The sequence below is a fragment of the Streptomyces sp. NBC_00376 genome (assembly GCF_036077095.1).
Taxonomy (GTDB): Bacteria; Actinomycetota; Actinomycetes; order Streptomycetales; family Streptomycetaceae; genus Streptomyces.
In genome coordinates this window covers 2,471,978-2,702,663 of sequence record NZ_CP107960.1, presented here as the reverse complement: position 1 = coordinate 2,702,663, position 230,686 = coordinate 2,471,978, and the positions used below count along the sequence as shown (strand labels likewise).

Sequence of the window (230,686 nt, the reverse complement as noted above, 5' to 3'; positions counted from 1 at the left end):
CCCCGCGAACACCTTCCCGAGCCGCTCGTCCGCGGTACGCCGCGCCCGCTGCGCGCCGAACAGCAGCGCGTCACGCATCCTGCGCCGGCGTACCGCCACCGACTCCAGAAGCTGGCTGTCGTAATCCCGTGCCATTCGTCTTGTCGTCCGTTGCCTCAGTCGTACGTTGCGTAGATCATGGTCGCCGCGTCATCGCCCGCCATGGCGCGCACGGGAATTCCCTAATTCACCCGTGCAACATAGGGCATGGGCGAGCGGGCAGTACAGCACAGGCCGCACCAGGTGCGGGCACGGGCGAACCGGTATTCCGCAGACCGGTCGGTCCTATTCGTCAGGGAACGCCGTGCGGGCCGCCGACTTCGGTCTCGTACCAGACACACAACGACCGGGCCACGGCGTCGAGAAGCCCGTTCCGCGCCGCCTCGGCGATCGTCCCGTCGCAGAACCGTTCGCCGCGCACCACGGCCGTGGCCGCGCGCACCGCGTCGGCCGGGGCCATCCGTCCGTCGGCGGGCACGGCCGGCGGCGGGTTGTCCCGCCACAGGTACGCGGGCGTCACCGCGCCGACGGCGGGCAGCGCGCGCACCAGGCGGTCGAGCCGCTCGCCGTGGATCGGATAGCTCATCCGCCAGGTGCCGTCGGGCTGCCGTCCGCCCTCGGTCCACCGCACATCGCGGTCCTCGTCCGTGAGCGCGGCGAGCGCCTGGCTCAACTCACGCCACGCGTCGGTGTTCCCGCGGTCGAGCTGGGCCAGCAGCCGCCGGTCGTCGGCCTCGGTGACGGCCTGGGCCAGCTCCTTCAGGGCGTCCAGGGACGGGGCCGTGGCCAGGGAGCCCGGCACGACATGGCTGACGCACCTGGGGTCCGAACCGCGGGCCAGCTCGGCGAGCGCCGCCGTGGGCGCGAGCCCGCGCGCCTTGGCGGCGCCGAGCTTCGCGGACCAATCGAGCCCTTCGCTGAACCCGTGCCGGTCGCCGGCGGGCCGCAGGCACCATCCGGCCGAGTCGTCCTCGTCGTCGGCCCACAGGTAGCCCATCGCCTCGCCGCGGGAGTTGGCGACGGTGAGGTGGTGGACCGGCCTGTCGGTCGTGTCGCGGTAACGCGGTGCGTCAACCCGGTTCACCATCACTCATTCCTGCCCAGGACCGCCCGGCCGTCGGCTCATCGGGAACCGGTGAGCTTCTTCGTCGTCGATTCGATGAAAGCGGCGGCTTCCCGCTCGGAGATCTGCACGTGGTCGATGTCGTTGTGCCCGAGTTCGTAGAGCCTGAGGTACTCCGTCGGCTCCCAGCGAAGATTACGGGTGAAGGCCTCGTCGTGCGTCTGTGCCTCCCGGCCGACGAGACGCCGCCGCAGGATGCCACGTGGGCTGCTGCGCGGATATCCCTCACTGATCTTCGCGAAGTACGAGATCCTGCCGGCCGCTCCGGCATCGAGGGTGTCGAGGGTGCTCGGGGCCAGCGCGAGGAACGGCTCGGCGTTGAGATTGGAGTCGAAGTTCCCGTACGGGATCATCACTCCGTACAGGTCGATGAACTCCTCGATCGAGTAGCCGCCGCCTCGCCCGTACATGAGCAGCAACGGCTCGTACGGGTCCGGGAGGTCCGGAAGATCGATCCCGCCCCGCTCCCGCAGCGCGGCCCAGCGCACGGCACCTCGGCACGTCCTTGCCGTGGACGGCGTGCCGACGTTGTGCGCCACGTAGTCCTCCAGCTCGGACTCGATCTCCGGGTCCAGCCGGAACGCCGGGTCGACGAACTCGGTGACGTCGAAGAAGGGCCACTGTTCCTCGGCGCCGTACGCCTGAGCCCACAGCGCCGCGCGACGCATGTACTCCCGCATCAACAGGGCGCGGGAACGCGAGTGACTGCTGGCCATGTCCCAGTCGCCGTACCAGTCGACTGCGCGCAACCGCTCCAGGACCGCGCGTGGCAGCTCAGTACTCACTTCAGATCAAATCCCTTCAGGTGCAGCTCCTGATGAATAGCCTTCACCACGTCGTCGACATTGGACAAATCATCGGCGAGCTGGACCTTCGGCGGTTCCATCCCCAGGGACCGCCAGTGCCGGAACCCGCCGATCTTGTCGTTCGGCGCGAGGTCATGGGCGCCCGCGTCCGCGATGTCCTGGGGGAATTTCGGGCGGTAGTACTTCCCGTCGGAGGGATCGAGCTCCCACAGGTGGTCGTATTCGCGGATGTAGGGCAGGCCGGACTTCATGAGACGGCTCTCGACGTACTCGTGGGCCATGAGGTGCTTGAACTGCTGCACGCCCTCTTCGCCGAGCTTCCCCTCACGCGCGGCGAACCACATCTCGCCGATGTCGATGCGCGGGGTGAAGAGGCCCTTCTTGAACGTGTCGGGAGCGATGGCCACTTCGTGCTGCGACCGGAAGAGATGGCTCTTGACCTGGCGGAGCACGGACTCGTCCACACCGGTGTGCCGGGAGATCGCCGGAAGCTCGACCTTGTTGTCCGTCGCCCTGATGTTCTCGTACATCTCCGCCGCGACCACGGAGTCCGGGTCGTGGATCGGATCGGGCTTCTCGACCCAGCCGGCGCCGCTCCAGCCGCCGCGCGGGCCGTCGGTGTACGGGCCGCCGTCACCTTCGTCGGCCCGCGTGCCGTCCGAGGCGTCGTCGGCGCCGTCGGCCGCGTCGTCCCCGAGGTGCGTGGCGTCGTCGCCGAGGTGTGCCGCGTCGTCCCCGAGGTGCGTGGCGTCGTCGCCCAGGCGTCCGACATCGTCCGCCGCCGATCCGGCACCGTGGACGGCCGAGTCCATGTCCTTGCCGGCGGTGGACACGACGTCGTCCACGCCGCGCCCGCCGATGGTGATGTCACCCGCCCCGTGCGGCACCGGCACCTTGCCGAAGAGCTCCGCCTGCTCGGCCTTGATCGCGGCCAGTTCGTCCGGGGAGACGCCGGGCAGGCGCTCCTTCTCGTACAGGACGTGGCCGTCCATCTTGGCCGTGAAGCTGTCCGCGGTGTGGAACTGCAGCTCGAAGGTCTGACCGCTGAGCGGATCGCGCCAGGTCGAGTTGATGCCCTTGTAGCCGGCGGAGTCCCAGGTGTTCTTGAACGTGACGTTCTCGAAGCCCTTGGCCTGGAGGTCGTCGATCGCCTGCTGCACACCGTGGGTGTAGCCGTTGCTGGGGACCTCCATCGTGTAGCGGATGGAGTCCTTGATGTCGCCGAGGGCCCGCGCGGGGTCCACACCGACGTCTTCGAGCATGTCCGTGGCGAGCTTGCGCTTGAGGGAGTCCTCGCCCTTGAGGCGGTACTCCAGGCCGATCAGCTTGCCGTTGTCGACCTTGCCCGCGATGCCCTGCATCGACTCGGTGATGCGCGGCTCCGCCTCGGTGGACCTGCGCATGAAGTCGTCGGCCGCCGCGTTCGCCTCCCGGTCCAGGCGCAGGCCGTTCTCGCCCGCCCAGGAACCGTCGGGCAGGTTGCCGCGGGGACCGTCGGGGGCGATCCCGCCGGGCACTCCGCCGTCGCCGCCATGAGGGGGACCCGGAACATCCGGTCCCGAACCGTCCGGCACGTGGTCGCCACCGGTGGACGGCCCGTCGTGGCCAGGGCCTCCGGAACCGTCGTGCCCGCCGCCGACCGGGTCCTCGTGCCCGCCGCCGTGACCGTCGTTGCCGTGACCGTCGCCGTGGTGTCCGCCCGTGGGCGGTTCGTGGCCGGCGGAAGGGCCGTGGCCGAGGTCGTTCGCGTGACCGCCGGGCAGGTGGTCGCCCGCGTGGCCGCCGGGGAGACTGCCGCCGGTGTGGGTGGCGGGAAGGTCGTCGGCGAGGCGGCCGGTGTCCCCGAGGTCGCTGCCGAGGTGGATGGCGTTGTCGCCGACATGGGCCGAGACATCGGCGGTGTGGGCGCCCACACCGGCCAGGACCGGTTCCCTGACCGGGGTGTCGGCGTGCGGGGCGCCGGTGTCGGTGTGGGGAGTGGTGGGGGAGCCCTCCTTGGGGGCGTCGTCGGCGTGCTGGACGATGCCGCCGTTCTCGTCGAGGAGGTTCCCGTCGTGGTCGAAGTACTGGACGGGTACGTCGGTGTGGGTGGGGAGCTTGGTGGCGTTCTCGGGCAGGAGGGGGACGTCGTCGGGGAACTTGACGTTGCCGTCCGGCAGTTTGACGCCGCCCTCGGGGATCGCCGCCCCCTCGGGGAGGTGGAAGGTGCCGTCGGGGAGTTTGAGGGAGCCCTCGGGCAGGGTGATCGCGCCGTCGGGCAACTTGGGGATCTCGATGTTGCCGATGCCCTTGAGGCCCTTGGTGATGTCGCCGATCTTGGAGAGGCCCGCACCGGCGCCCTTGGCGATGTAGGTCATCGGGTCGATGACCTTGCCGGCCTTGCCCGCGACGGACAGCACCTTCGCGACGGCCCCGGCCTTGCCCGCTCCCGCGGCGGCGCCGCCGGCGCCTCCGGTGAACACGGTCGTCAGGACGTTGAACGTGACCGCGCCGGCCGCCCGGCCCGGGTTCTTGCCCCACTCGTCCCACGCCACGAGGGCCTTGCCGGTCTCCTTCATCGCGGTCCGCGAGTCACGCAGCCAGGAGGGGAGCTTGTCGTCGGGCAGGGTCCAGAACAGCGCTCCGGCGCCGGGGACGGCGCTGATGACGAGACCGGTCGCGAGCTGGGCCAGGCCCTTCCAGGCCTGCCCCATCGCGTCCCAGCCACCGAACCCGACGAGGGTGCCAAGGCCCTTGATGGTGCCCCAGATCCCGTCGACGATCAGCCCGTCCCACACGAACGACTTGACCCAGTGGCCGACCTCGTACCAGTGGTGCTTCTCCTCGACCGGGTCGCCCCAGGGAAGCTTCGCGTTCTTCAGGTCGTCCGCGTTGAACCCGTACTGGTCCTTGCGCTCGGACCCGTCCCCCGCGACCATCTGCGTCCCGCCGAACAGGGCGGTGATCTTGTTGTGGCAGGTCCGCTCGGCGGCCCAGAACGCGGCGACCGTCGCGGTGATGTCATCGCGGAGCTTGTTGTGCTCCTCGACCTTGTCCCCGTCGTACTCCCACTCGTCGTCGTCCTTGTTCTCGTTCACGAACGTCGTCGCGTCCGTCTTGAGCTGCGCGAGCTTCGTGACCAGCGGACGGATCTCCGTCGCATAGTCCGACAACGACGAAGCGACCTTCTCCAGATCGTCCGCGAAACCGTCCGCCCGGTCCTGCACCGGCTTCGTCGACGCGAACAGCTGCTCCGCCTCGGGCGCCTTGTAATAGGCGGACAGCGCCTGGAAATGGGTGTGGACGGAGGAACCCGTGTCCCGGATATGACCCGCGTCCTTCGTCAGACTCGCGTGGTCCTTCTCCAGCTGACCCAGATCACCTGTGTACTGCGGAATGGCCTCGGGCTCGATCACCGCGACTGCACCCCCGGCTTCTTCGGATCCAGGTCCACCGCACCGAGCGCCTTGCGCTGCGCCTCGGCGGCCATGTCCAGGTCACCGTTCAGATACGCGGTCGTGGCATCCACCGCACCGGTCAGGGACTTTCCAGCCCGCGCCGCGATGAACTTCAGATCAGGGGTGGTGTGCTCGGCGAACTGCGACAACGCCAGCGCGACCAGACCGCCTACGGCCTGCTCCCCGTCCTTGCCGCCACCGCCACCGTCACCGCCTCCCTCGGCGGTGATCGTCCCCGCACTCGACGCCGCCGACGACAGGTGATCCCCGTACGACGTCGCGTGCGTCTGGATCTTCGACGCGACCTCGCCCGTCGTCTTCAGCACACCCTGAATGCCCTGCGGCTTCAGATCCCAGCCGGTCATGCCCTACCTCATGCTCCCCGTTACCGAACCGACCCGAACCCGCCCCCAGGCAGGCATTCGGCCGAGTCAGCCGATGTTGTCGACCGCTGCCTTCGCGCGCGTGATCGTGTGCTGCGCGGTGCCGTCGTTCTGCTCCAGCGTCGTCTTCAGCAGCTGGATGATGTTCTTGACCTCCTGCGAAGAACGGTTCCACCGCAGTTCCTTGCCGTGGTACTCGTCCGCCACACCGTCGGCCGCGAAGTCCGCCATCGCCGCCTTGACCTGGCCGTCCCGCGCCGCGATCACTTCCTCCAGCCGCGCGATCACCACCTGGATGTTGCCCTGCGCGTCCGAGGACGCACCCGTGTCGTATGCACGACGGTCACTGTCACCAGCCATCAGAAACCCAACCCCCGTATGTCACCGGCCGCCGAAGCGCGCCGCATCGAAATTCGCCGCGGACATCTGCTGCCGCGCGTTGTCACCCTGCTCCTGGTCACCCGAACCGAACGCCTGCTCCATCCCCGACTGACCGCCGAGGAGAGCCGAAAGCGAACCGTTCAGCGCCGCCGTGATCTCGTCCGAACGATTCTTGAACGAATCGAACGCCACACGCCCCGCACCGTGGAACTTCCCCTCCAACGGTGCCGCCGCCTGAACCAGCTGGCGAATCAGCGTGCCCAGATCATCACTCGACCCACGCGACTTCGACGACAGGTTCGTCAGAACCTGCGCCCCCATGTCGAACTTCATTGAGTACCCCTGTCGAGCCTGAGCAAACAAATGTGCTGAACATCCCTATCAACTCAGGGAAGCTGAAGCAATCGAGGGCCTCGGTCCTGTGGACAAGCTGTGACATGGCCATCGAATAACCGGCACAGGCAATGAGGTGCGGGAAAGGAGCACTTGACCGGAGCGCGGACGGCGGGAACCCTCCCGGTGCGACGGGACTCCCGAGGATCTCCGGCCGATCTTCACTCCGCGCGCACGACTTCGGGTGGCGGCCTCGATCCCGGCGTTTCAGTCCTCCTGGTCCTCGGCGTCCAGGGCGTCCAGAATCGCGGGGGCGAGCGTGCGGAAGGGGCGGGCGGAGAGGTTGCTCTCCACCGTTCCGAGCCGCAGCATCGCGCCGTTGAGGTCGAGGAACTCCTCGACGAAGTAACCCCCGGCCGCGCTCGTACATGAGCAGGAGCGGCTCGTAGGGATCATCCGGAAGGCCTTGGGGCGACCGGTCCCCGGCGCTCCCCAGCACGGCCCACCGGACGGCGCCCCGGCACGTCTTCCTGAGCGAGGCCGGAGCCAGGCCGGTGAGCACCTCCTCCAGTTCGGCGGCGACATCGGGCGGCGTCCGGACCTCGGGTGCGACATGTTCCGCGATGTCGAAGAAGGGCCACAACTCCTCGGCGCCGTACGCCCGAGCCCACCGAGCCGCGCGGTGCAGGTATTCACGCATCAGCAGAGCACGCGAATTCGCGTGCTCGTACGCCGCGGAGTCGTCGCTCCAGTCGACGGCACGCAGCCGCTCGATCACCGCACGGGCACGGTCGTCGGTCACTTCAGGTCCAGTCCTTTCGCTGCGTGCGCACGATCACAGTCGCCGCTCCTCGGGCCCCGCAGGGCGGATCCGATGCCGTGGGGGCGCCGCTTGCTCACGCTCTGAGACAGAATGCCGTTTGGCACAAGCCGTGTCGCCGCCGGCCACGATCCACATCCGCGCCTGCTGCACAGCTGTTTCACGTCCGCACCGTGTGTGTGCGGACCGCGCGACGACTCATGGAGTGCAGATTGACTACGACGTTCCGCTCTCGTATCACCGCCCGGATCGGGCGCAGTTACCTGTCCAGGATCCAGAAGTACGGGATCGGGTCATCCACGGTCCGGCTGCTGCCCGACGACCTGCTGATGATGCTGCGCAGGGACGGCCTCGACCCGGTGGACAAGCTGGCCAGGACCCGGGCGAAGCGGCCGGTGCACAAGGTCTCGTTGCCGTTCGGCATGGACGCCTGGGTGGTCAGCGGTTACGAGGAGTCGAAGGCCGTCCTCGGCTCGGCCGACGGATTCAGCACCGACTTCGCCCACCTCGCGACGAACGCCGGAGTGGCCGCCGAACAGAGCCCCGGCGGGCTCGGTTTCAACGATCCGCCGGTCCACACCCGCCTGCGCCGCATCCTGACCCCGGAGTTCACGATGCGCCGGCTGCGGCGGCTGGGTCCCAGGATCGACGCCATCGTCGAGGAGCGCCTCGACGCGATGGAGGCCGCCACGGGCCCGGTCGACATGGTGCAGGAGTTCGCGCTGCCGATCCCCTCCCTCACCATCTGCGAACTGCTCGGCGTGCCGTACGAGGACCGCGACGACTTCCAGCAGCTCGCCATGGACCGCTTCGACCTCTTCGCCGGAACGACCGCGCCCTTCGGTGCGATGTCGGAGTCGCTGGCGTACTTCAGGGACGTCGTCAAGGCACAGCGCGAGAAGCCGGGCGACGGCCTGCTCGGCATGATCGTGCGGGAGCACGGCGACAACGTCGACGACGAGGAACTCGCGGGTCTGGCCGACGGCGTGCTCACCGGCGGGTTCGAGACGACCGCCAGCACCATCGCCCTGGGCTCCCTGGTGCTGCTGCAGAACCCGGACGTCCTGGAACGAATACGTCATGACGACGCCATGACCGCCCCCTTCGTCGAGGAAGTGCTGCGTTATCTCTCGGCGGTGCAGATCGCCTTTCCCCGGTTCGCCCGCCGGGACATAGAGATAGGCGGAGTGGTCATTCCGCAGGGCGACATGGTGCTCTGCTCGCTCAGTGCCGCCAACCGCGACGCCGGGTACGTCAGCGACGACGGGCGCTTCGACCCGCACCGTACTCCCGCGGGCGGCGGTCACCTCGCCTTCGGCCACGGCATCCACCGCTGCATCGGCGCCGAACTGGCCCGCATGGAACTGCGCACGGCCTACCCGGCCCTGGCCCGGCGGTTTCCCCGGATGCGGCTCGCCGTCCCGCCCCAGGACCTCGCCTTCCGCAAGCTCTCCATCGTGTACGGCATCGAATCGCTGCCGGTGCACCTGCGCTGAGGCGCTCGTACGGGGTTGTGCCGCGGGGCCGGTCCGGCGCCGTGGCACCCGGGGTCAGTGGCTGCCGGTGAGTTCGCCGCTGAGGGCCCTGTGCATCTCGGCACTCGGCTCGTTCAGGCCGATGATCTCGACGGTCTTGCCGCGCTGCTCGTACTTCGCTGTGATGGCGTCCAGAGCGGCGACCGAGGAGGCGTCCCAGATGTGGGCGGCGGACAGGTCGATGACGACCCGGCCGGGGTCGGCGACGTAATCGAACCGGGTGACCAGGTCGTTGGCGGAGGCGAAGAAGAGTTCGCCGGTCACGGAGTAGACGATCCGGTCGCCCCCGGGGTCGACGGCCGTCGTGACGTCGGCCAGGCGGGCGACCCGCCTGGCGAAGATCACCATGGCGACGACCGTGCCGGCCACGACGCCGACGGCCAGGTTGTGGGTGACGACCACGCAGGCCACGGTCACGACCATGACGAGCGTCTCCCCGGCCGGCATCCGCCTCAGCGTCTTCGGCGCGACGGAGTGCCAGTCGAAGGCCGCCACGGACACCATCACCATGACGGCGACGAGCGCGGCCATGGGAATGCGGGAGACAACGGGCCCGAGGGCGATGCACAGGACCATCAGGAAGGTGCCCGCGAGGAAGGTCGACAGCCGGGTGCGGGCGCCGGACACCTTCACGTTGATCATCGTCTGGCCGATCACGGCGCAGCCGCCCATGCCGCCGAAGAAGCCGGTGACGATGTTGGCGATGCCCTGGCCGATGGACTCGCGGGTCTTGCTGGAGCGGGTGTCGGTGATGTCGTCGACCAGCTTGGCGGTCATCAGGGACTCCATCAGCCCCACCAGCGCCATGGCGAGCGCGTAGGGCGCCACGGTCGTCAGCGTGTCCACCGTGAACGGCACATCGGGCAGGCCGGGCACCGGCAGCGCGGAGGGCAACTCACCCCGGTCGCCCACGGTCGGGACGGCGATCCCGGCGGCGACCGTGATGACCGTGAGGACGACGACGGTGACCAGCGGTGCCGGGACCGCCCTGGTCACCCTGGGGAAGAACACCAGCAGCAGGAGGCCGCCGGCGATCAGCGGGTAGACCGCCCGGGGCACGTCGTGCAGCTCGGGGATCTGGGCCATGAAGACCAGGATGGCGAGGGAGTTGACGAAGCCGACCATCACACTGCGCGGAACGAACCGCAGCAGCTTCGCGACGCCCAGCGCACCCAGGGCCGTCTGGAAGACACCACCCAGGATGACCGCGGCGACCAGGTAACCGAACCCGTGCTGACGGTTGAGGGGCGCGAGCACCAGGGCGACCGCGCCGGTGGCGGCGGAGATCATCGCGGGGCGTCCGCCGACGACGGAGATGACCACCGCCATGGTGAACGAGGTGAACAGCCCGATCGCCGGATCCACCCCGACGATCACCGAGAAGGAGATCGCCTCGGGGATCAGCGCCAGCCCGACCACGAGGCCGGCCAGCAGCTCGGTGCGGAACACCTTCGGGGACAGCCAGGAAGGGCGGAAGCCACGCAGCCGCGCGGCCGGGGACGGTACGGAGGAGGACAAGAGCGGGAAACCTGTCGTGCGGGGCGTGCGACGAGGCACAGGAGGCCGGGGCGTCACCTGCGACGCCCGCGAGCGAGCAGCGGGCCACTCTACCCGCACGCCCGAAGCCGTCCGCGGGGTGAAGCCGCCCGGCTCCACCCCGGACGGCTCAGGTCCACTCCGGACGGCCCGGCTCCACGTCGGACCGCTCGGCTCCGCCCCGGACGAGCAGGGGGCGTCCGCTCAGCACTCGATGATGTTCACCGCGAGCCCGCCCCGCGCCGTCTCCTTGTACTTCACGCTCATGTCCGCGCCCGTCTCCTTCATGGTCTTGATGACCTTGTCGAGGGAGACCTTGTGGCTGCCGTCGCCGCGCAGCGCCATCTTCGCCGCCGTGACCGCCTTGACCGCCGCCATGCCGTTGCGCTCGATGCACGGGATCTGGACGAGACCGCCGACCGGGTCGCAGGTCAGGCCCAGGTTGTGTTCCATGCCGATCTCGGCTGCGTTCTCGACCTGTTCGGGGGTGCCGCCCAGGACCTCGGCGAGGGCGCCCGCGGCCATGGAGCAGGCGGAGCCGACCTCGCCCTGGCAGCCGACCTCGGCGCCGGAGATGGAGGCGTTCTCCTTGAAGAGCATGCCGATGGCACCGGCCGCGAGGAGGAAGCGGACGACGCTGTCCTCCTTCTCGGCCTCGGTGGCGCCGCCGGCCGCGAAGTTCATGTAGTAGTGCAGGACGGCCGGGATGATGCCCGCGGCGCCGTTGGTGGGAGCGGTGACGACCCGGCCGCCCGCCGCGTTCTCCTCGTTGACCGCCATCGCGTAGAGGGTGATCCACTCCATCGCGTGGGCCTGCGGGTCGCCCTCGGCCCGCAACTGGCGGGCGGTGTTCGCGGCGCGGCGGCGGACCTTGAGGCCGCCGGGCAGGATGCCCTCGCGGGACATGCCGCGCGAGACACAGGCCTGCATGACGCGCCAGATGTCCAGCAGGCCCGAGCGGATCTCGTCCTCGGTGCGCCAGGCCCGCTCGTTCTCCAGCATCAGCGAGGAGATGGACAGCCCGGTGTCGTGGGCGAGGCGCAGCAGCTCGTCGCCGGTGCGGAAGGGGTGCTTGAGGACGGTGTCGTCGAGCACGATCCGGTCCTCGCCGACCGCGTCCTCGTCCACGACGAAGCCGCCGCCGACCGAGTAGTACGTCTTCTCCAGCAGCAGCTCGCCCTCGCGGTCGAAGGCGAAGACCGTCATGCCGTTCGCGTGGTACGGGAGGGCCTTGCGGCGGTGCAGGATCAGCTGCTCGTCGAAGTCGAAGTCGATCTCGTGCATGCCGAGGAGGTTGATCCGGCCGGTGGCACGGATCTGCTCGACCCGGTCGTCGGCGGACTCCACGTCGACGGTGCGCGGCGACTCGCCCTCCAGGCCGAGCAGGACGGCCTTGGGAGTGCCGTGGCCGTGACCCGTCGCGCCGAGCGATCCGTACAGCTCGGCGCGTATCGAGGCGGTGTGGGCGATCAGGCCCTCGTTCTTCAGCCGGCGCGCGAACATCCGGGCGGCGCGCATCGGGCCGACCGTATGGGAGCTGGACGGGCCGATGCCGATCGAGAACAGGTCGAAGACCGAGATGGCCACGGTGACTCCTCAGGGGTTGGTAGACATCGTCGTCTGCCGGGTGGTGCGGTGCGGGCCGGGCGGCCCAGGGGGCGGGGCATGGGACGGGGCACCGCGCTCACAGTTCAGTGTGCGCGGTGCCCCGCCCCAACGTGTTACGAGAACCTGTCCGGACTACTTCAGGCCGGGGTACAGCGGGAACTTCTCGGCCAGCGCGATGACGCGGGCCTTCAGGGCGTCCGCGTCGTAGGACGGCTTGAGGGCGGCGGCGATGATCTCCGCGACCTCGGTGAAGTCCTCGGCCTGGAAGCCACGGGTCGCCAGGGCCGGCGTACCGATCCGCAGACCCGAGGTGACCATCGGCGGCCGCGGGTCGTTCGGGATGGCGTTCCGGTTGACCGTGATGCCCAGCTCGTGGAGCCGGTCCTCGGCCTGCTGACCGTCCAGCTCGGAGTTGCGCAGGTCGACGAGGACCAGGTGGACGTCCGTACCGCCGGACAGCACGGAGACACCCACCTCGGTGACGTCCGGCTGGACCAGGCGCTCGGCGAGGATGCGGGCGCCGTCCAGGGTGCGCTGCTGGCGCTCCTTGAACTCCTCGGTCGCCGCGACCTTGAACGAGACCGCCTTGGCAGCGATCACGTGCTCGAGCGGGCCGCCCTGCTGGCCGGGGAAGACCGCGGAGTTGATCTTCTTGGCGAGCTCCTGCGTCGACAGGATGACGCCACCGCGCGGACCGCCGAGGGTCTTGTGCGTGGTGGTCGTGACGACGTGGGCGTGCGGCACCGGGTTGGGGTGCAGCCCCGCGGCCACCAGGCCGGCGAAGTGCGCCATGTCGACCATCAGGTACGCGCCGACCTCGTCCGCGATGCGGCGGAAGGCGGCGAAGTCCAGCTGGCGCGGGTACGCGGACCAGCCGGCGACGATCAGCTTCGGCTTGGACTCCTTGGCCAGGCGCTCGACCTCGGCCATGTCCACGACGCCGGTCTCGTCGACGTGGTACGGGACCACGTTGTAGAGCTTGCCGGAGAAGTTGATCTTCATGCCGTGGGTCAGGTGACCGCCGTGGGCCAGGCTCAGGCCCATGATCGTGTCGCCCGGCTTGAGCAGCGCGAACATCGCGGCGGCGTTGGCCTGCGCACCGGAGTGTGGCTGGACGTTCGCGGCCTCGGCGCCGAACAGCGCCTTGATGCGGTCGATGGCGATCTGCTCGACGACGTCGACGTGCTCGCAGCCGCCGTAGTAGCGGCGGCCGGGGTAGCCCTCGGCGTACTTGTTGGTGAGGACGGAGCCCTGGGCCTCCATGACCGCGACCGGAGCAAAGTTCTCCGAGGCGATCATTTCGAGGGTGGACTGCTGACGGTGGAGCTCGGCGTCGACAGCGGCGGCGACGTCCGGGTCCAGCTCGTGGAGGGAGGAGTTGAGAAGCGACATCAGGTGGTCCCTTTGGGTCTTTAGTTGCCGGAGAACTCGGTGTACTCGTCGGCGGAGAGCAGGTCCTCCGGCTCCTCCGCGACGCGCACCTTGAACAGCCAGCCGCCTTCGAAGGGAGCGGAATTCACCAGCGACGGGTCGTCCACGACGTCCTGGTTCGCCTCGGTGACCTCGCCGGTCACCGGGGAGTACAGATCGCTGACCGACTTGGTCGACTCCAGCTCACCGCAGGTCTCGCCCGCGGTCACCGTGTCACCGACCGCGGGGAGCTGGGCGTAGACGACATCGCCGAGCGCGTTGGCCGCGTACTCGGTGATACCGATCGTGGCCACACCGTCCTCGACGGCCGACAGCCACTCGTGCTCCTTGCTGTAACGCAGCTGCTGGGGGTTGCTCATGACCTGAATTCTCCTGTACGCGGGGGAGTGCTGATGAACGGTGGTCTTACGGTGTGAGACGCGACTGCGTCACTTCTGCGGGAGCGACGACGTCACTTCTGGCGCTTGTAGAACGGCAGCGCCACGACCTCGTACGGCTCGTGGCTGCCCCGGATGTCCACTGCGACGCCCTCGGCGCCGGGCGTGGCGTGCGCGGCGTCGACGTACGCCATGGCGATCGGCCTGCCCAGGGTGGGCGAGGGGGCGCCCGAGGTGACCTCGCCGATGACCTGGCCGCCGGCGACCACGGAAAAACCGGCGCGCGGCACCCGGCGGCCCTCGGCGACGAGCCCGACGAGCTTGCGCGGCGGGGCGGTCTCGGCGCGCTCGGCGGCGGCTTCGAGGGCCTTGCGGCCGACGAAGTCGCCCTCCTTCTCGAACTTCACGACCCGGCCGAGACCGGCGTCGAACGGGGTGAGCTCCGTGGTCAGCTCGTGCCCGTACAGCGGCATGCCCGCCTCCAGGCGCAGCGTGTCGCGGCAGGAGAGCCCGCACGGGATCAGGCCGCGGGAGGCGCCCGCCTCGGTCAGCGCCTTCCACAGCTGCTCGGCGTGGGCGGGGGCGACGAACAGCTCGAAGCCGTCCTCGCCGGTGTAGCCGGTGCGGGCGATCAGCGCGGGGACACCGGCGACCGTGCCGGGCAGACCGGCGTAGTACTTCAGGCCGTCCAGGTCGGCGTCGGTGACGGAGGCCAGGATGGCGGGGGACTCCGGGCCCTGGACGGCGAGCAGCGCGTACGCGTCGCGGTCGTCGCGCACCTCGGCGTCGAAGCCCTCGGCGCGGGCCGTCAGCGCGTCCAGCACGATCTGGGCGTTGCCCGCGTTGGCGACGACCATGTACTCGGTCTCGCCCAGCCGGTAGACGATCAGGTCGTCCAGGATGCCGCCGTCCTCGGCGCAGATCATCGTGTAGCGGGCCCGGCCCACGGCGACGGTGCCGATGTTGCCGACCAGCGCGAAGTTCAGGAAGGCCGCGGCCTCGGGGCCGGTGACGGTGATCTCACCCATGTGCGACAGGTCGAAGAGACCGGCCTTCGTACGCACCGCGTTGTGCTCGTCGCGCTCGCTGGCGTACCGCAGCGGCATGTCCCAGCCCGCGAAGTCGGTCATGGTCGCGCCCAGCGAACGGTGCAGGGCATCGAGGGCGGTGAGGCGGGGGGCGGTGCTCATGGATATGACTCCCAGGGCATGACGACGAGGACGATCCCTCCCCATCTGTCATCGGAACCTGAGAGGTTCGCCGAGAGCCCCTGGAGGGGTTCGGCTTGCACCTTGGGTGGAGCCGCGAAGCGGCCCGCTTTTCAGATCTGCCTCATCCACGCGGTACGGGGCCTGAGAGATTCAAGGGAGGAACTTGCTCCTTCGGCGCCCGGCACGGGAAGTGACCGGAGCTCTCCCGCGCGGATTCAAGCGGCCTTTATGCAGTTGGCCGGGTCATCATCGCACGCATCGGGCCGGAGTGGGGCCCCGGTCCCCTGTGGGAAATCAGCGGCGTGGGCGGTTGTGTCGCATTACCTTTTCTTTACACTTCAGGGGCATACGTGGGGTGAGCCGACAGGGGGAGCGCGATGACGTTGCAGCGGTACGCGACGACCGCGGGGGTCGCGCACGGCGCGATGCCCGCACAGGCGGGGGCCCCGGCGAGGGCCGCGTCGGGCGCGCACGCGCCCGTGGTGCGGGATCTGCGGGAGCGGTCCGGGCGCAGTCCGCGCGGCCTGCGTTTCGCGGCGGGTGACGTGGTGGTGGTCTCCGGGCTGCCCGGCAGCGGCAAGTCGACGCTCATCCGGCGGGCGGTGACATCGGCGCACGCCATCGACTCCCAGGACACCCGTGACCGCTGGGCCCGGGTCATGCCGCGCTTACTCCCCTACGCCCTCTACCGTCCGCTCGTCCGCGCCGCCCACTACTGGGGGCTGTGGCGGGTGCTGCGTTCCGGGGAGTCCGCCGTCGTCCACGACTGCGGGACCCAGTCGTGGGTGCGCGGCTGGCTGGCCCGTGACGCCCGGCGCCGGGGCCGGGGCCTGCACCTCGTCCTGCTCGACGTGACGCCGCAGACCGCCAGGGAGGGCCAGCGCGAGCGCGGACGCGGCGTATCGGGATACGCCTTCGCCCGGCACCGCAGGGCGGTGGCCAGGCTGCTGCGGGCGACCGAGGCGGGCCTGCTGCCGCCCGGGTGCGCCTCGGCGGTGCTGCTGGACCGGGAGGCGGCGGGAAGGCTCGGCCGGATCGCGTTCGCGGACGGGCGGCCCGACAGCCTCTGAGGCCGGTGGCCGGTGGCCGGCGCCTCGGGGCCGGGGCGGCGACGGGGCCGGGCGTTAACCTTCTGCCGGAAAGCTTGGGCGAGAAGGGGAAGCAGTGGACGTTCCGGCACAGGTCCAGTCCCATCCGCAGGGCGGATGGCCGGCCAATGAGCTCGAAGAAGTGCTGATGGCCTCGGTGGGCAGCCCGGAGGCGGGCGGGCGGCTCGTCGAGGTGCTCGGCCGCAGCCAGGTCTGGGTGCCGCTGCCCAACGGCGGGGGACCCGACTCGGCGGCCCTGGACCTGCCGACGGTGGAGATCGAGGGCGCCGCGTACGTCCCCGTCTTCAGCTCCGAGCAGCAGTTCCTCGCCTGCGTCGGTACCCACATGTCCTTCACCGTCGCGCCCGCCCGCGACTTCGCCCGCGGACTGCCGCCGCAGCTCGGCATAGCCGTGAACCCGGGCGGCGCGGTCGGGATGCCGCTGCCGCCGCCCGCGGTGGCCGAGCTCTGCCGGGCCGGGCGCACCCCGCTGGACGGTCCGGCCAGCGGCGGCCGGGTCCGGCTGTACGAGCCGGACTGGAAGGAGGAGCCGGTCGACTTCCTCGCCGCGGCGGCCGGTGAGTTCGAGGAGAGCGGCGTCGTGCTCTCCGCCCGCCGGGCGCTGGCCAGCATCGAGGGCGGCGACCCGGTCCTCTTCATCGGCGTCGAGTTCTCCACCTGGGAGGGCGCCGGGCGCAATGCCCCGATGGACGCCCTCGGCCGCGCTCTGGGCCGGGTCGAGGTTCCCTGGCCGGTCAATCTCGTACTGCTCGATGTGGCACAGGACCCGGTCGGCGACTGGATGCGGGAGCGGATCCGCCCGTTCTATCAGCGAGCGGCCGTATAGGAGCGTCCCGGACAAGAGCGTCCCGGGCCGGTCCGGGGAACACCGTTTCGACCCATGACGTCAAGTCGGTGTCAGGACCGGCGCATAAGCTGGTTTCATGGCTGGTGTCTCGGCATCATGCCGCACCCGTGTGCCCGGGGCGGCGGGCCGACACAGTGGATCGAAGAGGGGCGGGACCAGGTGAGTGCGTCAGGCACCGCGGCGGCCGGGCAGGTCGAGCACATGCTGCGCCAAGTGACGCCCGGGCGCTACGACGCGTACGAGGCGCTGCTGCAGGCCCTCGCGAACGGCCGGATCTGGATGCTCCTCTGGCAGGGCCAGGCGGGTTCGCCCGACGCCCAGTACGGAAACATGGAGGTCGACGGCCTCGGCTACGCCCCCTGTGTGACCTCCGCCCAGGAGCTCTCGGTGAGCGGCTGGAACCGCGCCCACGAGCTGGTCGGCGGCCGGGACATCGCCCGCACACTCTTCCCCGACCGCTGGGGCATCTGGCTCAACCCGCACGCCCCGGGCGGCGGCGTGGGCATCCCCTGGCTGGACCTGCGCCGGATCGCCACCGGCCTCGACCGGATGCCCGCGGGCCCGCTCCGGCTCACCGAGCCGGCCATCGAGATCCCGCAGTTCTACGCCCTGCTCACGCAGAACGCCCACCACACCCCGGCGATCCGTTCGCTGCGCCGTGCCTGGGTGCAGCCCGCGCTCGGCGTCCCGTACCTCACCATCGGCCTCGATCTCTACGACACGAGCCCGCCCTCGGTGGACGCGGCGCGCGCGATGATGCAGCAGTCGGTCTCCGCCGTCCCGGAGGGGCTGCCCGTCTCCACCGTCGCGATGTCCGACGAGTACGACCCGGTGGCGATGTGGCTGCGCGCCAACGCCCGCCCGTTCTACGACCGTGAGGCGCACGCCCCGGCGGCCCCCGTCGCGGGCTACGGCTACCCGCCGCAGGGCGCGTACTGACCCGTCCGGGGCCACTCTGTCCCCGTCGTCCGGAATGCCCGCGTACGGTCCGGATTTCCGTAACGCGAAGGTAAGGCGCCAACTCCCCGAATGTGCACGTGCGTTCACCCGCCCGATGCCTCATCCGGCCGCCCATGTCCGAGATTTCCGTGCTCGGCATGTCTGGTGGTGAATGCGACGCTAATCCGCTCGCATGCCCTCTTCCTTATCAACTGACCTGTGTTCGGCGGGCGTTCACATCCGTCCGGATAACGGAACACCCCAGAGCGCATCACGGTTAGGCATCCATTCGTCTGTCGGTATGGCTACCAGTCGTAACGGCAATGAAGACTCCCGCAGCAAGGGCGTCTTGCCGCCTCTGCGTACGACTGACTGATCGCGCCGCCACAGCGGCCAGTTCGGCCCGGCCACCGCCGGTTGAGAGGGGTCCTTGCCACGATGACGGCACCACTGCACGAGCCGACCACGGAAGCGGATCCGGTCGCGACCGGCGGTCCCGCAGTCGACTCCGGGGTGAAGAAGGTCGAGGGACGGTCTCTCAAGCAGATCGCCTGGAACCGCCTGAAGCAGGACAAGGTCGCTCTGACGGGTGGCATCGTTGTCCTCGTCCTGGTCGTGGTGGCGGTCTTCGCGCCGCTGATCGTGAGCCTGCTCGGGCACCCGCCGAACGAGTTCCACCAGGACAAGCTCGACCCGCTGACCAATCTCCCCACGGGCAGCCTCGGCGGCATGAGTGGCGACTACCTGTTCGGCGTCGAGCCGAACAAGGGACGCGACGTCTTCAGCCGGATCGTCTACGGCGCCCGGATCTCGCTGCTCGTGGCCTTCCTGGCGGCCCTGGTCGCCGTCGCCCTCGGCACCCTCTTCGGGATCATCGCCGGATACTTCGGCGGCTGGGTGGACGCGGTGATCAGCCGCGTCATGGACGTGCTGCTCTCCTTCCCGCAGCTCCTCTTCATCATCTCCCTGGTCTCGGTCCTCCCCGACGATCTTCTCGGCCTCACCGGCAGCGGCGTCCGCATCGCCGTACTGGTCGCCGTCATCGGCTTCTTCGGCTGGCCGTACGTCGGACGCATCGTCCGCGGGCAGACTCTCTCGCTGCGCGAGCGCGAGTACGTGGAGGCGGCGCGCAGCCTCGGCGGCGGGCGGACACACATCCTCTTCCGCGAGCTGCTGCCCAACCTGGTGGCGCCGATCACCGTCTACGCGACGCTGATGATCCCCACCAACATCCTCACCGAGGCGGCCCTCAGCTTCCTCGGCGCCGGTGTCCGGCCGCCGACGGCCTCCTGGGGCGGAATGCTGCGGGACGCCCTGGAGACGTACGAGCACGACCCGATGTTCATGGTCTTCCCCGGCGTGACGATCTTCATCACCGTGCTGGCCTTCAACCTCTTCGGGGACGGGCTGCGCGACGCCCTGGACCCCAAGGGGACCCGATAGCCCACGACTTGCCCCTGCCGCATCGTCAGGTGGCTCTTCCCATGGTTCTCCGGCAAGCAACGGCCTGGGACCGCGATCTCGGAGGTTACGAGAAAATGTCCACAGTTACCTCGAAACGACGGCTCACCGCTGGTGCGGCCCTCGTGGTCGCGGCGCTGATGACCACCACGGCGTGCGGCGGCGGCGACAGCGACAGCGAAGGCGGCGGCAGCTCGAAGGGCGCCGGCTTCAACGCGGCGTTCAACAAGGTCGCCAACCCGTCCACCAAAAAGGGTGGAACGCTGAAGATGGTCGGCAAGCAGGACCTCGACTCCGCCGACCCCCAGCGTGCCTACTACGGCATGGCCTGGGACTTCATGCGCTTCTACACCCGCCAGCTGGTCTCGTACGACACCAAGCCGGGCGCGGCCTCCACCAAGCTGGTCGGCGACCTGGCCACCGGCCCCGGTGAGATCACCGACGGCGGCAAGACCTACACGTACAAGCTGCGTTCCGGCCTGACCTGGGAGGACGGCTCCAAGCTGACCTCCAAGGACGTCAAGTACGGCATCGAGCGCATCTGGGCGACGGACACCATCACCGGTGGCCCGCAGTACCTGATGCAGACGCTGGACCCCAAGGGCGAGTACAAGGGCCCCTACAAGGACAAGTCCGCGGACAAGCTCGGCCTCAAGTCGATCGAGACGCCCGACGACAACACCATCATCTTCAAGCTGCCCAAGCCCAACGGTGACTTCGAGCAGTTCCTCGCCATGCCGTCCGGCTCGCCCGTGAAGGCGGACAAGGACACCGGCGCGAAGTACACCCAGCGCCCGTTCTCCTCCGGCCCGTACAAGTTCGAGGAGTACAAGCCGGGCAAGAGCATCGTGCTCGTCCGCAACGACAAGTGGCAGAAGGCGTCCGACCCGCTGCGCGCCGCGCTCCCGGACAAGGTCACCGTGACGATCTCCGCCAACCTGGAGGAGAACGACAAGAAGCTGATGGAGGGCGACTACGACGTCGACCTCAACGGCACCGGCATGACCCAGTCCGGCCGCGTCACCGCCGTCCAGAAGCACAAGGACAGCGTCGACAACATGCAGACGTCCTTCGTCCGCTACGTCGCGCTCGTCCACACCGCGAAGCCGCTGGACGACGTCCACTGCCGCAAGGCCGTCTTCTACGCCACCGACTTCGCCGGTCTCCAGCAGACCCGCGGTGGCGAGATCGCCGGTGGTGCGATCGCCAACAGCACCCTGCCGGTCTCCATCAAGGGCCACAGCGACTACGACCCGTACGGCGTCCTCGCCCGCAAGGGCAAGCCGGACCTCGCCAAGGCCAAGGACGAGCTGAAGCAGTGCGGTCACCCGACCGGCTTCGCCACCAAGCTCACCGCCCGCAACAACAACCCGGGCGAGGTCGACGCCGCCGAGGCGCTCCAGGAGCAGCTCGGCAAGGTCGGCATCAAGATCGAGGTCGACCCGCTCGACGGCGCCGAGGCGTCCAGCATCACCGGCTCGCCGTCCGTCGTGAAGAAGCGCGGCTACGGCATGACGATGAGCGGCTGGGGCCCGGACTTCCCGTCCGGCCAGGGCTTCGGCCAGCCGCTGTGGGACAGCCGGTTCCTCGCGGACACCGGTAACTACAACGAGTCGCAGCTGAAGGACCCGGAGATCGACAAGATCTTCGACCGGGCGATCGCGGAGACCGACCCGGTCAAGGCCGGCGAGATCTACAAGGAGCTCGACAAGCGGATCCTCGACCAGGCCGACTGGATGCCCTTCATCTACGAGAAGAACATCACCTGGCGCGGCAATCGTCTGACGAACGCCTACATGTCCGACGCCTACAACGGCCGTTACGACTACGTCTCGCTCGGCGTCGTCAAGTAGTCGCTGTAGTCAACAGCATTCACAGTCAACCCTGTTGACTGTTCCACCGCCGCCGAAACCCGCCAGTCCGAAGGGCAGGTGAGGGCCGGGGCGGTGGCCGGGAGCCCCCACAAGGGGTTCCCGGCCACCGCCGGGCCGCACACAGTGCTTGCTTATCTCATCCGGCGCCTGTTCGCCGTAGTCATCATGGTGCTCGTCGTACTGCTCGCGACGTTCACCATCTTCTTCATGCTGCCCAAGTGGGCGGGTCAGGACGTCGCAGTCCTCTTCGCCGGCAAGGCAACGGGTGTCGAGCAGCTCCAGGGCATCCGGATCAAACTGGGTCTCGACGACCCCCTTCTCGTCCAGTTCTGGGACTTCGTCAAGGGCATCCCGATGGGGCGCGACTACGCGAACGGTGCCGATGTCACCCACTGCGCGGCGCCCTGCTTCGGCTACTCCTTCCGCACGGAGGTCCCCGTCTGGACCACCCTCAAGGACGCGCTGCCCGTGACCGGCGCGCTCGCCGCCGGTGCCTGCGTGCTGTGGCTCCTCGGCGGTGTCGCCACCGGTGTGGTGTCCGCGCTCCGGCGCGGCAGCATCTGGGACCGCGCCGCGATGACCACCGCGCTCGCCGGTGTCTCGCTGCCGATCTTCTTCACCGGCATGGTCGCCATGGGCCTGTTCGTGCACAACTTCGGCTGGGTGAAGATCGCCGACAACCTCTCCACGGACGACGGCATCGGCACCTGGTTCCAGACGCTGATCCTGCCGTGGATCGTGCTCGCCTTCCTGAACGCCGCGATGTACGCCCGCCTCACCAGAGCCACCATGCTCGAAGTGCTCGGCGAGGACTACATCCGCACCGCCCGCGCCAAGGGCCTGGGCGAGGGCACCGTCATCACCCGGCACGCCCTGCGGTCCGCGATGACGCCGATCCTCACCGTCTTCGGCCTCGACATCGGCGTGCTCCTCGGTGGCGCCGTCCTCACCGAGTCCACGTTCAACCTGCCCGGTCTCGGGCTCGCGGCGGTCCAGGCGATCAGCAACAAGGACCTGCCGGTGATTCTCGGCGTCACCCTGTTCGCGGCTCTCGCGATCGCCGTCGCCAACCTCGTCGTCGACATCATGTACGCCGTCATCGACCCGCGAGTGAGGCTGGGATGACCGAACTGCACAAGAGCGGTGCCGCGCTGGGCGAACCTTCCCCGGCCGGCTCGCCCGCTCCCACCGCCTTCCTCGAAGTGCGCGACCTCAAGGTGCACTTCCCGACCGACGACGGCCTGGTCAAGTCCGTCGACGGGCTCAACTTCCAGCTGGAGAAGGGCAAGACCCTCGGCATCGTCGGCGAGTCCGGCTCCGGCAAGTCGGTCACCTCGCTCGGCATCATGGGCCTGCACACCACCGGTCAGTACGGCAAACGCAAGGCCCAGGTCTCCGGCGAGATCTGGCTGGACGGCAAGGAACTGCTGTCCGCCGACCCCGTCGAGGTCCGCAAGCTGCGCGGCCGCGACATGGCCATGATCTTCCAGGACCCGCTGTCCGCGCTGCACCCGTACTACACGATCGGCAAGCAGATCGTGGAGGCCTACCGGGTCCACCACAGCGTCGACAAGAAGACCGCGCGCAAGCGGGCCGTCGAGATGCTCGACCGGGTCGGCATCCCGCAGCCCGACAAGCGCGTCGACAGCTACCCGCACGAGTTCTCCGGCGGCATGCGCCAGCGCGCGATGATCGCCATGTCGCTGGTCAACAACCCCGAGCTGCTGATCGCCGACGAGCCGACGACCGCGCTGGACGTCACCGTCCAGGCGCAGATCCTCGACCTGATCCGGGACCTGCAGAAGGAGTTCGGCTCCGCGGTCATCATCATCACCCACGACCTGGGCGTGGTGGCCGAGCTCGCCGACGACATCCTCGTGATGTACGGCGGGCGCTGCGTGGAGCGCGGACCGGCCGAGAAGGTGTTCTACGAGCCCCGGCACCCCTACACCTGGGGCCTGCTGGGTTCGATGCCGCGCCTCGACCGTGACCAGACGGACCGGCTCATCCCGGTCAAGGGTTCCCCGCCCTCGCTCATCAACATCCCGTCGGGCTGTGCCTTCAACCCGCGCTGCCCGTACGCGGACGTGCCGAAGGACGACGTCACCCGTACCGTACGGCCCGAGCTCCAGGAGGTCGGCAGCCGGCACTGGGCGGCCTGCCACATGTCGCCGGAGCAGCGGGAGCGTATCTGGACCGAAGAGATTGCGCCCAAGCTGTGAGCGAGGACAAGGCCGTGACGAGCGAGGACAAGGGCGTGGACGTTCCGGCGCAGAGGTCGGCCGGGAGCGGCGCGGCGGCCGGTGACACGGCCTCCCGCGAGGTGCTGCTCAAGGTGACCGGGCTGCAGAAGCACTTCCCCATCAAGAAGGGGCTGCTGCAGCGCAACGCCGGAGCCGTGAAGGCCGTCGACGGGATCGACTTCGAGGTGCGCTCGGGCGAGACCCTGGGCGTCGTCGGCGAGTCCGGCTGCGGCAAGTCGACGATGGGCCGGCTGATCACCCGGCTGCTCGAACCCACCGCGGGGAAGATCGAGTTCGAGGGGAGGGACATCACGCACCTCGGCGTGGGCGGCATGCGCCCGATGCGCCGGGACATGCAGATGATCTTCCAGGACCCGTACTCCTCGCTGAACCCGCGGCACACGATCGGCACGATCGTGGGCGCCCCCTTCAAGCTGCAGGGCGTCACGCCCGACGGCGGCGTCAAGAAGGAGGTGCAGCGGCTGCTGGAGGTCGTGGGCCTGAACCCCGAGCACTACAACCGCTATCCGCACGAGTTCTCCGGCGGCCAGCGCCAGCGCATCGGGATCGCCCGCGCCCTGGCGCTCAACCCCAAGCTGGTCGTGGCGGACGAGCCGGTGTCGGCGCTGGACGTGTCGATCCAGGCGCAGGTGGTGAACCTGCTCGACGACCTCCAGAGCGAGCTGGGCCTCACGTACGTGATCATCGCCCATGACCTCTCGGTGGTCCGGCACGTCTCGGACCGGATCGCGGTGATGTACCTCGGCAAGATCGTGGAGCTGGCCGACCGCGAGTCGCTCTACAAGGCGCCGATGCACCCGTACACCAAGGCGCTGCTCTCGGCGGTCCCGATCCCGGACCCGAAGCGCCGTTCGGTCAAGAGCGAGCGGATCCTGCTCAAGGGCGACGTGCCCTCGCCGATCTCACCGCCCAGCGGCTGCCGCTTCCACACCCGGTGCTGGAAGGCGACGGAGGTCTGCAAGACGCAGGAACCGCCGCTGGCCGCGCTGAAGACCGGGCACCAGGTGGCCTGCCACCACCCGGAGAACGCGCCCGACCAGGTGCCCGGCGAGACGGTGACGGCGGCGGCGCGCGAGGCGATCGAGATCGTCGACGTGAGCAAGCCGGCGACGGACGAGCCCGAGGGGGACGGCGACGCCGCCTCGCCCGATACGCCGGAGGACAGCACGAAGGAGTAGTACCGGGAGCAGTACCGGCACAATTGCCCGGTGCTCAACGAACTGTTCACGCCCTCCGTCCAGCATGCGCTAGACATCGTCGGAATCTTCGTCTTCGCGATCTCCGGCGCTCTGCTCGCCGTACGCAAGAACTTCGATGTCTTCGGCATCGCGGTGCTCGCCGAGGTGACCGCGCTGGGCGGAGGGCTGTTCCGTGACATCGTCATCGGGGCGGTCCCGCCCGCGGCGTTCACGGATCTCGGCTACTTCACCACCCCGCTCCTCGCCGCCGTGCTGGTGTTCTTCCTGCACCCGCACGTCGAGCGGATCCAGGTGGGCGTCAATGTCTTCGACGCGGCGGGGCTCGGGCTGTTCTGCGTCACGGGCACGGTCAAGGCGTACGACTACGGCCTCGGCCTCACCGCGTCGGCGGCCCTGGGGCTGGCCACCGCGGTCGGCGGCGGTGTGCTGCGTGACGTACTGGCCAACGAGGTGCCCTCGCTGCTGCGCTGGGACCGAGACCTGTACGCGGTGCCCGCCATCGTCGGCGCCGCGATGACCGTCCTGTGCATCCGCTTCGGGGCGCTCGACGCGTTCACCAGCGGCACCGCCGTGATCGTCGCCTTCGTGCTGCGGCTGCTGTCGATGCGCTACCACTGGCGGGCCCCGCGCGCCTACAACCGGAAGTCCGCGACGGCCGAGGAGAGCTGAGCGACCACCCGGGGCGGCGCTGCGGGCCAGCAAAAAAAGCTACCGCTCAGTAATACAATCGGTGTACGGTGCATCGCATGGCACAGGCAGCAGAGCAGTCGGCGGCGCAGTCGGCACAGACCGGACCGGCGACCATCGGGAACAGCGAGTTCGACCGTGACACCGCCGTCACCCTTCGCGAAGAGGGCGTCTACGACGCCGAACTCTCAGCCGGATGGACGATCATCCATGCCGTCAACGGCGGATACCTGCTGGCCATGCTGGGCCGCGCGCTAGGCCAGGCCCTGCCGCACCCGGACCCCTTCTCCGTCTCGGCGCACTACCTCACCGCGTCCGTGCCCGGCCCGGCGGTGATCCGTACCCAGACCGTCCGCACCGGCCGCACCCTCTCCACCGGCCAGGCATCCCTCTTCCAGTTCGCGGAGGACGGCACCGAGGTCGAGCGCATCCGGGTCATCGCCACCTACGGCGACCTGGACGGCCTGTCCGACGAGGTCCGTACGTCGGCGAAGCCGCCGGCCATCCCGCCGATGGAGCACTGCTTCGGCCCGAGCGACGGCCCGGCCCCGATCCCCGGCAGCTCCGCCATCACCGAGCGGCTCGACATCAAGCTCGACCCGGCGACGGTCGGCTGGGCCGTCGGCGCACCCTCCGGCAAGGGCGAGATGCGCGGCTGGTTCGGCCTCGCGGACGGCCGCGACGCCGACCCGCTCTCGCTGCTGCTCACCGTCGACGCGCTGCCGCCCACCTCGTTCGAGCTGGGCCTCAAGGGCTGGACGCCGACCATCGAGCTCACCACCCACATCCGCTGCCGCCCCGCCCCCGGCCCGCTGCGCGTCTCCATCACCACCCGCAACCTCGCGGGCGGCTTCCTGGAGGAGGACGCGGACGTCTGGGACAGCGAGGACCGCCTGGTGGCCCAGTCCCGCCAGCTGGCACGCGCACCGCGCTCCTGACGGCCGGCGGCGGGGAAGGGGCAGTGGCCGGGAGAAGCTGGTGAGGTGAAATCCGACCGGCTGCTCTCGATCCTCCTGCTGCTCCAGACCCGCGGCCTGGTGCCCGCCACCGAGCTCGCCGAGCGCCTCGAAGTCTCCGTACGCACCATCTACCGGGACATCGAGGCGCTCTCCGCCTCCGGCGTCCCGGTCTACGCCGAACGCGGGCGGCACGGCGGCATCGCGCTGCTGCCCGGGTTCCGTACCGATGTCACCGGGCTCACCGCCGACGAGGCACGCGCCCTCTTCGTCCTCGCCGCCGAGGGTGCCCATGCCGCGCTCGGCCTCGACGAGGCGCTCGGCTCCGCGCTGCGCAAGGTGATGGCCGCCCTGCCCGCACCGCACCGGCCCGCTGCCGAACTGACCAGCAGGCGGATCCTGGTCGACCCGGTGCGCTGGATGAGCGGCCCGCAGCCGGCCGTCGACGTGGCCGAACTGCACGAGGCCGTCTTCACCGACCGGCGGCTGCGGCTGGACTACCGCCACAGCGGTACGAGCACCCCGCGCACCTACACCGTCGATCCGTACGGCCTCGTCGTGAAGGCGGGCGTCTGGTACCTGGTGGCGGACCGGGACGGGGTGCCCCGGCTCTTCCGGGCCGACCGGGTGCGGCGGGCCGACCTCGCGGACGAACCGGTCGTGCGCCGGCCCGGGGTGGAGCTGGCGGACCTGTGGGACGAGCTGCGCAGGCAGGTCGAGGAGCGACCGGGGCGGGTACGGCTGCGGGTGCGCGTGCACCGCTCCCGGCTCGACCTGTTCGTACGCCTGCACGCCGGGGCGCTGACGGGGGAGCCGCGCCCGGAGGAGAGCGGGGAGTGGCTGCGGGCCGGGCTGGCCGTCGACTCGGTCGAGTGGGCCCGCTCCCTGCTCTCCTTCGGCCCGAACGTGGAAGTGCTCTCGCCGCCCGAGGCGCGGGACGTCCTCGCCCGCCACGCGGCGGCGGTCGTGGCGCTGTACGGACAGGCGGGCACGCCCTGACCCGTACGAGGGGCCCTAAGGGGTATCGGCTCCGCCCGAGTCGTCCAGCCAGTGCCGCCTGCCGAGGGTGACCAGTCTCAGCCGGCGGCGGGCCACCCCGGCCACCTCCCGCTCGCCCTCCGGCCCCGCGTCCAGCAGCGCCGAGGCGGTGATCACCATGTGGTCGACGTAGAGGCCGCCGAGCATCAACAGGTCCTTCTCGCTCCAGCCCCGGGACTCCGGCTCCTCGGCGAGCGCCGCCGCCACCTCCTCGGCGAACCGCCGCAGTTGGGCCGCTATGGCCTCGCGGACCGGGCCGACGCCGCCATGCTGTTCACGGGCGATGAAACGGAAGTGGGCGGGCTGTTCGCCGACATGGCGCATGATCAGCTCGATGCTGCGGTCCAGGCGCTCCTCGCTGTCACCGGTCTCGGCGAGCGTCGCCCCGATCATCCCGTGCAGGCTGCCCAGCGCCTCCTCGACGAGCGCCACACCGAGCGCCGCGGTGTCGTCGAAGTGCCGGTAGAAGGCGGTGGGCGTGACGCCCGCGGCCCGCGTCACCTCGCGCAGCCCGAGGCTGCTGAGGCTCTGGTGCTCCAGGAGTCCGAGTGCGGCATCCAGCAGTGCCTGACGGGTTCTCAGCTTCTGGGTCTGGCGGACGCCGGCGGTGTGACTCATGCCATTCAGTAAACAACTGTTCTCCGGGGCGGGGAAGTGGCGAACGGGTCTAGACTGACAAGTCAGTGAACAGTCGTACTCTCAAATGCTCGTGGAGAGCCTGCGGAAAGGCTGAACATGATCGTCCTCGTCGTCGCCCTGCTCCTGCTCGGGGTCGTGCTGGGCGCGGTGGCCCAGATCCCGCCCGCGCTCTCCCTCGTGCTCGGTGCCCTGATCGGCTGCTGGCTGCTGGTCTTCGCCGTACGCGAGCGGGCGGGCGCGCGTCGCCGCTCCTCGTGACCGGCCGCACCGCCGCCGCGGCGCCCTCCGCACCGCACCCCGACCCGAAGGAGCCCGCCCCCATGACCCTCACCGCGATCGCCCGCCGCTCCGAAACCGCCGCACGCCCCCTCGCCTCCTGCGACCCGGCCGGCACCCCCGGCCCGGCCGCCCCCGCCCGGCGCCCCACCCGGGACGCCGACGGGCTGGCCGTCGCCTCGTTCGTGCTCGGGCTCGTCGGTCTGCTGGTGATGAACATCCTGCTCGGCCCGGCCGCGATCGTCATGGCGGTCATCGCCCTCGTCCGCTCCACTTCCCGCCGCGGCCGCGCCCTGCTCGGGCTCGCGCTCGGCGTCGCCGACCTCGTGGTCCTCGCCTTCCTCGTCACCGGAAGCGGCGTCGTCGCCTGGAACTTCGGCGGCTGAACCGGGCGGAGCGGACCCCGCCGCCGCGCCGCGGGCCCCGGGACACCACGCGCCCGCCGTACGCCCCGCCCCGGGCTCGCGGAAACCGTGTTGCCATCCGATCGCCCGGCAGGGCCGCCCGCATCCTGTTCGATTTTGATCATGGATGGCACAGTGGGCGTCCGTTCGGGGTGGGCTGCGGGGAGGGAGAGGGCGCGTGCTGGAGATAGCAGGGATCGGGGCGGCGGAGGAGCGGGTCTACCGCCACCTGGTGGAGGTACGAGGTGCGGGCGCGGACGAGATCGTCCAACGGCTCCACATCCGGGAACGCGAGGCGGCGTCGCTTCTGTCCTCCCTGCATGACAAAGGCCTGGTCGGGCGGCTGCCGGGCGACGGCGGCATGCGGTACGTACCCATCCCGCCGGACGTGGCGCTGCAGCCCCTGCTGGCGCGCGGCCAAGAGGCGCTGGAGTGGGCACGGCGTGGAGTGGAACAGCTGGCCGAGGAGTACCGGGCGGGCGCCCGGCGCCATGACGCCGGGCAACTGGTCGAGGTGATCAGCGGGGCCGGCGCCATCCGTCAGCAGCTGCGCCAACTCGCCTACGGGGCCCGCAGCGACCTGCGGTGGTTCTGCAAGGCCGATCCCGTGGCGCTGCGCGCCCAGGACAACGACGAGGAGTTCGAACTGCTCGCCCAGGGCATCCGCTACGAGGCGATCTACGAACGGGCCTGCCTGGAACAGCCCGGCATGGTCGACAACGTCGCCCAGGGCATCCGCGCCGGTGAAACGGCCCGCGCCACCAGCACACTCCCCGTGCGCATGGTCATCGTCGACAGCTCTGTCGCCGTCTGCCCCCTGATGTCGAGCAGCACGACCGGCGCCCGCGGCGAGCCGACCGCCGCGATCATCCGCAGCAGCACTCTCCTGGACGCCCTCGTCGCCCTGTTCGACATCCAGTGGGCTGCGGGGACCCCGCTGCACGTCACGGAGGCGGGCGAGCTGGCCGACTTCGCCGGCGGCATGGGATCGGGCGGCAGTCTCGCCGGTGACGAGCGCTACCTGCTCTCCCTGGTCGTCGCGGGCGTGGCGGACAAGGCGATCGCCACCCAACTGCGTGTCAGCCACCGCACGGTGCAGCGCCGGATCACCGCGCTGATGCAGCGGGCGGGCGCGAAGACGCGCACGCAGCTGGTGTGGCAGGCGGCGCGGCGCGACTGGCTGTCGTAGGACGCACGGAAGCCGCGACCGGGGCCGGTCGCGGCTTCCGGATCCCGCGTACTACCTCAGCGCGTACGCCCGCTCGATCTCCTGCGTCACCGCGTTGCCCGCGTCGTCCCAGGCGCGGACCCGCAGTGTGACGTACCCGCTGGTGCGGGCAGCCGAGGGGTGGGTGACCCGGACACGGTAGGCGCCGTCGCCCCGGGCGGAAGTCGTCGCCGCCCGCCAGTGCCCGCCGTCGTCGTACGAGACGGACACCTCCATGCCCTTCACGGAACGGCCTGTCAGACCGTCCTGGTGGCGGGCGCTCACTCCGAAGGCGAAGGACCCGGAGTCAGGGGCGGAGCCCCGGAGGTCGGTGGCTACGTCGTAGTCGAGCTGGAGGAGGGGAATCAGGGACTCCTTGCCCTCGGCCGGGCGAGGGGCCGTGAACGACCAGCGGGTGCTGGTGGCCCGCGAGAGGGTGCCCTCGGGGCTGGTGCGCTTCACGTCCAGGTCCAACTGGTAACGGCCGTCGTCCCCGCCCGCGGGGAAGGCGCCCCACGCCCGGGGGCCTTCGGCGAGGATCTCGCCGTCGCGACGCAGTACGGCGCGGGTCTCGTCGGGGTAGGGGGTGTCGGCGCCCTTGCGGGGCAGGGCGTAGCCGTAGTGGCCGGAGTCGGTGTCGGTGAACTCGGGGATCCCTATGGTCAGCTGGTCGCCCTTGCGGTGGGCGAGCCCTTCGACACCTCGGGGGATCGCCGGGCGCACCACGGGGGCGTACCAGCTCTCCGTGGCGTGCTCACCGGGCCGGTAGGTGCGCAGGGGGCCGAACATGCCGGTCCCTACCGCGTGGATCGCCCAGGTGTTGCGGGGGTTGACCCAGTGCAGCCACCGGGTGTCGGCGGGACCGCTCAGGTACTCCGTCCGCGCCTGCCCGGTGCGGACGTACCGGGATCGCAGGGAGAGGGCCGCTTCCTCCCACGGACGCCAGGACTCGCGGTTCTCCGTGACGTAGCGTGCCCCGCCCGTGTCCGGGTAGCGCGAGACCACGGTGGCCGTGTTCCCCGGCCCGACCTTGTGGACCACGTGCTCGGGAACGCGCTTTTCGGAGAGCTGTACGACCTCGTAGAGGTAGGGGCTTTCCGGGGTCCCCTTCAACTCCAGCGTGGTGCGCGGCGCGCGCAGCCGCTGCGCGGTGGCGTGGGAGGCGTACAGCCCGATCGCCGGAAGCCGCTCGCTCACCGGCTGCCAGGGCGTGGCCGCGTACCTGTTGCCGCCGGCGGTGGTGACGGCGGCCGCGGCTCCGGCGCGGGCGGCCGAGGTCACCGCCTCGTCGTACTCCACCCCCTCCAGTTCCACGAGCACCGCCGCTCCTCGGACGTCCACGCCCCGTGCGCGCAGCGCCTCGTAGTCCTCGGGGCGTCCGTGACCGGCGTCCACCACCCGCAGGCGTCGCACGCCTTCCACGGCGGGAGAGTTGTGGAGCAGGCGGACGGGGACACCGGTCGCGGCGGCAGCGGAGAGGGCACGTGCACCGAGCATCGGTGCGGCCAGCTGCCAGCGGGAGGAGAACTCGAAGGTTCCCTCGGTGAACTCCTTGGTGGGCGTGACGTAGAGGAGCTGTCCGCCGCTGTGCGCGCTCGTGAAGTAGCTGACGAACTCCCGGTCGCCCTTCGTCCAGCGGGTGGAAAAGACCAGCGGACCCCGCTGCTCGGCCCGCTGGGGGGTCCGGATCTCCACGGGGACCGCCTTGCGTGCGTCGAGCACCAGGTCCGTGGCGCCGCCCACCCGCAGGTGGGGGTCGACCACCAGGCTGTTGGTGACGTTGTCCTCCGAGTGCTGCGTGATGACGCCGTGCAGGTAGTACATGCCCTCGGGCAGGTTCAGTGTCAGGCTCTGCCCCGCCGGTACCTCCTGAATGACGTCGAAGCGGCCTGTGGGACCCAGCATGATCAGCGGGGAGACAGTCGCAGGCTGCCCGGCGCGGTCGATGCCGCGCACGGTGACCTTGTGTGTGACCGGGTCCTTCGTCGCGGAGAGAACGGTGTGCGCGATGGCCTGCCCGTCGGCCGAGGTCGCGGTGAGGCGTCCGCCGAAGACGCCCTCCGGCAGCGCGGGCGTGTCGAGGGTCACGGCCACGTCGGCAGTGTCGTGGGCGGGCACGGTGACCTGCTGGGGGGCGCCTATGGCGTCTGCCGGGGCCGGGGATCCGTAGAGCTTGTCGAAGGTGGTGTCCAGGGTGAGCGTTACGGGCGCGTCGCCGTCGTTGGTGTAGGTGACGCTCACCTTCTGCGGGCCCGCGTCCGGTCCCAGGATGCCGAAGGTGGTGGTGCCGGTGGCGCGTACCTGCTGGCGCACCGAGCGGGCCACGTCCACCCGGCCGGTGCCCTGCTCGTAGGCGGTCTGGTCGGGGGCGGTACGCGTCGTGCTCATCAACGCGTCCTTGAGCTGCTGGGCGCTCCAGTCGGGGTGGCGCCCGGCCAGGATCGCCGCCGCGCCCGCCACGTGCGGCGTCGCCATGGACGTACCCGAAGCGGCGGTGTAGGCCGCGTCCACCGGGCTGCCCATGGACGTACCGGCGGCGCGGGCGGCGGCGATGCCGACGCCGGGGGCGGTGAGGTCGGGCTTGGCGCCGTTGTCGCCGACGCGCGGGCCTCGGCTGGAGAAGGGGGCCAGCTTGTCGTTGCGGTCGACGGCGCCCACGGTCAGTGCCTTCTCCGCGGCGCCCGGGGAGCCCACTGTGTAGTCGGCGCCCGTGTTGCCCGCCGCGACGACGAAGAGCGTGCCGGTCTCCTCGCTGAGGCCGTTGAGGACCTGGCTGAGTACGTCCGTGCCGTCGGTGGGACTGCCGCCCAGGCTCATGTTGACGATGTCGGCGCCCGAGCGGGCTGCCCAGTCCATGCCGCCGATCATGGCGGAGTACGAGCCGGTGCCCTTGTCGTCGAGCACCTTGCCGATCAGCAGCTTCGCCCCCGGTGCCACGCCCTTGCGCGAGCCGCCCGAGGCGGCGCCGCTGCCGGCGATGGTGGAGGCGACGTGGGTGCCGTGGCCGTGGCCGTCGTTCGCGGTGGGCTCGTCGGTGAAGTTGCGTACTTCGCCGAGCTTCCCGGCCAGGTCGGGGTGGGTGGCGTCGACGCCGGTGTCCAGGACGGCGACGGTCGCGCCCTTGCCGTCGTAGCCGGCCTGCCACGCCTCGGGCGCACCGATCTGAGCGGTGCTGCGATCGAGGGACGCCTGGACCTTCCCGTCCAGCCACAGCTTCTCGACGCCGCCCTCGAAGGCCGCGTTCTTGGAAGCGGAGTTCTTGGAAGCGTTCTTCGTGTCGCCCTCGGCGCCGCTCCTGGCGAGTGAGTCGTCGTCGATGGCCTTCCAGAAGCGCCCTGCCTGCTTCTTGTCCGCCTTCAGTGCCGCGCCGCGCAGGCTCTTGATGACCAGACCCTTGCGTGAACCGGTGGGCGCTGGCTTGGACTTGGGGTCCGTACCGCCGGTGTAGCGGGCGATCAGCGGGATGGCGGAGGTGTGGGCGTCGTCGTACCCCTGCTTGACCAGCGCGGTGATGTTGAACAGTTGCCGGTCCAGTTTGCCGGAGGCGATGTACGGGAGCGCGGCGCGGGGCAGCACGTACAGCTGCTTGTCGATCTCCAGCTGGCTGAAGTCGGCCTGCGAAGCGCCCGGGGCCGGCTCGACGGAGATGGCCTTCCGGCCGCCGGGGAAGGTCTCCAGCCGCACCCGGTCACCGGTCACGAGCGTGACGGAGCTGACCTGGGGGCGGCCGGCGGAGTTCGCGCCGACGGAGGCGGGCGCCGGGGCGGCGCTCGCGCCGGAGGAGGTGGAAGACAGGGTGGCGATGAGGACGCCTGCTGCCAGAACGGCGGCAGAGCGATGCCGTATGTGCATCGGAACCTTTCCAGGAGGCAAGGAAACGGACACGCGGTGCGGCTCAAGACTGGGGCCCCCATTGATCGCCGCACCAGACCTTTCCGGTGCCGTGCTTGCGACATGTCGCCAAAACGACACGGTGCGCTCCACCGCGCGTACCGGCGGAATCACCGGGGCCGAGCGGCCCCTCCTCGTCACGGGCAACGGCCTCGTCGCCCGGAACTTCGCCGGCTGAACCGGGCGCGGAGCCCGACGCCCTCCCCGCCCGGACGGGCCCGGGAACGGGCCGAGGAAGACCGCACCCGGCCGTGCGCGGGTGCCGGGGCACCATGCGCCCGCCGTACGCCCCGCCCCGGGCTCGTAGAATCGAGCCCACCATGGCTTACCTCGACCACGCCGCGACCACGCCGATGCTTCCGGAAGCGATCGAGGCGATGACCGCCCAGCTCGCCGTCACCGGCAACGCGTCCTCACTGCACGCCGCCGGGCGCCGGGCCCGCCGTACCGTCGAGGAGTCGAGAGAGACCCTCGCCGATGCCCTCGGCGCACGCCCCAGCGAGGTGGTCTTCACCTCCGGCGGCACCGAGGCCGACAACCTCGCCGTGAAGGGCCTGTACTGGGCCCGCCGCGACGCCGACCCCCGCCGCATCCGGGTGCTGGCCAGCCCCGTCGAGCACCACGCGGTGCTGGACGCCGTCGACTGGCTCGCCGAACACGAGGGCGCGAACGTCGAATACCTCCCCGTCGACCGGCACGGACGCGTCCACCCGGACGCGCTGCGCGAGGCGATCCTCCGCGATCCCGACGATGTCGCGCTGGTCACCGTGATGTGGGCCAACAACGAGATCGGCACCATCATGCCGGTACGTGAACTGTCCGCCGTGGCACGTGAGTTCGACGTGCCGATGCACGCGGACGCGGTGCAGGCGTTCGGGCAGCTGGAAGTCGACTTCGCCCGGTCCGGGCTGGCCGCGATGACGGTGAGCGGGCACAAGATCGGCGGCCCGTTCGGCATCGGCGCGCTGCTGCTCGGCCGCGAATACACCCCCGTACCCGTGCTCCACGGCGGCGGTCAGGAGCGGCACGTCCGCTCGGGCACCCTCGATGTGCCGGCCATCGCCTCCTTCGCCCTCGCGGGGCGGCTGGCCGCCGACGGGCGGGAGGAGTTCGCCCGCGAGATCGGCGGGCTCCGCGACGAACTGGTCGCGGCCGTGCTGGCGGCCGTGCCCGACGCCGTCCTCGGCGGCGACCCGGCCCCGGGCGGCCGGCTCCCCGCCAACGCCCACTTCACCTTCCCCGGCTGCGAGGGCGACTCCCTGCTCCTGCTGCTGGACGCCCAGGGCATCGAATGCTCCACCGGCTCCGCGTGCACCGCCGGGATCGCGCAGCCCAGCCACGTACTGCTGGCCACCGGCACCGATCCGGACCTGGCCCGCGGCACCCTGCGCTTCTCGCTCGGCCACACGTCCACCAAGCAGGACATCGACGAGGTGGCCCGCGCGATCGGCCCGGCGGTGGAGCGGGCACGCACCGCGGGCCTCAGCTGAGCCCTGCGGGATCTGGCTCGCCGAGCCCTGCGGGACCCGGCGTGTCCGGCGGCGACCGGACGGGCCCCGCGGTCACTTCTTGCCCGCCGCCCGGACCAGCTTCAGATACCGGTCCCAGTCCCAGTGCTTGCCCGGATCGGTGTGGTCCGTGCCCGGCACCTCCACGTGCCCGATGATGTGCTCCCGGTCCACCGGTATCCCGTACCGCCCGCAGATCACCGCCGTGAGCCGCGCCGAGGCCCCGTACATCGCCGCCGTGAAGTCCTGCGGCCGCTCCACGAAGCCCTCGTGCTCTATGCCGACGCTGCGCTCGTTGTACGACCTGTTCCCCGCGTGGAACGCCACATCCAGCTCACGGATCATCTGCGTCACATGGCCGTCCTTGCGCACCACGTAGTGCGCCGCCGCTCCGTGTCCAGGGTCCTGGAAGACCTTCACCGCGCTCTGGTAGCTGCCCTGGGTGACATGGATGACGACCCGGTCGATCGTGTAGTCGTCGGGGCGGTCGGCCCGCCGCCAGTTCGCCGAGGAGGCCGCTATCCACTGGGCCCGCGCGAAATCCACCTCGCCGGGCTTCCTGGGCTTCTCCACGCCCGGCAGCCGCCACCAGGCGTGCTGCAACTGCTCCCGCGCCAGCGCGGCGGTGCCCACGGCCGTGACCGCGGCGCCGATCAGCAGCCCGCGCCGGCTGATGCCGCGCCCGGACTTGGCGCCCCCGGAGCTCTCGCCGCCCGCCGTCCCACTGGTTCCCATGTGATCCACAACGCTTATCCGCGAGCGTTCGGTTCCCGGAGCCCCGTACCCTGGTGGAGCTATGACTGAGACTTCCCAGCGCCCCCTCCGAGTCCTCGCCGCCATGTCCGGCGGTGTCGACTCCGCCGTCGCCGCGGCCCGCGCCGCCGAGGCGGGCCACGACGTGACCGGTGTGCACCTCGCCCTCTCCGCGAACCCGCAGTCCTTCCGTACCGGGGCGCGCGGCTGTTGCACGATCGAGGACTCCCGCGACGCCCGCCGGGCGGCGGACGTGATCGGCATCCCGTTCTACGTCTGGGACCTGGCGGAACGGTTCCGCGAGGACGTCGTGGACGACTTCGTCGCCGAGTACGAGGCGGGGCGCACGCCCAACCCCTGCCTGCGCTGCAACGAGAAGATCAAGTTCGCCGCGCTCCTCGACAAGGCCCTCGCGCTCGGCTTCGACGCGGTCTGCACGGGCCACTACGCCACCGTCGTCCTCAACGAGGACGGCAGCCGGGAGCTGCACCGCGCCTCCGACATGGCCAAGGACCAGTCGTACGTCCTCGGCGTCCTGGACGAGAAGCAGCTCGCCCACGCGATGTTCCCGCTCGGCGACACCCTCACCACCAAGGACGAGATCCGCGCCGAGGCCGAGCGCCGGGGCCTGGCCGTCGCCAAGAAGCCCGACAGCCACGACATCTGCTTCATCGCCGACGGCGACACCCAGGGCTTCCTGGCGAGCCGGCTCGGCGGCAAGGCGGAGGGCGACATCCTCGACGAGTCGGGCACGAAGGTCGGCACCCACGAGGGCGCCTTCGGCTTCACCATCGGCCAGCGCAAGGGCCTGCGCATCGGCCACCCCGCCCCCGACGGCAAGCCGCGCTACGTCCTGGACATCTCCCCGGTCGACAACACGGTGACGGTCGGCCCGGCGGAGTCCCTCGACGTCACCGCCCTCACCGCCATCAAGCCCCGCTGGTGCGGCACCGCCCCGTCCGCCCCCGGCACCTACACCGCCCAGCTCCGCGCCCACGGCGGCGAGACAGAGGTCACCGCCGAACTCGTCGACGGCACCCTGAACGTCACCTTCACCGAGCCGGTACGCGGCGTGGCCCCCGGCCAGGCGGTCGTCCTCTACGACGGCGCCCGCGTCGTCGGCTCGGCGACTATCGCTACTACGGTGCGGCGGGAGACGGCGACGACGTCCGGCTGACGGACCGAGGCGCGATCAGCCAGGGCGTCGTCGCGGGCCGAGGGACGGGGCCGGCAAGCCAGGGAGCGGCGTCATAGGCCGCACCTGCGGATCGTCCGCAGGTGAGACCAGCCTCTGCGCGGTGGACCTCACTCTCGGCAGCAGCCGGACCCGGTTCACGAACGGGTTCGAGCTTTCGGACGAGCGCGTCGAGGCGGAATGGTGCTCGACAAGGGCGCCGTACTCCTCGTGGACGAACTGGACTCCAGCCTGCACCCGACCCTGGCGGCGGAGGTCGTACGGATCTTCCGGGGAGCGAAGGCCAACCCGCGCAACGCACAGCTGATCTTCGCGACGCACGATGCGACCCTGCTGGGCAGCGAGGTGCTGGACCGACCGCTCGGCCGTGACCAGGTGTGGATCACGATCAAGAGCAGGTCGGGCGCGACCGAGCTCTACCCCGTGACCGCCACCCATCCGAAGGACGGCGAGAACCTGGAGCGTGGCTATCTGCATAACCGTTACGGCGGAGTGCCCCGAGTCAGCGCGGGAGAGATTGCCCGCGAACTGTCCTGGCAGGAGGAGAAGGCAACAGCGCCAGATCATCGAGGCGTGCCAAGCTGTCAGCCGCTCAGCCGCGAGTGCGCAGCGGCAAATCAGCAAGATCCGGGTGCCGCAGGCCGCTGCGGTCGAGGACCTGCTGGCCGGGTGACAGTCATGTGGTGACGCGTCGGGTGTCTCGGTGTTTAATTCCGAGCACCAGAGCGCGCAGCGCAGACTGGCTTGTTATCAGGACGACGCCAGGGCTGTCGCTCTCGCGAATTGCAACGCTAGTGCCTTCCACTGCGGCAACCTCGACACAGGCGTTGCCTGAAGCCTCCGAGAACGAGGACTTGCTCCAGTTCAACTCGGGTGAATCGGGCAAGTGGAACTCCTCCTACAGTTCGCCAGCGATCTCCAGGATGAGATCCCTCGACTCGCTCGGATTCAACGCCACCTGTTCGACCAAGTCCAGCCGACGGCGGAAGTTGGCCAGCTGCGTTGGTGAGTCTATGAAGACGGCGCCGATGGGAGAGTCAACCTCCACGGTGTCCAAGTAGTGGCTGGTAGCGGACACGTACATCAGAGTATCCCCGGCCATGGGGAAGCCTTCGGCGGTGAAGGGGATCACCAGCAGGCTGACGTTCGAGCGCTCGCTCTCCTCCATGAGATGCGCCAACTGGGCCGTGGCTACTCGGCGGCCCCCGATCCGGAGCCGCAGAGCCGCTTCGTGCACCAGGCCCACGTAGGGAACTCCGTGCTCCTTCGTGATCACGTCGTGTCGCGCCAGCCGATGGGCCACCCGCAGCTCGATCTCAAGACGGGGCAGTGGTGGCACGAAGAGATCGAAGAGGGCGCGCGCGTGCTCCTCCGTCTGGAACAGTCCTGGGATATGGGCTGTCTGCAGGGTCCGCAGACCTGTGGCGTGATGTTCGAGTTCAGCCACGTCTAGAAAGTCCGGCGGAATTTTGCCTCGGTATTCGTCCCACCAGCCCCGTGGCCTTCCTCCGGTCATGGCCGCGAGGGCATCGATGAGCTCAAGGTCGTCACACTCGTAGATGCTGGCCAGGCGACGCAGGCGTTCGTCGCTGATACCGAATCGTCCTGACTCGATGTTGGAAATCATCGTTCGGTCCGCGCCGAGCCGCTCGGCTGCGGCAGGTGCCGACATGCCGACTGCATCGCGCAGTCGGCGCAGCTCGGCCCCGAAACGACGCTGGCGAATGGTGGGGGACTGGCGTGGTGCCATGGATCAACTCCTTGCTCGCGCCCACATCTTGCCGATCTCGGAGGGGGAGGGGCCAGCGGAATCTTAGTTGTTACCCGTTTTGGTGAATCTGGTAGCACGGGTAGTACTCGTGGCTTTAGGTTGTGACCTGTGCCACTCGGGTGGTGTCGTCGTCGACGGAAGCGCACCGATCCACCCTGCCCACCCGGGAGGCAGGCCCCGGACCGGCATTGCCACCGTCGCTCGCGGCACAACAGCCACAACCACCCATGGCGCAAGCCCACTTCCACCTGCTCGCACGCACCCCAGGAGGTGCCCGTGAGGACCGACCATCCCATCCCGCACGTTCCCGACAGCTCGCACGACCTCCATCCCGCCCCCATTCCGTTCGCCGACCCCTGGAGTTACGAACTCGTCTTTCCCCGCGACCCGCGCGGTCCCCGTATCGCCCGAACCACCCTCCGGGTCATCCTCGGTGCGCACGAGCTGGACGAACTCGCTTATCGGGCCGAGTTGTTGACGTCCGAGCTGACCACCAACTCCGTCCGGTACGCCCTGGGGCCGGCCGGGGTGCGACTCCAGTGGCGGCACCCCGTGCTCAGGGTGAGCGTCTGGGATCTCAGTCCGGATCTGCCCAAGCCGTACACGTCGGCCGTCGGGCCGAACGCCGAGGCCGGGCGGGGGATGGCCATTCTCGAACTCGTCGCCGACCGGTGGGGCGGGTGCGCCATAGGGGAAGGTGAGCTGGGTACGGGCGGCAAGACCGTCTGGTTCGAGCTGGCGCTCGCCACCTGACCGCTACCCCGTTCTGCCCCAGGCCCTGGCTCGTTCCCGCACTGGTCGGCTCCACGCTCGCCGGTAGAGTTCCGCCTACACCCACACGGGCGCGGGTGGGGCGTACGGGGCCTGGCCGTCGCCAAGAAGCCCGACAGCCACGACATCTGCTTCATCGCGGACGGCGACACCCAGGGCTTCCTGGCGAGCCGGCTCGGCACTGCCGAGGGCGACATCGTCGACGAGTCGGGCACGAAGGGCGGCACCCACGAGGGCGCCTTCGGCTCCCCACCAGGAGGCGGGCTTTCGGTCTACCAGGGGTGATTGCGAGGCTTGCGCAGCCAGAATCCATGCGGCTCTTCGCCCGAGGACGGCTTCAGCCACGGGCGGAGCTCCCCCCACCTCGTCCGGCACCGGCTCGTGCACGAAGCGCGCATCCAATGCTGCCAGCAGAGTGGACAGCTCCGCTTGGGCCTCGTCGGTCAATGTGCCCATGGCAATCTGCAACTGATCACGCGCATCCAGATCATTGATGTAAGCGCTGATCGGGTACTGCCCCGGTAGTGGCCGGGGTGGTCCAGCGGACAGGTTGCCTGGGTTTGGTTGTTCGCCTCGTCGTGGGCGTAGGTCTCGGTCCAGTTGGCCGCGTGGACCGCCGTCACCCGGCCGACCAGGTCGAGGTCGAAGCGGCGGGAACCGGAGAGGTGGTCGAGGATGCTGAGGCGGTGACCATCGGCGTGGTAGGTGTACGCGCGCTGCTGGACCAGACCGCCGCCCACCACCGCCACCGCCTGGGTGGTAAGGCGGCCCAGGGCGTCGAAGGTGTGCTCCAGAGTCAGCGTCTCACCGATACGGCGGGTCAGTTCGCGGCCGGCTTCGTCTTAGGTGAAGTCGATGGCCCGGCCGGAGGCCAACATGCCGGTGCGGCGTCCGGCTGCGTCGTACGACCAGCTCGTCGCTGCGCCGGACGGTGTCCTGCGGCCCGTGCGACGCCCCAACTCGTCGTAGCCGCAGGTCATCAGGCGGCCGTCGACCGTCTCCTCGCGCACCCGGCCGAATCGGTCTCGTAGTACCGTCAGCGTGCTACCGCTCGGTCCGGTGGCCTGTGCCACTTGGTCGGTCAGGTCGTAGGCATAGGTGGTGACTTCACCAGCCGCGTCCTTGCGGACCAGCTGTCCCAGTTCGTTGCATTCGAGTCGCACAGTCTGGCCCAGGGCGTTGGTACGGGAGACCAGTCTGCCCGTGGCATCACGGGTGTAGGTCAGAGTGCGGCCGTCGAAGTCGGTCTCGGAGGCCAGGCGTCCGGACGCGTCGCACTTGCAACTCCACGTCAAACCTCGAGTGTTGACAGCCTTTGTCCGCCGCAGCTCGGTGTCGTGCTCGAACTCGTGGCGCACCCCGTCCGCGCCGGTGCGGGCGGCGAGCAGATCGAAGTGGGTGTACTCGAACCGGAAGACGTCACCCATGGGATCGGTGTGGCTGGTGCAGTTGCCCTCGCCGTCCGGGGCTGTACGGCGGGACAGCCGGCCTTCCACCGTCCATTCAGCTCACTCCGGGCAGAGCAGAACACAGGCGGGTGGGCCGACCACGCTCGACAGGTGCCGGCGGCCCGCACACTGCTGGGGACACAAGCGGTAGACGGGCGGAAGCACTGGTCGGCGGTCGCCTCCGAGCGGCAACCGCCGTCGAAGCGTGCCGCACTGCGAGGCCGACCGCGGGGCCGTCGACCAGTCTGCGCGGGTAGCAGGGGCCGATGTGTACAGGCGTGTCCTTGTTGCGCAGCAGCTCGCGGGAGGTACGAGCCTGGGGTTGTCAGAATCACGAGCTACCTCTACCAGGTGGCGAATGGACTCCGCGTCACCAGATCAGGGAGAGTCTTCTGCACAGCGATTTTGAAGTCTCGCGCCAATCCCGTAAGGAGTTCCATAATTTCACTGCGGGACGCAATCTCCATTTCTGGATCCGGGCTCCATTTGGTGCCTGATGCGCATCGAATCTCTACCAGGTCACCGGATGGGATGAAGCTCAGTCGACGCTCAACCCCCTGTCCGTAAAGATCGATTTCAGCCTGGAATCCTCGCTGTAGATTCGCAATTGCTGCTGGCAACTGTTCGATCACAGAAGAAAGATCATAGGAGATATCTACCGGCCAATCATCCTGCCCGAATCCGCTCATCGAGAAATGACAGTTGGTCTCGGACAAGATTTTGCAAACATCCATGACCAAGGATTCATAGTCGTCTGCAATTTCGAGATCGTGAGTGGGGTGCAATCTCCCTGTAGGGGCAGTGACAGACATGCGAAGCTTCACTTATCCTTCTTTCACGATGGGGAATGCTGACCTATATGATCCATCGGGCATTGGAACCAAGCGGACGTGAGTTGGCTCCACGATCTTTCCGTCTGGCTTGATAACTTGCCCCAAGCCCTTGGGTATGGGGACCTCCCGGACACCCCCGTTAGGGTCATGGTGGGCTTTCAGGAACTCTACAACATCGGGGTTATCCAACCACTGCCCCTGCTCGTTGCCAGTGCTGCGAGCACGGTCGATCAGGCTCTGAGTGTTCTTGGTACCCGCTCCGTGTTCACTGAAAGTGTGACCAAATGTCGGACGACTCTTCTCGTTCCAATTGAGATCCTCGGTTGCCTTCTTCTTCTTGCAGCGCTTGAGCCCGAGCGGGTCCGTCCAGGCGTGAGGGTTGGATACGTATGATTGGGGGGTGGGGGCGGGCGCAAGCCCCAACGGGTCCGGCGTCAAATACCGGGCAATCTCGGGATCATAATAGCGAAAATAGTTGTAGTTAAGGGCGGTTTCGGGGTCGAAATATTGGCCGGGGAAACGAAGCGGCGTGTATGCACTACTTGCGGTCGCCCAGCTAGTCGTGCCCCATAGAGTGGCCCTCGTTCTCCAAGCAACGTTGCCCGACTCGTCGATGAGCTCGCTTGGAGTTCCGACCAGGTCGGTGACTATGGAAAAGAATCGTTCCTTGATTTCTTCTTGCGACGTCTCAGCTACGTGAATTCGTTCCGTCTGCGAGATCGGATGCAGGCCATCGTGATCCCAAGTGATCGTGACAGGAAAAGGCAAGTTCCCGCCACTGGTCGTCTGTTCGCAGAGAGTGGTGTCGTCCCAGGAAAAATCGACCCGTTCCAGGACGGTTTGACCGTCGGGAGCCAAACGTTTTTTCGCTATCCGGCGACCCAGCGCGTCATATTGGTAACGCCATATCGCACCGTTCGGCGTGATGACGGAGGCGAGCCGGTCCTCAGCATCCCACTCGTACCGCCAAGTATCCGGCCTGCGGGACAAGTACGTCTTCTGGCGGAACACCACCCGTCCTTGCCCGTCATGCCGGTATCGCACGTTGCCGGCCCTGGTGATGTGTGTACCGGAATAGGTACGCGCGCCTGTTGCTTCCTGCCAAGGGTGCGCAGCAGACCATGACGCCGAGGTCTGGTTGCCCGCCGCATCGTACGTGTACCGCTCGGCCCAGTTCACGGCATTAACGGCCGTGACTCGGCCCAGCGGGTCAAGCTCAAAGTTTCTACTGCCAGCGAGTTGGTCGTCGATTTTTACCACGTTGCCGTCGGGCCGGTACGTGAAAGCGCGGTGCTGAAGAGCGCGCCCCTGCCCCGTGACCCGCTGATCGGTCATCCTCCCCATCACGTCGAATGCGTGCCTGAGCGTGACCGTCCCACCGATGTGCCGCGCCGTTTCTTGCCCAGCAATGTCGCGTTCGAACGTAAGCGATCGACCGGAGGTCGTGAGCTCGCTGCGACGACCTGCCGCGTCATAGGCCCATGAACTAATGGCCCCGCTTGGCGTTCGTCTCCCGACCTGGCGACCAAGGGCGTCATGCTCGAAGGAAAGGGTGCCCTCGTTCACAGTCTCAGACCTGAGGTGACCGAACCGGTCACGGAGGCGAGTCAAGACCGCCCCGGGACCAGATGCGATGGCCAGCTCGTCGAAGATGTCGTACTCGTACGTGGAGCCGACGCCATCCACATCCTTGTGAATCAGCTGCCCCAGGGCATTGTAGTTGAATCGGATCATCTGCCCGATGCCATTCGCTCGAGAAGAGAGGCGACCGGCCAGGTCATAGGTGTACCTGATTACTCGATTATCGAAATCTCTCTCCGCGACCACCCGCCCTGCCGGGTCATACTCGTAGTTCCAGGTCAAGCCTTGAGGGTTGGTGACCTGAGTGAGCTCGAGGTTGGTGTTGTGGCTGAACTCGTAGCGCACACCGTCCGGACCGGTGCGCGCCACCAACAGATCGAAATCCGAGTACTCGAATGTGGAGACACCACCCATGGCATCGGTATGGGCAAGACAATTGCCCTCCCCGTCGTAGACCCAGGATCGCTCACTTCCGTCCGGTTCGACACGACGGGCAATTTTACCCTCGACAGTCCATTCGGAACGGGTGACTGTTCCGAATGGACTGATGACCGACACGAGGCGGCCGAACATATCTCGCTCGCACCGCATGGTCGCCCCAAGAGGATCAGTGATCTCGGCAGTGAGCCCTGCCCGGTCAGACCTCACGACGGAGATGTACCCAAGGGCGTCCGTCGTGGAGCAGAGGTTCCCTGCCTGATCGTAGGAGAACGTCGTCTTTGCACCCGCCTCGTCAACGACGGATGTGCGGTTGCCTCGCTCGTCGAAGGTCTGGCGGATGACGGTTCCATCAGTGCCAGTGATCCGCACCGGCAGCCCGAGCTCGTTGTACTCCGCTCTCGACTGGCGTCCGTCCGGTCGCTCCACCACGGTCGGCTGACCGCTCCCGTCATACGTCAAGCGGCTGATGCGACCGAGCGGATCTGTGTGGGACAACAGGCGAGCATAAGGGTCGTATTCGAAATGGGTCGCTGCGCCCAACGCGTCGATCTCGGCAACGACTTGGGAGCGGTCGTTGATCACGTATCGCTTGGTGTGGCCGAGGCCGTCGGTCATGGACGTCATGCGCAGACCGGTGTCGGGGTCGGTGTCGTCCCAGGTGAAGTGGGCTTCGAGGTGTCCGTTGGTGCCGGTCTGGTACACGCAGCGGTCGTGCTCGTCGTAGACGTACACGTAGCGGCTGCCGTTGGTGTCCGTCCATGAGGTGATACGGCCCTGCTCGTCACAGCCGAAGCGCAGGGGCTTGCCTGATGAGTTGGTGACTTCGGTGAGGTGGCCGTCGGTGTAGCCGTAGCGGAGGATCTCCTGGTCGGTGCCGTCCGGTGCGGCGCCCGCCAGGTGCAGGGCGGTGATCCTGCCGTCGTTGGTGGTGAGTTTCAGGTGGTAGCCGCCGTGGTGCACGATCGACGTCGGGGCGCCTGTCTCGTCGTACTCGAAGGTGATCCAGCGGTTGTTGCGGTCGTCGATCTGGACCAGGAGTGCCAGCTCACCGTTGGGCTGGTCGACGAAGTGCCGGACGTGGCCGGTTTCCGGGTCGGTGATGGTGTAGCCGTCGTCCACCCGGTCCAAGGGCCAGCGTCGACCGTGCGTGGGCATGACGGGAACGCCGGGCGCTGGATGTGGGTAGGCAAGCAGGCTGCCCTCGTTGCAGCTGAACACCACGCCTTCCGCGTCGATCTCCAGGCGCTGATCGACTGTGCTCGACCAGCCGGATCCGAACCAGCGGCCGGCCCGGTACGAGGAGTCGAAGACGCGCTCGAAGACCAGGGGCAGAGATCCCGGGAGCACGATGTCCGTCTGCGGGAGCAGCATGCGTCCGGTTGCGACGTCGATGGGGTCTCCGGCGCATTTGACCTTGCTGCACTGGTTGGAGTTGGAGTCGGGGTTCTGTTCGTGTCCGTGCCGGTTCCTGCCCTTCCGGCGTTCGAGGAGGTCCTTCATCCCGGCGCGCAGGCCGCCCTTGGTCAGGCCGCCGCCCTTGGTGCCGATCATTTCGGGTACGAGGCGGCCGATGAATTCAGAGGGGTCGCCCTTGGCGGATTCCCAGGCGCTCTTGAGGGCCCGGTCGGGGTTGGCTCCGGTGGAGACGAGGCCGGCGAGCGTCATGTTGACGCCCTTGTAGTAGTCGGCCGGGTGGGTCAGGTTGTAAGGGTCCGTCGGGCTGACCGAGCGGACGAAGTTGACCAGCCCCGCGCCGCCCTTGATGATCCCGCCGCTGAAGTGGGCGAGCTCGATGCCCCCTCCCAGGGCGCGGTCGTAGACCTCCCCTTTGAGCCGGTCCAGGCCGGTGGGTTCCTTCGGCGCGTGCGCCATCGCAGCGGTGACCGCGCCCTTGGCCGTCTCGGCCGCCTCGTCACGTGTCTGCCGCGCAAGTTGCAGCACCTCCTGCGCAAGCTGCCGCTTGGCCAGCCCCGGATCGGAGAACTTCCCCGGATGCGGCAGCGGATGCTCGGTGTCGCGGACAGCGTTGTACGCCACCGCCTTCTCCCGGAACTCAGCAGCAGCCCTCTCGTAGTCCTGCTTGCCCTCCTTGTACAGGGCGATGGCCTCCCGGGCCTTGCCCTGAGCACCGGTCACCGTCCGCGCATACGTCTCCAGCGCCCTGGCCGCGTCCTCGAACGCGTCCGCCGCACGCAGCCAGTCCGTCGGCAGGGTCTCGAACGCCCGCCGGAACGCGTCGGCGGCCTCCCCCTTCCAGTGGCCGGAGTCGAGCTTCTTCATCCCGCCGCCGACGAGATCGAAAGCCCGCTGGAAGTCACGGAGGTTCTTCACCGTGGCAGCGATCTTCTCCGGCCTGCCATGGATCAGCTCGTCCGCTTCCTCACTCTGCCCGAGCTGCTTCTCACCGACCTCCGCCCCCAGCGAGGACGCGGTCTCATCCCCCCAGTCCTCGACCCCGTCGGCCCAGCCGTGCGCCCCGACCTTGTCCAGGCCCGCACCCAGCATGTCGGTACCGGTGTCAATGGCCTCGCCGGCCACCTCCTTGCCCTTGTCGAGCAGATGACCGGCCCCGTCGACCAGCCCGTCCCCGAGCCTCCCCCAGTCCACCATCAGTCCCCCTGCCCCCGCTCCGACCGCTCGGCCTCAGCAACCGCCTCACGCAACGCCGGATCAACCGTCCAGGCATTCCCCGTGGGATCCGGCCCCCCGATCCCCACCTCGGCACCGGTCTCCCGCCACAGCTGATCCACCTCCTCCTTCGCCCTCAGCGCCGACCCCACACTGAAGTCCGGGTTGTCGTACATCGACTGGCTCCGGACCGTGTCCCAGCTCATCTCCTTGACCTCGTCCTCGGACAAGTGCGGATTACCGTTCAGCGAATTCACACCGATCTTGAACGAATCCTTGACGTACTGCTCATGCTCCGCGAACGAACCCGCCGACAACCCGACCCCCACAGCGAAGTTGTTGCCCCTTTGCGTCAGAGCCCGCACACCCCACTCCCAACGCCCACAGAACGTCTCGAACTCCGCCGCCAGCCCGCCATGCCCCAACTCCAGCCCCGACAAGCCAAGATCCGAGAAACCACGGCCCGCCGAAGCCTCACCGACCATCCCGAGATCCTTCAGCTCGGCATGCGCCAGATCGATCCCCTTCGCAATCGCGGCCAACGCCTCAGGCGGCACACGAAGATCAGACCCGTCCCCGCTCACCCCACACCCCCGAGATCCACCGCCACCGAATCCGGAACGATCCCCACCATCGGCGGGAACAACACCCCGTCCTCACCGCCCGCATCCAGCGCCACCCCCGCAGGCCCCGGCAACAACGGCACCATCACATCCAGCAACCGCGCACCCAACACCGTCCGATACACCCACTCCCGCGTCGCATCCCCCCGAGCCCGCGCAAACCGGGCCAACGCCTCCTCGTCCGAGAACGCACAGATCCAGCGGACCCCGCCCTGTTCCGCCGACCACAGATCCCCCGCCTCATCCAGCGGCACCAGCACCGCCGTGCGACGGAACTCGCCGAGCAGTACCGCGAACTCCCGGCGAGCAGCAGCCAGCTGATCGCTTACGGCGCCAGGCAGCAATGCGGAAGGCTCTGACGCTTCCGGTGTCAGTGGTGTCCCGGGGCCGGTCAAGTCGGCCAGTCGTGAGGGTCGCTGTTGGTTCGACGTCTTGTCCCCACCCGTGGTCATAGGTGAGATCATCACACGCTCGAATTTTCGATTGCAACGTTGCACTGTTCATTGACCGAAAAGCGACGGATACGGTCGAGCAGCAGATGTGGCCGTCTCTCGTTCAGCTGAGGCCGGCGTTGTCGGCCTTCACTGCCAGCACAAGCGCATGGAGTGCGGCTGGGTTCGTTATGACGATGTGCTCCTGGCTTTCGCTCTCGCGGGTCGCGATGCCTGTGCCCTCTGCTGCGGCGACCTCGACACAGTTGTTGCCTCCTGCATCGGAGAACGATGACTTCAACTAGTGCAGGCCGGACACGTGAGACACCTCTACAGCTCTCTGACGACTGAGCGGATGAATACCTGGACTTGACGAGAGGCAACGCCACCTTCTCGATCATGTCCAGCCTGGTACGAAAGTTCGCCAACTGCGTGGGGGAGTCGAGGGGCCGGCTGCCGCGCGGCTCCAGTGGCGGCACCCGGTGCTCCGGGTCAGTGTCTGGGACATGAGCCCGGACCCGCCCAGGCCGTACGCGCCGCCCGTCGCCCCCACGCCCAAGCCGGGCGGGGCGTGGTCATCCTCGAACTCGTCGCGGACCGATGGGGCGGGTGCGCCATGGGGGAAGGGGTGCTCGTGCCGGGCGGCAAGAGCGTCCGGTTCGAGCTCGCGCTCGGCGCCCGAGCCGCGGATGCCGTGGGACGCCCCGCGCGGTCGCGTCCGACCCCCGTACGGGCGGGACCGCGCGGAGCGGGTCGTGGGCTCAGGACGCCTGGCGCAGGAGGGCGTTCCTGGCGAAGTACTCCGCCAGCACCGGGGCCACCGCCTGAGGTGCCAGGTCGCGGGTCTGGCCCGTCAAGGTGCGGTGGCGGGCGCGGGGGAGCGCGTCCGCCAGGGCGCGGGTCGACAGACGTGCGCCGGTGGGGCTGGAGCCGCCGCAGATCACCAGGGTGCGGGCCGTGACGGAGGCGAAACGGGCGGCCGGGATCGCGCCGGTGCCGAGGATCGCGTCGTCGTACGCGAGGGTGTGGGCCATCGCCAGCAGGTCGCTCCACAGCGGGGCGCGGCGCATGCGGGCGATCATGTCGGCCGGTACGCCCGTCACGGACAGGAACAGCTCGACCGCTCCCGCGCGGTCCCCGGTGGACAGCAGCCGGTGCAGGCGCGAGGTGCAGCACGCCTTGTACTGGAGGCCCGCGGCGCCCGGCGTGTAGGGCGGTTCGTACACCGCCAGCAGGTCGACGGGGAGGCCGGCGGCCTGTGCCTCCAGGGCCAGGGCCCCGCCGGCGCCCATGCCGAAGACGGAGGCCCGGCCGCCCGTCGCGGAGACGAGCGCGGCCAGGTCCTCGATCTCGCGCTCCACCGCGTACGGGCCGCTGTCGCCGCTGGAGCCGCGGCCGCGCCTGTCGTACGTGACGACATGAAAGTGCGGCGCGAGCAGCCGCGCCAGCGGCGCCTCGGTCGCCGCCGTGCCCAGCGAGCCGCCCACCAGGATCACCGGCGGCCCTTCACCCCGGTGCCGGTACGCGATCATGGTGCCGTCGCGGGAGAGAATCTTGTCCATGCGAGGGTGGACCGCCGGGCCCGGAGAAACTCATCGCTCTGGCCGAAGTTTTTTTGAAGCTCTTCGAAGCCCCAGGTCAGGGGCGTAATTGACGATCAGTCGGTGACTGTCTCTGCTTCGTAGAAGCAGAAGTGGTCCTTGATCGCGGCGACTTCGGGCTTCGGGTCCGGGTAGGCCCAGACGAGGTCCGCGACGTCCGGCAGCGACCAGTAGGAGGCATCTCCCTTGAACGGGCAGTGGGTTCGGGTGTCCGAGGGCGTCAGGAGGTCCGTACGGACGTCCTCGGGAGGCAGGTAGTAGCGGACCGGGCAGCCGGTCTCGCGCAGGACGATCGGGCGGCGGCTCTCGGCCAGCACCTGTCCGTCGCGGACCACACGTACGTGCTCGGTGCCGGGCTCGACCGTGATGCGGTGTCCTGGTGACGTAGTCATACATAGGTCAGCTGTTTCGTGGGCGGGATTCTTCCCCCGGCTGGATTTTCGGCCGGGTGCCGGGGTCTGTCGGTGGGGGCCTTTACGGTTGGTCCATGAAGATCTGCGTATTCCTCTCCGCCGCCGACCTCGACGAGCGCTACACCCGGCCCGCCCGCGACTTCGCCGAGCTGCTCGGCAAGGGCGGACACACCCTGGTCTGGGGAGGCTCGGAGAGCGGGCTGATGAAGGTCGTCGCCGACGGGGTCCAGGAGTCGGGCGGGCGGCTGGTGGGGGTGTCGGTGGACTTCCTGGCGGCCAAGGCGCGGGCCAATGCGGACGAGATGGTGATCGCGCGCGATCTCGCCGAGCGCAAGGCGCTGCTCCTGGAGAAGGCCGACGCGGTCGTGATCATGGTGGGCGGGACCGGGACGCTCGACGAGGCGACCGAGATCCTGGAGCTGAAGAAGCACGGCAAGCACGACAAGCCGGTCGTCCTGCTCAACACGGCGGGCTTCTACGACGGGCTGCGCCAGCAGTTCCAGCGCATGGAGGACGAGGGCTTCCTGCCCCTCCCGCTGGCCGACCTGGTGTTCTTCGCCAAGGACGGCGTGGGCGCGCTGGCCTACCTGGAGGAGTGGTCCGGCCTGCAGTGACGGGGCGGCGGGGTGCGATCATGGGGCGCATGCCCACTCATGTCATCACCGGTGCCGGCTCCGGCATCGGAGCCGCCGTCACCCGCCGTCTGCTGGAGCGCGGTGACGAGGCCGTTTTGCTGGCCCGCGACGCGGGCCGTGCCAAGGAGCTGGCCGGGATGCATCCCGGCGCCCGTACGCTCGTCGGCGATCTCTCCAATCCGGACCGGCTCTCCTGGGCGCTCGCCCAGCAGTCGATGCCGGAGCGGGTCGACTCGCTGCTGCACATCGCGGGCGTGGTCGAGCTCGGCAGCGTCGGGGACCTCACGCCCAAGGCGTGGCACTTCCAGCTCAACGCCAATCTGGTCGCGCCCGCCGAGCTGACCCGGCTCTTCCTGCCGCTGCTGCGCGTCGTCCAGGGTCACGTCCTCTTCGTGAACTCGGGCGCCGGCCTCGCCGCGCACGCCGAGTGGAGCGCGTACGCCGCGAGCAAGCACGGCCTGAAGGCCCTCGCCGACTCGCTGCGCCACGAGGAGCACGCCAACGGCGTCAGGGTCACCTCCGTCTACCCGGGGCGCACCGCCAGCCCCATGCAGGCCAAGGTCCACCAGCAGGAGGGCAAGGAGTACGACCCCTCCCGGTGGATCGACCCGGAGTCGGTGGCCACCACGATCCTGATGGCCATCGACCTGCCGCGCGACGCCGAGGTCAATGACCTCACGGTGCGCCCCGGACGCTGACCCCGCAGGCCGGGCGGCGTCGCTCCCGCAGCAACGCCCTAGGCTTCCCGTGTGAGCGAGAAGAGCGAGTTCAGGGGTTGCCCGGCCACCGGGATCGGGTCCATGCCCGGGGGAGACGCACGGGAGGCGGCGAAGACCGTCACCGGTTCCTTCGCGGGCGGCGAGGGCCTGCCGTATCTGGCGGAACTGCCCGCCCGCGGGCCCGGCGCGGACATGATCGGGCGGACCATCGGCCTGCTCGTCGACCTGTACGGGCACGTCGAGCCCAGCGGCTGGCGGATCAGCGACCGGCCCGGACGGGACACCCGCCGGGCCAGGTCCTGGCTCGGTGAGGACCTGGACGCCCTGGAGGAGTTCACCCAGGGGTACGAGGGGCCGCTCAAGGTCCAGGCCGTCGGGCCCTGGACGCTGGCCGCCGCGCTGGAACGCCGGGGCGGCGAGGCCGCGCTCGGCGACCCGGGGGCCTGCCGCGACCTGGCGGGCTCACTGGCGGAGGGGCTGCGCGCCCACCTCGCCGAGGTGCGGCGCAGGGTGCCCGGCGCCGAAGTGATCCTCCAGCTCGACGAGCCGTCGCTGACCGCCGTGCTGCGCGGGCGGGTCCGGACGGCCAGCGGCTACCGCACCTACCGGGCCGTGGACCGCCAGGTCGTCGAGGGCACCCTGCGCGATGTCCTGGCGACGGCCGGGGAATCGGCGACGGTCGTGCACACCTGCGCGCCCGAGGTGCCGTTCGCGCTGCTGCGCCGGGCCGGGGCCGACGCCATCTCGTTCGATTTCTCACTGCTCACCGAGCGTGAGGAGGAGGCGATCGGGGAAGCCGTGGAGGGCGGTACCCGGCTCTTCCTCGGAGTGGTGCCGGGCACCGACCCGGCCTCGGGCGGATTGTCGGACCCGGGCGGTAGCGTCATGGGTGTCAGGACGTTGTGGCGCAGGCTGGGGCTGAATCCGGGGACTCTGGCGGAGTCCGTGGTGGTCACCCCGTCGTGCGGGCTCGCGGGTGCCTCGCCCGCGTACGCGCGCGCCGCGCTCGCCCACTGCGTCCGGGCCGCGAGATCGCTCGCAGACAACCCTGAGTAACGGGGCAACGGGTAACGGGAGGACGAGACGATGGCCGGCGAACAGCAGACGACGGTGCCCGCACAGGCGCAGGAGCAGCACATGCTCCTCGCCGAGCAGGTCGAGGAGCATCGCTTCCGGTACTACGTGAGCGACCAGCCGGTCGTCAGCGACGCCGAGTTCGACCGGCTGATGCGCGAGCTGGAGGCGCTGGAGGAGACGTACCCCCAGCTGCGTACGCCGGATTCGCCGACGCAGAAGGTCGCAGGCCCGTACCGGACGGAATTCACCTCGGTCGAGCACCGCGAGCGGATGCTCTCGCTGGACAACGCCTTCGACGACCTGGAGCTGGCCGCCTGGGGCGAGCGGATCGCCAAGGAGGTCGGCACCACCGACTATCACTTCCTGTGCGAGCCGAAGGTCGACGGCCTGGCGGTCAACCTCACCTACGAGCACGGGCGGCTGACCCGGGCCGCCACCCGCGGCGACGGCCGCACCGGCGAGGACATCACCCCCAATGTCCGTACGATCGCCGAGATCCCGCACCGGCTGAAGGGCGACCGCATCCCGGCGCTGGTCGAGATCCGCGGTGAGGTCTTCTTCCCGATGGAGGCCTTCGAGGAGCTCAACGCCCGGCTCGTCGAGGCGGAGGACAAGCCGTTCGCCAATCCGCGCAACGCGGCGGCGGGTTCGCTGCGCCAGAAGGACCCGAAGGTCACCGCCACCCGCCCGCTGCACATGGTGGTGCACGGCATCGGCGCCCGCGAGGGCTTCGACATCGACTGCCTCTCGCACGCCTACGAGCTGCTGCGCGAATGGGGCCTGCCCACCGCCAAGTACAACAAGGTGGTGGATTCCCTCGACGGGGTAAGGGAGTTCATCAGGTACTTCGGTGAGAACCGGCACTCCGTGGAGCACGAGATCGACGGGGTCGTCGTCAAGCTCGACGAGATCCCGCTCCAGGGCCGGCTCGGCTCCACCTCGCGCGCCCCGCGCTGGGCGATCGCCTGGAAGTACGCCCCGGAGGAGGTCAACACCAAGCTGGTCAACATCCGGGTCGGCGTCGGCCGGACCGGCCGGGTCACGCCGTACGCGCAGGTCGAGCCGGTGGAAGTGGCGGGCTCCGAGGTCGAGTTCGCCACTCTGCACAACCAGAACGTGGTGAAGGCGAAGGGCGTCCTCATCGGGGACACGGTGGTGCTCCGCAAGGCGGGTGACGTGATCCCGGAGATCCTCGGCCCGGTCGTCGACCTCCGTGACGGCACCGAGCAGGCGTTCGTCATGCCCACCGAGTGCCCGGAGTGCGGTACGGAGCTGCGGCCCATGAAGGAGGCCGACATCGACGTCCGCTGTCCCAACGCCCTTTCCTGCCCCGCTCAGTTGCGGGAGCGGCTCGCCTATCTCGCGGGCCGCAAGTGCCTGGACATCGACCACTTCGGCTATGTCGCCGCCGCGGCCCTGACCAATCCGCTGGAGCCCGCCGAGCCGCCGCTGCGCGACGAGGGCGATCTCTTCGGGCTGACCGTCGAGCAGCTGCTGCCGATCCGGGCCTATGTCCGGGACCAGGACAGCGGGCTGCCCAAGCGCGACCCGAAGACCGGCGAGGAGAAGACTGCCTGGGTCTTCGCCAACCAGCAGGGCGAGCCGAAGAAGAACGCCCTCGCCATGCTCGACGCCATCGCCGCGGCCAAGGAAGCGCCGCTGGCCCGGATCCTCACCGGGCTCTCCATCCGGCATGTGGGACCGGTCGCCGCCGCGGAGCTGGCCCGTCAGTTCCGTTCCATCGACCGGATCGACGAGGCCACCGAGAAGGAGCTGTCCGACGCCGACGGGGTCGGGGCCATCATCGCCGCATCGGTGAAGCAGTGGTTCGCCGAGGACTGGCACCGGGAGATCCTGCGCAAGTGGCGGGAGGCCGGGGTCCGGATGGCCGACGAGGAAGCGGGGGAGGACACGGGGCCGCGTCCGCTCGAAGGGCTCACCGTCGTCGTCACCGGCACGCTGGCCGGGCACACCAGGGATGGCGCGAAAGAGGCGCTCCAGAGCCGCGGGGCGAAGGTGACGGGTTCCGTTTCGAAGAAGACCTCCTTCGTGGTCGTCGGTGACAACCCCGGTTCGAAGTACGAAAAGGCCATGCAGCTGAAGGTGCCGGTGCTGGACGAGGACGGCTTCGCCGTGCTCCTCGAACAGGGTCCGGATGCGGCGCGCGAGGCGGCGGTGCCGGCCGAGGTACCGGCGGAGTAGGGGGATTCCTGCCTGGTTCCCTGCCCGGATCCCTGTCCGGGCAGGGATCGGGCGAGGACCGGGCGGGGCCGGGCGCGGGCCGGGGTGGGCATCGGGGCGGAGCGACGGGAGTACGAAAAAGGGGGCGGGCGAACGGTGAGCAAGAGGGTGATAAAGGGTGTAGCGGGGCAGGTCGGGGCAAGGGTTTCGTCGCGTCGGCCGGTTCACCCGATCGGCGCATAGCAGATGCTGACGGACGGTCGGTTCGCATTCGGGCAAGAGCGTCAGAGCGCTGCCCGTAGAAGCCTTCCGCGGCCTACTGTTGAGACGTGCACCTGCCGTGTCCGGCCGCGGGGTGGGAAACGGGTCGTGGCGGCGTGGAGCGGAACCATCAGGTGACATCGGCACCGCCGGCTGTGAGAGGGACGGAATGAAACCGACCGAGAGCGCCGCACCGGTGTCGCGGCTGCAAGGTTTCGTCGGCCTCACGCCAAAAGTGGGTGCCGTTGCCATCGTGATCGCCGTTGTTCAGATCGCGACCGGTTTCTACCGGACCGTGAGCGAAGGACACGCGCTCTTCCCCGACGGCGAGGCCGGCTGGTCCCTCGCCGTCCTGACCGGAGTCATCGTCGGCCATCTCGTCGCGCTCGGCCGCGACCGCTGGTGGGGAGGGACCGGTTCCGGAGCCTCCCTCACCCTGGCCGTGCTGCTGCTCTACGGCTGGGTGCCCGCCGGGCTGGTCTCCCTGGTCGTCGTCGTCCTCGTCGGCGTCGCCCGCCGGCACCGCTGGTGGCAGGGGCTGCTGCACGGTGCGGTGGACATCCTGGGGATCGGCGCGGCCGCCCTGGTGCTCGCCGCCTTCGGCAACGTGCAGACCGTCGAATCCCCCTGGCAGCCACTCGACTGGGGCATCGACGCCGTCCCGGAGGTCCTCCTCGCCGCCTCCACCTACCTTCTGGTCACCCGGGTCCTGCTGTGGTACGCCCGGACACCCCAGGGCGGCGGGCTGCCGACCATCGCCCGCACCGCCCTGCTGCGCCAGGGCCTCGTCGCCCTCGCCCTGCTCGCCATCGCGCCGCTGATCTGCGTCGTCGCGATGGTCACCCCCCTGCTCCTGCCGCTCTTCGCCGTCCCGCTGATCGCCCTCGACTCCGCCCTCTGGATCGCCCGCGCGCGGGCCGAGGAGCAGCTGCGCGACCCGCTGACCGGACTGCCCAACCGGCAGTGGCTGCTGGAGCGCACCTGGACGGCCCTGGAGGACGCCGAATCCGTCGGCGCGAGATCGGCTCTGGTCCTGATAGACCTCGACCGCTTCCGCGCGGTCAACGACACGCTCGGTCATCTGGCGGGGGACCGGCTGCTGTTGCAGATAGCGGAACGTCTCAGGCTCGCGCTGCCCCGGGGTGCGGAGGCCGCGCGGCTGGGCGGTGACGAGTTCGCGGTGCTCCTGCCGACCGCCGACTCCACCACCAGTGCCCAGCGGGTCGCCCGTCACCTGGTCGCCGAGCTGTCCTCCCCGCTGGATCTCGACGGGCTGACCCTGGTGCTGGAGGCCAGCGCCGGAGTCGCCGTCTACCCGGACCACGCGCTGGACGCCGAAGGGCTGCTCAGGCGCGCGGACGTGGCGATGTACCAGGCCAAGCGGGACCGTACGGGCGTCGAGGTCTACGAGTCGAAGCGGGACAGCAACACCCCGGACCGGCTCGGACTCCTGGGCGATCTGCGCCGCGCACTGGACGCGGGCGAGGTCGAGCTCCACTACCAGCCGAAGGTCCGTTTCGACGGCCAGGTGGCCGGCCTCGAAGCCCTGGTGCGCTGGGTGCACCCGGAACGGGGCAGGGTCCCCCCGGACGAGTTCATCGCCATCGCCGAGTCGTCCGGCCTCATGCCGCACCTCACGGAGTACGTACTGGAGACGGCGCTGGCCCAGGTCGCCCGGTGGCGGGCGCAGGGCCTGTTCGTCCCCGTCGCGGTCAACGTCTCCCCGCGCGACGTCCACACCCCCGGGTTCGCGGGCGGCGTCGCGGCCCGGCTCGCCCGGCACGGCGTCCCGGCCGGGGCGCTGCAGCTGGAGATAACGGAACACGTGCTGCTGGAGGACCCGCAGCGCGCCGCCGACACGCTCGCCGGGCTGACCGGGCACGGCGTGAAGATGTCCCTCGACGACTTCGGTACGGGGTACTCCTCGCTCGTCCATCTGCGCCGGCTGCCGGTCAGCGAGCTGAAGATCGACCGCTCGTTCGTCGCCCGGCTGGCCGTGGACAACGAGGACGCGGAGATCGTCCGCTGCACGATCGACCTGGCCCACTCGCTGGGCCTGCTGGTCGTCGCGGAAGGGGTCGAGGACGACGAGACCTGGGAGCGGCTGCGGGATCTGCGCTGCGACGCGGTGCAGGGCTGGCTGGTCGCCGCGGCGATGCCGCCGCAGGAGACCACGGCCTGGCTGCGGGCGCGCGGCGAGCACGGCTGGCGGCGGCCCGCCGAGCTGGCGGCAGCGGCGGCCGCGGCCGCAGCCGCCGCCGGTGCACCCCCGGAGCTGGAGCAGCGGCCGCCGGGCCGGGCGGTCAATTCCCGGCCCGCGACGACCTGAGCCCGGGGTGGCCCGAGCCCTCGACGGTCTGGGCTCGCGATGGCCGAGCCAACGGCGACCTGAGCCCGCCCCGGCCACCGGCGGCGCGGTCGGCGGCCCCTCCGTCCTCGGGCACCAAGCAGGGCCGGAGGCGGTGCGCGGGCCGGAAATCCTCGTCCGACCAAGATGTTCGCCCGGGTGGCGGCAGTGGTGGCGGGCGACCCCATAGGATTGGGGGTCGGCGGCACATTTCCACCTGCCGCGCGACGCCTGGCACGCACGCTCGCCGCGTTGCCGAATCGCCCACGTGGCTCCGCCACGAGGGCGCTCCGGCGCCTTGCGATCGCACGCACCAGACGCCGCGCGGCCCGTCCTCCGGACGGACGATGGAAATGTGCCGCCGGCCCCCGGCCAAAACCACACACCAACCCCTGAGGATCGCTGCATGCCTGGCATCACGCGCGAGGAGGTCGCCCACCTCGCCCGGCTGGCGCGTCTGGAGCTGAAGGGCGAAGAGCTCGATCACTTCGCCGGTCAGCTCGACGACATCATCGGCGCGGTCGCCCGCGTCTCCGAGGTCGCCGACCAAGACGTACCGCCGACCTCCCACCCGCTGCCGCTGACCAACGTCATGCGCGCGGACGAGGTCCGTCCGTCGCTCACCCCCGAGCAGGCGCTCTCCGGCGCCCCGGCCCAGGAGCAGCAGCGTTTCAAGGTGCCGCAGATCCTGGGGGAGGACTAACAGCCATGACGGACCACAGCACCATCATCAAGCTCACCGCCGCCGAGATCGCCGCGAAGATCGCCTCCGGCGAGCTCACGGCCGTCGAGGTCACCGAGGCCCACCTGGCCCGGATCGACGCGGTCGACGAGAAGGTCCACGCCTTCCTGCACATCGACCGCGAGGGCGCGCTCGCACAGGCCCGCGCCGTCGACGCCAAGAAGGCGGCCGGCGAGAAGCTCGGCCCGCTGGCCGGTGTCCCGCTCGCGCTGAAGGACATCTTCACCACGCAGGACATGCCGACCACCGTCGGCTCCAAGATCCTCGAAGGCTGGATCCCGCCGTACGACGCGACCCTCACGCGGAAGCTGAAGGCCGCCGACGTCGTCATCCTCGGCAAGACCAACATGGACGAGTTCGCCATGGGGTCCTCCACCGAGAACAGCGCCTACGGCCCGACCGGCAACCCGTGGGACCTCACCCGCATCCCGGGCGGCTCCGGCGGCGGCTCGTCCGCCGCGCTCGCCTCGTACGAGGCCCCGCTCGCCATCGGCACGGACACCGGCGGCTCCATCCGCCAGCCCGCCGCCGTCACCGGCACCGTCGGCGTCAAGCCCACCTACGGCGGCGTCTCCCGCTACGGCATGGTGGCCTTCTCCAGCTCCCTGGACCAGGGCGGGCCCTGCGCCCGTACCGTCCTGGACGCGGCCCTGCTGCACGAGGTCATCGGCGGGCACGACCCGATGGACTCCACGTCCATCGACGCCCCGGTCCCGCCGGTCGTCGAGGCCGCGCGCAACGGCTCCGTGCAGGGCATGCGCGTCGGTGTCGTGAAGCAGTTCGCCGGTGAGGGCTACCAGACCGGTGTCGTCCAGCGCTTCAACGAGTCCGTCGAGCTGCTCAAGTCGCTCGGCGCCACGATCGTCGAGCTGGACTGCCCGTCCTTCGACCTGGCCCTGTCGGCGTACTACCTGATCGCGCCGTCCGAGTGCTCCTCCAACCTGGCCCGCTTCGACGCCATGCGCTACGGGCTGCGCGTCGGCGACGACGGCACGAGGTCCGCCGAGGACGTCACCGCGCTGACCCGCGAGGCCGGCTTCGGCGACGAGGTCAAGCGCCGCGTCATCCTCGGCACGTACGCACTCAGCTCCGGCTACTACGACGCGTACTACGGCTCGGCGCAGAAGGTCCGCACCCTCATCACGCAGGACTTCGAGAAGGCCTTCGAGCAGGTCGACGTCATCGTCTCCCCGACGACGCCCACCACCGCCTTCCCGATCGGCGAGCGCGCCGACGACCCGATGGCGATGTACCTCGCGGACCTGTGCACCATCCCGACCAACCTCGCGGGCAACTCCGCCATGTCGCTGCCCTGCGGCCTGGCGCCCGAGGACGGCCTGCCGGTCGGGCTGCAGATCATCGCCCCCGCCATGAAGGACGACCGGCTCTACAAGGTCGGCGCCGCCGTCGAGGCCGCCTTCGTGGAAAAGTGGGGACACCCGCTGCTGGAGGAGGCTCCGTCGTTGTGAGCGCACTGACCAAGGCCAAGGGCTTCAAGAAGTCCAAGACCGGCACGTACCTGTCCATCGGCACCACCGCCTTCGGGGCCGTCAGCGTGTTCAAGCAGGCCAAGAAGGCACGCCACGAGCACGACACGCTCCGACTGATCGACGCCGTAGTCTCCGCCGCCGCCATCGCCACGGGTGTCGCCCTGCTGCTGCGCGAGCTCAAGCGCCTCGGCGATGACGACGTACTGCTGGGCTGAGAGGGAAGTTTCACCGTGACTGTCACCGACCTGGTGTCGTACGAGGACGCGCTCGCGTCCTACGACCCCGTCATGGGCCTGGAGGTCCATGTCGAGCTCGGCACCAAGACCAAGATGTTCTGCGGCTGCTCCACCGAGCTCAAGCAGGACGCCAACTCCCAGACCTGCCCGGTCTGCCTCGGCCTGCCCGGCGCCCTGCCGGTCGTCAACGAGATCGGCGTCGAGTCCGCCATCAAGATCGGCCTCGCGCTGAACTGCGAGATCGCCGAGTGGTGCCGCTTCGCCCGGAAGAACTACTTCTATCCGGACATGCCGAAGAACTTCCAGACCTCCCAGTACGACGAGCCGATCGCCTACAACGGCTATCTGGACGTCCAGCTGGAGGACGGGGAGATCTTCCGGGTGCAGATCGAGCGCGCCCACATGGAGGAGGACACCGGCAAGTCGACCCACGTCGGCGGTGCCACCGGCCGTATCCACGGCGCGTCCCACTCCCTGCTCGACTACAACCGGGCCGGCATCCCGCTCATCGAGATCGTCACCAAGCCGATCGAGGGCGCGGGCGCCCGCGCCCCCGAGGTCGCCAAGGCGTACGTCGCCGAGCTCCGCGAGCTCATCAAGGCGCTCGGCGTCTCCGAGGCCCGCATGGAGATGGGCCAGATGCGCTGCGACGTCAACCTGTCGCTGCGTCCCAACGGCACCGAGACCTTCGGCACGCGCTCCGAGACGAAGAACGTGAACTCGCTGCGTTCCGTCGAGCGTGCCGCCCGTTTCGAGATCCAGCGCCACGCGGCCGTGCTGTCCTCCGGCGGCACGATCGTGCAGGAGACCCGGCACTTCCACGAGGAGGACGGCTCCACCACGGCCGGCCGCATCAAGGACAACGCCGAGGACTACCGCTACTTCCCCGAGCCGGACCTGGTGCCGGTCGCCCCGGCCCGCGAGTGGGTCGAGGAGCTGCGCAAGGGCCTCCCCGAGCTGCCCCGGCTGCGCCGGGCGCGGCTCAAGGAGGAGTGGGGTGCCTCCGAGCACGACATGCAGTCCATCCTCAACGCGGGCGCGGTCGACCTGATCGTCGCCACGACCGACGCGGGCGCCCCCTCGGACCAGGCCCGCAAGTGGTGGATGGGCGAGCTGGCCCGTAACGCCAACGAGACCGGCCGCGGCCTCGACGAGCTGCCGATCACCCCGGCGCAGGTCGCCAGGGTGGCCGAGCTCGTCACCTCGGGCGACCTCAACGACAAGCTGGCCCGCCAGGCCATCGAGGGCGTCCTCGCGGGCGAGGGCGACCCGGACGCCGTCGTCGAGAAGCGCGGCCTGAAGGTCGTCTCCGACGAGGGCGCGCTGTCCACGGCCGTCGACGAGGCCATCGCGGCCAACGCGGCGATCGCGGACAAGATCCGCGGCGGCAAGGTCGCGGCGGCGGGCGCGCTCGTCGGCGCGGTCATGAAGGCCACCCGTGGCCAGGCGGACGCCGCCCGGGTCCGCGAGCTGATCCTGGAGAAGCTCGGCGTCGAGGGCTGAGCCCTCTCCGCAGGCTCGTCCCCGAAGGGGCGGCGCATCCGCGACCACGGGTGCGCCGCCCCTTGGACTTTCCGGCAGGACCTGTTGGACGTTCACCATGGAGCCGTACGAAATCCTTCCGCAGGTCACCCGGCTTGATTAGCTTCCCGGCTGTACGACCTGACTCGGGAGGCTCAACTTGACCACGGACATTTCACGGCGACGGCTCTTCGCGCTGGGCGGCGGCGCGCTCGGCGCCGCGGCGGCGGGGTCGCTGCTGCCGCCTTCGCTGCAGGCCGCGATCGCCGCGCAGCCGGCACACTCGGCGGGGTCCGGTGGCCGGGACGGGCTCGGAGCCATCAAGCACGTGGTGATCCTGATGCAGGAGAACCGTTCCTTCGACCACTACTTCGGGACGCTCCGGGGCGTACGCGGCTTCGGTGACCGCAACGCCGTCGAGCTCCCCTCGGGCAAGCCGGTCTTCGAGCAGCCCGCGGCGCTCGGCACCTCCGTGCTGCCGTTCCCGGTGCGCGACGCCGCCGAGACGCAGAAGAAGGACCTCCAGTACATCGGCGCGCTCGACCACTCCTGGAGCGGTGGCGGCAAGGCATGGGCCGGCGGCTGGATGAACGGCTGGGTGAGCGCGAAGACGGCCGCCACCATGGCGTACTACGACCGCCGCGACATCCCGCTGCACTACGAACTGGCCGACACCTTCACGGTCTGCGACGCCTACCACTCCTCCATCCACACCTCGACCAGCCCCAACCGCAACCACCTGTGGAGCGGGAAGACGGGCAACGAGCCGAACGGCAAGCGGGCCGTCGGCAACGACGCGTACAACGAGGGCACCCACCCCGGCTACGACTGGGGCACGTACGCGGAGCGGCTGGAGAAGGCCGGGCGCAGCTGGCGCACGTACACCGAGTGGGAGAACTTCACCGACAACCAGATCGAGTTCTTCGCCACCTTCAAGGCGGTGGCCCGCAAGGCGCTGGCGAAGACCGGCGGACACACCTTCATGGAGTCGTTCTACGCCGCGGTGCGGGACGCCGACGCCACGGAGCGCGAGCGGCTGTTCGGCCTGCTGGAGGAGGGCGTCGCCACCCTCGACAAGACCGAACGCAGCCTCTTCGAGCGGGCGCTGCGCCGGGTGGAGACCGGAACGCTGGCCGACGAGTTCGCCAAGGACGTGGCGGCGGGCACCCTGCCCGAGGTCTCCTACCTGGTGCCCTCGGCCGTCGACTCCGAGCACCCGAGCGTCTCCTCGCCGGTCCACAGCGCGACGATCGTCTACAAGGTCCTGGACGCGCTGGGCAAGCACCCCGACGTGTGGCGGCACACCGCGGTCTTCATCAACTACGACGAGAACGACGGCTTCTTCGACCACGTGCCGCCGCCGGTCGCCCCGCCTGAGGTGACCGAGGAGCAGTGGGAGGGCAAGCCCACCGGTCTCGGCGTGCGCGTGCCGATGCTCGTCGTCTCGCCGTGGACCATCGGCGGCTACGTCTGCTCCGAGGTCTTCGACCACACCTCCGTGGTCCGCTTCCTGGAGCGCTGGACCGGGGTGGCGGAGCCGAACATCAGCGACTGGCGACGCACCGTCACCGGTGACCTGACCTCGGCCTTCGACTTCTCCCACGCCCGCCGCCGGCCCGAGGTGGAGCAGCCGGGCGCCATCCCGCCGTTCAGCGGCCGCTGGTCGCCGAAGCCGCCGGCCGTGCAGCACATGCCCGTGCAGGAGCCCGGCGCCCGCCCGGCCCGCGCGCTGCCGTACCAGCCGGACGCGCAGGCGACGGTGGTGGACGGCGCGGTGCGGGTGGCCCTCAGCAATACGGGGCGCTCCTCGGCGCACTTCGCGCTGTATCCGTACGCCGGTGAGTTCCCCGTGCCGCAGCACCGGGACGTGAAGGGCACGGCGCAGTGGACGGTGCCGGTCACCGGTGCGGCCTACCGGTTCACGGTGACGGGGCCGAACGGCTTCCGCCGGGAGTTCGCCGGGCCGGCGAAGGACGGTGCCGCGGCCGGGGCCGAGGTGGCGTCGCGGGTCGACGCCCATGAGCGCGACCTGCATCTCACCCTGCGCAACACGGGCCGGACGACGCTCACCTTCACGGTGCGGCCGCTGGGCTATGTCGACGAGGCGGACCTGCGGGACTGGACCCGGACCGTCAAGGTCAAGCCGGGACGCAGCCGTACGGTGGTGCACTCGGCGGCCGACGCGCACGGCTGGTACGACCTGGACGTCACCGTGGACGGGGACGACGCGTTCCGGCGCCGGCTGATGGGGCACATCGAGAACGGCCGGGCGAGCGTCTCGGGCTGACGGGCCGCCCGGCAGGCTCTTCGCACGGGAGTTCGGCGCCCACCGGAACCACCGCGGCGCGGCCCGCGTGTCCTTGATCATGACCGAACTGATCGAGAAATGGGCCGGAGTCACGGCGGGCGCCGCCCCGGAGGAGGCGGACCCCGTCGTCCTGGAGTGCGCCCGCCTGCTCGCCGCCGAACCGGACGGCGAGCAGGCGGTCCTGCTGACCTTCGGGCTGGTGAACATGGCGCCGTACGTCCTCGGGCGACGCGGCGCCGACGTCGAGCGGGCCGTGGTGGACGCGCTCGGCGCCGCCGCCGAGGCCATGGAAGAGCAGTGTCTTCAGGCCGGCGGGTGCGGGCACGCGGCCCATCCGTACACCGACAGCCTGGAGGAGTGGGACACGGACGCGGACGGGCTGCTCGACGCACCGGACGTCGAGATTCCGCTCGAAGACTGGGACGGCGCCGAGGCCTGCCCCCGCAACGCCGCCGGGTGGGCGCGGACGGCCGCCGATGTGATCCTGCCGGGCAGCACGGACGGCATCCCCGAGATCGTCCCCGAAGGCCACCAGAGATACATCCGCAGCCTGGGCAGTGTGCTCAACGACTATCCGAACGGTGATCCGTTCTGGGACCTGGACATCCACGCCGGACCGCCCAGCGACCTCTCCCGGGCCGCTCTCGCCGGCTATGTCGTCGTCGCCCACGCGAACTGCTGGTACGCGGGCTCGGGCCGGATCAGACAGCGGTCGCTGCTCGACGACATGATCGAGGGCCTGGAGTCCGTACTGCCGCTGCTGCCGGACGAGGCCTGCGCGCACGAGGACGGCGAGCACCCGGCACTGCGCTCCGGCAGCGAGGAGCAGGCCTCCGAGGGCATCCACCTGCAGAGCCCCGGCGGCCGGACCGTCCTGCGCGAGGAACACGAGGACGGATACGGGGCCTCGCTGGAGGCATGGACGTGCACCACCTTCCTGCGCGCCCTCGCCGTGGAGGCCCGCGACCATCTGCGTGAAGCGGTCGACAGACTCTTCGGCACCCGGGAGACAGCACATCTGGACCAGGTGTATCTGCGCCCGGACGGCCGGCTCGACATCACCCCGCTGAGCGAGCGGCATGTCCCGTTCAAGGACGAGACGGCCTCCGAGGAGGCGGCGCTCTGGGCGGCCCGGCGGTACGAGCAGCTCGGCCCGGAAGGACCCGCGCTCGACCGGACCGTCCTGCTGCTCCTGATGGGCACGGCGGCCGATTCCCTGGAGCTGTCGTACGGAATCGCCCGCGAGATCCTCGGCATCCTCCGTACCGCTGCCGCCACCCTGCCCGGCGGCGCATGCGACCACGCGGACGGTCATGAGCCCGGCCATGAGCGCACGTCCGACCTCCGCCTGGCACGCATCGCGCACCTCTACGCCTCTGACGCAGGCCCGGACTCCGGCCAGGGCTTCAGGAGCGAGGTGCTGACCTGCCCCGTCCATCTGGCGGAGGTCGTGACCAGGGGCATCGCTGAGATCGAGGAGCAGTTCGAGGAAGAACTGGAGGCGGAGGAGGAACGACTGGCCGAGTGAGGTGGCCGGAGGCCGTCGCGACTCGGGGATACGGCAACCTCTGCGGCCATTGTGAGTAAGGCCACGAAAGGGACAAAGGATCACTTTCGGCTGCCAGAGTGACGGTTCTCAGGTCATGCGTTCTTTGCGGCTGATCCATGTTTTGTGCTGCCGAAGAACCACGAACCAGCAGGGAGCACGTCCGTTGGCTGCCATCGCCCGCTGGTGCATCAGGCACCGTCTCGTCGCCGTCCTCATCTGGCTGCTCGCCCTCGGCGGCGCCGCCACCGCGGCGGGCTTCGCGGGCTCCGCGTACTCCAACGACTACGAGGTGCCCGGCACGGAGTCCGGCCGGGCCACCGAGCTCCTCAGGAGCGGCTTCACGGACCTCGGCGGTGACACCGACACCATCGTCTGGCACACCTCCGACTCCACCGTGCGGGCCGACGACGTCCGGCAGACGATGACCCGGACCCTGCACGCGGTCGAGGAACTGCCCGGGGTCGGCGCGGTCACCGGCCCGTACGGAGCCTCCGACACCGCGCAGATCAGCGCCGACGGACACACCGCCTACGCCACGATCACCTTCGACCAGCAGGTCGAGGACATCCCGGTGCAGCAGGCCAGGGCCGTCGTCGACACCGCGAAGGCGGCCGCCACCGCCCACCTCCAGGTGGAGCTGGGCGGCCCCGCCGTCGCCCTCACCGAAGCGCCCTCCGTCCACCTCAGCGAGGCCATCGGGGTCGTCGTCGCGGCGGTCGTCCTCTTCCTCGCCTTCGGCTCGCTCGCCGCCAGCATGCTGCCCATCGCCACCGCACTGGTCTCCGTCGGCACCGCCTACGCGGGCACCGTACTGCTGGGCCATCTGATGACCGTCGCCGACTTCGCGCCCATGCTGGGCATGCTGATCGGCCTCGGCGTGGGCATCGACTACGCGCTGTTCATCGTCACCAGACACCGCAGAGGACTGCGCAGGGGCCTGTCGGTCACCGAGGCCGCGCAGACCGCCGTCGCGACGACCGGCCGCGCCGTCGTCTTCGCCGGGGCGACCGTCTGCATCGCACTGCTCGGCATGCTGATCCTGCGGCTCGGCTTCCTCAACGGTGTGGCGATCGCCGCCTCGCTCACCGTCGTGCTGACGGTGGCCGCCTCCGTCACCCTGCTCCCCGCCCTGCTGTCCTTCATCGGGATGCGGGCCCTGAGCCGGCGCGAGCGCGGACGGCTCGCCGAGCACGGCCCGCAACCCGAACTGCCCACGGGTTTCGCCGCCCGCTGGTCCGCCTTCGTCGAACGCCACCCCAAGCTGCTCGGGGCGTGCGCCGCCGTGGTGATGCTGGTCCTCGCGCTGCCCACCTTCTCCCTGCATCTGGGCACCTCCGACCAGGGCAACAACCCCGCCTCGTCGACCACCCGTCAGGCATACGACCTGCTGGCCGACGGATTCGGCCCCGGCGTCAACGGGCCGCTGACCATCGCCGCGCAGCTGGACGGCGCGGACGACCGGCTCGCGATGGACGGGCTGCCCGCCACGCTGCGGTCCACCGAGGGCGTGGCCTCGGTCGGCCCGGTCACGTACAACAACAGCGGCGACACGGCCTTCGTCACCGTCGTACCGAAGTCGTCGCCGCAGTCCGAGGAGACCAGCGCGCTCGTCGACCGGCTGCGTACGGACGTCCTGCCGAAGGCCGAGTCGAACACCTCGCTCCAGGCCCATGTCGGGGGAGTGACCGCCAGCTACGACGACTTCGCCCGGATCATCATCGGCAAACTCCCGCTCTTCGTCGGCGTGGTCATCGGGTTCGGCTGCCTGCTCCTGCTGCTGGCCTTCCGGTCGATCGGCATTCCGCTGAAGGCCGCCGTGATGAACGTGGCCGCCGTCGCCTCCTCGTTCGGGGTCGTCGTCGCGATCTTCCAGTGGGGCTGGGGGAGCGAGCTGCTGGGGCTCGGCAGCTCGGGGCCCATCGAACCGTTCCTGCCGGTGATCATGGTGTCCGTGCTCTTCGGGCTGTCCATGGACTACCAGGTGTTCCTGGTGGGGCGGATGTACGAGGAGTGGCTGGAGACGCGAGACAACCGGCGGGCCGTCCGGGTGGGCCTCGCCGAGACCGGCCGGGTGATCAACTCCGCGGCCGTGATCATGATTTCGGTCTTCCTGGCGTTCGTCCTCAGCGGGGACCGGGTCATCGCCATGTTCGGCATCGCGCTCGCCGCCGCCGTCCTGCTGGACGCCTTCGTCCTGCGCACGCTGCTGGTCCCCGCGCTGATGCACATGCTGGGCGGGGCGAACTGGTGGCTGCCGCGCCGGCTGGACCGGCTGCTGCCCCGGATCAGCATCGAGCCTCCCGAGCACGGCCTCCCGCATGCGAAGATCCCGCAGGCGGCGCAACTGTCCGAGGTGGCGCAGCCCGCGCAAGCGGTGGAAGCGGTTCGAGAAGGAGCATGATGTTCGCGATATCCCTGGGTGACGACGGAGCGGAACTGCGTCCGCTGGAGATCTGGCAGGCCCAGGAATTCCTGGACCACATGGACCGGGCCCGCGAGCTCATCGATCCGTGGATCCCCTTCGCCTCCTTCGCCACCGACCTGGACTCGGCGCGGGAGCTGCTGCGGCGGTACGCGGAGAAGTTGGCGGCGGACACGGGGCGGATCTACGGCATCTGGCTGGAGGGCACGCTCGTCGGCGGCGTCCTGTTCCGGATCTTCGACGCGGAGTCGGGGAACTGCGAGATCGGCTGCTGGCTGGAGCCGGCGGGCCAGGGGCGCGGCCTGATCACCCGGGCGTGCCGGAAACTGATCGACTGGGCGGTGTACGAGCGCGGCATGCACCGCGTGGAGTGGGACGCCTCCGCCGCGAACACCGCCAGCATCGCCGTGGCGAAGCGGCTCGGCATGACGCGCGACGGGGTGCTGCGCGAGAACTACCTGTACCGCGGGGTGCGGCACGACTCGGAGGTCTGGTCGGTACTGGCAGCGGAGTGGCGGGCGCGGAAGGACTGAGCGCCGGCCGTGCCGGCACTCATGACCCGGGACCGAACCGGGCCGGTGCGTACTTGCTCTGGTGCTCGCGGTACGAGCGGGCGAGGTGGTGCTGGAGCCGGATGTGGCGGAACTGGTACACCGCGCCGGTCTGGCGCAGGACGCCCCGGCGGTAGGCGTCGTCCAGGAAGGCCACCGTGTCCCAGGGCAGCTTGCCGGTCAGGGGCAGCCAGACCCGCGACAGGACCAGCCACCGTCCCCAGGCGGTGAACGAGAGCGCGTACGAGCACGTGCCGCCGATCCCGCCGATGGCACCGATGACGAGCCCGTCCGCCACGTTCCAGAGCAGCGGTCCGAGGATTCCGTCGAGCAGGCCGGTGATCAGGTGCCCGCCGACCGCGATGGCCAGGGTGAGCATCGGTACCAGTACGAGAACCTGCCGGAGCACCGTCGCACGGTTCGAGGCCAGCAGGCCGGCCGGGGTGGCCGCGGAGGCGACGTCCAGCGGCGCTTCGAGCATGGCCACGATCCCGAAGACGAGCCCGGCGCCCGCGCCGAAGATCAGGCCGAGGACCAGCATGTTGATGAGGGTGCCCTTGATCACCAGCTCGTTCGCGAGCGGGATCCCGTAGTACAGCCAGCGCTGGAGGGCGAGGGCGGAGGCGCATCCGACGCCCATCACGAATCCGCCCGGCAGCACGGCGCCGAACCGGGCGACGAACGTGCGCACCGGTCTGCGGCCGACGCCGGTGCCCCCGCCGGGCAGCCGCAGCCGCACATGGGCGGGTTCGAAGGCAGTGGTGCCGAACCGGACCAGGATCGCGTGGACACACCCGTAGGCGAGACCGGCGGCCGCCCCCATCGAACAGCTCGACATGAGGGCCTCGCCGACCGGGAACGGCACGTTGATCAGGTTGACGAACCACACGGCGAGCGTGACGCAGAGCGCCGAGGACACCACCACCGACAGCAGTCGCGTGGACAGCCGCACCGAATCACCGATCCGCCACCACGCGAGGTCCTGCTGGTCGCCGTCGAGCCGGGCCAGATGGTGGGCGAGAAAGCCGAGCCAGCGTTCGGCGCGCTTTGGATCGCGGTGCCGCTCCCGGTGGCGGGTGGCGCTGCGCTCGACGACGCGGCGCTCGACGACGCGGCGCCGGTAGACCGTCGGCACGAAGCCCGCCAGCAGATGTTCTTCGAGGGAGTTCTCGTCGGGGAAACGCCCGTCGTCCAGCAGCTCCGCCGGATTCCTGTCGGGCGCCTCGCTGTACATCGTCCGCGCCAGGATGATCATGAGCGGGGTGCTCAGGACCCTGGCCAGGGGGCTGGTCGCCCCGCTCTCCCGGGCGCGCAGCCGGTCCAGTACGGGGGTCCAGACCGGCGTGGTCCCGCCGTCGTCGCGGGGGACCGGCCGGGCCGTCCGGGGCAGGTAGTCGGAGAGGTCTTCGAGGGTGAGATCGGTCAGTTCGAGACCGGCGGCCCAGACCAGCGGGGCACCGGCCTCCTGGACCGCCTCGGCGAACTCGCCGCGCCGACTGGTCAGGACGAGCGGGAGCGAGGTGGCGTTGAGCACCTCCAGGGCCGTGCTCCGCAGACCCTCCGCGATCTCGTCGAACCCGTCCAGGACCGGCAGTACGAGATCCGCGTCGACCAGGGCGGCCGCCAGCGTCGACCCGTCGGGGGCCCGGCGGGTGAGATGCGGGTGGTCGCGCACCAGCCGGTCGATCAGCCAGTCCCGCAGCGCGACGGCCGTGGGGTCCCAGGAGCCGATGCTGAAGACCACCGGCACCCGGTCGTGCGGCTCCCGGGCCTCCAGCTGGTCCAGGACGAACCTGATCGTCAGGACCGACTTGCCGGATCCGGCCCGGCCGAGGACCACGAGCCGCCCGGAACCGATCCGCCGGTAGACCTCGGCCACGCTGCCCAGATCGCCGCTCAGGTCCATTCGGTCCGGCGTCGCTCCCGGCGGCAGACGCTGGACGTTCTCCGAATGGTCGGTCAGCGATTCGGGGGCGTCCTGCCAGCGCACCGGTAGCGGAAAGGGGTCGTGCACCCGGCGGTGTTCCTCCTCGCGCTGCCAGCGGCGCCGGATTTCCCGGGCCAATTCGGCGGCGGCGGTGACGAGTTTGCTGTGAACGAGTGAAGTGGTGGGGGTGGGGCGGACTTCTGGCCCGGAGTTGTGTCCGGGATTCTGCCCGGGAATCTGTACGGAATTCTGCGCAGGCAGGGGCACGGGTGCGGAATCCGGTGCGGGTGCGGGCGAGGGTTCGCCGGCCGGTCCGGCCTTCGATTTCGCGAGCGTGGCGGCGAGCTGCTGACGGTCCTCGGGCCCGGCCTCCAGCGCGTCCGCGAGCAGGTTCACCGTACCCAGCCGGTGATCGCTGGATCTGCCGTTCTCCAGTCTGCGGATCGTGCGCACGCTCACTCCGGACCGTGCCTCCAGCTGCTCCTGCGTCAGCCCCGACCGGTTGCGCAGCCGACGCAGCAAAGTGCCGAGCTGATCCGCCACTTCGACATCCCTCCACCACCGGGCGCGGTCGCGACGACCCTACCGGTGACGACCGGTCATATATGGCCGGTCGCCTGTCCTGTTCGCGGAATGGCGTGAACAGCACGATCAGTGGTGTCCGGCCGGTGCGCCGACACGGGGCGGCGCACCCCGCCGGGCATCCGGGAAGCAGATGGCGTCGATGGGGCCGGACCGGCACCGGCATCGGACCTGATCGCCTCTCATGACTTTCTCCTGCCACGAATCATGAGGAGTTGACATGGTGTACCGATTCTGGTGCGGCGAATGCGGATTCAAGACGCCGTGGCTCGCCGAGTCCGAGGGCGCACAACGCCAACTGGAGCACTACACCAAGCAGCACCCGGGAATTCTCGCCGGTGGCCATGTGGAGACCAATCGGAGAAATCCGCAGGGCAACCGCCTCGGCGCCCTCGCCTGCCTTCAAGTGGCGGGAATTCTCGTCCTTCTGCTGATCATCGCGGCCGCGTGCCGGCGCTGAGGCGCGGCCGAAATCCACCAGACAGCCGGAATGACCGACCGACCGAAAGGGACAGGAAAGAAAATGAGCATGCGCGACGATTCCGGAGCAGGCATCGAGACCGGCCCGGCGAACCGGTCCACCGACGGCGGGGCCCGACGCTCCTCGCGGGTGCGCGGGCACCGGCGCTGGCTGCTGCCGGTGGCCACCGCGGCCTGCCTGCTGATGACCGGTGCCGGCACGGCGACCGCCGCCGCCCCGGCCACCGGCTCATCGGCTGCCGAGTCCTCGACCGCCGCCCAGACCCCGGCCGACATCCTGCAGGCCGGTGCCCAGCAGGGGATCGCCGACGGATACCCGGGCGTGATCGGCATGGTGCGGAAGGGCGACACCACCCAGTACGTGCACGCGGGTGTCGGTGACCGCGCGACCAAGGTGCCCGCCGACCCGAAGGCGAAGTTCCGGATCGGCAGCAACACCAAGGCGTTCACCTCCACCGTGCTGCTCCAGCTGGAGGGCGAGAAGAAGCTCTCGCTGGACGACACCGTCGCCAAGTGGCTGCCGGGGGCGGTCGCCGCCAACGGCTACGACGGCTCGAAGATCACGATCCGTCAGCTGCTCAACCACACCTCGGGCCTGCCCGACTACTTCAAAACCATACAGATCAACGGGCCGTACTTCCTCAATACCAACCCGAGGGAGGTCTTCCCGCCGCAGAACCTGGTCGACGTCGCCCTCTCCATGCGCGCGCCGACGACCGAGCCGGGCGAGAAGTTCGACTACTCCAACACCAACTACGTGCTCGCGGGCATGGTGATCAAGGCCGTCACCGGTGAGGACGCGGCCACGCAGATCCAGCGGCGCATCATCGAACCGCTCGGCCTGCGCGACACCAGCTTCCCCACATCCGACCCCGCGCTCTACGGCAACCACCTCCACGGCTACGCGATCCGGACGATCTTCATCAACGACGCGACGGCCTCCAACGTGCAGGTCTTCGGGAGCGCCGGGGCCATGGTGTCGACCATGGACGACCTGGCCACGTTCTCCCGGGCGCTGATGACCGGAAAGCTCCTTGAGCCCGCGCAGATGGCCGAGCTCAAGACCACCGTTCCCGTGACCGCCGACGTCGGCTACGGGCTGGGCATCGAGCGCATACAGCTGTCCTGCGGGAAGTCGGCCTGGGGACACAACGGCGCGGTGCTCGGCTACTTCAGCGAGTGGCTGAGCAGCGAGGACGGCACCGAGCAGGTGGCGCACGCGAACAACGAGTTCCATCTTCTCGGCGGTACGCCGGGACAGGCCCATACGGGCAAGGCCATGACCGACGCGTTCTGCGCGCTCTGAGAACCGCGACCGGAAGGCTTCTCCCGGCCGCCGGGCCGGGACCTTCCCCCACGGCGAGAGCCGCGCGCTCTCGGAGAGGACACCCGATGAGAACACCACGGACCACCTGGCGGACCCGGGCGCGAACGGCCGTGGCCGCCGCCGCGCTGACCATGACCGCGACCCTCACCGCCCCGCTCGCCCACGCCGACGGCGCCGCCCCGCCGGTGCTGACCGACGGATTCGGCCTGACCCAGGTCGCCGGGGGCACCGAGGTGCACTCGGCCACCGACTTCACCATCACCGTGACCACCCCGCAGGTGGCCGGGAAGCACAAGATCCGCATCTTCCTGCCCAGCGGCTATCAGGCCGCCCCGGACAAGCGGTGGCCGGTGGCGTACTTCCTGCACGGTGGGCCCGGAAGCCCGGACGACGCCGCGGCCGTCCCGGCGCTGCGCTCGGACTCGATGATCACCGTCGTGCCGGACGGCGGCCGCAAGGGCTGGTACGCCGACTGGCTCATGCAGAACACCGCCGAGGGCGCGGCGAACTGGGAGACCTTCCACCTGAAGCAGGTCGTCCCCTTCATCGACGCCAACCTGCGCACCATCGCCGACAGGGGACATCGGGCCGTCGTCGGCCTCTCGATGGGCGGGTTCGGCGCCATGCACTACGGCGAGGCCCGGCCCGACCTCTTCGGTCATGTCGCCTCCCTGTCCGGCGGCATCGACTTCGGCCTGCCGGCGGTCCGCGCGGCGGTCCTGGCAACCGAACTCAACCTGACCGGCGCCTGGTGCGCGGTGAGCACCTCCACCCCGTCCGGGACCGGCCAGTGCACCGGCTACGGGCCCATGGTCGACAGCGACGCCATCTTCGGCTCCCCGTACCCGGTCCTGAACGCGGACCGGATCTGGAAGGCGGTCGACCCCGCCGCCCCGGTCAACCTGGCCAGGCTCGCGGACACCGACGTCACGCTCTACACCGGTGACAACGACGTGATCGACCACTTCACCGCGATCGCCGCCAGGAACGTCAAGTCCCGCATGGACATGCTCGGTCTGACCAGCCGCCTGGTCGACTACGGCAACGGGTCGGCGCTCGCTCCCACCTGCGACGGCGGCCACAACTACGGCTGCTGGGCGGCCGCGTTCGCCGACTACGTACCCCGCCTCCAGGACTCCTTCGACGCGGCGGGCTGACCCGGACGGCCGCGGCCCGGCAACGGCCCCGGCGGGCGGACGCCCGCCGGGGTCCTCCCGTGGCGGCGGCGCTTCGGGCGGACGTTAAGGGGGTTCTCATACGGGCGGCCTAGCGTGCGCAACATGAACCCCAGGACCACCACGAGCCCCACCGTTCCCGCCGATCCTGAAGCAACCGCAGCAGCAGAAGCATCCGACGCCGAGGAGATCCCGACCGAGAAGGTCGCAGCCGAGGACACCTCGGACGACCTGGACCCGGACGACCTGGATCTCGACGACCTCGACGACGACTCCGGCAAGGAGCCCTCCGGCCTCGGCGCGGCCGCCGCCTCCGTGGTCGCGGCCGGTCTCGGTGTCGTCGCGCTCACCGGGTCCTGGACCGGCAAGGTCGCCGCCGAGCGCGAGACCCTGATCGGCCAGATCAAGACCTCCAACGGTGGCACCGCCGCCCAGCAGATCTCCGAGATCTACGGCGACGCCTGGCACTCCACCGCCCTGGTCAACGGGCTCTTCGCCCTGCTCGCCCTGCTGGTCGGAGTCTTCGCCCTGGTCCGCCCGGCCTTCGGCGCACCCTCCGCGCACCCGCAGCCCGGCTGGGTCCGCGCCGTGGCGACCGCCGGCATCGTGCTCGGTGCCCTGGGCCTGCTGCTCTCCGCCGCCATGTACTTCGACCTCATCGTCGCGTTGCCGACCGCGACCGCCGCCCAGTGACCACGACGGCCGGTGGACACGGGCGCGTACGGAGCGGGTGAGCTCCACGGACCCGGCCCGACGGCCACCTCGTAGGGCATCCGCCCGAGGGACCCCGGCCCGTATACGGCGGCGCCCGCACCCCGATAGGGCACCGCGCCCCGCGAAGATGCGGATCCTGCCCGATGCGGCGACACCCCCTGGGAGACGACAGTCGGGGGACGGCAGAGAACCACTGCCGCCCCCGGCCCCGACGGGCCGTCGTTCTCAGGGAGAAGCACATGGAAACGTACCGGCTCCACGAGCTGCGCGCCGCCGAACTGCGCCACCGGGCCGAGCAGGACGGGCTCGTCCGGGAGGCCGTTCGCGCCCGCCGGGACGCCCGCAGGGCCGCCCGGCACTCCGGGCGCGGGGAGGCCGGGAGGCCGGTGAGTACGGACCGGAAACGATTCGTCCACGCCACGTGAGGCCGGACCCGTGTGCGATGCTCGGCGGCGTGGAGAACAGGTCCGTCAGTCCCGTGTTCGTCGGCCGTGAGGGCGAGTTCGCCTCACTCGTCGACGCGCTCGCCCGCGCCCGCGCCCGCGCGCAGGGTGCCGGGGGCCCGGACGGGGCCGACGGTCCGGGCGGACCGCAGGCGCTGCTCATCGGCGGCGAGGCGGGGGTCGGCAAGACCCGGCTGGTCGAGGAGTTCCTCGCGGCGGCGGTGCGCCGCGACGCGGTCGTCGCCGTCGGCGGCTGCGTCGAGATCGGTGCCGACGGCCTGCCCTACGCCCCGTTCTCCACCGCGCTGAGGGCCCTGCGCCGCACCCTGCCCGCCGAGGTCGCCGCCGCCTGCGCCGGGCAGGAGGGCGAACTGGCCCGGCTGCTGCCCGAACTCGGCGAGGCCGACCGGGACGCCACCGACGAACACAGCACCGCCCGCCTCTTCGAGCTCACCGCCGGACTCCTGGAACGCATCTCCGCCGAACGCGCCGTCGTCCTCGTACTCGAAGACCTGCACTGGGCCGACGCCTCCACCCGCCACCTCCTCGCCTACCTCTTCCGCACCGTGCGCAACGGCCGCCTCGTCGTGATCGGCACCTACCGCTCCGACGACATCCACCGGCGCCACCCGCTGCGCCCCCTCCTCGCCGAACTGGACCGGCTGCGCACCGTCCGCCGGATCGAACTCGCCCGCTTCAACCGCGCCGAGGTCCGCCGCCAGCTCACCGGCATCCTCGCCGCCACCCCCGAGGACGCCCTCGTCGACGAGATCTTCGAGCGCTCCGACGGCAATGCCTTCTTCGTCGAGGAACTCGCCCGCAGCCTGGATAGCGGTGACCACTCCCGGCTCTCCGACTCACTGCGCGACCTCCTGCTCGTACGCGTCGAAGCGCTCCCGGAGAACGCCCAGAACATCGCCCGGATCGTCGCCGAGGGCGGCTCCGCCGTCGAGTACGAGCTGCTGGCCGCGGTCGCCCGGCTCACCGAGGACGACCTCATCGAGGCACTGCGGGCGGCCGTCGGCGCCAACCTGCTGCTCACCACCCCGGAGGGCAACGGCTACCGCTTCCGGCACTCCCTGGTCCGCGAGGCGGTCAGCGACGACCTGCTCCCCGGCGAGCGCTCCCGGTTCAACCGGCGCTACGCCGAGGCCCTGGAGGCCGACCCGGCCCTCGTCCGCGCCGGGGAGCGCGCCACCCGGCTCGCCAGCTACTGGTACGGCGCACACGAAACCGCCAAGGCCCTGCCCGCCGTGCTGAAGGCCTCGGTCGAAGCCCGACGCCGCTACGCGTTCGCCGAACAACTCCGGCTGCTGGAAAGGGCGATGGAGCTGTGGGACGACGCCCCCGAAGAGGTACGCGACACCCTGCGCCCCATCGACTACGCCGAGAGCTACCCCATCTGCAGTTGCGACCCCGACGCCACCCCGCTGTGCTATCTCGACCTCATGGCCGAGGCCACCGTCGCCGCCCGGTTCGGCGGGGAGCGCGAACGGGCCCTGGCCATCGCCAAGAAGGCCATGCGCGTCCTGGAGGGCGAGCACGACCCGCTGCGCGCCGCCTGGTTCTGGGTCCAGCGCTCCCGGCTCATGCAGGACCTCACCCGGGGCGACGGATGGCAGGAACTGGCCAACGCCCAGGAACTCGTCCGCGGACTGCCCCCGTCCGTCGTCCACGCCGACGTCCTGACGAGCGTGGCGGGATGGGGAGCCCTGCACCGCCCCGGCGCCGAGACACTGCTCGCCGTCGACCGGGCCGTGGAGTACGCCCGGCTCGTCGACGACGAGTACACCGAACTGCACGCCCGGCTCACCCGCGGCGGGCTGACCGCCGAGGCGGGCGGCGTCGACGAGGGCATCGCAGAGATGTACGCCGTCCGCGACCGCGCCGACGAACTCCACCTGGTCGGCATCATGAGCCGGGCCGGCATCAACCTCCCCTCCACCCTCGAATCCATGGGCCGCTCCCTGGAGGCCGTGACCGCCGCGGACCACGGCATCGCGATCAGCCGCAGCCACGGCATCGCCGACATGGAGGCGTGGGTCCGCTGCAACCGGGCGGCCTCGCTGTTCTCCCTGGGGCACTGGGACGAGAGCCGGACCACCACCGACGCCGCGGCCCGCGCCGCCCGGTCCAGCAAGGCGCAGGGGCTGGTGGCCTCGTGCCGCACCGAACTCGCCCTGGCCCGGGGCGACCTGGCCGAGGCCGAGGCGCAACTCACCCTGACGCGGCGCTGTTTCGGCTCCCGCGACCCGCAGCCGCAGCACCTCATCAACCCGGCGCGCCACGCCATGGCCCTCGCCGCGCAACAGGGCCGACTGGCCGACGCGCGGGCCGAGTTCGAGGCCCGGTCGGAGCAGGGATTCCCGCCCGGCACCCAGCGGTACGCCCTGCCACTGCTCCACGTCGCCGCCGCGGCCGAGGCCGACGCCAGGGGCCTGCCCGCCGCCGACGCCGGCCGGCCGGCGATCCTGGCCGCCATCCGCACCCACCTGAAGCAGCTGCCGATGCTCGTCCCCGTCTGGGCCGCCCACGGCCTCCTCGTCGACGCCGAGCTGGCCAGGGCCGAGGGGACCGACACCCCCGGCCACTGGTCCCGTGCGGCCGCCGCCTTCGCGCCGCTGCACCGCCCGTACGAGCTGGCCCGGATCCAGCACCACTGGGCCGAGGCCCTCCTCATCGCGGCCGGCGACCGGTCCACCGTCACCGCCCTGCTGCGCGAGGCCCACCGCACCGCCGTACGGCTCGGCGCCCGCCCGCTCACCGCGACCATCGAGCTGCTGGCCGGCCGCGCCCGCATCGCCCTCACCGCCCCGGACCACGGCACCGTTCCCGGGATCCCGGCCGCCGTCACCGTCCCGGACGGCACCGGCGACGACGCGGTGGATCCGGAGCGCGCCGAGGACCGCCTGCGCGAGGCGGCCGCCGCCGCGGTGGAGTCCTTCGGACTGACGAGACGCGAACAGGACGTGCACCGGCTGGTCGCCGAGGGCCACACCAACCGCAGGATCGCCGAGCAGCTCTACATATCGCCCAAGACCGCGAGCGTGCACGTCTCCAGCATTCTCGCCAAGCTCGGCGTCTCCAGCCGAGGCGAGGCGGCCGCCCTCGCCCACCGGCTCCGTCTGTACCCGGCCCGGAGCGACAGCTGACGGGGCCCGCTCAGGACTGCGCGCCCGAGCCGCCCGCGCCCGAGCCGCCCGCGTCCGGGCCGTCCGCGTCCGCTACCGCTTCCGTGCTCCGGCCGTGCTTTCGGCCCGCGTCCGCGCCTGCATCCGCTTCCGCTTCCGCGCCCGTACTCGTCCCCGTGCCTGAATCCGCACCGGGCGCCCTGACGACGACCTTCCCGGAGGCCAGGTCTATCGGACCGCGCCCCGGGTCGCCGACGCCGAGATCCACCCGGGTCAGCTCCAGCCGCTTCTGCTCGTCGGAGGTGTGCTTGCGGCCGGGCGCGAAAAGTTCCTCGAAGAAGTTGAACACCGGCCGCACGCCCTTTCACCTGCTGTAGCCGCTCACCGCACCGCCAGCACCAGGATCCTGTCGTCTCCCGGCTTCGGGGTGCCACGGGTGTCCGTATTGCTCGTGACGAGCCAGAGCTTGTCGCCGCCCGCGGCGAGCACGGTACGCAGACGGCCGTACTTACCCTCCAGGAACGACTGCGGGGCCGCCAGAGGTTCCTTCCCGCCGCTGCCGGACAGCGGGATCCGCCAGAGCCGTTTGCCGCGCAGGCCGGCCATCCAGATCGAACCCTTGACGAAGGCGATACCGCTCGGGGACGCCTGGGACGTCTTCCACTGTGCCACGGGATCGATGAAACCCCTCTTTCCCGCCTTGCCCTCGGCCTCCGGCCAGCCGTAGTTCCCGCCCGGCTCGATCCGGTTCAGCTCGTCCCAGGTGTCCTGGCCGAATTCGGAGGCCCACAGCTGTCCCTGCCCGTCCCAGGCCAGCCCCTGCACATTGCGGTGCCCGTACGAATACACCACGGAGTCGGCCTCCGGGTTGCCGTGCAGCGGCTGCCCGTCCGGGGTCATCCGCAGGATCTTGCCGGCCAGCGACTTCTTGTCCTGCGCGAGGCCGCCGTCGCCCGTCTCCCCGGTGCCCGCGTACAGCATGTGGTCCGGGCCGAAGGCGATCCGCCCGCCGTTGTGGATCGCCCCCTTGGGGATGCCGCGCAGGATCGTGTCCGGCGCACCCAGCAGCCGGCCGGGCGTCGTGCCCTTCTCGTCGTACTGCATGCGGGCGATGCGGTTGTCGGACTCGGTCGTGAAATACGCGTACACCATGTGGTCCGAGCCGTACGTGGGGGAGACCGCGATCCCCAGCAGCCCGCCCTCACCGCCGGGCGACACCCCGGGCACCTCGCCCAGCAGGGTCTTCTCGCCGGTCTTCGCGTCGATCCGGGTGATCGTGCCCTTGTCGCGGGAGGAGACCAGCAGATCGCCGCCGGGCAGCTCGGCCAGTCCCCAGGGCGAATCCAGGCCCCCGGTGAGCGTCGACACCACCTTCACCGAGCCCTTGACGGGCGGCAGGGACGGCGAGGCGGACGGCTTCGGGGCCGACGGCTTCGGGGCGGCGGAGGAGGAGCGGGCGACCGGTGGCGTCCCGTCGACGCCCGCCATGCTGCCGGAGCCGCCGCCCGAGGAGCACCCCGCGCTCAGCGCCAGCGAGCCGGCCGCCAGCACGGCCACCGTCCCGCGGCGCAGGCCCCGCCCCCGCGGCCCGGCGGGCCCTCGTACAGATCCGAACAGAACACCGCGCACAGCACCGATCCCTTCGACGGCCACCTGACTACAGTTCTTACACCGCGGCCCCGCCCCTGGGTCCCCGAAGCCCCCAAGTGCCGGTCGTTCTCAGTCCCACGACCCCTGAGCACCGGGCAGGGCGGCGATCTCCGCCAGGTCCCGCGCGGTCAGGGTCAGCCCGGCGGCCCCCGCGTTCTCCACCGCCCACCGCTCCCGCTTGGTCCCCGGCACCGGCACCACATGCGGCCCCTGCCGCAGCACCCAGGCCAGCGCCACCTGCGCGACACTCGCCCCGTGCCGCTCGGCGATCCGCCGCAGCCCGACGACCACCGGCTGGTTCGCCGCCATCATCTCCGCCGTGAACCGGGGATGCCGGGCGCGCAGATCGTCCGGCTCGAAACCCTGCCCGGGTGTCAGTGTGCCGGTCAGATAGCCGTTCCCCAGTGGCATCGCCGCCAGCAGCCCCACGCCCCGCGCCGAACACCACGGGAGCAGCGACTCCAGCGCCTGAGGCGACCAGACCGAGAGCTCCGCCTGCACCGCGCTCACCGGGAAGACCTGCTGCACCCGGTCCAGCTGACGGATCGTTTCGTCGTACATCCGCGACCCCGACCGGCGTGAGGCCCGGGCCCCGACCGCGCAGAGGCCGAGCGCCCGCACCTTCCCGGCGGTCACCAGCTCCGCCATCGCACCCCAGGTCTCCTCGACGGGCACCTCGGGGTCGGCCCGGTGCAGCTGGTACAGATCGATCACATCGGTCTGGAGCCGGCGCAGCGAGGCATCGCAGGCCCGCCGCACATAGCCGGGGCGGCCGTTGGCCACGATGTGCTGGTCGCCCACCAGCAGCCCGCACTTGGTGGAGACGAACGCGTCCGACCTGCGGCCCTTCAGCGCCCGCCCCACCAGCAGCTCATTGGTGAACGGGCCGTACATGTCGGCCGTGTCGAGCAGTTGAACACCCGCGTCGAGCGCGGCGTGCACCGTGCGCAACGCACGGTCACCGCGCTGCTGCGAGGCGCTGTACGCCCAGCTCATCGGCATGCAGCCGAGACCGACCGCCCCCACGGCGAGCGCCGCCGCACCGAGACTCCTGCGCTCCAACTCCCCGATCCTCCCCAGGCCCCGCCGTCGAACCGGGCCCACGCCCCGCCGTCCACGGGACTGCACCGCACCCCAAAGTAACCTCTGCCGCCCGCCGCCCCTCGCACGGCCTCCGCCAATTAGCCTCCTGACCATGACGAAGACTCCCGACGACGCGAAGACCCCCGTCGTGACGAAGACGCCCGACGTATGGATGCCGTTCCCGGCCGACGAGATCGAAGGCCTCCCCGAGGGGCTCAACTACCGGTTCTGGGACGGCGGACCGGACTACCCCGCCGACCCCGCCGACTGTGCCTTCTACGTGGTGCCGTACATGAAGGGCTCCGCGGTCGCGGTCCGGCCGCTCGGCGGCATGGCGGGCGTCCGGGTCGTGCAGACGCTCTCCGCGGGCATCGACCACGTCGAGCCGGGGCTCGGCCTGCTGCCGGCCGGGGTGCTGCTGTGCAACGCCAAGGGGGTCCACGAGGCGTCCACCGCGGAGCTCGCCCTCACCCTGATCCTCTCCTCGCTGCGCGGTGTTCCCGGATTCGTCCACGGGCAGGACAAGGAGGAGTGGCGGTCCGGCTTCTACCCCGCGCTCGCCGACAAGTCCGTGCTGATCGTGGGGTACGGATCGATCGGCGCCGCCATCGAGGACCGGCTCACACCCTTCGAGTGTGCGCGGGTGACGCGCGTCGCGCGCTCCGCGCGGACCACCGCACGCGGCCCCGTACACGCGCTCGACGACCTGCCAGCGCTGCTGCCCGAGGCCGATGTCGTCGTGCTGTCCACCCCGCTGAACCCTTCCACACAGGGGTTGGTCGGCGCGGAGTTCCTCGCCGCGATGCGGGACGGGGCGCTGCTCGTGAACGTCGCCCGGGGCGGCGTCGTCGACACCGATTCGCTGCTGCTCGAACTCCAGTCCGGCCGACTGCGTGCCGCCCTCGACGTGACCGACCCGGAACCGCTGCCCGTCGGCCATCCTCTCTGGCATGCTCCGAACGTTCTGATCACCCCTCACGTGGGCGGCAGCACATCGGCTTTCCTGCCGCGTGCCAAGCGCCTGCTGGCCGGGCAGCTGAATCGGTTCGCCGCGGGCGAGCCGGTGGAGAACGTGGTACGCACCATCGACTGACCACGCTGCGGAGGCTCTTCGTCGCACACCGTTCCGTACAACTCCTGGATCGTCACGGAGAGTAGATGGGCTATGTCCCTGCGTGACGAGTCTGGTGTATCGTCCCGAAAGGGGCGCTGCGCCGTGGAAGGGACGGCGCCGGGGAGGACGCGACACGCGAGGGGGCGACGGGCGATGTACGGCCGATGGGTGCACGATCCGACACCGCCGGGCAGCCGACGGGGACCGGCGGGACGCCGGGTGCGCGCGCACCCGACGACACCGGGGGCGCCCCGGTGAGCGCGCCGGCCGGCGCCCTCGGGGCGCTCCTGACCCGGAGGCCGGCCGTGGGCGGCGCCTCCGCGCTGCTCTGGCAGATCCTCCTCGGCGCCGTCTGGGCCGGATACACCGTGGGAGCGGCCCTCGGCTGGGGCTCGCGGCAACTGGCGCTCATCATGGGGGATTTCGGGCTCAGTGCGGCGGCGCTGATCGCCGCGGTCTCCTGCTTCCGCTACGCGCGGGCCGGTGCCAGCCGGTTCCGGCCCGCCTGGCTGCTGTTCGCGCTCTCCTCGTTCATGGCCTCCGCGGGCAACGCGGTCTGGGGCTGGTACGAGGTGGTGCTCGGGCTCCGGGTGCCCACGCCCTCCCTGGCCGACGTCTTCTTCCTCTGCTTCGCGCCGCCCGCCATCGTCGGGCTGCTGGTCCTCGCCAAGCGCCCCGTCACCAGGGCCGGCTGGGTCTGCCTCGCACTGGACTCCTGGCTGATCGGCGGATCGCTGCTCACGCTCTCCTGGAGCCTCGCCCTCGCCCACACCGCGCATCTGGTGGACGCCGAGGGCGCGAGCGTGGCACGGGCGGCGCTGGCGCTGGCCTATCCGCTGCTCGACATCGTGCTGGTCTCCATGGTGCTGGCGCTGCACTTCCGGCGCTCCAACGTCAACCGCTCCGCGGTGAACACCGCCGTCGCCGCACTCGCCCTGACGGTCCTGTCCGACGCCCTGTTCACCTCACCGCTGCTGCGCCAGACCTACCACTCCGGCCAGATGCTGGACGCGGGCTGGTTCGCCGGCTCCCTGCTCCTCGCGTACGCGCCCTGGGGCGCCGACAAGGCCGCGGACAACGCCCTCCCGCCCTGGAGCGCGCAGCCCACCAGCCGCCCCATCGCGGGGTCACTGGCCGCGCTGACGCCCTATCTCGCCGCCGCCGTCTGCACCCTCGGCATCCTGTACAGCGCCGTCGAGGGCCGCCGGGTGGACCGCGTGGTGATCCTCACCGGCTGCACGGTGGTCCTCGCCCTGGTCGTACGGCAGGGCATCATGCTCGTCGACAACATCGCCCTCACCCAGGAGCTGGCGCAGAAGGAGAACCACTTCCGCTCCCTGGTGCAGGGCTCCAGCGACGTCATCATGATCGTCGCGCCGAACGGAGTGCTGCGCTACGTCAGCCCCGCCGCCGCCGGGGTGTACGGGCGCGAGGCCGACGAGCTGGTCGGCGCCGAGCTGTCCTCGATCATCCACCCCGACGACCTGGGGCGGGTGGTCCACGAGGTGCGCCGGTTCCTCGCCGCCCCGCCGCCCGAGGAACCCACCACCCGGATCGAGTGCCGCTTCAGATCCGGCACGGGGGACTGGCTCAACGTCGAATCCACGGCCAACCGCCACCAGGGCGGGCTGATCCTCAACAGCCGCGACGTGACCGAACGGGTCCGGCTCCAGGCCCAGTTGCAGCACAACGCCGAGCACGACCCGCTCACCGACCTGCCCAACCGGGCCCTGTTCACCAAACGGGTCCGCCAGGCCCTCGGCGGCCGCCGCTCCGGCGACCCCGGCACCGCCGTACTCTTCATCGACCTCGACGGCTTCAAGGCGGTCAACGACCGCCTCGGCCACCAGGCGGGAGACGAGCTCCTCGTCCAGGCCGCCCGCCGCCTCCACGAGTCCGTCCGGGCCGGCGACACCGCCGCCCGCCTCGGCGGCGACGAATTCGCGACGATCATCCTCGGCGACGGCACCCGCGACCAGCCCGCCCGGGAGTGCCAGGTCCACGAGATCGCCGACCGGCTGCGCCTCACCCTTTCCCAGCCGTACCGGATCGGCGCCGGCGAGGTCCGGGTCGCCGCGTCCATCGGGGTCGCCTTCGCCGAGCCCGGCATCACCCCCAGCGACCTCATGCGCAACGCGGACCTCGCCATGTACCGCGCCAAGGCGGGCGGCAAGGACCGGGTCGAGCTGTACGCCCCGCAGATGCAGGCCGACGTGGTGCGCCGCTCCGAGCTGACGGCCCGGCTGCGCACCGCCCTGCGCGACGGCGAGTTCGCCCTGCTCCACCAGCCCGTCGTGCACCTCGCCACCGGCCGGGTCGCCGCCGTCGCCGCCCAGGCCCGCTGGCGCTCCGCCCAGGGCATCCTTTTCACCCCGGCCGAGTTCCTCCGCGTCACCGAGGACGGCGAGCGCACCGCCGAGCTCGGCCGCTGGCTCCTCGAAGAGGCCGTCGAGCAGGCCGCCGACCGGGCCAGGGCCGGACACCCGGTCTCCGTCGCCGTGCGGCTCTCCGCCCGACGCCTCCTCGACAAGGACACGCCGTTCGGCTCCGTCGAGGCGCTGCTGACCCGGCACGGCCTGCCCTCCGGCGCCCTGATGATCGAGGTCGCCGACAGCGACCCCCGGATCTCCTTCGACGACCTGGAGCAGCGTCTCGTGGCCCTGCGCCGCAGCGGTGTCCGCATCGCGCTCGACGGCTTCGGCAGCGGCTACGCCGCGATCAACGCCCTGCGCCGCCTCCCCGTCGACGTACTGAAACTGGACCGCGGCCTCGTCGAGGGAGTGGTGGAGTCCGCCCGGCTCCACAAGATCACCAGTGGCCTGCTGCGCATCGCCTGCGACCTCGGCGTGCAGTCCGTGGCCGACGGGGTCGACGTGCCGGAACAGGTCCTCGCGCTGCGCGCCATGGGCTGTACGCACGGCCAGGGAATGGCCTTCTCCGGGCCGCTCGACGAGTACCGGCTGCGCCGCGCCCTGGCCCGCGGCGAGTTCCCGGTGCCCGGCGGCACCATGGCCCAGCCGGTCCTGACCGGCGGCTCGATCCCGCTCCTCAGCGGCTCACATGCTGAGACGCCCGTCCCACCCACTTGACACGTCGAGTGCGTCGGAGAGAGGGTCATTGCCATGCGCACCCGAATTCTCGTACTTGGAAAGCGCGTCGGCTGAAGCAGAGCCCCTCATGGCACTCTGCAGACCGCACCGACGCGCTCCCCTCGCTTGCCTCACGGCACGAGGGGTTTTTTGTTGCACCGGCACCACGCAAACTGTTGCAAAACACCCGCAGAAACCCTCAGCTTCGAGAAGAGAATGCCGATGACCGAGCAGGCCACCGGGGCCCACCATCCCCAGCCGCGGGCCCGTAACGGCGGATCGTCCTCCGCCACCGTTGAGCACGTCACGGGCGCGCAGTCCCTCATCCGCTCCCTCGAGGAGGTGGGGGCCGACACGGTATTCGGCATTCCCGGCGGCGCCATCCTTCCGGCGTACGACCCGATGATGGACTCCACCCGGGTCCGTCACGTCCTGGTCCGCCACGAGCAGGGCGCCGGACACGCGGCCACCGGTTACGCGCAGGCCACCGGCAAGGTCGGCGTCTGCATGGCGACCTCGGGCCCCGGCGCCACCAACCTGGTCACCCCGATCGCCGATGCCCACATGGACTCCGTCCCGCTGGTCGCGATCACCGGCCAGGTGGCCTCCAAGGCGATCGGGACCGACGCCTTCCAGGAAGCCGACATCTGCGGCATCACCATGCCGGTCACCAAGCACAACTTCCTGGTCACCAGGGCCGAGGACATCCCGCACACGATCGCCGAGGCCTTCCACATCGCCTCCACCGGCCGTCCGGGCCCCGTCCTCGTCGACATCGCCAAGGACGCGCTGCAGGCGCAGACCACGTTCAGCTGGCCGCCGACCCAGGACCTGCCCGGCTACCGTCCGGTCACCAAGCCGCACGCCAAGCAGATCCGCGAAGCCGCCAAGCTGATCACCCAGGCCAGCCGGCCGGTGCTGTACGTCGGCGGCGGTGTCATCAAGGCGGGGGCCACCGCCGAACTGAAGGTCCTCGCAGAGCTCACCGGAGCGCCCGTCACCACCACACTGATGGCGCTCGGCGCATTCCCCGACAGCCACCCGCTGCACGTCGGAATGCCGGGCATGCACGGTGCGGTCACCGCCGTCACCGCGCTGCAGAAGGCCGACCTGATCGTCGCCCTCGGAGCCCGCTTCGACGACCGCGTCACCGGCAAGCTGGACAGCTTCGCCCCGTACGCCAAGATCGTCCACGCCGACATCGACCCCGCGGAGATCGGCAAGAACCGGGTCGCCGACGTGCCGATCGTCGGGGACGCCCGCGAGGTCCTGGCCGACCTGGTCCAGGCCGTCCAGGCCGAGCACACCGAGGGCCACGTGGGTGACTACGAGGCGTGGTGGAAGGACCTCAACCGCTGGCGCGACACCTACCCGCTCGGCTACGACCTGCCCGAGGACGGCAGCCTCTCGCCGCAGCAGGTCATCCAGCGCATCGGACAGCTCGCCCCCGAGGGCACGATCTTCGCGGCGGGCGTCGGCCAGCACCAGATGTGGGCCTCGCACTTCATCCAGTACGAGCAGCCCGCCACCTGGCTGAACTCCGGCGGCGCCGGAACGATGGGGTACGCGGTCCCGGCCGCGATGGGGGCCAAGGCCGGCATGCCCGACCGCACCGTCTGGGCGATCGACGGCGACGGCTGCTTCCAGATGACCAACCAGGAACTCACCACCTGCGCGCTCAACAACATCCCGATCAAGGTCGCGATCATCAACAACGGCGCGCTCGGGATGGTCCGCCAGTGGCAGACCCTGTTCTACAACCAGCGGTACTCCAACACCGTGCTGCACTCCGGCGCGGACACCGAGGGAGTCCCGGCGAAGGGCACCCGCGTCCCGGACTTCGTCAAGCTGTCCGAGGCCATGGGCTGCTACGCGATCCGCTGCGAGGACCCGGCCGACCTGGACAAGGTCATCGAAGAGGCCAACTCCATCAACGACCGCCCCGTCGTGATCGACTTCATCGTCCACGAGGACGCCATGGTGTGGCCGATGGTCGCCGCCGGCACCTCCAACGACGAGGTCATGGCCGCCCGCGGGGTCCGTCCCGACTTCGGCGACAACGAAGACGACTGAGAGACAGAGAGAGACCGACTCCATGTCCACCAAGCACACGCTCTCCGTCCTGGTCGAGAACAAGCCCGGTGTCCTCGCCCGGATCACCGCCCTGTTCTCCCGCCGCGGCTTCAACATCGACTCGCTCGCGGTCGGCACCACCGAACACCCCGACATCTCCCGCATCACCATCGTCGTGAGTGTCGAGGACCTGCCCCTGGAGCAGGTGACCAAGCAGCTCAACAAGCTGGTCAACGTCCTGAAGATCGTCGAACTCGAGCCGGCCGCTGCGATCCAGCGCGAGCTCGTCCTGGTGAAGGTCCGCGCCGACAACGAGACCCGCTCCCAGATCGTCGAGATCGTCAAGCTGTTCCGCGCCAAGACCGTTGACGTCTCCCCGGAGGCCGTCACGATCGAGGCGACCGGCGGCGCCGACAAGCTGGAGGCCATGCTCAAGATGCTGGAGCAGTACGGCATCAAGGAGCTGGTCCAGTCCGGCACCATCGCCATAGGGCGCGGCGCGCGCTCGATCACCGACCGTTCGCTGCGCGCCCTCGACCGTACGGCGTAGCGCCTGTCCGCCGGACAGGCCCTGAACCCGCCGCCTCGCCGCTCGTATGGCGAGACCCGAAAACGTATTAGACGCACCCCGCCGTACGGTGGGACGCAACACCTGCACACCAAGGAGAAACCCAGTGGCCGAGCTGTTCTACGACGACGATGCCGACCTGTCCATCATCCAGGGCCGTAAGGTCGCGGTCATCGGCTACGGCAGCCAGGGTCACGCCCACGCGCTGTCGCTGCGTGACTCGGGTGTCGACGTCCGGGTCGGTCTGCACGAGGGCTCGAAGTCCAGGGCGAAGGCCGAGGAGCAGGGCCTGCGCGTGGTGACGCCGTCCGAGGCCGCGGCCGAGGCCGACGTCATCATGATCCTGGTCCCGGACCCGATCCAGGCCCAGGTCTACGAGGAGTCCATCAAGGACAACCTCAAGGACGGCGACGCGCTGTTCTTCGGCCACGGTCTGAACATCCGTTTCGACTTCATCAAGCCGCCGGCCAACGTCGACGTCTGCATGGTCGCGCCGAAGGGCCCGGGTCACCTGGTCCGCCGTCAGTACGAGGAGGGCCGCGGCGTTCCGTGCATCGTGGCCGTCGAGCAGGACGCCTCGGGCAACGGCCTGGCGCTGGCCCTGTCGTACGCGAAGGGCATCGGCGGCACCCGTGCCGGCGTCATCAAGACGACGTTCACCGAGGAGACCGAGACCGACCTGTTCGGTGAGCAGGCCGTGCTCTGCGGTGGTACCGCGGCGCTGGTGAAGGCCGGTTTCGAGACGCTGACCGAGGCCGGTTACCAGCCGGAGATCGCGTACTTCGAGTGCCTGCACGAGCTGAAGCTCATCGTGGACCTGATGTACGAGGGCGGCCTGGAGAAGATGCGCTGGTCGATCTCGGAGACCGCCGAGTGGGGCGACTACGTCACCGGCCCGCGGATCATCACCGACGCCACCAAGGCCGAGATGAAGAAGGTCCTCGCGGAGATCCAGGACGGCACCTTCGCCAAGAACTGGATGGCCGAGTACCACGCCGGTCTGCCCAAGTACAACGAGTACAAGAAGGCCGACAGCGACCACCTCCTGGAGACCACCGGCCGCGAGCTGCGCAAGCTCATGAGCTGGGTCAACGACGAGGACGCGTAACACCGACGCCCCGGGGGCGGGTCCACGGACCCGCCCCCGGGGCGTTTCCTTATCACCGCCGGAAGAAGCGGCGTCGTACGTGTGTACAAGTCGTCCACCCCCGTGTGGGTGATCCTTCCAACCGGGCGCAGTATGCGTCCTGGCGCATGACTACACTTCTCCACACATACACGCGTCAGGCCCACAGTGTCGTGCGTCTTCCACGCGGCAAGCCCCTCCACCGCCTGCGGCCGTCGGGACGGCCGTCCGCACTGGACCTGTGAGGACTCACGTGAGCTCGAAACCTGTCGTACTCATCGCTGAAGAGCTGTCGCCCGCCACGGTGGACGCGCTGGGACCGGACTTCGACATCCGGCACTGCAACGGCGCGGACCGCGCCGAGCTCCTCCCCGCGATCGCCGATGTCGACGCCATCCTGGTGCGCTCCGCCACCAAGGTCGACGCCGAGGCCATCGCCGCCGCGAAGAAGCTGAAGGTCGTCGCCCGTGCCGGCGTCGGTCTGGACAACGTCGACGTCTCCGCCGCCACCAAGGCCGGCGTGATGGTCGTCAACGCGCCGACCTCCAACATCGTCACCGCCGCCGAGCTGGCCTGCGGTCTGCTGGTCGCCACCGCGCGCAACATCCCGCAGGCCAACACCGCCCTCAAGAACGGCGAGTGGAAGCGCTCCAAGTACACCGGTGTCGAGCTCAGCGAGAAGACCCTCGGCGTCGTCGGCCTCGGCCGCATCGGCGTCCTGGTCGCGCAGCGCATGTCGGCCTTCGGCATGAAGATCGTCGCGTACGACCCCTATGTGCAGCCGGCGCGCGCCGCGCAGATGGGCGTCAAGCTCCTCACGCTCGACGAGCTGCTCGAGGTCGCCGACTTCATCACGGTGCACCTGCCCAAGACCCCCGAGACGCTCGGCCTGATCGGCGACGAGGCGCTGCACAAGGTGAAGCCCTCGGTCCGCATCGTCAACGCCGCCCGCGGCGGCATCGTCGACGAGGTGGCGCTCGCCTCCGCCCTCAAGGAGGGCCGGGTCGCCGGCGCCGGCCTCGACGTGTACGCGAAGGAGCCCTGCACGGACTCCCCGCTGTTCGAGTTCGACCAGGTCGTCTGCACCCCGCACCTCGGCGCCTCCACCGACGAGGCCCAGGAGAAGGCGGGCATCGCGGTCGCCAAGTCCGTGCGCCTGGCCCTCGCCGGCGAGCTCGTGCCGGACGCGGTCAACGTCCAGGGCGGTGTGATCGCCGAGGACGTGCGCCCGGGTCTGCCGCTCGCCGAGAAGCTCGGCCGGATCTTCACCGCGCTCGCGGGCGAGGTCGCGGTCCGCCTCGATGTCGAGGTGTACGGCGAGATCACCCAGCACGACGTCAAGGTGCTCGAACTCTCCGCGCTCAAGGGCGTGTTCGAGGACGTCGTCGACGAGACCGTGTCGTACGTGAACGCCCCGCTCTTCGCGCAGGAGCGCGGTGTCGAGGTCCGCCTCACCACCAGCTCCGAGTCGCCCGACCACCGTAACGTGGTCACCGTCCGCGGCACGCTCTCGGGCGGCGAGGAGGTCTCGGTCTCCGGCACGCTGGCCGGACCCAAGCACCTCCAGAAGATCGTCGCCGTCGGCGAGTACGACGTGGACCTGGCGCTGGCCGACCACATGGTGGTGCTGCGTTACGAGGACCGTCCCGGTGTCGTCGGCACGGTCGGCCGGATCCTCGGCGAGGCCGGTCTGAACATCGCGGGCATGCAGGTCTCGCGGACGGGCGCGGGCGGCGAGGCGCTGGTCGTGCTCACCGTCGACGATGACGTCCCGGCGTCGGTGCTCGGTGAGATCTCCACCGAGATCGGTGCCAACTCGGCCCGTACGGTGAACCTGACCGACTGACGGTTCCGGAGCCTCCCCGCGTAACCTCCGCGTACCCGGCATCTAGACGTGCGTCTTACACAAACGTCTGCATGCCGGGTACGCTGCTGTTATGGGACATCGTGAGGATCTGCTCGAAGGCGCCAAGCGCTGCCTGCTGGAGAAGGGGTACGCCCGGACGACGGCGCGCGACATCGTGGCCGCCTCCGGCACGAACCTCGCCTCCATCGGCTACCACTACGGCTCCAAGGAGGCCCTGCTCAACCTCGCCTTCGTCAAGGTGACGGAGGAGTGGGGGGATCTGCTCACCGAGGACGGGGAGGAGCGCGCGGAGGGCGGCGAGGCGCCCGGGGCGCCGCTCGACCAGTTCCGCGACACCTGGGAGCGGGTGATCGACAGCTTCGAGGAGACCCGGTCCGTCTGGCAGCTCCAGATGGAGGTCGTCTCCCGGATCGACCAGGACCCGGAGTTGCGGAAGGCCCTGCTGGACCCGCAGCGCGAGGGGCGCGACGGGCTCGCCGAGGGCATGCTCGGCATCGACCCGGAGAAGGACCCGGAGAAGGCGCGGGTGGCCGGGCTGTTCTGCCAGGCGCTGCTCGCGGGCGTGATGGTGCAGTGGCTGATGGACAGTGAATCCGCCCCGTCCGCACAGGACTTGACGGACGGTCTGAAGGCCGTGCTGGAGGGCCGGGAAGGCTGTGACTCCTGAGCCGCTCTGACTCCTGAGCCGCTCTGACTCCTGAGCCGCGCTAACTCCTGAGCCGCGCGCCCTTGAGCGCCATGTGCAGCAACAGCCGGTCCTCGCCGTCGTTGAGATCGAGGCCGGTGAGCTGCTGGATCCGGGAGAGCCGGTAGTAGAGCGTCTGACGGTGGACGCCGAGAGCGGCGGCCGTCCGGGACGCCTGGCCCGCGCAGTCGAGGAACACCTCGGCGGTGCGGGCCAGATCCCTGTGCGGCGGCGTGAGCAGGGTGCGGACCGCCGGATCCGCGACGGCTTCCGGGGGGAGTGCGGTCAGCAGCCGGTATGGCCCGATCGCCGACCATCGCGCGACCGGGCCGAACCGGGACTCGGCCGTCGCCGCGCGGGCGGCGGCCACCGCCTCGTGCCAGGCCGCGGCCAGTTCCGTAAGGCCCCGGCGGGGCACGGCGACCCCGGCGGTGGCGTCCCGGCCCGCGGCGGAACGCAGCCGGTCGGCGGCGGTGAGCGCCGGGTCGAGGACATCGGTGGAACGCAGCCGGACCAGCGCGGCCAGCGAGGGGAACCCCCCGGCCCCGGGGATCGCGGACAGCGCCGCCGCCGACGGGACCGTACGGACCGACGGCGGATCGTCCGGCCACGGCGTCACGCACACCACCGTGTGCAGCCCCAGCGCGTCCGGCCCCAGCGCCTCGTGCAGCGCGGCCACCGCCATGTCGCGCTGCCAGCCCCGCCCGGCGGTCAGGACCGCGCCGAACTCCCGGGACGGATCGGTGCCCGCCCGCGCCTCCTCGGCGAGCAGCGCCCCGATACGGGCCGCCACCTCCATCGCCGCCCTCAGCTGTTCGTCGGTCGGTCCGGGGTCGGCGTCGAGCAGCCATACGTAACCGAGCACGGCACCCCGATGGCGTACCGGAAGACAGATCCGGTCCCGGAAGACCCCGGCCTCCGGGGCCGCCGGGATGCGGACCGGGCCGGTGGCGCGGGTGATGCCGAAGCCCTCGAACCAGGCGCGGACGGCGGGCGTGGAGCGGCGGGTCAGGATCGAGCGGGTGCGGACCGGGTCCATCGCGGTGTCGTCGTCGCTGTCGTGGGCGCCGAAGGCGACCAGGCCGAAGTCCCGGTTCTCCAGCGTCGCGGGGGCGCCGAGCAGCCCGGAGATCTCGTCGACCAGCTCCTGGTAATCGCCCTTCACCCGGCCATTCTCGCACCCCTTCAGACATATGTCTGAGAACCGGGGAACGGATGCGTGACAGCTGTCGATGGCACACGATCGGAGAGATCCTTAGATTTCACGGTGGTTCTCCGTGCTGTACCGGTCTGTTCCCGAACTTCCGGTATGGCCTTCGTTCGTACTTTCCGTGGAGGTGCCCCGTGCTGGGTCCCGTGATTCTCGCCGCGTCCCGCAGCGACAAGATGCGCCGTTTCGTCTCGGCCGCACCTGGCACCAAGCAGGTCGTCGACCGGTTCATCGCCGGTGAGACCGTCGACCAGGTCGTCCCGATCATCGAGGACGCGGCCGGCAAGGGGCTCGAAGTCACCCTCGACGTGGTGGGCGAGGACATCACCACCCCCGAGCAGGCCTCCGCCGCCCGCGACGCCTACCTCGAACTGATCGAGCGCCTCAAGGACCTGGGCCTGGGCACCAAGGCCGAGATGTCCGTCAAGCTCTCCATGTTCGGCCAAGCGCTGGACGGCGGCCACGAGCTGGCGCTCGCCAACGTCCGCCCGGTCGTCGAGGCCGCCGCCGCGATCGGCACCACGGTCACGCTGGACGCCGAGGACCACACCACCCTCGACTCGATGTTCGCCATCCACGAGGAGCTGCGGAAGGACTTCCCGCAGACCGGCTGTGTGATCCAGGCCTACCTGTTCCGCACCGAGGACGACGCCCGCCGCCTGGCCGCCGCCGGCAGCCGCGTCCGCATCGTGAAGGGCGCCTACAAGGAGCCCGCCTCCGTCGCGTACCAGGACAAGGCCGAGATCGACAAGGCGTACGTCCGCATCCTGCGGATCCTCATGGAGGGCGACGGCTACCCGATGATCGGGTCCCACGACCCGCGTCTGATCGCCATCGCCCAGGAGCTGGGCCGCAAGGCCGGGCGCAAGCTGGACGAGTACGAATTCCAGATGCTGTACGGCATCCGCAGCGAGGAGCACCTCCGGCTCGCGGCCGAGGGCCACCGGATGCGCGTCTACACGGCGTACGGCACCGACTGGTACGGCTACTTCATGCGCCGCCTCGCCGAGAAGCCGGCGAACCTGCTGTTCTTCGGCCGCTCGATCCTCACCAAGGGCTGAGCCCTCCTCCACCTCTCTACTCAAGGAGCAACGGAACTCATGGACGCTGTGACCCAGGTCCCCGCGCCGGTCAACGAGCCGGTCCACTCCTACGCCCCGGGCTCCCCGGAGCGCGCCCGCCTGGAGGTGAAGCTCAAGGAGCTCAGCCAGAACCCGATCGACCTTCCGATGACCATCGGTGGCGAGAAGCGGATGGGCGGCGGCGAGCGGTTCGACGTCGTGCAGCCGCACAACCACAAGGCCGTCATCGGCACGTTCGCGGCTGCCACGCAGCAGGACGCGCAGGACGCGATCGACGCCGCGCTCGCCGCCGCCCCGGCCTGGCGCGCGATGTCCTTCGACGACCGTGCCGCGATCATCCTGCGCGCCGCCGAGCTGCTGTCCGGCCCGTGGCGCGAGACGCTGGCCGCGTCCACGATGCTCGGCCAGTCGAAGACCGCCCAGCAGGCCGAGATCGACACCCCCTGCGAGCTCGTCGACTTCTGGCGCTTCAACGTGCACTACGCGCGCCAGATCCTCGCCGAGCAGCCCCCGGCCAACTCGCCGGGCGTGTGGAACCGCATGGACCACCGCCCGCTGGAGGGCTTCGTCTACGCGATCACGCCGTTCAACTTCACGGCCATCGCGGGCAATCTGCCCACCGCCCCCGCCCTCATGGGCAACGTCGTGGTGTGGAAGCCGTCCCCGACGCAGACCCACGCCGCCGTGCTGCTGATGCAGCTGCTGGAAGAGGCCGGTCTGCCCAAGGGCGTCATCAACCTGGTGACCGGTGACGGCATCGCCGTCTCCGAGGTGGCCCTGAACCACCGCGACCTGGCCGGTATCCACTTCACCGGTTCGACCCCCACCTTCCAGCACCTGTGGAAGACGGTCGGCACCAACATCGCCAACTACCGCACCTACCCGCGGCTCGTCGGCGAGACCGGTGGCAAGGACTTCGTGGTCGCCCACCCGTCGGCCGACCACGCCGTCCTGAAGACCGCACTGACCCGTGGCTCCTTCGAGTTCCAGGGCCAGAAGTGCTCGGCCTCCTCCCGGGCGTACGTCCCGGCCTCCATCTGGAACTCCGGTTTCAAGGAGGAGTTCGCCGCCGAGGTCGACTCCATCACCATGGGTGACGTCACCGACCTGTCGAACTTCATCGGCGCCGTCATCGACGACCGTTCGTTCGCCAAGAACAAGGCCGCGATCGACCGCGCGAAGGCCGACCCGTCCTGCACGATCATCGCGGGCGGCACGTACGACGACTCGGTGGGCTACTTCGTCCGCCCGACCGTCATCGAGTGCACCGACCCGGAGAACGAGGTCTTCACGACCGAGTACTTCGGCCCGATTCTCGCCGTGCACGTCTACGAGGACGACGCGTACGACGCGATGCTGGAGCAGATGGAGTCGGTCTCCGACTACGCGCTGACCGGTTCCGTCATCGCGAACGACCGCGCCGCGGCCGCGTACACGATGGAGAAGCTGCGGTACGCCGCGGGCAACTTCTACATCAACGACAAGTCGACCGGCGCCGTCGTCGGCCAGCAGCCCTTCGGTGGCGGCCGTGCCTCGGGTACGAACGACAAGGCGGGCGCCCCGCAGAACCTCCAGCGCTGGACCCTGACCCGGGCCATCAAGGAGACGCTGGTCCCGCCGACCGACTACACCTACCCCCACCAGGGCTGATCCCCTCGGGGCGCCCCATCCCCGGCGCCCCGCCATGAATTCCGCCTCCCGCCCGGTTCCCCTGCCGGCCGGGAGGCGGTTTCCATTCCGGGGCCGCTCCTCAGTACAGGAACCGCTTCACCACCGCGTCGCCCCCGCCCGCCGCGCGCTCGTAGAAGTCCGCCAATCGCCGGAAGTGGGCGGCGAACACGGCGCGGACCTCGGGCTCCTGCCACCCCCAGTGCGCGGCGACACCACCACCGGACGCGTCCCACAGTCCGTCGAACGGATGGGTGCGGAGGAACTCCACCGCCTCCCGCACCTGCGCCGCGGTCAGCGTGAGCGACGGCGCCTCGATGCCTGCCGGGTCCTCGTGGATGTCCCCGCCGAATACGGGAAGCTCCCCGCTGCCGTGGCCGGGCGGTGCGGTGAGACACAGCTCGTGCACGTCGGAGAAGTCCTTGGAGATGTGCAGATCCGTCTCCAGGCGGTCGAACTCGTCGTCCGTGTCGGCGAAGACCGCCGACACCCCCGCGAAGTCCTGCGGCAGCCGGGCGGCCGGAACGGCCCGTGCCTGCATGCTGAAGCTCATCGCTGTCCCCTCCCGCCGGGCCGCCGTCCGGCGCGCCCCCCTGCTTCCGAACAGTAGGGGCACCCACTGACAATCCCCGCCCCCGCGATGGCGCGGTCAGGCCCAGCCGTTCACGATCAGTGACAGCCCCGCCGCGAACCCGCCGCCCAGCAGGACCAGACAGCGGCCGTACTGGCGGCGGTGGCGGCGCATCAGCAGCCCGAAGGCGGCGAAGCCGAGCCCCACGGTGAGCGTCCGGGAACCCCGGGCCGTCGCCGAAGCGGTGAGCCAGTCGAGCGCGGGCACACCGGCGCGGCCCGCCTCGGCCCCGTACACCTTGAACGGAATGCCGTTCCACGGCTGGTGCCGCACCGCCGACGCCCCCTCCAGCGCGAGTTCGGCCCGGACGTGTGCCCGCATCCGGTCCGTGGTCAGCGGGGCGGGCAGGTGCACACCGGCCGAGGCCAGCTGAAGGGCGAGCAGGCCCCCGGCCAGGCTGCCGGCGAGCGCGCCCAGCGACATCCGCAGCGCCGCCCGCGGCACCGCCACACAGACCGCGCCCAGCAGCAGTTCCGGCATCAGCGGCCAGCTCAGCGCCTCCGCCAGCGCCCACCCGGACGCCAGCGGGATGCCCCAGCGCGAGGTCACGACCGACGCCACCCGGCGCCGCGTCGCGGAGTCCCGCAGCGGCTCGGCGACCGTACGCGCGTGCAGCGCCACCACCGCGTCGCGGGCCTCCCGAGGACCGGTCGTCGACGGCAGCGGGTCACCGATCGAGACCCGCACCAGCGCCGAGCGCAGTCGGCCGTGCTTGGGCAGCAGCCGGTCAGTGCCCGCGATCCCCACCGGCACCACCGGGACCCCGGCCCGCTCGGCCAGCACGAGCGCGCCGCGATGGAAGGAGCCCAGCTCACCGTCCTTGCCCCGGGTTCCCTCCGGGAACAGGACGACCGCCCGGCCGGAGCGCAGCTCGTCCGCCATGGACAGCAGGTCGTCCATGCCGCCGCCACTGCGCCGCACCGGGAACCCGGCCGCGAGCCGGCGGCAGATCCGGCGCCGCCACGGCGAGGCGAACCAGTAGTCGGCCGCCGCGCCGATCGCCGGGGTGTGCCGGGCGTCGAGCGCGGCGAGGAGCGCCGCCGTGTCCGCGTGCGAGGAGTGGTTGGCGACGACGACGCAGCCGCCGCGCGGCAGCCGGCCACGCCGCTCCACCCCGCCGGTGAGGCTGAGGACGCCCCACCACAGGCCGCGCCGGAGCGCGGCGGCGAACCGGGAGCGGGCGGGCAGCGCGACCCGTGCAGGTACGTGCGCAAGGGTGCGGGTCATGTCATCACCATCGCCAGGAGAAGGGCCACCAACAGGGAGTCGATCCGGTCGAGGAGGCCGCCGAAGCCGGGCAGCCAGCTGCCCGCGTCCTTCACCCCCGACTCGCGCTTGACCATCGATTCGAGCAGGTCACCGAGGACACAGCCGCCGATCACCGCGAACCACAGCGGGAAGGTGAACTCGCCGAGCACGAGCAGCAACAGGGCCGTCGCCACCCCAGCGCCGAGCACCCCCGCCCAGGTCTTGTTGGGGGAGAGCGGCGACAGCGGCCGGGCCGGCGGGCCCCGGCGGCCCAGCGCCGTACCGCCGCACCAGGCGCCGACATCGCCGAGCGCCACCGCGAGCCCCACCGCGACCGCCGTGTCCCCGAGCGTCACCAGACCGGTCAGCGCGACCGGGATCCACAGCAGCCCGAAGGCGGTGCGCGCGGTGCGGGTGAAGCCGGCCCGGTCGTCCCCGCCGAGTACCGACGGAAGCGCCGCCACGACCAGCAGCAGCGCCGCCGCCCGGACGTCGAGGAGCCGCGGCGCCAGCCAGGCCAGCGCGGGGAGCGCCACCGAGGCCGTCACGAGCACCGCGAGATCGCCCCGGCGCAGCGCCGCCATCCGCGCGAACTCGCCCGCCGCGACCACCCCGAGCCCGGCGGCCAGCGCGAACGTCCCGCCGCCGCCCAGGAAGTACGCCCCCAGGAAGACCGGCGCCACCAGAGCCCAGGTACGCCACCGCTTGCGCAGCTCGGCCCGCATCCGGACCTTCGACGGCAGCACGGCGACGGCGACACCGCCCGCCCCCAGCACCCCCGCGACCAGCGGTACGGCCCGCGCCGCGGCCTCCTCGGCGATCAGTACGGCGCTCATGCCAGCTCCCGCCACAGGCCCGCCAGCCGGAGCGCCGCGGTGAGCAGCGAACCGGCGGCGATCACGGCCAGGACGGGTACGGCCCACCCGCTCGCCGCCGCGACCACGACCAGCAGACAGCGCTCGGTCTTGCCGACCGGGCCGCCGTTGCGCCGGGGCGCGCCCGCCGCCGCCCCGGCCAGCGACACCCAGGACGGCAGGGTCGCCGCGAGCCCGGCCACCGCCACCAGCCACAGCGGGGCGAGCGCCAGGAAGCCGGCCAGCACGACCAGATCGGCCACCCGGTCACCGAGCTCGTTGAGCACCGAGCCGCGCCGGGTCGTCCGGCCCGTCTCGCGGGCCAGCGCGCCGTCCAGGTTGGCGAAGGCGAGCCGGGCCGCGAGCAGCAGGGCGACCGGCAGGGCGGCGAGCGGAGCGGGCAGCCAGGCCAGCGCGGCGGCGGCACCGGCCGCCGAGACCACACCGGCCGCGGTGAGGGTGTCGGGCGACACCTCACGGCGGACCAGCGAGACGCGAACGCCGGAGAGGCGGTCCGCGTACCAGGGCTTGAGAGCGTAGAGGCCGTTCATGTGCCCAACTGTCGTGCGACGCACGGTTCTTCGACACGTGGCAGGTACTCAAATGGAGACTGAGTACCTGGTGGACGGCCCGCGCGTGGCGGCCCCTACAGCGCGCCCGCGTCCCGTGCCGTCCACACCGACGGGTACAGCGGCCGGTGGCCCAGTTCGTCGCGGGCCCGCAGGTTCGACATCAGTCCGTACCAGGGGTCGGGGTCGACCCGGTCCGCCATCCCGGCCTGCACCGGCACCCCGTTGAGCCGGTGCAGGTCCACCGCCGTGACGGGGGCGTCGTCCGAGAAGTTGTAGCGGCGGCCCGCCGGGCCGGGAGCGAACAGCAGCCGCAACAGGCCCTGGGCGACGTCCGCGTGGTGCACCATCGCCAGACGCTGCGTCGCGGCCCATTCCCCCACCCACCGCATCACCTGCGTGAGGTGCGGGTCGCCCTCCCCGTACACGAAGGCCAGGGTGCCGATGCGGACGTCGAGCCCGTGCGTGCGGTGCAGGGCGAGGAGCCCCTCGTCGGCCGCCGCCTTGGACTGCGCGTACGCGCCCCACATGGGCCCGCCGGGCACTGTGACGTCGTCCTCCGTGAGCGGCCTGCCGCGCCCCGCGCCGTAGGCGAGGTTGGTGCCGACCTGGACGAACCTGCCGGTCCCCGAGTCCACCGCCGTCCGGCCGAGTAGCAGGGCGGCGTCGCGGTTGACCGCCCACATCTCGTCGTCGGGCACGCCGCGGAACGCCGCCGCGATGTTCACCACCGCGTCCGTCCCGGCCACCGCCTTCGTCACGTCGTCCGGCTCGCGCAGGTCACCCACGACGACCTCCGCCCCCAGCGCGGCGAACCGCTCACCGCGCTCCGCGTCGCGCACGATCACCCGGACCGTGTCACCGGGAGCGGTTCGTTGCAGCAGCCGGGGGACGAAGCGCCGTCCGACCTCACCCGTCGCACCTGTCACCAGAGTCAGCATCATCGATTCCTCACGTCCGCTCCGCCGCGTGCCGGCGGCTTTCCGGTACTCACTCTGCGGCGGGGTGGCGGGCGGCGGGAGAGACGTGGTCGTCCAGGGACCGGCGCTCCCTGGATACCCGGTCCGGGGCGAGGCGATGATGAGCGCGTGGACCTCGACAGAGCCGAACTGGCCGACTTCCTGCGCCGCTGCCGCGCCCGCCTCGAACCGGCCGATGTCGGTCTGACCGGTGGCTCCCGCAGACGTACCCCCGGACTGCGGCGGGAGGAGGTCGCCCAGCTCGCCGGTGCGTCCGTGGACCACTACACGCGCCTGGAGCAGAGCCGGGGCTCACGCCCCTCGCGTCAGATGCTGTCCGCGCTGGCCAGGGCGTTGCGGCTGAGCGGGGACGAGCGCGATCACCTGTTCCATCTGGCGGGGGAGGAACCGCCGCGCGACCGGCACGGCCCCACCCAGCATGTGCGCCCCGGGCTGCTGATGGTCCTCGACCGGCTGCACGACGCGCCCGCCCAGGTCTTCAGCGACCGGGGCGAAGTGCTGGCGCAGAACGCCATGGCCGTCGCGCTGACCGGTGAGGCGCGGCCGGGCCGGAACATCATCCGGGACTGGTTCACCGACCCGGCCGGGCGCGTGCTCTTCCCGCCCGAGGACCACGAGACGCACTCCCGCACGCATGTGGCCCAGCTCCGGGCGGTGCTCGCGGCACGTCCCGGGGACGTCCCGCTGGGTGCCCTGGTACGGGAGCTGCGCGAGGGGAGCGAGGAGTTCGAGACCCTGTGGACCGAGCACCGGGTTGCACTGCGCCGCGCCGAGCACAAGCGGTTCCTGCACCCGGTCGTCGGGCTGCTGGACCTGGAGTGCGAGGTACTGCTCAGCGCGGCCTGCGGGCAGAGTCTGGTCATCCATACGGCCCGGCCGGGCAGCGAGGCGTACGAACGGCTGCAACTGCTGCGGGTGGTGGGAGTGCAGGAGTTCGGGCAGCGCGCCTGATCGTCTCCCACTCGTTTCCCACGACCGGCGCACTTCGCCGACGGCAGCCGGGCCGATGCGTCCCGTCGCCGTGTCACCACCTCTGACCAGGCGTGATCGCCGGAAATCCGGGCCTTCGCCGGGGTGTCGCGGGAGGCCGGTCGTAAACCTCCGTCTCAGATAGTAGGAAGTCCGAGTAATTGTGGAGACAGACCGGCCGAGCTGCCCTAGCTTTGTAGGAGCCGAACGTCTCGCTAGATCCAGCGACTGGCGGTCGTGAGTGCGCGCCCTGTGCAGGCAACCCCTGCGGCGCCCGCTCCCCGCCCCTTCCGGCGCCTCGAAATCCCGATCTCGAAATCAGCTTCACGATTTTTCGATCTCGAAATCCTCGCGATCTCAAGGAGTCGATCCATCATGGTCCAGACGACTGCCCGCCGCGTCCGTCACACCCCCCGCCCGACCGAGTCGGAGCGCCGCAATGCCGCCGCCGCCCTCCAGCGCGCCCTCGACCGCAGGGACAACGGCGGCTCCACGGGCCACTGAGACCGGCTGAACGGGCCGGTCCCAGGACCGGCCCGACGGTCAGCCCCGGCCGATCTCGAAGTGGTCGATGCGCTCGCCCGACACGGCGAGTGCGGTGACCTTCATCCGGGCGTGCGGTCCGGGCTCCACCCCCACCGCCAGGAAAGAGAAGCCGGTGTACCGCACCCGGGACCACTCCACGGTCTCGGCCGCTCTCCCGCATGGAGCAGAACGTCCACCCATTGCCCGACGCCGTACCGCCGAGTAGGTGAGCGGTACACGTACAGCTCCCCGTGCGTCCGTATGGTGGACATGACGTGTCATGGGGTGGGACGCGCAGTAGGGTGCGGACATGTCTCGCAGCATCAATCTCGCAGTGATCCCCGGTGACGGTATCGGCCAGGAGGTCGTGGCCCAGGGCCTCAAGGTCCTCAACGCTGTTCTCCCGCAGGATGTGAAGCTGGAGACCAAGGAGTACGACCTTGGCGCCCAGCGGTGGCACCGCACCGGTGAAACCCTCCCGGACGCGGAGCTCGAAGCCCTCAAGGCCCACGACGCCATCCTGCTCGGCGCGATCGGAGACCCCTCCGTGCCGTCGGGCGTCCTGGAGCGCGGGCTCCTGCTGAAGCTGCGGTTCGCCTTCGACCACTTCATCAACCTGAGGCCGTCGAAGCTGTTCCCGAACACTGCGACCCCGCTGGCCGGCCGCCCCGACATCGACTTCGTCGTCGTCCGCGAGGGCACCGAGGGCCCGTACACCGGAAACGGCGGCTCGCTGCGCACCGGTACGCCGGCCGAGGTCGCCACCGAGGTCAGCGTCAACACCGCGTACGGCGTCGAGCGCGTCGTCCGGGACGCGTTCGAGCGGGCGAACGCCCGCCCGCGCAAGAAGCTGACGCTGGTGCACAAGAACAACGTCCTCGTGTACGCCGGCCACATGTGGAAGAACATCTTCGACAAGGTCGCGACCGAGTACCCCGAGGTCACCACCGACTACCTGCACGTCGACGCCGCGACGATCTTCTTCGTCACCCAGCCGGAGCGCTTCGACGTCATCGTCACCGACAACCTCTTCGGCGACATCCTCACCGACCTCGCCGCTGCCGTGACCGGCGGCATCGGCCTGGCCGCGTCCGGCAACATCAACCCGACGGGCACCTTCCCGTCGATGTTCGAGCCGGTCCACGGCTCCGCCCCCGACATCGCGGGCCAGGGCAAGGCCGACCCGACGGCCACGGTCCTCTCCGTCGCCCTCCTGCTGCGCCACCTCGGCTACGAGGCCGAGGCCGTGCGCATCGAGGACGCCGTCTCCGCCGACCTCGCGGAGCGCGACAGTTCGACGAGCCGTACGACCGACCAGATCGGCGACGCGCTCGCGGTACGCGTAGCGAACTGACCCGACGACTCCGTTTCGAAGCCGCCGGGCAACCACCGCACCCGGCGGCTTCACCTTGCGCGGCCCCGGGTGCCACCATCGACCACTGGACCGCGATCGCGTCGTTTCGTGCACGGCCACCCGGGAGCGATAATCGAACGGGGCCGTGGCTCGCAACAAAACTCGGACGTCCTAGCACCTGTCTGGCAGGAGCGGCGTGAGCGCGGTCCAACACACACAACGGTGAAGGACACGCACTCATGACGACGCCCACGATCGAGCTCAAGCCCTCCTCGAACCCACTGTCCGACGCGGAGCGCGAGGCGAGCATGGTCAATCCCGGATTCGGCCGCCGCTTCACCGATCACATGGTGACGATCAGGTGGACCGAGGGCCGCGGCTGGCACGACGCCCAGCTCGTGCCGTACGCGCCGCTGTCGATCGACCCCGCCAACATGACCCTGCACTACGGGCAGGAGATCTTCGAGGGCCTCAAGGCCTACCGCCAGCCCGACGGCTCGGTCGCCACCTTCCGTCCCGAGGCCAACGCCAAGCGCTTCCAGGCCTCCGCCCGCCGGCTGGCCATGCCCGAGCTGCCGGTCGAGACGTTCATCGCGGCCTGCGACGCGCTGGTCAAGCAGGACCAGGCCTGGGTTCCGGCGCACGGCGGCGAGGAGTCCCTCTACCTGCGCCCGTTCATGATCGCGACCGAGATCGGCCTCGGTGTGCGGCCCGCCAACGAGTACCTGTTCCTGGTGATCGCCTCGCCGGCCGGCGCGTACTTCCCCGGCGGTGTGAAGCCGGTCTCGATCTGGCTCTCCGAGAACCGGGTCCGCGCCGTCCCCGGCGGCATGGGCGACGCCAAGACCGGCGGCAACTACGCCGCGTCCCTCCTCGCCCAGGCCGAGGCCGCCGAGAAGGGCTGCGACCAGGTCGCCTACCTCGACGCGGTCGAGCACAAGTGGGTCGAGGAGCTCGGCGGCATGAACCTGTACTTCGTGTACGGGAACAAGATCGTCACCCCGGCCCTGACCGGCTCGCTGCTCGCCGGTGTCACCCGTGACTCGCTGCTCAAGGTCGCCCGCGACCTCGGCTACGAGTCGGAGGAGGGCCGCGTCTCCATCGACCAGTGGCGCGACGACACCGCCGACGGCACCCTCACCGAGGTCTTCGCCTGCGGCACCGCCGCCGTCATCACCCCCGTCGGCACAGTGAAGTCCGAGGGCGGCGAGTGGACCCAGAGCAACGGCACGCCCGGCGAGGTCACGATGAAGCTGCGCGAGCGCCTGCTCGACATCCAGCGCGGTGTCGCCGAGGACACCCACGGCTGGATGCACCCCCTCGGCTAGGGCCTCTCGTTCGGATCGGGCCCCGTAGTAACGAAAAGCCGCGCCCCGCTTACCGGCGGGCGCGGCTTTCGTCTGCCCGGACGCGTCCTCCCGCACCCCGGGGTGTGCCCTCTCACATATTAGAGCGCCACTCTAACCATGAGTTAGAGTGGCGCTCTAAACCGAGAGGTGTGGAGACGTGCGACTGACTCCGACGGAACGTGACCGGCTGCTGCTCTTCAGTGCGGCCGAACTGGCCCGTGCCCGCCGCGCCCGGGGCCTCAAGCTCAATGTGCCCGAGGCGACGGCGCTGATCGCGGACACGGTCTGCGAGGCCGCCCGGGACGGGCTCCGGCTGGCCGAGGCCATCGAGGCGGCGCGGTCCGTGCTGGGCCCCGACGACGTGCTGCCGGGCGTCGCCGACGTCGTCACCGAGGTCCATGTGGAGGCCGTCTTCGACGACGGTTCCCGGCTCGCCGTGATCTCCCGGCCGCTGGGCGAAGGGCTGGGCGACGAGGGTCCCGGGGCCGTCGTTCCCGGGCCCGCCACGCCCGAGCCGGAGCCCGCGGTGCGGCTGAGCGTCCTCAACACCGCGACCGTGCCGGTCTCCGTGACCTCGCACTTCCACTTCTTCGAGGCCAACCCGCGGCTCGACTTCGCCCGCGAGGCCGCCTACGGCATGCGGCTCGCCGTCCCCGCCGGGTCGTCCGTGCGGTTCGGGCCGGGGGAGAGCGTCGAGGTGGGCCTGGTGCCCATAGGCGGCGCGCGCGTGGCGATCGGCTTCGCCGGTCTCGTCGACGGTCCGCTGGACGCGCCGGGCGCGCGCGAAGAGGCCCTGCGGCGCGCCGCGGCCTGCGGATATCTGGGAGTGAAGGGAACAGGCGCATGAGCAGGCCGACCAAGCACAACGACCACTGCGCGCCGGGCAGCCGGCACATAGACCCCCACGCGTACGCCGCCACGCACGGCCCGCGCGCCGGTGACCGCGTCCGCCTCGGCGACTCGGGCCTGACCGTCCGCGTCGAGTCCGACGCGCAGGAGTACGGCGAGGAGTTCCTCGCCGGATTCGGCAAGACCGCCCGCGACGGGCTGCACCTCAAGGCCGCCGCGGTCCGCGACACCTGTGACGTCGTCATCAGCAATGTGCTGGTCATCGACGCCGTGCAGGGCATCCGCAAGGTGTCGATCGGCATCCGCGAGGGCCGGATCGCGTCGATCGGCCGGGCCGGCAACCCGGACACCCTGGACGGCGTGGACGTCGTCGTCGGCACGGGCACGACCATCGTCTCCGGCGAGGGGATGATCGCGACGGCGGGCGCCGTCGACACCCATGTCCACCTGCTCTCGCCGCGGATCATGGAGGCCTCGCTCGCCTCCGGCGTCACCACGATCATCGGCCAGGAGTTCGGCCCGGTCTGGGGCGTCGGCGTCAACTCGCCCTGGGCGCTGCGCCACGCCTTCAACGCCTTCGACGCCTGGCCGGTCAACATCGGCTTCCTGGGCCGCGGTTCGTCCTCGCACCAGGCCCCGCTGGTCGAGGCGCTCGCGGAGGGCGGGGCCTGCGGCTTCAAGGTGCACGAGGACATGGGCGCCCACACCCGCGCCCTGGACACCGCGCTGCGGGTCGCCGAGGAGCACGACGTCCAGGTCGCCCTGCACAGCGACGGGCTGAACGAGTGCCTGTCGGTCGAGGACACCCTGAAGGTCCTGGAAGGCCGCACGATCCACGCGTTCCACATCGAGGGCTGCGGCGGCGGACACGTCCCCAACGTCCTGAAGATGGCGGGCGTCGAGAACGTCATCGGCTCGTCCACCAACCCCACGCTGCCCTTCGGCCGGGACGCCGTCGCCGAGCACTACGGGATGATCGTCTCCGTACACGACCTCAAGACGGACCTGCCGGGCGACGCCGCCATGGCCCGCGACCGGATCCGCGCCGGGACGATGGGCGCCGAGGACGTCCTGCACGACCTGGGGGCCATCGGCATCACCTCGTCCGACGCGCAGGGCATGGGACGGGCCGGCGAGACGGTGCGCCGCACCTTCGCGATGGCCGGGAAGATGAAGGCCGAGCTCGGCCCGATGGAGGGCGACGGCCCGGCGGACGACAACGCCCGGGTGCTGCGCTACATCGCCAAGCTCACCATCAACCCCGCCATCGCCCACGGTCTCTCGCACGAGATCGGCTCCATCGAGACCGGCAAGATGGCCGACATCGTGCTGTGGCGTCCCGAGTTCTTCGGCGCCAAGCCGCAGCTCGTGCTGAAGTCCGGCTTCCCCGCGTACGGCGTCACGGGCGACCCGAACGCCGCCACCGACACCTGCGAACCCCTCGTCCTGGGACCGCAGTTCGGGGCGTACGGAGCCACCGCCGCCGACCTCTCGGTGGCCTTCGTCTCGCAGGCGGCGACCCAGCTCGGCGCCGACTCGATGCCCACCCGCCGCCGCCGCGTCGGCGTGCGCGGCACCCGCGGCATCGGCCCCGGCGACCTGATCCACAACTCCCGCACCGGAGAGGTCGCCGTGGACGCCCGCAGCGGTCTGGTCACCCTGGACGGCGACCCGCTGCGCTCCGAGCCCGCCGACTCCGTCTCTCTCAACCGCCTCTACTTCCTCTAAGGACACCGCAGTGACCTTCCGCATGCCGCCCGAGTGGGCCCCGCACGAACGCACCTGGATGGCCTGGCCGGGCCCCAACCCGACCTTCGAAACCGACGCCGAACTGGACGAGGCCCGCGCCGCCTGGGCCACCGTCGCCCGCGCCGTGCGCCGCTTCGAGCCCGTCACGATGGTGGTGGGCCCCGGCCAGGAGGACAGCGCCCGCGCGCTCCTCGGCCCGGACGTCGAGCTGGCCGTCCGCCCCCTCGACGACGCCTGGATGCGGGACATCGGCCCCACCTTCGTCACCGACGGGAACCGACTGGCCGCCGTCGACTGGATGTTCAACGGCTGGGGCGCCCAGGACTGGGCCCGCTGGGAGCACGACCAGCACATCGCCCGCTCCGTCGCCGAGCTCGCCGACGTACCCGTGCAGAGCTCCCGGCTGGTCAACGAGGGCGGCGCCATCCATGTGGACGGCGAGGGCACCGTACTGCTCACCGAGACCGTCCAGCTCGGCAAGGAGCGCAACCCCGACTGGACCCGCGAGCAGGTCGAGTCCGAGATCCACGCCCGGCTCGGCACCGAGAAGGCCATCTGGCTGCCGCGCGGACTCTCCGGTGACTACGGCATGTACGGCACCCTCGGCCATGTCGACATCGTCGCCGCGTTCGCCCGCCCCGGCACCGTCGTAGCCCACGTCCAGCCGGACCCGGCCCACCCCGACCACGAGGTCACCCGCGAGACGGTGCGCATCCTGCGCGAGGCCACCGACGCCAGGGGCCGCTCGCTGAACGTCGTCGAGGTCCCGGCGCCCACCGTGCTGCAGGCGGACGGGGAGTGGGTCGACTACTCCTACATCAACCACTACCTCTGCAACGGGGGTGTGGTCCTCTGCGCCTTCGACGACCCGCGCGACAAGGAGGCGGCGGCCATCTTCGGCGAGCTGTTCCCCGACCGTACGGTGACCCTCGTCGACGCCCGTACGATCTTTGCCGGCGGTGGAGGCATCCACTGCATCACGCAACAGCAGCCGAAGGTCTGAACCGTGCCCCCCGCGCCACGTCGTCGCAACACCGCCCCGCCCCGTGAGGAACTGCTGGCCGCCGCCATGGCCACCATCGCCGAACGGGGGCTCGACGGCCTCACCATGGCCGGACTCGGCCGCGAGGTCCAGATGAGCAGCGGACACCTCCTCTACTACTTCCGCACCAAGGACGAGCTGCTGCTCCAGACCCTGGAGTGGAGCGAGGGACGGCTCGGCGCGGAGCGCGGCGCACTGATGGCCGGGTCCGCGACGGCCCGCGAACGGCTCGACGGGTACATCGACCTGTACCTGCCCGACGGCCCCCGCGATCCGCACTGGACGCTCTGGCTGGAGGTGTGGAACCGCTCGCAGAACGCGGACGACGACGCGCGCGCCCGGCAGGCCGCCATCGAGGCCGCCTGGCACCGCGACCTGGTGGACCTGCTGGAGCGGGGCGCGTCGGCCGGGGAGTTCCGCCCGGTCGACGCCGGGCGGTTCGCGACCCGGCTGCGCGCCCTGCTCGACGGCTTCAGCGTCCATGTCGCGGTCGGCCTCCCCGGCACCGGCCGTCCCCAAGTCCTGGCACAGGTACGAGAGTTCATCGAGGAGTCGCTCGCCGTCCGGTAGCGGCCGCCGCGCCGTGAACGAAACGCACGTAAGTACGCGCGATCGTTGCGCATTGCGCCCTTGTTCCGGTCCCCGCTGTTCGGGCACGGTGACGGACCATGGGACGAGAGCAGTGGAAGAAAATCTGGGTCGGTTCGGCCGGCAACATGGTCGAGTGGTTCGACTGGTTCGTGTACGCGACCTTCGCGGTCTACTTCGCGGATTCGTTCTTCCCCGAAGGCAATGAGACCGCCAATCTCATGAACACCATGGGCATCTTCGCCGTCGGCTTCTTCATGCGGCCGGTCGGCGGCTGGCTGCTCGGCCGGATCGGCGACCGCAGGGGCCGCAAGGCGGCGCTCACCCTCACCGTCACGCTCATGTCGGCCTCCGCGATCCTCATCGCAGCCGCACCGACGTACGACGTCGCGGGGTACGGCGGGGTCGCCGTCCTGCTGGTTGCCCGGCTGCTCCAGGGCCTGTCCGTCGGGGGCGAGTACGCCGCCAGCGCCACGTACCTCACCGAGGCGTCCGCCCCCCACCGGCGCGGCTTCGCCTCCAGCTTCCAGTACGTTTCCATGACCGCGGGACAGCTCGTCGGCCTCGGCCTGCAGATCGTCCTCCAGCGCAACATGTCCGAGGCGGCCCTGCACAGCTGGGGCTGGCGCATCCCGTTCATCGTCGGTGCGCTCGCCGCCGCGATCGTCTTCTACCTGCGCCGCTCGATGCTGGAGACCGAGGTGTACGCGGAGTCCGGCGCCGCCGAGGAGGCCGACCGCGGCACGCTGAAGGCGCTGTGGCGGCACAAGCGCGAGGCGTTCCTGGTGATGGCGCTGACCATGGGCGGGACCGTCGCGTACTACACGTACACGACCTACCTCTCCAAGTTCCTGTCCAAGAGCGCGGGGATGGACAAGCCCACCGCCTCGCTCGTCAGCTTCTGCGCCCTGTTCGTCTTCATGTGCATCCAGCCGCTGGCCGGCATGCTCTCCGACCGGATCGGCCGCCGCCCGCTGCTGATCACCTTCGCCGTCGGCTCCACCTTCCTGACCGTGCCGATCATGACGATGCTCAAGCACGCGGGCACGTTCTGGCCCGCGTTCGGCCTGGCGCTGCTCGCCCTGGTCGTCGTCACCGGCTACACCTCGATCAACGCCTGTGTGAAGGCGGAGCTCTTCCCGACCGGTATCCGCGCCCTGGGCGTCGCCCTCCCGTACGCCATCGCCAACGCGCTCTTCGGCGGCACCGCCGAATACGTCGCGCTCTGGTTCAAGAAGGCGGGCATCGAGTCCGGCTTCTACTGGTACGTGGCAGGCTGCGCGGCGGTCTCCCTGGTCGTCTACCTGACCATGCGCGAGACCCGCGACATCGACCTGGGCCGGGTCGGTGCCGAGGACGCGGACCGGGCGGACGCGGAGCCGTCCGGCGCGACGAGCGTCACGCCCGCATCCTGAGACGGGTCGGGGCACGGAGGCGGCCCTGTGCAAGACTGCTTCCGTGCCCTCGAACGCCATGATTATCGGCAGCAGGCGCGCCGGTCCGCAGTGACCGTCCCGTACCACCTCGTGCGGCACGGCCACCGTGCCCCAGACCCGCGCGCAGACCTCTCGCACCCGCGAGGGGTTTTTTCGTTTTCCGGCCCTCACCTCGGCCGGCGCGAGACGCACGCGGGATGATGGGGGCAAGTGGAGCCAGATCGTCCGGATCCGCTCATCCGACAGGAGTCAGACCAGCATGACCACCAAGGCCAAGCCCACCGACGACAGTTTCCATGTCTTCGACACCACACTGCGCGACGGGGCCCAGCGTGAAGGCATCAACCTGACGGTCGCGGACAAGCTGACCATCGCCCGGCACCTGGACAACTTCGGCGTGGGCTTCATCGAGGGCGGCTGGCCCGGCGCCAACCCCCGCGACACCGAGTTCTTCGCCCGCGCGCAGCAGGAGATCGAATTCAAGAACGCCGAGCTGGTCGCCTTCGGCGCGACCCGCCGGGCCGGTGGCAGGGCCGCCGAGGACCCTCAGGTCAAGGCGTTGCTGGAGTCCGGCGCCCCGGTCATCACGCTGGTCGCCAAGTCCCACGACCGCCATGTGGAACTGGCGCTGCGCACCACCCTCGAAGAGAACCTGGAGATGGTCGTCGACACCGTCTCCTACCTCCGTGAGCAGGGCCGCCGGGTCTTCGTGGACTGCGAGCACTTCTTCGACGGCTACCGCGCCAACCCCGAGTACGCCAAGGCCGTCGTGCGCGCCGCCTCCGAGGCCGGCGCCGATGTGGTCATCCTCTGCGACACCAACGGCGGCATGCTCCCCGCCCAGGTCCAGGCCGTCGTCGCCACCGTGCTCGCCGACACCGGCGCCCGGCTCGGCATCCACGCCCAGGACGACACCGGCTGCGCCGTCGCCAACACCCTCGCCGCCGTCGACGCGGGCGCCACCCATGTCCAGTGCACCGCCAACGGCTACGGCGAGCGGGTGGGCAACGCCAACCTCTTCCCCGTCGTCGCGGCCCTGGAACTCAAGTACGGCAAGGCGGTCCTGCCCGAGGGCGCGCTCGCCGACATGACCCGCGTCTCGCACGCCATCGCCGAGGTCGTCAACCTCACTCCCTCCACTCACCAGCCCTATGTGGGTGTTTCTGCCTTCGCCCACAAGGCCGGACTGCACGCCTCCGCGATCAAGGTCGACCCCGACCTCTACCAGCACATCGACCCCGCCCTGGTCGGTAACACCATGCGGATGCTGGTCTCCGACATGGCGGGCCGCGCCTCCATCGAGCTCAAGGGCAAGGAGCTCGGTATCGACCTCGGCGGCGACCGGGCGCTCGTCGGCCGGGTCGTCGAGCGGGTCAAGGAGCGCGAGCTCAAGGGCTACACGTACGAGGCCGCCGACGCCTCCTTCGAACTGCTGCTGCGCGCCGAGGCCGAGGGCCGGGTACGCCGCTACTTCCGCACCGAGTCCTGGCGCGCCATCGTCGAGGACCGCCCCGACGGCACCCACGCCAACGAGGCCACCGTGAAGCTCTGGGCCAAGGGCGAACGCATCGTCGCCACCGCCGAGGGCAACGGCCCCGTCAACGCCCTCGACCGGGCGCTCCGCGTCGCCCTGGAACGCATCTACCCCCAGCTCGCCAAGCTGGAGCTCATCGACTACAAGGTCCGCATCCTCGAAGGCCGCACCGGCACCGAGTCCACCACCCGAGTCCTCATCACCACCGGCGACGGCGCCGGCGACTGGGCGACGGTCGGCGTCGCCGAGAACGTCATCGCCGCGTCCTGGCAGGCCCTGGAGGACGCGTACACCTACGGGCTGCTGCGCGCGGGCGTCGAGCCGACGGAGTAGGCCTCGCGAGGGACGGGCCCACGGCGCGGTTGCCGTGGGCCCGGAATTCCTCCGCCCGTGAATCCGGTCGTCCGCGTCACGGCGCCGGGTCGTCGCCCTCCGGCGGCGTGGAGGGATCGGACCCGGTGTTCCCGTACGTGCCGGGGTCCTCCGCCCCCGGCACGTACCGCCATGTGTCGTCGGTCTCCGTGCTCACCGGTGTGGGGGTCGACGGGTACGCGAACGGTCCCGCGCGAAGTTGCATGAGCAGGAGCATCCCGCCGACGAGCAGCACGCTGATGACGATCAGGGCGAGGCCGATCGGGTTTGCGGGGGTTGTACTCTTGACATGCTCCTCGCCCTGAAGGGCGAGGATTCTGGCCGTCCCTACCTGTTGCTGTGCCGCTGCGCGGCACGGTGTGGGTAGGTGATTCCGTGGCTTCCTGTTTCTTCGCGCTGTGCCAGAACGGGTTCTGGTCCTACCTTCGCTCCGCAGGCTGTTACCGCCAGTCCGGCGGCCGTTTTCACGTTCTTCGAGGCGTTGTGGTCGCGGTCGTGGACTGCCCCGCAGGCCGGGCAGGTCCATTCCCGGATGTGGAGGGGTTTGGGGCCGTCGCGGTGGCCGCAGGCGGAGCAGATCTGGCTGGTCGGTTCGAACCTGCCGATCTTCACGAACACCCGCCCGTACCGTTTCGCCCTGTATTCGAGCATGTTCACGAACTGGGACCAGCCCGCGTCATGGATGCTCTTGGCCAGCCGGGTGCGCGCGAGTGCGGATACCGCCAGGTCCTCCACCGCGATCGCTTGGTTCTCGCGAATCAGCTTCGTGGAGAGCTGGTGGTGGAACTCCTTGCGCGCGTCGGCGACCTGCGCGTGGGCGCGGGCGACCTTCAGCCGGGCCTTCTCCCGGTTCTTCGACCCCTTCTTCTTACGGGACAGGTTCTGCTGGGCCTTCTTCAGTTTCTTCTCCGCCCGGCGCAGAAACCTCGGGGAGGCGATCCTCGTGCCGTCCGAGAGGACCGCGAAGGTCGTCAGCCCGAGGTCGATGCCGATCGCGCGGTCCGGGTCGGGAGCCTCCCACCGGGCCCGGTCGGTGTCGGGATCGGTGTCGATGACGAAGGAGGCGAAGTACCGGCCCGCCGCGTCCTTGATGAGGGTGACGCTGGAGGGGGTCACGGGCAGCACCCTCGACCAGGTCACCCGAAGTTCGCCGATCTTCGGCAGCGCCAGCCGTCCCCGGCCGGTGATCTTCCAGCGGGCGTTCGCGGTGAACCGGATCGCCTGCCGGGCATCCTTGCGCGACTTGAAACGCGGCGCCCCGACCTTCGGGCCCTTGCGCTTCCCCTTGAGGGAGGCGAAGAAGTTCCTGTAGGCAACTTCCACGTCCCGCAGCGCCTGTTGCAGTACGACCGAGGACGCCTCGCCCAGCCAGGCCCGTTGCGGAGTGTGCCTCGCCTCGGTGATCAGCCGCTTCGAGAGTGCGGCCCCGCTCGGATACGGCTCGTTCGCCGCGTACGCGTCCTGGCGGGCTCGGAGTGCGTCGTTGAACACCACCCTTGCGCACCCGAACGCCCGCTCCAACGCGGCGCGTTGACCGGGCTCCGGGTGCACACGGAAGGTGTACCGAAGCTGCATGGGCCGAGCATAGAGAGACCGCACACCTGCCGTCACCGGGAACATCCGTTCCCCGCACCACCGGAACCGTGCCCTCCACCATTCCCGCGAACAGCCCCCGCGCGCGCGGCTGCGGCCTGCTCCGCAGACAAGAATCTGCGACGCTCCGCGTCGCCACCACCTGATTCGCTTCACCCCCGGCCTGGGGGCCGGAGCACTGCGAATGAATCCCGGTAGCGGTTCGTCCCCAAGCGGCTTTTCCTGAACACCGGTTCGCCGTCTTCGAAGTGCATGACGCGACCGTATGCGGGCGCACCACCACCTGGTATGCCGCACATCGGCAGTTGCGGAGCGGGCTTCATTGCCTGCTCCGCCCTTCTCCCTGATCACCGCCATCGCGTTCGCCGCGGCGCGGACCTGGGCGTGGGCCGGGGCGTGGGCCGGGTCAGAGCTCGCGTTCAGAAGCTGAACACTCAACACGCCCTGCCTGTGTGGGAGATGGGTACGGACCGATGTCGGCGTGAAGTATTGACGGCACTGTTCCGGCGGAGACCGCCTCGGCCCGGGGCAACGGACTCGAACTCGGCATGAGGACGGGCAGATCCACGACGCCGACCGCACCGCCTACCTCGCCGACCACATCGCCGCCGTCGCCGCGGCCCGCGCCGCCGGGGCCGACGCACGGGGCTACTTCGCCTGGTCGCTGATGGACAACTTCGAGTGGTCCTACGGCTACGACAAGCGGTTCGGCATCGTCCGCCTCACCCGGGGCGGATGAGCGCGGCGGGCCGGGCCGGCGCACCCGCCCCGCGGCGGACCGGGGCCGGCGCACCCGCCGCGCGGCGGGCCGGGCTGTCGCACCCACCACTCATCCGGGTTAACTTCGAACTATGCGGAACAGGCTGTTCCCGGCGATGCTGGCCGGCCTGCTGCTGATCCTGGCGGCGGCCGTCCTGGGCATGGCGCCCGGTGCGCCGTCGTCGATCCGGGCGGCCACCGTCGACGACGTCGCGCAGGCGCTGCGAAAAAGCCCGGTGTACGTCGACCCGGCGGCGTCCGGCCAGCTCTCACCGGGGCAGGCCGCCGCCCTGACGAAGAAGATCAAGGACGCCGACAAGCCGGTGTTCGTGGCGGTACTGCCACAGACCTCCGCGTTCCCCGCGAAGACCCTGCTGGCCACCCTGCGCACCGACACCGGAATCACCGGCGTCTACGCGGTCCGCCTCGGCAACGGCTTCGACGCCGGCGCCGACCCCCAGGTCATGTCCACCCGGGCGGTCCACAACCTCACCGCCGCTGTGAAGGCGCCCGGCACGGGCACCGACGCCGCGACCCAGCTGAACGCCTTCGTCGACCGGGCCGTGGAACAGGCCCGGGGCAGCGCCCCCGCCTCCTGGGGCGGCTCGTCCGGCGGCGGATCGTCGTCCGCCGTCGGGCTGATCACGGTCGGCGCGGTCCTGGTGCTGGGCGGCGGCACGGCCTACGCGCTCGTCCGCCGCAACCGCAGGCGCAAGGAGGCCGAGGAGCGGGCCGCGCTCGACAGGCTCCGGGTCGTCGTGGACGAGGACATCACCGCGTACGGCGAAACCCTGGACCGGCTGGACTTCCACCCCGCCGAGGCGGGCGCCGACGACGTCATGCGGGCGGACTACGAGCGGGCGCTCGACTCGTACGAGACCGCGAAGTCTCGCATGTCGAAGGCCCGCCGCCCGTCCGACGTGCGCGGGGTCACCCGGGCGCTGGAGGACGGCCGCTTCTCCCTCGCCGTCCTGGAGGCCCGCCGGACCGGCGGCGAGCTGCCGGACCGGCGTCCGCCGTGCTTCTTCGACCCGCGCCACGGCCCCTCGGTCACCGACGTCCGGTGGTCCCCGTCCGGCGGAACGGCACGCGAGGTCCCGGTCTGCGCGGCGGACGAGGTCCGGCTGCGCGCGGGCGAGGAGCCGCTGAGCCGAACCGTCGAGACCGGCGACGGCCGCCGCCCGTACTGGGAGGCGGGCCCGGCGTACGGTCCGTGGGCGGGCGGTTACTTCGGCGGCGGGCTGCTCCCCGGTCTGCTCGTCGGCACCGCGCTCGGCTCCATGCTGTCGAGCCCCGCGTACGCGGCGGAGTACGGCGGCGGCGACTTCGGCTCCGGCGGGGACTGGAGCGGCGGAGACTTCTCCGGGGCCGACTTCGACCCCTCCGGCTTCGATTCGGGCTTCGACGGCGGAGGCTTCGGAGGAGGAGGTGACTTCGGGGGCGGCGGAGGATTCGACGGGGGCGGGTTCTGAGCCGCTGACCGGCTACCGGCAACGCTCGGGCAGGTGCGATTCATGCTAGACCTGAAGTTATGTCTGGTATCGGCCGATTCCGGGCGCGGCTGCGACGCTCCGCCCGGCGATCACATCGGCACGATGGCGGAGGCCTGGGCCAACAGGCGCCCGCGCAGTCCGGCCGGGACCACACCCGCTGGTCCCCGGGCCGTGAGCTGCGCTACCTGTTCAGCCTGCACACCGTGGCCGGCCAGGTCTTCGTCTTCGTCGTCGGGCTCGTGCTGCTGCTCATCGCGGCGGGGGCCGTCGCGCTGGTGGTGCAGGGCCGCCGCGACACCATGGACGAGGCCCGCGCCCACACCCTGAGCGTCGCCGAGACCTTCGCCTACGCGCCCGGGACCGCCGCCGCGCTGGACAGCAAGAACCCCACCGCGATCCTGCAGCCGCGCGCCGAGGAGGTGCGCAAGCGGACCCACGTCGACTCCGTCGTCGTGGCGAACCCCCAGGGCATCCGCTACACCCATCCCGATCCCGATCTGATCGGCAAGCACATAATCGGCCCCTACAAGGAAGCGCTGACCGGGCAGGGCTTCACCCGGACCTTCAACGGAAGCCGCGGACCCGCGGTCAACTCGGTCGTGCCCGTGCCCCGGGCCGACGGCTCGGTCGCCGGAGTGGTGTCGGTGGGGATCACCGTCGAGTCCGTGAACAGCGCGGCGGACCAGTCCATCCCGCTCGCCGCGATCGCCGCCGCGGTCGCTCTCGCGCTCACCGCGAGCGGCGCGGCGCTCCTGAGCAGACGGCTGCGCCGCCAGACCCACGGCCTCGGCGCCGCCGAGATGACCCGGATGTACGAGCACCACGACGCGGTGCTGCACGCGGTCCGCGAGGGCGTCCTGATCATCGGGGCCGACCGGCGGCTGACCCTCGCCAACGACGAGGCCCGCCGGCTCCTCGACCTGCCCCCGGACGCCGAGGGCCGGGTCGTGTCGGAGCTCGGGCTGACCCCGGACACGGCAGATCTGCTGGTCTCCGGCCGGACCGTCTCGGACGAGGTGCTGCGGGCCGGCAGCCGGATGCTGGCCGTCAACCTCCGCCCGACCGACGCGCACGGCGGCCCGCCCGGCACCGTGGTGACGCTGCGCGACACCACCGAACTCCGCGCGGTCACGGGACAGGCGGAATTCGCGACCGAACGGCTGCTGCTCCTGTACGAGGCCGGTGCCCGGATCGGTACCACCCTTGATGTGACCCGGACGGCCCACGAGCTGACGGACGTGGCGGTCCCCGGCTTCGCCGACGCCGCGACGGTCGACCTCGCCGACCCCGTACGGCGCGGGGACGAGCCGGTCACCCCGGACGGCGGCACGCTGGCGATGCGCCGCACCTCCGTCGCGGCGGTCCGCGCGGACCATCCGCTGTACCCGGTCGGCCATGTGGTGGGCTTCGTCCCCAACCGGACCAGGGCCATGCGGGTGCACAGCGACGATTCCGATCTGAAGAGCGACTTCACGAAGCTGGGCTGGCGGAACTGGGACCCCGACGTGGCCGAGCGGCTCAAGGAACAGGGATTCCACTCGCTCATCTCGGTGCCGCTGCACGCGCGCGGCACGGTCATGGGCATGGCCAACTTCTGGCGCTCGGGAGAATCCGAACCCTTCGACGACGACGACATGTCCTTCGCGGAGGAACTGGTGGCGCGGGCCGCGGTCGGCGTGGACAACGCCCGCCGCTACACGCGGGAGCACGCACTGGCCGTGACGCTGCAGCGCAGCCTGCTGCCACGCGGCCTGCCCGAGCAGAGCGCCCTCGACGTCGCCTACCGCTATCTGCCCGCGCACGAGGGGGTGGGCGGCGACTGGTTCGACGTGATCCCGCTGTCCGGCGCCAGGGTGGCGCTGGTCGTCGGCGACGTGGTCGGGCACGGGCTGCACGCCGCGGCCACCATGGGGCGGCTGCGCACCAGCGTCCACAACTTCTCCTCGCTGGATCCCGCCCCCGACGAACTCCTGGGCCACCTCGACGAAATGGTCATGCGGATCGACCGGGACGAGGCCGACGACGACGGTGCCGAGATCGCCGGGGCCACCTGCCTGTACGCGATCTACGACGCTGTCTCCGGGAACTGCACGGTGGCCCGCGCCGGCCACCCCGGGCCCGTGCTGGTCCTCCCCGACGGCGCGGTCGAGTTCCCCGAGGCCCCGATCGGGCTTCCGCTCGGCATCGGCGGCATGCCCTTCGAGGCGGCCGAGTTCCACGTACCCGAGGGGAGCCGTCTGGTCCTCTACACGGACGGCCTCGTCGAGCGGCGCGGCCGGGACATCGACACCGGTCTCGCCCTGCTGCGCGACAGCCTCGCCGGCCGCGACCGGACGCCGGAGGAGACCTGCGACGACGTGCTCGACGAGCTGCTGAGCGAACGGCCGGACGACGACATCGTGCTGCTCGTGGCACGCACCCGCACGCTCGATCCGGACCAGGTCGCGCAGTGGGCCGTGGCCACCGATCCGGCGGCCGTCGCCGGGGTCCGCAAGAACGTCTCCCAGTGGCTCGCGGACCGGGGTCTGGAGGAGGAGGCGTTCGCCACCGAACTGATCCTGAGCGAACTGGTCACCAATGCGGTGCGCTACGGCACGGCGCCCATCGAGGTCCGCCTGCTGTACGACCGCAACCTCATCTGCGAGGTCTCCGACAGCAGCAGCACCTCCCCGCACCTGCGCTACGCGGCGACGACGGACGAGGGCGGCCGGGGCCTGTTCCTCGTCGCCCAGTTCGCCGAACGCTGGGGGACCCGCTACACCGAGACGGGCAAGGTCATCTGGTCGGAGCAGACGGTCGGCGAACCGGAGGAGGACACCTTCTAGTAGTGCTTGGTCATGTTGGTGCGGGGTCTGGCATGTTGCGGTGACAGGTGGGGCAGGCGCCGGTCCAGATCGCGAGGAGTATCTGCAGCTCGTGGACGACTCGGTAGAGGCTCAGGCCGACGCCGTCTCTTTTGGGGATCGGCTCAGTCGCTGCAGGGTGCAGAAGGCGTGGGCGACCGAGACGAGGGTGACGTGGTGGTGCCAGCCTGGCCAGGTTCGGCCTTCGAAGTGGGCCAGGCCCAGGGCCTGTTTCATCTCGCGGTAGTCGTTCTCGATGCGCCAGCGGAGCTTCGCGGTGCGCACGAGGACTGGCAACGGGGTGGTTGCGGGCAGGTTGGAGAGCCAGAACTGCACGGGCTCGTCCTGGTCGGCGGGCCATTCGGCCAGCAACCAGCGGACCGGAAGCTCGGTGGTGGCCGTGGCCTTGCGGATCTCGCGTCCGGCGGGCCGGATCCGCAGGGCCACGAAGCGCGAGTACATGCGTTTGTGCCCGCTGCGGCCACTGCCCGGCCGTGATCCCTCCCTCCACTGCACCGGCCGCGCGGAAGACTTTCCGGCCGCGATGACCAGGCTCTTCACCCTCCGGGCCGGCTCGGGGTAGGCAGGAACCGGCCGTCTGCCCCGGCCTGTGCAGGCCGGGGCAGACGGCTGTGCGTCCTCGGGCTGTGCGGTGGTCGGGGTCGAGATGCCCACCACGTAATCGAGACCGCGTTCTTCCAGGCCGAGCCGGAAGGCGGCGGTGTCACCATAGCCGCCGTCGGCGATGACCTGGGGCACCTCGATGCCCCAGGACCGCGTCTCGTCGATCATGTCGAGGGCCAGCTGCCACTTCTCGACATGGCCCACCTGGGCAGGGATGGCGCACTTGCCACGGCGGGCCACTTTGGCCTGATCGGCCTTCGGCGAGGCGGGATCCCAGCTCCCGGGCAGGAACAGACGCCAGTTCACCGCCGCCGAGGCGCCGTTGGAAGCCAGGTGCAGCGACACCCCGGCCTGGCAGTTGGTGACCTTGCCCGCAGTGCCGGTGTACTGCCGGGTCACACACGCCGACGCATCCCCGTCCTTGAGGAACCCGGTGTCATCGATGATCAACGCGGTGGGCTTGACGACCGGCTGCATACGCCAGGCCAGACGGGCCCGCACATGCGCCGCATCCCACGGGCTGGAGGTGATGAAGTGGGCCAGCGCCTGCCGGTTCCCGTCTTCGCCAAGGCGGGCGGCCATCGGTTCCACCGACTTGCGCCCGCCGTCCAGCAGCAGGCCCCGCAGATAGACCCCACCCCACCGACGCTGATCCGCTCGCGCGAACGGCTCGAACATCTCCGCCGCGAAGTCCTCCAGATCACACCGGACCGCAGCCAACTCCCCACTCAGCACGTCCTGTCAACGACACAACCCATCAAGAAGACACGCCATCGCAGACCGCACATGACCAAGCACTACTAGGGGCCCGGCTACCCGCGCAGTGATTTGCTGCTACGGCAACGGAACTTGCCGATATGGCGCCGTGTCGCGCACGCTCCGGGGGAAAGGGAGGTGCTCCTCATGAACGACATGACCAGCAATAACGACATGACCAGCAATGCGACCGGTGACGCGACCGGCGGCCGGGGCGCGGACGGTGACCCGGACCGCCCCTACGACGTGGTGGTGATCGGCGGTGGCGCCGCCGGACTGAGCGGAGCCGTGACCCTGGCCAGGGCGCGCCGGTCGGTGCTGGTGATCGACGCCGGACAGCCGCGCAACGCCCCCGCCGCGCACATGCACGGGTACCTGGGACACGACGGCGTTCCGCCCTCGGAGCTGCTGGCCATCGGCCGGGACGAGGTGACCCGTTACGGGGGAGAGCTCGCCCAGGACGCCGTGGTGGCCGCCGAGCGGCTGCCCGGTGACGCGGGATTCCGCGTCGTACGGAAGGACGGGCCCCCGGTGGTGGCGCGCCGGCTCCTGGTGACCACCGGCCTGGTCGACGAGCTGCCCCCGGTGCCCGGCGTGGCCGAGCGGTGGGGGCGCGACGTCCTGCACTGCCCGTACTGCCACGGCCGGGAGGTCGCCTCCCGCCCGATCGGCATCCTGTCCACCGGCCCGCTGGCCGTGCACCAGGCGCTGATGTGGCGCCAGTGGAGCGAGGACGTCACCCTCTTCCGCCACACCGGGCCCGAGCCCACGGACGAGGAGTACGAGCAGCTGGCCGCCCGCGGCATCGCCGTGGTCGACGGCGAGGTGGTCGGCCTCGAAGCGACGGACGACCGGCTCACCGGGGTGCGGCTGGCGGGTGGCCGGGTGATCCCGCGCGAGGCCGTCGTGGTGCACCCCGGCTTCACCGCCCGCGCGGACTTCCTCGCGGGCCTGGGGCTGGAGGCGGCCGGGATGGAGGCGGAGGGCCAGGTGCTCGGGACGTACGTCGCCGCCGACCCGGCCGGGGCGACGGAGGTGCCCGGCATCTGGGTGGCCGGCAACGTCGCCGACCCGAGGGGGAAGGTCGTCGCCGCCGCCGCTGCCGGGGTACAGGCCGCCGCGGCCATCAACGCGGACCTGATCACCGACGACGTGAACCGCGCGGTCGCCGCCCGCCGGGCGTGACGGGGCCGCGCCGCGCCGCCGGGGCAACGCCGAGCGCCCGCCTCCCTCCCCGGCGGGGGAGGAGAGAGCGGGCGCGCTCGGGTTCAGGCGTGGTGCGGTGCCGAAGGTGTCGGTCGGCGGTACGCGTCGGACGGCGGCAGGCGCCGGGGGACGGTACGCGTCGGACGGCGGTACGTGTCAGGCCTGGGTCGCGGCGGACTTGATCGCGGAGATGTCGAAGCTGAGCTTGACCTTGTCGCTGACCATCACGCCACCGGTCTCCAGCGCCGCGTTCCAGGTCAGGCCCCAGTCGGAACGCAGGATGTTCGTGCTGCCCTCGAAGCCGACCCGCTCGTTGCCGTAGACGTCGGTGGCGGAGCCGTTGAACTCCAGGTCGATGGAGAGCGGACGCGTGACGTCCTTGATGGTGAGGTCGCCGGTGACGCGGTACGTGTCGCCGCCGAGCTGCTCGGCCTGCGTGGAGCGGAACGTCATGAGCGGGAACTTCTCGGCGTCGAAGAAGTCGCCGCTGACCAGGTGGCCGTCGCGGTCGGCGATGCCGGTGTCGACGCTGGCGATCCTGACGTCGATCGAAGCGGTGGAGTTCGCCGGGTTCGAGCCGTCCAGCTTCAGCGTGCCCTCGTGCTCACCGAAGGAGCCGCGCACATTGGTGACCATCGCGTGGCGCACGGTGAAACCGATGCTGCTGTGCGCCGGGTCGATCGTGTACTCGCCGGTGAGGGCGGCCAGGGCCGGGTCGACGGTGGTGGTGGCGGGGGCGTTGTTGTTCCTGCGGCCGAACAGAGCCATGGCTCCTCCTTGGGGACGTGATCGAGCGGGGTCGAAGTAGTTGTTTAACCTTCAACGAGATTGACTCTAGCGCAATCTAGTTCAACCTTCAACATCTAAGTCGGAGTGTGCTCCGGAGCGGCTCGTGAACGCCGGCCGAACACCCGCTCAATTACTGCCCGCCGATGCCGCCACCCTCTGGCGGACGCGCGTAGAACTCGGGCAGTATCTCCCTGTACTTACTTGTCATGAGCAGGAGGAGATCCCCCCATGGTGTCCCGTATGAGACTGCGCCCCGTCCTGACCGCACTCGCCCTCGTCCTCGGCGTCCTCTTCGCCCCGGGCGTCGGCGTCCTCGGCGGTGGTGCCACCCAGGCCCACGCCGTCACCAAGCTCACGCACGCCCAGGCCACCGCCCGGTTCAGCTCCTCCGGGATCACCTGGTCGTCCTCCGGCGGCTGCTCCGACCGCAACGTCGCCACCTGCACCTCGTTCGACCAGCTCAACCTGGCCACCGCCCAGGGCGCCCAGACCCTCAAGAGCGCCACCGGCTGCGCGCTGAACATCACCGGCGGCACCGAGACCGGGCACGCCGGCGGCACGTACTCGCACTGGAACGGCTACAAGCTCGACTTCGCCAAGTCGACCTGCCTCACCAACTACGTCCACAACGTCTTCACCTACATCGGTGTGCGTGGCGACGGTGCCCCCCAGTACCAGTCGGGCTCCGGCAACGTCTACGCCGACGAGGGCAACCACTGGGACGTGACGTACTACAACTGCGGCGGCTGCTGACCTCCGCACGCATCGCCTCGCACGGGGTGCTCCTGTCCGCCGGACAGGAGCACCCCGTGCTGCTCTCCGTGACCGGATTAGCATGGTCAACTGCGAACCAGGAAGGGTGAGGTACCGGTGACAGACGCCGCAGGCCCGCCAACGCCCGGCCGCCGCCGTCCGAACCTGTGGCACTGGCTGAGCCCCCGGGGATCACGGGCGTTCGTACTCGGCGTCAGCATGGCCGTCGGCGGGCTCGCCGGTGGGGTGCGTGCCGCAGTGGCCGGGAAGGGGATCTGGACGGTCGTCGGCGTCTTCGGTGTGGGGGTTGCCGGTGTCGTACTCGCCGTCGCGTGGATCGTGACGTACGCGCGGGAGCGCTGAGTTACACGCGAACGGTCACGGTCACGGTCACCTCGTCGCCCGTCGAGAGCCCCTGCGGCTTGCGGACCGCGCTCTTGAGCGGCAGCAGGTAGCTGCCGTCCTTGGGGAAGAGCGAAGTGGTGAACGCGGTCTCGCCGATGCGTGCGTCCACGGGGACCGCGCCCCAGCCGTACGTGGCGAGCGCGGCCACCTCGCGGATGTCGGCGGCCTGTTCGGCCGGCACGGCGGCGAAGTAGAACGGTGAGGGCCCCCGCCACTCGATGACGCGGCCGGTGAATTCAACGTGCACGTGGTCGATCCTTTCATCGAGGGGCCCGAATGCCGGGCAGCGTACCCTGAGGCCCGTCCGTGCTATCGGGGAGAGTCATGACAAGTAGGTTCACCGAGCTGGCAGTTGACTGCCGTGATCCGGAGAGGCTCGCGGCCTTCTGGTGCGAGGTCCTGGACTTCAAGGTGATCGACCGGAGCGAGGGAAAGGTCGAGATCGGCTCCTGGGTGCCGACCGTCGAGGACGTCCGGGCCCGCCAGATGCCGCCCACCCTGCTGTTCATCCAGGTACCCGAGTGCAGGACCGTGAAGAACCGGCTCCACCTCGACGTCAGCCCGATCGACGGCAGCACCGAGGACGAGGTGACCAGACTGCTCGGCCTCGGCGCCACCAGGACGGATGTTGGCCAGGGCCCGGACCGGAACTGGGTGGTCATGGCAGACCCGGAGGGCAACGAGTTCTGCGTCCTGCGCACCCTCGCACCGCAGAACTAGGTCCTCCCGTCCGGCCATGAGCGGGCACCCGCGGATCAATGCGGGCCGTTGCCATGTCCACGGTTTTGAGCAATCCATCAGGATCCGCGAATGGCAGGTGCCGTTTGATGTACGCAACAGAGCTGACAGAAGCCCGCATCGAGAATGCGAGCAATATCTTGGTCGCACCTTCGATGTTGCAGGGCAATGACTTGATCAAGGACTTCTTCGGGTCCACGATCACGCCGGAGGACCTTGCTTCCGGTTCGCCCGACCTCGCACAGAAGAACGTCTACCTGTGTGGCGACATATCCGGGATCAGTGGCCGTCAACTGCATACGGCTGCCCGGGTATTCGTCATCCGCGAGCTGTCGCACGGCTACCGCGAGGACGCCGACAGACCCTGGACCCTCGTCGACCTCGGCCGAGTCCCCATCCGCGTACACGGCGTCGGCGTGTACTACCGCCGCTTTTTCGGACCCGACGCCGGTCACTTCGGACGGATCAGTGCGGAGCACGAGTTCCAGTCCCTGACGGAGTCCACCAAGCCCGGAACAGCCCATCGCAGCGGAATCTATCTGACGCCCGTCACACGGAACGGTGACGAACTGCATTTCCGCCTGCTCCGCTGCTCCACGAATCTCTCGGGGCCGACCGAGAGCTTCGGCCCGACCGACACGCACATCGTCGATGTTCTGAACCGCGAGGCCGCCGCCGTCTTCCGGAACCAGGCACCGCTGAATCACGTCCTCGCTCAGATCTACCACAACACCCTTGCCACGGCCGAGCGCAAGCAGTCCAAGGCCAAGATCTCGGCCCATGCCGACAAGACCAAGGACATGCCCGTCAACGGCATCATGGCCTTCTGTACCTTCTATGACCGGCTCGAAAAGCTGCAGCCCCTGGCCGAAGACGCCTTCGACTACGGCGTGAAAGGCGCCAGCGGGCTGACCAGACTCCACTTCCGCCTCAAGGGACCGACCGAAGAACACGACGGGGGCGCGCTCCCCCCGCAGTTCACCGTGACGCTCTATCCCGGCTCCGTGTTCTTCATGCCGCTGTCCACCAACCGCCTGTACACGCACGAAATCCGGCCCTCGGCGTTGGACGCCGAATTGCTCCCGACCCGTTTGGGATATGTGGTGCGCTGTTCGAACGCCGAAGCCGTTCACAAGAACGGCCACACGTTCCTCAAATTGGCCGGAGATCTGGTGCAGCTGGAGCCACCCACACCGGCCGGCATGGACGATCTGCGCAGGCGGTACGCCGAGGAGAACAGGACCTCGGCCTTCATCGACTACGGCGATGAATTTCTCTTCAGCATGAACACGGGAGACTACGTTGCCCCCCGAGCCTAGGGTCTCGGACGAGATCATCTCGTGCGCCTTGCCAACGGAGGGAAATCTCTTTGCGGAGCTGTTCGCGTCAGCTCGTTGGGAAGACGTAGGAAAGGGCCGGCGAGGCGCCGTGCTTGCCAAGGTCGACGATGCGGGTGGTGTGCCTCTCGTACGCACGACCACTCGATACGGCAGCCCGACGCAGCGTTTCCGGGCTGTGCACGAACGGCTGGCGCAACAGATTCAAGAACGTGCGGCGATTCCGGTCGGCTTCAACAACGCTCTCATCGAGAGCTACACGAACGCTTACAGAACCATGGGCAGCCATTCCGACCAAGCCCTCGATCTGGCGGACGAGTCGTTCATCGCTGTCTTCTCCTGCTACCAGCATCCTGAAGCGGACCCGCCGAGGAAGCTGATCTTCGAATCAAAGGAGTCCGGTGGCGAGAAATTCGAGATCCCCCTCGCCCACAACAGTGTCGTCGCGTTCTCTGTCGCCTCGAATCGGCGACTCAAGCACAAAATCGTATTGGACGCGCCCGCCCAGGCGGCGGACAACCAATGGCTGGGCGTGACGTTTCGAACGTCAAAGACCCTTGTTCGGTTCCGCGACGGACATGCGTACCTCCCACAGGGCGCGCGCCTCATGCCGGCCGACGATGAGCAGCAGCGCGAGTTCTACCGACTGCGGCGCCGTGAGAACAATGAAACGGACTTCATCTACCCCCTGCTGACGTACACCATCAGCGAGAGCGATCTGATGCCGCCCGTCCGACCTTGAGGGCCCGCACCGGCGCGTCCCGGTGCGGGCCGAAGTCGCCGGGTCAGGCTCCCGCGGTCACTGTGAAGCGGTGCAGGTCGCCTTGATCGCCTGGGCGGGGACTCCCGCGACCAGAGTGCGGGCAGGAACATGACGAGTGACCACCGCGCCGGCAGCGACCACCGCGCCGGCACCGATGGTCACTCCTTGCGTGATCGTTGCTCCCGCACCGATCCAAACGTCGTCTTCGATGATGATCGGGGCGAGGGAGAGGTACTCGCGGCGCTCGGCGAGGGGTAGAGGGTGCCCCCCGGTGATGAGATTGACCTTCGGAGCGATCATGACACCGTTGCCGATCCGAATCCCTCCCCGGTCCATGAACGTGCATCCCTGATTGACGAAGACGTTCTCCCCGAACGTCGTGTTCAGCCCGCACTCGGTGAAGAACGGCGGGTAGATCGTCACCGACTCCGGGAGCGGGCCACCGAACACAAAAGACAGTAGTTCCGCGCGCCCTTCGCCGTCGCTAAACGGCAGCACGTTCAGCCGGGACGTCGCATCGGTCACCTCCACGACTCGCTCCATATGACGCGCGAACTCGGGCTTCTGGACGTACATGATCTGATCTGTGCGAGTAGACATGCGTTGATCCCACCACCCTGAAGAACTCACAATCAAACAACCTCGCGTCCAACCAGCAACAACTTTTCGTTGTGACATTAGGGTGGGAGTGTGGATGTTGAAGCGATGCGGACGTTCGTGACCGTCGCCGAGACCGGCCAGTTCCAGGCGGCGGCGGACGAGCTCGGGATCAGCCAGCAGGCGGTCTCCAAACGGATCGCGACCCTGGAGAAGCACCTCGAGGTCAAGCTCCTGGTGCGCACCTCCCGCGGCTCCCGCATGAGCCTGGACGGACAGGTCTTCTTGCCGCATGCCAAGAAGGTCCTGACTACCGTCGAGCAGGCAGAGCAGGCCGTGCGCCCCGGCAGTCGACCCTTGCGCGTCGACGTTCTCAACCGGCGCATCGCACCTGCCCAGGCCGTCTACCGGTTCTACCGCTCCCACCCGGAGATGGACCTCGACGCCGTCACGCTGAGTGAAGAGAACGCCGCCCAGGCCACCCGCGCGGTGCTCGATGGGACTGTCGACGCGTCCTTCCGTGCTCTGCCGGCAGGCCAGGTCCCGGCCGGGATCAGCGCCGAAAGACTCCTGGACGCACCCCTTCAGCTCCTGGTCGGACCCGGCCACCCGTTGGCGGACGCGCCCTGGGTCAAGCCTGCGGACCTGGCCGGCCACCGCATCTGGATCCCCGGGATCATGCCTGGCACGGAGTGGGCGGCGTTTTACCAGGCACTGTCCGAGGTCTTCGGTCTGAGCGTCGACGCGCTCGGCCCCAACTTCGGTGACGAGGCCCTGATGGACGCGCTAGCCGACTCGGCCTCGCTGGCCACCCTCGTCACTAGCGGGGACCGGTACCTGTGGCCCCAGACCCACGACCTGCGGCGCATCCCGTTGCACGAACCGACCCCGGTCTACCCACACGTGCTGCTGTGCCGCACCGGAGACCAGCACCCCGTGCTGGCCGCGCTACGCGACCATCTGCGTACCTCAGGGCCGCGAACCCCGGACGACGTGTGGGCACCGGACTGGATAAACCGCTGACCAGACAACCGATTTAACGGACACGCCAGTGAAGAGACGGCGCGAACAGCGTTGAGGGATTTTCGGCGGGAAAATACATCTCATTTGGAATCGGTTATGTTCATCGTCGGCAACTCCAACTTCACCCTCCCCGGCGGCGGCTGAGTCTATCGACCGGATCGAGTTTGCCGAGGATCGGGGCGGAGTTGCGTGGCGTGAAAGTCGAGAGTGCTAGTAAATGTGTACCTACATGTTGCATGTTGGCTTCAGTGGTGAGCTGCGTGAACGCTGGCAGCAGGCCGGGATGGCTCCCAGGTTCCTGTTTGAGCGTCTCGTTGGAGTGATTTCGCCCGCGCTTGCTGCGGAACCCAAGATGCATGGCGATGGTCTGCACTTCCTCGGTGCAAACTTCGACTCAGAAGATTTCTTTGTGCAAGTCCTCGTGGACGAAGGAGTAAATTCCGGGTGGCCATACCGGATGGTTCCAGCGCACGTGAGGATCCTTCCCCGAGGCGAACATGACGAGGATTATTTCGCGAAGCGTATCTGTGATGAATTCATCGCGAACGGGGAATACTTCGTGCTCCTCGGAGAAGAGGACGCGGGGGTTTTCATTTCCTCGAACTTTGCGGACGGCTTGTAGAGCTCAGGGCCCGCACCGGCGCGTCCCGGTGCGGGCCGAAGTCGCCGGGTCAGGCCCCCACGGTCACCGTGAAGCGGCGCGGGTTGCCGTCGTTGGCGGCGCCCGAGACGTCGGGTTCGCCGTCGGGGCGGACGTCGTCGTAGGGGAAGGCGTAGCCGATCGGGGTGTTGGCGTGGACGACGCGGGACCAGTGGTTGGTGGCCGGGCCCCGGTAGTAGTCGGCGGCCGAGGTGCCGTTCGGCTGGTCGGGGTGGGTGAGCATCAGGGAGCGGTTGAAGCCGGAGGCCAGGCGGGCCAGCAGGGCCTTCTTGTCGTCCGGGTCGCCCGGGTTGTTGGCGAACGGGCCGTGGTTGCAGGTGAAGACGTCCTTGGAGACGGGCTTGGTGAAGGTGTGCCCGCCCTCGAAGGTCAGGAGGTCCCCGTTCACCCGGCCGGTGCGGACGCCCCGGCCGCCCTGGAGGTCGATCCGCAGGTCGGTGGAGCGGTACTTCTCCCAGACCCGGTCGATGTAGGAAGTGAACACGTCCCGGAACGGCATCTCGTCCGGGCGGTCGAAGAACGGTGCCATCAGGTTCTGCGGCGAGATCACCCGCAGTACGTTGCCGTCCGCCCCGCGGATCACCAGCTTGTCCCACGGCCGGCCGTCGGCGGCGGCCTGGGCGGTGAGGCCGTCCGCGATCCGCTGCACCGCGCCGTCCGGGAGTGGCGCCACGGTGTGCGTCGCGTCGCCGGCCAGGGTCAGGCCGATCGGCAGCGCGGTGACCAGGTCGACGTAGCTGATGTTCGCGTACAGCTGCTGAGGGTTGAAGGTGAACTCGCAGAACGACCAGGTGCGGCCGTAGTTGGCGTCGGTGGACGTCGCGAACGCCGGCTCGACCAGGGCGGGACCGGGATTGAGGTAGAACGTGAGCGTGTCGTCGCGTACGAAGTAGACGCGGGCGCCGTACATCTGGGGGAGCGTGAGCACCACCGGTCCGCCACCCACCGGGTTCAGGGGGATGGCGCAGTCGACGGGCAGTGGGGTCTGCGGGGCGGCGGGGGAGTCGGGCCGGTAGACGCTGCCGTCGGCCCGCAGCAGCACCCAACGGTCGGTGCCCTGCTCGTGACCGGTGACATAGGCGTTGATCCTGCCCGGCAACGAACGGTTCTCCAGGGCGAGTTCACAGGTTGCGGGGGCGGCGGACGCGCTCGGGCTGAGGGCGCTGCCCCAGAGGGGGTAGGTAAGGGCGGTCGCGGTGGTGGCGGCGCCGCCCGTCAGGAACATTCTGCGCGAGATCACGAGAGACTCCCGAGGTTTGTGGGGGGTCAACCACTCTCGTGAGGGCCGCATCAGGCGTCAAGACTTATGACTGAGAGCGCTCTCAAGAACGGGAAGTCTTCACAACTCGACGCAGTGCGGAGGAGGTTGCGGCCCGGCGTACCGGGCCGTAACGCGATCAGACCGTGGCGTTCAGGAACGCGGTCCAGGCGGCGGGGGGAACGGTGAGAACGGGGCCGTCGGTCACCTTGGAGTCACGGATGTGGACGGCGGTGGGGTGGGCGGCCACCTCTACGCAGTCGCCGCCCTGGCTGCCGCTGTAGCTCGACTTGTGCCAGTCGTAAGCGACTTCGATGCAGTCGCCTCCCTGGGGTCCGCTGTAGCTGGACTTGAACCAGGCGAGGGTGGCAGTGCGATGGGCCGGATGGGCTGCGCGGGTCATGTCTCTCCAAGCAGTTCGTCCAGTAGGCGCGCGCTCTTCTCGACGGAAAGCGCCTGCGAACGAAGCATCCCATAAATCTGCTGGAGCACACTGACGTCGTCGGGGTCGTCGTGCAAGTAGCTGGTCAGCTGTCCCTCGACATAGGCGAGATGGTCGTGGTCGGGGGTCTCCAGCAGCACCATGGGCCCCTCAAGCCCGGCGTGCTTCGGTAGTTTCCTCGGCATGATCTGGAGGCCCAGGAAAGGGAGCTCCATGCAACGGCGCAGGTGGGCGATCTGCTCCCGCATCCTGGAGGGATCGCCGATCTCGCTGCGCAGGATGCTCTCCTCCAGGATGAAGTGGAGCATCGGGCGGGGCTTGCGTTCCAGGAGACTCTGCCGGTCGAGCCGGGCAGCCAGCCGCTCCTCCAACTGGTCCTCTTCGAGGGGTGGGTACTGGCAGGAGAACAGGAAGCGGGCGTACTCCTCGGTCTGGAGCAGCCCCGGCACCACCTGGTTCTGGTACGAGAGCAGGGTCAGCGCCCCCTGCTCGTAATCGATGAAGTCTTGGACGAAGACCGGAAAGCGCTCCTTCTTCGGAACCCTCTCCACCGCAACCTGCAACGCCCCCTTTGTGTCCAACAGTTCGTCCAGCTGGACCGCGAAGTCCCATTGCAGCGCTCTGCGTCCCTGCTCGATCGACGCGATCGTGTTGTCGCCCACCGAGCACTGCTCGGCCAACGCCGCCTGTGTCATTCGGGCCGCCTTGCGGAACGTCGCCAGCTGGGCGCCGATCAGGTGCCAGGACGTGATCCGCTTGCTCTTCTTCTTTGCCGGTTGTATGAACTGCCTCTCCCCGTCGCGAACCTCGAATGACCCGTCAGGAGTCGTACAACGGAGATGTACGACCCCACACGCTGCTCAACCGTAGTGACCATGTGTGACGTTGGCTGCGTGAACGAGACAACCCAACTCCCCCACATCCGCGAGGTGTTCCACCGCCGGGAACGCCGATCCGTGCCACTCGTACGACAGTTCGTGCGCGAGGCTCTCGTCGACTGGGCGTGCGACGACCGGGTCGACGACGTGTTGCTCTGCGTGAGCGAACTCGTCACCAATGCCCTGCTGCACGGCGTCCCGCCCGGTCGCGGGTTTCGGCTCCGGCTCCAGCTGGAACCGGTCGGCCGGACCCTGCGCGTCGAGGTCCACGACAGTGGTGACGGGGAGGTCCGGGTCGCCGATTCCTGGACGGATTCCGAGGAGGAAGGGGGCCGTGGGCTGCGGCTGGTGGCGGCGCTCGCGGACAAGTGGGGGGTGGGGGAGCGGAACCCCGGCAAGGTGGTGTGGTGCGAGTTCGCGGCGTCGGTGGGGTCTACCGGCGTGGGCGGTACGTGGGCTATTCCTGGAGCGGCGGCCCTCGACGGGGTCGCTTCCGGTGATGTGGAAGGAGCCCTGCCGTGGACGGCTGGTACGTGGACGATCGCTGCACCAACTGCGACGTCGCCCGACAGTTCGCGCCCGAGCTGATCATCGAGGAGGAAGGGGCGTCGCGGATTCTGCGGCAGCCGGACGACGACGCGGAGAACCGGCGCTTACACGCTGCCGTCTTTGCTTGTCACACCCGGTCCATCCGGCCCGCGTCCGGACAGCCGGACCCCTCGCTCGACCCGTTCCCGATGGCCCTGGACGACGGCGTGCTGGTCTGCGGGCACAACTCCACGCACACCGCCGGTGCCAACTCCTATCTGCTGCGGAGGCCCTCCGGCACGGTCATGATGATCGACACCCCGCGCTGGAGCCCGGGACTCGCCGAGCGGTACGTGGCGGCCACGGGGCCCGTCACCGACGTACTGCTCACCCACCGGGACCACGTCGCGCACGGGCGTCGCTACGCCGACCACTTCGGGGCCAGGCTGTGGATCCACGAGGGCGACCTCGACGCGGTTCCGGACGCGGACCAGGTGATCCGGGGGCTCGACCCGGTGGAGATCGGCGAGGGTGTCACCGCCCATCCGCTGCCCGGTCACACCCGGGGCAGCGTGCTCTACCTCGCGGACGACCGGTACTGCTTCAGCGGTGACAGTTTCTACTGGTCGCGGACGACCGAGGACCTCGAAGTCGTGGAGAGCGTGACCTGGTACTCGATCGAGGAGCTGGCCGCCTCGCTGGCGCGGACGGCGGGGAAGCTGCGGTTCGAGTGGGTGCTGCCGGGCCATGGTGACCGGCGCCGGCTGGACGCCGACGAGATGTCCCGGCGACTGGTCGCACTCGCGGACCGCGCGGCCCAGCTGCGCCCCCAGCCGATCGACTTCACGGCCCTGCGCTGGTGAAATCCCGTCCCCCGTCGGGCTCGCCCGGTGTCCACAGGCGTAGCTTCTCCGGGTTGCGGACCACCCAGATCTGGGTGGCGCGGCCACCGGAGGCGTCGAACGCCGCCACGGTCGCGGTGACGCCCGCGTGCTGGGCGATCAGGCCCGGCGCGCCGGCCACCGAACGCTCCAGGAGCCGCAGCCCGGGAGCCTTGTCGGCGATCGCGATCATGTACTGGGCGATGCTCGCGCCGCCCTCGACCGGGCGCAGCACGGTGCCGACCAGGCCGCCGCCGTCGGCGGTCATCACGGCGCCGGGATCCAGGAGGCCGACGAGAGCCGTGATGTCCTTGGCCTCCCACGCCTCCTTCACCTGCCGCACCACCTCGGCCTGCCCCGCCGTCGCGCCCGCCGGAGCGCGCTCGGCGTGCACTCGCCGCCGGGCCGAACTCGCCAGCTCCCGGCAGGCCCCCGGGGTGCGGCCGACGATCCCGGCGATCTCGGGAAAGGAGTAGCGGAACACGTCGTGCAGCACGAAGGCGACCCGCTCGGCGGGCGTCATCGACTCCAGGACGACGAGGAAGGCCATGGTGACCGACTCGTCCAGGGTGATCAGGTCGGCGGGGTCGGCGGTGTCGGGGCCGCGCCCGTCGGCCCACTCCCGGCGGTCGGGCAGCGGCTCGGGCAGCCACGCGCCGACGTAGCGCTCGCGCCGGGCCCGCGCCGAGCCGAGCACGTCCAGACAGATGCGCCCGGTCACCGTCGTCAGCCAGGCACCGGGCGACACGACGGCCTCCCGTTCGCTCCGTGACCGCGCGTACCAGCGGGCGTACGCCTCCTGCACGGCGTCCTCGGCCTCGGCCAGCGAACCGAGCAACCGGTAGGCGATGTTGATGAGTTGGCGTCGCTCACCGGCGACGTCCGCCGCGCTCCACGCGGGTGCACCCCTGGCCATGACCACTTCCCCCCGGGCCCGCCGTTCTCGTTCCCGCCTTGCATTTCGCGGAGCTGTGTCGTCGGGCTGGTGAGACCTTATCGATCCACTGCTTCCGGGCGGACAAGGGGACGGCATCATGACCACGACGACAGGGACGACCACAACGACAGGCACGGACGCGGCGCGGCGGGCTGCCGCGTTCCTGCGGATATCGGTCGCCCTGCAGACCCTGACCATCTTCCTCCAGGCGGTGAGCGCCGGTGTGCTGCTGTCCTCGTCGCACGGTGAGCTGCTGCACGGCATCGGGGCGCGCGTGATGTACGGGGCGTCGATGCTGTACGTGCTCGCCGCGGTGCTGGCGTGGCGGCCGGGCGGTGGTCCGGCCCGTCCCATCGGGTACGCGTCCGGCTTCCTCGTCCTCGCCTCGGTGCAGGTCGTGCTCGGTATCGCGCGTGTCCCGTCGGTCCATGTCCCGCTGGGCGTCCTGATGTTCGGCCTGAGCGTGCTGGCGCTGTCCCACCACACCATGGGAGCGCCGCGCGAGGTCCGCCGCTGAGATCGCGTACCGGACCGGACACCTACCGTCCACTTGGACTTACGCAACGCGGTTGTTGGACTGGAGGGCTCCGAGTCGTCGCAGGTCGTTGACGGTGTCCGGTCACGGGGACTACTCAGGGCACATGTCGCGAAGATTCACTTCGGCGGGCGCTGTCGCCGCCGCCTCAGCCGCCGTCCTGGCGCTGGTGGGGACCGCGCTCCCCGCCACCGCCGCCTCCGCCCCCGCACCCGCCGCAGTCGGGCCGGCCGTCCCCGCGGGCGCCACCGTCATCGGGTCCGAGCAGCTCTCGGTCGCCGTCGCCGACGACTTCCCGCGCGTCCTTGCGTACACCGACAAGGCCACCGGCAGTCAGCTGTTCGGCAGCACCCAGCCGGTCACCGCCGTGACCCTGAACGGCACCGCGCACCCGGTGAAGCTCAAGGGCGCCCCCGTGGTCACCGCCTCGGCCGCCCGCTACACGCTGGTCTTCACCGACCTGCCCGGCATCGAGATCGACGCCTCGCTCTCCGTCTCCGGACGCGCCACCACCTTCAAGGTGACGGCCGTCCGCGACACCGAGACGTTCCGCGTCGGCACCATCGACATCCCCGGCCACGACCTGGTCTCCGTCGGCTCCACGGACAACGGCGGGGCCACCGCCTTCACCCGGCTGGACAACGACTCGACGAAGACCGCCGACGTCTTCTCGAAGGTCACCGCGGACACCGCCGCCGACAAGGCGCCGGTCGGTGCCTCGTACGCGTTTCTCAACACCGGTTCGCTCGCCGCGGCCGTGGAGTCCAACTCCTCGTACGACAAGCCGTCCGGCGCCACCGGCGGCGACGACGCCCGGTTCTGGCACCAGGCCCGCAAGGCCGACGACGGCAGCGTCCGGGTCGGCGTCTGGTCCGGTCAGTGGACCTACCGCGGGGACGGGGCACCGAAGCCGGAGAGCGGGAACAACCTGCCCTGGGCGAAGGTCGTCGTCACCCCCGACGCCAACGGTGACAAGGCGGTCGACTGGCAGGACGGAGCCGTCGCGTTCCGCTCCATCGGCGTCGTGGCGCCCGGCAGCAAGGACACCGCGGAGCGGGTCGTCACCCACATTCCGTTCAACTTCGCCAGCCAGGCCACCCACCCCTTCCTGCGCACCCTCGACGACGTCAAGCGGGTCTCGCTCGCCACCGACGGCCTCGGGCAGCTCGCGCTCCTCAAGGGATACGCCTCCGAGGGCCACGACTCCGCCCACCCCGACTACGGCGGCGACTACAACAAGCGCGCCGGCGGGCTGAAGGACCTCAACGCGCTCCTGAAGGACGGCAAGAAGTGGGGCGCCACCTTCGGCGTCCACGTCAACGCCACCGAGGCGTACCCGGAGGCCAAGGCCTTCGACGAGAAGCTCGTCGACAAGACCAAGCCGGGCTGGAACTGGCTGGGCCAGAGCTACTACATCGACCAGCGCCGCGACATCAACAGCGGCGACCTGGCCAAGCGCTTCCAGCAGCTGCGCGACGAGACGGACCCCAATCTCAGCCTGCTCTACATCGACGTCTACTACTCGCACGGCTGGATCGCGGACAAGACCCTGCAGTCCGTGCAGAAGCAGGGCTGGAACGTCGCCACCGAGTGGGCCGACAAGTTCGAGCGCGGCTCGCTCTGGTCGCACTGGGCCAATGACCTCGACTACGGCGGCGCCACCAACAAGGGCCTCAACTCGAAGATCATCCGGTTCATCCGCAACGGCGAGAAGGACGTCTGGAACAACGACCCGGTCCTCGGCCAGACGGCCATCGAGGAGTTCGAGGGCTGGACCAACGAGACCGACTGGAACGCCTTCTCCAGCAACATCTGGCAGCGCAACCTGCCAGCCAAGTACCTCCAGCACCAGAAGATCACCCGCTGGGACGGCAACGACATCACCTTCACCGGCGGTGTCCGGGGCACGGTCGAGGACGGCAAGAGGACGTTCTACGACCACGGCCGCAAGGTCCTCAGCGGCACCGACTACCTGCTGCCGTGGGACGGCGGGAAGAAGCTGTACCACTACAGCAAGTCCGGCGGTACGAGCAGCTGGGCGGTGCCGTCGAACGGCACGTACACCGTCTACGAGCTCACCGACAACGGCCGGGTCAAGACCGGCACGGTCAAGCCCGTCGACGGGAAGATCACGCTGACCGCCAAGGCGGGTCAGCCGTACGTCCTCTACCCGCAGCAGGCCCCGAAGGCCGCCGACCCCCGGTGGGGCGAGGGCACCCCGGTCGACGACCCGGGCTTCAACGACAAGGGGCTGACCGCCTGGTCGAAGACCGGCACCGTCGCCCGTGAGACCGACGCCAAGGGCCTCACCAGCGCCCAGCTCTCCGGCAGCTCCACCGCCGCGCTCTCGCAGCGCGTCGACGGCCTCGCCCCCGGCAAGCGCTACACCGCGTCCGCGCTCATCGAGGTCCAGCCCGGGAAGAGCCGGCACACCACGCTCTCGATCGGCGGGAAGTCCGTCTCGGTGGACCGCTCCACCGCGAAGGACTACGTCGCCGCGTCCGAGCGGCACGGCACGTACTTCCAGCGGGCCAAGGTGAACTTCACCGCCCCCGCGAACGGCAGCACCACCCTGCGCATCGAGGCGGCCGACGGCAGCTCCGCGAGCGTCCGGGCCGATGACGTACGCATCGTCGCCAACGCCCCGGAGACGAAGGCGAACACCCTCTCCTACGAGGACTTCGAGGCCGTCGACCAGGGCTGGGGCCCCTTCCTCAAGGGCGACGCGGGCGGCTCCACCGACCCCCGCACCGTCATCTCCCAGCTGCACGCCCCGTACACCCAGGCCGGCTGGAACGGAAAGCTGATCGACGACGTGATCGGCGGCAAGGAGTCCCTCAAGTCCCACGAGGAGAACTCCGGACTCGTCTACCGCACCGCCCCGTGGACCGTGCCGATGACCGACGGGCACCGCTACAAGGTCGAGTACGACTACCAGTCCAGCCACGCGGGCGCCTACGAGTGGGTCGACGGCTACGACCGGATCACCGCCGAAGGAAAGCCCGGCTCGGTCGAGACCCGGACCACCGCCATCGGACAGCAGCGCACCACCGGCCACTTCGCCGAGACCGTCACCGCGGGCTGCGGCGACGCCTGGACCGGGCTGCGCAAGCGCGACGACGCCCCCGACGGCGCCGACTTCGTACTCGACTCCTTCACCGTGACCGACCTCGGCCCGGCCCCCGACTCCGAGCAGGCCGCCTGCGGCACCCTCACCGTCGCACCGGCCGCCGAGACCCTGGAGCCGGGCACGGCCAACACCGTCAAGGTCTCGTTCACCAACTACGAGGCGACGGCGGCGACCGGCGTCGCACTCAGCCTGACCGTGCCCGAGGGCTGGACGGCGGAGCCCACCGGCGCCGTCACCTTCGACTCCGTCGCGGCGGGCGCCCAGGTCACCGGCAGCTGGCAGGTCACCCCGCCGGTGGACGCCAAGTACCAGACGTACGGCCTGAGTTCCGAGGCGCAGTACACCGTCGGCGGGGCACGGCGCACGCTCGGCGCGCAGACCTCCGTACGGACCCTGCCGCCGCCGCCCACCACCGACAGCTGGGCCAGCGACCTGGACTGGACGGCCTCCCAGAACGGCTGGGGCCCGGTGGAGAAGGACCTCTCCAACGGTGAGACCGGCACCGGCGACGGCTCCCCGCTGACCATCGGCGGCACCGTCTACACCAAGGGGCTCGGCAGCCACGCGCCGGCGAGGATCCGCTACTACCTGGGCGGGAAGTGCACCTCGTTCACCGCCCAGGTCGGCGTGGACGACGTGCAGAAGAGCGCCGGCAGCGTGCAGTTCTCCGTCACGGCCGACGGCACCGAGAAGGTGAAGTCGCCCGTGCTGAAGGCGGCCGACAGCGCCTGGTCGCTGACGGCGGACGTCACCGGGGCCAAGTACGTCGAACTGGTCGTCGGCGACGGCGGCGACGGCAACGGCAACGACCACGCGGACTGGGGCGACGCCCGCTTCCACTGCGGCGGCTGACTCGATCCGATGCGGGGCGGGGCAGTCCTCGGCGGACTGCCCCGCCCCGCATCGCGCGTACGGTGGCGGCTCCCGCTCCGTGACACCGGATGGGCATGGAGTGACCGGAGTGTGTCCGAGGTCTGGGAGCGGCCCCCGCTGCGCGCGTATTCTCGTGCGGCATGGGGGAGCTGAGGGCGGACTGGCGGATCCGATTACGGCGGGACGACGCGAACGGGCCGGTCTGCGGCGCCGGTGTGCTGCTGACCCAGGACCGGGCACTCACCTGCGCGCACGTGGTGGGGGAGCCGGACGCCCGGATCTGGGTGGAATTCGCCGAGAACCCCGCCATCGCCCCGGTCGGGGCCCGCGTCGCCGAGGGCGGCTGGCTGCCCGGTCTCGGCGCGACCCGCGAGGACATCGCCGTACTCGCCCTGGACAGCCCGCGCCCGCACGCCACCCCCGCGACGCTCGAACGGCACCTGGAGCGCGGCGGCGAGGTGTGGATCGGCGGCTACGCGCGCTCCTTCGCCGACGGGATGTGGCTGACCGGGCGGATCAGCGGAGCACACGGCGCCTGGATCCAGCTCGACGCCGCACGCAACGAACAAGTGGTGAAACCCGGGTTCAGCGGCGCCGCCGTGCAGGTGCGCGGCGGACCGGCCGGAACGTCCGAGCGGGTCGTCGGGATGGTCGTCAGCTGGCGCGGCGACCTCGATCTGGCGCTGCCCGCCGACAACGACCTGGCGTTCTCGTACATGATCCCGATCGACCGGATCGCCGAACTCGTCCCACTGGTCGCCGAGTTGAGTGGCCCGGACGGCTGGGACCACGGCCTGGACCGGCGGCTGCGCAGATGGTTCGCCGGGGGTGAGGAACCCGCGGTGCGCTTCAGCGTCGTACCGCACGGCGGCGGCCGCGACCGCACGCTCAGGCACCATCTGCACCGCGCCCATCTCGTCTACCGGGGCGGCCGCACCGCCCCCGAGGACTTCGTCGGCGAACTGGTGACCAGGCTGCGCCCGCCCCGCCACCAGGCCCAGGCCTACCGCGAGTGGCTGCTCACGGGCGGCACCCCGCCCGAGCGGGCGGCGGACGGCGGGCGGGGGAGCTCCGGGCCCACCCTCGCCGTGGTCGGGCTCGACGAGGACCGGCGGCCGCACCGGCTGGTGCCCCTGCTCGCCCGGGTGCGGACACTCGGCTTCCGGCTGCTCGTCATCGTGCGGGACAGCGGCGGCGACGAAGTGGACGAGGTGGTACGGCAGTTGCTGGTACCGGCCCTCGACGAACGGGCCGTCGAACTGGTCCGCCGCGTCGAGGAGATCGAGAAGCAATGGGCCGGGCTGAACGGCCTGGTGGAATCCGCCTCCCTGGGCCCCCGGCCGCGCACCGAGGCGGCCCGCCACCGACAGCAGCTGGCCCGGCTGCGCACCGTCGGCGACCCGCGCGAACGGCTCTCCGCCCTGCGCGCCCTGCTGCGTGAAGTCCGGGCGGAGCTGGAGCGGCACGGCCGGGCGGACGTACCCGGACCGCGCGGCGAGCACGGCCGGGCCGGCCGCCGATGAGGATCCCCTGCCCGCACCGCCGGTTCACCGGAGCCCCCTGCGACGGCGCGGTGCGGTCCACCGGCTACTGCGACACCTGCGGCCGCTCCGAGGACGGCCCGGGACTCCCGCCGCTGCCCACCGCCCCCGACCGGTGCGGCCCCCGGCAGCTGCTGGAACTGCCACGGCTCGACCCGAGCACCCCCGACCAGCGGCTGAGCGCCGCCGTGACCCGGGCCCACGTCCGGATGAGCTGCTCGTCCAAGTCCTGCGCCACCTACTTCGTCGCCCCGTACACAGCCGCCCCGCCGCCCGACGAGGGCCACTGCCCCAGGTGCGGCGCCCCCTACTCCTACCGCCCCGAACTCGACCGGGACGGTCCGCTGCTCCAGGGCCAGTACCGCATCCTCGGACCCATCGCCCACGGCGGCCAGGGCTGGGTCTACCTCGCCCGCGACACCCACCTCGAAGACCTCGTCGCCGTGAAGGGGATGCTGAACCGGTACGCGGAACGCGGCGCCGCCCAGGCCGCCGAGGAGCGCCGCAGCCTCGTCGCCATCCGGCACGAACGCATCGTCCAGATCCGGGACTTCGTCAGCACCGTCAGCGCGGACGGCACGGTCTCCGGCGGCTACATCGTGATGCAGGACGTCGGCGACCGCACCCTGTCCGCCGTCGTCGAGGCGACCCGGCAGGGCAACTTCGTCCTCGACATCGAACACGTCATCACCTACGGCTGCCAGATCCTCGAAGCCCTCGCCCATCTGCACGGCATGGGCTTCCTGTACGGGGACATGAAGCCGTCCAACGTCGTCCACCAGCACGAGGGCGTGAAGGTCATCGACCTCGGCGGGGTCCGCAAACAGGGATCCACCGAACCGCCGCCCGTCATCACCCCCAGATACGCCGCGCCCGAGATGGTCAGCGGCAGCCCGCTGACCGTCGCCCACGACATCCACACGGTCGGCGCGACCCTGGCCGAACTGGCGGGCTGGGCGGTCGGCGACGACGTACCCGGCCTCGGCACCAGCTCCTTCCGGCTGGTGGTGGAACGGGCGACCGACCAGGACCCGGAACGCCGGTTCGCCGACGCGGAGGAGATGGCGGGCCAGCTGCGCGGGGTGCTGCGAGAGATCCGGGCGCTGCGCGGCAAGCAGGACCGGACCGAGCCCTCCGCCTACTTCACCCCGTCCACCCGGCTGCTCGGCGGGCGGCTGGGCACCGTACCCGACTACGCGCACTGGCTGGAGCGCACCCCGCACCGCCGCGACCTGACGCCCCGGGCGCCCGCGCTGGACACCGGGCTCCCCACCCCCACCGAGATCGCCCGGCGGCTGCCGGTGCCCAGGCCCTACCCGGGGGACCCGGAGGCCGCCCGGTTCCTGGTGAGCAGCTACGACCCCGGACGGCTGCTGGCCCAGCCCGCCGAGGGCGAACAGTCGGTGGAGATCTGTCTGCACAACGCCCGGCTGCTGCTCGGCCGGGAGGGCGCCGAAGCCCTGAGCCTGGCGCGCGAACAGGTGGCGGCGGCTGACGCCATACCCGGACCGGGGCCGGTGCGGCAGTGGCGGCTCAGCTGGCACTGGGGGCTCGTCGCGCTGCGCAGCGCGGAGGTACTGGACGACCGGCGGCAGCTGCTGGAGGCCGCCCTGGAACACTTCGCCGCCGTCCACCGCGCGCTGCCCGGCGAGTACGCCGCGAAGCTGGCCCTGGCCTACGCCGCGGAACAGCTCGGCCCGGACCGCCCGGCCGGTCCGATCCCGTCGGCGTACGAACTCTTCCGGGCCGTGCACGCCCGCAACCCCTCCCACGTCGGAGCCGCGCTGGGCCTGGCCAGGCTGGCGCTGGAGCGCGGCGACCGGGACGCCGCGGCCGAGGTCCTGGACCTGGTGCCGGACGAGTCGCGGGACCACACCGTCGCCCGGATCGCCGCGCTGCGCATCCGGGCGGCCCGGCTCGCTGCGGGCGGGCGGCCGCTGCCCGGGACGCGGCGGATCGACGCCGTGCTCGCCGCGGTCCCGCTGCGCGAGGGCGGCCACGGGCCGCATCCGGCGTCCGTGGTGACGGGCGACGAGTCGGCCCGGCTGCTGCGCACCGAACTGTACGAGTGGAAGCTCGACGCGGTCCGGGCCGAGGCCGGCGACCCGCGCCACGACGGGCACTGGTGGCGGCGGGGACTGCCACCGCCACCGGTGCCCGGGGAGCGGGCCGTGCGGGAGGACCTGGCCCGGTGCTACCGCTGGATGGCCCGGCAGTGCAGGGACACCGCCGACCACGAGAAGCTCATCGACCTCTCGCACGCCGTCCGCCCGCAGACCCGCTACTGGTTCCCGCCCCGGCGCCGCACCCCTGGAGGCAGTTGAATGGGCCGCACCGCCGCGTCGCCCGGACTCGGAATCGGCCTCACCGTCCAGGTCGCGAAGAAACAGCGGCCGGACCGGGACGCCCGGATCGACGCCCATGTGCGGGTCCGGGCGGTCGCCGCCGGGCCGCGCGACCGGGTGCCCGCCGTCGACATCGCGCTGGTCATCGCGGTGGACGTGGCCGCCGGGCGGCGTGACGCGGCCGTCGCCGCGCTGACCGGGGCGGTGGGCGCCCTGCCCGACGGAATCTCGTACACCGTGCTGGGCGGCGGCGGAGAGCAGTGCTACCCGCTGCGCGGCCGGTGGGCGCTGGCCGGGCCCGACGACCGGCACCGGGCCGTGTTCAGCGTCGGACGGATCTCCGCGTCCGCCGAGGGGCAGGAGCCGGCCGGCTACACCACCTGGCTGGCCATGGCGCGCGAACTCTTCGCCGAACGCCCCCTTCCCGTACGGCACCTGGTGCTCGTCACCGACGGCGGCAGCCGGGGCGAGGGGGACGACGCCAACCACCCGGACAGTGAGCTGAGCATCGAACTGGCCGCATGTGAGGGCGAGTTCACCGCCGATGTCGTCGCACCGGGGGTTGGCTGGGACCCGGCCCCGCTGCTCGCCGTCGCGGAACGGCTGCACGGCACCGCCGTGTCCTCGCCCGACGCCTTCGCCCCCGCCGTCGCCACCGCCCTGGTCAGGCTGCGCCGGGTCCGCAGCCCCGAACTCCCCATCGTGGTGACGGTGCGCCCGGCGGTGCGGGAAGTGACCCTGACCGAGACCGCACCGCACCAGCAGCGGCTGGAGCCGGACCGGGTCCGGGACGATCCGCACCGGCTGGAGTTCCGCACCCACCAGTGGCAGCCGGAGTCCCGCGACTACCTCCTCACCCTCCGGGCCGACGCGGGCAACGACCCGCTGGGCGTGCCCCTCCAGCTCGCCGCGGTCTCCGTCGGCGGCGCCACCGAGCCGGTCGTGGTCCGCTGGCTGCCGTCGGGCACCGCCGCGGACACCGCCCGCATCTCCGGCGCCGTGGGCCGCAACATCCACACCATGAACGTCTCCACACAGATGCGGACCGCCCTCAACCACGGGTACGCCGCCCTCGACCTGGAGAGCCGCGAGCGGGCCGAGGCACAGCTCGGGCTCGCCGTCCGGCTCGCCACCGAGATCGCCGCCGACTGGGTCCTGGACGAGGTCCGCAAGGTCGCCCGCATCGTGGACGGCCCCCAGGGACGGGTCCGGATCGGATCCGCCGTCGACCCGGGCGCCGTCCGCCAGGGGATGCTGAGCATCACCTCCGGACACCCCGTGGAACTGCCCGCCTTCCCGGCACCCGGGCCGGGGACCCGCTGCCCGCACTGCGACCACCCGGCCGGACCCGCCGCCGTGTTCTGCATCGACTGCGGGAGGCAGCTGTGAGCCCCGGACCGGTCCGCCCGCGCAGGAACGCCTACCGCTCCCGGACCCGGCGGCTGCTGGAATGGCACCTGGCCGCGCTGCTGGTGACCGCCCTGGTCTCGATGACCGCCCTGCTCGTCTCGTACCGCGAGGTCCAGATCTCGGCCGGCGAGATGCGCACCCGCGGCGCCCCGGCCGTGCAGGGCGTGGCCGCCACCCAGCTCGCCCTGCTGCGCGCCCACGAGGAGGCCCGGACATCCGTGCGCGAGCGCATCGCCGATGTGGTCGGCGCCGGCGCGCGGTACGAGAACCAGCTCGCCGCCGCCGACCAGGGCCTGTCCCGGCTCTCCGACGTACAGATCGACGGGGACCGCGGCCGCGGGGTGCTCGAAACCGTGAACGGGCTGCTCACCTCTTACAGCAGCTCCATCACCCCCGGCGCGGTGAAGTACGTGCGGGACGAGCCGATGCAGCAGGAGAAGTTCGAGGAGGCCGAGACCCTCCTCACCCGCAAGGGCACCGGTGTGGTGCCGCGTCTGGACGTCCTCCAGGGACACCAGATGGCCAGGATCGACACGCTCACCTCGATGAGCCCCCTGCGGTGGACCGGCTGGGCGGTCGCCGAACTCGGCCTGCTTGCCATGGCCCTGATCACCCTCTCCGCGCTGTGGACGCTGCGCACCCGCTGCGGGCACAGCCGCGATCTCTGTCTGCTGGTCTCGCTGCTGGCCGTCGTCTTCCTGGCGACGGTCCCGCTGATCGCGACGAGCAACACCCAGGACCGGCTGGGCGAGGCCCGCGACGGGCTGGTCCTGATCGAACAACAGGCCCGGAACCACGCCGACCTGGCCGAATCCCAGCAGGACGTCACCAAAACGGCGACCGAGGTGCGCGCCGGGCTGGCCGCCCAGGGCTGGCAGAGCGGCATCTACTACGGGGCGCTCGCGGCCGGCGCCCTGGTCGTACTGCTGCCCGCCGTCGGCATCGGCCGGCACCTGAACGCCGACTACTGGAGGGCCGGATGACGGTGCGTGCCCGGGCACTCCTGCTCCTGCTGTGCCTGGCGCTGACCGCGGCGGGCTGCGGGCTCGCCGCACCCGGCGGCAGCGACGAACAGCCGAGGGTGACGATCCTCGGGCCGTGGACCGACATACAGGAGACGCACTTCAAGGCGGTCCTGGACACCCTGGGCACCCCGTACACCTACCAGGGCACCGCCGCCACCCGGGAGGTCCTGCTCGCCGCCGTGCAGGCCGGCAATCCGCCCGACATCGCGATCCTGCCCGGCGTCGGGGACCTCGTCGAGTACGCCGCGGAGGGGCGGCTGCGCCCGCTGGGCGGCAAGGGCGCGGCCGCGAAGTACGGCAGACCCTGGCAGCCGGAGGCGAAGGGCATAGAGGCCAATCTCTGGGTGCCGCTCAAGGCCGACCTCAAGTCCCTCGTCTGGTACCGCAAGGGCAGCCCGCCGCCGGCCCGCCCCGCGTCGCTCGCCTCCTGGTGCATCGGCATGGGCGACGACGGCGCGTCCGGCTGGCCGGGCAGCGACTGGATCGAGGACCTGATCCTGCAGAATGCGGGCCCGGTGCTGTACGAGCGCTGGGCGACCGGGGGCCTGGAGTGGACGGACGACCGGCTCGTCGGCGCCTGGAGCCTGTGGGCCGGACTGCTGGCCCAGGACGCGGAAGCCGCCGGCCGGGCCATGCGCGAAGACCACCGGGGAGAGCCCGGCGGGCACGGGCTGCTCTTCGACGAAACCAAGAAATGTGAGCTGGAGCACCAGGGCTCCTTCGCCCGGTTCTTCTACCGGGACCGCAGCGGGCAGGCCGCCGTCACGGACTCCGCGCCGCTGCTGCCCTCGGGCCCCGGGCTCAAAGGCCGCGGGCTCAAGGGCCGCGAGGTGTCCGCCGACTTCGCCGTGCTCTTCGGCGACTCCGCACAGGCCCGTGATCTGCTCACCCGGCTCACCTCGCGCGGGGCCCAGCAGGAGTGGGGCCGCCGGGCCGGGGTATTCTCGCCGAACTTCCGCGTGCCTGCCCCGAAGGGGACCGTCGAGAAGCAGATCAGCGACCGCCTCACCGACCAGCGGGTGCCGCTCTGCCTGGACGCCTCCGATGTGATGCCCGCCGCCGTGCGGGACGCCTTCTACGAGGCGGTGCTGCTGACCATGGCCCACCCCGACGCCCCGGTGCGACCCCGGCTCGCCGACGTCCAACGGGTCCAGGAGGCCCAACCGGACGACACCCGGAGGCTGACAGGGGTGTGCAGCAGACCACAGTGAGTCTTTGTCGGACTCGCACAAAGACTGCCCCGTACTGGCTGGTACTTCGCCTGCACGCCGTCCGGGTTCTGTTGGGCTCCACCAGGAAACGGGTCACGAGACTGTACGGAGTCGACGGCAGGATTTGCTTGCCCGGCTTCGTAGGGTCGGTACATGACCGTTGTGGACGAAACCCCGGGCGAGCCGAGCGACACCCGTGGCCGGGTGGCCGAACTGCTGGCGCTGCGTGAGCAGGCCCGTCGCGGACCGAGTGACCGGGCGACCGAGGCGCAGCACGCCAAGGGCAAGCTGACGGCGCGTGAGCGCATCGCGCTGCTCCTGGACGAGGGTTCGTTCAAGGAGGTCGAGCAGCTGCGCCGGCACCGGGCCACGGGGTTCGGCCTGGAGGAGAAGAAGCCGTACACCGACGGTGTCATCACCGGCTGGGGCACGGTCGAGGGCCGCACGGTCTTCGTGTACGCGCACGACTTCCGGATCTTCGGCGGTGCGCTGGGCGAGGCCCACGCCACGAAGATCCACAAGATCATGGACATGGCCATCTCGGCCGGTGCCCCGCTGGTCTCGCTGAACGACGGCGCCGGCGCCCGTATCCAGGAGGGCGTCTCCGCGCTCGCCGGGTACGGCGGCATTTTCCAGCGCAACACCCGGGCCTCGGGCGTGATCCCGCAGATCAGCGTGATGCTCGGCCCGTGCGCGGGCGGCGCGGCGTACAGCCCGGCGCTGACCGACTTCGTGTTCATGGTCCGCGAGACCTCCCAGATGTTCATCACCGGACCGGACGTCGTGAAGGCGGTCACCGGTGAGGAGATCACCCAGAACGGGCTCGGCGGCGCGGACGTGCACGCCGAGACCTCGGGCGTCGCGCACTTCGCGTACGACGACGAGGAGACCTGCATCGCCGAGGTCCGCTACCTGATCGGGATGCTGCCCTCCAACAACCGCGAGAACCCGCCGACCGCCGCGAGCGACGACCCCGCCGACCGGCGCGGCGACGTCCTGCTCGACCTGGTCCCGGCCGACGGCAACCGCCCGTACGACATGCACAAGGTCATCGAGGAGCTCGTCGACGACGGCGACTACCTGGAGATCCACGAGCGCTGGGCCCGCAACATCGTCTGCGCCCTGGCCCGGATGGACGGCCAGGTCGTCGGCATCGTCGCCAACCAGCCGCAGACCCTGGCCGGCGTCCTGGACATCGAGGCTTCCGAGAAGGCGGCCCGCTTCGTCCAGATGTGTGATGCATTCAACATTCCCATCATCACTCTTTTGGACGTACCCGGCTTTCTGCCCGGGGTCGATCAGGAGCACGGTGGAATCATTCGGCACGGTGCGAAGCTGCTCTACGCGTACTGCAACGCCACGGTGCCGAGGATCTCGCTGATCCTGCGCAAGGCCTACGGCGGTGCGTACATCGTGATGGACAGCCAGTCCATCGGTGCGGACCTGACGTACGCCTGGCCGACCAACGAGATCGCGGTGATGGGCGCCGAGGGCGCCGCCAACGTCATCTTCCGTCGGCAGATCGCCGACGCCGAGGACCCGGAAGCCATGCGCAAGCGCATGGTCAAGGAGTACAAGGCGGAACTGATGCATCCGTACTACGCAGCCGAGCGAGGCCTGGTCGACGACGTCATCGACCCCGCCGAGACCCGCGAGGTGCTGATCGCCTCGCTCGCCATGCTCCGTTCCAAGCACGCAGACCTGCCGTCCCGCAAGCACGGCAACCCCCCGCAGTAGTCCGCACACCGCGCAGCACCCCTGCCGAGCCCGCGAAGACCTGCCGAGAAGACGGAGAAACAACCCATGAGCACTGCTGCCGAGTCCGTGCTGCGCGTCGAGAAGGGCCTTGCCGACCCCGAGGAACTGGCCGCGATAACCGCGGTCCTGCTCGCCCGCGCCGCGGCCCAGCCCGCCACGCCCCCCGCCCACCGGGGCCGCAACACCGCCGGCTGGCGCCGCCTGGAACGCACGCCGGGCTTCCGCGCCCCGCACTCCTGGCAGGGCTGACACACCACGCGCGAAAGGGCCCCGCACTCCTTCGGGAGTGCGGGGCCCTTCCGTGTGTCCGGACCGTGGGGCCCTACCGCAGGCGCGCCATGAGGGCGTGCTCCACGAGCGTGATCAGCGCACTCTTGGCGTCCGCGCGGTGCCGCGCGTCCGTCGTCAGGATCGGCGTGTCCGGGCCGATCTGGAGGGCTTCGCGGACCTCGTCGGGGGTGTAGGGCTGGTGTCCGTCGAAGCCGTTGAGGGCGATGACGAACGGGAGGCCGCTGTTCTCGAAGTAGTCGACGGCGGGGAAGCAGTCGGCGAGGCGGCGGGTGTCGACGAGGACGACGGCGCCGATGGCGCCGCGGACCAGGTCGTCCCACATGAACCAGAAACGGTCCTGACCGGGCGTACCGAAGAGGTACAGGATCAGGTCCTGGTCCAGGGTGATACGACCGAAGTCCATCGCCACCGTCGTGGTGGTCTTGTCCCCGGTGTGCGTCAGGTCGTCGATGCCCGCGGAGGCGGACGTCATCACGGCTTCGGTGCGCAGCGGATTGATCTCCGAGACGGCACCGACGAACGTGGTCTTACCCACGCCGAAGCCCCCTGCCACCACGATCTTCGCCGAGGTAGTGGAGCGGGCTGCTCCGCCGCTAGAGCTTGCGAAGTCCACTGAGCACCCTTTCGAGCAGTGTCACATCTGGCTGGCCGCCGGCGGACTCGTCGCCGCCGGGCTGATGGATAGCGACGAGTCCGGCCTCTGCCAGGTCGGCTACGAGGATCCGGGCAACGCCGAGCGGGATCGAGAGCAGTGCCGAAATCTCGGCGACCGACTTGATCTCGAAGCACAGCCGGCAGATCCGCTGGTGCTCGGGCAACTGCCCTTGCAGCCGGGACGGATCGGCCGTGGTACTGACCAACGCCTCAATGGCGAGTTGGTAGCGCGGTCGGGTCCGGCCGCCGGTCATGGCGTACGGACGAACCAGCGGATTGTGCGCGGCGGGCGCGGCAGGCTCGGGGGTCTGCCGCGGCTGGACCGGCTGGATACGGGGCGCCTGGGGCGAGTTGTAGCGGTACGGACGCTGCGTGGGCCACCCGGAACCCTGCTGGGCGTCGTGCGGCGGCCGCGGGGGCTGCTGCGGCTGCTGCTGATAGGGCCGGTAAGGCTGCTGGGCGCCGTGTCCGCTGGGTGCGGAGGGGAAGTTGAACCGGTTGTCCCCGTGCTCACCCGGTACCTGCCGGCCACCGTTGTACGGGTGTCCGCCCTGGGGTGTGTCCACGATTCCTCCTCCGACTACCGGTCCCGATCCCAGTGGGTCCGCGCCAACGCACCTTATGGCCCGGTGGCGCGAAACGCACTGTCTGTCTATTAGTTAAGAAGACTTCCCTGCAGTTCAGCACGGAGGTCCGGGGTGAGGACACTGCCCGCACGGTCGACGAGAAGTGCCATTTCGTACCCAACCAGACCGATATCGGCGTCCGGATGTGCGAGAACGGCAAGTGAAGATCCGTCGGAAATGGACATGATGAAGAGGAATCCGCGTTCCATCTCCACAACTGTCTGATTCACCGCGCCGCCCTCGAAGATCCGCGAAGCACCCGCGGTCAGCGAGGTCAGCCCGGAGGCGACGGCCGCCAGCTGGTCGGCGCGGTCACGGGGGAATCCCTCGGACATGGCCAGCAGGAGTCCGTCGGCGGAGACCACCACCGTGTGCGACACCCCGGGGGTGTTGTCCACGAAGTTGGTGATCAACCAGTTCAGATTCTGCGCCGCCTGGCTCATCGGGCTCACACTAACGCTCCTGGTTGTAGGTATTACTGTCGTCCGAACCCGCGCTGCGTCCCCGCAGCACGCCCCGCCGCAGGTTGCTCAACCTGCCGCGGACGTCCTCGGGGGCACGGGAAACCTGGGGGCCGCCCTGCAAGGTCTGCTCGGCCGTGCCCTCGACCAGATTGGCCTTGGGCACCCGCCGGGGGAGTCCGGACGGGGTGATCCCGCCCGCCTTGGGCTCCCGGAGCTTCTCGGCCCGCTCCCAGCGCTCGTCGTTGGCCGAGCGCCAGTCGTCGGAGCCGTCCGCGCCCGCCTGAGCGGGCTCCTGCTGCGGTTCCTCCCGCTGCCGCTGTTGCTGCGCGGCGACGGGCCGGCTGTTGCCCCGGCCGGTGGGCTGCCAGTGCTGCTGACCGCCCCGGCGCGGCAGACCGGCTTCGGTCAGCTCGGGACCGGAGTCGGGCGTGGGCCCCGGACGGTCGAAGCCTACGCGCTCCTGCGGCTCTGCGGGAGCGCTCGCGAAGGATTCCGCTTCCGCCGGCGCCGAAGGCTCGTACGTGTCCTGGTAAGCGCCCTGATCCGGCCAGTCGTCCTGGTGGGGTTGGGGAGCGAACTGCTCCTCGTAGGACGGCTGCGGGGCCTCAGCGGCCGCGTACGCGCCTTCCGTATAACCACCGGGCAGACCCTGGCCGGGCTGCTGGGCGAGGCCCGCATCGGCCTGGTAGGGCTCGTAGCCGCCCTGGTACGGAGCCTGCTCGTACTGCCCTTGCTGCGGGACCTGCTGGGGAGCCTGCTCGTACTGCTCCTGCTGCGAACCCTGCTGCGGCTCCTGGGCGTAGCCGTTCCCGGCGTACCCGCCGTCCCCGTACTGGTTGTCGGCGTACTGCTCCTGCGGGAACTGCTGGTGCCCGCTCGCCGTCTGCGCCTCCAGCGCCGCCCGGCGCTCCTCACGCATCAGCGAACGGCCCACCGGGTCCAGCTGCGCCGCGTCCGCCGAGGGCTGCTCGTAGCGCGAGTCGTCGAAGCCGAGCTCCGCCGCCGTGCGCATGTGCGGGGACGGCTGCTGTTCGAAGCTCTGCTGCTCCGGAATGATCGAGGAGACGGTGAAGTCGTCCGTCGCGGCGGACGGTTCGCCGCCGCCGCCGTGGGTGATCGCGTCCGGCAGCATGACCAGCGAGGTGGTTCCGGCCTGCTCGCCCGAGGGGCGCAGCTGGACCCGGATGCCGTGCCGGTCGGAGAGCCGGCCGACCACGAACAGACCCATCCGCTGCGACACCGCGGCGTCCACGGTCGGCGGGTTGGCCAGCTTGTGGTTGATGTCGGCGAAGTCCTCGGCGGTGAGCCCGATGCCCTTGTCGTGGATCTCGATCATCACGCGGCTGTCGGGCAGCCGGGTCGCGGTGACCCGCACCTTGGTCTGCGGCGAGGAGAACGTGGTGGCGTTCTCCAGCAGCTCGGCCAGCAGGTGCACGAGGTCGGTGACCGACTGGCCGTGGATCTCGGTCTCGGGCACCCCGGCGAGCTCGATGCGCTCGTACGACTCCACCTCGGAGGCGGCGGCCCGGAGCACGTCGACCAGCGGGACGGGCTGGTTCCAGCGGCGGCCGGGCTCCTCGCCGGCGAGGACCAGGAGGTTCTCGCCGTTGCGGCGCATGCGGGTGGCCAGGTGGTCCAGCCGGAAGAGGTTCTCCAGCTGGTCCGGGTCGGCCTCGTTGTTCTCCAGGTCGGTGATGAGGGTCAGCTGGCCCTCGATCAGCGACTGGTTGCGGCGCGAGAGATTGGTGAAGATCGCGTTGACGTTGCCCCGGAGCATGGCCTGCTCGGCCGCCAGCCGGACCGCCTCGCGGTGCACCTGGTCGAAGGCGCGGGCGACCTCGCCGATCTCGTCGTGGCTGTGGATCGGGATCGGCTGGACGCGGGTGTCGACCCGGCCCGGTTCGGCCCGGGAGAGCTGGTCGACCAGCATCGGCAGCCGCTGCTCGGCTATCCCGAAGGCGGCGGTGCGCAGTTGGCGCATCGAGCGGCTCATCTGCCGGGCCATGAGTCCGGCCAGGACGAAGGCGGCCAGCAGGGCGACGACCACGACGGCGGCGTTGATGACGGCGTCGTTCTTGGCGCTGGACGAGATGTCCGCGGCCTCGGTCACCGCCTTGTCGACGAGCTCGTCCTCGACCGTGGTGTAGCCGTCGAACTTGGCGGTGGCGGCCGCCATCCAGGTCTCCGGCGTGATGCCCTTCGCGGCCAGCTTCTCGGGCGACTTGCCCTGGCCGATCTGCTGGGCCATGCCGTCGAAGACCGAGCCGTCGATGCTGGGCGGGGCGACGAACGGGGTCCCCGCGGCGTCGGCCTCCTCCTTGGCCTGCTTCAGGTCCTTCGCGCCCTCTTCGGCCTTGGCGACCATGACCTGCTTCAGCCGGGCCGCGTCGGCCTCGGTGCCGCCGGAGTTGAACTCGCCGAGCGCGATCTGCTCCAGGTAGTTGTACGAGCCGAAGGCCTTGACCTGGGCGTCGAACTTGGCGCTCTCCTGGCTCGGACGCACCAGGAGGTGCATGCCGATGGAGCGCTGAAGCGATTCTGCAGCCTTGGCGAGCTCGATCGCGTAGACCGTACGACCGTAGGCGGTGATGTTGCCGGTGCCCAGACCCAGCTCGTTGCTGAACTCCATCAGCGAGTGCTGGACCTTGACGTAGCCCTCCTCCGTCTTCACCGGGTCCATGCCCTCGGCGAAGGCGGCCTTGCGCAGCTCGGGAAGGGTGGGCTCCTCCAGCTGGAACAGCTGAAGGCGCCGCTCCAGGCCCTGCTTCTTCGGCATGTCCTTCACGGCCGCGTCGAACTTGTCCGCGGCGGCGTCGGTGGTGGCCCGGACCTCCGCGATGATGTCGGCGTTCCGCTTGTTGGACAGCAGGGGCTGGGCGGAGAGGTCACGCTCGTTGAGCAGCGCCTGGCCGTACTCGGCGGCCGCGCGCACGATGAGCGCGGTCTTCTCGGCGTCCTGCGCCTCGCGCCAGGTGTCGATCGACCCCTTCACCTGGAATCCGCCCATGACCAGGCCGACCAGGACGGGGATCAGGAGAATCGCGTTGAGCCGGGTGGGTACCCGCCAGTTGCGCGGCGACAGCCGACTCGTGCTGCCACCGGGCACCGTCGCGTCGGACGCCTCCGCGGAGGACGCCGCAGCGCGCGGTGGCGGCGTGAAGTTGCCCCGCTCCTGCGCCGTGGAGCCCGCGTTGCTTCGCCTCACTCGACCAACAACCTCTCGGCGTCGGCACCTACGTTGTGCCGTATTTCGTTCAGGGCCGTACTACTCGGGAGTTCGACGAATTCCAGCACGGCGACCGGTCGCGTTCCAAACAGTCGGAATCTGCCATTCCGAGTGGCGCAGACCTCGGATAAAACGGGCATAAAGAACGAGCCCCGCCAAAAGGCGGGGCTCATGTGAGCGCAGCGGCACCGTTCGGATGCGTCGGGTGTCGAACGCAGGGTAATTCTCTTTCGAAACGTTATGAACACGGGGGTGGATCGTGTCAAAGGACACAGTCCACCCCCGTCCGACTACGGTAACTACCGTATGGCAATACCGACTTGTGACTACTTGAGCCGGGCCATGAGGGCGTGCTCCACGAGCGTGATCAGACCGCTCTTGGCGTCCGCGCGGTGCCGCGCGTCCGTCGTGATGATCGGCGTGTCGGGGCCGATCTGGAGGGCTTCGCGGACCTCGTCGGGGGTGTAGGGCTGGTGTCCGTCGAAGCCGTTGAGGGCGATGACGAACGGGAGGCCGCTGTTCTCGAAGTAGTCGACGGCGGGGAAGCAGTCGGCGAGGCGGCGGGTGTCGACGAGGACGACGGCGCCGATGGCGCCGCGGACCAGGTCGTCCCACATGAACCAGAAACGGTCCTGACCGGGCGTACCGAAGAGGTACAGGATCAGGTCCTGGTCCAGGGTGATGCGACCGAAGTCCATGGCGACGGTCGTCGTCGTCTTGCCCCCGGTGTGCGTCAGGTCGTCGATGCCCGCGGACGCGGACGTCATCACGGCCTCCGTACGCAACGGGTTGATCTCCGAGACGGCACCTACGAACGTGGTCTTGCCCACGCCGAAGCCCCCGGCCACCACGATCTTCGCCGAGGTGGTGGCGCGGGCCGCACCGCCGCTAGAGCTTGCGAAGTCCACTGAGCACCCTTTCGAGCAGTGTCACATCCGGCGCGCCGCCGGCCTCTCCATTGCCCGGCTGGTGGATGGCCACCATGCCGGCTTCCGCCAGGTCCGCGACGAGAATCCGGGCCACACCGAGCGGCATCGACAGCAGCGCCGACACCTCGGCCACCGACTTCACCTCACGGCAGAGGTGGCAGATCCGCTGGTGCTCGGGGAGCAGGGTCCCCAGATGCGCGGGGTCGGCCGTGGTGGAGACCAGTGCCTCTATGGCGAGCTGATAGCGGGGCCGGGTCCGGCCACCGGTCATGGCGTACGGGCGGACCAGTGGCTGGTCGCCTTCACCTTCGTACGACGCGTGGTGCAATGCGCCGTACGGATCGGGTGAGGCGGGTGGCGGGGTCATGAATCCTCCGGGCGTGACAGCAGTACGTCGGCTTGCCGTCTGAAGGGGCCGGTGGGGGGCTCTAAGCGGCCTGACGGGTGAGGGATACGGGCATTACCTGGGGCAATCGAGTCTGTCATCGATCCGTGGCCGCCTAGTGGAGCAGGCTGCCCTGGAGTTCGGCACGGAGGTCGGGGGTGAGGACGCTGCCCGCACGGTCGACCAGCAGGGCCATCTCGTACCCGACCAGACCGATGTCGGCGTCCGGGTGGGCGAGAACGGCCAGTGAGGAGCCGTCCGAGATGGACATCAGGAAGAGGAACCCGCGTTCCATCTCCACCACGGTCTGGCTGACGGCGCCGCCTTCGAAGATCCGGGAGGCACCCGCGGTCAGCGAGGTGAGCCCGGAGGCGACGGCCGCCAGCTGGTCGGCGCGGTCACGGGGGAATCCTTCGGACATGGCCAGCAGGAGTCCGTCGGCGGAGACCACCACCGTGTGCGACACCCCGGGGGTGTTGTCCACGAAGTTGGTGATCAACCAGTTCAGATTCTGCGCGGCCTGACTCATCGGGCTCAACTAACGCTCCTGCTGGTGAGTGGGGCCGAGTGGGAAACTGCCGGTCGACTGGCTGTTGTTGGCCTGCCGCCCTTGCTGGATGCCCCGGCGGAGATTGGTCAACCGCCCGCGTACATCGTCGGGGGCACGTGACACCTGAGGACCGGACTGATGGTTCTGCTGCTGTGCGGTGCCCGGCACCAGGTTGGCGCGAGGCACTCGGCGCGGCAGTCCGGAGGTGGTGACTCCGCCTGCCGCGGGCTTCTTGACCCGCTCCGCCTGCCGCACGAGTTCGTCGTTCGGCGAGGGGCGCCAGGAACTTGTGGTGCCGTCGGCGTCGCCTCCGTCGCGGCGCGGCGCCGCGGGAGCCCCCGGGGCGGTCGGCCGCTGGGGGAGGGACGTGGGCGACTGCGGCTCGGCGGGCGGCTGCTGGCCGCCCTGCTGCGGGCCGTGGAACCAGTTCGTCTCCAGGGTGTCGTACAGCGGGGTACGACCGTCCCCGGGGCCGGCCGCCGGAGGCAGCGCCTCGGGCTGCGGCTGCGCCGGCAGGACCGGACGGTACTGCGCGTCACCGGCGGGCGTCCGCGGGGCACCGAAGTCCTCGTCCTCCCGGCCGCCCCGGCGCGGTGCCGGTAGGCCCTGGTCCTGCGCCCGTGCGGGCTGCGGCTGGCCGAAGTCGGGGCGGGCGAACTGCGCGGTGCTCGCCGGGTCCTGCGCGGACGGGTTCTGCGAGCCGTAGGACTGCGGGGCCGGGGCCGAGAAGTCCGGGCGGGCGAACTCGGCGGTGGAGCCGGGGCCCTGCCGGTCGTCCATGGGCGCCCGCGGCGTGAGCGGCGGGTTCATCGGCCGCTGGAACTGGCCGGTGGACTCGGGGTCCTCGTGACCGCGCGGGGCGTCCAGCGGAGTGTGCCGCGGCGCGGACGGCTCCTCGGTGCCCCAGCTGGTGGTCTGCGGACGCTGCGGCTGCGGGTTGCCGCCGGGCAGCTCGGCACGGGGGCCGCCGACCGGGGGCAGCTGACGGCCGGGGCCGTCCTGGCCGGCCGGGTTCTGCCGGGCCTGCTGCGGCTGGGACGGCTGCCACGGGGAGGGGCCGTTCGGGCGGCCCTGCGGACCGTTCTGGTCCTGGCCCTGGCGGTGCTGGTCCTGGCGGTGCTGGTCCTGACGGTCCGAACCCAGGCGGTTCTGGCCGAACAGGTCGGGACGGCCCGAATCCGTACGGCCCGGTCCGTCGCCCTGGCCGCGGGCGCCGAGGCGGGCACCGTTGCCGAAGGCACCGGCGAGGCCGCCGCCCTGACGCTGCGGCTCCGGGCGGGAGGCGTCCTGCGGCCCGGTGCCGGACAGCCCGGCGGACTGGAAGCCGGCGTTCTGCTGGCCCTGCTGGTTCGGCTGGCCAGCCTGGTGGCGGGGGCCGCCGTCGCGCGAGGGCAGCGCGGCACGCGGCGCGGAGCCCGCACCGACCTGACCGCGCGAGGCGCCGGGACCCGAGGCGAGACGGCCCGCCGGGCCCGAGGCGGGGCCGCCGAGGCCGGGACGGGAGTCGTTGCCCGGGCCCCCCGGGCCACCGCCGAGCAGACCGCCCGGGGCGCCGGACTGCTGTCCGGGAGCCTGCTTGGGAGCCGGCTGCTTGCCGCCGTGCGCGACATCGACGGGCAGCATGACCAGCGCGGTCGTGCCGCCGGAGTCGGAGGGCCGCAGCTGGATCCGGATGCCGTGACGCAGGGACAGCCGGCCGACCACGAACAGACCCATGCGGCGGGAGACCGAGACGTCCACGGTGGGCGGCGAGGCGAGCCGCTCGTTGATCGCGGCGAGGTCCTCGGGGGAGAGGCCGATGCCGGTGTCGTGGATCTCGACCAGCACCCGCCCGTCGGGCAGCGCGTGACCGGTGACCCGGACCTTGGTCTGGGGCGAGGAGAACGACGTGGCGTTCTCCAGCAGCTCGGCGAGCAGGTGCACGAGGTCGTTGACCACGCGGCCGGCCACCTCGGTGGCGGGCACCGCGGCCAGTTCGATGCGCTCGTACTGCTCCACCTCGGAGGCGGCGGCACGGAGCACGTCGACCAGGGGGACGGGGCGGGTCCACCGGCGGCCCGGCTCCTCGCCCGCGAGGACGAGGAGGTTCTCGCCGTTACGGCGCATACGGGTCGCGAGGTGGTCGAGCTTGAAGAGCGAGGAGAGCTGGTCCGGGTCGGCCTCGCGCGACTCCAGTTCGGAGATGAGCGAGAGCTGACGCTGGATGAGGCCCTGGCTGCGGCGCGAGAGGTTGGTGAACATCGCGTTGACGTTGCCCCGGAGCAGGGCCTGCTCGGCGGCGAGACGGACGGCCTCGCGGTGCACGTCGTCGAAGGCCGCGGCCACCTGGCCGATCTCGTCCCGGGAGTGCACACCGACGGACTCGACCGAGGTGTCCACGTCCTGCGGGTCGGCCTCGGAGAGCTGCTTGACGAGCTCGGGCAGCCGGTCCTGGGCGACGCGGGTGGCCGTGTCCTGCAGCCGCCGCAGCGAACGGATCATCGACCGGGCGACGACGAAGGCACCGACCAGCGAGACACCGAGCACCAGCAGGATGAGCGCACCGCTGATGATCGCTTCGCGCTTCGACTCGTCGCGGAGCTCGCGGGCCTTGCCCTCCATGTCGCTGAGGAGGGTCTCCTCGATGGTCTTCATCGCCTGGATCTTGGTCGAGCTCTGGTCGTACCAGTCCAGGTAGGAACGCCGCGCGGTGCCGGACATGCCCCCGGGGCTCTCCAGCACCTTCCTGGCGTAGGCGTCGGCGGCCTTGATCTCGGGGTTGCCCTCGTCGAGCGTGGCGGTCAGCTCGTCGGCGTTGTTGCCGGTCGCCTTGTACACGGCCTTGAAGGAGGTGAGCGCCGACCGCTCCTTGCGCAGCGCGGCGCGGCCGAACTGCTTGTCGTTCTCGTCGAGGTGCGGCTGCTTGTTGTTCCCGCCGGGCAGGGCCGCGGCGATGATCGCGCGCTGGACCGAGGCGTACTCCTTGGCGGAGGAGAAGGCCGCCAGCGCCCGGGTCCGCTTGATCATCTCCGAGTTGCTGGTCGCCTGCGCCATGTCCTGCGAGAGGCTCAGCAGCGAGGTGATCAGCTGGCTGTACTGGTCGACGGTCTGAAGACTCGGGCTGCCCTTGACGTACGCCGCCTTGCGGATGTCACGGATCTCGGCGAGCTGGCTCGCGATCTGGGTGACGCTGGCGAAGATGCCTTCGAGGGCCTCGTCGCCGGAGGGGTCGCCGATCGAGGTCGTCGCGTCGAGGAAGGCGGTCTTCGCCCGGTCGGTCTTCTTGCGGGGCTCGGTGACCTTGAAGTCGTCGGCCTTCACCCCGTTGGCCAGCGGACCGGCCGACTGGTCTCGCTCCTGCTGGAGCGCCTGGGCGAGCGACGTCGCCTGCTTCGTCATGTTCGTCAGCAACTGCATGTGATCCAGCTGCTGGATGTCGCTCATGGACTCGTTGATCCGCAGACCACCCAGCGTGGTCGCGGCGACCACGGGAAGGGCGAGCAGGGAGACCAGACGGGTGCTGATGCGCCAGTTGCGAAGCGCGACTCGCGAGCCGGTGCTGACGGGCCCCCGGGACTTGAGCGACGAGATCGGATCGACGTCACCGTTCGCCGCGGCACCGGGTCGCTGAGCACGGTCGCCGCTGTCGCCGGCCGCGGCAGGCCCGGGGTTCTGGGCGTGCTGGGCCGAGGAGCCGCGGTCGGTCCCGCCGTGCGGCTCCCGCTCCGCCGCAGCGCTGCCATCCCTCTTGAAACGTCCCTGCACTAGCGTCGCAACCTCTGGACCAGGCGTCCCCCCGCGCTGGGCGGTCGGACGGTGTCGGCGTCGTGGGGCGTTGTACCCGCCCCATGGTGGTCGTGAGTGACCGGCGTCCTTCCCCTTCCCGCCGCCACTCGGCGCTCCGTTGCGCCCCTGCGCGCCGGCTTGAAACCCGCGGCGGTGCGTGGAATTCCAGCACAGTGCCGGATCTCCAACAAGGGCCCCGTGCCGGGCTGTGACCTGGGTGACGCGTTGTGATGACTGAGTAACAAGCAGTGGAGCGTGATCACGGATAAAACGGATGATTACCGGCGAACCGACGAAGCGTAAGAGGTGTCCCAGTCGACATGATCAGGAGCGGAATGGCTGATTCAGTTACGTAATGTCCGTTTCTGTCGACGTGATCGGCCGCCTGGAATGGGGGAATTGTCTGTCGGTTCGTGAGCAAACTCACATGATGATCGTCGTCTCTTCCGGGCTTCCGGAGGGAATCGGATGTTTAGCCTGACCCTTTACAGGGATGGCAAATCCGACAACCGGCGCCCCTCCGGGCGGCGCCCGTACCGACAGGGTCCGAACGGCAGATGAAGACGACGATGATGTTCCGCAACATTGCCAACCCCCGGCGCACCACGCTGGCGCACCTCGACGGCGCCGTCGGGCCGCGGACGCCGGAGCAGCCGGAGCACGCCGTGGACCTGCCCACCCAGACGGCCAACCCCCGGCGCACCGTCCTCATGGTCGCCCCGGTCACCGCCGCCGCTGAGTAGCACGGACGCCGTCCCCCTCGGAGCCTGTCGGGTGACCCGCGCCGCCCGGTAATCGGAGCGGTTCCCGACGGGCGACGCGTTAGCCTGGAGCGTCAGTCTTCAGCCAGCAAGTGAGGGGCGACAGCATCCCGTGCGCATCGCCAGGTTCTCCATCGACGGCAATGTCGCCTTCGGCGCCGTCGAGGGCGAGGGGCCCGATGGTCTCGTCCTCGACATCATCAAGGGCATCCCGTACGCCGAGTTCGAGCTCTCCGGCACCAAGGTCCCGCTGAGCAAGGTCCGCCTCCTGCCGCCCGTGCTCCCCAACAAGGTCGTGGCCATCGGCCGCAACTACGCGGAGCACGCCAAGGAGCTGGGCAACGAGGTACCGGACGTACCCGTCGCCTTCTTCAAGCCCACCACCTCGGTGATCGGCTCCGGCGACGCCATCGAGTACCCCTCCTTCTCCAACGAACTCCACCACGAGGCCGAACTGGCCGTGGTCATCGGCCGCATGTGCCGGGAAGTTCCGCGCGAGCGGGTCAAGGACGTCATCTTCGGCTACACCTGTGCCAATGACGTCACCGCCCGCGACGCCCAGAAGCGCGAGAAGCAGTGGGCCCGTGCCAAGGGCTTCGACACGTCCTGCCCGCTCGGCCCCTGGGTGGAGACCGACCTCGACCCCCACGACCTCACCATTCAGGCGACGGTCAACGGAGAGCAACGGCAACTCGGCCGTACGAGCGACATGATCCGCTCGATCGAGGATCTGGTCGTCCACATCACGGAAGCCATGACGCTGCTCCCGGGCGATGTGATCCTCACCGGCACTCCCGCAGGGGTCGGACCCCTCCATGTCGGCGACGAGGTCGCCGTCACCATCGAAGGCATCGGCACTCTCACCAACAAGGTGATCAAGCGTGGTTAACGCACCCGTCCGTGTACGTTTCTGTCCCTCCCCGACCGGCAACCCCCACGTGGGCCTGGTCCGCACCGCCCTGTTCAACTGGGCCTTCGCCCGGCACCACGGCGGCACCCTGGTCTTCCGCATCGAGGACACGGACGCGGCCCGCGACTCCGAGGACTCCTACAACCAGCTCCTGGAGTCCATGCGCTGGCTCGGCTTCGACTGGGACGAGGGCCCCGAGGTCGGCGGCCCGCACGCCCCGTACCGCCAGTCGCAGCGGATGGACATCTACAAGGACGTCGCCGACAGGCTCCTCGCGGGCGGGTACGCGTACCACTGCTACTGCACCACCGAGGAGCTCGACGCCCGCCGCGACGCCGCCCGCGCCGCCGGCAAGCCGTCCGGCTACGACGGCCACTGCCGCGAGCTGAGCGCCGAGCAGATCGCCGCCTACGAGGCCGAGGGCCGCACCTCCATCGTCCGCTTCCGGATGCCCGACGAGGCGCTCACCTTCAACGACCTGGTCCGCGGCGAGCTGACCTTCCAGCCGGAGAACGTGCCGGACTACGGCATCGTCCGGGCCAACGGCGCCCCGCTCTACACGCTGGTCAACCCGGTCGACGACGCGCTGATGGAGATCACCCACGTCCTGCGCGGCGAGGACCTGCTCTCCTCCACCCCGCGTCAGCTCGCCCTGTACAAGGCGCTCATCGAGCTGGGCATCGCCAAGGACACCCCGGCCTTCGGCCACCTGCCGTACGTCATGGGCGAGGGCAACAAGAAGCTCTCCAAGCGCGACCCGCAGGCCTCGCTCAACCTCTACCGCGAGCGCGGCTTCCTGCCCGAGGGGCTGCTCAACTACCTCTCCCTGCTGGGCTGGTCCATCGCCGAGGACCGCGACATCTTCTCCATCGACGAGATGGTGGCCGCGTTCGACATCGGGGACGTCAACGCCAACCCGGCGCGCTTCGACCTGAAGAAGTGCGAGCACATCAACGCCGAGCACATCCGCAAGATGGACGTGAAGGCGTTCACCGAGGCCTGCGGCCCCTGGCTGAAGGCCCCGTTCGCCCCGTGGGCCCCGGAGTCCTTCGACGCGGAGCAGTTCGCGGAGATCGCCCCGCACGCCCAGACCCGCGTCACGGTCCTCTCGGACATCACGGCCAACGTCGACTTCCTCTTCCTCGACGAGCCGGCGACGGACGAGGCGTCCTGGAACAAGGCGATGAAGGAGGGCTCCGACGCCCTCCTGACCACGGCCCGCGCCAAGCTGGCCGACGCCGAGTGGAACGCCGACGCGCTGAAGAACGCCATCCTCACCGCGGGCGAGGAGCACGGCCTGAAGCTCGGCAAGGCCCAGGCCCCGGTCCGCGTGGCGGTCACCGGCCGCACCATCGGCCTGCCGCTCTTCGAGTCCCTGGAGATCCTGGGCCGCGAGAAGACCCTGGCCCGCGTGGACGCAGCGCTGGCCAAGCTGGCCGCGTAACGCCCGTACGACGCCCGAGGGGGCGGCCACCGGTTCATCCGGCGGCCGCCCCTCCGCCGTTTCTGCCGGACGTCAACTCCGTGGCAGAGCCGGGGTCGTGGCGTCGGACCACGCCAAGGCCCCTGCGCTGCCAGGCGCCGCCCAGGCCACGATCAAGGCCGCGACCGCGCCCGACCGCGAGTGAAGTGATCCCGGCCGCCGGGACCCGGGGGCACCGCGACGCCCTCCCGTGCCCGGCGCGTGACCGCTAGCCTGGCCGCATGGTCATCCGAGCCGTGCTCTGGGACATCGACGACACGATCTTCGACTACACCCATGCCGACCGCTTCGGCATGCGCAAGCACCTCGAACAGGAGGGCCTGCCCGACGGATACGAGAACGTCGAGCAGGCCCTCGTCGCATGGCGGGAGCTGACCGACGTGCACTGGGCGCGGTTCGCCGCCGGGGAGACGGACTTCCTGGGGCAGCGCCGGGACCGGGTCAGGGAGTTCCTTTCGCGGGCACTGGACGATGCCGAGGCCGACGACTGGTTCGCTTGCCACGTGACTCACTACGAGGCCGCCTGGTCGCTCTTCCCGGACGTGCTGCCGGCCCTGGATCTGCTCGCGGACGGATTCCGGCACGCGGTGCTGTCGAACTCCAGCATCCACAACCAGGACCGGAAGCTGCGCAGGCTCGGTGTGCGGGACCGGTTCGAGGCCGTGGTGTGCGCAGTGGAGCTCGGCGTCTCCAAGCCCGAGGCCGCGGCCTTCCACGCCGCCTGCGAGGCGCTGGCGCTGGATCCGGGGGAGGTCGCGTATGTGGGGGACGAGCCCGACATCGATGCCCGTGGGGCAGTCGCCGCCGGGCTGATGGGGATCTGGCTGGACCGGCGCGGACGCGGCGGACGGCCCGAGCTGGTCCGCATCAGCGGGCTCGATCAGCTGCCTGATCTGCTGACGGGCAATACCCGTTTTGGAGCGCCGGACACCTTCGGGTAATGTTCTTCCTGCGCCGCCCGAGCGGGACGGAAGATCCGAACGGGAAGCGCAGCCGGAGCAAAAGCCCCGCAAGGGGTTGCGTTCCAGTGGGCTATGGTGTAATTGGCAACACTACGGTTTCTGGTACCGTCATTCTAGGTTCGAGTCCTGGTAGCCCAGCGCAGAAATGCAAAAGTAGTATCAAGCCCCCGTTGTGTAGCGGCCTAGCACGCTGCCCTCTCACGGCAGTAGCGCCGGTTCGAATCCGGTCGGGGGTACAGATCCTTCCCGCGAGATCATCTGGGTCGCACCCACGCTCTCGATGCAGGATCGCTAGGGCCCCCGTTGTGTAGCGGCCTAGCACGCTGCCCTCTCACGGCAGTAGCGCCGGTTCGAATCCGGTCGGGGGTACTTGTAACACCATGGGCTATGGTGTAATTGGCAACACTACGGTTTCTGGTACCGTCATTCTAGGTTCGAGTCCTGGTAGCCCAGCGCAGAAATGCAAAAGTAGTATCAAGCCCCCGTTGTGTAGCGGCCTAGCACGCTGCCCTCTCACGGCAGTAGCGCCGGTTCGAATCCGGTCGGGGGTACAACAGCAGGAAAGGCGGAGGCCCTTCACTTCGGTGGAGGGCCTTTGTCTTTGCCCGAGAGGCCCGTTCGGGCCGCGCGGGCCTGTTCGGTCCGTCAGAGACCGTAGCGCCGGGCCGACTCCTCCTCCTGGGCCATCCGTCGCAGGGACATCAGCAGCGGCTCGTAGAGCACGGCTGACGCGACCGCCATCTCCACCTGCTCCGACTCCGTGGGATGTGTCTCCATCATGTCCAGGTCCTGGACGGCGACTTGGTGCATCAGCCGGGCCTGCTCGGCGAGGTAATCGACGTCACAGGGGTAGCCGAGGCGGATCAGTGTCGCCACCGACGACACCAGTGAGCGGTGCGCGGGGGAGAGGGAGCCGATCTCCTGCGACGTCGCCCAGCCGATCCGGTCCAGCAGCTGTTCGACGGCCTCGCGGGCGACCTCCGTCTCCGGTGCCTCCTCGTCCGGGTCCGGGCCGTGCGGGAGCGACCACAGCGCGGCGCCCAGCCGGATCGTCCGGCCCAGGGACTCGTCGTCGATGTGGGAGAGGACCTCGCGCGCCGTGGCCACGGGAAGGCGGCCCACCTGGATCAGGGCCCGCACCAGGCGCAGCCGGCGCAGATGGCTCGCGTCGTACTCGGCCTGTGTCGCGGTGACCCGGTGGCCGGGGTGCAGCAGCCCCTCGCGCAGGTAGTACTTGATCGTCGCGGTCTTCACACCGCTCTGCTCGCTCAGTTCCGAGAGTCGCATGTTCCGTGCCTTCCCTTGCGCCACCTCTTGGGCAGTGCCACTATCCAACCATTGGATAGTGGCACTCTCCAAAGCAGGAAGGGGCAGTCATGTTCGCGAAGCCGATACCGGGACGGACCACGGCCGCGGCCGAGGGGGAGGTGGTCGTACTGCTCATCGGGATGCGCATCAACCACTTCTGGGGCGTGCACCATTGGCTGCCCGTGCTGCTGGCGATGCCTCGCATGCTGCGGGAGTTGGGCAAGGACAAGGGGCGCGGCCTGCTGGGGTACACGCTGTTGAGCGGCTCGCCGCGGACGTACTACGTCGTCCAGTACTGGGAGTCGAGGGAGAAGCTCTACGCGTACGCGAGCGCTCCCGACATGTTCCACCGCAAGGCCTGGGCGATCATGAACCGCAAGGAGAAGAAGTCCCGGCAGCACGTGGGGCTGTGGCACGAGGCGTACATGGTGCCCGAGGGCGGCTACGAATCGATCTACGCCGACATGCCGGCCTACGGACTGGCCGGGGCGACCGGGGTGCTGCCGCTGGAGGCGCGCGGTCGTCGGGGGGCGGATCGGCTGGCACACCGTTCGTCCGCGAAGTGAGGCGCTGGAAGGGGGCCGCCACGACGCTGGGGCGGCCGGGGGGATGTGCCGGGTGCGTCAGCCGGTGCGGCGCAGGGCCTCACTGAGCCGTGCCGCCGAGTCGATGACCGCCTGGGCGTGCATCCGGCCGGGGTGCCTGGTCAGCCGCTCGATCGGTCCGGAGACCGAGACGGCGGCGACCACCCGGTTCGACGGGCCGCGCACCGGTGCCGAGACCGAGGCCACCCCCGGCTCGCGCTCGCCGATCGACTGGGCCCAGCCCCTGCGCCGTACGCCGGAGAGCGCCGTCGCCGTGAAGCGGGCGCCCTGGAGGCCGCGGTGCAGGCGCTCCGGCTCCTCCCAGGCCATCAGGATCTGGGCCGACGAGCCGGCCTTCATGGTGAGCGTGGAGCCGACCGGCACGGTGTCCCGCAGACCGGACAGCCGCTCCGCCGCCGCCACGCAGATCCGCATGTCGCCCTGCCGGCGATAGAGCTGCGCGCTCTCGCCGGTGATGTCCCGGAGGTGGGTGAGCACCGGTCCCGCCGTGGCCAGCAGGCGGTCCTCGCCCGCCGCCGCGGCGAGCTCCGCCAGCCGGGGGCCGAGAATGAAACGGCCCTGCATGTCCCTCGCCACCAGACGGTGGTGTTCCAGTGCCACGGCCAGTCGATGGGCCGTGGGCCGTGCGAGCCCGGTCGCCGCGACCAGCCCGGCGAGGGTGGCCGGACCGGACTCCAGGGCGCTCAATACCAGAGCCGCCTTGTCGAGAACGCCGACGCCGCTAGAGTTGTCCATACGACGATACTCCCGTCTCACTCTGTGAAACGCAAGTTCAATATTCGGCGGAAGTTGCGAACCTGTACTGGCGGCCACACAACGGCCCGTAGCCACCGCCCCGCACGGGGGTCCGGACGGCGGCGCACCGAATCTCTAGTTGGGCCGGCGAAGACGCCGGCCGGAGGGAAAGCGATGGGTAGGACACTCGCGGAGAAGGTCTGGGACGACCATGTCGTCCGGCGCGCCGAAGGTGAGCCCGACCTCCTCTTCATCGATCTGCACCTGCTGCACGAGGTGACCAGCCCCCAGGCCTTCGACGGCCTCCGGCAGGCCGGACGCCGGGTGCGGCGCCTCGATCTCACCATCGCCACCGAGGATCACAACACCCCGACCCTCGACATCGACAAGCCGATCGCCGACCCGGTCTCCCGCGCCCAGTTGGAGACCCTGCGCAAGAACTGCGCGGAGTTCGGCGTACGGCTGCACCCCCTGGGCGACGTCGAGCAGGGCGTCGTGCACGTGGTCGGCCCGCAGCTGGGCCTGACCCAGCCCGGCACCACGGTCGTCTGCGGCGACTCCCACACCTCCACGCACGGCGCCTTCGGCGCGCTGGCGTTCGGCATCGGCACCAGCCAGGTCGAGCACGTCCTGGCCACCCAGACGCTGCCGCTGGCCCGCCCGAAGACCATGGCCATCACCATCGACGGCGAACTGCCCGACGGTGTCACGGCCAAGGACCTGATCCTCGCGATCATCGCCCGGATCGGCACCGGCGGCGGCCAGGGCTACATCCTGGAGTACCGCGGCTCCGCCATCGAGAAGCTCTCGATGGAAGCCCGGATGACCATCTGCAACATGTCGATCGAGGCCGGCGCCCGGGCAGGCATGATCGCCCCGGACGAGACCACCTTCGAGTACCTGAAGGGCCGCGACCACGCCCCGCAGGGCGAGGACTGGGACGCCGCCGTCGCGTACTGGAAGACGCTGCGCACCGACGACGACGCGGTCTTCGACGCCGAGGTCGTCATCGACGCGGCCGAACTGGCCCCGTTCGTCACCTGGGGCACCAACCCCGGCCAGGGCGCGCCCCTGTCGGCCAGCGTCCCCGACCCTGCTTCGTACGAGGACGCCTCGGAGCGCAACGCCGCCGAAAAGGCCCTGGAGTACATGGGGTTGACCGCCGGACAGCCGCTGCGCGAGATCAACGTGGACACCGTCTTCGTAGGCTCCTGCACCAACGGCCGGATCGAGGACCTGCGCAACGCGGCCGCGATCCTGGACGGCCGCAAAGTCGCCGACGGGGTACGGATGCTGGTCGTCCCGGGCTCCGTCCGGGTCGCCCTGCAGGCCGTCGAGGAGGGCCTGGACAAGGTCTTCACCGCCGCGGGTGCCGAATGGCGGCACGCCGGCTGCTCGATGTGCCTCGGCATGAACCCCGACCAGCTGGCCCCCGGCGAGCGCTCCGCCTCCACCTCGAACCGCAACTTCGAGGGCCGGCAGGGCAAGGGCGGCCGTACGCACCTGGTCTCCCCGCAGGTCGCCGCCGCCACCGCCGTGCTGGGCCACCTGGCCTCGCCCGCCGACCTGTCCGACGTCCGTACGCCCGCCGGAGTCTGAGAATCATGGAAGCTTTCACCGCACACACCGGCCGGGCCGTCCCGCTGCGCCGCAGCAACGTCGACACCGACCAGATCATTCCCGCCCACTGGCTGAAGAAGGTCACCCGGGACGGCTTCGAGGACGGGCTCTTCGAGGCCTGGCGCAAGGACGAGAACTTCGTCCTCAACCGCCCGGAGCGCGAGGGCGCCACGGTCCTGGTGGCCGGCCCCGACTTCGGCACCGGATCGTCCCGCGAGCACGCCGTGTGGGCGCTGCAGAACTACGGCTTCAAGGCCGTCATCTCCTCCCGGTTCGCCGACATCTTCCGCGGCAACTCGCTGAAGAACGGGCTGTTGACCGTCGTGCTCGACCAGAAGGTGGTCGACGCGCTCTGGGAGCTGACCGAGGCCGACCCCACGGCCGAGATCACCGTCGACCTGGAGGCCCGCCAGGTCCGCGCCGAAGGCGTCACCGCCGACTTCGAGCTCGACGAGAACTCCCGTTGGCGACTGCTCAACGGGCTGGACGACATCAGCCTCACCCTTCAGAACGAAGCGGACATTGCGACTTATGAGGCGGCAAGGCCGACCTTCAAGCCGCGTACAATTAACGCCTGAGCAGCGCGTTTACAGGACTGCGCCCCCCACCATCTGGTAGGGGGCGCAGTCGCTTGTTGAGACCCCGTCGGGCGACAACTCGCCCCAGATGGCACAATCGGTGCATGGAACGCGACAGCCAACTCAAGCTTTACGGCCAAGTCGCCGACCGATTGAAGGAAGCGCACACAAGAGTGCGCGCACTGCAAGTCCCGGAGGGCGTAAGGATGGCGCTGTCCCGGAAGCTGTTGGTCATCACGGCCGCGGCTAAGCACGATCTCCCGGATGCGGCAAGGCGTCTGGACCGGTTGATGAAGGACCTCGATGAGGGCCGATTCCCCGAAGGTGACTGACTCTGCGGAACTGTGCAGCGGTCGACTTCGTTGCGGCACTAGGGTGATTAGCCCGTTTCGTGTTTGATTTGCGGTATATATCTGCCTAACGTGCGAAAACGCTTGAACACTTTCGTTCTGGCAATGTCTCCGAAGGGGAAGACGTGAACAAGGCGCAGCTCGTAGAAGCGATTGCCGACAAGGTCGGAGGCCGCCAGCAGGCCGCCGACGCCGTCGACGCGGTACTCGACGCGATCGTCCGTGCGGTTGTCGCGGGGGACCGTGTCTCGGTCACCGGCTTCGGCTCGTTCGAGAAGGTCGACCGCCCCGCCCGCTACGCCCGCAACCCGCAGACGGGTGAGCGCGTGCGGGTCAAGAAGACCTCGGTTCCCCGTTTCCGTGCGGGACAGGGCTTCAAGGACCTGGTGAGCGGCTCGAAGAAGCTCCCCAAGGGCGGCGAAGTGTCCGTGAAGAAGGCGCCCAAGGGCAGCCTCTCGGGCGGTCCTTCCACCCGGACGACGACCAAGGCCGCAGCCAAGAAGGCCGCCGCCAAGAAGGCCACGGCGAAGAAGACCACCGCCAAGAAGACCACGGCGGCGAAGACCACCGCGGCCAAGAAGACCACCGCGAAGAAGACCACCGCGGCGGCCAAGAAGACCACGGCGGCCGCGAAGAAGACCACCGCCGCGGCCGCGAAGAAGACCACCGCCGCGGCGGCGAAGAAGACGACGGCGGCCAAGAAGGCCACCGCCAGCAAGACCGCGCCCGCGAAGAAGGCCACGGCGAAGAAGGCGCCCGCGAAGAAGACCACGGCGCGCAAGACCACGGCGAAGAAGGCCACTGCACGGAAGAAGTGAGACCGAGCAGCGCTCGCTACTCACACGCGCCGGGCCGGGTTCCCCTCGGGGAGCCCGGCCCGCGGGCTGTCATGGGGGCGGTGCGCCGGGCGCCGTGCGTCCGGCGGCTCAGAAGGTCTGGAGGGTCACCAGGGTGATCCGCAGCTCCGCACCCTCGCCGCTGCCCTCGATCCGCACCCGCTGGCCCGGACGCAGCAGCCGCAGACCGCCCGCGTCGAAGGCCCGGGCGTCGAATTCCACCGGGGTGCCGTCGTCGAGCAGCACGCTGCCGGTGCGGGTCTCGGGGTCGTAGGTGTACGAGGTCGCCTGCATGGACGGCAGCCTATCGGTCCGGCGAGGAGGCCGTCGCGGGCTCGGCGCGGGGGGCTCCGGGGCCCCACTGCCCCGCCGTGTGCGCGCCGACGCCCAGGGTGAGCGCCACCCGCAGATCGTCGCCGGTGTCCACGTCCTGGCGCACCGAATCGATGCCGGCCAGATCGATTTCCACCGCACCGGACTCCAGGTGCCGGGCCCGGGAAGGGCCGCCGAACGCCGGGCGCAATTCCACCCCCGGTGAGGCCGACAGAAATGTTGTCCCGATTCCTGCCGCATCGGTCACAAATGCGCGAGGGAATTCGGCGGAATAATCGAGTACCCGGGCCAATTCTCCCGGGCGCAGCGCGGGCAGATCCGCGTTGAGCGCGGCGACCGCAGCCCGGGGCCGCCCGGCCCGTACCGCCCGCTCGCCATGTGCCAGCGCGGCGTTGAGCCCGCGGTCGGGCTCGTCGGGGACGATCCGCGCCCCGATCGCCGTGAGAGCCGCCGAGGCCTCCGGGTCGTCCGTGACTACCACCACATCCAGTACCGCCGGGCAGGACAGGGCGGCGGCCACGGTGTCCCGGGCGAAGGCCAGGGCCAGCAGGGGGCGCAACTCGGCCCCCGTCGCGGGCGTCAGCCTGCTCTTGGCCCGCGCCAGGGGCTTCAACGGGACGACCAGGGACCAAGGACGGGCCGGGTCGGTGTTCGTGGCGATCTCCCCCTCGGTGCGCATCGCCGCCTATTCTCGCCTGCCGGTGCGAGAACCTGGAGGGTCGGTCCCGAAAGCGGGGCGTACGGTGTTCTCGACAGAGCAGGGGCCGGGGGCGAGACTTGACCGTCGGTGACCAGGCAGAGTTCAGGTCCTTAGAGGAAGGTGTCCGAGTGTCCCGCCGCAGAATCGGCTTCTGGTACCGCCTGGCGGCGGTGATCGCGAAACCGCCGCTGGTGGTTCTGTTCAAGCGTGACTGGCGGGGGATGGAACACATTCCGGCCGACGGTGGATTTATCACCGCGGTCAATCACAACTCCTATCTGGACCCGCTTTCCTACGGTCACTTCCAGTACAACACCGGACGCGTGCCGCGGCTTCTCGCCAAGGCGGGCCTGTTCAAGACCCCCTTTGTCGGAATGATGCTGCGCGGCACCGGACAGATCCCGGTCTACCGCGAGACGACCAATGCGCTGGACGCCTTCCGGGCGGCCGTCGAAGCCATCGAGCGCGGCGAATGCGTCGCCTTCTACCCCGAGGGCACGCTCACCCGCGACCCCGACATGTGGCCGATGGCCGGCAAGACCGGCGCCGCCCGGGTCGCGTTGATGACCAAGGCCCCGGTCATCCCCGTCGCCCAGTGGGGCGCCAACTTCGCGATGCCGCCGTACGCCAAGGAGAACAAGCTCCGGCTGTTCCCCCGCAAGACCCTTCAGGTGCAGGCCGGACCGCCCGTGGACCTCTCCAGGTTCTACGGTCTGGAGCCGACGCCCGACGTCCTGCGCGAGGCGACCGAGGCCATCATGGCCGCGGTGACAGCGCAGCTGGAGATCGTGCGGGGCGAGAAGGCCCCCGCACAGCCCTACGACCACCGCAAGGCCCGTGCGGAGCAGCGGCGCAAGGCCGAAGGAGAGGGAGCCAAGTGACGCACCCCGCAAAGGCGGCCGTCTTCGGAACCGGTTCATGGGGTACGGCCTTCGGCATGGTCCTCGCCGACGCCGGCTGCGAGGTCACCCTCTGGGGCCGTCGCGCCGAGATCGCCGAGGCGGTCAACACGACCCGTACCAACCCGGACTACCTGCCGGGAATTGAGCTCCCCGAATCGGTCCGGGCCACCACCGACGCCGTCGAGGCGCTGGACGGCGCCGACTTCGCCGTGCTCGTGGTGCCCTCGCAGACGCTCCGCGCCAACCTCGCCGAATGGACCCCGCACCTCGGTTCCGACACCGTCCTCGTCTCGATGATGAAGGGCGTCGAACTCGGCACCGCGAAGCGGATGAGCGAGGTCATCGAGGACGTCACCAAGGTCTCCGCGGACCGGGTCGCCGTCATCACCGGCCCCAACCTGGCCAAGGAGATCGCCGAACGCCGCCCCGCGGCGGCCGTCGTCGCCTGCCAGGACGAGTCCGTGGCCCAGCGCCTCCAGACCGCCTGCCACACCTCCTACTTCCGCCCGTACACCAACACCGACGTCGTCGGCTGCGAGCTCGGCGGCGCGGTGAAGAACGTCATCGGCCTGGCGGTCGGCATCGCCGACGGCATGGGCCTCGGCGACAACGCCAAGGGTTCGCTGATCACCCGGGGCCTCGCCGAGACGACCCGCCTCGGCCTGGCCATGGGCGCCGACCCGCTGACCTTCTCCGGACTGGCGGGCCTGGGCGACCTGGTGGCGACCTGCTCCTCGCCGCTCTCGCGCAACCACACCTTCGGTACCAACCTCGGCCGCGGCATGACGCTCCAGGAGACCATCGCCGTCACCAAGCAGACCGCCGAGGGCGTCAAGTCCTGTGAATCGGTGCTCGATCTGGCCCGTCGGCACAACGTCGACATGCCCATCACCGAGACGGTCGTCGGGATCGTCCACGAGGGCAAGCCGCCGATGGTCGCGCTGGGCGAGCTGATGTCGCGCAGCGCGAAGCCCGAGCGGCGCTGAGACCGGCCGGGGCGGGCGGACAGGTGAACCTCCCGGTCACCGCTCCGGCGGCCCCGGCCGCGCTGACGCCAGTGGTAGCAGCAGGTACGCTCAACGCGATATGAGCAGCGAGAACCTCCCCCAGAGCCCGGAGCAGCAGCTCCGCAAGCCGCGCGTGGCCGTCGTGTTCGGCGGCCGCAGCTCCGAACACGGCATCTCGGTCGTCACGGCCGGCGCCGTCCTGAACGCCATCGACCGGACCAAGTACGACGTCCTGCCGATCGGCATCACGACGGACGGCCGCTGGGCGCTCACCGCCGACGAACCCGAACGCATGGCCATCACGGACCGGAAGATGCCGGAAGTGGCCCAGCTGGCCGAGTCCAGCGAGGGCGCCGTGGTGCTCTCCGTCGACCCCGGCAGCCGCGAAGTGGTGTACAGCGAGCCCGGCTCGGTCCCCAAGGCGCTCGGCGAGGTCGACGTCGTCTTCCCGGTGCTGCACGGCCCGTACGGCGAGGACGGCACCCTCCAGGGGCTCCTGGAGCTCTCCGGTGTGCCCTACGTCGGCGCGGGCGTGCTCGCCTCGGCGGTCGGCCAGGACAAGGAGTACATGAAGCGGGTCTTCATCTCCTTCGGGCTGCCGGTCGGCCCGTACCTCGTGGTCCGTCCCCGCGAGTGGGACAACGACCCCTCCGGCGCCCGCAAGCGCATCGTGGAATTCGCCGGCGACCACGGCTGGCCGCTCTTCATCAAGCCCGCAAGGGCCGGCTCGTCCATCGGCATCACCAAGGTCGACGACCTCTCCGGCCTCGACGAGGCGATCGAGGAGGCCCGCCGCCACGACCCCAAGTTCCTGGTCGAGTCGCTGCTGCGGGGCCGCGAGATCGAGTGCGGGGTGCTGGAGTTCGAGGACGGTCCGCGCGCCAGCGTGCCCGCCGAGATCCCGCCGGTGACCTCGCACGACTTCTACGACTTCGAGGCCAAGTACATCGACTCGGCCTCCGGGATCGTGCCCGCCCCGCTCACCGAGGAGCAGACGGCCGAGGTGCAGCGGCTCGCGGTCGAGGCCTTCGAGGCCACGTCCTGCGAGGGGCTGGTCCGTGCCGACTTCTTCCTCACCGAGGACGGCACCTTCGTGATCAACGAGATCAACACGCTGCCGGGCTTCACCCCGATCTCCATGTACCCGCGGATGTGGCAGGAGAGCGGCGTCAGCTACCCGGAGCTGGTGGACCGGCTGATCCAGGCCGCGTTGAGCCGCCCGACCGGCCTGCGCTGAGCCGGTTCCCGTGCCGCACGGCGTGCGCTCCCTGGCAGGAGCGCACGCCCTACAGCCCGGGAACCGTCTTGCGGACGGCCGGGCCGAACGCGGCCAGCGGGCTCGCGTCATGGGCGTACGCCGCCGACAGGGTCACCTCGACGTACGCCTTGCGATAGGTCGTCGTGAAACGCGGACCGGCGTCCTCGGACTGCTCCAGCAGCCAGTTGACGCCGTTCGCCTCGGTCCCCTTCGCCATCGGGTCGTCCATCTTCGCGGGCCGGGGGACACCGCAGCGCAGTACGATCTCCCCGTCCCCCCACTCGGCGGTCAGTTCGGACTTCGGCCCGGCGTCCCCGCGGTCGAGTCCGGCAACGGTCCTCGGCAGCTCCTCGTGCAGCGCACGGCAGTAGGCGGCGGCTTGTGGGGACGGGGTGGGAACCGTGATCGGCACCGCGGCGTCCGTTGTGGAGCAGCCCGCCGCGGCCAGCAGCAGTGCGGCGACGGACGGGCCGAGGAACACGGGGTGGCAAAGCCGGCGCGATGAGGTCACCGGCTCAGCGTAGACGGGGACTACAGATGGACGACCGGGCAGGTCAGGGTTCGGGTGATGCCTTCCACTTGCTGGACCTTGGCGACCACCATGCGGCCGAGTTCATCGACCGTGTCGGCCTGGGCGCGCACGATCACGTCGTAGGGGCCGGTGACGTCCTCTGCCTGGATCACTCCCGGAACTCTGGCGATGGTCTCGGCGACGGTCGACGCCTTGCCCACCTCGGTCTGAATAAGGATGTACGCCTGTACCACGGAACCTCCAGGGCGGCCACGAGGATCATGTGGGGGAGAAAGGGACGCCACGGTATCGCGTTGCCGCGTGCCGCGGGGAGACCTGCGGGCCGTTGACGCCCACAGCGTGGCGTACACAAGACACAAGTTGACGTATCTCTTGACAGTACCGACAGCAGTGACGGCCCGCGACCGCAAGCGCAGCGGTCCGGAAGGGGGACGGGCATGGCGTTGACCAGCGATGCGGACCGCTCCCCGGAGCGGCGGCCGGTCCACGGTGCGGACCCCCGGCCGCCGAAGCAGCCCGGACGACCGTCCGGCGCGATAGATGAGAGGTGAGACTCGGTGAAGGGAACCGTGGGCGAGTTGGGGGAGTTCGGGCTCATCAGGGAGCTCACTTCCCGGCTCACCACCACTCCGGCGGTACGGCTCGGCCCCGGCGACGACGCCGCGGTCGTGACCGCTCCCGACCGCAGGGTCGTGGCCAGTACGGACATCCTGTTGGAAGGACGGCACTTCCGCCGTGACTGGTCGACGGCGTACGACGTCGGCCGCAAGGCCGCCGCCCAGAACCTCGCCGACATCGCCGCCATGGGCGCGGTGCCCACCGCGCTGCTGCTCGGCCTGGTCGTCCCCGCCGAACTCCCGGTCACCTGGGCCGGCGAGCTGATGGACGGCATCCGTGACGAGTGCCAGGTCGCGGGGGCGGCCGTGGTCGGCGGCGACGTGGTGCGCGGCGAGACGATCACCGTCTCGATCACCGCGCTGGGCGATCTGCGCAACCACGAACCGGTCACCCGCTCCGGCGCCCAGCCCGGCGACGTCGTCGCCGTCACCGGCTGGCTCGGCTGGTCCGCCGCCGGGTACGCGGTGCTCTCCCGCGGCTTCCGTTCGCCGCGCGCCTTCGTGGAGGCCCACCGGCGCCCCGAACCGCCGTACCACGCGGGCCCCGCGGCCGCCGGGCTCGGCGCCACCGCGATGACGGACGTGAGCGACGGGCTCGTCGCCGACCTCGGGCACATCGCCGAGGCCAGCAAGGTCCGGATCGATCTGCGCTCGGGGCTCATCGACATCCCCTCGCAGATGTCCGACATCGGGCAGGCCGTCGGTGTCGACCCGCTCCAGTGGGTGCTGACCGGCGGCGAGGACCACGCGATCGTCGCCACCTTCCCGCCGGACGTGAAGCTGCCCGCCCGCTGGAAGGTGATCGGAGAGGTTCTCAACCCCTCCGCGCTGCCGCAGGTGACGGTCGACGGGGCGCCGTGGACCAGCAAGAGCGGCTGGGACCACTTCGGGGACATCGAGGACGCCCAGTAGATTTCGGCGTATGCCCATATCTGCTGCTGTACCCGTCCGTGTCCTCACCGTCGCCGGATCCGACTCCGGCGGCGGTGCGGGCATCCAGGCCGACCTGAAGACGATGCTGGCGCACGGTGTGCACGGGATGAGCGTGCTGACCGCCGTCACCGCCCAGAACTCGCTGGGTGTGCAGGGCGCCTGGGAACTGCCCGCCGAGGCGGTGCGCGCCCAGTACCGCAGCGTCGTCGACGACATCGGGGTGCAGGCGGTCAAGACCGGAATGCTGTCGTCGGCCGTCCTCGTGGAGACGGTGGCCGAACTCCTCGCCTCCACCGGCGCCCCGGCGGTCGTCGACCCGGTCGGCGTCTCCAAGCACGGTGATCCGCTGCTGGCCGCCGAGGCGCTCGATTCCGTGACGACGAAGCTGCTGCCGGTCGCCACGGTCGCCACCCCGAACCTGGACGAGGTGGCACAGCTCACCGGCATCCACGTCGAGGACGAGGCCGGGATGCGGCGGGCCGCCGCCGCGCTGCTGGAGTTCGGACCGCGCTGGGTCGTCGTCAAGGGCGGTCATCTGCCGGGGGAGCCCGTCGACCTGCTGACGGACGGCGCCGAGGAGCACTGGCTGCGCGCCCCCAGGCACGACAACCGCCACACCCACGGCACCGGCTGCACCCTCGCCTCGGCCATCGCCTGCGGGCTGGCCCTGGGGCAGGACGTGCCCACGGCGGTACGGCACGCGAAGGCGTACGTCACCGGGGCGATCATGGCGGGCTTCCCGCTGGGCTCCGGGATCGGCCCGGTCGACCACGGCTGGCGGACGCGCACCTGCTGAGGGCGCACGGCGCGAAAGGCCGGGAGCACAGCAAAAAGCCGGTCCACCGAGGTGGACCGGCTTTTTGGGCAACCGGAAGGCTGCGCTACGACGGGAACGTCAGCGCGCGACCTTGCCGGCCTTGATGCACGAGGTGCAGACGTTGAGCCGCTTCGGCGTCCGACCGACCACGGCACGCACGCGCTGGATGTTGGGATTCCAGCGACGGGACGTACGGCGGTGCGAGTGCGAAATGTTGTTGCCGAAGCCCGGCCCCTTGCCGCAGACGTCGCAGTTGGCAGCCACGGGTCACTCCAAAGACTTCAGATGCACTTACAGTGAAATCCGGCGCGCCGGAATCATTTGACTGAAGTGGCGGTACCGGAGGGATGGCCCGACTCTCATCGGGCAACCGAAGCAGCATACAACGGCTGCGTCGGTAGAACGAAACTACCATGGGTTTCACCGACCCCCTCCCGCCCCCTGTCCCCGCCGGACCCGGTGCGCGGGGTACTACTCTGCGATGCAGCCGGCCGCCCACGGCCGAATCCGAGGAGGACCGACAGGTGCCGCAGACCGCCGACGACATGGACGCCGTCGCGGTGCGCACCTGGTGCTCACTGGCGCTTGAGGCGCTGGGCCGGGAGCGCGAGGCGATCGACGCGATCAACGTGTACCCCGTCGCCGACGGGGACACCGGGACCAACCTTTATCTCACCGTGGAATCCGCGACCCAGGCCGTCGAAGCGGTCTTCGCCGCCCACGAGACCGGCGGGACCGTGCCCGCCACGGCCGACGCGGTGCGGGCCATGGCGCACGGCGCCCTGATCGGCGCCCGAGGGAACTCCGGCACGATCCTGGCCCAGTTGCTGCGCGGGATGGCGGGTGTACTGGCCGACGGCCATGACGCGGACCGGCTGCGCCGGGCGCTCGCCGTCGCCGCCGCGGCGGCCCGGCAGGCCGTGGCCCACCCTGTCGAGGGCACCGTGCTCACCGTGGCCACCGCGGCCGCCGAGGCCGCCGCCCGCACCGAGGACGGCGCCGGGACCACGGAGGTCGCACGGGCGGCGTACGAAGGGGCGCGCACGGCCCTGGAGGCGACCCCCGGACAGCTCGCCGTCCTCGGCCGGGCGGGCGTCGTGGACGCCGGCGGACGGGGCCTGGTGACGGTGCTCGGGGCGCTCGTCGAAGCGGTCTGCGGGCAGGCGCCCGAGCGCCGTCGGACGGCGGTGCCGATCCTTCAAGTGCCGGACGACTGCGCGGAGGCCGACGCGGAGGGCGGACCCGCCTTCGAGGTCATCTACCTGCTGGAGGCCACGGACGACGCGGTGGACCGGCTGCGGACCCGGCTCGACCGGCTCGGCGACTCGCTCGTGGTGGTGGGCGGCGACGGACTGTGGAACGTCCATGTGCACGTCGACGACGCGGGTGCCGCCGTGGAGGCCGGGGTCGAGGCCGGGCGGCCGTACCGGATCCGGATCACCCACTTCGGCCCGGACCGGGTGCACCCCCACGCCGAGCCCGTGCAGCGCGCGGTCGTCGTACTGGTCCCCGGCGACGGGCTCCGCGACCTGTGCAAGGAGGCCGGGGCCACCACGGTGCTGGCCCGCCCCGGCGAGCCGCCCGCCAGCGGCGAACTGGTCGACGCGATCCTCCGGGCGCACGCCCGCGAGGTGGTCCTGCTGCCCAACGACGCGGAGCTGCGCCACACCGCCGCGGCCGCCGCCGAACAGGCCCGCGCCCAGGGCGTCCGGGTCGCCCTGATCCCGACCAGGGCAGCCGTCCAGGGCATCGCGGCCCTCGCCGTCCACGAACCCGACCGCAGCTTCGACGAGGACGTGGTGGCGATGACCGCCGCCGCCGGCGCCACCCGCTACGCCGAACTCGCCGTCGCCGAACGGCAGTCCTGGACCATGGCGGGCATCTGTCAGGCGGGCGACGTGCTGGGCCTGATCGACGGCGACGTCGCGGTCATCGGCGGGGACGTACCGCGGACCGCCCGCGACGTGCTGGACCGGATGCTGGCGGCGGGCGGCGAACTGGTCACCCTGGTCCTCGGCGAGGACGTCCCCGACAGCCTCGCGGACGCGCTGGAGGAGCACGTGCGCGAGGGCTATCTGGCGGTGGACACGGTGGTGTACCGGGGCGGCCGCCAGAGCGCTCCGCTGCTCATCGGGGTGGAGTAGCGAGGTCGGCCCGAAGGGCTGCCGGGGCCGCCCGGCGGCCTTCTTCTAGGCGCCGGTTCGCCGTCCCACGTACTCCAGCAGCGCCTCGGCCTCCGCGCGGCGCTCCTCGCCCGTCTCGTCCGGCTCCCCGACCCAGTGCGCGGCGTCCAGCGCCTGCTCGACCGCCTCGGCGAACTGCCCGGTACCGGCGAGGACTTCGGCGAGCCGCAGATGCAGCCGGGCCCGCCCGCGCGCCGGGACGAACGCCGCCCCGTGCCGCCGCTTCCGCCCGCTCGTACTCCTCCAGTTGGGCGGCGAGCCCGGACGCCTTGGCCAAGTACTCGACGGCGTACCAGGACAGCCCGGCTCCGTCGGTCTCGGCGGCGGCCCGCTCGTACCGCTCCAGCGCGCCGTGCGGGTCGCCGCGGAACGCCGCGACGTCGCCGAGCAGATCCAGAGCCTCCGCGGTCCGGGTGGCCACCCCCGGCTCCCCGTGCAGTGGTTCGGTGAACGCGAGCAGCTCCCGCGCCCCCTGTTCGAGACCGGCGAGGGCCGATTCGGCGGCCGCCTCGTCCGGGGCGTCCTGCACCAGTCGGGCGAGGATGCGGGCCCGGCACACCAGTGCGCCGCCCGCCTGGCGGGCGGTGGCCGCGCCGTCGGCGTACAGGGCCAGGATCCGGTCCACCACCGGCGCGATCGCGGCCAGCGCCCCGTCCGCCCCGCCGGGCTCCAGCGCGCGGGCGTACGCGGCCCGGCCCGCCGCGGCGGCGGCCTCGCCCGGGTCGCCCGCGGATTCGTAGAACGCGGCGGCCCTCCCGAAGGCCGCCATCGCCTCGGTGGGCGGGAGCGAGCCGTACATCGCCCGGTGGTCCTCGACGCACGCGCGGTCGTGGTCCGACAGGCCGGCCGCGGCCCCGTCCCGTTCGGCGGCCCGGCGGGCGACGGCTTCCCAGGCGGCCCCGGCGTCCGGGTGCTGGGCGTCGGAGAGACGGTGAGCCTCGGCCAGCAGGGCGGTCAGGTTCGGGGGCGTCTTCGCAGGTGTCTCCGGGGAAGGCGTCGGGGCGGACTCAGGTTTCCCGGGCGGGGCGGCCGGCCGCCCCGCCCGTACACCGAGCGGCAGCCGGTCCACCAGCGGCCGGCGGTCCAGCCGCTCCCGCACCAGCTTGCCGACCTGCGCGGTGCCGTTGCGTCCGTCGAACCGGGCGGCCAGCTCCAGCGCCCGCGCGCGGGCGTGCGCGGCCAGCGAGGAGGCGGTCCAGTCGGTCCCGGCCGGACCCGGCGCCGACTGCCCGCCGTGGCCGAGCGCGGTCAGCCGGCCCATCAGCAGCGCCATGACGGCCAGGTAGTCCATCAGGCTGCCGGGGTTGCCGCTGTCGGTGAAGTACGCGGGCCGCTCGGCGAGGATTTCCAGGCCGCGGGCCTCGTTGCCGGTCAGGGCACAGAACTCGATGTGTGTTCGGGGGACGCGGAATTCGCTGAGGTCTCAGATGTCATCGTCGCAGCGCCGGTGGGGGGCCTGTGCCTCGTCCGGTGAGGCACTCGCGACAGCGCGGGTCGGGCGATCCCTGGAGAGGTGATCGCGAGCCGGAAGCGTGGGAGCCGACCCTAGCGGCGCGGCGACGGTTGCGACCAGGGGATTCACAGGTTCCGGGTGGTGCCCGCCAGACATCTGTCAGTGCTGTGGTGTGCAATGGATCGCGTGTCTGCGTTCGATGAACCCCTCAAGAAGCTGCTCGGCGGAGCCACCGCGAAGGTGATGGCCGAACACCTCGACCTGCACACGGTCGGTGATCTGCTCCACCACTACCCGCGGCGGTACGAGGAGCGCGGCCGGCTCACGGCGCTGGCCGACCTTCCGCTGGACGAGCATGTGACGGTGGTCGCCCAGGTCGCCGACGCCCGCGTCCTGATGTTCAACAACGGCCGCGGCAAGCGCCTGGAAGTGACCCTCACCGACGGCCACGGCCGGCTCCAGCTGGTCTTCTTCGGCCACGGCGTCCACAAGCCGCACAAGGAGCTGCTGCCCGGCCGCCGGGCGATGTTCGCGGGCAAGGTCTCCGTCTTCAACCGCAAGATGCAGCTGGCCCACCCGACGTACCAGCTGCTGGACACTGAATCCGCCGACGGGGCTGGGGCTGCGGAGGCGGTGGACGCCTTCGCCGGGCGGCTGCTGCCGATCTACCCGGCCTGCAAGCAGCTGGACTCGTGGCGGATCGCCAAGGCCGTCGACACGGTGCTGCCCAGCGCGCAGGAGGCCGTCGACCCGCTGCCGCCGGGCCTGCGCGAGGGCCGCGGCTTCACGGCGCTCCCCGAGGCGCTGCTCAAGGTCCACCGCCCGCAGACCAAGGCGGACATCGCCGAGGCCAGGGACCGGCTGAAGTGGGACGAGGCCTTCGTCCTCCAGGTCGCGCTGGCCCGCCGCAGGTACGCCGACACCCAGCTCCCGGCCGTGGCCCGCAGACCCGTGCCCGGCGGGCTGCTCGACGCCTTCGACGCCAAGCTGCCCTTCACCCTCACCGACGGGCAGCAGAAGGTCTCCAAGGAGATCTTCGACGACCTCGCGACCGAGCACCCGATGCACCGGCTCCTCCAGGGCGAAGTCGGATCGGGGAAGACCATGGTCGCGCTGCGGGCCATGCTCGGGGTCGTCGACGCGGGCGGGCAGGCCGCGATGCTCGCGCCCACCGAGGTGCTCGCCCAGCAGCACCACCGCTCGATCACGGAAATGATGGGGGAGCTGGCCGAGGGCGGCATGCTGGGCGGCTCCGAGCAGGGGACGAAGGTGGTGCTGCTCACCGGCTCCATGGGCGCCGCGGCCCGCCGGCAGGCGCTCCTCGACCTCGTCACCGGCGAGGCCGGGATCGTGATCGGCACCCACGCCCTGATCGAGGACAAGGTCCAGTTCCACGACCTGGGCCTGGTCGTCGTCGACGAACAGCACCGCTTCGGGGTGGAACAGCGCGACGCCCTTCGGTCCAAGGGGCACTCCCAGGGGGAAAGGAGGTCGCCGCACCTGCTGGTCATGACGGCCACCCCCATCCCCCGTACGGTCGCCATGACCGTCTTCGGCGACCTGGAGACCTCCGTACTGGACCAGCTCCCGGCCGGCCGCTCGCCCATCGCCAGCCATGTGGTGCCCGCCAAGGACAAGCCGCACTTCCTCAGCCGCGCCTGGGAAAGGGTGCGGGAAGAAGTGGAGAACGGACACCAGGCGTACGTGGTCTGCCCCCGCATCGGCGACGACGCCGACGACGAGGCGGCCGGGAAGAAGGCGAAGAAGAAGGCCCCCGAGGCCGAGGGCGACAAGCGCCCGCCGCTCGCCGTGCTGGAGATCGCCGAGCAGCTCACCAAGGGCCCCCTGGCCGGTCTGCGCATCGAGGTGCTGCACGGCAGGATGAACCCCGACGACAAGGACGACGTGATGCGCCGCTTCGCCGCGGGCGAGGTCGACGTCCTGGTCGCCACCACCGTCATCGAGGTCGGCGTCAACGTCCCCAACGCCACCGCCATGGTGATCATGGACGCCGACCGCTTCGGCGTCTCCCAGCTGCACCAGCTGCGCGGCCGGGTCGGCCGGGGCTCCGCCCCCGGGCTCTGCCTGCTGGTCAGCGAGGCCCACGAGGCCAGTCCCGCCCGCGCCCGCCTCTCCGCGGTCGCCGCCACCCTGGACGGCTTCGAGCTCTCCCGGATCGACCTGGAGCAGCGCCGCGAGGGTGATGTCCTCGGCCAGGCCCAGTCCGGGGTCCGCTCCTCGCTGCGGATGCTCACCGTCATCGACGACGAGGAGGTCATCGCCGCCGCACGCGAGGAGGCCGTCGCGATCGTCGCCGCCGACCCGGAGCTCGAACACCTGCCGGAGCTGCGGACCGCGCTGGACGCGCTGCTCGACAAGGAGCGCGAGCAGTACCTCGACAAGGGCTGACCGGGACCGGCGGGGGACGCCGGGTGCGGGGGCCCGATCGGCGACGACGCCATATCGTGGGTGGCACGTCGCCGCGGCACCCCGCGGGCCCGCCCACGAACCGAGGACCAGACACCCATGACCCGCGTGATCGCCGGCTCGGCCGGCGGACGCCGCCTGGCCGTTCCGCCCGGCACCGGCACCCGCCCCACCTCCGACCGTGCGCGCGAGGGCCTCTTCTCCACCTGGGAAGCGCTCCTCGGCAGCCTGGAGGGCATCCGTATCGCCGATCTGTACGCGGGGTCCGGGGCCGTCGGCCTGGAGGCGCTCTCCCGCGGCGCGGTGCACGCTCTGCTCGTCGAGGCCGACCCCAAGGCCGTCCGCACCGTCCGGGACAACGTCCGCACCCTCGGCCTGCCCGGCGCCGAGGTCCGCACCGGCAAAGCCGAACAGATCGTGACAGGACCGGCCCCGGGGGACCCCTACGACGTGGTGTTCCTGGACCCGCCGTACGCCGTCACCGACGACGATCTTGGCGAGATACTGCTCACACTCCGTGCTCAGGGCTGGCTCACGGCCGATGCCCTCGTCACCGTGGAACGCAGCACCAGAGGCGGAGAATTCGGCTGGCCCAAGGGATTCGAGCCGTTGCGGGCCCGTCGCTACGGCGAAGGAACGCTTTGGTACGGTCGCGCCGCCTCTACGTGCGAAGACGCACGATGACCGGACCGGAGAGCGAGGGAATCAAGTTGCGCCGCGCCGTCTGTCCGGGGTCATTCGACCCCATCACCAATGGACACCTCGACATCATTGGCCGCGCCTCGAAGCTGTACGACGTCGTACACGTCGCGGTGATGATCAACCAGTCCAAGAAGGGCCTGTTCACGGTCGACGAGCGGATCGACCTGATCCGCCAGGTCACCGCGGAGTTCGGCAACGTCCAGGTGGAGTCCTTCCACGGCCTCCTGGTCGACTTCTGCAAGCAGCGCGACATCCCGGCGATCGTGAAGGGCCTGCGGGCCGTCAGCGACTTCGACTACGAGCTCCAGATGGCCCAGATGAACAACGGCCTCTCCGGCGTCGAGACGCTCTTCGTGCCGACCAATCCCACCTACAGCTTCCTGTCGTCCTCCCTGGTCAAGGAGGTCGCGACCTGGGGCGGAGACGTCTCCCACCTGCTTCCCCCGCTGGTCCACGAGGCCCTCACCGAACGTCTCGCTCAGCAGTGAACCGCTGACGGTCCGTCACCAGGTGTCGGACGGGCGCCGACTGGCCTTACAGTCGTCCCGTCCGTCTCCAATCGGCTGTAGAGAGTGGCGAGCACACGGTGGACGTGCAGAAGAAGCTCGACGAGATCGTCGAAGCGGTCGGGAACGCCCGGTCGATGCCCATGTCGGCTTCGTGCGTGGTCAACCGCGCCGAACTGCTCGTGATGCTCGAAGAGGTGCGCGAGGCCCTGCCCGGTTCGCTCGCCCACGCCCAGGAGCTCATCGGCGGCCAGGAGCAGCTGGCCGAACAGGCCCGCCAGGAGGCCGAGCGGATCATCGGCGCCGCCCGCGCCGAACGCACCTCGCTGATCTCCGACACCGAGATCGCCAGACAGTCCCGCAGCGAGGCCGACCGCATCCTCGACGAGGCCCGCCGGGAGGCCGCCGAGGTCCGCGCCGAGGCCGACGAGTACGTCGACAGCAAGCTCGCCAACTTCGAGGTCGTCCTCACCAAGACGATCGGCTCCGTCGACCGCGGGCGCGAGAAGCTCCTCGGCCGCGGCCAGCCCTTCGACGAGCAGGGCTACGAGGACCCGGACTTCGCCGAGGCTCCCGAGCGCAGCGCCGATCCGGCCACGCTCCAGCGCCGGGCGGACGAGTACGTGGACACCAAGCTGGGCGCCTTCGAGGCCGTGCTCGCCAAGACCCTGGACGCGGTCGGCCGCGGTCGGCAGAAGCTGCACGGCCGGGTCGCCACCGACGAGCTCGGTGCGCACGTGGCCGCTCAGGACGCGGCGGGCAACCAGACGCACATGAGCGACGAGGACCACTGGGCCGGCCTCGCCGGGCTCGCCACCCCGGAGCCCCAGCCGGTCCACCAGCAGGCCCAGCCGCACTTCCCCGCCCAGGCCCAGCCGGGCTCGGGCTACGCGGAGAGCTACGCGTACCAGGGGCAGCCGCAGCAGGACGTCTACGGGTACCAGCAGCAGCCGGATCCGTACGCCGCGGCCTATCAGCAGCAGGGCTACGACCAGACCCAGCAGCAGCCCCAGGCCCAGGTCCCCGTCCAGGGGTACGACGGCTGGCAGCAGCAGCCCGCCCAGGGCCAGCAGGTCCAGCAGCAGGGCGAGAGCGCCCTCGACGAGACCAGCCTGTTCGACACCAGCATGATCGACCTGGACCAGCTCCGCCGGTACGAACAGGAGCGCTGACCGGACGGGACCGCCCGGCCCCGGAGCCCATGGCCCGGACGGTCCCGACGGCCCGGATTGGGAGCTGGGCGGCGCGTCCAGTATCCTGGCTCTTCGGTCGCGCGTATGTCCGCGATCCCGGCTGCCCGCTTCGACTCCGAATCCGGTCGGCCCTCCCCACGATGTGCGTTGCACATGATTTCGAAAGCAGGAAAAGCCCTGAACGGCCACCTCGACCACCGAAACCCCCTCGTGTTCGATACGCACGAGCTGGGCCGGCGTCCCGGTGCCCTCCAGCGGCTCTCCCGCACCGTGGACGCACCCGGTCCGCCGGCTGTCCTCGGCATCGAAGGGGTCATCGGTGTGCCGGAAGGCGCACCCGTGGAGCTGGACCTCCGCCTTGAGTCGGTCATGGAAGGGGTGCTTGTCACAGGCACCGCCCGTGCGTCGGCCGAGGGGGAGTGCGTAAGGTGTCTGGAGCCGCTGCGCCAAGAGGTCGCTGCGGACTTCCAGGAGATGTTCTCGTACCCTGACGCCGATGACCGGGGCCGCAGCAGCAAGGCGGAGCCGGCCGACGACGCCGAGGACGACGAGGACAGGCTCTTCATCGAGGACGGCCTGTTCGACCTCGAACCAGTGCTGCGTGATGCGGTGGTGCTCGCACTGCCGATGCAGCCGGTGTGCCGGGAGTCCTGTGCCGGTCTGTGTTCCGAATGCGGAATCAGGCTGGACGAGAACCCCGACCACCACCATGATGCCGTCGACATCCGTTGGGCGGCATTGCAGGGACTCGCCGACACCGTTCAGGACGGCGAGAAGGACAACATGGGCGGCGCCGAAGCGGGCGTCGACGAGAAGCAGGAGAAGTAGCCGTGGCTGTTCCGAAGCGGAAGATGTCGCGCAGCAACACGCGCCACCGCCGGTCGCAGTGGAAGGCTGCGGTCCCCACCCTGGTTTCGTGCGAGCGTTGCCAGGAGCCGAAGCTGCAGCACATCGCGTGCCCCAGCTGCGGCACGTACAACAAGCGCCAGGTCCTCGAGGTCTGAGCGGCTGGTGAGAGGCCCGATGTCTGAGTTGTCCAATGCCAAGAAGAAGGCAGACAACGTCAACACAGCCTCGTCCCACACGCTTCTGGAAGGGCGGCTCGGGTATCAACTCGAGACCGCCCTTCTGGTGCGTGCGCTGACCCACCGTTCGTACGCGTACGAGAACGGCGGTCTGCCCACCAACGAGCGGCTCGAATTCCTTGGGGACTCGGTGCTCGGCCTGGTGGTCACGGACACGCTGTACCGAACCCACCCCGACCTGCCCGAAGGCCAGCTGGCCAAGTTGCGGGCCGCGGTGGTCAACTCGCGTGCGCTTGCGGAAGTGGGCCGCGGCCTGGAACTCGGCTCCTTCATCCGGCTCGGCCGGGGTGAAGAGGGCACGGGTGGCAGGGACAAGGCGTCCATCCTCGCCGACACCCTCGAAGCGGTGATCGGCGCGGTCTATCTCGACCAGGGCCTCAGCGCGGCCTCGGAGCTGGTCCACCGGCTCTTCGACCCGCTGATCGACAGGTCCTCGAACCTCGGTGCCGGCCTGGACTGGAAGACCAGCCTCCAGGAGCTCACCGCCGGCGAGAGCCTCGGAGTTCCCGAGTACATCGTCACGGAGACCGGCCCGGACCACGAGAAGACCTTTACTGCTGCTGCTCGCGTCGGTGGTGTCTCGTACGGCACCGGCACCGGCCGTAGCAAGAAGGAAGCGGAGCAGCAGGCGGCGGAGTCCGCCTGGCGCGAGATCAGCGCCGCCGCGGAGGAACGGGCGGCTGCGGCGAAGGCCGCTGCCGAGGGAGGGGCCACCGATGCCCCGTCCGGCCCGTCGCCGTCCACGGACGCCACTCCGGCCTGACCCCGAGAACCCCTCGGTGCCCTGTGCACCGGGGGGTTCTTCCTGCCCGGAACCGTATTGTTCAATATTGTTCAATCAGAGCATTCTGCATGCTGCATTCCTTCAGGAGCGACACAGTGCCCGAGCTGCCCGAGGTCGAAGTCGTACGGCGTGGTCTCGAACGCTGGGTCACCGGCCGCACCGTCGGTGACGTCGAGGTGCTGCACCCGCGTGCGGTCCGCCGTCATCTCGCCGGTGGCGTGGACTTCGCGGCCCGGCTCGGCGGCGCCCGCTTCGGAACGGCGATGCGCCGCGGCAAGTACCTCTGGGTGCCGCTGGACGACGCGTCCAGCTCGCTGCTGGGCCACCTCGGGATGAGCGGCCAGCTGCTGGTGCAGCCGCAGGACGCCCCGGACGAGAAGCATCTGCGCATCCGGATCCGCTTCGACGACTCCCTCGGCACCGAGCTCCGCTTCGTCGACCAGCGGACCTTCGGCGGGCTCTCGCTCCACGAGAACACGCCCGACGGGCTGCCCGACACCATCGCGCACATCGCCCGCGACCCGCTGGACCCGGCGTTCGACGACGCCGCCTTCCACGCGGCGCTGCGCCTGCGCCGTACGACCGTCAAGCGGGCCCTGCTCGACCAGTCGCTGATCAGCGGCGTCGGCAACATCTACGCGGACGAGGCACTCTGGCGCAGCAGACTGCACTACGACCGGCCGACCGCGAGCCTCAACCGCCCCAAGGCCGCCGAACTGCTCGGCCATGTCCGCGACGTGATGACCGCGGCGCTCGACCAGGGCGGCACCAGCTTCGACAGCCTCTACGTCAACGTGAACGGCGAGTCCGGCTACTTCGACCGCTCGCTCGACGCCTACGGACGCGAGGACGAGCCCTGCCACCGCTGCGGCACGCCGATGCGCCGCCGCCCCTGGATGAACCGCTCCAGCTACTTCTGCCCGCGCTGTCAGCGCCCGCCGCGCGCCTCGTCGTAGCCGTCACGGGCCCGGAGCACCTCGGGCATCCGGCCCTCGACGAGCTCGATCAGCGCGAGCAGCCGCTCGGCCACCTGCCGGCCCAGGGGCGTCAGCTCGTAGTCGACGCGCGGGGGATTGGTCGGCTGGGCCTCGCGGTGGACCAGGCCGTCCCGTTCCAGGGCGTGGAGGGTCTGCGAGAGCATCTTCTCGCTGACCCCGTCGACCCGGCGACGGAGTTCGTTGAAGCGGAAGCCGCCTTCGTACAGCGCTCCCAGAGTCAGGCTGCCCCAGCGCCCGGTGACATGTTCCAGCGTGGAGCGTGAGGGGCACTGCCGGGAGAACACGTCGAAGGCGAGCGTGTCCGGACGGGTGTTCTCGTCCGCGCTCTCGTCCATACCGAGACTCTCGTCCATAGCGAGCAGCGTACGCCCGCACAGCGCTCACCACCGGAGTGCGCTTTCTGTGGGTGAGCGCCGGGCGCGCCGACGGTCAGAAGCCGAAGAAGTGACACGCCGGGTTCCCAGCCTGCGGTTACGTAATCGGTCAACGCTGTGACCTGCTGCTGAGCTGAGACCCAAGGGGCCAGCCCGCGCCCTGCGCGGGCACCTTGATGAGGTGGAGAAACCTGCCCGAGTCCATTGTCTTCGCGTTGGCCGGCCACCTGACGCGCTTGCCCGCCGTGGAGGTGACATTGCCCTGGAAGACGTTGGACGGTCCGCCTGTCACTGCGGCACTGATCTTCCGGAGCCCCGAGGGGCATTCCCTGAACCGCAACCGTTTCAACGATCGGCAGTGGCGTCCTGCTCTACGAGCTGCGGGTGTGGCTGCGGGGCGGGACAACGGGATGCACGCGTTGCGGCACTTCTACGCCTCTGTGCTTCTGGACGTGGGGGAGAGCATCAAGGCTCTGAGTGAATATCTGGGCCACCATGACCCCGGCTTTACGCTGCGGACCTATACGCACCTGATGCCGTCGAGCGAGACCCGCACGCGGGCCGCCGTTGATTCCGTCTGGGCCGCCCCGGCTACCGATGACGGCCCTGATACGGCCCAGGAGGGCTCATAGGTCGCTGACCTGCGGAAATCTCAGAAGCCGAAGTCCTGGGTCCACCAGGGGCCACCGGAGCCGTAGTGCACACCGACGCCGAGCGTCCTGTAGTCGCAGTTGAGAATGTTCGCCCGGTGGCCGGGGCTGTTCATCCAGGAGTCCATCACGGCCTTCGCGGTCGCCTGGCCACGGGCTATGTTCTCGGCCGCGAGGCCCTGCGCACCGGCCTTCGAGGCGCGGTCCCACGGGGACCGGCCGTCCGGGTCGGTGTGGTCGAAGAAGCCGCGGGCGGCCATGTCCTCGCTGAAGTCCTGGGCGAGCGAGGCGAGCGAGGAACTGGCGGTCAGCGGGCTGCAGCCGACCTTCGAGCGTTCCTGGTTGACCAGGGCGAGCACGGCGGACGGGACCGAGGAGTCGGCCGGGGCCGAGGCGCTGCGGGTCGCGGGGGCGGAGGTCTTCGGCGCGGCCGACGACTTCTCGGCGGCGGGAGCGGTGCTCTTCCCGGTCCCGGCCGAAGGGGTCTTCGCCGAGGCGGACCGGGAGGGCTCCGTCCGCTCGGCGGGGCCCGAGGTCTTCGGGGCGGACGACGGGGATCCGGCGGAGGACTGAGCGCTGGCCGGGCCCCCGGCCCGCCCGGTGCCGCGGCTGGCCGGTCCGGACGCGGTGGACCGGTCGGCCGGTGCGGTGGAGGAGCCGCCCTGGGTCAGCAGATCCGGAGAGCCCTCGGTGCGCACCCGGTCGGAGCCGCCGCCCAGCGAGTAGGTGTCGCCGCCGGGCACCAGGCCGGAGGCCACTGCCACGGCTCCCACGGCAAGGGCCGCGGAGACGCCGACCAGTCCGGTCCGGACCGGGGCCGCGGACCGCTTCCTGCGGTGCCCGCCCCGGCTTCGTCCCGCGCCTTCCGCGGCGTGGTCATCGGCGGTGGCGGCTGTCGCGGAGCGTCGATGGCTTCCCATCTGCTGAGCCCTTCGTCAATACGACTCACCCGTTCGAGTGAGTCCATTGCGTCGGGACTGTACGCCATGGCCAGACGGCGGAAAGTGCTCCGCGGGCGATCGGCCGGTTAGCGTTCGGGCATGAACGAAGATGTACGACTCACCGCATGGGTACGCGGCCGAGTGCAGCAGGTGGGATTCCGCTGGTTCACCAGGGCGAACGCCCTTGAGATCGGTGGCCTCACCGGCTTCGCCCTCAATCTCGACGACGGCAGGGTGCAGGTCGTCGCCGAGGGCCGGCGTGAGAACTGCCACCGTCTGCTGGAGTGGCTGCGCTCGGACGACACACCCGGACACGTCGACGGAGTCACTGAGATATGGGACACCCCGCGCGGCGGTTACGAGGGCTTCGCGATCCGTTGAACCGGGTCCGGCCCGGGGGTGCGGAACGGGCCATGTTCGGACCGTGTTCGAAACGCGGCGAGGGGTTACCGGACGGGGTGCTCATCTGCGTACACATGAAATGACCTGCGGAATGTCCGGGTGGTTGCCAAGATTCGGTTGGCGTGCCAGGCTGCGGCAGTAAGGATGATCTCCACGCCCCGCAGGGCCCCGCAGGAGAGTCGCGCCGCATGATCGCCCAGCCGCGCGCCCCCGGGCCGCCCGCCTCTACAGGGTGTGATCGTGTTGACCGTCAAACTTTTTGGTGAGACGCTGAAATCCCCGCGCACCTTAGCTGTTTGGCAGAGCTGTTTGGCAGCAGAACAGCAGTGACTACAGAGCACTGCCGAGCACCGCGGGTGCGATTCCCTCACGACCCACACCGCATCGGTCGGTCACTCAGTGTGGAGGACCATCCATCATGGCAAAGGCGCTTCTCGGTTACGTCGGCGGTTCCGACCCGCGACTCCTCGCCGAGATGCGACGGCTCCAGCAGCGCGTCCAGGACCTCGAATCCGAGCTCGTACGGATTCAGGACGAGAACGACGCGCTGAATGCCGCCGCCCAGCACCAAGAGTCGCTGCTCGACAGCATCGACATCGACGTACCTCAGGCGGAGCCGGCGCTGACCTGACCGATGGCCCCCAGGGGCCGGTCGGGCCGCGTGCGCGTCAGCCGTTTGAGATCATCACCCGGATTGCCGCCGGATCATTGAAGATCACTGCTCTCGATCTGTCACCGCCGTGACATGTCCTTGATTCGTCATGCGCAGCTGCACCAGCAACACCGCACGCAACACCGCACAAGTTTTACAAGGGACGCCCAGGCGTCCCTTCTTTCTTTTTCCGCCCGGATCCTTTTCCGCTCGGAAACTGCGCGGTAGCCGCCCCGGCGTACACCCCTTCCCTTACCGTCTGATGTGCCCTGCACCTTCATCAGCGAAACCGAGAGCGAAAGGTAGAGTCCGGCGGCGTGCACCTCAAGGCCCTGACCCTGCGTGGTTTCAAATCGTTCGCCTCCGCCACGACGCTGCGGTTCGAACCCGGCATCACATGCGTCGTCGGCCCCAATGGGTCCGGCAAGTCCAATGTGGTGGACGCGCTCTCCTGGGTCATGGGGGAACAGGGCGCCAAATCCCTGCGCGGCGGCAAGATGGAGGACGTGATCTTCGCCGGCACCACCGGGCGGCCGCCGCTCGGCAGGGCCGAAGTGTCATTGACCATCGACAATTCCGATGGTGCGCTGCCCATCGAGTACGCCGAAGTGACGATCACTCGGATCATGTTCCGCAACGGCGGCAGCGAGTACCAGATCAATGGCGACACCTGCCGGCTGCTGGACATCCAGGAACTCCTCTCGGACTCCGGCATCGGCCGCGAGATGCATGTCATCGTCGGTCAGGGCCAGCTGGACTCCGTGCTGCACGCCGATCCGATGGGCCGTCGCGCGTTCATCGAGGAAGCCGCCGGCGTGCTCAAGCACCGCAAGCGGAAAGAGAAGGCGCTGCGGAAACTGGACGCGATGGGGGCCAATCTCGCCCGCGTCCAGGACCTCACCGACGAACTGCGGCGGCAACTGAAACCGCTCGGCCGGCAGGCCGCCGTGGCGCGCCGGGCCGCCGTCATCCAGGCCGACCTGCGCGACGCCAAGCTGCGGCTGCTCGCCGACGACCTGGTGCGGCTGCGCACGGCGCTGAGCAGCGAGATCGCCGACGAGGCGGCGCTCAAGCAGCGCCGGGAGGCCGCGGAGGCGGCGCTCAAGGCGGCCCTGGCGCGGGAGGCGGAGCTGGAGGACGAGGTACGGCGGCTGGCGCCGCGGCTCCAGCGCGCCCAGCAGACCTGGTACGAGCTGTCCCAGCTGGCCGAGCGGGTGCGCGGCACGATCTCGCTGGCCGATGCCCGGGTGAAGAGTGCTTCGGCCGCTCCGGAGGAGGAGCGGCGCGGTCGCGATCCCGAGGAGATGGAGCGGGAGGCGGCCCGGATCCGCGAGCAGGAGGCTGAGCTGACCGCCGCGCTGGAGGCCGCGGAACACGCGCTGGAGGACACCTCGGCCCACCGTGCCGAGCTGGAACGGGAGTTGGCGGCCGAGGAGCGCAGGCTCAAGGACGCCGCCCGCGCCATCGCGGACCGCCGCGAGGGGCTCGCCCGGCTGAACGGGCAGGTCAACGCCGCCCGCAGCCGTGCCGGTTCCGCGCAGGCCGAGATCGACCGGCTGGCCGCCTCCCGGGACGAGGCGCAGGAGCGGGCGATCGCCGCCCAGGAGGAGTACGAACAGCTCAGGGCCGAGGTCGAGGGCCTGGACGCCGGTGATCAGGAGCTCGGCGAGCGGCACGATGCCGCCAAGCGGGAGCTCGCCGAGGCGGAGGCGGCGCACTCCGCGGCCCGGGAGGCGGCCACCGCTGCGGAACGGAAGCGGGCGGCGGTGGCGGCCCGCCACGAGGCGCTGGCCCTCGGTCTGCGCCGCAAGGACGGCACGGGCGCGCTGCTGGGGGCGCGGGACCGGCTGTCGGGCCTGGTGGGTCCGGCCGCGGAACTCCTGGCGGTGGCGCCGGGGCACGAGGTGGCGGTGGCGGCGGCACTGGGCGCGGCGGCGGACGCGGTCGCGGTGACGGACCCGGCCACGGCGGCGGAGGCGATCCGGCTGCTGCGCAAGCAGGACGCGGGGCGGGCCGCGCTGCTGCTGGGCGCGGTGCGGCGCGCCGAGGCCCCTGGGGAGGGGGGTGCCGATGATGCCGGTGGTGGCGCCGGTGACGGAGGGCCGCGTGCCGTGGCCGATCTCGTCCGCGGGCCCGTCGAACTGATGGACGCCGTACGCAGGCTGGTGCGGGACATGGTGGTGGTCGGCACCCTGGAGGACGCCGAGGACCTCGTCGCCGTACACCCGGAGCTCACGGCCGTGACGGCCGAGGGGGACATCCTCTCGGCGCACTTCGCGCACGGCGGTTCCGCCGGGGCGCCGAGCCTCCTCGAAGTGCAGGCCTCGGTCGACGAGGCCGCGGCCCAGCTGGAGGAACTGGCCGTGCAGTGCGCCGGGTTGACCGAGGAGCAGCGGGTCGCGGGGGAGTGCCGCCGGGCCGGTGCCGCGCTGGTCGAGGAGCTCGGGGAGCGGCGCAGGGCCGCCGAGCGGGAGAAGTCCGGGGTGTCCCAGCAGCTGGGGCGGCTGGCCGGGCAGGCCCGTGGCGCGGCGGGCGAGGCCGAGCGGATGACCGCGTCGGCGGCCCGCGCCCAGGAGGCCCTGGAGCGGGCGACCGAGGAGGCCGAGGAGCTGGCCGAGCGGCTGCTCGTCGCCGAGGAGATGCCGGTCGAGGACGAGCCGGACACCTCCGTACGGGACCGGCTCGCCGCCGACGGTGCCAACGCCCGCCAGACCGAGATGGAGGCCCGGCTCCAGGCGCGCACCCATGAGGAGCGGGTCAAGGCACTGGCCGGCCGCGCCGACTCCCTCGACCGGGGTGCCCGCGCCGAACGGGAGGCCCGCGCCCGCGCCGAGCGGCGCCGGGCCCGGCTGCGGCACGAGGCGGCGGTGGCCTCCGCCGTCGCGTCCGGTGCCCGTCAGCTCCTCGCGCACGTCGAGGTGTCCGTCGTACGGGCCGAACGGGAGCGGGTGGTGGCCGAGGCCGCCAAGGCGGAGCGGGAGAGGGAGCTGGCGGCCGAGCGCGGCCGGGGCCGCGAGCTCAAGGGCGAGCTGGACAAGCTCACCGACTCCGTCCACCGCGGCGAGGTGCTCGGCGCCGAGAAGCGGCTGCGGATAGAGCAGCTGGAGGCGAAGGCGCTGGAGGAGCTGGGCGTCGAGCCGGCCGGGCTGGCCGCGGAGTACGGCCCCGACCAGCTCGTACCGCCGTCACCCGCCGCGGAGGGCGAAGAGCTGCCGCAGGACCCGGACCATCCGCGCAACCGGCCGAAGCCGTTCGTCAGGGCCGAGCAGGAGAAGCGGCTGAAGTCGGCCGAACGGGCGTACCAGCAACTCGGGAAGGTGAATCCGCTCGCCCTGGAGGAGTTCTCGGCGCTGGAGGACCGGCACAAGTTCCTCTCCGAGCAGCTCGAGGACCTGAAGAAGACCCGGGCCGATCTGATACAGGTCATCAAGGAGGTCGACGAGCGGGTCGAGCAGGTGTTCACGGAGGCGTACCGGGACACGGCCCGCGAGTTCGAGGGCGTCTTCTCGCGGCTCTTCCCGGGTGGCGAGGGCCGGCTGATCCTGACCGACCCGGACAACATGCTCGCGACCGGTGTGGACGTCGAGGCGCGGCCGCCCGGCAAGAAGGTCAAGCGGCTCTCGCTGCTGTCCGGCGGCGAACGTTCGCTCACGGCGGTGGCCTTGCTGGTCTCCATCTTCAAGGCACGGCCGAGCCCGTTCTATGTGATGGACGAGGTCGAGGCGGCGCTCGACGACACCAATCTCCAGCGGCTGATCCGGATCATGGAGGAGCTCCAGGAGAGCTCGCAGCTCATCGTGATCACGCACCAGAAGCGGACGATGGAGGTCGCCGACGCGCTGTACGGCGTCTCGATGCAGGGCGACGGGGTCTCGAAGGTCATCAGCCAGCGGCTGCGCTGAGCCCTGCTCACCGAGTGCTCCCCGGGCCGGATCCACTCAAGTGGTGGCGGCCGGGAAGTTGTGTGCCACTTGGAAGGGTTCACCCCCACACCTGACGACGTGGCCAGGCATCAGGAGTTCATGTGACCAGCACTTCGCAGGGACCGGCGTCCGGAGCCCGAGCGGCCCACCCGGACCACCTCGGCCATGTCATCTTCATCACCGCGGCCGCCGCGATGGGCGGCTTCCTGTTCGGCTACGACAGCTCCGTCATCAACGGCGCCGTCGAGGCGATCCGCAGCCGCTACGACATCGGCTCGGGAACGCTCGCCCAGGTCATCGCCATCGCCCTGATCGGTTGCGCGATCGGCGCGGCCACCGCGGGGCGCATCGCCGACCGCATCGGCCGCATCCGCTGCATGCAGATCGCCTCCGTGCTCTTCACCATCAGCGCCGTCGGCTCCGCGCTCCCGTTCGCCCTCTGGGACCTGGCGATGTGGCGCATCATCGGCGGCTTCGCCATCGGTATGGCCTCGGTGATCGGCCCGGCTTACATCGCGGAGGTCTCGCCGCCCGCCTACCGGGGCCGGCTCGGCTCCTTCCAGCAGGCGGCGATCGTCGTCGGCATCGCCATCTCCCAGCTGGTCAACTACGGCATCCTGCAGCTGGCCGACGGTGACCAGCGCGGAAAGATCGGCGGCCTCGAAGCCTGGCAGTGGATGCTCGGCGTGATGGTCGTCCCGGCGGTCCTGTACGGGCTGCTGTCCTTCGCGATCCCCGAGTCGCCGCGGTTCCTGATCTCGGTCGGCAAGAAGGACCGGGCCCGGAAGATCCTCGAGGAGGTCGAGGGGAAGAACGTAGACCTGGACGCCCGGGTGACCGAGATCGAGACCGCGATGCACCGCGAGCACAAGTCCAGGTTCACGGACCTGCTCGGCAGCCGCTTCGGCTTCCTGCCGATCGTCTGGGTCGGCATCGGGTTGTCGGTCTTCCAGCAACTCGTCGGCATCAACGTGGCGTTCTACTACTCGGCGACGCTCTGGCAGTCCGTCGGCATCGACCCGACCGCCTCGTTCTTCTGGTCGTTCACCACCTCCATCATCAACATCATCGGTACCGTCATCGCGATGGTCCTGGTGGACCGGGTGGGCCGCAAACCGCTCGCGCTGGCGGGCTCCACCGGCATGGCCATCGCCCTCGCCTTCGAGGCCTGGGCCTTCTCCGCCGACCTGGTCGACGGCAAACTGCCCACCACCCAGGGCGTCGTGGCGCTCGTCGCGGCCCATGTGTTCGTGCTCTTCTTCGCCCTGTCGTGGGGCGTCGTCGTCTGGGTCTTCCTCGGCGAGATGTTCCCCAACAGGATCCGCGCCGCCGCGCTCGGCGTCGCCGCGTCCGCGCAGTGGATCGCCAACTGGGCGATCACCGCGAGCTTCCCGAGCCTGTCCGACTGGAACCTGTCGGGCACGTACATCATCTACGCCTGCTTCGCCACGCTCTCGATCCCGTTCGTGCTCAAGTTCGTGAAGGAGACCAAGGGCAAGGCGCTGGAGGAGATGGGCTGACCCCAGCCGGTCAGGAGCCGCTCAGGAGCTCTCCGGCGCGATCGCCTCGCAGAACAGCCGCAGGCTGCGCCACCCCTCCTCGACCGGCATCCCGCCGCACAGCGGATGCAGCACCAGACTGTCCAGCTCCGTGGCCGCCGCGGCGCACTCGTCGGGCGTGAGGACCCGGTAGACCCCCTCGGCCCGCAGCTCCGGCACCGTCGTCGCCGCCGAACGCACGGCGGAGCGGATGTCCTTGGACTGCCAGGAGGCGTACGTGCGTGCCTCGTGCAGGAAGTACTCGCCGTACTCGGCCCAGGTCCGGTCCGGGTCCTCGGACACGTGCAGCAGCGGTGTCTCGGCGGCGGGCATCATGCAGAAGCCGTCCGTCCCGAACTCGGCGCGCAGTTGCTGGTAGTACGCCTCCAGCTCCGGCAGATGCGCGCTCGGGAAGAACGGCAGCCCTAGCCGGGCCGCACGCCGCGCCGCCGCCCGCGAACTGCCGCCCACCAGCAGCAGCGGGTGCGGCCGGGTGTACGGGCGCGGCGTGATCCTGACCGTCCGGCCCCGGTACGGGAACGGCTCACCGGTCCACGCCTGGAGCAGCGTCTCCAGCAGTTCGTCCTGGAGCCTGCCGCGCCGGCCCCATTCGACCCCCGCCTGTTCGTACTCCTCGGGCCGGTAGCCGATCCCCGCCACCGTGACCAGCCGGCCGGCGCTCAGCAGGTCCAGGACCGCGATGTCCTCGGCCAGCCGCAGCGGGTCGTGCAGCGGGCCGATGATCGCCGAGACGGTGACCGCGATCCGGCGGGTGGCGCCGAAGACCGAGCCCGCGAAGACGAAGGGGGAGGGCAGCCAGGAGTTGGCGACGCCGTGGTGCTCCTCGGTCTGCACGGTGTCGACGGCGTGCTCGTCGGCGTACGCGGCCATCTCCAGCGCGGCGCGGTAGCGGGACGAGAGCGACTCGGGGGTGGCATCGGGATCGACGAGATTGAACCGGACCACTGTGAAGGCCATGAGACTTGTCCCCATCGTCGGGCGGGCGCGGCGAGGCGGGACAGTAGCTGACGTAGCGTCAGAAGTGTAGGGGTGTGTTGTCGCCGGACCCGTCGCCGTCGCCCCGGGCCCGTCCGGCGGAACGCGGCAGGAGTGCGTACAGGCCGGCGGAGACGGTGATCGTGGCCGCCCAGCCCAGCCCCTGACGCCCGACCCAGGTGGTGGCGAGCGGCCCGGTGAACCACCGCACGCCGGTGAAGAGCAGCCCCGTCACCAGCCCCGCGGCCCACGCGGCCACGGCCGGTACGGCGAAGCCTCCGGTGTACCAGTAGGCGCCGGCCGGGGTGGTGTCCAGGAGGGCCGCCGGATCGTACGTACGGCCCCGCAGCAGATCCACGGCGAAGACCCCGATCCACGCGGAGAACGTGACGGCGAGCAGCGTCAGGAAGGAGGTGAAGGAATCCAGGAAACCGGCGGCCGTGACCATCAGCGTCGCGCCCAGGAGCAGGCTGATGGCCGCGTTCATGCCGACCGCCCAGGCGCGGGGGATCGTGAATCCCAGGGTCTGCGCGGTGAATCCGGCCGAGTACAGCGACATCGCGTTGATCAGCACCATGCCGACCACGGCGAACAGCAGATACGGCACCGCGAGCCAGCCGGGCAGCAGCGGGCCGATGAACGCGACCGGGTCGCGCGTGACGGCCAGTCCCGGTTCGGCGACCCCCATCACGGCCCCCATCAGCACCATCGGCGCGTACACGATCCCGGCGCCGGCCACGGTCGCCCCGATCATCGCCCGGCCGGACGCCGAGTGCGGCAGATAGCGGGCGAAGTCCGGGCCCGACGGGGCCCAGCTGAGGCCGCCGGCCGCCAGGGTGCCGACCCCGGCGAGCATCATCGTCACCGGCCCGGCGGGCCTGCCCAGTGCGCCCCGCCAGTCGGTCGAGCCGATCAGGTGGATCAGTACGAGCACGCTGACACCGCCGAAGAGGTACGTCGACCAGGTGCAGCACACCCGCAGCGCACCCAGGCCCAGCCCCGACACCAGGCAGCTGCACCCCACGAAGGCGAGCAGGGTCACCAGCGTCAGCCGGTGGCTGCTCGTGATGCCGAAGAGCAGTTCCAGCACGGCGAGCACCGCGTAGGTGCCGGTGACCGCGTTGACCGTCTCCCAGCCCCAGCGGGCGACCCAGGTCAGCGCTCCGGGCAGCAGATTGCCGCGCTGCCCGAAGACGGCCCGGGAGAGCGCCATGCCGGGGGCCCCGCCCCGTCTGCCCGCGATCGAGACCAGGCCGACCAGCCCGAAGCCGATGACCGAGGCCGTGAGGGCGACCGTGAGCACCTGCCAGAGATTCAGCCCGTTGAAGACGACGAGCCCGGCGCCGACGGTGAGCAGCAGCACGGTCAGGTTCGCGCCGACCCAGGTGGGGAAGAGGGTCCGGACCCGGCCGGTGCGTTCGTTGTCGGGGACGGGCTCCAGGCCGCGGGTCTCCACGGGCAAGATCGTACCTTTACCGCCAAAAGGTGCATAACGGCCGATGGGATGTTCGGGCGATCCTTCGGGGCGGCCCCGGCGGGCGGACGTGACTGATACTGGGTGGGTTATGGAATTCGTCATCCTTGCTGTAGTCATCGCCCTGGTCGCGGTCGGCGTGATCAGCGGGCTCGTGGTCAGCAGCCGCAAGAAGAAGCAGCTGCCCCCGGCACCGTCGAGCACGCCGACCATCACTCCTCCCGCCGAGCCCCATGTCGGCGAGGAAGCCGAGACGCCGCGCGAGGAACCGCGCCGCACCATCGAGGAGGTCGGCCCGCCCGAGGCCGAGGCTCCCGCCGAGGAGGCCCCCGAGGCCGTCGAGCCGGAGGCGCCCGCCGCCCCCGCCATCGAGGTGCCCGAGCCCACCGCCGGCCGTCTGGTACGGCTGCGCGCCCGGCTCGCCCGCTCGCAGAACTCCCTCGGCAAGGGGCTGCTCACGCTCCTGTCCCGGGACAACCTCGACGAGGACACCTGGGAGGAGATCGAGGACACCCTCCTCACCGCCGACGTCGGCGTCGCGCCCACCCAGGAACTGGTGGAGCGCCTCCGCGAGCGCGTCCGCGTGCTCGGCACCCGTACCCCCGAGGGGCTGCGCGCGCTGCTGCGCGAAGAGCTCCTCAACCTGCTCGGCACCGACTTCGACCGCGCGGTCAAGACGGAGAGCGGCCTCGACACCCCCGGCGTCGTGATGGTCGTCGGCGTCAACGGAACCGGCAAGACCACCACCACCGGCAAGCTGGCCCGGGTGCTCGTCGCCGACGGCCGCAGCGTCGTGCTCGGCGCGGCCGACACCTTCCGGGCGGCCGCCGCCGACCAGCTCCAGACCTGGGGCGAGCGCGTCGGCGCCCGCACCGTGCGCGGCCCCGAGGGCGGCGACCCCGCGTCGATCGCCTTCGACGCGGTGAAGGAAGGTATCGCCGAGGGCGCCGATGTGGTCCTCATCGACACCGCCGGACGGCTGCACACGAAGACCGGGCTGATGGACGAGCTCGGCAAGGTCAAGCGGGTCGTCGAGAAGCACGGACCGCTCGACGAGATCCTGCTCGTCCTCGACGCCACGACCGGGCAGAACGGCCTGGTGCAGGCCCGGGTGTTCGCCGAGGTCGTGGACATCACCGGCATCGTGCTCACCAAGCTGGACGGCACCGCCAAGGGCGGCATCGTCATCGCCGTCCAGCGCGAACTGGGCGTACCGGTGAAGCTCGTCGGTCTCGGCGAGGGACCGGACGATCTGGCCCCGTTCGAACCGGAGGCGTTCGTGGACGCCCTGATCGGCGACTGAGACCCGTACCGCACCCGAAGAGCCCGACCGCATGGCGCAAGCAGCGGCCGGGCTCTTCGGCGTTACGGGGACGGCTCCGGCGTCGATAGGGGGTTACGGGGACGGCTTCCGGTTCCGGCGTCGATACGGGATCGACTTCGGCTCCGGCGCCGTCACGGGACCGGCTGCCGCGCGCTCAGCCGCAGAGCGGCGCGCGATGGCAGCTGTACGCCAGCGTGCCCAGCAGCAGCCGGGCCTGCGGCGGCGCGGCCGCCGTGTCCAGCTCCGGCGGGCGCAGCCAGCGGACGGGGCCGAGGCCGCCCTCGTCGGACGGCGGGGCGGTGATGTGGCAGCCGGTCCCCAGCGCCCGCAGGTCCAGCCCCGCGTCGTCCCAGCCCATCCGGTACAGCAGCTGCGGGAGCTCGGCGGCGGCGCCCGGAGCCACGAAGAACTGCGCCCGCCCGGCCGGGGTCACCGCGACCGGGCCGAGCGGCAGCCCCATCCGCTCCATCCGCACCAGGGCCCGGCGCCCCGCCGCCTCGGCGACATCGAGCACGTCGAAGGAGCGGCCCACCGGCAGCAGCATCGAGGCGCCCGGTGTGCGGGCCCAGGCATCGGCCGCCGCGTCGAGCGTGGCGCCCGCGGGGACCTCGGGGGCGAAGTCCAGCGGATGGGCGCCGGGGGAGGGGCAGCCCACCTGCCCGCAGGAGCAGCGGCCGGCCGCGGCCCGCGCACCCGGCACGACGGCCCAGCCCCACAGCCCTGTGCACTCGGCCACCGCCGTGTACTCGGCCGCACGGCCGCGGCGCCGTGAGCCGGTGCGCATCTCGCGGATGCCGCCGATCGTGAAGCCCATGCCCCCTCCAACGGGTCCGGCTCGCCGGTGGTTACGACGCGGACCGGAGTCGTGACGCTCCGTCGTCGCCGACGATTCGGAGTGCGCCGGTGATATTCGGGTCGTGCGAGATTCTTCGCGCGCCCCGTTGCGCTCACTGCGCCCCCTGCTGATCGCCGTGTGTCAAGTGAATCGCGCCCGACGGGGGCGGCGTTCATTCGAAGGGGTGGCGAATGGTGGCGTTTCTGTAAGGGCCCTCGCCCGGGGGGTGATCGTAGGATTACCGTCGGTACACGAACCATGGAAGTATGTGCGCCGTGGGTATGCCGGAGGCAACCCGATTTCATGTTCGATAGTGCGCGACCTCCACATGGGCGGCATCGGCTCAGGGCATTCTGGTAATGGTTCGCGCGACAGGTATTCGGCGGATGGGGGCGTTCCAGTGAGTGGCAGCGGCGCAGGCGATTCGAATGCCGGCAAGCGCCCCAATGAGCAATTGAGCTCATGGTTCGTGCGGAGCGGCTGGTCGAAGGGCGAGCTCGCGCGCCAGGTCAACCGCCGGGCGCGCCAGATGGGTGCCCACCACATCAGCACCGACACGTCCCGCGTGCGCCGCTGGCTCGACGGCGAGCAGCCGCGCGAGCCGATCCCGCGCATCCTCTCGGAGCTCTTCTCGGAGCGCTTCGGCACCGTCGTCGCCATCGAGGACCTCGGACTGCGCTCCGCGCACCAGTCGCCGTCCGTGTCCGGCGTCGACCTGCCCTGGGCGGGCCCGCAGACCGTCGCCCTGCTCAGCGAGTTCTCCCGCAGCGACCTGATGCTCGCCCGCCGGGGATTCCTCGGCTCCTCGCTCGCCCTGGCCGCCGGACCCGCGCTCATCGAGCCGATGCAGCGCTGGCTGGTCCCCGTCTCCGGCGCCGTCTCCGCCGAACCGGACCCGGCGGCGGCCCGCCGCCCCTCCAGGCTCTCCGGCCCCGAGCTCGATCTGCTGGAGTCCACCACCGCGATGTTCCGCCAGTGGGACGCGCAGTGCGGCGGCGGACTGCGCCGCAAGGCCGTCGTCGGGCAGCTCCACGAGGTCACCGACCTGCTCCAGGAACCGCAGCCCGAGGCCACCGCCAAACGGCTCTTCCGGTGTGCCGCCGAGCTGGCCGAGCTGGCGGGCTGGATGAGCTACGACGTCGGCCTCCAGCCCACCGCCCAGAAGTACTTCGTACTCGCGCTGCACGCCTCCAAGGAGGCCGGTGACAAGCCCCTGGGCTCGTACATCCTGTCCAGTATGAGCCGCCAGATGATCCACCTCGGACGGCCCGACGACGCCCTCGAACTGATCCACCTCGCGCAGTACGGCAGCCGGGACTGCGCCACCCCGCGCACCCAGGCCATGCTGTATGCGATGGAGGCCCGCGCGTACGCCAACATGGGCCAGCCCAGCAAGTGCAAACGGGCCGTCCGGATGGCCGAGGACACCTTCCTCGACGTGGGCATCGACGGCGAGCCCGAGCCCGACTGGATCCGCTTCTTCTCGGAGGCCGAGCTCAACGGCGAGAACTCCCACTCCTACCGCGACCTCGCCTATGTGGCTGGCCGCAGCCCCACGTACGCCTCGCTCGCCGAGCCCCTGATGGAGAAGGCCGTCCAGCTCTTCGGCGACGACGACGAGCACCAGCGGTCCTACGCGCTCAACCTGATCGGTCTCGCCACCGTCCACCTCCTCAAGCGCGAGCCCGAACAGTCGACGGTGCTGGCCGAGAAGGCCCTGCGCGTCGCCAGGAAGATCCGCTCCGAGCGGGTCAACACCCGGCTCCGCAAGACCGTCGACACCGCTGCCAGGGACTTCGGGGACATCCCCGATGTCGCCAGGCTCACCGACCTCCTCACCGAGCAGCTGCCGGAGACCGCCGAAGCGGTCTGAGCAGCACCCCGGGCCCCGGCCACGGCGACCACCCCGCACAGACCGACTTCGGCTCCCCCAATTGCCAGGTCAGCGGGTGGTCGGCGTGGCCGGTTCGCGTTGTCGTGCCCGTACGCCAGAGTCGTAACCGCACCGTATGCGGCCCCGGCCGCGGGACAGGCCCGGCGCCGGTCGCGCCACCGCCGGTTCATGGCGACGTAACACACCGGACCCCTTCGTCACCACGGTGAAACACCGTGCGGCATCGGCGGAAACCGCACTGGGTGAATGTCTAGCCCATAACCGGCCCGCACCTTTTCCCCAGTGGTCCCGCACGTGGTGCCGCTCCCATCGCCCGCACGCGGCCGCACCGACGACGAGGAGACGCCGATGCCCCCAGGCATCACGACGCTTGCCGCAGACACCCCGACGCTGTCTGCCGCCAACACCGGGTTCATGCTGATCTGCTCCGCCCTGGTGATGCTGATGACCCCGGCCCTGGCCTTCTTCTACGGAGGCATGGTCCGCGTCAAGAGCACCCTCAACATGCTGATGATGAGCTTCATCAGCCTCGGGATCGTCACGATCCTGTGGGTGCTCTTCGGGTTCAGCCTCGCCTTCGGCACCGACATCGGCTCCGTCGTCGGCTGGAGCTCGGACTACCTCGGACTCAGCGGGATCGGCGTCACCCAGCTCTGGGACGGCTACACGATCCCGGTCTACGTCTTCGCCGTCTTCCAGCTGATGTTCGCCGTGCTCACCCCGGCCCTGATCAGCGGCGCCCTCGCCGACCGGGTCAAATTCACCTCGTGGGCCCTGTTCATCACGCTCTGGGTCACCATCGTCTACTTCCCCGTCGCCCACTGGGTCTGGGGCGCGGGCGGCTGGCTGTACGAGATGGGCGTCATCGACTTCGCGGGCGGTACGGCCGTCCACATCAACGCCGGTGCGGCGGCGCTCGGCGTGATCCTCGTCATCGGCAAGCGCGTCGGCTTCAAGAAGGACCCGATGCGGCCGCACAGCCTGCCGCTCGTCATGCTCGGCGCCGGTCTGCTCTGGTTCGGCTGGTTCGGCTTCAACGCCGGCTCGTGGCTCGGCAACGACGACGGCGTCGGCGCGGTGATGTTCGTCAACACCCAGGTCGCCACCGCCGCCGCGATGCTCGCCTGGCTCGGCTACGAGAAGCTCCGCCACGGCTCCTTCACCACCCTCGGCGCCGCCTCCGGCGCGGTCGCCGGACTCGTCGCCATCACCCCGTCCGGCGGCGCGGTCAGCCCGCTCGGCGCCATCGCGGTCGGCGCGATCGCCGGGGTGCTCTGCGCCATGGCCGTCGGCCTGAAGTACCGGTTCGGCTACGACGACTCCCTGGACGTGGTCGGCGTCCACCTCGTCGGCGGCATCGCCGGTTCCCTCCTCGTCGGCCTCTTCGCCACCGGCGGCGTCCAGTCCGACGCCAAGGGCCTCTTCTACGGCGGTGGCCTCGAACAGCTCGGCAAGCAGGCCGTCGGTGTCTTCGCCGTCCTCGCGTACTCTCTCGTCGCCTCCGCGATCCTGGCCTTCCTGCTGGACCGGACGATCGGGATGCGGGTCCCCGAGGACGACGAGATCTCCGGCATCGACCAGGTCGAACACGCCGAGACCGCGTACGACTTCAGCGGAGCGGGCGGCGGCGCGGCCCCGCGCACCGCGAGCTCCGCCCCGGGCAGCACGGCAGCAGCGAAGACGAAGAAGGTGGACGCATGAAGCTCATCACCGCGGTCGTGAAGCCACACCGGCTGGACGAGATCAAGGAGGCCCTCCAGGCCTTCGGCGTCCAGGGCCTCACGGTCACCGAGGCCAGCGGGTACGGACGCCAGCGCGGCCACACCGAGGTCTACCGGGGCGCCGAGTACACCGTCGACCTCGTACCCAAGATCCGGATCGAGGTCCTGGTCGAGGACGAGGAATCCGAACAGCTCATCGACGTCGTGGTGAAGGCCGCCCGCACCGGCAAGATCGGTGACGGCAAGGTGTGGAGCGTGCCGGTCGAGACCGCGGTCCGGGTACGGACGGGCGAACGCGGCCCGGACGCACTCTGACGGATGGTCCCGAGGCGCCGACGGTCGTGAAAGCGCCGACGGTTGCGAAGGGCGCCGATGGTCCCGAAGCGCCGATGGCTCCGAAGGCCGACGGCTCTGCAGGCCGACGGCCGCGAAACGCCGACGGTCCCGAACGAAAGGCAGCCGGGTGACGAGCACCGAGACCACCACCGAATCCGCAGACTCGGAACCCGGCGGCTACGCGGCGGCCCGGCTGCGCCTTCTCCAGGAGGAGGCGCGGTCCGGGCCGCCGCGCCGTGCGGCCCTCGCCGCGCTCACCGACGACTGGCTCACCGAGCTGTTCACCGCCGCGGCCCGGCAGACCGGCGTCCAGGGCGCCGCCCTCGTCGCCGTGGGCGGCTACGGACGCGGTGAACTCTCCCCGCGCAGCGACCTCGACCTGCTGCTCCTGCACGACGGGAACGCCGGCCCCGCGGCCGTCGCCGCTCTCGCCGACCGCGTCTGGTACCCCGTCTGGGACCTCGGTCTCGCCCTCGACCACTCCGTACGCACCCCCGCCGAGGCGCGCGGGACCGCGGCGGAGGACCTCAAGGTCCAGCTCGGACTGCTCGACGCCCGGCCCGTCGCCGGGGACCTCGGGCTCGTCGCCGCGATGCGCACCGCGGTCCTCGCCGACTGGCGCAACCAGGCCCCCAAGCGCCTGCCCGCACTCCACGAACTCTGCCGCGAACGTGCCGAACGCCAGGGCGAGCTGCAATTCCTCCTCGAACCCGACCTCAAGGAGGCCCGCGGCGGACTGCGGGACGCCACCGCGCTGCGCGCCGTCGCCGCGTCCTGGGTCGCCGACGCCCCCCGCGAAGGTCTCGCCGAAGCCCGCCGCGTACTGCTCGACGCCCGTGACGCCCTCCACCTCACCACCGGCCGCGCCACCGACCGCCTCGCCCTCCAGGAACAGGACCAGGTCGCGCAAGCTCTCGGACTCCTGGACGCGGACACCCTGCTCCGCCAGGTCTACGAGGCCGCCCGCACCATCGCGTACGCCACCGACGTCACCTGGCGCGAGGTCGACCGGGTCCTACGCCCCCGGTCCGTGCGCCCCCGGCTGCGCGCGATCCTCGGCGGCGGCAGGGCGGCCGCCCCGGAACGCACCCCGCTCGCCGAAGGCGTCGTCGAGGCCGACGGCGAGGTGGTCCTCGCCCGCGCCGCCCGCCCCGAACGCGACCCCGTCCTCGTGCTGCGCGCCGCCGCCGCGGCCGCCCAGTCCGAGCTCCCGCTCTCCCGCCACGTCGTACGCCGGCTCGCCACCGCCGCACCCCCGCTGCCGGTGCCCTGGCCCGCCGAGGCCCGCGAGGAACTCGTCACCCTCCTCGGCGCCGGCGAGGCCACCGTCCCCGTCTGGGAGGCTCTCGAAGCCGAAGGGCTCATCACCCGGCTGCTCCCGGACTGGGAACGCGTCCACTGCCGACCCCAGCGCAACCCCGTCCACACCTGGACCGTCGACCGCCACCTCGTCGAGACCGCCGTCCGGGCCTCCGACCTGACCCGCCGAGTCCACCGCCCCGACCTGCTCCTGGTCGCCGCGCTGCTGCACGACATCGGCAAGGGCTGGCCCGGCGACCACTCCGTCGCCGGTGAGGTGATCGCCCGGGACACGGCCGCCCGGATCGGCTTCGACCAGCACGACGTGGGCGTCATCGCCACCCTCGTACGCCATCACCTGCTGCTCGTCGAGACCGCCACCCGACGTGACCTCGACGACCCGGCGACCGTCCGCTCCGTCGCCACCGCCGTCGGCACCGCCACCACTCTGGAGCTCCTCCACGCGCTCACCGAGGCCGACGCGCTCGCCACCGGGCCCGCCGCCTGGTCCTCCTGGCGGGCCTCCCTCGTCGCCGACCTGGTGGGACGCGTCGCCGCCGTGCTCGCCGGCCAGGCCCCACCGGAGCCGGAACCGGCCGCGCCCGGCGCCGAACAAGAACGCCTCGCCATCGAGGCCCTGCGCACCGGCGGACCCGTCCTCGCGCTGCGCGCCCAGGCCGGGGCCCCGGGCGAGGACGGCGAACCGGAACCCGTCGGTGTGGAACTCCACATCGCCCTGCCCGACCGGCCCGGCGTGCTACCCGCAGCGGCGGGCGTCCTCGCCCTGCACCGCCTCACCGTGCGCGCCGCCGACCTGCGCGCCGTGGAACTCCCCACCGAACTGGGCGGCTCGGCGGACGTGCTGCTGCTCAGCTGGCGGGTCGCGGCCGAGTACGGCTCGCTGCCGCAGGCCGTCCGGCTCCGCGCCGACCTCGTACGCGCCCTGGACGGTTCCCTGGACATCCGGGCCCGGCTCGCCGAACGCGAGGCCGCCTATCCGCGCCGCCGCGGGGTGAAGGCCCCGCCGCCGAGGGTGACCGTCGCGGCGGCCGGCTCCCGGCTGGCGACGGTGATCGAGGTGCGGGCCCAGGACGCCCCGGGGCTGCTGCACCGGATCGGCCGGGCGCTGGAGCAGAGCGGGGTACGGGTGCGCAGCGCCCATGTGTCGACCCTGGGGGCGAACGCGGTGGACGCCTTCTACGTCACGGACACCGAGGGGAAGCCGCTGCCGGGGGAGCGGGCGGTCGCGGTGGCGGACGCGGTGGAGGCGGCGCTCCGGGCGTGACGCGGGAACCATGCGGCTTGACCGGCCCCCGGATTTCCCGGGCAGGGGGTCATCGTTTCTTCCGGGCCGGATACCCTGGGGTACCGAATCCACTTTGCCCCCGACCCTGAGGACCGACGAGCGCCGTGTTCGATACTCTCTCCGACCGCCTTGCCGCGACTTTCAAGAACCTCAGGGGCAAGGGCCGCTTGTCCGAGGCGGACATCGACGCCACGGCTCGCGAGATCCGTATCGCCCTGCTCGAAGCGGACGTCGCGCTGCCGGTCGTCCGCGCCTTCATCGCCAACGTCAAGGAGAGGGCGCGCGGCGCCGAGGTCTCCCAGGCGCTGAACCCGGCCCAGCAGGTCGTCAAGATCGTCAACGAGGAGCTCGTCGGCATCCTCGGCGGCGAGACGCGTCGGCTGCGGTTCGCCAAGACCGCGCCCACCGTGATCATGCTCGCCGGTCTCCAGGGTGCCGGTAAGACCACCCTCGCCGGAAAGCTCGGCCTCTGGCTCAAGGGCCAGGGCCACTCCCCGCTCCTCGTCGCCTGCGACCTCCAGCGCCCCAACGCCGTCAACCAGCTCAGCGTCGTCGCCGACCGCGCCGGTGTCGCGGTGTACGCGCCCGAGCCGGGCAACGGCGTCGGTGACCCGGTCCAGGTCGCCAAGGACTCGATCGAGTACGCGCGGTCCAAGCAGTACGACGTCGTCGTCGTCGACACCGCGGGCCGCCTCGGTATCGACCAGGAGCTGATGCAGCAGGCCGCGGACATCCGCGACGCCGTCGGCCCCGACGAGATCCTCTTCGTCGTCGACGCGATGATCGGCCAGGACGCGGTCAACACCGCTGAGGCCTTCCGTGACGGCGTCGGCTTCGACGGCGTGGTGCTCTCCAAGCTCGACGGTGACGCCCGCGGTGGTGCGGCGCTGTCGATCGCCCATGTCACGGGCAAGCAGATCATGTTCGCGTCGAACGGTGAGAAGCTCGAGGACTTCGACGCCTTCCACCCCGACCGCATGGCGTCCCGCATCCTCGACATGGGTGACCTGCTCACCCTGATCGAGCAGGCGGAGAAGACCTTCAGCCAGGAAGAGGCCGCCAAAATGGCCTCCAAGCTGGCGTCCAGCAAGGGCAAGGACTTCACGCTCGACGACTTCCTTTCCCAGATGGAGCAGGTCCGGAAGATGGGCTCCATCTCCAAGCTGCTCGGCATGCTGCCCGGCATGGGGCAGATCAAGGACCAGATCAACAACATCGACGAGCGGGACGTGGACCGCGCCGCCGCGATCATCAAGTCGATGACCCCCAAGGAGCGCGCCGAACCGACGATCATCAACGGCTCGCGCCGGGCCCGTATCGCCAAGGGTTCCGGTGTCGAGGTCAGCGCGGTGAAGAACCTGGTGGAGCGGTTCTTCGACGCCCGCAAGATGATGTCGAAGATGGCCCAGGGCGGCGGCATGCCGGGGATGCCCGGGATGCCGGGCATGGGCGGTGGCCCCGGCCGGCAGAAGAAGCAGGTCAAGCAGGCCAAGGGCAAGCGCAAGAGCGGCAACCCGATGAAGCGCAAGGCCGAGGAGCAGGCCGCGGCGGCCCGCCGCGAGCAGGCGGCGCAGGGTGGCGCGTTCGGCCTGCCGGCGCAGGAGGACAAGAACTTCGAGCTGCCGGACGAGTTCAAGAAGTTCATGGGCTGACCCGGACCGAATGAACCCGGGCCGGGCCGGCCCGGGTTCGCCACGGCTGTCGTACGCCGTCCCTCCAAGGGCCCATCGGACAGGCTCTGGGAGGGCCTTGTCCGCGTTCCTCCCTTACTGTCGCCTCAACGGCAGTCGGCAGAGGAGCACGCGTGACCAACCCCGTACCTCCCCGTGACCGGACCGATCAGCCGTGGCGCTCCGAGGGCGCCCCACCGCCCCCGCCGCCCGGCCGGAAGATGCCGGGAGGCTGGGGCGGACTGCTGCTGACCGCGCTCGCCGTCTATCTGATCGCCAATCTGGTGCTGTCCTTCTTCAACGGGGAGGAGCAGCGGACGATCGCGTACACGGAGTTCAGCAAGCAGGTCACCTCGGGCAACGTCTCCAAGATCTACTCCAAGGGCGACTCCATCCAGGGGCAGCTCAAGAAGGAGGCGAAGGTCCCGGGGAGCGACAAGAAGTACACGAAGTTCGAAACCCAGCGGCCGGCCTTCGCGGACGACAACCTCTGGGCCGAACTGGTCAAGGACGACGTCACGGTCACCGCCGAGCCGGTCGTCCAGCAGCGCAGCTTCCTCGCCAACCTGCTGATCTCGCTCGCACCGATGCTGCTGCTCGTCCTGCTCTGGGTGTTCATCGCGCGGCGGATGTCCAGGGGCATGGGCGGCGGCATGGGCGGCTTCGGGCGCAAGACCCCGCCCAAGCCCGTCGAGCTGGAGGACGGCAAGCGCACCACCTTCAAGGACGTGGCCGGGATCGACGAGGTCGAGGGCGAACTCAACGACGTCGTCGACTTCCTGAAGAACCCGCAGGCGTACCGGAAGATGGGCGCCCGGATGCCCGGCGGGGTACTCCTCGCGGGACCTCCCGGCACCGGCAAGACCCTGCTGGCCCGTGCCGTCGCCGGTGAGGCCGGGGTGCCGTTCTTCTCGGCGTCGGCCTCCGAGTTCATCGAGATGATCGTCGGCGTCGGCGCGAGCCGGGTGAGGGAACTCTTCGCGGAGGCGCGCAAGGTCGCCCCCGCCATCGTCTTCATCGACGAGATCGACACCATCGGCCGGGCCCGCGGCGGCGGCTCCGGCATGGGCGGCCACGACGAGCGCGAGCAGACGCTCAACCAGATCCTCACCGAGATGGACGGCTTCTCCGGTTCGGAGGGCGTCGTCGTGCTCGCCGCCACCAACCGCGCCGACGTGCTCGACCCCGCGCTCACCCGGCCCGGCCGCTTCGACCGGATCGTCCAGGTCAGCCCGCCGGACCGGAGCGGCCGGGAGGCGATCCTGGAGATCCACACCCGGCAGATCCCGCTCGCCGACGATGTGAACCTGGCCCAGCTGGCCGGCACGACACCCGGCATGACCGGCGCGGATCTGGCCAACCTGGCCAACGAGGCCGCGCTCCTGGCGGTCAAGCGCCGCCAGTCCGAGGTCACCCAGCCCGACTTCTCGGACGCACTGGAGAAGGTCCAGCTCGGCGCGGAACGCTCACTGGTCATGTCCGACGAGGAACGCCGCAGGACCGCGTACCACGAGAGCGGCCACGCCCTGCTCGGCATGGTCCAGCCGGGCGCCGACCCGGTCCGCAAGGTCACCATCGTGCCGCGCGGCAGGGCGCTGGGCGTCACGCTCTCGACGCCGGACGCCGACAAGTACGCGTACACCGAGGAGTACCTGCGCGGCCGCATCGTCGGGGCGCTCGGCGGCATGGCGGCCGAACAGGTGGTCTTCGGGGTGATCACCACCGGCGCGGAGAGCGACCTGGAACAGGTCACCAACCTGGCCCGCGGCATGGTCGGCCGCTGGGGCATGAGCCACAAGGTGGGCAGGCTGACGGCGATCCCGAGTGACGCCCAGCAGGCGTACGGGCTGTCGGCGGCCCCTGCCACGCTCGACGCGGTGGACGGCGAGATGCGGCGGATCGTGGACGAGTGCTACGAGGTGGCCTGCCGGCTGCTGCGCGAGAACCGGGACCGGCTGGACTCGCTCTCCGCCGCGCTCCTGGCGAACGAGACGCTGGACGAGGCCGAGGCGTACCGGGCGGCCGGCATCACCCGACTGGCGAAGTGACGGCCGCCGCGGCTGTTCGGGTCGTGCACGCGGGACGGCCGCTCAGGTCGTGCACACGAGATAACGGAAGACGTTCGGCATCCAGACCGTGCCGTCCCGGCGGCGGTGGGGATGGAGGGCCTGTGCGACCTCCTTCTCCACCTGGGCACGGTCCGTCGCCCGTACCGCCGCGTCGAAGAGCCGGGTGGAGAGCAGCCCCCGCACCGCGCTGTCCAGGTCCGCGTACCCGAACGGGCACGCCACCCGGCCCGAGCCGTTGGGATTCAGGCCCGCCCGGAACGCCAGCTCCTCCAGGTCGTCCCGGCCCGACGGCCGCCAGCCGCCCTCGCGGGAGGCCCGGTCCCGGTCGGACAGCCGCCCGGCCACCCGCAGTACGGGCGCCGTCGCGCAGCGCTCCGGCGGACCCCAGCCGGTGAGCACCACGGTGCTGCCCCGCGCGGCCAGCGGCACCGAGGACCGCAGCGCGGCCACCAGCCCCTCGCCGTCGTCGGACGAGCAGCCGATCGGCGTGAACGCGGTGATCAGGTCGTACGGCATCCCGTCGTGGGGCCGGGCCCCGGAGGGATCGCCCTCCAGGAGCCGGGGCCGGCCGGCCCCGGGACCGGCGTCGCTTCCCGGATCGGGCAGCAGCCGGGTCCGGGCGAGCGCCAGACGTTCGAGGTCGGTGTCCACGCCGGTGACGCGCGCGCCCCGGGCGGCCGCGATCAGCAGCGCGAGACCGGAGCCGCAGCCCAGGGAGAGCAGCCGGGTACCGGATCCCACTTCGAGCCGCTCGTACACCGCTTCGTACAGCGGTGCCAGCATTCGCTCCTGGATCTCGGCCCAGTCCCGGGCACGGTTGCCGGGGTCCACCGGGGTGGACGTTTTCGCGTGGCTGTGGTGCCGGACGAGCGTGCGTGTCATGAAAGCGCCCCAATCCGCCGAGAGGTCGGCCGTGTCCGATCGGTAGTGCCCGAGTGGATGCCCCCGTATGTGCGCCCCCCGCTTCTGTGCGCCCCCCGCTTCTCCCGTATGTCAGAGAACTGCGTATCCGCGTCCGCGTCCAGGGGGCCGATGGCAATGGCTGCGTGGAACGGTGACGCGTCCGTGGATAAGGCCCGTGGCCCCGGGGCCCGTCGCCCCGTGCGGTGGGCCGTGTCGCCGTACGATGCGCGCCATGGCAAAGGCACCCGTTCTCACGCCCCAGGCCGAGGACTTTCCCCGCTGGTACCAGGATCTGATCAACAAGGCCGAACTCGCGGACAACGGCCCGGTGCGCGGCACCATGGTCATCCGGCCGTACGGATACAGCCTGTGGGAGCGGATGCAGCAGGAGATGGATGCCCGCATCAAACAGGCGGGCGCCCGCAATGCCTACTTCCCGCTCTTCATCCCCCAGTCTTACCTGACACGCGAGGCCGAGCACGTCGAGGGCTTCGCGCCGGAGCTCGCGGTGGTCACCCGAGGCGGCGGGAAAGTGCTCGAAGAGCCCGTGGTGGTGCGGCCGACCTCCGAGACGATCATCAACGAGTACTTCTCGAAGTGGGTGCAGAGCTACCGCGATCTGCCGCTGCTGATCAATCAGTGGGCCAACGTGGTGCGCTGGGAGATGCGCCCGCGGGTCTTCCTCCGTACGACGGAATTCCTCTGGCAGGAGGGCCACACCGCCCATGCCACCGACGAGGAGGCCCGGGACTTCGCCGCCTACATCCACCGCGAGGTGTACGCGGACTTCATGGTCAATGTGCTGGCCATCGATGTGGTCCTCGGCCGCAAGACCCCGGCCGAGCGGTTCGCCGGGGCCGTCAACACGCTCACCCTCGAAGCGATGATGCGGGACGGCAAGGCCCTTCAGATGGGTACGAGCCACGAGCTCGGCACCAATTTCGCCAAGGCCTTCCACACCCGCTATCTGTCGAAGGAGGGCCGGCAGGAGCTCGTCCGGCAGACCTCGTGGGGCTCCTCGACCCGGATGGTCGGCGGCCTGATCATGGCGCACGGCGACGACCACGGGCTCCGGGTGCCGCCGCGGCTCGCGCCCGTCCAGGCGGTCGTGCTCGCGGTCAAGGAGGACGAGGCCGTGCTGGGCGCGGTCCGCTCCGTCGCACAGCGGCTGCGCGCGGCCGGGATCAGGACCGAGACCGACGACCGCACCGACACCCCGTTCGGCCGCCGCGCGGTCGACTGGGAGCTGAAGGGGGTGCCGGTACGGATCGAGATCGGCCCGCGCGATCTGGCGGACGGCACCGCGACCCTGGTCCGGCGCGTCCCCGGCGGGAAGGAGCCGGTCGCCGTCGATGCCCTGCCCGCACTGCTCCCGGCGGTCCTGGAGGAGGACCAGACGGCGCTGCTGCGGGAGTCCCGGAGCCGGCGCGAGTCGGCCACCAGCGACGTCACGACCGCGGCGGAGGCCGTGGAGGCGGCGGTCGCGGGCGGCTGGGCCCGCATCGCCTGGTCGGCGCTCGGCCCGGCGGGGGAGGCCCGGCTCGCGGAGCACGGGGTGTCCGTACGGTGTCTGGTCGCCGGGGACGGGTCGGTGCCCGGCGCGGACGACGAGCCCGGTACTGTCGCCCTGGTGGCACGCGCTTACTGACGCCCCACCCGCCGCCCCGGCCGCCCCCGGGGCCCGGGCGTACGGTGCTTGCCTGCACGTCCGGGCGTACACGTCGCTACGTACCACCTTGGTGCGAGCTGTGAGGCTTCTCCGCAGATCTGCGCACCCGCCCTCGTCGGGACGCATGCAAGGGCAACTGACTGGTACGTGCAAATTATTTGGGATGGCCCGGAATCGGAACACCGGGGCACTCGCGCTCGTTGTCACGACGTGAGCACGACACCACCTGTACTTGCCGCAGAGCTGGCACAGGCGTGGGCCGACATTCAGCGGTACCACCCCGAGTTGCCGGATCTAGCCGCGCCCGAGTCCCTGATCGGAGAGTCCTCGTCCGCCTGTGGCGCCGAACTCTCCTTCGAGCGACTGCTCCACGAGGCAGTCCACGGCATCGCCGCCGCGCGAGGCGTCCGCGACACTTCGCGCGCCGGCCGCTACCACAACCGCAGATTCCTCGCGATCGCCGAGGAGTTGGGCCTCGACCACGCCGAGGAGCCCCACCCCAGCAGCGGCTTCTCGCTGGTCGCCCTCAACCCCGAGGCCAAGCGCCGCTACCGCCCGACGATCGAGCGGCTGCAGCGCGCCCTGAAGGCGCACACGGTTGCCACCGCCGCCGACACCAAGCGTTCCTTCCGCGGGCCGGCCGCCCGGCACGGCTCCTCCGGTGGGGGCGTCCGCGTCAAGGCCGTCTGCGACTGCGGACGCAATGTGCGCGTCGTCCCGTCGGTCCTGGCGCAGGCGCCGATCGTCTGCGGAGGATGCGGGAAGCCCTTCCGCATCCCGGAAGCCGCAGTCGCGGTGGGGTGACCCGGCGCGGTGTGGCACAATGGCTAGCTGTACTCGACAGTCGCACAGGACCCCTCTCTCCTCCGGCTGACGCGTCCATCGGGCACCCGAGTACCGCAACCCCACGTGGCATCTTCGTTGTGCCCACCCACGTCATAGACCAGGAGACACCACTTCCGTGGCAGTCAAGATCAAGCTGAAGCGTCTGGGCAAGATCCGTTCGCCTCACTACCGCATCGTCGTCGCCGACTCCCGTACCCGCCGTGACGGCCGGGCCATCGAGGAGATCGGTCTGTACCACCCGGTGCAGAACCCCTCGCGCATCGAGGTCAACTCGGAGCGTGCGCAGTACTGGCTGTCCGTCGGCGCCCAGCCGACCGAGCCGGTTCTCGCGATCCTGAAGCTCACCGGTGACTGGCAGGCCCACAAGGGTCTCCCGGCCCCCGCGCCGCTGCTGCAGCCGGAGCCCAAGGCTGACAAGCGCGCCCTGTTCGAGGCTCTGACCAAGGACGGCGGCGACGAGTCCAAGGGCGAGGCCATCACGCAGAAGGCGAAGAAGTCCGACAAGAAGGCGGACGAGGCTGCTGACGCGGCTGCGTCCGCCGAGTCGACCGAGGCCTGAGCATGCTCGAGGAGGCTCTCGAGCACCTCGTGAAGGGCATCGTCGACAACCCTGACGATGTGCAGGTCGCCTCGCGCAACCTGCGCCGTGGTCGCGTGCTGGAGGTCCGGGTCCACCCCGACGACCTCGGCAAGGTGATCGGCCGCAATGGCCGCACCGCCCGCGCGCTGCGTACCGTCGTGGGCGCCATCGGCGGCCGTGGCATCCGTGTCGACCTCGTCGATGTGGATCAGGTTCGCTGACAGAGTTGAACACCGGCACGGGCCGGGGAGGGCCATGAGCCCGCCCCGGCCCGTCGTCGTATGACAGGAGAGACACAAGGTGCAGTTGGTAGTCGCGCGGATCGGCCGGGCCCATGGCATCAAGGGCGAGGTCACCGTCGAGGTCCGTACGGACGAGCCGGAGCTGCGGCTCGGGCCCGGGGCCGTGCTCGCCACCGAACCGGCCGGTGCCGGACCGCTGACGATCGAGACCGGCCGGGTGCACAGCGGACGGCTGCTGCTGCGCTTCGAGGGCGTGCGCGACCGTACGGCTGCCGAGGCGCTGCGCAACACGCTCCTGATCGCCGACGTCGACCCGGCGGAACTCCCCGAGGACCCCGAGGAGTTCTACGACCATCAGCTGATGGACCTCGACGTGGTCCTCGTCGACGGCACCGAGATCGGCCGGATCACCGAGATCACACACCTGCCGTCCCAGGACCTTTTCATCGTCGAGCGGCCGGACGGCAGCGAGGTGATGATCCCGTTCGTCGAGGAGATCGTCACCGAGATCGACCTGGCGGAGCAGCGCGCGGTGATCACCCCGCCGCCCGGACTGATCGACGCCGACCAGGCCGTGATCGCCTCCGCCCGGGACGAAGAAGGCGACGGAGCGGGCGGCGACGCGGCTTCCGCCGACAGGGCTTCCGCCGATGGGAAGGACGCCTGATGCGCCTCGACGTCGTCACTATCTTCCCGGAGTACCTGGAACCGCTGAACGTCTCGCTCGTCGGCAAGGCCCGAGCCCGAGGCCGCCTCGACGTCCACGTGCACGATCTGCGCGACTGGACGTACGACCGGCACAACACGGTCGACGACACCCCGTACGGCGGCGGCCCCGGCATGGTCATGAAGACCGAGCCGTGGGGCGAGGCGCTGGACGACGCCCTGGCGGGCGGGTACGAGGCCGGGGCGCACTCCCCGGTGCTCGTGGTACCCACGCCCAGCGGGCGCCCGTTCACCCAGGAGCTCGCCGTCGAACTCTCCGGGCGGCCCTGGCTGATCTTCACGCCGGCCCGCTACGAGGGCATCGACCGGCGGGTGATGGACGAGTACGCCACCCGGATGCCGGTCGTCGAGGTGTCCATCGGGGACTACGTGCTGGCCGGCGGCGAAGCCGCGGTACTGGTGATCACCGAGGCTGTCGCCCGGCTGCTGCCCGGAGTGCTGGGCAACGCCGAATCGCACCGGGACGACTCCTTCGCCCCCGGCGCGATGGCCAATCTGCTGGAGGGGCCCGTCTACACCAAGCCGCCCGAGTGGCGCGGCCGGGGCATCCCGGAGGTGCTGCTCAGCGGTCACCACGGGCGGATCGCCCGCTGGCGCCGGGACGAGGCGTTCCGTCGTACCGCCCTCAACCGGCCCGATCTGATCGAACGCTGCGAAGCCGCGGGGTTCGACAAGAAGGACCGCGAGATGCTCTCCATCCTCGGCTGGGCACCCGAGCCCGGTGGCCGATTTTGGCGCAGGCCCGAGGCCGTGGAAGAATAGGCCGCTGCTGTACGTCCGGCGTACGCCCCTGCCACAGGGGGAACGACGTCCGCCCGACGCGATCAGCACCCCATTTCTCCCTATCTCCCGTCGATGACCTGTGGCATCGGCGAAGAAAGCAGACAACATGGCTTCCCTGCTCGATGGCGTCAACGCCGCATCGCTGCGTACCGACATCCCGTCGTTCCGCCCCGGTGACACCGTCAACGTCCACGTCCGAGTGATCGAGGGCAACCGCTCCCGTATCCAGCAGTTCAAGGGCGTAGTCATCCGTCGCCAGGGCGCGGGCGTCAGCGAGACCTTCACGGTCCGCAAGGTCTCCTTCAGCGTCGGCGTCGAGCGCACCTTCCCGGTGCACAGCCCGATCTTCGAGAAGATCGAGCTCGTCACCCGCGGTGACGTCCGTCGCGCCAAGCTGTACTACCTCCGTGAGCTCCGCGGCAAGGCCGCGAAGATCAAGGAGAAGCGCGACAACTGAGCTGACTCCCAGGTCCACAGGTCGGCCGGATAGGCTCTGGCCCCGATGGACACGGAAGCAAAGCCCTCGGAGCGCGACCGCTCCTCCGCACCCGCAAAGGTGTCGGAGGAGGGGTCGCGCTCCTCGCGTATCCCGGACCTGCCCGCCGCGATCTCCTGGCGGCGGACCATCGCGCTCGGAGCAGTCTGCGCGGTCTTCGTACTGCTCCTGAGCAACTACGTGGTCCAGCCCTTCCTGATCCCCAGCGGCTCGATGGAGCCCACGCTGCGGGTGGGGGACCGGGTGCTGGTGAACAAGCTGGCCTACAGCTCCGGATCCGCGCCGCAGCGGGGCGACGTGGTGGTCTTCGACGGCACCGGATCCTTTGTGCAGGAGCCCCCGGAACAGAACCCCGTCACCGGTCTGATGCACTCGGTGGCCGCGTCCCTGGGCCTGGCCGAGCCGGCCGCGACCGACTACGTGAAGCGGGTGGTCGGCGTGGGCGGCGACCGGGTGGTCTGCTGCGACAAGGAGGGGCGGATCGAGGTGAACGGCCGGCCGGTCGTCGAGGACTATCTGCATCCCGGGGACGCGCCCTCCCAGGTCCGCTTCGACATCGTCGTGCCCGACGGCACGCTGTGGATGATGGGCGACCACCGCAGCAACTCCCGCGACTCGCGTGACCACCTGGGAGAGCCGGGCGGTGGCATGGTCCCGGTCGACATGGTGATCGGCAGGGTGGACTGGATCGGCTGGCCGCCGAGCCGGCTGGGCTCGCTGACGGACAGCGCCGCGTTCGCCACCATAGGGTCGCAGGGCGGGGGCCATGGGTAACCGCGGCCGCGGGCGGCGCCGGGCCGAACCCGGGGCGGCGCCGACGGCCGGGAGCCGGCCGCCCACCAGGGTGGAGCGGCGGAGACTGGCCCGAAAGGTCAAGCGGCGGCGGCGCGGCGCCGCGGTGGGCGAGATCCCGCTGCTCATCGTCGTGGCGCTGGTGATCGCGCTCGTGCTCAAGACATTCCTGGTGCAGGCCTTCGTGATCCCTTCGGGGTCGATGGAGCAGACCATCCGGGTCGGTGACCGGGTGCTCGTGGACAAGCTGACGCCCTGGTTCGGATCCCGGCCGCAGCGCGGCGACGTCGTCGTCTTCAAGGATCCGGGGGGCTGGCTCCAGCAGGAGAAGGTCGGCAAGAAGGAATCGCCCGTCGTCGTCAAGCAGGTGAAGGAGGTGCTGACCTTCATCGGACTGCTGCCCTCCGACGACGAGCAGGACCTGATCAAACGGGTGATCGCGGTCGGCGGGGACACGGTGAAGTGCTGCGGCAAGGACGGCCGGGTCACCGTCAACGGCGTACCGCTCGACGAGCCGTACCTGTATCCCGGGAACCCTCCCTCCCTCATCAAATTCGAGGTAAAGGTTCCGCAGGGCCGGATCTTCGTCATGGGTGACCACCGGTCGGATTCGGCCGACTCGCGCTATCACCTGGACGAGCCGGGACACGGCACGGTGTCCGAGGAGGAGGTCGTGGGCCGGGCCGTGGTGATCGCCTGGCCCGTCGGCCACTGGCGGAAGCTGGAGGAGCCGGCGACTTTCGGCTCGGTCCCTGACGCGCGCGCCGGGGCGGCCGGTGCGCCGGGTCGGTCGAATAGTGTGGCATCCGAGGATCTCAACGGAATGATCCCTCTCCCGACCCCTGCGGAACTCCCGCTCGTTATGGGAGTGGTGGGCCTGCACCGGCTGGGGCGCAGGCGTGGCACGGAATAAGGAGTGGATGTGGGGGATTTGGCCGTCGGCGCACGATCCGGACACGAGGAACCCGAGGACCGGCCGGACCGTTCGGGCCATGCCGGGTCCGCCGGGTCCGCCGGGAACGCGAGCCACGCCGGGAGTGACGGCGACACTCCGGACGGCGGCGGCAAGGCCATGAAGAAGCCGCGCTCCTTCTGGAAGGAGCTGCCCCTGCTGATCGTCATCGCCCTGGTTCTCGCGCTGCTGATCAAGACGTTCCTGGTGCAGGCGTTCTCGATCCCGTCGGACTCGATGCAGAACACGCTCCAGCGGGGCGACCGGGTGCTGGTGGACAAGCTGACCCCCTGGTTCGGCTCGGAGCCCGAGCGCGGCGAGGTCGTGGTCTTCCACGATCCGGGCGGCTGGCTGGACGACACCCAGGAGGTCCATCCGAATGTGGTCCAGAAGTTCCTCAGCTTCATCGGGTTGATGCCGTCCGCCGAGGAGAAGGACCTGATCAAGCGCGTCATCGCCATCGGCGGCGACACGGTTGAGTGCAGGGAGAACGGCCCCGTCGTGGTCAACGGCAAGCCCCTGGACGAGCAGTCGTTCATCTTCCCGGGCAACACCGCCTGCAATGACGAGCCGTTCGGCCCGATCAAGGTGCCCGAGGGCCGGATCTGGGTGATGGGCGACCACCGCCAGGACTCCCGCGACTCCCGCTACCACCAGGAACTGCCGGGCAATGGCACGGTCTCCAACGACGAGGTCGTCGGCCGGGCCTTTGTCGTGGCGTGGCCGATCAGCCGCTGGGCGACGCTGCCGATCCCGAAGACCTTCGACCAGCCGGGCCTGAACGCCGCGATGGCCGTGGCGCCCGGTGCGATCGGTATCGCCGGGGCCGTGCCGATCGTGCTCTGGCGCAGGCGGGTCCGCCTGTCCTGACCAAGGGAACGGCAAGATCGAGTAAATACGGGACGCTCGCCAGGTCTTCTTCGTAGGATCCTGGCGGCCGATCAGTGCATCCGCACGGGGCGGCCCGGGGGCGGCAGGGCGGTGCCCGGCGGTCCGAGGGCGGCAAGACGGTCGGCGAAGCGGTGGTCCTCAGGAACTCCCGCTCGTTGTTCAGGGCAGAGGGCCTTCGAACGGGCTTGGGCCCTTGAACGGACAAGGTCCTGGAGCAGGCGGGGCGCATAGTGAGGACTGGATGTGAGTGACGTGGCTGCCGGTGCACGACCTGGACACGGAGACCCCGCGAAGGGGCCCGACCGGTCCGCCGAGCCTGCCGTCGATCCGGCGGTAGGTCAGATGGCTGATCAGGGAGGCGCACCGGATCCGGACGCGCCCGCGGATGAGCAGGCCCCGGACGGGGGTGGCAAGAAGGCGGCGAGGAAGCAGCGTCCCTTCTGGAAGGAGCTGCCGCTGCTGATCGTCGTCGCCCTGGTTCTCGCGCTGCTGATCAAGACGTTCCTGGTGCAGGCGTTCTCGATCCCGTCGGACTCGATGCAGAACACGCTCCAGCGGGGCGACCGGGTGCTGGTGGACAAGCTGACCCCCTGGTTCGGCTCGGAGCCCGAGCGCGGCGAGGTGGTCGTCTTCCACGACCCGGACAACTGGCTCGCCGGGGAGCCGACCCCCGAGTCGAACGCGGTGCAGGACTTCCTGAGTTTCATCGGTCTGATGCCGTCGTCCAAGGAGAAGGACCTGATCAAGCGGACGATAGCGGTCGGTGGTGACACCGTGGAGTGCGCGAAGGGCGGCCCGGTCAAGGTCAACGGGAAGGCGCTCGACGAGCCGTACATCTTCCCCGGCAACACGGCGTGCGACGACAAGCCCTTCGGCCCGGTCAAGGTGCCCGAGGGCAAGATCTGGGTGATGGGCGACCACCGGCAGAACTCCCTGGATTCGCGCTATCACATGGACGAGGCGACCAAGGGCTTCGTGCCCGTCAAGGACGTCGTGGGACGGGCCGTGGTGGTGGCGTGGCCGATCAACCGCTGGGCGACGCTGCCGGTCCCGGACACCTTCGATCAGCCGGGGATCAACACGGCGGCCGCATTGGCCCCGGGAGCACTCGGCATCGCGGGCGCGCTGCCTCTCGTGCTTTGGCGCCGCAGGAGGCTGACCAGCGGGCGTACCGCCGGGTAGGGTGCCGACTCGGATCAGCGATTGTCGATCTCCGGAGTGGGGGACGCTGGGATGAGTGGACAAGGACGTACGGGTGACGACCACGGCCGGCTCGGCAGCATGCTGTCGGGGCTGGCCGTGGCCGTCGGCTGTGTGCTCTTCCTCGGCGGGTTCGCCTGGGGGGCGGTGGTGTACAAGCCGTACACGGTGCCGACCCAGTCGATGACTCCGACGGTGAACTCCGGCGACCGGGTGCTCGCGCAGCGCATCGACGGCAGCGAGGTGCGCCGTGGGGACGTGGTGGTCTTCACCGATCCCGCGTGGGGCGACATGCCGATGGTGAAGCGGGTCGTCGGGATCGGCGGCGACAAGATCGCCTGCTGCGACAAGGGCGGCCGGCTCTCGGTCAACGGCAAGCCCATTGAAGAACCGTATCTGCGCACCAAGGGCCTCGCCTCCGCCGAGAACTTCACGGCGGAGGTGCCCAAGGGGAAGCTCTTCCTGCTGGGCGACGAGCGCACCGCGTCCCTGGACTCCCGGGTCCACCTGGACGACGCGGGGCAGGGATCCGTCCCGCGGGACGCGGTACAGGCCCGGGTGGACGCCATCGCCTGGCCGATGAACGGCATGGTCGAGCGTCCGGAGGCCTTCGCCTCGCTCCCCGGCGGGGTGTCGTCGCCCGGACCGCTGCGGTTGCAGCTCGCGGCCGTGCTCGTGGGCGTGGTGCTCATCCTGGGCGGTGCGGCATACGGGCCGATCGCGGCACGGTCCGCGCGCTCGCGACGAGACCAGGGCGAAAAGGTGCCCGCCGGTGCGCACTGAGAAGCGGAAGGTCGCCCGCGTGGTGCTCCTGGACCCCGATGACCGGATCCTGCTGATGCACGGCTTCGAACCTGAGGACCCGGCGAGCACCTGGTGGTTCACCCCCGGCGGCGGTGTGGAGGGCGACGAGACCCGGGAGGAGGCCGCGCTGCGCGAGCTTACCGAGGAGACCGGGATCACCGACGTCGAGCTGGGCCCGCTGCTCTGGCAGCGGATGTGCTCGTTCCCGTTCGACGGACGCCGCTGGGATCAGGACGAGTGGTATTTCCTGGCACGTACGAGGCAGACCGCCACCGACACCAGTGGGCAGACCGGGCTGGAGCGGCGCAGCGTCGCGGGGCTGAGGTGGTGGACCTCCGCCGAACTGTCGGCGGCGCGTGAGACGGTGTACCCGACCAGGCTCGCCGAGTTGCTGCGCACGCTGCTCGACGAGGGTCCTCCGCGTACGCCACTGCTTCTCGACCCCGAAATCGCCTAAGCGCCCAGGGGGACGGGGGCCTGGCGCACAATGGGGGGGACGCACGGCTGAAGGGGAACATGCCAATGAGCGCCGAGGACCTCGAAAAGTACGAGACCGAGATGGAGCTGAAGCTCTACCGGGAGTACCGAGATGTCGTCGGTCTGTTCAAATATGTGATCGAGACCGAACGGCGCTTCTACCTCACCAACGACTACGAGATGCAGGTGCACTCGGTCCAGGGCGAGGTGTTTTTCGAAGTATCGATGGCGGATGCCTGGGTCTGGGACATGTACCGGCCCGCGCGGTTCGTCAAGCAGGTACGGGTGCTGACGTTCAAGGACGTCAACATCGAGGAGCTCAACAAGAGCGACCTCGAACTTCCGGGCGGCTGAGCCCACCCCCGAGGGCGTTGCCCCGGGGCGTTGACACCCGGGGCGGTTCGCCGGTGATTCTCGGCGGCTGCCGAGGGATTCCCCGGTGATTCCCACTTCCGGGTGGCCGGGTTATCCACAATTCCGGGGTTGTCCACCAAGATCCACCGATCGGGACCGGACGCGTCAGAGTCGGTCCCGGAGGTGGTGCCGAAATGAACGCACGGGGGGCACTCGGGCGGTACGGCGAGGATCTGGCGGCGCGGCTGCTGGCCGAGGCCGGCATGTCCGTACTGGAACGGAACTGGCGTTGTCGCGCCGGTGAGATCGATATCGTCGCGATGGACGGCGACGCACTCGTGGTCTGCGAGGTGAAGACCCGCAGGGCGGGCGCGTTCGAACATCCGATGGCGGCCGTCACACCGGTCAAGGCGGAGCGGTTGCGGCGGCTGGCCGGTATCTGGACCCACCGGCACGGCGGCCCGCCGCCCGGCGGGGTCCGGATCGACCTTGTCGGCGTGGTGCTGCCCAGGCGCGGGGCACCCGTCGCCGAGCATGCGCGAGGGGTGGCCTGATGGGGTTCGCGCGGGCGTGCTCGGTGGCGCTAGTCGGCGTCGAGGGCGTGGTGGTGGAGGTCCAGGCGGACCTGGAGGCGGGGGTGGCCGCATTCACCCTGGTGGGGCTGCCGGACAAGAGCCTGGTGGAGAGCCGGGACCGGGTCAGGGCCGCGGTGGTGAACTCGGGGGCCGAGTGGCCGCAGAAGAAACTCACGGTGGGCCTGTCACCGGCCTCGGTGCCGAAGGGCGGATCCGGGTTCGATCTCGCCGTCGCCTGTGCGGTGCTGGGCGCGGCGGAGCGGATCGATCCCGCGTCCATCGCCGATGTGGTGATGATCGGCGAGCTGGGGCTCGACGGCCGGGTGCGGCCGGTGCGCGGTGTGCTGCCGGCCGTGCTCGCCGCGGCGGAGGCGGGGTACCGGCAGGTCGTCGTGCCCGAACAGACCGCGGGGGAGGCGGCGCTGGTCCCGGGGATCTCCGTCCTCGGGGTACGGAGCCTGCGGCAGCTGATCGCCGTGCTCTGCGACGAACCGGTGCCCGACGAGTGGCAGGCGCACGACGAGGGGCGCCCCGACACCATGCTGGCCGGGCTGATGGTGCCAGGCGCGGGCATCGGCACGGGGCTCGCCCGCGGGGCCGGGCAGGGCGACGGGAACGCGCCGGATCTCGCGGACGTGGCCGGGCAGGAGTTGCCCCGTAAGGCTCTGGAGGTCGCCGCGGCGGGCGGTCACCACCTCCTGCTCTCGGGACCGCCGGGCGCCGGCAAGACCATGCTGGCCGAGCGGCTGCCGGCCATCCTGCCGGAGCTGACCCGGAAGGAATCCCTGGAGGTGACCGCGGTGCACTCGGTGGCGGGCATCCTGCCGCCGGGAGAACCGCTGGTCAGCCGGCCGCCCTACTGCGCACCCCACCACTCGGCGACGATGCAGTCGCTGATTGGCGGGGGCAACGGACTGCCGAGGCCCGGTGCGGTCTCGCTGGCTCACCGGGGAATTCTCTTCCTGGACGAGGCGCCCGAGTTCTCCGTACGGGCGCTGGACGCGCTGCGACAGCCGCTGGAATCGGGACACGTGGTGGTGGCGCGCAGCGCCGGAGTGGTGCGGCTGCCCGCCAGATTTCTGATGATGCTGGCCGCCAACCCCTGTCCGTGCGGTCGGTACGGTCTCAGCGGCGCCGGCTGCGAGTGCCCGTCCTCCACGGTCAGGCGCTATCAGGCGAGACTGTCCGGGCCGCTGCTCGACCGGGTGGACCTGCGGGTGTTCGTCGACCCGGTCAGGCGCGAGGACCTGATGGGGCAGAGCGGCAGGGGCGAGTCGACGGCCTCCGTGGCGGCCCGGGTCCGGCGGGCCAGGGCGCGGGCAGCGGAGCGGCTGGCCGGCACCGGGTGGTCCACCAACAGCGAGGTGCCCGGCCATGAGCTGCGGACCAGGCTGGTCGTGGCACCGGGTGCGCTTCTCGCGGCCGAGCGGGACATGGAACGGGGCATGCTCACCGCGCGGGGCCTGGACCGGGTGCTCAGAGTGGCGTGGACGGTCGCCGATCTGCGCGGTGCCGACCGCCCGGACGCCTCCGACATCGCGGTGGCGCTGGAACTGCGGACCAGGATTCCACGGGGCGCCCTGATGAACGCCGGGACGCCGTCATGACGCGGCGGCCGGGGGACGGGCCGGGGGACGGGCCGGACCTGTCGGAGGAGGTACGGGGACCGGGTGCGGCACATGGCGCGGGGGAGGAGCCCGGGGCCGGGCCGGGGCTGACGGTGAGCGGTCAGGAGCGGCTGGCGCGGGCCGCCCTGACCCGCATCATCGAGCCCGGGGACGAGCACGGTGGCCGCTGGCTGCGCGAGTGCGGTGCCGTCGAACTGGTACGGCGGATCACCAGCGGGGACGGCACCGCGGAGCAGCTGAGCGGGATGACCCCGAAGCGGCTAGCCGGATACCGGTTGCGGGCCGAGGGCGCCGACCCCGGGCGGGACCTCTCGGTGATCACCGCGCTCGGCGGGCGGTTCGTCTGCCCCGGAGACCGGGAATGGCCAAGCCAGCTCGACGACCTCGCGGACGCCAGGCCGACCGGCCTGTGGGTGCGCGGGCCCCGCGATCTGCGGCTCTGGGCGCTGCGCTCGGTCGCCGTGGTCGGCGCCCGAGCCTGCACCCCCTACGGATCGCACATGGCGGCCGGGCTCGGCGCGGGACTCGCGGAGCTGGGGTGGATGGTCGTGTCGGGAGCCGCGTTCGGGGTCGACGGGGCGGCGCACCGCGGCGCGCTCGCCGTCGGCGGGGCGACGACGGCGGTACTGGCTTGCGGGGTGGACGTCCCCTACCCCCGGGGACACGCCGAGCTGATCGGACGGATCGCGCAACAGGGGCTCGTCATCGGCGAATTACCACCGTCCGATCATCCCACCCGCAGCAGATTCATTCTCCGGAACCGGGTCATCGCCGCGTTGACGCGCGGGACGGTCGTCGTCGAGGCCGAATACCGCAGTGGTTCGCTCGTCACCGCGCGCTGCGCACAGCGGCTCGGCCGCTTCACGATGGGCGTGCCAGGACCCGCCACCAGCGGGCTGTCGGCAGGGGTCCATGAACTCCTGCGCGGAGAGGCCGTCCTGGTCACCGATGCCGCCGAAGTCGCCGAACTGGTGGGGGACATCGGCGAACTCGCCCCGGCCAGAAGCGGCCCCGTGCACCCCCGGGACCTGTTGGACGCGACCTCCGCCAGAGTCCTCGACGCCCTGCCCCGCCGGGGTGCCCTCAGCGGGCGCGATGTGGCCCGCACCGCCGGAACCAGCGCCGACGAAGCACTCGGCAGGCTGTACGAACTGCACTCACTGGGGTTCGTCGAACGGGATGGCGAGGTATGGCGGTTGACGCCGCGGCCGACTTGCAATGGCGACGCGCGGCGAGGCGGTACTTGACCTGGAGCATTCGGGTGAAAAGGTGATGCCGATGACCTCGGCGGATCCTTCAGCGACGCCTCCGGGGCCGACGCGCACGGCGACGGCCCCGGGCCCCAGCCGTGTCGAATCGGCCGGATTCGCACAGCGCCGATCCTCTATCCTGCGCGGACCGCGACATCATCGTCACGCTACGCTCACAAGGGTTTCGACTCAGACATACGTCCACAGCACTTAACGGCAGAACGGCTCAAGGCACCACATGCCCCAGCACACCTCCGGGTCTGACCGCGCGGCAGCGCCACCGGCTGCGCGTGGCACTGTGCGTCCCCCCGCCCCCTCCTCGCTCGACGAGTTGTGGCGTTCGTACAAGTCCACCGGCGACGAGCGGCTGCGGGAGCAGCTGATCCTCCACTACTCGCCGCTGGTGAAGTACGTAGCGGGCCGAGTGAGTGTGGGCCTGCCTTCCAACGTCGAGCAGGCGGACTTCGTCTCCTCGGGGGTCTTCGGGCTGATCGACGCGATCGAGAAGTTCGACATCGAGCGCGCGATCAAGTTCGAGACCTACGCGATCACCCGGATCCGGGGCGCGATGATCGACGAACTCCGGGCGCTGGACTGGATCCCGCGCTCGGTGCGCCAGAAGGCGCGGGCGGTCGAACGCGCCTACGCCACGCTGGAGGCGCAGCTGCGGCGTACCCCGTCCGAGGCGGAGGTCGCCGCGGAGATGGGCATCGCGCTGGAGGAACTCCATGCGGTTTTCAGCCAGTTGTCGCTGGCCAACGTGGTCGCGCTGGAGGAACTGCTGCACGTCGGCGGCGAGGGCGGCGACCGGCTCAGCCTGATGGACACGCTCGAGGACACCGCCGCCGACAATCCGGTGGAGGTCGCCGAGGACCGCGAGCTCAGACGGTTGCTCGCGCGGGCGATCAACACGCTTCCGGAGCGCGAGAAGACGGTCGTCACGCTCTACTACTACGAGGGCCTCACCCTCGCTGAGATCGGCAATGTCCTCGGGGTCACCGAGAGCCGGGTCAGTCAGATCCACACCAAATCGGTGCTGCAACTGCGCGCGAAGCTGGCCGACGCCGGACGCTGAGCCCCGCTCGCAACCGGTGTCGGCCATGCTTGCTTCGGCCATCGATCAGGGCCGCACTCGCCCTCTCGAACACCGGTCGCCGTAGAGTGGACACGTGCCCAGGATTCGAGCGGCCTCGGTGGCCGAGCACCGGACCATGCAGCGCGGCGCCCTCCTGGACGCCGCACGCTCCCTGCTGTCCGAGGGTGGTACGGAAGCGCTGACCTTCCCCGCTCTCGCCGAACGGACGGGCCTCGCCCGGTCCTCCGTGTACGAGTACTTCCGTTCCCGCGCGGCCGTCGTGGAGGAGCTCTGCGCCGTCGACTTCCCCGTCTGGGCGGCCGAGGTCGAGAACGCGATGGAGCAGGCCACGACGCCCGAGGGCAAGATCGAGGCATATGTGCGCCGGCAGCTCGACCTCGTCGGGGACCGCCGCCACCGGGCGGTCGTCGCCATTTCGGCCAGCGAGCTGGACGCCGGGGCGCGCGAGAAGATCAGGGCCGCGCACGGCGGGCTGATCGCCATGATCGTCGAGGCGCTCGGCGACCTCGGCCACGCACAGCCGAGGCTGGCGGCGATGCTGCTCCAGGGGTCGGTGGACGCCGCGGTGCGACGTATCGAGCTGGCCGTCGCCGAGGAGCCGGCCGTGATCGCGGACACCGCCGTCGGCATGATCCTCCGAGGCGTACAGGGCGCACGGAGCTGACGCGGCCGCCGCGCCGCGGCGACCGCGAGCAGGACGCCGGGGGCGGCGAGCCCGTCCCCGGTCCTCCCGTCGGCGCGCGCGGCCCCGGGCACGCCGAACACCGGAAGCAGCCGGGACGGGCCCCGTCGCAGCAGTGACGGCGGCAGTAACGACAGCGGATCAAGATACGTGTCACCGCGTCGCAGGCCCCAGTGGAGACAGCCCGCCGCGCAGTGGAAGGGCCCCGCCTCCACGATTGCCACCGCCTGCCCCGCCGTCACCTCCTCGCCCTTCGCGACGAGCGCCCGCACCGGTTCGTACGTGGTCCGCAGCGGTGGATCACCGCTGCCGGCCACCTCGATCGCCAGCACCCCGCGCCCCGCCACCCGCCCCGCGAACGAGACCTGTCCCGAGGCGGCGGCGAGCACGGCAGCACCCGGCTCCGCGGCGAGGTCGACGCCCCGGTGGCCCCGCCCGTAGGTGCCGGCCGGGGGCTCCCAGCCCCGTACGACCGCGGGCCGCCCGGCAAGCGGCCAACTCCGGCCGCCGTCCGGCTTCGGCCCGGATTCAGACGTGGGCGCGGGCGTGGATGTGGATGTGGATGTGGACGTCGGTCTGTCGGCTGCGGGCGCGGGCCTCGACGTCGGTCTCCCGGCTGCGGGAACGGGCGTGGGCTCCGGCCCGCCGGCCACGGCGACGGGTAGGCCGCACACCACCGCCAGCAGGACCACCACTGCCACCACGAGCGCCTCCCGCAGGCGCGCGGGAGCGGGCTCCGCAGGAACGGCCGGACCGGTCGGATCAGTTGTGGATCGCATGGCAGAACCGTCCCGCAGCCCCGCGATCCGCGGGGATCATGAACCGGATCTGTGGACAACCTGCCGGTTGTGGACAGCGCCGTCACCCGGCACTCGGGCCGTCCCGTACACTTCCTATGGCGATCCGGGTCACCGGGTCGACTTCGCACGCCCCGCCACCTCCCTCTCTGCGGACGGTGGCCGCGCTCCTCGGTCCCCAGTGGCACGGCGCGTCGGGGCGTCAGGCGCGACAGCAATCCTGCGGTCGCGACAACCGAGCACCTCAAGGAGTACGGCCATGGCCGTCGTCACGATGCGGGAGCTGCTGGAAAGCGGCGTCCACTTCGGTCACCAGACCCGTCGCTGGAACCCGAAGATGAAGCGCTTCATCTTCACCGAGCGCAACGGCATCTACATCATCGACCTGCTCCAGTCGCTGTCGTACATCGACCGCGCCTACGAGTTCGTCAAGGAGACCGTCGCCCACGGCGGCTCCATCATGTTCGTGGGTACGAAGAAGCAGGCCCAGGAAGCCATCGCCGAGCAGGCGACGCGCGTCGGCATGCCGTACGTCAACCAGCGTTGGCTCGGTGGCATGCTCACCAACTTCTCCACCGTCTACAAGCGCCTTCAGCGTCTGAAGGAGCTCGAGCTCATCGACTTCGAGGACGTGGCCGCCTCCGGCCTCACCAAGAAGGAGCTCCTGGTTCTCTCCCGCGAGAAGGCCAAGCTGGAGAAGACCCTCGGTGGTATCCGCGAGATGCAGAAGGTGCCGAGCGCCGTCTGGATCGTCGACACCAAGAAGGAGCACATCGCCGTCGGTGAGGCGCGCAAGCTCCACATCCCGGTCGTCGCGATCCTCGACACCAACTGCGACCCCGACGAGGTCGACTACAAGATTCCGGGCAACGACGACGCGATCCGCTCCGTCACCCTGCTCACCCGTGTGATCGCCGACGCCGTCGCCGAGGGCCTCATCGCCCGTTCCGGTGCCGCCACCGGTGACTCGAAGCCGGGCGAGAAGGCCGCCGGCGAGCCGCTCGCCGAGTGGGAGCGCGACCTGCTCGAGGGCGACAAGAAGGCCGACGCCGAGGTCCAGACCTCCGCCGAGACCGAGAAGGTCGCGGACGCCGAGGCTGCCGAGACCCCCGCTGCCGAGGCCCCCGTTGCCGAGGCCCCGGCCGCGGACGCCGAGCAGGCCTGACACCCGTCACGGCTGATGACGGCGGGGGCCGGTGCCACAAGCACCGCCCCCGCCGTTCACCCGTAGATCTTTCAGACTTCGAGAGAGAAACCCAGACTCATGGCGAACTACACCGCCGCTGACGTCAAGAAGCTCCGCGAGCTCACCGGCGCCGGCATGATGGACTGCAAGAAGGCGCTCGACGAGGCCGACGGCAACGTCGACAAGGCCGTCGAGGCGCTCCGTATCAAGGGCCAGAAGGGCGTCGCCAAGCGCGAGGGCCGCTCTGCCGAGAACGGTGCCGTCGTCTCCCTCATCTCCGAGGACCAGACGTCCGGTGTTCTGCTGGAGCTGAAGTGCGAGACGGACTTCGTCGCCAAGGGCGAGAAGTTCCAGAACGTCGCGAGCACCCTTGCCGCGCACGTCGCCGCCACCTCCCCGGCCGACATCCAGGCGCTGCTCGCCTCCGAGATCGAGGCCGGCAAGACCGTCCAGGCGTACGTCGACGAGGCCAACGCCAACCTCGGCGAGAAGATCGTCCTGGACCGCTTCGCGCAGTTCTCCGGCGCGTACGTCTCCGCGTACATGCACCGCACCATGCCCGACCTGCCGCCGCAGATCGGTGTTCTGGTCGAGCTGGACAAGGCCGACGCCGAGCTGGCCAAGGGCATCGCGCAGCACATCGCCGCGTTCGCCCCGAAGTACCTGTCCCGCGAGGACGTCCCGGCCGAGGTCGTCGAGGCCGAGCGCCGCGTCGCCGAGGAGACCACGCGCGCCGAGGGCAAGCCCGAGGCCGCTCTCCCGAAGATCGTCGAGGGTCGCGTCAACGGCTTCTTCAAGGAGGCCACCCTCCTCGGCCAGCCGTACGCGCTGGACAACAAGAAGTCCGTCCAGAAGGTCCTGGACGAGGCCGGTGTCACCCTGAAGCGCTTCTCGCGCATCAAGGTCGGCATCTGAGCCCGTCCGCGAAACACGGTGGACCCCGATAGGGTCTAGTGCAGTCGTCGGCCGCACTCACGCCGTACGACCGCAGATCTGACGAGGAGGCCATTGCCGCTGAGGGACACCAGACCCACCGGCAATGGCCTTCTTCGTATGTGCACGAGGAGAATCTCCATGAACAAGGGCGCGGACGCCGTAAAAGGTGACCACAAGCGCGACGACGGCAAGGTGGCCGGACGCTTCATGCTGAAGCTGTCCGGAGAGGCGTTCGCCGGCGGCGGGGGTCTCGGTGTCGACCCCGACGTCGTACACGCCATCGCCCGGGAAATCGCGGCGGTCGTCCGTGACGGCGCGGAAATCGCTGTCGTCATCGGCGGCGGCAACTTCTTCCGTGGCGCCGAGCTCCAGCAGCGCGGCATGGACCGGGCCCGGTCCGACTACATGGGCATGCTCGGCACGGTCATGAACTGCCTGGCGCTCCAGGACTTCCTGGAGAAGGAAGGCATCGACTCCCGCGTCCAGACCGCCATCACCATGGGGCAGGTCGCGGAGCCGTACATTCCGCTGCGCGCCGTGCGCCATCTGGAGAAGGGCCGCGTCGTCATCTTCGGCGCAGGCATGGGGATGCCGTACTTCTCCACCGACACCACTGCCGCCCAGCGCGCCCTGGAGATCGACGCGGAGGGTCTCCTGATGGGCAAGAACGGGGTGGACGGGGTCTACGACTCCGACCCGAAGAGCAACCCCGACGCGGTGAAGTTCGACGCGCTCGAGTACAGCGAGGTTCTCGCCCGCGATCTCAAGGTCGCCGACGCCACCGCCATCACGCTCTGCCGCGACAACGACCTGCCGATCCTCGTCTTCGAGCTGACCGCCACCGGCAATATCGCCCGCGCGGTCAAGGGTGAGAAGATCGGCACGCTCGTGAGTGACCGGAGCACCCGGGTCTGACGACCGGGGGACCTTCCCGGAGTACGACGGGGAGGTCCGGGCCCCCGGGGGCAGCCCCCGGGACCGGCCCCGAAGGATGGACAACGGCCTGCCGGTCGGACACCGTGCAGGTGAGGACGCGACGCAGGACCCGCCGGGCCCGAGCACGACGGGCCCACTCAAGACACGCAGGAGCACGTGGTGATCGAAGAAACCCTCCTCGAGGCCGAGGAGAAGATGGAGAAGGCCGTCGTCGTGGCGAAAGAGGACTTCGCCGCGATCCGTACCGGCCGTGCGCACCCGGCGATGTTCAACAAGATCGTCGCCGACTACTACGGCGCGCTGACCCCGATCAACCAGCTCGCCTCGTTCTCGGTGCCCGAGCCGCGCATGGCCGTCGTGACGCCGTTCGACAAGACCGCGCTGCGCAACATCGAGCAGGCCATCCGCGACTCGGACCTCGGCGTCAACCCGAGCAACGACGGCAATATCATCCGGGTGACCTTCCCGGAGCTCACCGAGGAGCGCCGCCGCGACTACATCAAGGTCGCGAAGGGCAAGGCCGAGGACTCCAAGATCTCCATCCGCGCGGTGCGCCGCAAGGCCAAGGAGACCCTGGACAAGCTGGTCAAGGACAAGGAGTCGGGCGAGGACGAGGTGCGTCGCGCCGAGAAGGAGCTCGACGACACCACCGCGAAGTACGTCGCGCAGGTCGACGAGCTGCTCAAGCACAAGGAAGCCGAGCTGCTCGAAGTCTGATGAACGACTCTTCCTGGGGCGCCCCGCAGGGAGCCGGCCACTGGGGTGCGCCCGAGATGCAGGCTGCTCCGGCGGGTCCTGCATACGATGTGCATGACGCCCAGCAGACTCGGCCCATGCCCATAGTGCCGGACGTTCCCGACGCAGGTAGAGACGCTGACGACCGTGATGACCGGGACCAGGGGGCCGGACGCCTGAGCGGCGGCCCCCTGTTCCGTGACGAGAAGCCGCAGGAGCCCATGTCCACCGCGCCGCCGCCCCCGCAGAAGAAACGTGCGGGCCGTGATCTGCGAGCCGCCATAGGGGTCGGTGTG

General features: G+C 70.4%; 205 protein-coding genes, 5 tRNA genes, 6 pseudogenes and 1 riboswitch (2 of these 217 cut by a window edge). Of the genes and pseudogenes, 144 read left to right on the top strand and 72 right to left on the bottom strand.

Annotated elements, in window-relative coordinates:
• The 8 genes from OG842_RS11915 to OG842_RS11880 all read right to left on the bottom strand — a co-directional run.
• Positions 1–78: the beginning of a hypothetical protein gene (locus OG842_RS11915; RefSeq protein WP_443063977.1), read on the bottom strand. It extends 177 nt beyond the left edge of the window; 78 of the gene's 255 nt are visible here — the first part of the coding sequence; the start codon lies at positions 76–78; its stop codon lies beyond the left edge, outside the window.
• Between the two features lie 253 nt (positions 79–331).
• Positions 332–1,126, bottom strand: coding sequence for a DUF6508 domain-containing protein (locus tag OG842_RS11910; protein WP_328512203.1), 795 nt, complete (start codon positions 1,124–1,126; stop codon positions 332–334).
• A 35-nt stretch (positions 1,127–1,161) separates the two neighbouring features.
• Entirely contained in the window at positions 1,162–1,947 is a 786-nt protein-coding gene (locus OG842_RS11905) for a hypothetical protein (RefSeq protein ID WP_266729581.1), read from the bottom strand.
• The gene (locus OG842_RS11900) at positions 1,944–5,363 is read right to left on the bottom strand and encodes a hypothetical protein (protein WP_328512202.1); all 3,420 of its coding nucleotides are present in this window, start codon (positions 5,361–5,363) and stop codon (positions 1,944–1,946) included. The genes OG842_RS11905 and OG842_RS11900 overlap by 4 nt, the downstream gene beginning before the upstream one ends.
• Positions 5,360–5,770 carry a DUF6507 family protein gene (locus OG842_RS11895; protein ID WP_266729580.1) on the bottom strand — a complete coding sequence of 137 codons (411 nt, stop codon included), beginning with the start codon at positions 5,768–5,770 and terminating at the stop codon, positions 5,360–5,362. Before OG842_RS11895 ends, OG842_RS11900 begins: the two co-directional genes overlap by 4 nt.
• A 66-nt stretch (positions 5,771–5,836) precedes the next feature.
• On the bottom strand, positions 5,837–6,148 hold the full coding sequence (locus OG842_RS11890) for a pore-forming ESAT-6 family protein (RefSeq protein WP_266729579.1): 312 nt from the start codon (positions 6,146–6,148) through the stop codon (positions 5,837–5,839).
• A 21-nt stretch (positions 6,149–6,169) separates the two neighbouring features.
• The gene (locus OG842_RS11885; RefSeq protein WP_266729578.1) at positions 6,170–6,502 is read right to left on the bottom strand and encodes a hypothetical protein; all 333 of its coding nucleotides are present in this window, start codon (positions 6,500–6,502) and stop codon (positions 6,170–6,172) included.
• 267 nt (positions 6,503–6,769) lie between these two features.
• On the bottom strand, positions 6,770–6,958 hold the full coding sequence (locus OG842_RS11880) for a hypothetical protein (RefSeq protein WP_328512201.1): 189 nt from the start codon (positions 6,956–6,958) through the stop codon (positions 6,770–6,772).
• A 564-nt stretch (positions 6,959–7,522) separates the two neighbouring features.
• Between OG842_RS11880 and OG842_RS11875 the strand changes: the two genes are divergently transcribed.
• Entirely contained in the window at positions 7,523–8,818 is a 1,296-nt protein-coding gene (locus OG842_RS11875; protein ID WP_443063976.1) for a cytochrome P450, read from the top strand.
• A gap of 54 nt (positions 8,819–8,872) precedes the next feature.
• Here the strand turns inward: OG842_RS11875 and OG842_RS11870 are convergent, their stop codons facing one another.
• From OG842_RS11870 to gcvT, 5 genes are all read right to left on the bottom strand, one after another.
• Positions 8,873–10,375 carry a SulP family inorganic anion transporter gene (locus tag OG842_RS11870; protein WP_328512199.1) on the bottom strand — a complete coding sequence of 501 codons (1,503 nt, stop codon included), beginning with the start codon at positions 10,373–10,375 and terminating at the stop codon, positions 8,873–8,875.
• 222 nt (positions 10,376–10,597) lie between these two features.
• Positions 10,598–11,980 carry an L-serine ammonia-lyase gene (locus OG842_RS11865; protein WP_266729574.1) on the bottom strand — a complete coding sequence of 461 codons (1,383 nt, stop codon included), beginning with the start codon at positions 11,978–11,980 and terminating at the stop codon, positions 10,598–10,600.
• 153 nt (positions 11,981–12,133) lie between these two features.
• Entirely contained in the window at positions 12,134–13,393 is a 1,260-nt protein-coding gene (gene glyA / locus OG842_RS11860) for a serine hydroxymethyltransferase (protein ID WP_266729573.1), read from the bottom strand.
• A 20-nt stretch (positions 13,394–13,413) separates the two neighbouring features.
• A complete protein-coding gene (gene gcvH / locus OG842_RS11855) occupies positions 13,414–13,791 on the bottom strand; it encodes a glycine cleavage system protein GcvH (RefSeq protein WP_266729572.1) in 378 nt (125 codons plus the stop codon).
• A 92-nt stretch (positions 13,792–13,883) separates the two neighbouring features.
• Positions 13,884–14,999: a glycine cleavage system aminomethyltransferase GcvT gene (gcvT, locus tag OG842_RS11850; RefSeq protein WP_266729571.1), complete on the bottom strand. Its 1,116-nt coding sequence runs from the start codon at positions 14,997–14,999 to the stop codon at positions 13,884–13,886.
• Positions 15,000–15,140: 141 nt separating this feature from the next.
• A riboswitch (glycine riboswitch) is annotated at positions 15,141–15,238 on the bottom strand.
• Positions 15,239–15,397: 159 nt separating this feature from the next.
• Between gcvT and OG842_RS11845 the strand changes: the two genes are divergently transcribed.
• The 11 genes from OG842_RS11845 to OG842_RS11795 all read left to right on the top strand — a co-directional run bounded on the left by OG842_RS11845 (position 15,398) and on the right by OG842_RS11795 (position 27,355).
• On the top strand, positions 15,398–16,090 hold the full coding sequence (locus OG842_RS11845; RefSeq protein ID WP_266729570.1) for an AAA family ATPase: 693 nt from the start codon (positions 15,398–15,400) through the stop codon (positions 16,088–16,090).
• Between the two features lie 94 nt (positions 16,091–16,184).
• Positions 16,185–16,955, top strand: coding sequence for an enhanced serine sensitivity protein SseB (locus OG842_RS11840; protein ID WP_266729569.1), 771 nt, complete (start codon positions 16,185–16,187; stop codon positions 16,953–16,955).
• Between the two features lie 180 nt (positions 16,956–17,135).
• Positions 17,136–17,915: an enhanced serine sensitivity protein SseB C-terminal domain-containing protein gene (locus tag OG842_RS11835; RefSeq protein WP_266729568.1), complete on the top strand. Its 780-nt coding sequence runs from the start codon at positions 17,136–17,138 to the stop codon at positions 17,913–17,915.
• 438 nt (positions 17,916–18,353) lie between these two features.
• Positions 18,354–19,358, top strand: coding sequence for an ABC transporter permease (locus OG842_RS11830; RefSeq protein ID WP_266729567.1), 1,005 nt, complete (start codon positions 18,354–18,356; stop codon positions 19,356–19,358).
• Positions 19,359–19,453: 95 nt separating this feature from the next.
• Complete coding sequence (locus OG842_RS11825; protein ID WP_266729566.1) at positions 19,454–21,229, top strand: ABC transporter substrate-binding protein; 1,776 nt, start codon at positions 19,454–19,456, stop codon at positions 21,227–21,229.
• Between the two features lie 144 nt (positions 21,230–21,373).
• Positions 21,374–22,375 (top strand): ABC transporter permease, encoded by a 1,002-nt coding sequence (locus tag OG842_RS11820; protein WP_266733542.1) that lies wholly within the window; start codon positions 21,374–21,376, stop codon positions 22,373–22,375.
• A complete protein-coding gene (locus tag OG842_RS11815) occupies positions 22,372–23,472 on the top strand; it encodes an ABC transporter ATP-binding protein (protein WP_266729565.1) in 1,101 nt (366 codons plus the stop codon). Before OG842_RS11820 ends, OG842_RS11815 begins: the two co-directional genes overlap by 4 nt.
• 14 nt (positions 23,473–23,486) lie before the next feature.
• On the top strand, positions 23,487–24,692 hold the full coding sequence (locus tag OG842_RS11810; protein ID WP_328512198.1) for an ABC transporter ATP-binding protein: 1,206 nt from the start codon (positions 23,487–23,489) through the stop codon (positions 24,690–24,692).
• Between the two features lie 30 nt (positions 24,693–24,722).
• On the top strand, positions 24,723–25,382 hold the full coding sequence (locus tag OG842_RS11805) for a trimeric intracellular cation channel family protein (RefSeq protein WP_266729563.1): 660 nt from the start codon (positions 24,723–24,725) through the stop codon (positions 25,380–25,382).
• 77 nt (positions 25,383–25,459) lie between these two features.
• The gene (locus OG842_RS11800; protein WP_266729562.1) at positions 25,460–26,338 is read left to right on the top strand and encodes a thioesterase family protein; all 879 of its coding nucleotides are present in this window, start codon (positions 25,460–25,462) and stop codon (positions 26,336–26,338) included.
• Between the two features lie 45 nt (positions 26,339–26,383).
• Positions 26,384–27,355 (top strand): helix-turn-helix transcriptional regulator, encoded by a 972-nt coding sequence (locus OG842_RS11795; protein WP_266729561.1) that lies wholly within the window; start codon positions 26,384–26,386, stop codon positions 27,353–27,355.
• A gap of 15 nt (positions 27,356–27,370) precedes the next feature.
• Here the strand turns inward: OG842_RS11795 and OG842_RS11790 are convergent, their stop codons facing one another.
• Positions 27,371–28,012: a TetR family transcriptional regulator gene (locus OG842_RS11790; RefSeq protein WP_266729560.1), complete on the bottom strand. Its 642-nt coding sequence runs from the start codon at positions 28,010–28,012 to the stop codon at positions 27,371–27,373.
• Between the two features lie 117 nt (positions 28,013–28,129).
• Here OG842_RS11790 and OG842_RS11785 point away from each other — a divergent pair, with 117 nt between their 5' ends.
• From OG842_RS11785 to OG842_RS11775, 3 genes are all read left to right on the top strand, one after another.
• The gene (locus tag OG842_RS11785; protein WP_266729559.1) at positions 28,130–28,291 is read left to right on the top strand and encodes a hypothetical protein; all 162 of its coding nucleotides are present in this window, start codon (positions 28,130–28,132) and stop codon (positions 28,289–28,291) included.
• A gap of 62 nt (positions 28,292–28,353) precedes the next feature.
• On the top strand, positions 28,354–28,695 hold the full coding sequence (locus tag OG842_RS11780) for a DUF4190 domain-containing protein (RefSeq protein WP_266729558.1): 342 nt from the start codon (positions 28,354–28,356) through the stop codon (positions 28,693–28,695).
• A 196-nt stretch (positions 28,696–28,891) separates the two neighbouring features.
• Positions 28,892–29,902, top strand: coding sequence for a helix-turn-helix transcriptional regulator (locus OG842_RS11775; protein ID WP_266729557.1), 1,011 nt, complete (start codon positions 28,892–28,894; stop codon positions 29,900–29,902).
• A gap of 51 nt (positions 29,903–29,953) precedes the next feature.
• Here OG842_RS11775 and OG842_RS11770 read toward each other — a convergent pair whose 3' ends face one another.
• The gene (locus tag OG842_RS11770) at positions 29,954–33,772 is read right to left on the bottom strand and encodes a S8 family peptidase (protein ID WP_266729556.1); all 3,819 of its coding nucleotides are present in this window, start codon (positions 33,770–33,772) and stop codon (positions 29,954–29,956) included.
• Positions 33,773–34,131: 359 nt separating this feature from the next.
• Between OG842_RS11770 and OG842_RS11765 the strand changes: the two genes are divergently transcribed.
• Positions 34,132–35,301 (top strand): cysteine desulfurase family protein, encoded by a 1,170-nt coding sequence (locus OG842_RS11765; protein ID WP_266729555.1) that lies wholly within the window; start codon positions 34,132–34,134, stop codon positions 35,299–35,301.
• 72 nt (positions 35,302–35,373) lie between these two features.
• On the opposite strand, the gene OG842_RS11760 is transcribed toward OG842_RS11765, so the two are convergent.
• Positions 35,374–36,054, bottom strand: coding sequence for an N-acetylmuramoyl-L-alanine amidase (locus OG842_RS11760; protein ID WP_266729554.1), 681 nt, complete (start codon positions 36,052–36,054; stop codon positions 35,374–35,376).
• A gap of 61 nt (positions 36,055–36,115) precedes the next feature.
• Between OG842_RS11760 and mnmA the strand changes: the two genes are divergently transcribed.
• Together mnmA and OG842_RS11750 are read left to right on the top strand one after the other, a co-directional pair.
• Positions 36,116–37,249, top strand: coding sequence for a tRNA 2-thiouridine(34) synthase MnmA (mnmA, locus tag OG842_RS11755; protein WP_266729553.1), 1,134 nt, complete (start codon positions 36,116–36,118; stop codon positions 37,247–37,249).
• Positions 37,250–37,447: 198 nt separating this feature from the next.
• The gene (locus OG842_RS11750; protein ID WP_266729552.1) at positions 37,448–37,954 is read left to right on the top strand and encodes an AAA family ATPase; all 507 of its coding nucleotides are present in this window, start codon (positions 37,448–37,450) and stop codon (positions 37,952–37,954) included.
• On the opposite strand, the gene OG842_RS11745 is transcribed toward OG842_RS11750, so the two are convergent.
• Together OG842_RS11745 and OG842_RS11740 are read right to left on the bottom strand one after the other, a co-directional pair.
• Complete coding sequence (locus OG842_RS11745) at positions 37,944–38,135, bottom strand: DUF397 domain-containing protein (RefSeq protein WP_266733541.1); 192 nt, start codon at positions 38,133–38,135, stop codon at positions 37,944–37,946. The two genes, OG842_RS11750 and OG842_RS11745, sit on opposite strands and share 11 nt — an antisense overlap.
• Positions 38,136–38,165: 30 nt before the next feature.
• On the bottom strand, positions 38,166–39,017 hold the full coding sequence (locus OG842_RS11740) for a helix-turn-helix domain-containing protein (RefSeq protein WP_266729551.1): 852 nt from the start codon (positions 39,015–39,017) through the stop codon (positions 38,166–38,168).
• 297 nt (positions 39,018–39,314) lie between these two features.
• Between OG842_RS11740 and OG842_RS11735 the strand changes: the two genes are divergently transcribed.
• Entirely contained in the window at positions 39,315–39,791 is a 477-nt protein-coding gene (locus OG842_RS11735; protein WP_266729550.1) for an ATP-binding protein, read from the top strand.
• Between the two features lie 105 nt (positions 39,792–39,896).
• Positions 39,897–40,055, top strand: a pseudogene (locus OG842_RS11730) (tRNA 2-thiouridine(34) synthase MnmA); the annotation flags it as partial.
• 197 nt (positions 40,056–40,252) lie between these two features.
• Here OG842_RS11730 and OG842_RS11725 read toward each other — a convergent pair.
• The 9 genes from OG842_RS11725 to OG842_RS11685 form a co-directional block, all read right to left on the bottom strand.
• Positions 40,253–40,558: a hypothetical protein gene (locus tag OG842_RS11725; RefSeq protein WP_266729549.1), complete on the bottom strand. Its 306-nt coding sequence runs from the start codon at positions 40,556–40,558 to the stop codon at positions 40,253–40,255.
• Positions 40,559–40,651: 93 nt separating this feature from the next.
• Positions 40,652–41,236 (bottom strand): RHS repeat domain-containing protein, encoded by a 585-nt coding sequence (locus OG842_RS11720; RefSeq protein ID WP_266729548.1) that lies wholly within the window; start codon positions 41,234–41,236, stop codon positions 40,652–40,654.
• A 365-nt stretch (positions 41,237–41,601) separates the two neighbouring features.
• The gene (locus OG842_RS11715) at positions 41,602–42,081 is read right to left on the bottom strand and encodes a hypothetical protein (protein WP_266729547.1); all 480 of its coding nucleotides are present in this window, start codon (positions 42,079–42,081) and stop codon (positions 41,602–41,604) included.
• A complete protein-coding gene (locus OG842_RS11710; RefSeq protein WP_266729546.1) occupies positions 42,082–46,722 on the bottom strand; it encodes a putative T7SS-secreted protein in 4,641 nt (1,546 codons plus the stop codon).
• The gene (locus OG842_RS11705) at positions 46,722–47,324 is read right to left on the bottom strand and encodes a hypothetical protein (RefSeq protein WP_266729545.1); all 603 of its coding nucleotides are present in this window, start codon (positions 47,322–47,324) and stop codon (positions 46,722–46,724) included. The genes OG842_RS11710 and OG842_RS11705 overlap by 1 nt, the downstream gene beginning before the upstream one ends.
• Positions 47,321–47,815, bottom strand: coding sequence for an SseB family protein (locus tag OG842_RS11700; RefSeq protein ID WP_266729544.1), 495 nt, complete (start codon positions 47,813–47,815; stop codon positions 47,321–47,323). Before OG842_RS11700 ends, OG842_RS11705 begins: the two co-directional genes overlap by 4 nt.
• 103 nt (positions 47,816–47,918) lie before the next feature.
• Positions 47,919–48,095, bottom strand: a complete 177-nt coding sequence (locus tag OG842_RS11695; RefSeq protein ID WP_266729543.1) for a DUF397 domain-containing protein — start codon at positions 48,093–48,095, stop codon at positions 47,919–47,921.
• Between the two features lie 460 nt (positions 48,096–48,555).
• A complete protein-coding gene (locus OG842_RS11690) occupies positions 48,556–49,356 on the bottom strand; it encodes an alpha/beta fold hydrolase (RefSeq protein ID WP_266729542.1) in 801 nt (266 codons plus the stop codon).
• Between the two features lie 95 nt (positions 49,357–49,451).
• Entirely contained in the window at positions 49,452–49,787 is a 336-nt protein-coding gene (locus OG842_RS11685) for a DUF427 domain-containing protein (RefSeq protein WP_266729541.1), read from the bottom strand.
• A gap of 95 nt (positions 49,788–49,882) precedes the next feature.
• Here OG842_RS11685 and OG842_RS11680 point away from each other — a divergent pair, with 95 nt between their 5' ends.
• The 13 genes from OG842_RS11680 to OG842_RS11620 all read left to right on the top strand — a co-directional run bounded on the left by OG842_RS11680 (position 49,883) and on the right by OG842_RS11620 (position 67,829).
• The gene (locus OG842_RS11680; RefSeq protein ID WP_266729540.1) at positions 49,883–50,422 is read left to right on the top strand and encodes a TIGR00730 family Rossman fold protein; all 540 of its coding nucleotides are present in this window, start codon (positions 49,883–49,885) and stop codon (positions 50,420–50,422) included.
• A gap of 29 nt (positions 50,423–50,451) precedes the next feature.
• Positions 50,452–51,141, top strand: a complete 690-nt coding sequence (locus OG842_RS11675) for an SDR family oxidoreductase (RefSeq protein WP_266729539.1) — start codon at positions 50,452–50,454, stop codon at positions 51,139–51,141.
• Between the two features lie 51 nt (positions 51,142–51,192).
• Positions 51,193–52,218, top strand: a complete 1,026-nt coding sequence (locus tag OG842_RS11670) for a methionine synthase (RefSeq protein WP_266729538.1) — start codon at positions 51,193–51,195, stop codon at positions 52,216–52,218.
• A gap of 30 nt (positions 52,219–52,248) precedes the next feature.
• Positions 52,249–54,441 (top strand): NAD-dependent DNA ligase LigA, encoded by a 2,193-nt coding sequence (gene ligA, locus OG842_RS11665; RefSeq protein WP_266729537.1) that lies wholly within the window; start codon positions 52,249–52,251, stop codon positions 54,439–54,441.
• Positions 54,442–54,850: 409 nt separating this feature from the next.
• Positions 54,851–57,010 carry a putative bifunctional diguanylate cyclase/phosphodiesterase gene (locus tag OG842_RS11660; RefSeq protein WP_266729536.1) on the top strand — a complete coding sequence of 720 codons (2,160 nt, stop codon included), beginning with the start codon at positions 54,851–54,853 and terminating at the stop codon, positions 57,008–57,010.
• Positions 57,011–57,434: 424 nt separating this feature from the next.
• Complete coding sequence (gene gatC / locus OG842_RS11655; protein WP_015036350.1) at positions 57,435–57,731, top strand: Asp-tRNA(Asn)/Glu-tRNA(Gln) amidotransferase subunit GatC; 297 nt, start codon at positions 57,435–57,437, stop codon at positions 57,729–57,731.
• A 5-nt stretch (positions 57,732–57,736) separates the two neighbouring features.
• On the top strand, positions 57,737–59,239 hold the full coding sequence (gene gatA / locus OG842_RS11650) for an Asp-tRNA(Asn)/Glu-tRNA(Gln) amidotransferase subunit GatA (RefSeq protein WP_266729535.1): 1,503 nt from the start codon (positions 57,737–57,739) through the stop codon (positions 59,237–59,239).
• The gene (locus tag OG842_RS11645) at positions 59,236–59,475 is read left to right on the top strand and encodes a hypothetical protein (RefSeq protein ID WP_266729534.1); all 240 of its coding nucleotides are present in this window, start codon (positions 59,236–59,238) and stop codon (positions 59,473–59,475) included. Before gatA ends, OG842_RS11645 begins: the two co-directional genes overlap by 4 nt.
• A gap of 15 nt (positions 59,476–59,490) precedes the next feature.
• A complete protein-coding gene (gene gatB, locus OG842_RS11640; protein ID WP_266729533.1) occupies positions 59,491–60,999 on the top strand; it encodes an Asp-tRNA(Asn)/Glu-tRNA(Gln) amidotransferase subunit GatB in 1,509 nt (502 codons plus the stop codon).
• Positions 61,000–61,177: 178 nt separating this feature from the next.
• Positions 61,178–63,304, top strand: a complete 2,127-nt coding sequence (locus OG842_RS11635; protein ID WP_266729532.1) for a phosphocholine-specific phospholipase C — start codon at positions 61,178–61,180, stop codon at positions 63,302–63,304.
• A gap of 79 nt (positions 63,305–63,383) precedes the next feature.
• Positions 63,384–64,853, top strand: coding sequence for a hypothetical protein (locus tag OG842_RS11630; RefSeq protein WP_266729531.1), 1,470 nt, complete (start codon positions 63,384–63,386; stop codon positions 64,851–64,853).
• A 184-nt stretch (positions 64,854–65,037) separates the two neighbouring features.
• Positions 65,038–67,275: an MMPL family transporter gene (locus OG842_RS11625; protein WP_266729530.1), complete on the top strand. Its 2,238-nt coding sequence runs from the start codon at positions 65,038–65,040 to the stop codon at positions 67,273–67,275.
• On the top strand, positions 67,275–67,829 hold the full coding sequence (locus tag OG842_RS11620; RefSeq protein ID WP_266733539.1) for a GNAT family N-acetyltransferase: 555 nt from the start codon (positions 67,275–67,277) through the stop codon (positions 67,827–67,829). The genes OG842_RS11625 and OG842_RS11620 overlap by 1 nt, the downstream gene beginning before the upstream one ends.
• Before the next feature lie 19 nt (positions 67,830–67,848).
• Here the strand turns inward: OG842_RS11620 and OG842_RS11615 are convergent, their stop codons facing one another.
• Positions 67,849–70,317: a helix-turn-helix domain-containing protein gene (locus OG842_RS11615; protein WP_266729529.1), complete on the bottom strand. Its 2,469-nt coding sequence runs from the start codon at positions 70,315–70,317 to the stop codon at positions 67,849–67,851.
• Between the two features lie 259 nt (positions 70,318–70,576).
• Between OG842_RS11615 and OG842_RS11610 the strand changes: the two genes are divergently transcribed.
• The 6 genes from OG842_RS11610 (at position 70,577) to OG842_RS11585 (ending at position 77,647) form a co-directional block, all read left to right on the top strand.
• Positions 70,577–70,816, top strand: a complete 240-nt coding sequence (locus tag OG842_RS11610) for a hypothetical protein (protein WP_266729528.1) — start codon at positions 70,577–70,579, stop codon at positions 70,814–70,816.
• 69 nt (positions 70,817–70,885) lie between these two features.
• Complete coding sequence (locus tag OG842_RS11605; RefSeq protein WP_266729527.1) at positions 70,886–72,142, top strand: serine hydrolase domain-containing protein; 1,257 nt, start codon at positions 70,886–70,888, stop codon at positions 72,140–72,142.
• 86 nt (positions 72,143–72,228) lie between these two features.
• The gene (locus tag OG842_RS11600) at positions 72,229–73,320 is read left to right on the top strand and encodes an alpha/beta hydrolase (protein ID WP_266729526.1); all 1,092 of its coding nucleotides are present in this window, start codon (positions 72,229–72,231) and stop codon (positions 73,318–73,320) included.
• 123 nt (positions 73,321–73,443) lie between these two features.
• On the top strand, positions 73,444–74,031 hold the full coding sequence (locus OG842_RS11595; protein ID WP_266729525.1) for a hypothetical protein: 588 nt from the start codon (positions 73,444–73,446) through the stop codon (positions 74,029–74,031).
• Positions 74,032–74,291: 260 nt separating this feature from the next.
• Positions 74,292–74,477: a hypothetical protein gene (locus OG842_RS11590; protein WP_266729524.1), complete on the top strand. Its 186-nt coding sequence runs from the start codon at positions 74,292–74,294 to the stop codon at positions 74,475–74,477.
• A 17-nt stretch (positions 74,478–74,494) separates the two neighbouring features.
• Complete coding sequence (locus tag OG842_RS11585; RefSeq protein WP_266733538.1) at positions 74,495–77,647, top strand: helix-turn-helix transcriptional regulator; 3,153 nt, start codon at positions 74,495–74,497, stop codon at positions 77,645–77,647.
• Positions 77,648–77,657: 10 nt separating this feature from the next.
• Here the strand turns inward: OG842_RS11585 and OG842_RS11580 are convergent, their stop codons facing one another.
• From OG842_RS11580 to OG842_RS11570, 3 genes are all read right to left on the bottom strand, one after another.
• Complete coding sequence (locus tag OG842_RS11580) at positions 77,658–77,975, bottom strand: DUF6191 domain-containing protein (RefSeq protein WP_266733536.1); 318 nt, start codon at positions 77,973–77,975, stop codon at positions 77,658–77,660.
• Between the two features lie 32 nt (positions 77,976–78,007).
• Positions 78,008–79,183: a PQQ-dependent sugar dehydrogenase gene (locus OG842_RS11575; RefSeq protein ID WP_328512657.1), complete on the bottom strand. Its 1,176-nt coding sequence runs from the start codon at positions 79,181–79,183 to the stop codon at positions 78,008–78,010.
• 162 nt (positions 79,184–79,345) lie between these two features.
• Positions 79,346–80,338: an aldo/keto reductase gene (locus OG842_RS11570; protein WP_266729522.1), complete on the bottom strand. Its 993-nt coding sequence runs from the start codon at positions 80,336–80,338 to the stop codon at positions 79,346–79,348.
• Positions 80,339–80,471: 133 nt separating this feature from the next.
• Between OG842_RS11570 and OG842_RS11565 the strand changes: the two genes are divergently transcribed.
• The 7 genes from OG842_RS11565 (at position 80,472) to OG842_RS11535 (ending at position 90,863) form a co-directional block, all read left to right on the top strand.
• Positions 80,472–81,452, top strand: a complete 981-nt coding sequence (locus tag OG842_RS11565) for a 2-hydroxyacid dehydrogenase (protein ID WP_266729521.1) — start codon at positions 80,472–80,474, stop codon at positions 81,450–81,452.
• Between the two features lie 275 nt (positions 81,453–81,727).
• Positions 81,728–84,562 (top strand): putative bifunctional diguanylate cyclase/phosphodiesterase, encoded by a 2,835-nt coding sequence (locus OG842_RS11560; protein ID WP_266733535.1) that lies wholly within the window; start codon positions 81,728–81,730, stop codon positions 84,560–84,562.
• A 216-nt stretch (positions 84,563–84,778) separates the two neighbouring features.
• The gene (locus OG842_RS11555; protein WP_266729520.1) at positions 84,779–86,635 is read left to right on the top strand and encodes an acetolactate synthase large subunit; all 1,857 of its coding nucleotides are present in this window, start codon (positions 84,779–84,781) and stop codon (positions 86,633–86,635) included.
• Between the two features lie 22 nt (positions 86,636–86,657).
• Complete coding sequence (ilvN, locus tag OG842_RS11550; protein ID WP_266729519.1) at positions 86,658–87,185, top strand: acetolactate synthase small subunit; 528 nt, start codon at positions 86,658–86,660, stop codon at positions 87,183–87,185.
• Positions 87,186–87,309: 124 nt separating this feature from the next.
• On the top strand, positions 87,310–88,311 hold the full coding sequence (gene ilvC, locus OG842_RS11545; protein WP_266729518.1) for a ketol-acid reductoisomerase: 1,002 nt from the start codon (positions 87,310–87,312) through the stop codon (positions 88,309–88,311).
• 271 nt (positions 88,312–88,582) lie between these two features.
• Positions 88,583–90,175, top strand: a complete 1,593-nt coding sequence (gene serA / locus OG842_RS11540; RefSeq protein ID WP_266729517.1) for a phosphoglycerate dehydrogenase — start codon at positions 88,583–88,585, stop codon at positions 90,173–90,175.
• A gap of 91 nt (positions 90,176–90,266) precedes the next feature.
• Positions 90,267–90,863 carry a TetR/AcrR family transcriptional regulator gene (locus OG842_RS11535; RefSeq protein WP_266729516.1) on the top strand — a complete coding sequence of 199 codons (597 nt, stop codon included), beginning with the start codon at positions 90,267–90,269 and terminating at the stop codon, positions 90,861–90,863.
• Positions 90,864–90,903: 40 nt separating this feature from the next.
• On the opposite strand, the gene OG842_RS11530 is transcribed toward OG842_RS11535, so the two are convergent.
• Entirely contained in the window at positions 90,904–92,046 is a 1,143-nt protein-coding gene (locus OG842_RS11530; RefSeq protein ID WP_266729515.1) for a PucR family transcriptional regulator, read from the bottom strand.
• A gap of 179 nt (positions 92,047–92,225) precedes the next feature.
• Between OG842_RS11530 and OG842_RS11525 the strand changes: the two genes are divergently transcribed.
• Positions 92,226–93,152: a proline dehydrogenase family protein gene (locus tag OG842_RS11525; RefSeq protein WP_266729514.1), complete on the top strand. Its 927-nt coding sequence runs from the start codon at positions 92,226–92,228 to the stop codon at positions 93,150–93,152.
• 39 nt (positions 93,153–93,191) lie between these two features.
• Complete coding sequence (pruA, locus tag OG842_RS11520) at positions 93,192–94,823, top strand: L-glutamate gamma-semialdehyde dehydrogenase (RefSeq protein WP_266729513.1); 1,632 nt, start codon at positions 93,192–93,194, stop codon at positions 94,821–94,823.
• A 100-nt stretch (positions 94,824–94,923) separates the two neighbouring features.
• Here the strand turns inward: pruA and OG842_RS11515 are convergent, their stop codons facing one another.
• The 5 genes from OG842_RS11515 to OG842_RS11495 all read right to left on the bottom strand — a co-directional run bounded on the left by OG842_RS11515 (position 94,924) and on the right by OG842_RS11495 (position 99,084).
• A complete protein-coding gene (locus OG842_RS11515) occupies positions 94,924–95,394 on the bottom strand; it encodes a DUF1877 family protein (RefSeq protein ID WP_266729512.1) in 471 nt (156 codons plus the stop codon).
• A gap of 96 nt (positions 95,395–95,490) precedes the next feature.
• Positions 95,491–96,699, bottom strand: coding sequence for a lysophospholipid acyltransferase family protein (locus OG842_RS11510; protein ID WP_266729511.1), 1,209 nt, complete (start codon positions 96,697–96,699; stop codon positions 95,491–95,493).
• Entirely contained in the window at positions 96,696–97,556 is an 861-nt protein-coding gene (locus OG842_RS11505) for a phosphatidate cytidylyltransferase (protein ID WP_266729510.1), read from the bottom strand. The genes OG842_RS11510 and OG842_RS11505 overlap by 4 nt, the downstream gene beginning before the upstream one ends.
• Complete coding sequence (locus OG842_RS11500) at positions 97,553–98,125, bottom strand: CDP-alcohol phosphatidyltransferase family protein (protein ID WP_266729509.1); 573 nt, start codon at positions 98,123–98,125, stop codon at positions 97,553–97,555. The genes OG842_RS11505 and OG842_RS11500 overlap by 4 nt, the downstream gene beginning before the upstream one ends.
• A gap of 95 nt (positions 98,126–98,220) precedes the next feature.
• Entirely contained in the window at positions 98,221–99,084 is an 864-nt protein-coding gene (locus OG842_RS11495) for an NAD-dependent epimerase/dehydratase family protein (protein ID WP_266733534.1), read from the bottom strand.
• Between the two features lie 147 nt (positions 99,085–99,231).
• Here OG842_RS11495 and OG842_RS11490 point away from each other — a divergent pair, with 147 nt between their 5' ends.
• Entirely contained in the window at positions 99,232–100,074 is an 843-nt protein-coding gene (locus OG842_RS11490; protein WP_266729508.1) for a helix-turn-helix transcriptional regulator, read from the top strand.
• 393 nt (positions 100,075–100,467) lie between these two features.
• Positions 100,468–100,596 (top strand): hypothetical protein, encoded by a 129-nt coding sequence (locus OG842_RS11485; RefSeq protein WP_266729507.1) that lies wholly within the window; start codon positions 100,468–100,470, stop codon positions 100,594–100,596.
• A 39-nt stretch (positions 100,597–100,635) separates the two neighbouring features.
• Here the strand turns inward: OG842_RS11485 and OG842_RS11480 are convergent, their stop codons facing one another.
• Positions 100,636–100,761, bottom strand: coding sequence for a hypothetical protein (locus OG842_RS11480; RefSeq protein ID WP_266733858.1), 126 nt, complete (start codon positions 100,759–100,761; stop codon positions 100,636–100,638).
• Positions 100,762–100,927: 166 nt separating this feature from the next.
• On the opposite strand from OG842_RS11480, the gene OG842_RS11475 reads away from it, so the two are divergent.
• The 8 genes from OG842_RS11475 (at position 100,928) to cimA (ending at position 110,851) form a co-directional block, all read left to right on the top strand.
• Positions 100,928–101,971, top strand: coding sequence for a 3-isopropylmalate dehydrogenase (locus OG842_RS11475; protein ID WP_266729506.1), 1,044 nt, complete (start codon positions 100,928–100,930; stop codon positions 101,969–101,971).
• A 239-nt stretch (positions 101,972–102,210) separates the two neighbouring features.
• Positions 102,211–103,299, top strand: a complete 1,089-nt coding sequence (locus OG842_RS11470) for a branched-chain amino acid aminotransferase (RefSeq protein WP_266729505.1) — start codon at positions 102,211–102,213, stop codon at positions 103,297–103,299.
• Positions 103,300–103,477: 178 nt separating this feature from the next.
• A complete protein-coding gene (ureA, locus tag OG842_RS11465; RefSeq protein WP_266729504.1) occupies positions 103,478–104,167 on the top strand; it encodes an urease subunit gamma in 690 nt (229 codons plus the stop codon).
• Complete coding sequence (locus OG842_RS11460; RefSeq protein WP_266729503.1) at positions 104,164–105,897, top strand: urease subunit alpha; 1,734 nt, start codon at positions 104,164–104,166, stop codon at positions 105,895–105,897. Before ureA ends, OG842_RS11460 begins: the two co-directional genes overlap by 4 nt.
• A 22-nt stretch (positions 105,898–105,919) precedes the next feature.
• Positions 105,920–106,921, top strand: a complete 1,002-nt coding sequence (locus OG842_RS11455) for an agmatine deiminase family protein (RefSeq protein WP_266733532.1) — start codon at positions 105,920–105,922, stop codon at positions 106,919–106,921.
• A 3-nt stretch (positions 106,922–106,924) separates the two neighbouring features.
• Positions 106,925–107,530: a TetR/AcrR family transcriptional regulator gene (locus tag OG842_RS11450; protein WP_266729502.1), complete on the top strand. Its 606-nt coding sequence runs from the start codon at positions 106,925–106,927 to the stop codon at positions 107,528–107,530.
• Positions 107,531–107,628: 98 nt separating this feature from the next.
• On the top strand, positions 107,629–108,963 hold the full coding sequence (locus OG842_RS11445; protein WP_266729501.1) for an MFS transporter: 1,335 nt from the start codon (positions 107,629–107,631) through the stop codon (positions 108,961–108,963).
• A 280-nt stretch (positions 108,964–109,243) separates the two neighbouring features.
• A complete protein-coding gene (gene cimA, locus OG842_RS11440) occupies positions 109,244–110,851 on the top strand; it encodes a citramalate synthase (RefSeq protein ID WP_266729500.1) in 1,608 nt (535 codons plus the stop codon).
• Between the two features lie 76 nt (positions 110,852–110,927).
• On the opposite strand, the gene OG842_RS11435 is transcribed toward cimA, so the two are convergent.
• Together OG842_RS11435 and OG842_RS11430 are read right to left on the bottom strand one after the other, a co-directional pair.
• Positions 110,928–111,125 carry a hypothetical protein gene (locus OG842_RS11435; protein WP_266729499.1) on the bottom strand — a complete coding sequence of 66 codons (198 nt, stop codon included), beginning with the start codon at positions 111,123–111,125 and terminating at the stop codon, positions 110,928–110,930.
• Positions 111,126–111,217: 92 nt separating this feature from the next.
• Entirely contained in the window at positions 111,218–112,465 is a 1,248-nt protein-coding gene (locus tag OG842_RS11430) for an RNA-guided endonuclease InsQ/TnpB family protein (RefSeq protein WP_266729498.1), read from the bottom strand.
• Positions 112,466–113,033: 568 nt separating this feature from the next.
• Here OG842_RS11430 and OG842_RS11425 point away from each other — a divergent pair.
• The 3 genes and pseudogenes from OG842_RS11425 to OG842_RS11415 all read left to right on the top strand — a co-directional run.
• Positions 113,034–113,207: pseudogene (locus tag OG842_RS11425) on the top strand (family 1 glycosylhydrolase); the annotation flags it as partial.
• 127 nt (positions 113,208–113,334) lie between these two features.
• Positions 113,335–114,714: a hypothetical protein gene (locus OG842_RS11420; RefSeq protein ID WP_266729497.1), complete on the top strand. Its 1,380-nt coding sequence runs from the start codon at positions 113,335–113,337 to the stop codon at positions 114,712–114,714.
• Positions 114,715–114,773: 59 nt separating this feature from the next.
• Positions 114,774–117,560 (top strand): SpoIIE family protein phosphatase, encoded by a 2,787-nt coding sequence (locus tag OG842_RS11415; RefSeq protein ID WP_266729496.1) that lies wholly within the window; start codon positions 114,774–114,776, stop codon positions 117,558–117,560.
• A 111-nt stretch (positions 117,561–117,671) separates the two neighbouring features.
• On the opposite strand, the gene OG842_RS11410 is transcribed toward OG842_RS11415, so the two are convergent.
• Positions 117,672–118,937 (bottom strand): IS701 family transposase, encoded by a 1,266-nt coding sequence (locus OG842_RS11410; protein ID WP_443063975.1) that lies wholly within the window; start codon positions 118,935–118,937, stop codon positions 117,672–117,674.
• 177 nt (positions 118,938–119,114) lie between these two features.
• Here OG842_RS11410 and OG842_RS11405 point away from each other — a divergent pair, with 177 nt between their 5' ends.
• A complete protein-coding gene (locus OG842_RS11405) occupies positions 119,115–120,143 on the top strand; it encodes an NAD(P)/FAD-dependent oxidoreductase (protein WP_401876814.1) in 1,029 nt (342 codons plus the stop codon).
• A gap of 177 nt (positions 120,144–120,320) precedes the next feature.
• On the opposite strand, the gene OG842_RS11400 is transcribed toward OG842_RS11405, so the two are convergent.
• Entirely contained in the window at positions 120,321–120,932 is a 612-nt protein-coding gene (locus OG842_RS11400; protein ID WP_266729494.1) for a YceI family protein, read from the bottom strand.
• Positions 120,933–121,181: 249 nt separating this feature from the next.
• On the opposite strand from OG842_RS11400, the gene OG842_RS11395 reads away from it, so the two are divergent.
• Positions 121,182–121,706 carry a hypothetical protein gene (locus OG842_RS11395; RefSeq protein WP_266729493.1) on the top strand — a complete coding sequence of 175 codons (525 nt, stop codon included), beginning with the start codon at positions 121,182–121,184 and terminating at the stop codon, positions 121,704–121,706.
• 117 nt (positions 121,707–121,823) lie between these two features.
• Entirely contained in the window at positions 121,824–122,069 is a 246-nt protein-coding gene (locus OG842_RS11390) for a hypothetical protein (protein WP_266729492.1), read from the top strand.
• A gap of 1 nt (position 122,070) precedes the next feature.
• Here the strand turns inward: OG842_RS11390 and OG842_RS11385 are convergent, their stop codons facing one another.
• Entirely contained in the window at positions 122,071–122,358 is a 288-nt protein-coding gene (locus tag OG842_RS11385; protein ID WP_266729491.1) for a DUF1905 domain-containing protein, read from the bottom strand.
• 77 nt (positions 122,359–122,435) lie between these two features.
• Here OG842_RS11385 and OG842_RS11380 point away from each other — a divergent pair, with 77 nt between their 5' ends.
• The 3 genes from OG842_RS11380 to OG842_RS11370 all read left to right on the top strand — a co-directional run bounded on the left by OG842_RS11380 (position 122,436) and on the right by OG842_RS11370 (position 124,928).
• Positions 122,436–122,831, top strand: coding sequence for a VOC family protein (locus OG842_RS11380; protein ID WP_266729490.1), 396 nt, complete (start codon positions 122,436–122,438; stop codon positions 122,829–122,831).
• Between the two features lie 107 nt (positions 122,832–122,938).
• A complete protein-coding gene (locus OG842_RS11375; protein ID WP_266729489.1) occupies positions 122,939–124,168 on the top strand; it encodes a hypothetical protein in 1,230 nt (409 codons plus the stop codon).
• Positions 124,152–124,928, top strand: a complete 777-nt coding sequence (locus tag OG842_RS11370; RefSeq protein ID WP_266729488.1) for an alpha-ketoglutarate-dependent dioxygenase AlkB — start codon at positions 124,152–124,154, stop codon at positions 124,926–124,928. Before OG842_RS11375 ends, OG842_RS11370 begins: the two co-directional genes overlap by 17 nt.
• A gap of 57 nt (positions 124,929–124,985) precedes the next feature.
• On the opposite strand, the gene OG842_RS11365 is transcribed toward OG842_RS11370, so the two are convergent.
• Entirely contained in the window at positions 124,986–125,525 is a 540-nt protein-coding gene (locus OG842_RS11365) for a DapH/DapD/GlmU-related protein (protein WP_266729487.1), read from the bottom strand.
• A 114-nt stretch (positions 125,526–125,639) separates the two neighbouring features.
• Between OG842_RS11365 and OG842_RS11360 the strand changes: the two genes are divergently transcribed.
• Both OG842_RS11360 and OG842_RS11355 read left to right on the top strand, forming a co-directional pair.
• Positions 125,640–126,569 (top strand): LysR family transcriptional regulator, encoded by a 930-nt coding sequence (locus tag OG842_RS11360; protein WP_266729486.1) that lies wholly within the window; start codon positions 125,640–125,642, stop codon positions 126,567–126,569.
• A gap of 229 nt (positions 126,570–126,798) precedes the next feature.
• Positions 126,799–127,191: a hypothetical protein gene (locus OG842_RS11355; protein ID WP_266729485.1), complete on the top strand. Its 393-nt coding sequence runs from the start codon at positions 126,799–126,801 to the stop codon at positions 127,189–127,191.
• Positions 127,192–127,240: 49 nt separating this feature from the next.
• Here the strand turns inward: OG842_RS11355 and OG842_RS11350 are convergent, their stop codons facing one another.
• The 3 genes from OG842_RS11350 to OG842_RS11340 all read right to left on the bottom strand — a co-directional run bounded on the left by OG842_RS11350 (position 127,241) and on the right by OG842_RS11340 (position 129,652).
• Positions 127,241–128,455, bottom strand: coding sequence for a glycoside hydrolase family 64 protein (locus OG842_RS11350; RefSeq protein WP_266733531.1), 1,215 nt, complete (start codon positions 128,453–128,455; stop codon positions 127,241–127,243).
• 172 nt (positions 128,456–128,627) lie between these two features.
• Positions 128,628–128,891 carry a DUF397 domain-containing protein gene (locus OG842_RS11345; protein ID WP_266729484.1) on the bottom strand — a complete coding sequence of 88 codons (264 nt, stop codon included), beginning with the start codon at positions 128,889–128,891 and terminating at the stop codon, positions 128,628–128,630.
• Positions 128,888–129,652, bottom strand: coding sequence for a helix-turn-helix domain-containing protein (locus OG842_RS11340; RefSeq protein ID WP_266733530.1), 765 nt, complete (start codon positions 129,650–129,652; stop codon positions 128,888–128,890). The genes OG842_RS11345 and OG842_RS11340 overlap by 4 nt, the downstream gene beginning before the upstream one ends.
• Before the next feature lie 171 nt (positions 129,653–129,823).
• Between OG842_RS11340 and OG842_RS11335 the strand changes: the two are divergent.
• A pseudogene (locus OG842_RS11335) lies at positions 129,824–130,225 on the top strand (ATP-binding protein); the annotation flags it as partial.
• Between the two features lie 101 nt (positions 130,226–130,326).
• Positions 130,327–131,199 (top strand): MBL fold metallo-hydrolase, encoded by an 873-nt coding sequence (locus OG842_RS11330; protein ID WP_328512197.1) that lies wholly within the window; start codon positions 130,327–130,329, stop codon positions 131,197–131,199.
• Here the strand turns inward: OG842_RS11330 and sigJ are convergent.
• Complete coding sequence (gene sigJ / locus OG842_RS11325) at positions 131,180–132,133, bottom strand: RNA polymerase sigma factor SigJ (protein WP_266729482.1); 954 nt, start codon at positions 132,131–132,133, stop codon at positions 131,180–131,182. The genes OG842_RS11330 and sigJ overlap by 20 nt on opposite strands.
• A gap of 118 nt (positions 132,134–132,251) precedes the next feature.
• Here sigJ and OG842_RS11320 point away from each other — a divergent pair, with 118 nt between their 5' ends.
• The 9 genes from OG842_RS11320 to OG842_RS11280 all read left to right on the top strand — a co-directional run bounded on the left by OG842_RS11320 (position 132,252) and on the right by OG842_RS11280 (position 146,231).
• A complete protein-coding gene (locus OG842_RS11320; RefSeq protein WP_266729481.1) occupies positions 132,252–132,671 on the top strand; it encodes a hypothetical protein in 420 nt (139 codons plus the stop codon).
• 124 nt (positions 132,672–132,795) lie between these two features.
• The gene (locus OG842_RS11315) at positions 132,796–136,671 is read left to right on the top strand and encodes an endo-alpha-N-acetylgalactosaminidase family protein (protein WP_266729480.1); all 3,876 of its coding nucleotides are present in this window, start codon (positions 132,796–132,798) and stop codon (positions 136,669–136,671) included.
• Between the two features lie 161 nt (positions 136,672–136,832).
• Positions 136,833–138,215, top strand: a complete 1,383-nt coding sequence (locus OG842_RS11310) for a S1 family peptidase (RefSeq protein ID WP_266729479.1) — start codon at positions 136,833–136,835, stop codon at positions 138,213–138,215.
• The gene (locus tag OG842_RS11305) at positions 138,212–140,557 is read left to right on the top strand and encodes a serine/threonine protein kinase (protein ID WP_266729478.1); all 2,346 of its coding nucleotides are present in this window, start codon (positions 138,212–138,214) and stop codon (positions 140,555–140,557) included. The genes OG842_RS11310 and OG842_RS11305 overlap by 4 nt, the downstream gene beginning before the upstream one ends.
• Positions 140,558–141,967, top strand: a complete 1,410-nt coding sequence (locus OG842_RS11300) for a hypothetical protein (RefSeq protein ID WP_266729477.1) — start codon at positions 140,558–140,560, stop codon at positions 141,965–141,967. It abuts the gene before it with no gap.
• The gene (locus OG842_RS11295) at positions 141,964–142,971 is read left to right on the top strand and encodes a hypothetical protein (RefSeq protein WP_266729476.1); all 1,008 of its coding nucleotides are present in this window, start codon (positions 141,964–141,966) and stop codon (positions 142,969–142,971) included. The genes OG842_RS11300 and OG842_RS11295 overlap by 4 nt, the downstream gene beginning before the upstream one ends.
• Positions 142,968–144,224, top strand: a complete 1,257-nt coding sequence (locus tag OG842_RS11290; protein ID WP_266729475.1) for an extracellular solute-binding protein — start codon at positions 142,968–142,970, stop codon at positions 144,222–144,224. Before OG842_RS11295 ends, OG842_RS11290 begins: the two co-directional genes overlap by 4 nt.
• Before the next feature lie 153 nt (positions 144,225–144,377).
• Entirely contained in the window at positions 144,378–145,961 is a 1,584-nt protein-coding gene (locus OG842_RS11285; protein ID WP_266729474.1) for an acyl-CoA carboxylase subunit beta, read from the top strand.
• Positions 145,962–146,027: 66 nt separating this feature from the next.
• Positions 146,028–146,231 (top strand): acyl-CoA carboxylase subunit epsilon, encoded by a 204-nt coding sequence (locus tag OG842_RS11280; RefSeq protein WP_266729473.1) that lies wholly within the window; start codon positions 146,028–146,030, stop codon positions 146,229–146,231.
• 73 nt (positions 146,232–146,304) lie between these two features.
• On the opposite strand, the gene OG842_RS11275 is transcribed toward OG842_RS11280, so the two are convergent.
• The 8 genes from OG842_RS11275 to OG842_RS11240 form a co-directional block, all read right to left on the bottom strand.
• Positions 146,305–146,886 (bottom strand): GTP-binding protein, encoded by a 582-nt coding sequence (locus OG842_RS11275; RefSeq protein ID WP_014048542.1) that lies wholly within the window; start codon positions 146,884–146,886, stop codon positions 146,305–146,307.
• Complete coding sequence (locus OG842_RS11270) at positions 146,867–147,493, bottom strand: DUF742 domain-containing protein (protein ID WP_266729472.1); 627 nt, start codon at positions 147,491–147,493, stop codon at positions 146,867–146,869. Before OG842_RS11270 ends, OG842_RS11275 begins: the two co-directional genes overlap by 20 nt.
• An 89-nt stretch (positions 147,494–147,582) precedes the next feature.
• Positions 147,583–147,996, bottom strand: coding sequence for a roadblock/LC7 domain-containing protein (locus OG842_RS11265; protein ID WP_006127847.1), 414 nt, complete (start codon positions 147,994–147,996; stop codon positions 147,583–147,585).
• 10 nt (positions 147,997–148,006) lie between these two features.
• Positions 148,007–151,222 carry a sensor histidine kinase gene (locus OG842_RS11260; protein ID WP_266729471.1) on the bottom strand — a complete coding sequence of 1,072 codons (3,216 nt, stop codon included), beginning with the start codon at positions 151,220–151,222 and terminating at the stop codon, positions 148,007–148,009.
• A 347-nt stretch (positions 151,223–151,569) separates the two neighbouring features.
• Positions 151,570–152,151 carry a GTP-binding protein gene (locus OG842_RS11255; protein WP_072487286.1) on the bottom strand — a complete coding sequence of 194 codons (582 nt, stop codon included), beginning with the start codon at positions 152,149–152,151 and terminating at the stop codon, positions 151,570–151,572.
• The gene (locus tag OG842_RS11250) at positions 152,132–152,539 is read right to left on the bottom strand and encodes a DUF742 domain-containing protein (RefSeq protein ID WP_030978706.1); all 408 of its coding nucleotides are present in this window, start codon (positions 152,537–152,539) and stop codon (positions 152,132–152,134) included. The genes OG842_RS11255 and OG842_RS11250 overlap by 20 nt, the downstream gene beginning before the upstream one ends.
• 133 nt (positions 152,540–152,672) lie before the next feature.
• On the bottom strand, positions 152,673–153,086 hold the full coding sequence (locus tag OG842_RS11245; RefSeq protein ID WP_259934900.1) for a roadblock/LC7 domain-containing protein: 414 nt from the start codon (positions 153,084–153,086) through the stop codon (positions 152,673–152,675).
• 9 nt (positions 153,087–153,095) lie between these two features.
• Complete coding sequence (locus OG842_RS11240; RefSeq protein WP_328512196.1) at positions 153,096–156,851, bottom strand: sensor histidine kinase; 3,756 nt, start codon at positions 156,849–156,851, stop codon at positions 153,096–153,098.
• A 578-nt stretch (positions 156,852–157,429) separates the two neighbouring features.
• On the opposite strand from OG842_RS11240, the gene OG842_RS11235 reads away from it, so the two are divergent.
• The 9 genes from OG842_RS11235 (at position 157,430) to OG842_RS11195 (ending at position 161,539) form a co-directional block, all read left to right on the top strand.
• Positions 157,430–157,615: a hypothetical protein gene (locus OG842_RS11235; RefSeq protein WP_266729469.1), complete on the top strand. Its 186-nt coding sequence runs from the start codon at positions 157,430–157,432 to the stop codon at positions 157,613–157,615.
• A 130-nt stretch (positions 157,616–157,745) separates the two neighbouring features.
• Entirely contained in the window at positions 157,746–158,522 is a 777-nt protein-coding gene (locus OG842_RS11230) for a fumarylacetoacetate hydrolase family protein (protein WP_124716171.1), read from the top strand.
• The gene (gltX, locus tag OG842_RS11225; protein WP_266729468.1) at positions 158,515–159,987 is read left to right on the top strand and encodes a glutamate--tRNA ligase; all 1,473 of its coding nucleotides are present in this window, start codon (positions 158,515–158,517) and stop codon (positions 159,985–159,987) included. The genes OG842_RS11230 and gltX overlap by 8 nt, the downstream gene beginning before the upstream one ends.
• Before the next feature lie 260 nt (positions 159,988–160,247).
• The gene (locus OG842_RS11220) at positions 160,248–160,967 is read left to right on the top strand and encodes an HAD family hydrolase (RefSeq protein ID WP_266729467.1); all 720 of its coding nucleotides are present in this window, start codon (positions 160,248–160,250) and stop codon (positions 160,965–160,967) included.
• Positions 160,968–161,054: 87 nt separating this feature from the next.
• Positions 161,055–161,126, top strand: a tRNA-Gln gene (locus tag OG842_RS11215).
• Between the two features lie 25 nt (positions 161,127–161,151).
• A tRNA-Glu gene (locus OG842_RS11210) sits at positions 161,152–161,224 on the top strand.
• A 60-nt stretch (positions 161,225–161,284) separates the two neighbouring features.
• Positions 161,285–161,357, top strand: a tRNA-Glu gene (locus OG842_RS11205).
• Between the two features lie 12 nt (positions 161,358–161,369).
• Positions 161,370–161,441, top strand: a tRNA-Gln gene (locus OG842_RS11200).
• Between the two features lie 25 nt (positions 161,442–161,466).
• Positions 161,467–161,539, top strand: a tRNA-Glu gene (locus tag OG842_RS11195).
• A 94-nt stretch (positions 161,540–161,633) separates the two neighbouring features.
• Here the strand turns inward: OG842_RS11195 and OG842_RS11190 are convergent.
• On the bottom strand, positions 161,634–162,275 hold the full coding sequence (locus OG842_RS11190) for a MerR family transcriptional regulator (protein WP_266729466.1): 642 nt from the start codon (positions 162,273–162,275) through the stop codon (positions 161,634–161,636).
• 89 nt (positions 162,276–162,364) lie between these two features.
• Here OG842_RS11190 and OG842_RS11185 point away from each other — a divergent pair, with 89 nt between their 5' ends.
• Complete coding sequence (locus OG842_RS11185) at positions 162,365–162,862, top strand: DUF4188 domain-containing protein (protein ID WP_266729465.1); 498 nt, start codon at positions 162,365–162,367, stop codon at positions 162,860–162,862.
• A gap of 57 nt (positions 162,863–162,919) precedes the next feature.
• Here OG842_RS11185 and ndgR read toward each other — a convergent pair whose 3' ends face one another.
• Positions 162,920–163,636 (bottom strand): IclR family transcriptional regulator NdgR, encoded by a 717-nt coding sequence (gene ndgR, locus OG842_RS11180; protein WP_266729464.1) that lies wholly within the window; start codon positions 163,634–163,636, stop codon positions 162,920–162,922.
• A 174-nt stretch (positions 163,637–163,810) separates the two neighbouring features.
• On the opposite strand from ndgR, the gene leuC reads away from it, so the two are divergent.
• The 4 genes from leuC to OG842_RS11160 all read left to right on the top strand — a co-directional run bounded on the left by leuC (position 163,811) and on the right by OG842_RS11160 (position 167,002).
• The gene (gene leuC / locus OG842_RS11175; RefSeq protein ID WP_266729463.1) at positions 163,811–165,235 is read left to right on the top strand and encodes a 3-isopropylmalate dehydratase large subunit; all 1,425 of its coding nucleotides are present in this window, start codon (positions 163,811–163,813) and stop codon (positions 165,233–165,235) included.
• A gap of 5 nt (positions 165,236–165,240) precedes the next feature.
• Positions 165,241–165,834 carry a 3-isopropylmalate dehydratase small subunit gene (gene leuD, locus OG842_RS11170; protein WP_266729462.1) on the top strand — a complete coding sequence of 198 codons (594 nt, stop codon included), beginning with the start codon at positions 165,241–165,243 and terminating at the stop codon, positions 165,832–165,834.
• A 104-nt stretch (positions 165,835–165,938) separates the two neighbouring features.
• Complete coding sequence (locus OG842_RS11165) at positions 165,939–166,166, top strand: hypothetical protein (RefSeq protein ID WP_072487271.1); 228 nt, start codon at positions 165,939–165,941, stop codon at positions 166,164–166,166.
• A gap of 143 nt (positions 166,167–166,309) precedes the next feature.
• Positions 166,310–167,002 carry an HU family DNA-binding protein gene (locus OG842_RS11160; protein ID WP_328512195.1) on the top strand — a complete coding sequence of 231 codons (693 nt, stop codon included), beginning with the start codon at positions 166,310–166,312 and terminating at the stop codon, positions 167,000–167,002.
• Positions 167,003–167,110: 108 nt separating this feature from the next.
• On the opposite strand, the gene OG842_RS11155 is transcribed toward OG842_RS11160, so the two are convergent.
• Positions 167,111–167,314 carry a hypothetical protein gene (locus tag OG842_RS11155; RefSeq protein WP_266729460.1) on the bottom strand — a complete coding sequence of 68 codons (204 nt, stop codon included), beginning with the start codon at positions 167,312–167,314 and terminating at the stop codon, positions 167,111–167,113.
• A gap of 10 nt (positions 167,315–167,324) precedes the next feature.
• Entirely contained in the window at positions 167,325–168,032 is a 708-nt protein-coding gene (gene cofC / locus OG842_RS11150) for a 2-phospho-L-lactate guanylyltransferase (RefSeq protein WP_266729459.1), read from the bottom strand.
• A 149-nt stretch (positions 168,033–168,181) separates the two neighbouring features.
• On the opposite strand from cofC, the gene OG842_RS11145 reads away from it, so the two are divergent.
• The 3 genes from OG842_RS11145 to OG842_RS11135 all read left to right on the top strand — a co-directional run bounded on the left by OG842_RS11145 (position 168,182) and on the right by OG842_RS11135 (position 171,199).
• A complete protein-coding gene (locus tag OG842_RS11145) occupies positions 168,182–168,934 on the top strand; it encodes a lysophospholipid acyltransferase family protein (RefSeq protein ID WP_266729458.1) in 753 nt (250 codons plus the stop codon).
• Positions 168,931–169,941, top strand: coding sequence for an NAD(P)H-dependent glycerol-3-phosphate dehydrogenase (locus tag OG842_RS11140; RefSeq protein ID WP_266729457.1), 1,011 nt, complete (start codon positions 168,931–168,933; stop codon positions 169,939–169,941). Before OG842_RS11145 ends, OG842_RS11140 begins: the two co-directional genes overlap by 4 nt.
• 100 nt (positions 169,942–170,041) lie before the next feature.
• Positions 170,042–171,199, top strand: a complete 1,158-nt coding sequence (locus tag OG842_RS11135) for a D-alanine--D-alanine ligase family protein (RefSeq protein WP_266729456.1) — start codon at positions 170,042–170,044, stop codon at positions 171,197–171,199.
• A gap of 49 nt (positions 171,200–171,248) precedes the next feature.
• Here the strand turns inward: OG842_RS11135 and OG842_RS11130 are convergent, their stop codons facing one another.
• Together OG842_RS11130 and OG842_RS11125 are read right to left on the bottom strand one after the other, a co-directional pair.
• A complete protein-coding gene (locus OG842_RS11130) occupies positions 171,249–171,731 on the bottom strand; it encodes a DUF3515 domain-containing protein (protein WP_376319568.1) in 483 nt (160 codons plus the stop codon).
• A gap of 20 nt (positions 171,732–171,751) precedes the next feature.
• On the bottom strand, positions 171,752–171,985 hold the full coding sequence (locus OG842_RS11125; protein ID WP_072487263.1) for an Lrp/AsnC family transcriptional regulator: 234 nt from the start codon (positions 171,983–171,985) through the stop codon (positions 171,752–171,754).
• Positions 171,986–172,309: 324 nt separating this feature from the next.
• On the opposite strand from OG842_RS11125, the gene OG842_RS11120 reads away from it, so the two are divergent.
• The gene (locus OG842_RS11120; protein ID WP_259934913.1) at positions 172,310–173,281 is read left to right on the top strand and encodes a thiamine-phosphate kinase; all 972 of its coding nucleotides are present in this window, start codon (positions 172,310–172,312) and stop codon (positions 173,279–173,281) included.
• Positions 173,282–173,291: 10 nt separating this feature from the next.
• The gene (gene thiD / locus OG842_RS11115; protein ID WP_266729455.1) at positions 173,292–174,098 is read left to right on the top strand and encodes a bifunctional hydroxymethylpyrimidine kinase/phosphomethylpyrimidine kinase; all 807 of its coding nucleotides are present in this window, start codon (positions 173,292–173,294) and stop codon (positions 174,096–174,098) included.
• Between the two features lie 99 nt (positions 174,099–174,197).
• On the opposite strand, the gene rpmB is transcribed toward thiD, so the two are convergent.
• Positions 174,198–174,383, bottom strand: coding sequence for a 50S ribosomal protein L28 (gene rpmB, locus OG842_RS11110; RefSeq protein WP_030928661.1), 186 nt, complete (start codon positions 174,381–174,383; stop codon positions 174,198–174,200).
• 260 nt (positions 174,384–174,643) lie between these two features.
• Here rpmB and OG842_RS11105 point away from each other — a divergent pair, with 260 nt between their 5' ends.
• Positions 174,644–176,263, top strand: coding sequence for a DAK2 domain-containing protein (locus OG842_RS11105; protein WP_266729454.1), 1,620 nt, complete (start codon positions 174,644–174,646; stop codon positions 176,261–176,263).
• Here the strand turns inward: OG842_RS11105 and OG842_RS11100 are convergent.
• Complete coding sequence (locus OG842_RS11100; RefSeq protein WP_266729453.1) at positions 176,247–177,593, bottom strand: hypothetical protein; 1,347 nt, start codon at positions 177,591–177,593, stop codon at positions 176,247–176,249. The genes OG842_RS11105 and OG842_RS11100 overlap by 17 nt on opposite strands.
• A gap of 339 nt (positions 177,594–177,932) precedes the next feature.
• Here OG842_RS11100 and recG point away from each other — a divergent pair, with 339 nt between their 5' ends.
• From recG to mutM, 8 genes are all read left to right on the top strand, one after another.
• Positions 177,933–180,164, top strand: coding sequence for an ATP-dependent DNA helicase RecG (recG, locus tag OG842_RS11095; protein ID WP_266729452.1), 2,232 nt, complete (start codon positions 177,933–177,935; stop codon positions 180,162–180,164).
• A 117-nt stretch (positions 180,165–180,281) separates the two neighbouring features.
• A complete protein-coding gene (rsmD, locus tag OG842_RS11090; RefSeq protein ID WP_266729451.1) occupies positions 180,282–180,866 on the top strand; it encodes a 16S rRNA (guanine(966)-N(2))-methyltransferase RsmD in 585 nt (194 codons plus the stop codon).
• A gap of 26 nt (positions 180,867–180,892) precedes the next feature.
• The gene (gene coaD / locus OG842_RS11085) at positions 180,893–181,372 is read left to right on the top strand and encodes a pantetheine-phosphate adenylyltransferase (RefSeq protein ID WP_266733526.1); all 480 of its coding nucleotides are present in this window, start codon (positions 180,893–180,895) and stop codon (positions 181,370–181,372) included.
• 98 nt (positions 181,373–181,470) lie between these two features.
• Complete coding sequence (locus OG842_RS11080; RefSeq protein ID WP_328512194.1) at positions 181,471–182,562, top strand: cell division initiation protein; 1,092 nt, start codon at positions 181,471–181,473, stop codon at positions 182,560–182,562.
• 174 nt (positions 182,563–182,736) lie between these two features.
• Complete coding sequence (locus tag OG842_RS11075) at positions 182,737–183,411, top strand: YceD family protein (RefSeq protein ID WP_266729449.1); 675 nt, start codon at positions 182,737–182,739, stop codon at positions 183,409–183,411.
• 2 nt (positions 183,412–183,413) lie between these two features.
• Positions 183,414–183,587 carry a 50S ribosomal protein L32 gene (rpmF, locus tag OG842_RS11070; RefSeq protein WP_003965982.1) on the top strand — a complete coding sequence of 58 codons (174 nt, stop codon included), beginning with the start codon at positions 183,414–183,416 and terminating at the stop codon, positions 183,585–183,587.
• A 19-nt stretch (positions 183,588–183,606) separates the two neighbouring features.
• The gene (rnc, locus tag OG842_RS11065) at positions 183,607–184,431 is read left to right on the top strand and encodes a ribonuclease III (RefSeq protein ID WP_266729448.1); all 825 of its coding nucleotides are present in this window, start codon (positions 183,607–183,609) and stop codon (positions 184,429–184,431) included.
• A gap of 116 nt (positions 184,432–184,547) precedes the next feature.
• Entirely contained in the window at positions 184,548–185,408 is an 861-nt protein-coding gene (mutM, locus tag OG842_RS11060) for a bifunctional DNA-formamidopyrimidine glycosylase/DNA-(apurinic or apyrimidinic site) lyase (protein ID WP_266729447.1), read from the top strand.
• Here the strand turns inward: mutM and OG842_RS11055 are convergent.
• The gene (locus OG842_RS11055; protein ID WP_266733525.1) at positions 185,381–185,785 is read right to left on the bottom strand and encodes a winged helix-turn-helix transcriptional regulator; all 405 of its coding nucleotides are present in this window, start codon (positions 185,783–185,785) and stop codon (positions 185,381–185,383) included. The two genes, mutM and OG842_RS11055, sit on opposite strands and share 28 nt — an antisense overlap.
• Before the next feature lie 182 nt (positions 185,786–185,967).
• Between OG842_RS11055 and OG842_RS11050 the strand changes: the two are divergent.
• A pseudogene (locus OG842_RS11050) lies at positions 185,968–186,456 on the top strand (tyrosine-type recombinase/integrase); the annotation flags it as partial.
• Positions 186,457–186,476: 20 nt separating this feature from the next.
• Here the strand turns inward: OG842_RS11050 and OG842_RS11045 are convergent.
• Complete coding sequence (locus OG842_RS11045; RefSeq protein WP_266729446.1) at positions 186,477–187,394, bottom strand: CAP domain-containing protein; 918 nt, start codon at positions 187,392–187,394, stop codon at positions 186,477–186,479.
• 120 nt (positions 187,395–187,514) lie between these two features.
• Here OG842_RS11045 and OG842_RS11040 point away from each other — a divergent pair, with 120 nt between their 5' ends.
• The 4 genes from OG842_RS11040 to OG842_RS11025 all read left to right on the top strand — a co-directional run bounded on the left by OG842_RS11040 (position 187,515) and on the right by OG842_RS11025 (position 193,912).
• A complete protein-coding gene (locus OG842_RS11040) occupies positions 187,515–187,796 on the top strand; it encodes an acylphosphatase (RefSeq protein ID WP_266729445.1) in 282 nt (93 codons plus the stop codon).
• Between the two features lie 439 nt (positions 187,797–188,235).
• Positions 188,236–188,448, top strand: coding sequence for a hypothetical protein (locus OG842_RS11035; protein WP_018551753.1), 213 nt, complete (start codon positions 188,236–188,238; stop codon positions 188,446–188,448).
• Between the two features lie 338 nt (positions 188,449–188,786).
• Complete coding sequence (gene smc, locus OG842_RS11030; RefSeq protein WP_266729444.1) at positions 188,787–192,371, top strand: chromosome segregation protein SMC; 3,585 nt, start codon at positions 188,787–188,789, stop codon at positions 192,369–192,371.
• Positions 192,372–192,493: 122 nt separating this feature from the next.
• On the top strand, positions 192,494–193,912 hold the full coding sequence (locus tag OG842_RS11025) for a sugar porter family MFS transporter (protein WP_266729443.1): 1,419 nt from the start codon (positions 192,494–192,496) through the stop codon (positions 193,910–193,912).
• Positions 193,913–193,933: 21 nt separating this feature from the next.
• Here the strand turns inward: OG842_RS11025 and OG842_RS11020 are convergent, their stop codons facing one another.
• Positions 193,934–194,908 (bottom strand): LLM class flavin-dependent oxidoreductase, encoded by a 975-nt coding sequence (locus OG842_RS11020; RefSeq protein WP_266729442.1) that lies wholly within the window; start codon positions 194,906–194,908, stop codon positions 193,934–193,936.
• 58 nt (positions 194,909–194,966) lie between these two features.
• A complete protein-coding gene (locus OG842_RS11015) occupies positions 194,967–196,382 on the bottom strand; it encodes a purine-cytosine permease family protein (RefSeq protein WP_328512193.1) in 1,416 nt (471 codons plus the stop codon).
• Between the two features lie 109 nt (positions 196,383–196,491).
• On the opposite strand from OG842_RS11015, the gene ftsY reads away from it, so the two are divergent.
• The gene (ftsY, locus tag OG842_RS11010; protein WP_266729440.1) at positions 196,492–197,703 is read left to right on the top strand and encodes a signal recognition particle-docking protein FtsY; all 1,212 of its coding nucleotides are present in this window, start codon (positions 196,492–196,494) and stop codon (positions 197,701–197,703) included.
• Between the two features lie 175 nt (positions 197,704–197,878).
• On the opposite strand, the gene OG842_RS11005 is transcribed toward ftsY, so the two are convergent.
• On the bottom strand, positions 197,879–198,538 hold the full coding sequence (locus OG842_RS11005; protein ID WP_266729439.1) for a bifunctional DNA primase/polymerase: 660 nt from the start codon (positions 198,536–198,538) through the stop codon (positions 197,879–197,881).
• 421 nt (positions 198,539–198,959) lie between these two features.
• On the opposite strand from OG842_RS11005, the gene nsdA reads away from it, so the two are divergent.
• From nsdA to ftsH, 6 genes are all read left to right on the top strand, one after another.
• Positions 198,960–200,432: a transcriptional repressor NsdA gene (nsdA, locus tag OG842_RS11000; RefSeq protein WP_266729438.1), complete on the top strand. Its 1,473-nt coding sequence runs from the start codon at positions 198,960–198,962 to the stop codon at positions 200,430–200,432.
• 369 nt (positions 200,433–200,801) lie between these two features.
• Positions 200,802–202,154, top strand: coding sequence for an ammonium transporter (locus OG842_RS10995; protein ID WP_266729437.1), 1,353 nt, complete (start codon positions 200,802–200,804; stop codon positions 202,152–202,154).
• Entirely contained in the window at positions 202,151–202,489 is a 339-nt protein-coding gene (locus OG842_RS10990; protein ID WP_266729436.1) for a P-II family nitrogen regulator, read from the top strand. The genes OG842_RS10995 and OG842_RS10990 overlap by 4 nt, the downstream gene beginning before the upstream one ends.
• A 148-nt stretch (positions 202,490–202,637) precedes the next feature.
• Positions 202,638–205,094 (top strand): [protein-PII] uridylyltransferase, encoded by a 2,457-nt coding sequence (locus tag OG842_RS10985; RefSeq protein WP_328512192.1) that lies wholly within the window; start codon positions 202,638–202,640, stop codon positions 205,092–205,094.
• A 125-nt stretch (positions 205,095–205,219) separates the two neighbouring features.
• A complete protein-coding gene (gene ffh, locus OG842_RS10980) occupies positions 205,220–206,767 on the top strand; it encodes a signal recognition particle protein (protein ID WP_266729434.1) in 1,548 nt (515 codons plus the stop codon).
• 152 nt (positions 206,768–206,919) lie between these two features.
• Positions 206,920–208,833: an ATP-dependent zinc metalloprotease FtsH gene (gene ftsH, locus OG842_RS10975; RefSeq protein ID WP_266729433.1), complete on the top strand. Its 1,914-nt coding sequence runs from the start codon at positions 206,920–206,922 to the stop codon at positions 208,831–208,833.
• 42 nt (positions 208,834–208,875) lie between these two features.
• Here ftsH and OG842_RS10970 read toward each other — a convergent pair whose 3' ends face one another.
• Complete coding sequence (locus tag OG842_RS10970; RefSeq protein ID WP_266729432.1) at positions 208,876–209,736, bottom strand: class I SAM-dependent methyltransferase; 861 nt, start codon at positions 209,734–209,736, stop codon at positions 208,876–208,878.
• A 253-nt stretch (positions 209,737–209,989) separates the two neighbouring features.
• Between OG842_RS10970 and proS the strand changes: the two genes are divergently transcribed.
• The 19 genes and pseudogenes from proS (at position 209,990) to OG842_RS10875 (ending at position 225,782) form a co-directional block, all read left to right on the top strand.
• Positions 209,990–211,405, top strand: coding sequence for a proline--tRNA ligase (gene proS / locus OG842_RS10965; protein ID WP_266729431.1), 1,416 nt, complete (start codon positions 209,990–209,992; stop codon positions 211,403–211,405).
• Between the two features lie 231 nt (positions 211,406–211,636).
• Positions 211,637–212,230 carry a hypothetical protein gene (locus OG842_RS10960; protein ID WP_072487235.1) on the top strand — a complete coding sequence of 198 codons (594 nt, stop codon included), beginning with the start codon at positions 211,637–211,639 and terminating at the stop codon, positions 212,228–212,230.
• A 157-nt stretch (positions 212,231–212,387) separates the two neighbouring features.
• Positions 212,388–212,831 carry a 30S ribosomal protein S16 gene (gene rpsP, locus OG842_RS10955; protein WP_124716132.1) on the top strand — a complete coding sequence of 148 codons (444 nt, stop codon included), beginning with the start codon at positions 212,388–212,390 and terminating at the stop codon, positions 212,829–212,831.
• 2 nt (positions 212,832–212,833) lie between these two features.
• Positions 212,834–213,073, top strand: coding sequence for an RNA-binding protein (locus tag OG842_RS10950; protein ID WP_005311361.1), 240 nt, complete (start codon positions 212,834–212,836; stop codon positions 213,071–213,073).
• A 79-nt stretch (positions 213,074–213,152) separates the two neighbouring features.
• A complete protein-coding gene (gene rimM / locus OG842_RS10945; protein WP_266729430.1) occupies positions 213,153–213,761 on the top strand; it encodes a ribosome maturation factor RimM in 609 nt (202 codons plus the stop codon).
• Complete coding sequence (gene trmD, locus OG842_RS10940; RefSeq protein WP_266729429.1) at positions 213,761–214,582, top strand: tRNA (guanosine(37)-N1)-methyltransferase TrmD; 822 nt, start codon at positions 213,761–213,763, stop codon at positions 214,580–214,582. Before rimM ends, trmD begins: the two co-directional genes overlap by 1 nt.
• Before the next feature lie 127 nt (positions 214,583–214,709).
• Positions 214,710–215,060 (top strand): 50S ribosomal protein L19, encoded by a 351-nt coding sequence (rplS, locus tag OG842_RS10935; protein ID WP_072487231.1) that lies wholly within the window; start codon positions 214,710–214,712, stop codon positions 215,058–215,060.
• A 45-nt stretch (positions 215,061–215,105) separates the two neighbouring features.
• A complete protein-coding gene (gene lepB / locus OG842_RS10930) occupies positions 215,106–215,873 on the top strand; it encodes a signal peptidase I (RefSeq protein ID WP_266729428.1) in 768 nt (255 codons plus the stop codon).
• Positions 215,866–216,932: pseudogene (gene lepB, locus OG842_RS10925) on the top strand (signal peptidase I). The gene lepB (OG842_RS10930) and the pseudogene lepB (OG842_RS10925) overlap by 8 nt, the downstream one beginning before the upstream one ends.
• Positions 216,823–217,713, top strand: coding sequence for a signal peptidase I (lepB, locus tag OG842_RS10920; protein WP_266733524.1), 891 nt, complete (start codon positions 216,823–216,825; stop codon positions 217,711–217,713). The pseudogene lepB (OG842_RS10925) and the gene lepB (OG842_RS10920) overlap by 110 nt, the downstream one beginning before the upstream one ends.
• A gap of 273 nt (positions 217,714–217,986) precedes the next feature.
• Complete coding sequence (gene lepB, locus OG842_RS10915) at positions 217,987–218,916, top strand: signal peptidase I (protein ID WP_266733523.1); 930 nt, start codon at positions 217,987–217,989, stop codon at positions 218,914–218,916.
• 51 nt (positions 218,917–218,967) lie between these two features.
• Entirely contained in the window at positions 218,968–219,717 is a 750-nt protein-coding gene (gene lepB, locus OG842_RS10910; RefSeq protein ID WP_266729427.1) for a signal peptidase I, read from the top strand.
• Positions 219,707–220,195 carry an NUDIX hydrolase gene (locus OG842_RS10905; protein WP_266729426.1) on the top strand — a complete coding sequence of 163 codons (489 nt, stop codon included), beginning with the start codon at positions 219,707–219,709 and terminating at the stop codon, positions 220,193–220,195. The genes lepB (OG842_RS10910) and OG842_RS10905 overlap by 11 nt, the downstream gene beginning before the upstream one ends.
• 65 nt (positions 220,196–220,260) lie before the next feature.
• A complete protein-coding gene (locus OG842_RS10900) occupies positions 220,261–220,569 on the top strand; it encodes a DUF2469 domain-containing protein (RefSeq protein WP_003965949.1) in 309 nt (102 codons plus the stop codon).
• Positions 220,570–220,763: 194 nt separating this feature from the next.
• Positions 220,764–221,123: a YraN family protein gene (locus tag OG842_RS10895; protein ID WP_266729425.1), complete on the top strand. Its 360-nt coding sequence runs from the start codon at positions 220,764–220,766 to the stop codon at positions 221,121–221,123.
• Complete coding sequence (locus OG842_RS10890) at positions 221,123–222,751, top strand: YifB family Mg chelatase-like AAA ATPase (protein ID WP_266729424.1); 1,629 nt, start codon at positions 221,123–221,125, stop codon at positions 222,749–222,751. The genes OG842_RS10895 and OG842_RS10890 overlap by 1 nt, the downstream gene beginning before the upstream one ends.
• On the top strand, positions 222,748–224,019 hold the full coding sequence (gene dprA / locus OG842_RS10885; RefSeq protein WP_266729423.1) for a DNA-processing protein DprA: 1,272 nt from the start codon (positions 222,748–222,750) through the stop codon (positions 224,017–224,019). Before OG842_RS10890 ends, dprA begins: the two co-directional genes overlap by 4 nt.
• 241 nt (positions 224,020–224,260) lie before the next feature.
• Positions 224,261–225,097 (top strand): RNA polymerase sigma factor WhiG, encoded by an 837-nt coding sequence (gene whiG, locus OG842_RS10880; protein ID WP_266688323.1) that lies wholly within the window; start codon positions 224,261–224,263, stop codon positions 225,095–225,097.
• 118 nt (positions 225,098–225,215) lie between these two features.
• Positions 225,216–225,782, top strand: a complete 567-nt coding sequence (locus OG842_RS10875; protein ID WP_266733522.1) for a TetR/AcrR family transcriptional regulator — start codon at positions 225,216–225,218, stop codon at positions 225,780–225,782.
• A gap of 215 nt (positions 225,783–225,997) precedes the next feature.
• Here the strand turns inward: OG842_RS10875 and OG842_RS45185 are convergent.
• Positions 225,998–226,189 (bottom strand): annotated as a pseudogene (locus OG842_RS45185) (M23 family metallopeptidase); the annotation flags it as partial.
• 139 nt (positions 226,190–226,328) lie between these two features.
• Complete coding sequence (locus OG842_RS10865; RefSeq protein WP_266729422.1) at positions 226,329–226,472, bottom strand: hypothetical protein; 144 nt, start codon at positions 226,470–226,472, stop codon at positions 226,329–226,331.
• A 384-nt stretch (positions 226,473–226,856) separates the two neighbouring features.
• Here OG842_RS10865 and rpsB point away from each other — a divergent pair, with 384 nt between their 5' ends.
• The 5 genes from rpsB to OG842_RS10840 all read left to right on the top strand — a co-directional run.
• Positions 226,857–227,762: a 30S ribosomal protein S2 gene (gene rpsB / locus OG842_RS10860; protein WP_266729421.1), complete on the top strand. Its 906-nt coding sequence runs from the start codon at positions 226,857–226,859 to the stop codon at positions 227,760–227,762.
• 99 nt (positions 227,763–227,861) lie between these two features.
• Positions 227,862–228,698 carry a translation elongation factor Ts gene (tsf, locus tag OG842_RS10855; RefSeq protein ID WP_072487219.1) on the top strand — a complete coding sequence of 279 codons (837 nt, stop codon included), beginning with the start codon at positions 227,862–227,864 and terminating at the stop codon, positions 228,696–228,698.
• Between the two features lie 159 nt (positions 228,699–228,857).
• Positions 228,858–229,634, top strand: coding sequence for a UMP kinase (pyrH, locus tag OG842_RS10850; RefSeq protein WP_266729420.1), 777 nt, complete (start codon positions 228,858–228,860; stop codon positions 229,632–229,634).
• Between the two features lie 180 nt (positions 229,635–229,814).
• Entirely contained in the window at positions 229,815–230,372 is a 558-nt protein-coding gene (gene frr / locus OG842_RS10845) for a ribosome recycling factor (RefSeq protein ID WP_072487217.1), read from the top strand.
• On the top strand, positions 230,372–230,686 hold the beginning of the coding sequence (locus OG842_RS10840) for a phosphatidate cytidylyltransferase (protein ID WP_266729419.1). The gene runs 771 nt beyond the window's last position; only the first 315 of its 1,086 coding nucleotides appear in the window; the start codon lies at positions 230,372–230,374; the stop codon falls past the right edge of the window. Before frr ends, OG842_RS10840 begins: the two co-directional genes overlap by 1 nt.

What these genes read in the sequence shown, in the direction of transcription:
- OG842_RS11910 (WP_328512203.1), bottom strand. Translation starts at nt 1,126, where the DNA reads ATGGTGAACCGGGTTGACGCACCGCGTTACCGCGACACGACCGACAGG.
- OG842_RS11895 (WP_266729580.1), bottom strand. Translation starts at nt 5,770, where the DNA reads ATGACCGGCTGGGATCTGAAGCCGCAGGGCATTCAGGGTGTGCTGAAG.
- OG842_RS11890 (WP_266729579.1), bottom strand. Translation starts at nt 6,148, where the DNA reads ATGGCTGGTGACAGTGACCGTCGTGCATACGACACGGGTGCGTCCTCG.
- OG842_RS11885 (WP_266729578.1), bottom strand. Translation starts at nt 6,502, where the DNA reads ATGAAGTTCGACATGGGGGCGCAGGTTCTGACGAACCTGTCGTCGAAG.
- OG842_RS11880 (WP_328512201.1), bottom strand. Translation starts at nt 6,958, where the DNA reads ATGATCCCTACGAGCCGCTCCTGCTCATGTACGAGCGCGGCCGGGGGT.
- OG842_RS11875 (WP_443063976.1), top strand. Translation starts at nt 7,523, where the DNA reads ATGGAGTGCAGATTGACTACGACGTTCCGCTCTCGTATCACCGCCCGG.
- glyA (WP_266729573.1), bottom strand. Translation starts at nt 13,393, where the DNA reads ATGTCGCTTCTCAACTCCTCCCTCCACGAGCTGGACCCGGACGTCGCC.
- gcvH (WP_266729572.1), bottom strand. Translation starts at nt 13,791, where the DNA reads ATGAGCAACCCCCAGCAGCTGCGTTACAGCAAGGAGCACGAGTGGCTG.
- gcvT (WP_266729571.1), bottom strand. Translation starts at nt 14,999, where the DNA reads ATGAGCACCGCCCCCCGCCTCACCGCCCTCGATGCCCTGCACCGTTCG.
- OG842_RS11845 (WP_266729570.1), top strand. Translation starts at nt 15,398, where the DNA reads ATGACGTTGCAGCGGTACGCGACGACCGCGGGGGTCGCGCACGGCGCG.
- OG842_RS11830 (WP_266729567.1), top strand. Translation starts at nt 18,354, where the DNA reads ATGACGGCACCACTGCACGAGCCGACCACGGAAGCGGATCCGGTCGCG.
- OG842_RS11825 (WP_266729566.1), top strand. Translation starts at nt 19,454, where the DNA reads ATGTCCACAGTTACCTCGAAACGACGGCTCACCGCTGGTGCGGCCCTC.
- OG842_RS11815 (WP_266729565.1), top strand. Translation starts at nt 22,372, where the DNA reads ATGACCGAACTGCACAAGAGCGGTGCCGCGCTGGGCGAACCTTCCCCG.
- OG842_RS11800 (WP_266729562.1), top strand. Translation starts at nt 25,460, where the DNA reads ATGGCACAGGCAGCAGAGCAGTCGGCGGCGCAGTCGGCACAGACCGGA.
- OG842_RS11790 (WP_266729560.1), bottom strand. Translation starts at nt 28,012, where the DNA reads ATGAGTCACACCGCCGGCGTCCGCCAGACCCAGAAGCTGAGAACCCGT.
- OG842_RS11785 (WP_266729559.1), top strand. Translation starts at nt 28,130, where the DNA reads ATGATCGTCCTCGTCGTCGCCCTGCTCCTGCTCGGGGTCGTGCTGGGC.
- OG842_RS11780 (WP_266729558.1), top strand. Translation starts at nt 28,354, where the DNA reads ATGACCCTCACCGCGATCGCCCGCCGCTCCGAAACCGCCGCACGCCCC.
- OG842_RS11770 (WP_266729556.1), bottom strand. Translation starts at nt 33,772, where the DNA reads ATGCACATACGGCATCGCTCTGCCGCCGTTCTGGCAGCAGGCGTCCTC.
- OG842_RS11765 (WP_266729555.1), top strand. Translation starts at nt 34,132, where the DNA reads ATGGCTTACCTCGACCACGCCGCGACCACGCCGATGCTTCCGGAAGCG.
- OG842_RS11760 (WP_266729554.1), bottom strand. Translation starts at nt 36,054, where the DNA reads ATGGGAACCAGTGGGACGGCGGGCGGCGAGAGCTCCGGGGGCGCCAAG.
- mnmA (WP_266729553.1), top strand. Translation starts at nt 36,116, where the DNA reads ATGACTGAGACTTCCCAGCGCCCCCTCCGAGTCCTCGCCGCCATGTCC.
- OG842_RS11750 (WP_266729552.1), top strand. Translation starts at nt 37,448, where the DNA reads ATGGTGCTCGACAAGGGCGCCGTACTCCTCGTGGACGAACTGGACTCC.
- OG842_RS11740 (WP_266729551.1), bottom strand. Translation starts at nt 39,017, where the DNA reads ATGGCACCACGCCAGTCCCCCACCATTCGCCAGCGTCGTTTCGGGGCC.
- OG842_RS11720 (WP_266729548.1), bottom strand. Translation starts at nt 41,236, where the DNA reads ATGGGTGACGTCTTCCGGTTCGAGTACACCCACTTCGATCTGCTCGCC.
- OG842_RS11710 (WP_266729546.1), bottom strand. Translation starts at nt 46,722, where the DNA reads ATGGTGGACTGGGGGAGGCTCGGGGACGGGCTGGTCGACGGGGCCGGT.
- OG842_RS11700 (WP_266729544.1), bottom strand. Translation starts at nt 47,815, where the DNA reads ATGACCACGGGTGGGGACAAGACGTCGAACCAACAGCGACCCTCACGA.
- OG842_RS11690 (WP_266729542.1), bottom strand. Translation starts at nt 49,356, where the DNA reads ATGGACAAGATTCTCTCCCGCGACGGCACCATGATCGCGTACCGGCAC.
- OG842_RS11685 (WP_266729541.1), bottom strand. Translation starts at nt 49,787, where the DNA reads ATGACTACGTCACCAGGACACCGCATCACGGTCGAGCCCGGCACCGAG.
- OG842_RS11680 (WP_266729540.1), top strand. Translation starts at nt 49,883, where the DNA reads ATGAAGATCTGCGTATTCCTCTCCGCCGCCGACCTCGACGAGCGCTAC.
- OG842_RS11675 (WP_266729539.1), top strand. Translation starts at nt 50,452, where the DNA reads ATGCCCACTCATGTCATCACCGGTGCCGGCTCCGGCATCGGAGCCGCC.
- ligA (WP_266729537.1), top strand. Translation starts at nt 52,249, where the DNA reads ATGGCCGGCGAACAGCAGACGACGGTGCCCGCACAGGCGCAGGAGCAG.
- OG842_RS11660 (WP_266729536.1), top strand. Translation starts at nt 54,851, where the DNA reads ATGAAACCGACCGAGAGCGCCGCACCGGTGTCGCGGCTGCAAGGTTTC.
- gatC (WP_015036350.1), top strand. Translation starts at nt 57,435, where the DNA reads ATGCCTGGCATCACGCGCGAGGAGGTCGCCCACCTCGCCCGGCTGGCG.
- gatA (WP_266729535.1), top strand. Translation starts at nt 57,737, where the DNA reads ATGACGGACCACAGCACCATCATCAAGCTCACCGCCGCCGAGATCGCC.
- OG842_RS11630 (WP_266729531.1), top strand. Translation starts at nt 63,384, where the DNA reads ATGACCGAACTGATCGAGAAATGGGCCGGAGTCACGGCGGGCGCCGCC.
- OG842_RS11620 (WP_266733539.1), top strand. Translation starts at nt 67,275, where the DNA reads ATGTTCGCGATATCCCTGGGTGACGACGGAGCGGAACTGCGTCCGCTG.
- OG842_RS11610 (WP_266729528.1), top strand. Translation starts at nt 70,577, where the DNA reads ATGGTGTACCGATTCTGGTGCGGCGAATGCGGATTCAAGACGCCGTGG.
- OG842_RS11605 (WP_266729527.1), top strand. Translation starts at nt 70,886, where the DNA reads ATGCGCGACGATTCCGGAGCAGGCATCGAGACCGGCCCGGCGAACCGG.
- OG842_RS11600 (WP_266729526.1), top strand. Translation starts at nt 72,229, where the DNA reads ATGAGAACACCACGGACCACCTGGCGGACCCGGGCGCGAACGGCCGTG.
- OG842_RS11595 (WP_266729525.1), top strand. Translation starts at nt 73,444, where the DNA reads ATGAACCCCAGGACCACCACGAGCCCCACCGTTCCCGCCGATCCTGAA.
- OG842_RS11590 (WP_266729524.1), top strand. Translation starts at nt 74,292, where the DNA reads ATGGAAACGTACCGGCTCCACGAGCTGCGCGCCGCCGAACTGCGCCAC.
- OG842_RS11585 (WP_266733538.1), top strand. Translation starts at nt 74,495, where the DNA reads ATGCTCGGCGGCGTGGAGAACAGGTCCGTCAGTCCCGTGTTCGTCGGC.
- OG842_RS11565 (WP_266729521.1), top strand. Translation starts at nt 80,472, where the DNA reads ATGACGAAGACTCCCGACGACGCGAAGACCCCCGTCGTGACGAAGACG.
- OG842_RS11555 (WP_266729520.1), top strand. Translation starts at nt 84,779, where the DNA reads ATGCCGATGACCGAGCAGGCCACCGGGGCCCACCATCCCCAGCCGCGG.
- ilvN (WP_266729519.1), top strand. Translation starts at nt 86,658, where the DNA reads ATGTCCACCAAGCACACGCTCTCCGTCCTGGTCGAGAACAAGCCCGGT.
- OG842_RS11535 (WP_266729516.1), top strand. Translation starts at nt 90,267, where the DNA reads ATGGGACATCGTGAGGATCTGCTCGAAGGCGCCAAGCGCTGCCTGCTG.
- pruA (WP_266729513.1), top strand. Translation starts at nt 93,192, where the DNA reads ATGGACGCTGTGACCCAGGTCCCCGCGCCGGTCAACGAGCCGGTCCAC.
- OG842_RS11515 (WP_266729512.1), bottom strand. Translation starts at nt 95,394, where the DNA reads ATGAGCTTCAGCATGCAGGCACGGGCCGTTCCGGCCGCCCGGCTGCCG.
- OG842_RS11510 (WP_266729511.1), bottom strand. Translation starts at nt 96,699, where the DNA reads ATGACCCGCACCCTTGCGCACGTACCTGCACGGGTCGCGCTGCCCGCC.
- OG842_RS11505 (WP_266729510.1), bottom strand. Translation starts at nt 97,556, where the DNA reads ATGAGCGCCGTACTGATCGCCGAGGAGGCCGCGGCGCGGGCCGTACCG.
- OG842_RS11500 (WP_266729509.1), bottom strand. Translation starts at nt 98,125, where the DNA reads ATGAACGGCCTCTACGCTCTCAAGCCCTGGTACGCGGACCGCCTCTCC.
- OG842_RS11495 (WP_266733534.1), bottom strand. Translation starts at nt 99,084, where the DNA reads ATGCTGACTCTGGTGACAGGTGCGACGGGTGAGGTCGGACGGCGCTTC.
- OG842_RS11485 (WP_266729507.1), top strand. Translation starts at nt 100,468, where the DNA reads ATGGTCCAGACGACTGCCCGCCGCGTCCGTCACACCCCCCGCCCGACC.
- OG842_RS11475 (WP_266729506.1), top strand. Translation starts at nt 100,928, where the DNA reads ATGTCTCGCAGCATCAATCTCGCAGTGATCCCCGGTGACGGTATCGGC.
- OG842_RS11470 (WP_266729505.1), top strand. Translation starts at nt 102,211, where the DNA reads ATGACGACGCCCACGATCGAGCTCAAGCCCTCCTCGAACCCACTGTCC.
- OG842_RS11460 (WP_266729503.1), top strand. Translation starts at nt 104,164, where the DNA reads ATGAGCAGGCCGACCAAGCACAACGACCACTGCGCGCCGGGCAGCCGG.
- OG842_RS11455 (WP_266733532.1), top strand. Translation starts at nt 105,920, where the DNA reads ATGCCGCCCGAGTGGGCCCCGCACGAACGCACCTGGATGGCCTGGCCG.
- OG842_RS11445 (WP_266729501.1), top strand. Translation starts at nt 107,629, where the DNA reads ATGGGACGAGAGCAGTGGAAGAAAATCTGGGTCGGTTCGGCCGGCAAC.
- cimA (WP_266729500.1), top strand. Translation starts at nt 109,244, where the DNA reads ATGACCACCAAGGCCAAGCCCACCGACGACAGTTTCCATGTCTTCGAC.
- OG842_RS11430 (WP_266729498.1), bottom strand. Translation starts at nt 112,465, where the DNA reads ATGCAGCTTCGGTACACCTTCCGTGTGCACCCGGAGCCCGGTCAACGC.
- OG842_RS11420 (WP_266729497.1), top strand. Translation starts at nt 113,335, where the DNA reads ATGCGGAACAGGCTGTTCCCGGCGATGCTGGCCGGCCTGCTGCTGATC.
- OG842_RS11415 (WP_266729496.1), top strand. Translation starts at nt 114,774, where the DNA reads ATGTCTGGTATCGGCCGATTCCGGGCGCGGCTGCGACGCTCCGCCCGG.
- OG842_RS11405 (WP_401876814.1), top strand. Translation starts at nt 119,115, where the DNA reads ATGACCAGCAATAACGACATGACCAGCAATGCGACCGGTGACGCGACC.
- OG842_RS11400 (WP_266729494.1), bottom strand. Translation starts at nt 120,932, where the DNA reads ATGGCTCTGTTCGGCCGCAGGAACAACAACGCCCCCGCCACCACCACC.
- OG842_RS11395 (WP_266729493.1), top strand. Translation starts at nt 121,182, where the DNA reads ATGGTGTCCCGTATGAGACTGCGCCCCGTCCTGACCGCACTCGCCCTC.
- OG842_RS11380 (WP_266729490.1), top strand. Translation starts at nt 122,436, where the DNA reads ATGACAAGTAGGTTCACCGAGCTGGCAGTTGACTGCCGTGATCCGGAG.
- OG842_RS11375 (WP_266729489.1), top strand. Translation starts at nt 122,939, where the DNA reads ATGTACGCAACAGAGCTGACAGAAGCCCGCATCGAGAATGCGAGCAAT.
- OG842_RS11365 (WP_266729487.1), bottom strand. Translation starts at nt 125,525, where the DNA reads ATGTACGTCCAGAAGCCCGAGTTCGCGCGTCATATGGAGCGAGTCGTG.
- OG842_RS11355 (WP_266729485.1), top strand. Translation starts at nt 126,799, where the DNA reads ATGTTGCATGTTGGCTTCAGTGGTGAGCTGCGTGAACGCTGGCAGCAG.
- OG842_RS11350 (WP_266733531.1), bottom strand. Translation starts at nt 128,455, where the DNA reads ATGTTCCTGACGGGCGGCGCCGCCACCACCGCGACCGCCCTTACCTAC.
- OG842_RS11345 (WP_266729484.1), bottom strand. Translation starts at nt 128,891, where the DNA reads ATGACCCGCGCAGCCCATCCGGCCCATCGCACTGCCACCCTCGCCTGG.
- sigJ (WP_266729482.1), bottom strand. Translation starts at nt 132,133, where the DNA reads ATGGCCAGGGGTGCACCCGCGTGGAGCGCGGCGGACGTCGCCGGTGAG.
- OG842_RS11320 (WP_266729481.1), top strand. Translation starts at nt 132,252, where the DNA reads ATGACCACGACGACAGGGACGACCACAACGACAGGCACGGACGCGGCG.
- OG842_RS11315 (WP_266729480.1), top strand. Translation starts at nt 132,796, where the DNA reads ATGTCGCGAAGATTCACTTCGGCGGGCGCTGTCGCCGCCGCCTCAGCC.
- OG842_RS11310 (WP_266729479.1), top strand. Translation starts at nt 136,833, where the DNA reads ATGGGGGAGCTGAGGGCGGACTGGCGGATCCGATTACGGCGGGACGAC.
- OG842_RS11305 (WP_266729478.1), top strand. Translation starts at nt 138,212, where the DNA reads ATGAGGATCCCCTGCCCGCACCGCCGGTTCACCGGAGCCCCCTGCGAC.
- OG842_RS11300 (WP_266729477.1), top strand. Translation starts at nt 140,558, where the DNA reads ATGGGCCGCACCGCCGCGTCGCCCGGACTCGGAATCGGCCTCACCGTC.
- OG842_RS11290 (WP_266729475.1), top strand. Translation starts at nt 142,968, where the DNA reads ATGACGGTGCGTGCCCGGGCACTCCTGCTCCTGCTGTGCCTGGCGCTG.
- OG842_RS11285 (WP_266729474.1), top strand. Translation starts at nt 144,378, where the DNA reads ATGACCGTTGTGGACGAAACCCCGGGCGAGCCGAGCGACACCCGTGGC.
- OG842_RS11280 (WP_266729473.1), top strand. Translation starts at nt 146,028, where the DNA reads ATGAGCACTGCTGCCGAGTCCGTGCTGCGCGTCGAGAAGGGCCTTGCC.
- OG842_RS11265 (WP_006127847.1), bottom strand. Translation starts at nt 147,996, where the DNA reads ATGAGCCAGGCGGCGCAGAATCTGAACTGGTTGATCACCAACTTCGTG.
- OG842_RS11250 (WP_030978706.1), bottom strand. Translation starts at nt 152,539, where the DNA reads ATGACCCCGCCACCCGCCTCACCCGATCCGTACGGCGCATTGCACCAC.
- OG842_RS11245 (WP_259934900.1), bottom strand. Translation starts at nt 153,086, where the DNA reads ATGAGTCAGGCCGCGCAGAATCTGAACTGGTTGATCACCAACTTCGTG.
- OG842_RS11235 (WP_266729469.1), top strand. Translation starts at nt 157,430, where the DNA reads ATGAAGACGACGATGATGTTCCGCAACATTGCCAACCCCCGGCGCACC.
- OG842_RS11220 (WP_266729467.1), top strand. Translation starts at nt 160,248, where the DNA reads ATGGTCATCCGAGCCGTGCTCTGGGACATCGACGACACGATCTTCGAC.
- OG842_RS11190 (WP_266729466.1), bottom strand. Translation starts at nt 162,275, where the DNA reads ATGCGACTCTCGGAACTGAGCGAGCAGAGCGGTGTGAAGACCGCGACG.
- OG842_RS11185 (WP_266729465.1), top strand. Translation starts at nt 162,365, where the DNA reads ATGTTCGCGAAGCCGATACCGGGACGGACCACGGCCGCGGCCGAGGGG.
- ndgR (WP_266729464.1), bottom strand. Translation starts at nt 163,636, where the DNA reads ATGGACAACTCTAGCGGCGTCGGCGTTCTCGACAAGGCGGCTCTGGTA.
- leuC (WP_266729463.1), top strand. Translation starts at nt 163,811, where the DNA reads ATGGGTAGGACACTCGCGGAGAAGGTCTGGGACGACCATGTCGTCCGG.
- leuD (WP_266729462.1), top strand. Translation starts at nt 165,241, where the DNA reads ATGGAAGCTTTCACCGCACACACCGGCCGGGCCGTCCCGCTGCGCCGC.
- OG842_RS11165 (WP_072487271.1), top strand. Translation starts at nt 165,939, where the DNA reads ATGGAACGCGACAGCCAACTCAAGCTTTACGGCCAAGTCGCCGACCGA.
- OG842_RS11155 (WP_266729460.1), bottom strand. Translation starts at nt 167,314, where the DNA reads ATGCAGGCGACCTCGTACACCTACGACCCCGAGACCCGCACCGGCAGC.
- cofC (WP_266729459.1), bottom strand. Translation starts at nt 168,032, where the DNA reads ATGCGCACCGAGGGGGAGATCGCCACGAACACCGACCCGGCCCGTCCT.
- OG842_RS11135 (WP_266729456.1), top strand. Translation starts at nt 170,042, where the DNA reads ATGAGCAGCGAGAACCTCCCCCAGAGCCCGGAGCAGCAGCTCCGCAAG.
- thiD (WP_266729455.1), top strand. Translation starts at nt 173,292, where the DNA reads ATGCCCATATCTGCTGCTGTACCCGTCCGTGTCCTCACCGTCGCCGGA.
- OG842_RS11100 (WP_266729453.1), bottom strand. Translation starts at nt 177,593, where the DNA reads ATGGACTACCTGGCCGTCATGGCGCTGCTGATGGGCCGGCTGACCGCG.
- recG (WP_266729452.1), top strand. Translation starts at nt 177,933, where the DNA reads ATGGATCGCGTGTCTGCGTTCGATGAACCCCTCAAGAAGCTGCTCGGC.
- rsmD (WP_266729451.1), top strand. Translation starts at nt 180,282, where the DNA reads ATGACCCGCGTGATCGCCGGCTCGGCCGGCGGACGCCGCCTGGCCGTT.
- OG842_RS11075 (WP_266729449.1), top strand. Translation starts at nt 182,737, where the DNA reads ATGATTTCGAAAGCAGGAAAAGCCCTGAACGGCCACCTCGACCACCGA.
- rnc (WP_266729448.1), top strand. Translation starts at nt 183,607, where the DNA reads ATGTCTGAGTTGTCCAATGCCAAGAAGAAGGCAGACAACGTCAACACA.
- OG842_RS11055 (WP_266733525.1), bottom strand. Translation starts at nt 185,785, where the DNA reads ATGGACGAGAGCGCGGACGAGAACACCCGTCCGGACACGCTCGCCTTC.
- OG842_RS11045 (WP_266729446.1), bottom strand. Translation starts at nt 187,394, where the DNA reads ATGGGAAGCCATCGACGCTCCGCGACAGCCGCCACCGCCGATGACCAC.
- OG842_RS11040 (WP_266729445.1), top strand. Translation starts at nt 187,515, where the DNA reads ATGAACGAAGATGTACGACTCACCGCATGGGTACGCGGCCGAGTGCAG.
- OG842_RS11035 (WP_018551753.1), top strand. Translation starts at nt 188,236, where the DNA reads ATGGCAAAGGCGCTTCTCGGTTACGTCGGCGGTTCCGACCCGCGACTC.
- OG842_RS11020 (WP_266729442.1), bottom strand. Translation starts at nt 194,908, where the DNA reads ATGGCCTTCACAGTGGTCCGGTTCAATCTCGTCGATCCCGATGCCACC.
- ftsY (WP_266729440.1), top strand. Translation starts at nt 196,492, where the DNA reads ATGGAATTCGTCATCCTTGCTGTAGTCATCGCCCTGGTCGCGGTCGGC.
- OG842_RS11005 (WP_266729439.1), bottom strand. Translation starts at nt 198,538, where the DNA reads ATGGGCTTCACGATCGGCGGCATCCGCGAGATGCGCACCGGCTCACGG.
- OG842_RS10995 (WP_266729437.1), top strand. Translation starts at nt 200,802, where the DNA reads ATGCCCCCAGGCATCACGACGCTTGCCGCAGACACCCCGACGCTGTCT.
- OG842_RS10990 (WP_266729436.1), top strand. Translation starts at nt 202,151, where the DNA reads ATGAAGCTCATCACCGCGGTCGTGAAGCCACACCGGCTGGACGAGATC.
- OG842_RS10970 (WP_266729432.1), bottom strand. Translation starts at nt 209,736, where the DNA reads ATGACACGCACGCTCGTCCGGCACCACAGCCACGCGAAAACGTCCACC.
- proS (WP_266729431.1), top strand. Translation starts at nt 209,990, where the DNA reads ATGGCAAAGGCACCCGTTCTCACGCCCCAGGCCGAGGACTTTCCCCGC.
- OG842_RS10950 (WP_005311361.1), top strand. Translation starts at nt 212,834, where the DNA reads ATGCTCGAGGAGGCTCTCGAGCACCTCGTGAAGGGCATCGTCGACAAC.
- trmD (WP_266729429.1), top strand. Translation starts at nt 213,761, where the DNA reads ATGCGCCTCGACGTCGTCACTATCTTCCCGGAGTACCTGGAACCGCTG.
- rplS (WP_072487231.1), top strand. Translation starts at nt 214,710, where the DNA reads ATGGCTTCCCTGCTCGATGGCGTCAACGCCGCATCGCTGCGTACCGAC.
- lepB (WP_266729428.1), top strand. Translation starts at nt 215,106, where the DNA reads ATGGACACGGAAGCAAAGCCCTCGGAGCGCGACCGCTCCTCCGCACCC.
- lepB (WP_266729427.1), top strand. Translation starts at nt 218,968, where the DNA reads ATGAGTGGACAAGGACGTACGGGTGACGACCACGGCCGGCTCGGCAGC.
- OG842_RS10900 (WP_003965949.1), top strand. Translation starts at nt 220,261, where the DNA reads ATGAGCGCCGAGGACCTCGAAAAGTACGAGACCGAGATGGAGCTGAAG.
- OG842_RS10895 (WP_266729425.1), top strand. Translation starts at nt 220,764, where the DNA reads ATGAACGCACGGGGGGCACTCGGGCGGTACGGCGAGGATCTGGCGGCG.
- OG842_RS10890 (WP_266729424.1), top strand. Translation starts at nt 221,123, where the DNA reads ATGGGGTTCGCGCGGGCGTGCTCGGTGGCGCTAGTCGGCGTCGAGGGC.
- dprA (WP_266729423.1), top strand. Translation starts at nt 222,748, where the DNA reads ATGACGCGGCGGCCGGGGGACGGGCCGGGGGACGGGCCGGACCTGTCG.
- whiG (WP_266688323.1), top strand. Translation starts at nt 224,261, where the DNA reads ATGCCCCAGCACACCTCCGGGTCTGACCGCGCGGCAGCGCCACCGGCT.
- rpsB (WP_266729421.1), top strand. Translation starts at nt 226,857, where the DNA reads ATGGCCGTCGTCACGATGCGGGAGCTGCTGGAAAGCGGCGTCCACTTC.
- tsf (WP_072487219.1), top strand. Translation starts at nt 227,862, where the DNA reads ATGGCGAACTACACCGCCGCTGACGTCAAGAAGCTCCGCGAGCTCACC.
- pyrH (WP_266729420.1), top strand. Translation starts at nt 228,858, where the DNA reads ATGAACAAGGGCGCGGACGCCGTAAAAGGTGACCACAAGCGCGACGAC.